195 protein-coding genes and 4 pseudogenes are annotated in these 227763 nt (G+C 64.3%); 100 read left to right on the forward strand and 99 right to left on the reverse strand.

What is annotated here, in order from left to right; all coding sequences use genetic code 11:
* Positions 1-211 precede the first annotated feature (211 nt).
* Positions 212-975: pseudogene (locus tag IVB12_RS19745) on the forward strand (IS5 family transposase).
* 177 nt (positions 976-1152) lie between these two features.
* Here IVB12_RS19745 and IVB12_RS19750 read toward each other — a convergent pair.
* The gene (locus tag IVB12_RS19750; RefSeq protein ID WP_247301212.1) at positions 1153-3063 is read right to left on the reverse strand and encodes a M48 family metalloprotease; all 1911 of its coding nucleotides are present in this window, start codon (positions 3061-3063) and stop codon (positions 1153-1155) included.
* A gap of 16 nt (positions 3064-3079) precedes the next feature.
* Positions 3080-3658 carry a LemA family protein gene (locus IVB12_RS19755; RefSeq protein WP_247301213.1) on the reverse strand — a complete coding sequence of 193 codons (579 nt, stop codon included), beginning with the start codon at positions 3656-3658 and terminating at the stop codon, positions 3080-3082.
* 150 nt (positions 3659-3808) lie between these two features.
* Between IVB12_RS19755 and IVB12_RS19760 the strand changes: the two genes are divergently transcribed.
* On the forward strand, positions 3809-4480 hold the full coding sequence (locus IVB12_RS19760) for a PspA/IM30 family protein (protein ID WP_256466465.1): 672 nt from the start codon (positions 3809-3811) through the stop codon (positions 4478-4480).
* A complete protein-coding gene (locus tag IVB12_RS19765) occupies positions 4480-4764 on the forward strand; it encodes a hypothetical protein (protein ID WP_247301215.1) in 285 nt (94 codons plus the stop codon). The genes IVB12_RS19760 and IVB12_RS19765 overlap by 1 nt, the downstream gene beginning before the upstream one ends.
* 175 nt (positions 4765-4939) lie before the next feature.
* Here IVB12_RS19765 and IVB12_RS19770 read toward each other — a convergent pair whose 3' ends face one another.
* Positions 4940-5182 (reverse strand): hypothetical protein, encoded by a 243-nt coding sequence (locus IVB12_RS19770; RefSeq protein ID WP_247301216.1) that lies wholly within the window; start codon positions 5180-5182, stop codon positions 4940-4942.
* Positions 5183-5439: 257 nt separating this feature from the next.
* Between IVB12_RS19770 and IVB12_RS19775 the strand changes: the two genes are divergently transcribed.
* The gene (locus IVB12_RS19775; protein WP_247301217.1) at positions 5440-5853 is read left to right on the forward strand and encodes a hypothetical protein; all 414 of its coding nucleotides are present in this window, start codon (positions 5440-5442) and stop codon (positions 5851-5853) included.
* A 153-nt stretch (positions 5854-6006) separates the two neighbouring features.
* Positions 6007-6450, forward strand: coding sequence for an SRPBCC family protein (locus IVB12_RS19780; RefSeq protein ID WP_247301218.1), 444 nt, complete (start codon positions 6007-6009; stop codon positions 6448-6450).
* A 172-nt stretch (positions 6451-6622) separates the two neighbouring features.
* On the opposite strand, the gene IVB12_RS19785 is transcribed toward IVB12_RS19780, so the two are convergent.
* The gene (locus tag IVB12_RS19785) at positions 6623-7954 is read right to left on the reverse strand and encodes an Hsp70 family protein (RefSeq protein ID WP_247301219.1); all 1332 of its coding nucleotides are present in this window, start codon (positions 7952-7954) and stop codon (positions 6623-6625) included.
* Between the two features lie 354 nt (positions 7955-8308).
* Here IVB12_RS19785 and IVB12_RS19790 point away from each other — a divergent pair, with 354 nt between their 5' ends.
* From IVB12_RS19790 to IVB12_RS19860, 15 genes are all read left to right on the forward strand, one after another.
* Positions 8309-8446 carry a hypothetical protein gene (locus IVB12_RS19790; RefSeq protein WP_247301220.1) on the forward strand — a complete coding sequence of 46 codons (138 nt, stop codon included), beginning with the start codon at positions 8309-8311 and terminating at the stop codon, positions 8444-8446.
* A 498-nt stretch (positions 8447-8944) separates the two neighbouring features.
* Positions 8945-9910, forward strand: a complete 966-nt coding sequence (locus IVB12_RS19795; RefSeq protein ID WP_247301406.1) for a tripartite tricarboxylate transporter substrate-binding protein — start codon at positions 8945-8947, stop codon at positions 9908-9910.
* Positions 9911-9992: 82 nt separating this feature from the next.
* On the forward strand, positions 9993-10490 hold the full coding sequence (locus tag IVB12_RS19800) for a tripartite tricarboxylate transporter TctB family protein (protein ID WP_247301221.1): 498 nt from the start codon (positions 9993-9995) through the stop codon (positions 10488-10490).
* Between the two features lie 42 nt (positions 10491-10532).
* A complete protein-coding gene (locus tag IVB12_RS19805) occupies positions 10533-12032 on the forward strand; it encodes a tripartite tricarboxylate transporter permease (protein ID WP_247301222.1) in 1500 nt (499 codons plus the stop codon).
* A 404-nt stretch (positions 12033-12436) separates the two neighbouring features.
* Positions 12437-13726 carry an oxalate/formate MFS antiporter gene (gene oxlT, locus IVB12_RS19810; protein WP_247301223.1) on the forward strand — a complete coding sequence of 430 codons (1290 nt, stop codon included), beginning with the start codon at positions 12437-12439 and terminating at the stop codon, positions 13724-13726.
* Between the two features lie 264 nt (positions 13727-13990).
* A complete protein-coding gene (gene oxlT / locus IVB12_RS19815) occupies positions 13991-15313 on the forward strand; it encodes an oxalate/formate MFS antiporter (RefSeq protein WP_247301224.1) in 1323 nt (440 codons plus the stop codon).
* 174 nt (positions 15314-15487) lie between these two features.
* Complete coding sequence (locus IVB12_RS19820) at positions 15488-15913, forward strand: CBS domain-containing protein (protein ID WP_247301225.1); 426 nt, start codon at positions 15488-15490, stop codon at positions 15911-15913.
* A 107-nt stretch (positions 15914-16020) separates the two neighbouring features.
* Complete coding sequence (locus IVB12_RS19825) at positions 16021-17040, forward strand: 2-dehydropantoate 2-reductase (protein ID WP_247301226.1); 1020 nt, start codon at positions 16021-16023, stop codon at positions 17038-17040.
* An 11-nt stretch (positions 17041-17051) separates the two neighbouring features.
* On the forward strand, positions 17052-17825 hold the full coding sequence (locus IVB12_RS19830) for a fumarylacetoacetate hydrolase family protein (protein WP_247301227.1): 774 nt from the start codon (positions 17052-17054) through the stop codon (positions 17823-17825).
* A gap of 217 nt (positions 17826-18042) precedes the next feature.
* Positions 18043-18246, forward strand: a complete 204-nt coding sequence (locus IVB12_RS19835) for a hypothetical protein (protein ID WP_104463929.1) — start codon at positions 18043-18045, stop codon at positions 18244-18246.
* Positions 18247-18293: 47 nt separating this feature from the next.
* Complete coding sequence (locus tag IVB12_RS19840; RefSeq protein WP_247301228.1) at positions 18294-18944, forward strand: hypothetical protein; 651 nt, start codon at positions 18294-18296, stop codon at positions 18942-18944.
* A 171-nt stretch (positions 18945-19115) separates the two neighbouring features.
* Positions 19116-20111, forward strand: a complete 996-nt coding sequence (locus tag IVB12_RS19845; protein ID WP_247301229.1) for a nitronate monooxygenase family protein — start codon at positions 19116-19118, stop codon at positions 20109-20111.
* A gap of 25 nt (positions 20112-20136) precedes the next feature.
* Complete coding sequence (locus IVB12_RS19850) at positions 20137-21108, forward strand: zinc-binding dehydrogenase (protein WP_247301230.1); 972 nt, start codon at positions 20137-20139, stop codon at positions 21106-21108.
* Between the two features lie 159 nt (positions 21109-21267).
* The gene (locus tag IVB12_RS19855) at positions 21268-22641 is read left to right on the forward strand and encodes a cation-efflux pump (RefSeq protein ID WP_247301231.1); all 1374 of its coding nucleotides are present in this window, start codon (positions 21268-21270) and stop codon (positions 22639-22641) included.
* A gap of 221 nt (positions 22642-22862) precedes the next feature.
* Positions 22863-25193, forward strand: coding sequence for a PAS domain-containing sensor histidine kinase (locus tag IVB12_RS19860; RefSeq protein WP_247301232.1), 2331 nt, complete (start codon positions 22863-22865; stop codon positions 25191-25193).
* A 247-nt stretch (positions 25194-25440) separates the two neighbouring features.
* Here IVB12_RS19860 and IVB12_RS19865 read toward each other — a convergent pair whose 3' ends face one another.
* On the reverse strand, positions 25441-26334 hold the full coding sequence (locus IVB12_RS19865; protein ID WP_247301233.1) for a LysR family transcriptional regulator: 894 nt from the start codon (positions 26332-26334) through the stop codon (positions 25441-25443).
* Positions 26335-26557: 223 nt separating this feature from the next.
* Between IVB12_RS19865 and IVB12_RS19870 the strand changes: the two genes are divergently transcribed.
* From IVB12_RS19870 to IVB12_RS19890, 5 genes are read left to right on the forward strand one after another with little or no spacing between them, the layout of a single operon-like run.
* Positions 26558-27058 (forward strand): formate dehydrogenase subunit gamma, encoded by a 501-nt coding sequence (locus IVB12_RS19870; RefSeq protein ID WP_247301234.1) that lies wholly within the window; start codon positions 26558-26560, stop codon positions 27056-27058.
* Positions 27055-28611, forward strand: a complete 1557-nt coding sequence (locus IVB12_RS19875; RefSeq protein ID WP_247301235.1) for an NADH-quinone oxidoreductase subunit NuoF — start codon at positions 27055-27057, stop codon at positions 28609-28611. Before IVB12_RS19870 ends, IVB12_RS19875 begins: the two co-directional genes overlap by 4 nt.
* A gap of 10 nt (positions 28612-28621) precedes the next feature.
* Positions 28622-31495 (forward strand): formate dehydrogenase subunit alpha, encoded by a 2874-nt coding sequence (fdhF, locus tag IVB12_RS19880; protein WP_247301236.1) that lies wholly within the window; start codon positions 28622-28624, stop codon positions 31493-31495.
* Between the two features lie 4 nt (positions 31496-31499).
* Complete coding sequence (gene fdhD, locus IVB12_RS19885; RefSeq protein WP_247301237.1) at positions 31500-32327, forward strand: formate dehydrogenase accessory sulfurtransferase FdhD; 828 nt, start codon at positions 31500-31502, stop codon at positions 32325-32327.
* A complete protein-coding gene (locus IVB12_RS19890; protein ID WP_247301238.1) occupies positions 32317-32550 on the forward strand; it encodes a formate dehydrogenase subunit delta in 234 nt (77 codons plus the stop codon). Before fdhD ends, IVB12_RS19890 begins: the two co-directional genes overlap by 11 nt.
* On the opposite strand, the gene IVB12_RS19895 is transcribed toward IVB12_RS19890, so the two are convergent.
* The 13 genes from IVB12_RS19895 to IVB12_RS19955 form a co-directional block, all read right to left on the reverse strand.
* Positions 32507-35494 carry a bifunctional [glutamine synthetase] adenylyltransferase/[glutamine synthetase]-adenylyl-L-tyrosine phosphorylase gene (locus IVB12_RS19895; RefSeq protein ID WP_247301239.1) on the reverse strand — a complete coding sequence of 996 codons (2988 nt, stop codon included), beginning with the start codon at positions 35492-35494 and terminating at the stop codon, positions 32507-32509. The two genes, IVB12_RS19890 and IVB12_RS19895, sit on opposite strands and share 44 nt — an antisense overlap.
* Entirely contained in the window at positions 35491-36951 is a 1461-nt protein-coding gene (locus IVB12_RS19900) for an ATP-binding protein (protein WP_247301240.1), read from the reverse strand. Before IVB12_RS19900 ends, IVB12_RS19895 begins: the two co-directional genes overlap by 4 nt.
* Entirely contained in the window at positions 36935-37615 is a 681-nt protein-coding gene (locus IVB12_RS19905; RefSeq protein ID WP_247275851.1) for a response regulator transcription factor, read from the reverse strand. The genes IVB12_RS19900 and IVB12_RS19905 overlap by 17 nt, the downstream gene beginning before the upstream one ends.
* Positions 37616-37889: 274 nt before the next feature.
* The gene (locus IVB12_RS19910; RefSeq protein WP_247301241.1) at positions 37890-39467 is read right to left on the reverse strand and encodes a Do family serine endopeptidase; all 1578 of its coding nucleotides are present in this window, start codon (positions 39465-39467) and stop codon (positions 37890-37892) included.
* A gap of 284 nt (positions 39468-39751) precedes the next feature.
* The gene (locus tag IVB12_RS19915) at positions 39752-40234 is read right to left on the reverse strand and encodes a cytochrome c-type biogenesis protein (RefSeq protein WP_247301242.1); all 483 of its coding nucleotides are present in this window, start codon (positions 40232-40234) and stop codon (positions 39752-39754) included.
* Between the two features lie 4 nt (positions 40235-40238).
* Positions 40239-42221, reverse strand: a complete 1983-nt coding sequence (locus IVB12_RS19920; RefSeq protein WP_247301243.1) for a heme lyase CcmF/NrfE family subunit — start codon at positions 42219-42221, stop codon at positions 40239-40241.
* Complete coding sequence (gene ccmE, locus IVB12_RS19925; RefSeq protein ID WP_247301244.1) at positions 42218-42757, reverse strand: cytochrome c maturation protein CcmE; 540 nt, start codon at positions 42755-42757, stop codon at positions 42218-42220. The genes IVB12_RS19920 and ccmE overlap by 4 nt, the downstream gene beginning before the upstream one ends.
* A 37-nt stretch (positions 42758-42794) precedes the next feature.
* Positions 42795-43901: a c-type cytochrome biogenesis protein CcmI gene (ccmI, locus tag IVB12_RS19930; RefSeq protein ID WP_247301245.1), complete on the reverse strand. Its 1107-nt coding sequence runs from the start codon at positions 43899-43901 to the stop codon at positions 42795-42797.
* Between the two features lie 131 nt (positions 43902-44032).
* Positions 44033-44302: a hypothetical protein gene (locus IVB12_RS19935; protein WP_247275889.1), complete on the reverse strand. Its 270-nt coding sequence runs from the start codon at positions 44300-44302 to the stop codon at positions 44033-44035.
* Positions 44303-44401: 99 nt separating this feature from the next.
* Positions 44402-45802, reverse strand: a complete 1401-nt coding sequence (locus IVB12_RS19940) for a hypothetical protein (RefSeq protein WP_247301246.1) — start codon at positions 45800-45802, stop codon at positions 44402-44404.
* Positions 45803-45961: 159 nt separating this feature from the next.
* A complete protein-coding gene (locus IVB12_RS19945; RefSeq protein ID WP_247301247.1) occupies positions 45962-47338 on the reverse strand; it encodes a sensor histidine kinase in 1377 nt (458 codons plus the stop codon).
* A gap of 84 nt (positions 47339-47422) precedes the next feature.
* The gene (locus tag IVB12_RS19950; RefSeq protein ID WP_128934932.1) at positions 47423-48094 is read right to left on the reverse strand and encodes a response regulator transcription factor; all 672 of its coding nucleotides are present in this window, start codon (positions 48092-48094) and stop codon (positions 47423-47425) included.
* A 243-nt stretch (positions 48095-48337) separates the two neighbouring features.
* Complete coding sequence (locus tag IVB12_RS19955; protein ID WP_247275860.1) at positions 48338-48493, reverse strand: hypothetical protein; 156 nt, start codon at positions 48491-48493, stop codon at positions 48338-48340.
* Positions 48494-48724: 231 nt separating this feature from the next.
* Between IVB12_RS19955 and IVB12_RS19960 the strand changes: the two genes are divergently transcribed.
* The 7 genes and pseudogenes from IVB12_RS19960 (at position 48725) to IVB12_RS19990 (ending at position 57487) form a co-directional block, all read left to right on the forward strand.
* Complete coding sequence (locus IVB12_RS19960) at positions 48725-49708, forward strand: Ku protein (protein ID WP_247301248.1); 984 nt, start codon at positions 48725-48727, stop codon at positions 49706-49708.
* Positions 49709-49765: 57 nt separating this feature from the next.
* On the forward strand, positions 49766-50002 hold the full coding sequence (locus tag IVB12_RS19965) for a hypothetical protein (protein ID WP_247275862.1): 237 nt from the start codon (positions 49766-49768) through the stop codon (positions 50000-50002).
* A gap of 458 nt (positions 50003-50460) precedes the next feature.
* Positions 50461-50625 carry a Flp family type IVb pilin gene (locus IVB12_RS19970; protein ID WP_247275863.1) on the forward strand — a complete coding sequence of 55 codons (165 nt, stop codon included), beginning with the start codon at positions 50461-50463 and terminating at the stop codon, positions 50623-50625.
* 413 nt (positions 50626-51038) lie between these two features.
* Positions 51039-51272, forward strand: coding sequence for a hypothetical protein (locus IVB12_RS38430; RefSeq protein WP_346657719.1), 234 nt, complete (start codon positions 51039-51041; stop codon positions 51270-51272).
* A gap of 245 nt (positions 51273-51517) precedes the next feature.
* Positions 51518-53161 (forward strand): annotated as a pseudogene (locus tag IVB12_RS19980) (thiamine pyrophosphate-requiring protein); the annotation flags it as partial.
* 104 nt (positions 53162-53265) lie between these two features.
* Positions 53266-55764, forward strand: coding sequence for a GAF domain-containing protein (locus IVB12_RS19985; RefSeq protein ID WP_247301251.1), 2499 nt, complete (start codon positions 53266-53268; stop codon positions 55762-55764).
* Between the two features lie 19 nt (positions 55765-55783).
* Positions 55784-57487, forward strand: a complete 1704-nt coding sequence (locus tag IVB12_RS19990; protein WP_247301252.1) for an alpha/beta-hydrolase family protein — start codon at positions 55784-55786, stop codon at positions 57485-57487.
* A gap of 6 nt (positions 57488-57493) precedes the next feature.
* Here IVB12_RS19990 and IVB12_RS19995 read toward each other — a convergent pair whose 3' ends face one another.
* Together IVB12_RS19995 and IVB12_RS20000 are read right to left on the reverse strand one after the other, a co-directional pair.
* The gene (locus IVB12_RS19995; protein ID WP_247301253.1) at positions 57494-59077 is read right to left on the reverse strand and encodes an MDR family MFS transporter; all 1584 of its coding nucleotides are present in this window, start codon (positions 59075-59077) and stop codon (positions 57494-57496) included.
* 157 nt (positions 59078-59234) lie between these two features.
* Positions 59235-59750 (reverse strand): YcgN family cysteine cluster protein, encoded by a 516-nt coding sequence (locus IVB12_RS20000; protein WP_247301254.1) that lies wholly within the window; start codon positions 59748-59750, stop codon positions 59235-59237.
* A 294-nt stretch (positions 59751-60044) separates the two neighbouring features.
* Between IVB12_RS20000 and IVB12_RS20005 the strand changes: the two genes are divergently transcribed.
* The 4 genes from IVB12_RS20005 to IVB12_RS20020 all read left to right on the forward strand — a co-directional run bounded on the left by IVB12_RS20005 (position 60045) and on the right by IVB12_RS20020 (position 64263).
* Positions 60045-62321: a PBP1A family penicillin-binding protein gene (locus IVB12_RS20005; protein ID WP_247301255.1), complete on the forward strand. Its 2277-nt coding sequence runs from the start codon at positions 60045-60047 to the stop codon at positions 62319-62321.
* A 9-nt stretch (positions 62322-62330) separates the two neighbouring features.
* Entirely contained in the window at positions 62331-62909 is a 579-nt protein-coding gene (locus IVB12_RS20010) for a DUF1214 domain-containing protein (protein WP_247301256.1), read from the forward strand.
* Positions 62906-63490, forward strand: a complete 585-nt coding sequence (locus tag IVB12_RS20015) for a DUF1254 domain-containing protein (protein ID WP_247301257.1) — start codon at positions 62906-62908, stop codon at positions 63488-63490. Before IVB12_RS20010 ends, IVB12_RS20015 begins: the two co-directional genes overlap by 4 nt.
* A 368-nt stretch (positions 63491-63858) precedes the next feature.
* The gene (locus tag IVB12_RS20020) at positions 63859-64263 is read left to right on the forward strand and encodes a GFA family protein (protein WP_247301258.1); all 405 of its coding nucleotides are present in this window, start codon (positions 63859-63861) and stop codon (positions 64261-64263) included.
* Between the two features lie 66 nt (positions 64264-64329).
* On the opposite strand, the pseudogene IVB12_RS20025 reads toward IVB12_RS20020, so the two are convergent.
* A pseudogene (locus tag IVB12_RS20025) lies at positions 64330-64829 on the reverse strand (heme-binding protein).
* A 28-nt stretch (positions 64830-64857) separates the two neighbouring features.
* Positions 64858-65451 carry a hypothetical protein gene (locus IVB12_RS20030; RefSeq protein WP_247275874.1) on the reverse strand — a complete coding sequence of 198 codons (594 nt, stop codon included), beginning with the start codon at positions 65449-65451 and terminating at the stop codon, positions 64858-64860.
* On the opposite strand from IVB12_RS20030, the gene IVB12_RS20035 reads away from it, so the two are divergent.
* The gene (locus tag IVB12_RS20035) at positions 65450-65716 is read left to right on the forward strand and encodes a hypothetical protein (protein ID WP_247301259.1); all 267 of its coding nucleotides are present in this window, start codon (positions 65450-65452) and stop codon (positions 65714-65716) included. The two genes, IVB12_RS20030 and IVB12_RS20035, sit on opposite strands and share 2 nt — an antisense overlap.
* A 72-nt stretch (positions 65717-65788) precedes the next feature.
* Here the strand turns inward: IVB12_RS20035 and IVB12_RS20040 are convergent, their stop codons facing one another.
* From IVB12_RS20040 to IVB12_RS20055, 4 genes are all read right to left on the reverse strand, one after another.
* On the reverse strand, positions 65789-66535 hold the full coding sequence (locus tag IVB12_RS20040; protein WP_247301260.1) for a sulfite exporter TauE/SafE family protein: 747 nt from the start codon (positions 66533-66535) through the stop codon (positions 65789-65791).
* Positions 66536-67090: 555 nt separating this feature from the next.
* Complete coding sequence (locus IVB12_RS20045) at positions 67091-67408, reverse strand: hypothetical protein (protein ID WP_247301261.1); 318 nt, start codon at positions 67406-67408, stop codon at positions 67091-67093.
* Positions 67409-67616: 208 nt separating this feature from the next.
* Positions 67617-68504 (reverse strand): DUF1259 domain-containing protein, encoded by an 888-nt coding sequence (locus IVB12_RS20050; protein WP_247301262.1) that lies wholly within the window; start codon positions 68502-68504, stop codon positions 67617-67619.
* Positions 68505-68544: 40 nt separating this feature from the next.
* Positions 68545-68775 carry a hypothetical protein gene (locus tag IVB12_RS20055; protein ID WP_247275878.1) on the reverse strand — a complete coding sequence of 77 codons (231 nt, stop codon included), beginning with the start codon at positions 68773-68775 and terminating at the stop codon, positions 68545-68547.
* 441 nt (positions 68776-69216) lie between these two features.
* On the opposite strand from IVB12_RS20055, the gene IVB12_RS20060 reads away from it, so the two are divergent.
* Positions 69217-70293, forward strand: a complete 1077-nt coding sequence (locus IVB12_RS20060; protein WP_247301263.1) for a Cj0069 family protein — start codon at positions 69217-69219, stop codon at positions 70291-70293.
* 218 nt (positions 70294-70511) lie between these two features.
* Complete coding sequence (gene arsC / locus IVB12_RS20065) at positions 70512-70913, forward strand: arsenate reductase (glutaredoxin) (protein WP_247301264.1); 402 nt, start codon at positions 70512-70514, stop codon at positions 70911-70913.
* A gap of 36 nt (positions 70914-70949) precedes the next feature.
* On the opposite strand, the gene IVB12_RS20070 is transcribed toward arsC, so the two are convergent.
* The 6 genes from IVB12_RS20070 to IVB12_RS20095 form a co-directional block, all read right to left on the reverse strand.
* Entirely contained in the window at positions 70950-71714 is a 765-nt protein-coding gene (locus tag IVB12_RS20070; protein WP_247301265.1) for a hypothetical protein, read from the reverse strand.
* A 2-nt stretch (positions 71715-71716) separates the two neighbouring features.
* A complete protein-coding gene (locus IVB12_RS20075) occupies positions 71717-71914 on the reverse strand; it encodes a hypothetical protein (protein ID WP_247301266.1) in 198 nt (65 codons plus the stop codon).
* Positions 71911-72339, reverse strand: coding sequence for a hypothetical protein (locus IVB12_RS20080; RefSeq protein WP_247301267.1), 429 nt, complete (start codon positions 72337-72339; stop codon positions 71911-71913). Before IVB12_RS20080 ends, IVB12_RS20075 begins: the two co-directional genes overlap by 4 nt.
* A 41-nt stretch (positions 72340-72380) precedes the next feature.
* A complete protein-coding gene (locus tag IVB12_RS20085) occupies positions 72381-75794 on the reverse strand; it encodes a CHAT domain-containing protein (RefSeq protein ID WP_247301268.1) in 3414 nt (1137 codons plus the stop codon).
* 236 nt (positions 75795-76030) lie between these two features.
* The gene (locus IVB12_RS20090; protein WP_247301269.1) at positions 76031-76792 is read right to left on the reverse strand and encodes a hypothetical protein; all 762 of its coding nucleotides are present in this window, start codon (positions 76790-76792) and stop codon (positions 76031-76033) included.
* A gap of 14 nt (positions 76793-76806) precedes the next feature.
* Positions 76807-76995 carry a hypothetical protein gene (locus IVB12_RS20095; RefSeq protein ID WP_247301270.1) on the reverse strand — a complete coding sequence of 63 codons (189 nt, stop codon included), beginning with the start codon at positions 76993-76995 and terminating at the stop codon, positions 76807-76809.
* A gap of 254 nt (positions 76996-77249) precedes the next feature.
* Between IVB12_RS20095 and IVB12_RS20100 the strand changes: the two genes are divergently transcribed.
* A complete protein-coding gene (locus IVB12_RS20100) occupies positions 77250-78227 on the forward strand; it encodes a DUF2336 domain-containing protein (protein ID WP_247301271.1) in 978 nt (325 codons plus the stop codon).
* Here the strand turns inward: IVB12_RS20100 and IVB12_RS20105 are convergent, their stop codons facing one another.
* Genes IVB12_RS20105 through IVB12_RS20115 form a run of 3 tightly spaced genes read right to left on the reverse strand, consistent with a single transcriptional unit; the run spans position 78228 to position 81177 of the window.
* Positions 78228-78572: a DUF1491 family protein gene (locus tag IVB12_RS20105; protein WP_247301408.1), complete on the reverse strand. Its 345-nt coding sequence runs from the start codon at positions 78570-78572 to the stop codon at positions 78228-78230.
* Between the two features lie 57 nt (positions 78573-78629).
* Positions 78630-79331 (reverse strand): peptidoglycan-binding domain-containing protein, encoded by a 702-nt coding sequence (locus tag IVB12_RS20110; RefSeq protein WP_247301272.1) that lies wholly within the window; start codon positions 79329-79331, stop codon positions 78630-78632.
* Complete coding sequence (locus tag IVB12_RS20115) at positions 79324-81177, reverse strand: PAS domain-containing sensor histidine kinase (protein ID WP_247301273.1); 1854 nt, start codon at positions 81175-81177, stop codon at positions 79324-79326. Before IVB12_RS20115 ends, IVB12_RS20110 begins: the two co-directional genes overlap by 8 nt.
* A gap of 409 nt (positions 81178-81586) precedes the next feature.
* Here IVB12_RS20115 and IVB12_RS20120 point away from each other — a divergent pair, with 409 nt between their 5' ends.
* Complete coding sequence (locus IVB12_RS20120; protein WP_247301274.1) at positions 81587-82021, forward strand: DUF5330 domain-containing protein; 435 nt, start codon at positions 81587-81589, stop codon at positions 82019-82021.
* Positions 82022-82107: 86 nt separating this feature from the next.
* Entirely contained in the window at positions 82108-82536 is a 429-nt protein-coding gene (locus tag IVB12_RS20125) for a SufE family protein (RefSeq protein WP_247301275.1), read from the forward strand.
* A gap of 5 nt (positions 82537-82541) precedes the next feature.
* On the opposite strand, the gene IVB12_RS20130 is transcribed toward IVB12_RS20125, so the two are convergent.
* On the reverse strand, positions 82542-82958 hold the full coding sequence (locus tag IVB12_RS20130; RefSeq protein ID WP_247301276.1) for a MucR family transcriptional regulator: 417 nt from the start codon (positions 82956-82958) through the stop codon (positions 82542-82544).
* 147 nt (positions 82959-83105) lie between these two features.
* The gene (locus IVB12_RS20135; protein WP_247301277.1) at positions 83106-83975 is read right to left on the reverse strand and encodes a DUF308 domain-containing protein; all 870 of its coding nucleotides are present in this window, start codon (positions 83973-83975) and stop codon (positions 83106-83108) included.
* Positions 83976-84287: 312 nt separating this feature from the next.
* On the opposite strand from IVB12_RS20135, the gene IVB12_RS20140 reads away from it, so the two are divergent.
* Together IVB12_RS20140 and IVB12_RS20145 are read left to right on the forward strand one after the other, a co-directional pair.
* Positions 84288-85937, forward strand: a complete 1650-nt coding sequence (locus IVB12_RS20140; RefSeq protein WP_247301278.1) for a glycosyltransferase family 39 protein — start codon at positions 84288-84290, stop codon at positions 85935-85937.
* A gap of 184 nt (positions 85938-86121) precedes the next feature.
* On the forward strand, positions 86122-86901 hold the full coding sequence (locus IVB12_RS20145; RefSeq protein ID WP_247301279.1) for a class II aldolase/adducin family protein: 780 nt from the start codon (positions 86122-86124) through the stop codon (positions 86899-86901).
* A gap of 234 nt (positions 86902-87135) precedes the next feature.
* On the opposite strand, the gene IVB12_RS20150 is transcribed toward IVB12_RS20145, so the two are convergent.
* From IVB12_RS20150 to IVB12_RS20160, 3 genes and pseudogenes are all read right to left on the reverse strand, one after another.
* A complete protein-coding gene (locus IVB12_RS20150) occupies positions 87136-88530 on the reverse strand; it encodes a M20/M25/M40 family metallo-hydrolase (protein ID WP_247301280.1) in 1395 nt (464 codons plus the stop codon).
* Positions 88531-88553: 23 nt separating this feature from the next.
* Positions 88554-88754 (reverse strand): annotated as a pseudogene (locus IVB12_RS20155) (hypothetical protein); the annotation flags it as partial.
* A gap of 212 nt (positions 88755-88966) precedes the next feature.
* The gene (locus tag IVB12_RS20160) at positions 88967-90589 is read right to left on the reverse strand and encodes a helicase HerA-like domain-containing protein (RefSeq protein ID WP_247301281.1); all 1623 of its coding nucleotides are present in this window, start codon (positions 90587-90589) and stop codon (positions 88967-88969) included.
* 323 nt (positions 90590-90912) lie between these two features.
* On the opposite strand from IVB12_RS20160, the gene IVB12_RS20165 reads away from it, so the two are divergent.
* The 8 genes from IVB12_RS20165 to scpA all read left to right on the forward strand — a co-directional run bounded on the left by IVB12_RS20165 (position 90913) and on the right by scpA (position 98179).
* Positions 90913-91278: a DUF2267 domain-containing protein gene (locus IVB12_RS20165; protein ID WP_247301282.1), complete on the forward strand. Its 366-nt coding sequence runs from the start codon at positions 90913-90915 to the stop codon at positions 91276-91278.
* A 26-nt stretch (positions 91279-91304) separates the two neighbouring features.
* Positions 91305-91712 (forward strand): DUF4332 domain-containing protein, encoded by a 408-nt coding sequence (locus tag IVB12_RS20170; protein ID WP_247276652.1) that lies wholly within the window; start codon positions 91305-91307, stop codon positions 91710-91712.
* A 155-nt stretch (positions 91713-91867) separates the two neighbouring features.
* Entirely contained in the window at positions 91868-92728 is an 861-nt protein-coding gene (folP, locus tag IVB12_RS20175; RefSeq protein ID WP_247301409.1) for a dihydropteroate synthase, read from the forward strand.
* Positions 92725-93093: a dihydroneopterin aldolase gene (gene folB, locus IVB12_RS20180; protein WP_008553485.1), complete on the forward strand. Its 369-nt coding sequence runs from the start codon at positions 92725-92727 to the stop codon at positions 93091-93093. Before folP ends, folB begins: the two co-directional genes overlap by 4 nt.
* Position 93094: 1 nt before the next feature.
* Positions 93095-93586, forward strand: a complete 492-nt coding sequence (folK, locus tag IVB12_RS20185) for a 2-amino-4-hydroxy-6-hydroxymethyldihydropteridine diphosphokinase (RefSeq protein ID WP_247301283.1) — start codon at positions 93095-93097, stop codon at positions 93584-93586.
* 80 nt (positions 93587-93666) lie between these two features.
* Positions 93667-95538 carry a methylmalonyl-CoA mutase family protein gene (locus tag IVB12_RS20190; protein ID WP_247301284.1) on the forward strand — a complete coding sequence of 624 codons (1872 nt, stop codon included), beginning with the start codon at positions 93667-93669 and terminating at the stop codon, positions 95536-95538.
* Positions 95535-95999 carry a GFA family protein gene (locus IVB12_RS20195; protein WP_247301285.1) on the forward strand — a complete coding sequence of 155 codons (465 nt, stop codon included), beginning with the start codon at positions 95535-95537 and terminating at the stop codon, positions 95997-95999. The genes IVB12_RS20190 and IVB12_RS20195 overlap by 4 nt, the downstream gene beginning before the upstream one ends.
* A 23-nt stretch (positions 96000-96022) precedes the next feature.
* Complete coding sequence (scpA, locus tag IVB12_RS20200) at positions 96023-98179, forward strand: methylmalonyl-CoA mutase (RefSeq protein ID WP_247301411.1); 2157 nt, start codon at positions 96023-96025, stop codon at positions 98177-98179.
* An 83-nt stretch (positions 98180-98262) separates the two neighbouring features.
* Here the strand turns inward: scpA and IVB12_RS20205 are convergent, their stop codons facing one another.
* The gene (locus IVB12_RS20205) at positions 98263-98634 is read right to left on the reverse strand and encodes a hypothetical protein (RefSeq protein ID WP_247301286.1); all 372 of its coding nucleotides are present in this window, start codon (positions 98632-98634) and stop codon (positions 98263-98265) included.
* Between IVB12_RS20205 and IVB12_RS20210 the strand changes: the two genes are divergently transcribed.
* From IVB12_RS20210 to IVB12_RS20235, 6 genes are all read left to right on the forward strand, one after another.
* Positions 98621-99613 carry a tripartite tricarboxylate transporter substrate binding protein gene (locus IVB12_RS20210; RefSeq protein ID WP_247301287.1) on the forward strand — a complete coding sequence of 331 codons (993 nt, stop codon included), beginning with the start codon at positions 98621-98623 and terminating at the stop codon, positions 99611-99613. The genes IVB12_RS20205 and IVB12_RS20210 overlap by 14 nt on opposite strands.
* A 259-nt stretch (positions 99614-99872) precedes the next feature.
* Positions 99873-100364: a tripartite tricarboxylate transporter TctB family protein gene (locus tag IVB12_RS20215; RefSeq protein WP_247301288.1), complete on the forward strand. Its 492-nt coding sequence runs from the start codon at positions 99873-99875 to the stop codon at positions 100362-100364.
* Between the two features lie 4 nt (positions 100365-100368).
* The gene (locus IVB12_RS20220; RefSeq protein WP_247301289.1) at positions 100369-101880 is read left to right on the forward strand and encodes a tripartite tricarboxylate transporter permease; all 1512 of its coding nucleotides are present in this window, start codon (positions 100369-100371) and stop codon (positions 101878-101880) included.
* A 51-nt stretch (positions 101881-101931) separates the two neighbouring features.
* Positions 101932-102921 (forward strand): methylmalonyl Co-A mutase-associated GTPase MeaB, encoded by a 990-nt coding sequence (meaB, locus tag IVB12_RS20225; RefSeq protein ID WP_247301290.1) that lies wholly within the window; start codon positions 101932-101934, stop codon positions 102919-102921.
* The gene (locus IVB12_RS20230; RefSeq protein WP_247301291.1) at positions 102918-103574 is read left to right on the forward strand and encodes a pyroglutamyl-peptidase I; all 657 of its coding nucleotides are present in this window, start codon (positions 102918-102920) and stop codon (positions 103572-103574) included. Before meaB ends, IVB12_RS20230 begins: the two co-directional genes overlap by 4 nt.
* A 121-nt stretch (positions 103575-103695) precedes the next feature.
* Positions 103696-105066 carry a TIGR03808 family TAT-translocated repetitive protein gene (locus IVB12_RS20235; protein WP_247301292.1) on the forward strand — a complete coding sequence of 457 codons (1371 nt, stop codon included), beginning with the start codon at positions 103696-103698 and terminating at the stop codon, positions 105064-105066.
* On the opposite strand, the gene IVB12_RS20240 is transcribed toward IVB12_RS20235, so the two are convergent.
* The 4 genes from IVB12_RS20240 to IVB12_RS20255 all read right to left on the reverse strand — a co-directional run bounded on the left by IVB12_RS20240 (position 105063) and on the right by IVB12_RS20255 (position 109142).
* Positions 105063-105638, reverse strand: coding sequence for a TIGR03809 family protein (locus IVB12_RS20240; protein ID WP_247301413.1), 576 nt, complete (start codon positions 105636-105638; stop codon positions 105063-105065). The two genes, IVB12_RS20235 and IVB12_RS20240, sit on opposite strands and share 4 nt — an antisense overlap.
* Before the next feature lie 510 nt (positions 105639-106148).
* The gene (locus IVB12_RS20245; RefSeq protein WP_247301293.1) at positions 106149-107864 is read right to left on the reverse strand and encodes a S8 family serine peptidase; all 1716 of its coding nucleotides are present in this window, start codon (positions 107862-107864) and stop codon (positions 106149-106151) included.
* 16 nt (positions 107865-107880) lie between these two features.
* The gene (locus tag IVB12_RS20250; protein WP_247301294.1) at positions 107881-108576 is read right to left on the reverse strand and encodes a hypothetical protein; all 696 of its coding nucleotides are present in this window, start codon (positions 108574-108576) and stop codon (positions 107881-107883) included.
* The gene (locus IVB12_RS20255; RefSeq protein ID WP_247301295.1) at positions 108573-109142 is read right to left on the reverse strand and encodes a sigma-70 family RNA polymerase sigma factor; all 570 of its coding nucleotides are present in this window, start codon (positions 109140-109142) and stop codon (positions 108573-108575) included. Before IVB12_RS20255 ends, IVB12_RS20250 begins: the two co-directional genes overlap by 4 nt.
* A gap of 432 nt (positions 109143-109574) precedes the next feature.
* Between IVB12_RS20255 and IVB12_RS20260 the strand changes: the two genes are divergently transcribed.
* Positions 109575-110729: a GGDEF domain-containing protein gene (locus tag IVB12_RS20260; RefSeq protein WP_247301296.1), complete on the forward strand. Its 1155-nt coding sequence runs from the start codon at positions 109575-109577 to the stop codon at positions 110727-110729.
* A gap of 62 nt (positions 110730-110791) precedes the next feature.
* A complete protein-coding gene (locus tag IVB12_RS20265; protein ID WP_247301297.1) occupies positions 110792-111895 on the forward strand; it encodes a DUF2336 domain-containing protein in 1104 nt (367 codons plus the stop codon).
* 11 nt (positions 111896-111906) lie between these two features.
* On the opposite strand, the gene IVB12_RS20270 is transcribed toward IVB12_RS20265, so the two are convergent.
* Both IVB12_RS20270 and IVB12_RS20275 read right to left on the reverse strand, forming a co-directional pair.
* Complete coding sequence (locus IVB12_RS20270) at positions 111907-112545, reverse strand: DUF1109 domain-containing protein (RefSeq protein WP_247301298.1); 639 nt, start codon at positions 112543-112545, stop codon at positions 111907-111909.
* Positions 112546-112547: 2 nt separating this feature from the next.
* Complete coding sequence (locus IVB12_RS20275) at positions 112548-113093, reverse strand: sigma-70 family RNA polymerase sigma factor (protein ID WP_247301299.1); 546 nt, start codon at positions 113091-113093, stop codon at positions 112548-112550.
* 290 nt (positions 113094-113383) lie between these two features.
* Here IVB12_RS20275 and IVB12_RS20280 point away from each other — a divergent pair, with 290 nt between their 5' ends.
* From IVB12_RS20280 to IVB12_RS20295, 4 genes are all read left to right on the forward strand, one after another.
* Entirely contained in the window at positions 113384-114052 is a 669-nt protein-coding gene (locus tag IVB12_RS20280) for a hypothetical protein (RefSeq protein WP_247301300.1), read from the forward strand.
* 108 nt (positions 114053-114160) lie between these two features.
* A complete protein-coding gene (locus IVB12_RS20285) occupies positions 114161-114940 on the forward strand; it encodes an enoyl-CoA hydratase (RefSeq protein ID WP_247301301.1) in 780 nt (259 codons plus the stop codon).
* 187 nt (positions 114941-115127) lie between these two features.
* Positions 115128-116558, forward strand: a complete 1431-nt coding sequence (locus tag IVB12_RS20290; RefSeq protein ID WP_247301302.1) for a TolC family outer membrane protein — start codon at positions 115128-115130, stop codon at positions 116556-116558.
* A 192-nt stretch (positions 116559-116750) separates the two neighbouring features.
* Positions 116751-117713 carry an amidohydrolase family protein gene (locus tag IVB12_RS20295; protein WP_247301303.1) on the forward strand — a complete coding sequence of 321 codons (963 nt, stop codon included), beginning with the start codon at positions 116751-116753 and terminating at the stop codon, positions 117711-117713.
* A 3-nt stretch (positions 117714-117716) separates the two neighbouring features.
* Here IVB12_RS20295 and IVB12_RS20300 read toward each other — a convergent pair whose 3' ends face one another.
* From IVB12_RS20300 to IVB12_RS20310, 3 genes are all read right to left on the reverse strand, one after another.
* Positions 117717-120833, reverse strand: coding sequence for a CusA/CzcA family heavy metal efflux RND transporter (locus tag IVB12_RS20300; RefSeq protein ID WP_247301304.1), 3117 nt, complete (start codon positions 120831-120833; stop codon positions 117717-117719).
* Between the two features lie 28 nt (positions 120834-120861).
* Positions 120862-122106 carry an efflux RND transporter periplasmic adaptor subunit gene (locus IVB12_RS20305; protein WP_247301305.1) on the reverse strand — a complete coding sequence of 415 codons (1245 nt, stop codon included), beginning with the start codon at positions 122104-122106 and terminating at the stop codon, positions 120862-120864.
* 145 nt (positions 122107-122251) lie between these two features.
* Positions 122252-123664 (reverse strand): CoA transferase, encoded by a 1413-nt coding sequence (locus IVB12_RS20310; RefSeq protein WP_247301306.1) that lies wholly within the window; start codon positions 123662-123664, stop codon positions 122252-122254.
* A 139-nt stretch (positions 123665-123803) separates the two neighbouring features.
* Here IVB12_RS20310 and IVB12_RS20315 point away from each other — a divergent pair, with 139 nt between their 5' ends.
* Together IVB12_RS20315 and IVB12_RS20320 are read left to right on the forward strand one after the other, a co-directional pair.
* Positions 123804-124091 (forward strand): hypothetical protein, encoded by a 288-nt coding sequence (locus IVB12_RS20315; RefSeq protein ID WP_247301415.1) that lies wholly within the window; start codon positions 123804-123806, stop codon positions 124089-124091.
* Positions 124092-124180: 89 nt separating this feature from the next.
* A complete protein-coding gene (locus IVB12_RS20320) occupies positions 124181-124951 on the forward strand; it encodes an SDR family oxidoreductase (protein WP_247301307.1) in 771 nt (256 codons plus the stop codon).
* 80 nt (positions 124952-125031) lie between these two features.
* Here IVB12_RS20320 and IVB12_RS20325 read toward each other — a convergent pair whose 3' ends face one another.
* Genes IVB12_RS20325 through IVB12_RS20335 form a run of 3 tightly spaced genes read right to left on the reverse strand, consistent with a single transcriptional unit; the run spans position 125032 to position 130788 of the window.
* On the reverse strand, positions 125032-128514 hold the full coding sequence (locus IVB12_RS20325; protein WP_247301308.1) for an error-prone DNA polymerase: 3483 nt from the start codon (positions 128512-128514) through the stop codon (positions 125032-125034).
* Positions 128511-130103, reverse strand: coding sequence for a DNA polymerase Y family protein (locus IVB12_RS20330; RefSeq protein WP_247301309.1), 1593 nt, complete (start codon positions 130101-130103; stop codon positions 128511-128513). Before IVB12_RS20330 ends, IVB12_RS20325 begins: the two co-directional genes overlap by 4 nt.
* On the reverse strand, positions 130000-130788 hold the full coding sequence (locus tag IVB12_RS20335) for a DNA repair protein (protein ID WP_247301310.1): 789 nt from the start codon (positions 130786-130788) through the stop codon (positions 130000-130002). Before IVB12_RS20335 ends, IVB12_RS20330 begins: the two co-directional genes overlap by 104 nt.
* Positions 130789-130951: 163 nt before the next feature.
* On the opposite strand from IVB12_RS20335, the gene IVB12_RS20340 reads away from it, so the two are divergent.
* The 3 genes from IVB12_RS20340 (at position 130952) to IVB12_RS20350 (ending at position 135356) form a co-directional block, all read left to right on the forward strand.
* Positions 130952-132187, forward strand: coding sequence for a putative DNA modification/repair radical SAM protein (locus IVB12_RS20340; protein WP_247301311.1), 1236 nt, complete (start codon positions 130952-130954; stop codon positions 132185-132187).
* Positions 132187-133629, forward strand: a complete 1443-nt coding sequence (locus tag IVB12_RS20345; RefSeq protein WP_247301312.1) for a UdgX family uracil-DNA binding protein — start codon at positions 132187-132189, stop codon at positions 133627-133629. Before IVB12_RS20340 ends, IVB12_RS20345 begins: the two co-directional genes overlap by 1 nt.
* Before the next feature lie 98 nt (positions 133630-133727).
* Positions 133728-135356, forward strand: a complete 1629-nt coding sequence (locus tag IVB12_RS20350; RefSeq protein ID WP_247301313.1) for an inorganic phosphate transporter — start codon at positions 133728-133730, stop codon at positions 135354-135356.
* Positions 135357-135510: 154 nt separating this feature from the next.
* On the opposite strand, the gene IVB12_RS20355 is transcribed toward IVB12_RS20350, so the two are convergent.
* Entirely contained in the window at positions 135511-136683 is a 1173-nt protein-coding gene (locus IVB12_RS20355) for a M20 aminoacylase family protein (RefSeq protein ID WP_247301314.1), read from the reverse strand.
* Between the two features lie 212 nt (positions 136684-136895).
* On the opposite strand from IVB12_RS20355, the gene IVB12_RS20360 reads away from it, so the two are divergent.
* The 6 genes from IVB12_RS20360 to IVB12_RS20385 all read left to right on the forward strand — a co-directional run bounded on the left by IVB12_RS20360 (position 136896) and on the right by IVB12_RS20385 (position 142361).
* Entirely contained in the window at positions 136896-138515 is a 1620-nt protein-coding gene (locus IVB12_RS20360) for a GMC family oxidoreductase N-terminal domain-containing protein (RefSeq protein ID WP_247301315.1), read from the forward strand.
* A gap of 12 nt (positions 138516-138527) precedes the next feature.
* A complete protein-coding gene (locus tag IVB12_RS20365; protein ID WP_247301316.1) occupies positions 138528-139409 on the forward strand; it encodes an alpha/beta hydrolase in 882 nt (293 codons plus the stop codon).
* 229 nt (positions 139410-139638) lie between these two features.
* Positions 139639-140583 carry a metallophosphoesterase gene (locus tag IVB12_RS20370; RefSeq protein WP_247301317.1) on the forward strand — a complete coding sequence of 315 codons (945 nt, stop codon included), beginning with the start codon at positions 139639-139641 and terminating at the stop codon, positions 140581-140583.
* A 14-nt stretch (positions 140584-140597) separates the two neighbouring features.
* Positions 140598-140933 carry a cupredoxin family copper-binding protein gene (locus tag IVB12_RS20375; RefSeq protein WP_247301318.1) on the forward strand — a complete coding sequence of 112 codons (336 nt, stop codon included), beginning with the start codon at positions 140598-140600 and terminating at the stop codon, positions 140931-140933.
* Between the two features lie 115 nt (positions 140934-141048).
* Complete coding sequence (locus tag IVB12_RS20380; protein WP_247301319.1) at positions 141049-141597, forward strand: sigma-70 family RNA polymerase sigma factor; 549 nt, start codon at positions 141049-141051, stop codon at positions 141595-141597.
* A complete protein-coding gene (locus IVB12_RS20385; protein WP_247301320.1) occupies positions 141594-142361 on the forward strand; it encodes an anti-sigma factor in 768 nt (255 codons plus the stop codon). The genes IVB12_RS20380 and IVB12_RS20385 overlap by 4 nt, the downstream gene beginning before the upstream one ends.
* 33 nt (positions 142362-142394) lie before the next feature.
* Here IVB12_RS20385 and hpnO read toward each other — a convergent pair whose 3' ends face one another.
* Positions 142395-143786 (reverse strand): aminobacteriohopanetriol synthase HpnO, encoded by a 1392-nt coding sequence (gene hpnO, locus IVB12_RS20390; RefSeq protein ID WP_247301321.1) that lies wholly within the window; start codon positions 143784-143786, stop codon positions 142395-142397.
* Between the two features lie 141 nt (positions 143787-143927).
* Here hpnO and IVB12_RS20395 point away from each other — a divergent pair, with 141 nt between their 5' ends.
* Complete coding sequence (locus IVB12_RS20395) at positions 143928-144554, forward strand: DUF2147 domain-containing protein (protein ID WP_247301322.1); 627 nt, start codon at positions 143928-143930, stop codon at positions 144552-144554.
* On the opposite strand, the gene IVB12_RS20400 is transcribed toward IVB12_RS20395, so the two are convergent.
* On the reverse strand, positions 144522-147110 hold the full coding sequence (locus IVB12_RS20400) for an MMPL family transporter (RefSeq protein WP_247301323.1): 2589 nt from the start codon (positions 147108-147110) through the stop codon (positions 144522-144524). The genes IVB12_RS20395 and IVB12_RS20400 overlap by 33 nt on opposite strands.
* A gap of 465 nt (positions 147111-147575) precedes the next feature.
* On the opposite strand from IVB12_RS20400, the gene ispH reads away from it, so the two are divergent.
* Both ispH and hpnH read left to right on the forward strand, forming a co-directional pair.
* Positions 147576-148502, forward strand: a complete 927-nt coding sequence (ispH, locus tag IVB12_RS20405; RefSeq protein WP_247301416.1) for a 4-hydroxy-3-methylbut-2-enyl diphosphate reductase — start codon at positions 147576-147578, stop codon at positions 148500-148502.
* 35 nt (positions 148503-148537) lie between these two features.
* Positions 148538-149695, forward strand: coding sequence for an adenosyl-hopene transferase HpnH (hpnH, locus tag IVB12_RS20410; protein ID WP_247301324.1), 1158 nt, complete (start codon positions 148538-148540; stop codon positions 149693-149695).
* Between the two features lie 84 nt (positions 149696-149779).
* On the opposite strand, the gene IVB12_RS20415 is transcribed toward hpnH, so the two are convergent.
* From IVB12_RS20415 to IVB12_RS20440, 6 genes are all read right to left on the reverse strand, one after another.
* On the reverse strand, positions 149780-150529 hold the full coding sequence (locus IVB12_RS20415; RefSeq protein WP_247301325.1) for a phosphorylase: 750 nt from the start codon (positions 150527-150529) through the stop codon (positions 149780-149782).
* Positions 150526-152493, reverse strand: coding sequence for a squalene--hopene cyclase (gene shc / locus IVB12_RS20420; protein WP_247301326.1), 1968 nt, complete (start codon positions 152491-152493; stop codon positions 150526-150528). Before shc ends, IVB12_RS20415 begins: the two co-directional genes overlap by 4 nt.
* A 51-nt stretch (positions 152494-152544) precedes the next feature.
* The gene (gene hpnE, locus IVB12_RS20425) at positions 152545-153801 is read right to left on the reverse strand and encodes a hydroxysqualene dehydroxylase HpnE (RefSeq protein WP_247301327.1); all 1257 of its coding nucleotides are present in this window, start codon (positions 153799-153801) and stop codon (positions 152545-152547) included.
* Positions 153801-154640: a presqualene diphosphate synthase HpnD gene (gene hpnD, locus IVB12_RS20430; protein WP_247301328.1), complete on the reverse strand. Its 840-nt coding sequence runs from the start codon at positions 154638-154640 to the stop codon at positions 153801-153803. The genes hpnE and hpnD overlap by 1 nt, the downstream gene beginning before the upstream one ends.
* Complete coding sequence (hpnC, locus tag IVB12_RS20435; protein ID WP_247301329.1) at positions 154630-155514, reverse strand: squalene synthase HpnC; 885 nt, start codon at positions 155512-155514, stop codon at positions 154630-154632. The genes hpnD and hpnC overlap by 11 nt, the downstream gene beginning before the upstream one ends.
* Before the next feature lie 179 nt (positions 155515-155693).
* Positions 155694-155927 carry a hypothetical protein gene (locus IVB12_RS20440; protein ID WP_166817451.1) on the reverse strand — a complete coding sequence of 78 codons (234 nt, stop codon included), beginning with the start codon at positions 155925-155927 and terminating at the stop codon, positions 155694-155696.
* Between the two features lie 448 nt (positions 155928-156375).
* Between IVB12_RS20440 and IVB12_RS20445 the strand changes: the two genes are divergently transcribed.
* Complete coding sequence (locus tag IVB12_RS20445) at positions 156376-156873, forward strand: hypothetical protein (protein WP_247301330.1); 498 nt, start codon at positions 156376-156378, stop codon at positions 156871-156873.
* Between the two features lie 119 nt (positions 156874-156992).
* Here the strand turns inward: IVB12_RS20445 and IVB12_RS20450 are convergent, their stop codons facing one another.
* The 4 genes from IVB12_RS20450 to IVB12_RS20465 form a co-directional block, all read right to left on the reverse strand.
* Positions 156993-159356: an MMPL family transporter gene (locus IVB12_RS20450; protein WP_247301331.1), complete on the reverse strand. Its 2364-nt coding sequence runs from the start codon at positions 159354-159356 to the stop codon at positions 156993-156995.
* Between the two features lie 206 nt (positions 159357-159562).
* Entirely contained in the window at positions 159563-160348 is a 786-nt protein-coding gene (gene eutC / locus IVB12_RS20455; RefSeq protein ID WP_247301332.1) for an ethanolamine ammonia-lyase subunit EutC, read from the reverse strand.
* A gap of 6 nt (positions 160349-160354) precedes the next feature.
* Positions 160355-161941, reverse strand: a complete 1587-nt coding sequence (locus tag IVB12_RS20460) for a B12-binding domain-containing radical SAM protein (RefSeq protein WP_247301333.1) — start codon at positions 161939-161941, stop codon at positions 160355-160357.
* A gap of 155 nt (positions 161942-162096) precedes the next feature.
* The gene (locus tag IVB12_RS20465; RefSeq protein ID WP_247301334.1) at positions 162097-163479 is read right to left on the reverse strand and encodes an ethanolamine ammonia-lyase subunit EutB; all 1383 of its coding nucleotides are present in this window, start codon (positions 163477-163479) and stop codon (positions 162097-162099) included.
* 318 nt (positions 163480-163797) lie between these two features.
* Here IVB12_RS20465 and IVB12_RS20470 point away from each other — a divergent pair, with 318 nt between their 5' ends.
* On the forward strand, positions 163798-165537 hold the full coding sequence (locus tag IVB12_RS20470; RefSeq protein WP_247301335.1) for a HAMP domain-containing methyl-accepting chemotaxis protein: 1740 nt from the start codon (positions 163798-163800) through the stop codon (positions 165535-165537).
* A gap of 255 nt (positions 165538-165792) precedes the next feature.
* On the opposite strand, the gene IVB12_RS20475 is transcribed toward IVB12_RS20470, so the two are convergent.
* The 3 genes from IVB12_RS20475 to IVB12_RS20485 all read right to left on the reverse strand — a co-directional run bounded on the left by IVB12_RS20475 (position 165793) and on the right by IVB12_RS20485 (position 168283).
* Positions 165793-167274: a hypothetical protein gene (locus tag IVB12_RS20475; protein ID WP_247301336.1), complete on the reverse strand. Its 1482-nt coding sequence runs from the start codon at positions 167272-167274 to the stop codon at positions 165793-165795.
* Positions 167275-167704: 430 nt separating this feature from the next.
* Positions 167705-167884: a hypothetical protein gene (locus IVB12_RS20480; protein WP_247301337.1), complete on the reverse strand. Its 180-nt coding sequence runs from the start codon at positions 167882-167884 to the stop codon at positions 167705-167707.
* A 27-nt stretch (positions 167885-167911) separates the two neighbouring features.
* Entirely contained in the window at positions 167912-168283 is a 372-nt protein-coding gene (locus IVB12_RS20485) for a hypothetical protein (RefSeq protein WP_247301338.1), read from the reverse strand.
* Between the two features lie 815 nt (positions 168284-169098).
* Between IVB12_RS20485 and IVB12_RS20490 the strand changes: the two genes are divergently transcribed.
* Positions 169099-171102 carry a BTAD domain-containing putative transcriptional regulator gene (locus tag IVB12_RS20490; RefSeq protein WP_247301339.1) on the forward strand — a complete coding sequence of 668 codons (2004 nt, stop codon included), beginning with the start codon at positions 169099-169101 and terminating at the stop codon, positions 171100-171102.
* A gap of 3 nt (positions 171103-171105) precedes the next feature.
* Here IVB12_RS20490 and IVB12_RS20495 read toward each other — a convergent pair whose 3' ends face one another.
* The 14 genes from IVB12_RS20495 to hpaR all read right to left on the reverse strand — a co-directional run bounded on the left by IVB12_RS20495 (position 171106) and on the right by hpaR (position 189818).
* Complete coding sequence (locus IVB12_RS20495; protein WP_247301340.1) at positions 171106-171627, reverse strand: MAPEG family protein; 522 nt, start codon at positions 171625-171627, stop codon at positions 171106-171108.
* Positions 171628-171725: 98 nt separating this feature from the next.
* The gene (locus IVB12_RS20500) at positions 171726-172943 is read right to left on the reverse strand and encodes an acyl-CoA dehydrogenase family protein (protein ID WP_247301341.1); all 1218 of its coding nucleotides are present in this window, start codon (positions 172941-172943) and stop codon (positions 171726-171728) included.
* A 30-nt stretch (positions 172944-172973) separates the two neighbouring features.
* On the reverse strand, positions 172974-174185 hold the full coding sequence (locus tag IVB12_RS20505) for an ABC transporter substrate-binding protein (RefSeq protein WP_247301342.1): 1212 nt from the start codon (positions 174183-174185) through the stop codon (positions 172974-172976).
* 171 nt (positions 174186-174356) lie between these two features.
* A complete protein-coding gene (locus IVB12_RS20510; protein WP_247301343.1) occupies positions 174357-175877 on the reverse strand; it encodes an FAD-dependent oxidoreductase in 1521 nt (506 codons plus the stop codon).
* A 27-nt stretch (positions 175878-175904) separates the two neighbouring features.
* Positions 175905-176531 carry a GTP cyclohydrolase I FolE gene (gene folE / locus IVB12_RS20515; protein WP_247278915.1) on the reverse strand — a complete coding sequence of 209 codons (627 nt, stop codon included), beginning with the start codon at positions 176529-176531 and terminating at the stop codon, positions 175905-175907.
* A 135-nt stretch (positions 176532-176666) separates the two neighbouring features.
* Positions 176667-177557 carry an alpha/beta hydrolase gene (locus IVB12_RS20520; RefSeq protein WP_247301344.1) on the reverse strand — a complete coding sequence of 297 codons (891 nt, stop codon included), beginning with the start codon at positions 177555-177557 and terminating at the stop codon, positions 176667-176669.
* Between the two features lie 113 nt (positions 177558-177670).
* On the reverse strand, positions 177671-178498 hold the full coding sequence (locus IVB12_RS20525; protein WP_247301345.1) for a metal-dependent phosphohydrolase: 828 nt from the start codon (positions 178496-178498) through the stop codon (positions 177671-177673).
* A gap of 218 nt (positions 178499-178716) precedes the next feature.
* Positions 178717-179595 (reverse strand): transglutaminase family protein, encoded by an 879-nt coding sequence (locus IVB12_RS20530; RefSeq protein ID WP_247301346.1) that lies wholly within the window; start codon positions 179593-179595, stop codon positions 178717-178719.
* A complete protein-coding gene (locus IVB12_RS20535; protein ID WP_247301347.1) occupies positions 179592-182117 on the reverse strand; it encodes a circularly permuted type 2 ATP-grasp protein in 2526 nt (841 codons plus the stop codon). The genes IVB12_RS20530 and IVB12_RS20535 overlap by 4 nt, the downstream gene beginning before the upstream one ends.
* Before the next feature lie 27 nt (positions 182118-182144).
* Positions 182145-185420 (reverse strand): transglutaminase family protein, encoded by a 3276-nt coding sequence (locus IVB12_RS20540; protein WP_247301348.1) that lies wholly within the window; start codon positions 185418-185420, stop codon positions 182145-182147.
* A gap of 166 nt (positions 185421-185586) precedes the next feature.
* On the reverse strand, positions 185587-187110 hold the full coding sequence (locus IVB12_RS20545) for an altronate dehydratase family protein (protein WP_247301349.1): 1524 nt from the start codon (positions 187108-187110) through the stop codon (positions 185587-185589).
* Positions 187111-187204: 94 nt separating this feature from the next.
* On the reverse strand, positions 187205-187981 hold the full coding sequence (locus IVB12_RS20550) for an aldolase/citrate lyase family protein (RefSeq protein WP_247278922.1): 777 nt from the start codon (positions 187979-187981) through the stop codon (positions 187205-187207).
* Positions 187982-188095: 114 nt separating this feature from the next.
* Positions 188096-189181: a malate/lactate/ureidoglycolate dehydrogenase gene (locus tag IVB12_RS20555; protein ID WP_247301350.1), complete on the reverse strand. Its 1086-nt coding sequence runs from the start codon at positions 189179-189181 to the stop codon at positions 188096-188098.
* 118 nt (positions 189182-189299) lie between these two features.
* Positions 189300-189818 (reverse strand): homoprotocatechuate degradation operon regulator HpaR, encoded by a 519-nt coding sequence (gene hpaR, locus IVB12_RS20560; RefSeq protein ID WP_247301351.1) that lies wholly within the window; start codon positions 189816-189818, stop codon positions 189300-189302.
* Positions 189819-189929: 111 nt separating this feature from the next.
* On the opposite strand from hpaR, the gene hpaH reads away from it, so the two are divergent.
* The 6 genes from hpaH to IVB12_RS20590 all read left to right on the forward strand — a co-directional run bounded on the left by hpaH (position 189930) and on the right by IVB12_RS20590 (position 196336).
* The gene (gene hpaH / locus IVB12_RS20565; RefSeq protein WP_247301352.1) at positions 189930-190736 is read left to right on the forward strand and encodes a 2-oxo-hept-4-ene-1,7-dioate hydratase; all 807 of its coding nucleotides are present in this window, start codon (positions 189930-189932) and stop codon (positions 190734-190736) included.
* A 30-nt stretch (positions 190737-190766) separates the two neighbouring features.
* Positions 190767-191165 carry a 5-carboxymethyl-2-hydroxymuconate Delta-isomerase gene (locus IVB12_RS20570; protein ID WP_247278926.1) on the forward strand — a complete coding sequence of 133 codons (399 nt, stop codon included), beginning with the start codon at positions 190767-190769 and terminating at the stop codon, positions 191163-191165.
* The gene (gene hpaE / locus IVB12_RS20575) at positions 191158-192696 is read left to right on the forward strand and encodes a 5-carboxymethyl-2-hydroxymuconate semialdehyde dehydrogenase (protein WP_247301353.1); all 1539 of its coding nucleotides are present in this window, start codon (positions 191158-191160) and stop codon (positions 192694-192696) included. Before IVB12_RS20570 ends, hpaE begins: the two co-directional genes overlap by 8 nt.
* Positions 192697-192829: 133 nt before the next feature.
* A complete protein-coding gene (gene hpaD / locus IVB12_RS20580; RefSeq protein ID WP_247301354.1) occupies positions 192830-193813 on the forward strand; it encodes a 3,4-dihydroxyphenylacetate 2,3-dioxygenase in 984 nt (327 codons plus the stop codon).
* Positions 193813-194682 carry a fumarylacetoacetate hydrolase family protein gene (locus tag IVB12_RS20585; protein WP_247301355.1) on the forward strand — a complete coding sequence of 290 codons (870 nt, stop codon included), beginning with the start codon at positions 193813-193815 and terminating at the stop codon, positions 194680-194682. Before hpaD ends, IVB12_RS20585 begins: the two co-directional genes overlap by 1 nt.
* Positions 194683-194707: 25 nt before the next feature.
* Positions 194708-196336, forward strand: a complete 1629-nt coding sequence (locus IVB12_RS20590) for a thiamine pyrophosphate-dependent enzyme (RefSeq protein WP_247301356.1) — start codon at positions 194708-194710, stop codon at positions 196334-196336.
* A 122-nt stretch (positions 196337-196458) separates the two neighbouring features.
* On the opposite strand, the gene alkB is transcribed toward IVB12_RS20590, so the two are convergent.
* The 4 genes from alkB to IVB12_RS20610 form a co-directional block, all read right to left on the reverse strand.
* Complete coding sequence (gene alkB / locus IVB12_RS20595) at positions 196459-197112, reverse strand: DNA oxidative demethylase AlkB (RefSeq protein WP_247301358.1); 654 nt, start codon at positions 197110-197112, stop codon at positions 196459-196461.
* A gap of 9 nt (positions 197113-197121) precedes the next feature.
* Positions 197122-197868 (reverse strand): 2OG-Fe(II) oxygenase, encoded by a 747-nt coding sequence (locus tag IVB12_RS20600; protein ID WP_247301359.1) that lies wholly within the window; start codon positions 197866-197868, stop codon positions 197122-197124.
* A gap of 175 nt (positions 197869-198043) precedes the next feature.
* Entirely contained in the window at positions 198044-198730 is a 687-nt protein-coding gene (locus IVB12_RS20605) for a DUF2848 domain-containing protein (RefSeq protein ID WP_247301360.1), read from the reverse strand.
* Positions 198723-200072 (reverse strand): amidase, encoded by a 1350-nt coding sequence (locus IVB12_RS20610; protein WP_247301362.1) that lies wholly within the window; start codon positions 200070-200072, stop codon positions 198723-198725. The genes IVB12_RS20605 and IVB12_RS20610 overlap by 8 nt, the downstream gene beginning before the upstream one ends.
* A gap of 178 nt (positions 200073-200250) precedes the next feature.
* On the opposite strand from IVB12_RS20610, the gene IVB12_RS20615 reads away from it, so the two are divergent.
* The 4 genes from IVB12_RS20615 (at position 200251) to IVB12_RS20630 (ending at position 204142) form a co-directional block, all read left to right on the forward strand.
* The gene (locus IVB12_RS20615; protein WP_247276049.1) at positions 200251-200664 is read left to right on the forward strand and encodes a Zn-ribbon domain-containing OB-fold protein; all 414 of its coding nucleotides are present in this window, start codon (positions 200251-200253) and stop codon (positions 200662-200664) included.
* Between the two features lie 3 nt (positions 200665-200667).
* Complete coding sequence (locus tag IVB12_RS20620; protein WP_247301364.1) at positions 200668-201807, forward strand: thiolase; 1140 nt, start codon at positions 200668-200670, stop codon at positions 201805-201807.
* Positions 201808-201945: 138 nt separating this feature from the next.
* On the forward strand, positions 201946-202860 hold the full coding sequence (locus IVB12_RS20625; RefSeq protein WP_247301366.1) for an SDR family oxidoreductase: 915 nt from the start codon (positions 201946-201948) through the stop codon (positions 202858-202860).
* 115 nt (positions 202861-202975) lie between these two features.
* The gene (locus IVB12_RS20630) at positions 202976-204142 is read left to right on the forward strand and encodes an SMP-30/gluconolactonase/LRE family protein (protein ID WP_247301368.1); all 1167 of its coding nucleotides are present in this window, start codon (positions 202976-202978) and stop codon (positions 204140-204142) included.
* A gap of 93 nt (positions 204143-204235) precedes the next feature.
* Here the strand turns inward: IVB12_RS20630 and ppc are convergent, their stop codons facing one another.
* From ppc to IVB12_RS20650, 4 genes are all read right to left on the reverse strand, one after another.
* Positions 204236-207034 (reverse strand): phosphoenolpyruvate carboxylase, encoded by a 2799-nt coding sequence (gene ppc, locus IVB12_RS20635; RefSeq protein ID WP_247301370.1) that lies wholly within the window; start codon positions 207032-207034, stop codon positions 204236-204238.
* Positions 207035-208122: 1088 nt separating this feature from the next.
* Positions 208123-208656 carry an alpha/beta hydrolase fold domain-containing protein gene (locus IVB12_RS20640; protein WP_247301372.1) on the reverse strand — a complete coding sequence of 178 codons (534 nt, stop codon included), beginning with the start codon at positions 208654-208656 and terminating at the stop codon, positions 208123-208125.
* Positions 208657-209112: 456 nt separating this feature from the next.
* Positions 209113-209556: a cache domain-containing protein gene (locus tag IVB12_RS20645; RefSeq protein WP_247301373.1), complete on the reverse strand. Its 444-nt coding sequence runs from the start codon at positions 209554-209556 to the stop codon at positions 209113-209115.
* A 160-nt stretch (positions 209557-209716) separates the two neighbouring features.
* Complete coding sequence (locus IVB12_RS20650; RefSeq protein ID WP_247301374.1) at positions 209717-210667, reverse strand: LysR family transcriptional regulator; 951 nt, start codon at positions 210665-210667, stop codon at positions 209717-209719.
* Between the two features lie 117 nt (positions 210668-210784).
* On the opposite strand from IVB12_RS20650, the gene IVB12_RS20655 reads away from it, so the two are divergent.
* The 3 genes from IVB12_RS20655 (at position 210785) to IVB12_RS20665 (ending at position 213108) form a co-directional block, all read left to right on the forward strand.
* Positions 210785-211774 (forward strand): tripartite tricarboxylate transporter substrate binding protein, encoded by a 990-nt coding sequence (locus IVB12_RS20655; RefSeq protein ID WP_247301376.1) that lies wholly within the window; start codon positions 210785-210787, stop codon positions 211772-211774.
* Entirely contained in the window at positions 211774-212385 is a 612-nt protein-coding gene (locus tag IVB12_RS20660; RefSeq protein ID WP_247301378.1) for a protocatechuate 3,4-dioxygenase, read from the forward strand. Before IVB12_RS20655 ends, IVB12_RS20660 begins: the two co-directional genes overlap by 1 nt.
* 366 nt (positions 212386-212751) lie before the next feature.
* A complete protein-coding gene (locus tag IVB12_RS20665) occupies positions 212752-213108 on the forward strand; it encodes a hypothetical protein (protein WP_247301384.1) in 357 nt (118 codons plus the stop codon).
* Between the two features lie 176 nt (positions 213109-213284).
* Here the strand turns inward: IVB12_RS20665 and IVB12_RS20670 are convergent, their stop codons facing one another.
* From IVB12_RS20670 to IVB12_RS20685, 4 genes are all read right to left on the reverse strand, one after another.
* The gene (locus tag IVB12_RS20670; RefSeq protein WP_247301385.1) at positions 213285-213710 is read right to left on the reverse strand and encodes a DUF4440 domain-containing protein; all 426 of its coding nucleotides are present in this window, start codon (positions 213708-213710) and stop codon (positions 213285-213287) included.
* A 372-nt stretch (positions 213711-214082) separates the two neighbouring features.
* Positions 214083-214487 (reverse strand): YccF domain-containing protein, encoded by a 405-nt coding sequence (locus IVB12_RS20675; RefSeq protein ID WP_247301386.1) that lies wholly within the window; start codon positions 214485-214487, stop codon positions 214083-214085.
* A 153-nt stretch (positions 214488-214640) separates the two neighbouring features.
* Complete coding sequence (locus IVB12_RS20680) at positions 214641-216185, reverse strand: acyl-CoA synthetase (RefSeq protein WP_247301388.1); 1545 nt, start codon at positions 216183-216185, stop codon at positions 214641-214643.
* Between the two features lie 126 nt (positions 216186-216311).
* Positions 216312-217121 carry a crotonase/enoyl-CoA hydratase family protein gene (locus IVB12_RS20685; RefSeq protein ID WP_247301389.1) on the reverse strand — a complete coding sequence of 270 codons (810 nt, stop codon included), beginning with the start codon at positions 217119-217121 and terminating at the stop codon, positions 216312-216314.
* A 105-nt stretch (positions 217122-217226) separates the two neighbouring features.
* Between IVB12_RS20685 and IVB12_RS20690 the strand changes: the two genes are divergently transcribed.
* Both IVB12_RS20690 and IVB12_RS20695 read left to right on the forward strand, forming a co-directional pair.
* Positions 217227-218099: an SDR family oxidoreductase gene (locus tag IVB12_RS20690; RefSeq protein WP_247301391.1), complete on the forward strand. Its 873-nt coding sequence runs from the start codon at positions 217227-217229 to the stop codon at positions 218097-218099.
* 138 nt (positions 218100-218237) lie between these two features.
* The gene (locus IVB12_RS20695) at positions 218238-219815 is read left to right on the forward strand and encodes a fatty acid--CoA ligase (RefSeq protein ID WP_247301393.1); all 1578 of its coding nucleotides are present in this window, start codon (positions 218238-218240) and stop codon (positions 219813-219815) included.
* A gap of 120 nt (positions 219816-219935) precedes the next feature.
* Here the strand turns inward: IVB12_RS20695 and IVB12_RS20700 are convergent, their stop codons facing one another.
* Entirely contained in the window at positions 219936-221210 is a 1275-nt protein-coding gene (locus IVB12_RS20700) for an acyl-CoA dehydrogenase family protein (RefSeq protein WP_247301394.1), read from the reverse strand.
* 211 nt (positions 221211-221421) lie between these two features.
* On the opposite strand from IVB12_RS20700, the gene IVB12_RS20705 reads away from it, so the two are divergent.
* Positions 221422-222201 carry an enoyl-CoA hydratase-related protein gene (locus tag IVB12_RS20705; RefSeq protein ID WP_247301395.1) on the forward strand — a complete coding sequence of 260 codons (780 nt, stop codon included), beginning with the start codon at positions 221422-221424 and terminating at the stop codon, positions 222199-222201.
* 113 nt (positions 222202-222314) lie between these two features.
* Here the strand turns inward: IVB12_RS20705 and IVB12_RS20710 are convergent, their stop codons facing one another.
* From IVB12_RS20710 to IVB12_RS20720, 3 genes are read right to left on the reverse strand one after another with little or no spacing between them, the layout of a single operon-like run.
* The gene (locus tag IVB12_RS20710; RefSeq protein ID WP_247301397.1) at positions 222315-222692 is read right to left on the reverse strand and encodes a DUF6285 domain-containing protein; all 378 of its coding nucleotides are present in this window, start codon (positions 222690-222692) and stop codon (positions 222315-222317) included.
* 2 nt (positions 222693-222694) lie between these two features.
* The gene (locus tag IVB12_RS20715; protein WP_247301399.1) at positions 222695-223681 is read right to left on the reverse strand and encodes a phosphotransferase family protein; all 987 of its coding nucleotides are present in this window, start codon (positions 223679-223681) and stop codon (positions 222695-222697) included.
* Positions 223678-224466, reverse strand: a complete 789-nt coding sequence (locus tag IVB12_RS20720; RefSeq protein WP_247301400.1) for an enoyl-CoA hydratase/isomerase — start codon at positions 224464-224466, stop codon at positions 223678-223680. Before IVB12_RS20720 ends, IVB12_RS20715 begins: the two co-directional genes overlap by 4 nt.
* Positions 224467-224634: 168 nt before the next feature.
* Here IVB12_RS20720 and IVB12_RS20725 point away from each other — a divergent pair, with 168 nt between their 5' ends.
* From IVB12_RS20725 to IVB12_RS20735, 3 genes are all read left to right on the forward strand, one after another.
* The gene (locus tag IVB12_RS20725) at positions 224635-225414 is read left to right on the forward strand and encodes an SDR family oxidoreductase (RefSeq protein WP_247301401.1); all 780 of its coding nucleotides are present in this window, start codon (positions 224635-224637) and stop codon (positions 225412-225414) included.
* A gap of 105 nt (positions 225415-225519) precedes the next feature.
* The gene (locus IVB12_RS20730; protein WP_247301402.1) at positions 225520-225900 is read left to right on the forward strand and encodes a VOC family protein; all 381 of its coding nucleotides are present in this window, start codon (positions 225520-225522) and stop codon (positions 225898-225900) included.
* A 367-nt stretch (positions 225901-226267) separates the two neighbouring features.
* Positions 226268-227545: an acyl-CoA dehydrogenase family protein gene (locus IVB12_RS20735; protein ID WP_247301404.1), complete on the forward strand. Its 1278-nt coding sequence runs from the start codon at positions 226268-226270 to the stop codon at positions 227543-227545.
* Positions 227546-227763: the final 218 nt, after the last annotated feature.

Below are 227763 nucleotides of genomic sequence, written 5' to 3' on the forward strand. Positions count from 1 at the left end.
CCGCGATTACCCACGGGTGTAGGTAGGCATTCTTTCGCTCTGATAAGAGATGGTGCTCAAATTGTATCGATTGTCGGAGGCGAAGTCCGCTTTGGGTCATGAACGACAAAACTCAAGGTGAGCATAATAGGTCCGCTTTCGGGTGCATAGCGACCAGTTGAGCCTGCCAGCCGAGCCATGATTCAAGCCATCCATCGGAAGGGGTCGAATCATGCGCTACGAACTCACGGACTATGAGTGGTTTGCGATTAAGCCGATGCTGCCGAATAAGTCGCGCGGCGTGCCACGAGTGAATGACCGTCGTGTCCTCAATGGCATCTTCTGGATCTTGCGATCCGGGGCACCGTGGCGCGACCTGCCGGAAAGCTTCGGTCCGTACACGACCTGCTACAATCGGTTCGTTGGCTGGCGACGGGCGGGCGTGTGGGCCAAGCTCATGAGCGTACCGGCTGGTGCCCATGATGCTGCCGTGCAGATGATCGATACATCCATTGTTCGCGTCCATCAACATGGGGCCTGTATGACAAGGAACCATCGCCAATCGATGGGAAGGTCACGCGGCGGTCTTACAAGCAAAATCCACGCGGTGGTCGATAGCAATCGTCTACCGATACGGCCTGCGTTGAGTCCCGGCTAGGCGCACGACGTTGACTTGCCGGAAAACTGCTGTCTCGTCTCAAATCCGGATCAATGCTGCTTGCCGACCGTGGCTATGACGCCGACTGGATTAGGGAGCTTGCCGTGAAGAAGGGCGCGTGGGCCAACATCCTGCCGAAAAGCAATCGCAGCGATCTGATCTGCTTTAGCCCGTACCTCTATCGCGCTCGCAACCTCGTCGAACGGTTCTTCAACAGGATCAAGCAGTGCCGTCGGGTGGCGACGCGCTACGACAGGGTTGCAGGAAACTACCTTGCCTTCGTCCAACTCGCACCTATCCGCCTATGGCTGGCCGCGCGTTATGAGTCCGCGCCCTAGTCCGTCATGAGATGACGGGAGAACGACAGCGGAATGGTGGCTTCGCTTCGTCAGTGCCGGACTCGCTTCCGGCGCCGGGGCCCGCGCGCCGGTCCCTTTGGTTCTCGACGGCCCTGCCGCGGGGCGAACCGATGAATCGTCGGTGATGATCCGAAGCTAACCAATCGGACTTTCGCCCTAAGCGTCCTTGCCCACGCGGCCTCGGCGCGCCGTGCACGAAACAAAATCCAACGGCGCCCTGGCAAGGGCCTCGATCTCGGCCCGCTCCAGCGGCGTCAGCGCCGGCGCGAAATCGGCCGCCGCAACGCGCTCGCGTAACGCAGCGATGGCGGCCTGATGCTCTGCGGTCGCATACGACCTTGTTGCAACATCGAGACCGGGATCGCCGAAGAAGCGATGAATGACCCCGCTGAGCGTCTTGCGGGATCTGAAATATTTGAGGATCGCCTCGTCGCGGCCGGCGGGCGGCGCTTCGCCGACGTACCGCGCAGCACTGGCGTTCAAGGCCAGATATCTGGGCAATGAGATCGAATTGGCGTCCCGCGGCACTTCGGTGACCTTGTGAAGCCCGCGGTCGCCGACCGAATAGCGCTCGGTCTGGAAACAGCCAGCGCGCCGGACTTCGGCCAGCTGAGCTTCCGCCGTGGCGATATTGCCGAACGTTCCGTTCCACTGGCTGGCGGGCCCGGCCGTCTCCTGGCGGGTCATCGCCGGCCCCGCCGCCATGATCCCGACGAGATTGGACTCGCCGCGATGCGCCCCGAGCATCTTGTCGATCGACGCTTCGTCGCAGCCGACCGGCGCGTTCGCCAGTCCGACGAGCTTGCCGATCCCCTGCATCTGGCAGCGCATTCCCTCGCCGCCCATCGCGAAGAACGTCCGCATCGGCGCAGGGTCGAGAGCCCGGGCGAGCGCCGCAGGCCCGGTGAGGTCCGAGCGGTGGATCCACAGAAACACGGCGATCGCGGCGATTGCGCCCGCCGTCATTTCCCACGTCAGGCCGAGCCTGTTGAAGTCGGAATCGAAAGAGGCTGGCGCAAGCCAAGACCTCGCCGCGCGGGTAGCCGACGGACGGCGACCAAACCCGGCTCCGGACCGGAGCTCGGGCGGCCGCGTGTCCCGCCGTGCAGGCGCGATCAGCGCCATCGATCCCGTGACCGAAACGATCGCCGCCACGCGCTCGGCGATCGTGGGATGGGTCGCGAAAGCCCCCTGGTGCGCGCCATCGATCATCATGGCGTCCTGCCCGGCCGCGAGTCCGGGAATGGCGCTGCGCCCGTCAATACGCTGCAACGCCGAGACGAGCGCGGACGGATTCTGCGTCAAGCGGACGGATTCCGCATCGGCGATGAACTCGCGTGCCGATGCGATCAGCAGACGCGTCAGGTGGCTGCCGTCGAGCGCAAGGCGGCGAAGCAGCGAGACGACGAGGATGAGCACCACCATAATCGGCAACGCGATCGCCAGGATCGGCAGCGAGCAGGCTTCCCAGATCCGGTTGACCTGCCTCTTGTTGCGCCGCGGCTGGAGAAAGCTCAGCGTATCGAGGCAGATGTTGGTCGCCGCGATCAACCGGATGTCTTCGTTGACCACGTGAACGATCTCATGGGCGGCGACGGCGGCCAGTTCGTCGTCGTCCAGGACGTCGATCAGCCCGCGCGTGAAGACCAGCACGGCGTCCTTTCGCCTGATCCCGCAGGCAAATGCATTGAGCGCAGGGCTGTCGATGACGCCGACATAGGCCGTCGGCAGGCCGGCCGCGATCACCAGTGGCTCGACAATGCGGCAGAGCCGCGGCTCATCATTGTCGTCGACGAAGCGGAAGTTGGTCCTGCCGCGCACGGTGCGAACGTGCCAGGCCATCTGCACTGCGAACAGCAGGCCGCCGGCAACGGTGACGATCGGCACCCAGCGCACGAGGTAGCCCGTCCAGCCGTAGAGCGGCGCGTGCTCGGGGTCGAGCATGGCCAGCGGCACCACGAGCGCCAGTATCGCGAGCAGATGGAACGCGACGACGAAACCCGCGAACAATGCGAGCGAGCGCGTGTCATTGCGACGGACGTGGCCGTAGAGCCCGTTCACCCGCATGGCAAACTCTCTTCAATCAGAATTTGACCGCTAGGGGCTCGTCGATCAGGACGCGTTCGATGCCGAGGTCGTACGGCTTTCGTGCGCCCATCCTGAACAGGCGGCCGATGTAGCTGCCGGGAAACTGACGCAGCGTCGTCGCGTATTCCTCGACCGCCAGATTGTAGAAGCGACGCGAGGCGGTGATGCGATTTTCCGCATCGACGAGTTCGCTGCGCAACTCGGCGAAGTGCGTGGATGCCTTGAGCTCGGGATAGCGCTCCGCCATGCCGATCAGGGCGTTGATGTTTTGTGTCAGATCCCGCTCGGCGCTGAGCCGCAGCTCCGGGGTCGCGGCTTGCAGCGCGTCGGCGCGCGCCTGCGTGACGCCCAGCAGAATGTCACTTTCGTGCTTAACGAATGCGCGCACCGTCTCCACCAGGGGAGGAATCAGGTTGTGACGGTGCTTCAGGTGAACGTCGATATCGCCGAACGCCGTGTCACAGCGCTGATCGAGCGCGACCAGGCGGTTATGCGTCGCGTATGCGATGTAGGAAGGTAAGGCAATCAACAAAAGCAGCGTCGCGAGACAGACAACAAGCAATGTCAACAGCATGACCCGCTCTCCCTTGGGTACCTTCCGGAACGGTACCGCAATGCGGTTGCGGATTCGTTGCAAACAATAGCTAAAGTTGTCGAATGGCGTAACAGTGCCTTAAAACAATCCTGTGCCTACTCGGCGCCAATTTCATAAAAGGGGTTCGTCATGGCTGAATCGATTTTCGCGCGCGTGTCCCGTCTGCTCTCGGCAACTGTCGAGGACACCGTTGACCGTATGGAGCAGGCCGGCAGCGATGCCGTCATGCGCGAGGCCATCCGCGAGGCCGATCGCGCAATCGATCAGGTGAAAGCAGAGCTTGAAGCTGCGATGGCGCGTCGGTTGCAAGCGGCACGTCAGCAGAAGATGCTCGCCGAGCGGGCCGACGAGCTGACCGCCAAGGCCAAGTTCGCCTTGAACCAGCAACGGGATGATCTCGCCGAAGCTGCGTTGTCCCGCCAGATCGACTTCGAAGCACAAGCCAAGCAACTCGATGCCGTGCAGCAACAGGCCCGCGAGCTGGAGCAGCGACTTGAAGACAGCCTCACCGCGCTTCAGGCGCGCAAGCGTCAGATGGAGGATACGCTTCAGGCCTTCCTGATGTCACGGCAGGAGGCCGCGCTCGGCGGCGATGGCCCGGCTCGGCCGAACCGTGCTGCGGAGAAGAAAGTCGACGCGGCCGAAAAGGCCTTCGATCGCGCCATGGCCGGAGCGGGCGGTGTTGAATTCACGCGCACTGATGCGAGCACGATAAATCGCGTGGCCGAAATCGACGGCATGCGGAAGAGCGCAACCGTCGCCGAACGGCTGGCGGCACTGAAAGCCGAACAGGCCGCCTGATGATCCGAAAACCCGCCGCGGCATGGACTCAGCGGCACGAAGACGGAGCCGTCCGAACCATCCGCACGGCCTCTGCGCTCGCGAAGACCAGCTACAGCGGGGCACGACGCGCCGGCAAGGCCGTTGTCGGACTGATCTGCTACTTCTTCGCGGCGATCTGGGGCTTTGCCGCGCTTGCTTCGGGCCTTGCCGGCAGCCTTCCAAGCCTAGTCGGCATCGGCGCGATGGCTGCATTCATGTTTTGGGCGGGCCGCCGGTCCTTTGCAGCGGCACGCGCAGCTTGATTTCTACGCCACGCGAAGTGAGTGGCGGTCGGCCCGTTGGCCTCGTGGACGCCGCACGCAGCCCATCGGACTCCCCCAACGAGTCCTTCGAATTGCGGTTCGCGCTCCCTCGTAGACTATAGGAAGACCGCTGAAACCAAGAAGCCCTCGCTGGTTTCGAGGGCTTTCAACTCAATCACTTCCGTGCGCCGCTCTTCTTTGTGGACTGGCCACCTGGAGTGCTGGTGCCTGAGCTGTCGGTCGTGCTGGAAGACGTGCCCGTCGTCATCCCACCCTTCGATTTAGCGGTGCTCTTGGTGGTATCGCTTGTTCCGGCCACTCCGGCCTGCGCGCCCTGCTGGCTCTGACTCGGTTGCGCCAGTGCCGCGGTTCCCATCATCGAGGCGATCATCGTACTCACTAAGAGCTTCGTTATCATTGATCTATCTCCCGTCCTGATCGCGAACAACAGGCCGGCGCGCTCCGCGTTCCTCCGGCGCGGCGGTTCTAGGCCCGAACCGAACCTCATCGCGGATGGGGCCATTTGAGAGTTCATCTAACTCGCATCGCATCAATTTGATTCAACTGGCTGCGTTGGTCGCAAAGAAGCGTTCTCTGTTCCTGAAGACCGTCTTGACCGGATTCAACTGCCCTTAATGTCTGGCGCTTCAACCTGCCACAAACGGGAGCACGAGCATGCGTCTGTTGGTATTCGGTTTGATCGCCGTTGGCATCGCCGGTTTTGCTGCCTACGACCAGTACGACAAGAAGGCGAATTTTCAACGCGTCGATGCGCGCGTCAGCGCTGTGACCGATCAGTGCTACCTGGAGAAGGTCGAGCGCGGCATTTTCTCCAAGACGACGTCGACCTCTGATCTGCTTCGCTGTGACCAGGCCGAAATCCTGACGCGCGAACACCCGAAATGGCAGGGCTACGAAATCAAGCACAAGATCGAGGTCAAGTTCGCCTATGTGTCTCCGGTCGACGGGACCACGCATTTTTCGAGCCTGAGGATGTCCGGCTTCCCCAACGGTCAGCCTTTGCGCATGGGGGACGTCCTTCCGGTTCTGGCATCGAAGACCAAAGCGGACAAGACACGCCAAGCCTGATTGGCCGGGCCGGCGCGCGAACCATCGCAGGCACCGACGCCCAACAAAAATCTGCAAAGCCGTGTCGGATCGGCAGCCTCCCCGTCGTCCTCGTGACATGAATGGGCCATAGACGCCAAACTCGGGCCCATCAATTCACTGAGGATAACAATCATGCCCAGCACTGTCCGTCTGCACCGCGTCTTGGCCACCAGCCCGGAGAAAGTCTATCGCGCCTTCCTGGAGGCCGACGCGATGGCGAAATGGCTTCCACCGAACGGCTTCACCTGTACCGTGCATCATTTCGAGCCCAAGGTCGGGGGCACGTTCAAGATGTCGTTCCGGAATTTCACGACGGGCAACAGCCATTCGTTTGGCGGCGAATATGTCGAGCTCGTCCCGGGCGAACGCCTCCGCTACACCGACAGGTTCGACGATCCTAACCTGCCGGGTGAGATCCAGGTCACCGTGATCCTGAAGAAGGTCTCGGTCGGCACCGAAGTCGACATCACGCAGGCCGGCATCCCCGACGTCATCCCGCCGGAGGCCTGTTATCTCGGCTGGCAGGAATCGCTGCGCAACCTGGCACGGCTCGTCGAGCCGGAGATCAACCAATAGCCGGTCCGCGTTTGACGCAGCGGGGTGATCTGTTCGACCAAATTCGCAGATTTCCCCGCCTCGTCGAATGAACTCTCCGAGAGAACAACTCACATCGAGTCTGCAGATATCTACGGAGCCCAATTGAGCTGCGGCTGCGTGCGAGGCAGATCCGATCCATTGCGAACGATCGTTACGCGCCCGCCCTCGATTCAAGCCCGCCGCCGGCGGTCCATCTGTCCGGGTCGGGGCTGTGTCCGATCAGCGCGAGACCATACGCGATCGACTCGAACTGGTCGCCCGACATCAGCCGTTCGTTACCGAAACGGTCGGCGAACAGCTTTCGGACGGCCGGCACGAAGGACGTGCCGCCGGTCAAAAACACCTTCTCCACCTCGCGCCCGGTGATGCCCGCCTCGCCCAGCACCTTGTCGACGGTGGCCCCTAACCGGGCGATATCGTCGGCAATCCAAGATTCGAAATTTTTCCGTGTGATGGCCGCGCCGATGTCGACCCCGCCACCTCCAAAGCGGAAGTCCACCTCGTCCTGCGCCGACAGCGCCACCTTGGCGTCGGACACCGCGCGGTACAGCGAAAAGCCGAGGTCGAGATCGACGATGGTAATGAAATCCTCGAGCAGAGCCGGCTTCAGCGCGGTGCGCGCAAGCTCGCGCAGCTCGCGCAAATCGCCGTTGCTCTTCATCATCGCGAGCTGATGCCAGCGGGCGAGGTTGGTGTAGTGGCCGCTCGGGACCGGCAGCACCTTGTCGAACGAGCGGAAGCTGGAGCCTTTGCCGAGCCGCGGCGAGACCACGTGGTCGACAATCCGATAGTCGAGCGTGTCGCCGGCAATGCCGATGCCGGCGTGTCCCAGCGGTTCGGCGCGAAGGCTGCCGCCTTTGCGCGAGAAACGCATCACGGAAAAGTCGCTGGTGCCGCCGCCAAAATCCGCAACCAGCACGGTGGCATCCCGCTCCAGCCGGCGGGCGAAGGAAAACGCCGCGCCCACGGGCTCATAGACGTAGCGGGCGTGGCCGGCACCTAAGCGCTCGAACGCGGCGCGATAGCGCTGCATCGCCAGCGCCTCGTCGGGATTGCCGCCGGCAAAGCGGACGGGGCGGCCGACCGTGATGTTTGCGGCCTCGAAGCCGAACCGGTCGCCGCCGTGGCGCGCCAGCGTCCGCAGGAACGCCGCCAAAATATCCTCGAACTTGTAACGCTGGCGGAACACCTGGGTGGTGTTGAAGCTGGAGCTCGCCGCAAACGTCTTGAACGACTGGAGGAAGCGGTAGACGTGGCGCCCTTCGAGAAACTGCTCGATCGCCCATGGACCGCCCTCGGCCTGGGCGCCGGCTCCCGGCCTTTCCTCCCAGAAGCACAGCGCCGACACGTAGACGCTGTGGCGCTGTCCGCCATGGTCGAAGCGGATGGCCTCGACCCGGCGGTCGTCCGCCGCGAGCGCGACGACCGTATTGCTGGTTCCAAAATCGATGCCGATCGAGACGGCGGGCGAGGCGCTCGACATGAACCACTCTGACGGATGATTGGATAAGGGGGCGGACCACTAACGGCTTTGCACGACCGTGCCAAGACCCACCGTTGCAGTGCGGCCGGAACTTGGCGTCCCATCGCTGCAAGATCCCGCGCGATCCGGGATGATTTAGCCAGCTTTTCGCACCTTCGCCCACTGGAACGACATCCCCGCCCGGGCATAAGCAATTTTATTTCCGAAACGGCTTCGTTAATCCAGCATTATGCTGCAATGCGAAAGCTTGCGTACTGCTATGCAAACAAGAGCATAGACACTGGTATCTGGTATACATAGATTGCCCTCGAAATGAGACAGCAAGGCTGACTGTTCTCAAGAAAGGGATTTCCGATGTCCAAGACCGCTTCCGTTGCCCTGGCCCCCTCCTCCTCGCTGTTCGCCCGCCTGATGGCCGCGATCGACAGCCTCCTGATGGCGAGCGCCAGGATCTCGAATCACAACGGCGACCTGCCCCGTTTCGGCCTGTAAGAAGGCCTTGCCCGCCCGCCCAACGGCGAGATGGCAGACCTAGCAGACCCTACGTTCGATCAAATGGCCTCGCATGTCGGGGCCATTTTCGTTTTGCGGCTTGCCCTGGCCCGCGACCACAACTGCGACGATTGGTCCGCTGGTGGGGCCCGCCGATCAGATTGTTTGACGGCTGGCATCTCGCATACCATTCGCCCGAACGATTGCGCGATCAAAGGCCTGAGAGGGGAAACAGCAACGCAGGGCGGGGCGGCCGAGGGGCACACCTGCCGCGAGCGTTGGCGGAGCCTTAGCCGAAAGGAGCGGATGCCGCGCATTGTCCCTACTCATAGAGTTTCTGCCGGACTGCCATGGGAAATCGACCGCAAGAGTGACCCCAGGCATCCGAATCGAGATGGGCTGACGCAAGCCGACAAAGATCGGCTGCGTTGAGGATTCGACAGGGAGAGAAACAAGATGAGGCCATTCGTTCTGAATGTCGCTTTGGCGGCAATCGCGATGTCGTGCGCCAACAGCACCGCAAGCCGTGCTGCCTGGGAGCCCGTCCGTCCGGTCGAGTTCATCGTGCCGGCGGGCACCGGCGGCGGCGCCGATCAGATGGCACGCACCATCCAGGGCATCGTCACCAAGCACAATCTGATGAAGCAGCCGCTCGTCGTCATCAACAAGGCCGGCGGCGCGGGTGGCGAGGGCTTCCTCGATGTGAAGACGTCGTCGGGCAATCCGCACAAGATCATCATCACGCTGTCGAACCTGTTCACGACGCCGCTGGCAACGGGGATTCCGTTCAACTGGAAGGATTTGACCCCGGTGGCGATGTTGGCGCTCGACGAATTCGTGCTCTGGGTGAATGCCGAGAAACCGTACAACACCGTCAAGGACTACCTCGACGCCGTGAAGAAAGCCCCGAGCGGCTCATTCAAGATGGGCGGCACCGGCTCCAAGCAGGAAGACCAGATCATCACCGTCGGCATCGAGAAGGCAATCGACGCAAAATTCACCTACATCCCCTACAAGGGCGGCGGCGAAGTCGCCGTTCAGCTCGTCGGCAATCACGTCGATTCGACGGTCAACAATCCGATCGAGGCGGTCGCGCAATGGCGCGGCGGCAAGCTCCGTCCGCTCTGCGTCTTCGACGCTCAGCCGATGGCCTATGACGAGCCGATCGCCGACGGCAAGGCCTGGAAGGATATTCCGACCTGCAAGTCGCAGGGCCTGGCGATGGAATATCTCATGCTGCGCGGCATCTTCATGTCGCCCAAGGCCACGAAGGATCAGATCGAATACTACGTCGAGCTGTTCAAGAAGGTCCGCGCCACGCCGGAATGGCAGGATTTCATGAAGAGCGGCGCCTTCAACACGACATTCCTGACCGGAGCCGAATACGCGAAGTGGGTCGAGGCCGAGGAGAAGCGCCACGAAGGCTTGATGAAGGAAGCCGGCTTCCTCGCATCGGGGAACTGACCCGCGACATCGACGGCTGAGGACGCTGGATCGTCCTCCCATCTGCCGCGACCGCGCAAGATTGCGTCCGCCTGGAGGTCCCATGACTGAACGATCCGGATCCGAATCCGGCCCCGCACACAAGACGCTGGAAATCGGCATGGCGCTGTTGATCGGCGTCTTCGGCCTGGTCGTGATCTTCGGCAGCCTGAAGGCCGGCATCAATTGGGGCGCGGAGGGCCCGCGTGCCGGCTTCTTCCCCTTCTATGTCGGCGCCGCCATCGTCGGCGCAAGCGCCATCAACCTCTGGAGCGCGCAGCGCCACGACGACGGCCGGCTGTTCGCAGAATGGGGACAGCTTCGCCAGGTCATGAGCGTCGTCGTGCCCACCGCGATCTATGTCGGCTCGATGCCGTTCATCGGCCTCTACGTCGCCTCGATGATCTTTATCGCCTGGTTCATGCGCTGGCTCGGCGGTTATCGCTGGCTGACGACCATCGCGGTGGCGATCGGCATGCCGGTCGTGACCTATCTCGTTTTCGAGCGCTGGTTCTTGGTTCCGCTTCCCAAGGGCCCGTTCGAGGAATGGCTTGGTTTGTAAGAGCTGCGCCGCCATCCCGTTATTGCTGCAGGACGTATCGATATGGAAGAGTTGGCCAACCTGTTTCACGGCTTCGCGGTCGCCCTGCAGCCCTACAATATGATGCTGATGATCATCGGCATCACGCTCGGAGTCATCATCGGCGTGCTGCCGGGGCTCGGCGGCGCCAATGGCGTTGCGATCCTCCTTCCCCTGACCTTCAGCATGCCGCCGACGTCGGCGATCATCATGCTGTCCTGTATCTATTGGGGCGCATTGTTCGGCGGCGCCATCACCTCGATCCTGTTCAACATACCCGGCGAGCCCTGGTCGGTGGCGACCACCTTCGACGGTTATCCGATGGCGCAACAGGGCAAACCCGGTGAGGCGCTCACGGCCGCCTTCACCTCCTCCTTCGTGGGCGCGCTGTTTGCCGTCATCATGATCACGCTGGTCGCGCCCCTCGTCGCGGGTTTCGCGCTGCGATTCGGTCCGGCGGAGAAGTTCGCGGTGTACTTCCTCGCCTTCTGCAGCTTCGTTGGCCTCAGCAAGGAGCCGCCGTTCAAGACCATCGCGGCGATGATGATGGGCTTTGCGCTCGCGGCGGTCGGCCTCGATTCGATCACCGGCCAGTTGCGGCTGACCTTCGGCGTCACTGAACTGCTCAACGGATTCGACTTCCTGATCGCCGTGATCGGCCTGTTCGGTATCGGCGAGATCCTGCTGACCATGGAGGAAGGACTGGCTTTCCGAGGCGGCAACGCCACCATCAATCTTCGGGTCGTGCTTCAGACCTGGCGGGAATTACCCGCGTACTGGCTGACCTCGCTGCGCTCCTGCCTGATCGGGTGCTGGATGGGCGTCACGCCCGCCGGCGCAACGCCGGCCTCCTTCATGAGCTACGGCATCGCCAAGCGCCTGGCGCGACGCGGCAACAATTTCGGCAAGGGCGAGATCGAGGGCGTGATCGCGCCCGAGACGGCCGCCCATGCCGCGGGCACCTCGGCGCTGCTGCCGATGCTCTCGCTCGGCGTGCCGGGCTCCCCGACCGCCGCCGTCCTGCTCGGCGGATTGTTGATCTGGGGCCTGCAGCCCGGCCCCATGCTGTTCGTCGAGCAGAAGGAATTCGTCTGGGGCCTGATCGCCTCGATGTATCTCGGCAATCTCGCCGGCCTCATCGTCGTGCTCACCTGCGTGCCGATCTTCGCCGCGATCCTCCGCGTGCCCTTCGGCATCATCGCGCCGCTCATCCTGGTGCTCTGCGCGATCGGCGCCTATTCGGTGCACAACAGCACCTTCGACGTGATGCTGATGCTTGTGTTCGGCGTGCTGGGCTACCTCCTGAAGAAGTGCAACTACCCGCTGGCACCGCTGGTGCTCGCCATCGTGCTCGGCGACAAGGCGGAGGAAGCCTTCCGCCAATCGCTGTTGGGATCGCAAGGATCGCTCGGCGTGTTCTTCTCCAATGGCCTCGTCAGCACCATCATGGCGCTCGGCCTGGTCGCCCTGTTCTGGTCCGCGATCCAGGAAGGCTACAGCCGGCTGCGGACGTCGATGGTGTGACGCGCGCGACCCGGCGTCGCCGCGCGCCGGCCGTGCGAAGCTCCCCAAGACTTCTGGGATAAGGAATTCCACGATTGCAGTCGCCGACCCACCGGACGGCGCTGTGTGCGAACAGCGCGCAAGTGGTCGTGTGCCGAGGGCACGGGCTTTTCACAGCGTGCTTGCGGCTGCGCCGCGTTACAGAAATCTCTTGTTGGATCAATCGCTTGAATGGCACAGTCGCTATGGCCGCCGGCACTCCGGCAGCAATTCAGGCTTTACAATCCCGCAGCCAAGGCGCATGTGAACAAGCCCGCGATATTTCGCCGCACCCTCAGTCCCTCGCTTGAATCTTGGCATAATGAATACCAGGATGCGAGCCAGCGCATGCATAAAAAATGATCGGCGCGTTCGGGAGGGTTTTAATGACGGACATGGTGCAGTCAGCAGCGGCCCCTAGTGTCACACGTGTAAGCGATGCTTTTCGCTGGGCGCAATTGGCCATCGGCGTAGGCGCGATGGTGATGATCGCCAACTATCAATACGGCTGGACGTTCTTCGTCCCCGACATCCAGAAGACGTTCGGCTGGGATCGCGCCTCGATTCAATGGGCGTTCACCCTCTTCGTTTTGTTCGAGACCTGGCTCGTGCCAGTCGAGGGATGGTTCGTCGACAAATACGGCCCGCGCATCGTCGTGCTGGTCGGCGGCGTGCTCTGTGCCATCGGCTGGGCGATCAACGCGCAGGCCACCACGCTGAACGGCTACTATCTCGGCATGATCATCGCGGGCATCGGCGCCGGCGGCGTTTACGGCACCTGCGTCGGCAACGCGCTGAAGTGGTTTCCGGACAAGCGTGGTCTTGCTGCGGGTATCACGGCCGCAGGCTTCGGTGCAGGCTCTGCGCTGACCGTCGCGCCGATCCAGGCCATGATCAAGGACAGCGGATTTCAGACCACCTTCCTCTATTTCGGCCTCGGGCAAGGCATCATCATCTGCATCCTCGCCTTCTTCCTGCTGGCGCCGAAAGCGGGCCAGGTGCCGAGTGTGGTGGCGAACGCCAATCTGCTCCAGACCCGCCGCAACTATCAACCGACCGAGGTGCTGCGTCAGCCGCTGTTCTGGCTGATGTACTTCATGTTCGTGATCGTCGGCGCTGGCGGGTTGATGGTGACGGCGAACCTGAAGCCGATCGCAGCCGACTGGAAGGTCGACAACGTGCCGGTCACGCTGATGGCGGTGACGATGACGGCGGTGACGTTCGCGGCGACGATCGACCGCGTGCTCAACGGCCTGACGCGTCCGTTCTTCGGCTGGATCTCCGACATGATTGGCCGCGAGAACACGATGTTCATCGCCTTCGGCATGGAAGGGTTCGGCATCTGGATGCTCTACCTCTGGGGCCATGATCCGATCTGGTTCGTGCTGCTCTCGGGCTTCGTGTTCTTCGCCTGGGGTGAGATCTACTCGCTATTCCCCTCGACCTGCACCGATACGTTCGGCGCCAAGTTCGCGACCACCAATGCCGGCCTGCTCTACACCGCGAAGGGCACCGCCGCGCTGCTGGTGCCGATCGCCAACTACATGCAGCAATCGTCGGGCACCTGGGACAGCGTGTTCATCATTGCGGCCGGCGCCAACATTCTGGCTTCATTGCTCGCAATCGCGGTGCTGAAACCCTGGCGCAAGGTCGTGGTCGCGAAATCGACCGTCTGACCCGCTCCGCTACAATTCACTCAGCGGGACGCCCGGCCTCACGGTCGGGCGTTTTCGTTTGGTGCGAAGGCCCCCGCGATGCCCCCCGAAATCACGATGGAACTTCGCGCATTCTTCAATGTGGCGCCAAGTTAGGGCTTGCAATCTGGAATATCGTATACCAATGTTCGGCCCGCGCCTGCGACGATAAGCCACAATATTTGCGACATCAGGTCATCTTGCGATCCTGCGTCGCAGCTAATCAGGCGCCTTGGGAGGTTCTTGATGATTTCCAGCCCGGATGGCGCCGTCACGGCCGCGCCACTTCGCACCGGTTTCCGCTGGCTCCAGCTCGTGATGGGCATCGTCTGCATGGCGATGATCGCCAATCTGCAATACGGCTGGACGTTGTTCGTCGATCCGATCGATGCGGCCCACCATTGGGGGCGCGCCGCGATCCAGCTCGCTTTCACCATCTTCGTCGTCACCGAGACCTGGCTGGTGCCAGTCGAAGCCTGGTTCGTCGACAAATACGGTCCACGGATCGTCGTCATGTTCGGCGGCGCGATGATCGCGCTCTCGTGGATCCTCAACTCTTACGCCGATAGCCTTACCCTGCTCTATGCCGCCGCGATCATCGGCGGCATGGGCGCGGGCGCGGTGTACGGCACCTGTGTCGGCAACGCACTGAAATGGTTTCCCGACCGCCGCGGGCTCGCAGCGGGCGCGACCGCCGCCGGCTTCGGCGCCGGCGCCGCGCTTACCGTCGTGCCGATCGCGAGCATGATCGTCTCCAGCGGTTATCAGCACGCCTTCCTCACCTTCGGCATCGGCCAGGGCCTGATCGTGTTCGTGCTCGCCTTCTTCATCCAGCCGCCGCGGATCTCGATCCCGCCGAAGAAGAAGCAGCTCAATTTGCCGCAGACCAAGATCGACTTCACCCCGCCGCAGGTGCTGCGGACCCCTGTTTTCTGGGTGATGTATCTCGTCTTCGTGATGGTCGCCTCCGGCGGCCTGATGACCGCGGCGCAGATCGCTCCGATCGCGCACGACTTCAAGATCGCCGACACGCCGGTCACGCTCGCCGGCTTCCAGATGGCGGCCTTGACCTTCGCGATTTCGCTCGACCGCATCTTCGACGGTTTCGGACGTCCCTTCTTCGGCTGGGTCTCCGATACGATTGGCCGCGAGCCCACCATGTTCATCGCCTTCGGCACCGCTGCTTTGATGCTTCTGGCGCTGTCGGCCTATGGCCATGTGCCCGTCGTCTTCGTGCTCGCCACCGCGGTCTATTTCGGCGTGTTCGGCGAGATCTACTCGCTATTCCCCGCGACCTGCGGCGACACCTTCGGCGCGAAATTCGCGACCACCAACAACGGCATGCTCTACACCGCGAAGGGCACGGCATCCCTGCTCGTCCCGCTGGCGAGCGTGATCTCGACTGCTTATGGCTGGAAGGCCGTGTTCGTGGTGGCAGTGGCGCTGAATGCGACGGCAGCGCTGATGGCGCTGTTCGTGATCAAGCCGCTGCGCCGCTCCTTTATCCTCGGCAAGGAAGCCGAGACCATTGAGGCCGCGACCGGCAATGCCAAGACCGAGACGGCATAAGCCACCACACGGCTTAGAGGATTGAACAGGGGCGCAGCGATGCGCCTCTTTCTTTTTGGCGCCCACAAACGTCAGCAATGCTGCCGCAAGATTTTTCGGATCAGCCAAATCCAGCGCTTGACGATTGGCATTATGTATACCACACTTCCCTGTCATTCACCCAGGGAGGTTGCAATGCTGGTCGGAGACATTCTGCGCAAGAAGACGCCGCGCGTTGTCACGGTGCGAATGAACGAAACCGTGGGTATCGCCGCCAAGCTGATGCGCGCCAACAACATCAGCGCGCTGGTTGTGAAGGACGTGGTCCGCTCCGAAGGCAACACTGCGGTCGGCATGTTCACTGAGCGCGATGTGGTGCGCGCCGTCGCCGATCACGGCGCCAATGCCATCAACGTCAAGGTCTCGCAGCTGGTCTCGGTGCAGCAGCTCGTGTCCTGCACCTCCTCGGACACGATCGAGCACGTCCGCCACTTGATGAACCGGAATCACATCCGCCATCTGCCCGTCATCGACGACTACAGCCTCGTCTCGGTCATCAGCAGGCGCGACATCGCCGCTGCCGTGGACGAGGCCACCAACTCTACGCCGCAAGCAGCCTAGAGCCCTCCACACTCCCCCTGCGACTGCCGGCCCCGGCTCGGACCCTTCCGAGCCGGACCGGATCTTTCGTGCCAAATTCCGGCTTTCAGCTCCTTCGCGAGGACTTCATGAAAATCTGCATCTACGGCGCCGGCGCGATCGGCGGTTATCTCGGGGTTCAGCTCGCGCGCGCGGGCGCCGACGTCAGCCTGGTCGCACGCGGCGCGCACCTTGCCGCGATGCGCGAGCGCGGCCTGACGCTGCTCGCGGGCGAGGAGCAGCACACCGTGCATCCGCGCTGCACCGACGATCCCGCCGAGCTCGGCGTGCAGGACTACATCATCATCACGCTGAAGGCGCATTCGATCACCGGTGTGATCGAGAAGATGCAGCCGCTGCTCGGGCCTCACACCCGCATCGTCACCGCCGTCAACGGCATTCCCTACTGGTATTTCTACAAGCACGGCGGCCCATACGAGAACTCGACGCTGGAGAGCATCGACCCCGGCGGCCGGCAGTGGCGCGAGATCGGCGCCGAGCGCGCCATCGGCTGCATCGTCTATCCCGCCACCGAGATCGAGGCGCCCGGCGTGATCCGCCACATCTACGGCAACAATTTCCCGCTCGGCGAGCCCTCCGGCGAGATCACGCCGGACGTGCAGCGCCTCTCCGATCTCTTTGTCGCGGCCGGGCTGAAGGCGCCGGTGCTCGACCGCATCCGCGACGAGATCTGGCTCAAACTGTGGGGCAATGTCTGCTTCAATCCGATCAGCGCCCTGACCCATGCAACGCTCGACGTGATCTGCACCGATCCGGCGACGCGTGCATTGTCGCGCGCGATCATGGTCGAGACGCAAGCCATCGCCGAGACGTTCGGCGTCACGTTCCGCGTCGACGTCGAGCGCCGCATCGAGGGCGCCCGCAAGGTCGGCGCGCACAAGACCTCGATGCTCCAGGATCTGGAGCGCGGCCGCCCGATGGAGATCGATCCGCTCGTCACCGTGGTGCAGGAGATGGGCCGCCTCACCGGCATTGCCACGCCCGTGCTCGATTCGGTGCTGGCGATGGTGACGCAGCGCGCACGCATCGCCGGCCTCTATGACGGCGTTTCGGCACCATCAGATCCGCGCGCACTGGCGGTGGCGTGATGGCGGGCGAGATGAAACGCTGGCTGCGCTTCCGCCATGGCGGCACGACCGGCTTCGGCACGCTGACGCCATCAGGCATCAGCGTGCATGAGGGCGACATGTTCGGCCGCAATGCCAGCAGCGGCAAGATGCTGGCGCTGTCGGATGTGGAGCTGCTCGCGCCCTGCGCGCCCAGCAAGATCGTCGCGCTCTGGAATAATTTCCATGCGCTCGCGGCCAAGCTTAACCAGCCCGAGCCGCCGGAGCCGCTGTATCTCCTGAAAGCCACCACCAGCATCACGACGCCTGGCGCCGTGATCCGCCGCCCGTCTTACTACGACGGCAAGACCACCTATGAGGGCGAGCTCGGCATCGTGATCGGCAGGACCTGCGCACGCGTCTCCCCTGGCGAAGCGGACAGCTTTATCTTCGGCTACACCTGCGTCAACGACATCACCGCCAACGACATCCTGACCAGCGACCCCACTTTCCCGCAATGGGCTCGCGCCAAGGGCATCGACGATTACGGCCCGTTCGGGCCCGTCATCGCCACCGGCCTCGATCCGGCCAAGCTCACGGTCCGCACTATCCTCAACGGCGCGGAGCGGCAGAACTATCCGATCTCGGACATGATCTTCAGCGCGCAGCAGCTGGTGAGCAGGATCTCCCACGACATGACCCTGCTCCCCGGCGACCTCATTGCCGTCGGCACTTCGGTCGGTGTCGGCGTGATGAAGGAGCCGCTGAACACTGTGACCGTCGCGATCGACGGCATCGGCGAGCTAACGAACGAGTTTCGGCTGTAGCCGCCAGCGCGCCGCCGCAGCCCGAATGCGCGCAGCGACAGCCCAATCCCCGGCCGTCACACACTCCGAAGTATCCCTAAACATCACATCTGCGTACGCCCGACATATGCCGTCAACATGTCCCGCGCGTGCCGCAACTTGGACGCATTCGGCCGCCCTTCTGTGATGCGTGTCTGGGGGCACGGCGCCGCCGTGTTTGGACCAAACTTCTAGGGGTATGACTGTGAAGAAGATTGTATTTGCTCTCGGTGCCACGCTTGCTCTGGTCACGGTTGCGAACGCTGCGGATCTGCCGCGCCGCCAGCCCGTGCCGGCCTATCCGGCTGAGCAGGCTCCGATCGGCAAGATGCCGATCGGCAAGAGCCCGGTTGGAAAGGCCCCGATCGGCAAGGCGCCCGGCCCGGTCGCAGCGCGGTACTGACACGCAACACGAATCTGCGTAAGCGGGCGAGAGTCGAGGGGCACAGCGTGACCTACAAATCTGGTCGATCGGGATCCTGCATCCTCGCGGGCTTCGCGCTCGCGGCCATGATCGCATGCACGATGCCCTCGGCCTCGGCCCATGAAGCGAACAAGCGCGTTGCCGATGCGAACGCGCTTGCGACGACCGACACCACATCGCGACCGGCGCCGCAAGCGACGCGGCGTCCCGTCGCGCGTGCGGAGAAAGGTCCGTACTACGTCGACTTCCGGGCGAGAACCGCCGCGAGCTGGGGCCACGCCTTCGTCTGGTACGGCAAGACCAGCGAACGCGCGGTCGAGGTCGCGGGCCTCACACCCGCCGGCGACACGCTTGCTTACGTGCTTGGCCACATCACCTTTGTGCCCTCCGAGACCGGCGCCAGCTACGGCGATCTCGATCCGGAATATCTGACCGCGAGCTATCGCGTGTACCTGAACGAGGCTGACGCCAAGCGCGTGTTCGCCTACATCAAGAAATTGCAGGCGAACTCGCCGGTGTGGAACGCGGAGACCACTAACTGCACCGGCTTCATCGGCGACATCGCCGAGTTCATGGGATTGCAAGTCCCCAACCGCTGGCAGCGCCCGGAGAACTTCGTCAACCGCCTCAAAGAAATGAACGGCGGCCGCCAGATGGTGCGGCTGTCGGCGGAGTAGCTCTTCGCTCCGTCCGGCAGCGGCAATTATCCGCCCCACGGAATCCCTTCGCGTCCCGCATGATGGCCCCGCCTGCACCGCACGGCGCGACGAATAGACATTTCCCGGTCCGGGCGGCATCCTCCCCTGCATCAACCGAGACCAGAGCGCCACACCGGCGGGGGAAACATTATGCTGCAGACACGGTTCACTAAGCTCGTCGGCGTCGAGCACCCGATCGTCCAGGGCGGCATGCAATGGGTCGGGCGCGCCGAGCTCGTTGCCGCGGTCGCCAACGCCGGCGCACTCGGCTTCATCACGGCGCTGACCCAACCAACGCCGGAAGACTTGACCAAGGAGATCGCGCGCTGCCGCGACCTCACCGACAAGCCCTTTGGCGTCAACCTCACCATCCTGCCCGCGATCAAGCCGCCGCCTTATGCCGAATACCGCGCCGCCATCATCGACAGCGGCATCAAGGTGGTCGAGACCGCCGGCAACAAGCCGCAGGAGCATGTCGACGAATTCAAGAAGCACGGCATCAAGGTCGTGCACAAATGCACCAGCGTCCGTCACGCGCTCTCGGCCGAACGCATGGGCGTCGATGCCCTCTCGATCGACGGCTTCGAATGCGCCGGCCACCCGGGCGAGGACGACACCCCCGGCCTGATCCTGATCCCGGCCGCCGCGAACAAGATCAAGATTCCGATGATCGCCTCCGGCGGCTTTGCCGATGCGCGCGGCCTCGTTGCCGCGCTGGCGCTAGGCGCCGACGGCATCAACATGGGCACCCGCTTCATGGCCACCAAGGAGAGCCCGATCCACCAGCTCATCAAGGAGAAGATCGTCGCCAATGACGAGCGCGAGACCGAGCTGATCTTCCGCACCATGCGCAACACCTCGCGCGTGGCCAAGAACGCGATCTCGACCAAGGTCGTCGCCATGGAAAAGGAAGGTGCCAAGTTTGAGGACATCCGCGAACTCGTCGCCGGTGCCCGCGGCAAGATGGTCTACGCGACGGGTAACTCCGACGAGGGCATCTGGTCGGCCGGCCAGGTGCAGGGCCTGATCCATGACATCCCGAGCTGCGCCGAGCTGGTCTCCCGCATCGTGCGGGAGGCGGAAGCCATCATCCGCAGCCGGCTGGGGGGCATGATCGTTCAGCCGCAACACGAAGCGGCGGAATAATCACTGTAAGAAGCGAGTGTAAGACATGAAGGCTTATGTCTACGGTCCTGACGGCGCTACGATTTCCGATGTCGCTCAACCGAAGCCTAAGGGCACGCAGGTGCTGGTCCGCGTCCGCGCCTGTGCCCTGAACCGCGCCGATACCGGCATGCGCAAGGGTCATGCCCACGGCGCAGCCGGCGGCGTCGGCACCGTGCTCGGCATGGAATGGGCTGGCGAAGTCGCCGAGCTCGGGCCGGACGCGAAGGGCGTCAAGATCGGCGACCGCATCATGGGGTCGGGCAGTGCCGCATTTGCCGAATATACGCTGGCCGATCACGGCCGGCTGTTCCACGCGCCCTCGAACATGAATTTCGAGGAGGCGGCCACCCTTCCCGTGGCGCTCGCGACCATGCACAATGCCGTCGTCACCGTCGGCGGCGTGCAAGCGGGCCAGAGCGTGCTGATTCAGGGCGCGAGCTCCGGCGTCGGGCTGATGGCGATGCAGATCGCCAGGCTCAAGGGCGCCAAGCTCGTAATCGGCTCGTCGACCGACGCCACTCGCCGCGGCCGGCTGAAGGAATACGGCGCCGATCTGGCCGTCGATAGCTCCGATCCGAAATGGGTCGACGAGGTCCTGAAAGCGACCGGCGGCGAAGGCGTCGATCTCATCGTCGACCAGGTCTCGGGCAAGGTCGCGAACCATAACCTTGCCGCGACGAAGGTGAAGGGCCGCATCGTCAATGTCGGCCGGCTCGGCGGCACCCATGCCGACTTCAACTTCGACCTGCACGCCGCACGCCGCATCGACTATGTCGGCGTCACCTTCCGCACCCGCACCATCGAGGAGGTCCGCGAGATCTTCGAGCAGGTGCGCAAGGACATCTGGGGCGCCGTCGAGTCGCGAAAGCTGCAACTGCCGATCGACAAGGTGTTCACATTCGATGACATCGATCAGGCGTTCGCGCACATGGAGGCGAACAAGCATCTCGGGAAGATTGTCGTGACGGTGCCTTAAGCGCCATTCCGGAGCGCTTGAAGAGCCGAACCTGAAATCTCGAGAGTCGGGTCTGGTCGCCATCCCAGGAATGACATCGCCGTCGCTCCTGCAAGTCACTTGCGACTACGGCTGTGGATCGTCGCTTGATGTTCACCTACGTCCTGCTAAATCCCCGCCATGATCTCCCAGCACAACAAGACCTCGGTCGCCGCGATCTCGATCTTCGCCAGCGGCGGCATGGCGGCGGCCAAATTCGTGGTCGGAATTGCGATCGGCTCGCTGGCGCTGATCTCCGAGGCCCTGCATTCCTCGATCGACCTGGTCGCGACCATCATCACCTGGGCGGTGGTGCGGGTGTCCGACAAGCCGGCCGACGAGGAGCACCATTATGGCCATGGCAAGCTGGAGAGCGTCTCGGCGCTGGGCGTCACCGCCCTGCTCTACGTGCTCGCCGGCGGCATCCTGGTCGAGGCCTATAGCCGGCTGCGGGAGGGAACCGCGCCGCCGACCATTTCGGCCGTGCCCTTTGTCGTGCTGGTGATCGACATCGCCGTCAATCTTTGGCGCGCCCGCGCGCTGCACCGCGCTGCGCGGGAGACCAGGAGCCAGGCGCTCGCCGCGGACGCACTGCATTTCGCCTCCGACGTGATGGGCTCATCTGCGGTGATCGTGGGCCTGATCCTCGCCGGACTCGGGTTCTGGTGGGGTGACGCCGCCGCGGCCGCCGCCGTCGCCGTGATGATCGCGGCTCTCGGCCTGCGCATGGCGGGCTCGACCGTGCAGACGCTGGTCGACCGCGCGCCGGAGGGCGCCCATGAGCAGGCCACGGCCGCGATCCGCAGCGTGCCCGGGGTGATCGACGTCGAGCGGCTGCGCGTGCGCATGGTCGGTGCAACCTATTTCATCGATACCATCGCAAAAGTGCCGCGGACCTATCCGATCGACCGCGTCGAGGACATCAAGCGCAATGCGCAAGCCGCCGTCAGCAGAGCGTTCGGCGACGCCGACCTCACCTTCACGGCCGTCCCCGTCGCGCGCAACAACGAGACCGTGCGCGACCGCATCATGGTGATCGCGCGCAATTCCGGCCTCGCCATCCACCATGTCACGGTGCACGACCTCGGCGCCAAGCTGATCGTCGGCATCGACCTCGAGGTCGATGGCGAAATGCAGCTCGAGGCCGCCCACGATGTCGCCAACACGCTGGAGCGCAGCATCCAGGAGGAATTCGGCGAGGACGTCGAAGTCGACGTCCATATCGAGCCGCTGGAACCGGAACTGCCGTTCGGTGTCGACGCCCCCGCGGAGCGCGTGCAGGCCATTGCCGCCGCGTTGACCGAATTTGCCGGCGAGGGCGAGATCCACGACATCCATAATGTGCGCGTCCGCAACACCGAGGCCGGCGAGATCGTCAACTTTCACTGCCGCGCCACGCCATCGATGAGCGTGATCAAGGTGCACGAGCATGTCGATGCAATCGAGCGTGCATTGCGGCGCGCGTTCCCGAGCGTGAAGCGCGTGATCAGCCACGCCGAGCCCCCGCGTGCATGACAGCGCGCGAAGAGTCACACGTTCTCGTTTCGGACCTGTCGCGCACGTCACTTTACGGACAAGCGATGCGCAAACTGCGCGTTGGATAAGAATAATTTCGCGTTAAGGATTCGTTGACTCTCGACAGCCCGCGAAAACTGGATTCAAATCGGTGTGATTCGAAAGCGACGTGGGGCCGCTTTCGACACTCGTCGTAAGCAGGTTTTCAGGGGGCCGAAGGCATGGCGCGTGCAGACGCCGCGAACGCATGCGTTCAATCCGATTCGATCAAGGGATTGGCGCAATCGATCGCGAAACCTGCCTATCACCGGCTGCTGATCGCGGAGCCGGCGCTGCGCCGCGCCGTGCCAACGCTCATCATCGCCTTCCTGATCACGATCTGCCTCGGCGCGTTCGTGCAGGTCGTCGACCAGACGCGCCAGAAGCGGCTGGTGATCCGGCACGACATCTCGGCGCTCGCCGATTTGCTCGCCGAACGCATCGACCGCCTCACCTCCGTGCGACAGGAGCGGCTCAAGAACATCGAGAGCCTGCCGAAGCTGCTGCCCGATCTCATTCCGTCATGGGGCACGGCCTTGGGCCGCCACATCATTGTCGCCTCGGCTGACGTCGACCGCCGCATCCTCGCCCGCGTCCCGGTCGATAGCGACCCTTCCGGCAACGACCGCCTGCTCGACGCGATCACGACCGCGCAACTGCTCGCGGCGCCCCCGCGCGACGGCAACGTCGCCGACATGACGCTGCCGAACGGCAACGCCGCGATGGCGACCTCGCGCCAGATCAAGTCGCTGCCCGGCTTCGTCACGGTGATCCAGGAGCGCAACGAGCCGATCTGGGGCTCGGATGCCGCGCTCTCGGTGACGCTGTCGGCGACCACCGGCTTCGTCGTCCTGATCCTGGGCTTTGCCTTCCACTGGCAGTCGACCCGCGCCCGCGAAGGCGACCTCATCAACGACGCCGTGCGCGGCCGCATCGACACCGCGCTCAATCGCGGCCGCTGCGGACTGTGGGACTGGGATCTGTCGCGCGGCCGGATCTTCTGGTCGCAGTCAATGTTCTCGATGCTCGGCCTCGACGGCCGCAACGAGCTCCTCACCTTCGGCGAGGTCAACGCGCTGGTGAAGTCCGACGATATCGATCTGTTCGAGATCGCCGATCAGCTCATCTCCGAGAAGATCGACCACATCGACCAGACCTTCCGCATGCAGCATGTCGACGGCCACTGGATCTGGCTCCGCGTCCGCTGCGAGAAGACGCGCGGGGCGACCGATTCCAGCGTGCACTTGATCGGGATCGCGGTCGACATCACCGAGCAGAAGAGCCTCGCCGAGAGAACGGTGGAAGCCGACCTTCGCCTGCGCGACGCGATCGAGACCATTCCGGAAGCCTTCGTGCTGTGGGACGCGAGCGACCGCCTCGTGCTCTGCAACTCGCACTTCCAGCGGCTGCACAAGCTGCCCGACACCGCCGTGATCCCCGGCACCTCCTACGAGACCGTGCTCGAAGTCGGCCGCATGCCGGAGGTGCGCACCCGCCATAACGAGACCGCGAGCCAGGGCCCGGGCGCACGCACCTTCGAGGCACAACTCGACGACGGCAGCTGGCTGCACATCAGCGAGCGGCGCACCAAAGACGGCGGCTACGTCTCGGTCGGCACCGACATCACCCGCATCAAGGAGCACGAGCAGAAGCTGGTCGACAACGATTTGCGCCTGCGCGCCACCGTCATCGACCTCAAGCGCTCGCAGGCCGCGCTCGAACGCCAGGCGGTCGAGCTCGCCGACCTGGCCGAAAAGTACCAGCGCGAGAAGACTCGCGCCGAGGAAGCCAACCAGACCAAGTCGAAATTCCTCGCCAATATGAGCCACGAGCTGCGCACGCCGCTCAATGCGATCATCGGCTTCTCCGAGATCATGGGCTCGGGCATGTTCGGCGAGCTCGGTTCGGAGAAGTACCAGGAATACTGCCAGGACATCCTGACCAGCGGCCACTATCTGCTCGAGGTCATCAACGACATCCTCGACATGTCAAAGATCGAGGCCGGCCGCATGAAGCTCGACATGCAAGAGCTGGACCTGTCGCGGACGCTGGCGGAATCCCTGCGCGTCGTCACCGGCCGGGCGCAGGACAAGCACCTGACGCTCGATGCTGACATCGCCAAATCCATCTCCGTCGTCGCCGACCGCCGCGCCACCAAGCAGATCATCGTCAACCTGCTGTCCAACGCGGTGAAGTTCACGCCCGACGGCGGACGCGTCGTGGTGCGCAGCCGGCAGCTCGACGACCGGATCGTGCTGATGATCGCCGACACCGGCATCGGGATCGCGCCGCATTCGCTGGCGCGGCTCGGCCGCCCGTTCGAGCAGGTCGAGAGCCAGCTCACCAAGACCTATCACGGCTCCGGACTGGGCCTGGCGATCGCCCGCTCGCTGGCGCAGCTCCACGGCGGTTCGATGCGGCTGCGTTCCAAAATCGATGTCGGCACGGTGGTGCGCGTGACGCTGCCGCGCGATGCGATCAAGGCGGCGGCGGCGATATCGGCAGCGGCTTGAGGCGATCAACAGGCCACAATGAATTGAACCGCTGTCGGCCCCAGAGCTTGTTCACCTCTCCCGTAGGGAGAGGTCGGATCGCATCGCAAAGATGCGATCCGGGTGAGGGGTTACACTCCCACCAATCGCGGCGGCCCCTCACCCGGATTGCGCTGGACGATGCGACGCATCGCCCAGCGCAATCCGACCTCTCCCCGCTGGGGAGAGGTGGCACCTAGGCTGCCGGCACACCTGATCTCGTAATGCGCTATGATTGTAGCGAGGGCGCGACCTCGCGCGCGACATTGACCAGCGCCGCGATCAGCGGCGTCATCGGATCGCGCTGCGGGATCACGAGGCCAATGCTGTAATTGACTTCGGGGTCGGCGATCGGGATCGAACGCACCGTGTCGGACAGGCCGAGCGTCTCGGCGAGCTTGGCCGGCATCACGCTCGCCCAGCGCCCAGTCTTGACGTGCGTGAACAGCACCAGCAGCGAGTTCGAGGTCAGCGTCGGTGTTGCCTCGGCACCGACCGAGCGCAGCGCGCGATCGATGATGCGGCGGTTCTGCATGTCGGGCGTGAGCAGGCACAGCGGCACCTGCCCGACCTCGGTCCAGGTCACCGTCTCGCGGTCACCGAACATCGCATCGGGGGCCGTCAGGAGCCGGTAGCTCTCGTTGTAGAGCGGAATGGTTCGCACCTTGCCGATCGGCTCGTTCTCGATATAGGTCAGCCCCGCATCCACCTCGAGATTTTCCAGCAGCCCCAGCACCTCGGACGAGGTGGTGGACTGGATGCGGAAGCGCACCTCGGGATGCCTGGCGCGGAACGGCGTCGTCAGCGCGGCGACCATGCCGAGCACGGTCGGGATCGCCGCGATGCGGATCTCGCCGGAGAGCTGATGCTTCAGTCCGTTGATCTCGTCGCGCATGGCGCGGGCATCGCCCACGATCCGCCGCGCCCAATCCAGCGCCCGCTCGCCTTCCGGCGTAAAGCCCTGGAAGCGCGACCCGCGCTGGACCAGCATCACGCCGAGGATCTCCTCGAGCTGCTTGAGCCCGGTCGACATCGTCGGCTGCGTCACGCCGCAGACCTCCGCCGCGCGTCCGAAATGCCGCTCCTTCGCCAGCGCCAGCAATAGTTCAAGCTTGTCGATCAACCGGTCGTCCCCTCGAATTCTGTCGTGGCATGCAAGCTAGCACGCTCGCCCCCTTGCAACACGCAAAAACCGCCGAGCGGAACGCCCATAATTGCATTTTCGGATCGACCGATCGCCCATGCCAATCGATCCGAATTCGCAATCGCAGCACGGGACAGCTTTATTGATCTTCGAGTGATTCCAAATAGTTTGCGATCAGAAACGCTTAAGTTGAGAACGAAGAATGACAGCGGTTTACGAGCCTTGCTACGAGCCTTGCTATGAGCCTTGGGGCGAAACGCGCGGCGCCGAGATCATCGCCGAACACGCTCGGCAGGAAGGCGCGACGCTCGTCATCCTGCATGCTCTTCAAGAGGCGTTCGGTTACGTGCCGGAGGCCGCCATTCCGATCGTGGCTCAGGCGCTGGATCTGTCGCGCGCCGAAGTGCACGGCGTATTCACGTTCTATCATGATTTCCGGCACAGGCCGGCCGGCCGCCATGTGCTGAAGCTCTGCCGCGCCGAGGCCTGCCAGGCTGCGGGCGGCGATGCGCTCGCTGCACGCGCCGAGGCGAAGCTCGGCGTGCCGCTCGGCAGCACCACCGCCGACAATCGTGTCACGCTGGAGCCGATCTACTGCCTCGGCCTGTGCGCGACTGCGCCGTCCGCGATGCTCGACGGCCGCCTGATCGGACGGCTCGATCAGAAGCGCCTCGATGCGCTGGTTGCGGAGGCGCAGCGATGAGCATGCGTCTATACGTCTCGCGCGATGCCGGCGCGGTGGCCGTCGGCGCCGACGAGGTCGCGCTGGCGCTTGAGCAAGCCGCCGCCAGGCGGGGCGTTGCAATCGACATCGTCAGGACCGGCTCGCGCGGCCTATACTGGCTGGAGCCGCTGGTCGAGGTGGCGACACCGCAGGGCCGCATCGCGTTCGGCCCCGTCGCCGAAACCGACGTGCCCTCCCTGCTCGATGCGCTCGCCAGCAACACGCCGCATCTACTGCGGCTGGGGGCGGTCGACGAGATCCCCTGGCTGAAGCGCCAGACCCGCCTCACCTTCGCCCGCTGCGGCGTGATCGATCCGCGCTCGCTCGACGACTACCGCGCCCATGGCGGCTACAGGGGCCTGGAGCGCGCGCTCTCGCTCGGCACGGATGCGATCCTGAGCGAGGTCACCGCGTCCGGCCTGCGCGGCCGTGGCGGCGCGGGCTTTCCGACCGGCATCAAATGGAAGACGGTCGCGCAGGCCAAGGCCGACCGCAAATTCATCGTCTGCAACGCCGACGAGGGCGACAGCGGCACCTTCGCCGACCGCATGATCATGGAAGGTGATCCCTTCCTGGTGATCGAAGGCATGACGATTGCTGGCCTCACCGTCGGCGCGGCCAAAGGTTACATCTACATCCGCAGCGAATATCCGCACGCGGTCGAGGCGATGAACGCTGCCATTACGGCGGCGAAGCGCAGCGGCTATCTCGGCAGCAACATCGGCGGCTCGAAACAAGCCTTCGATCTCGAGGTGCGCGTCGGCGCCGGCGCCTATGTCTGCGGCGAGGAGACCTCACTGCTGGAGAGCCTCGAAGGCCGCCGCGGCCTCGTGCGCGCCAAGCCGCCCCTGCCGGCGCATCACGGCCTGTTCGGCAAGCCGACCGTCATCAACAACGTGCTGTCGTTCGCGGCGATCCCCTTCATCCTCGCTGAGGGTGCCAAGGCCTATGCGGATTTCGGCATGGGTCGTTCGCGCGGCACGATGCCGATCCAGCTCGCCGGCAACATCCGCCATGGCGGGCTGTTCGAGACCGCGTTCGGCGTGACGCTCGGCGAGCTCGTCGACGACGTCGGCGGCGGCACGTTCACCGGCCGGCCCGTTCGCGCGGTCCAGGTCGGCGGCCCACTCGGCGCCTATTTCCCCCGCGCCCTGTTCGACACGCCGTTCGACTATGAGGCCTTCGCCGCGCGCGACGGCCTGATCGGCCATGGCGGCATCGTCGTGTTCGATGACAGCGTCGACATGCGCAGGCAGGCGCGCTTCGCCATGGAGTTCTGCGCGGTCGAATCCTGCGGCAAGTGCACGCCGTGCCGGATCGGCTCGACCCGGGGCGTCGAGACCATCGAGAAGATCATGCGGGGCGAGCGCGTCAGCGAGAACATCATGCTCGTCGAAGACCTCTGCAACACCATGAAATTCGGCTCGCTCTGCGCGCTCGGCGGCTTCACGCCCTATCCCGTGCTCAGCGCATTGAAGCACTTCCGGGAGGATTTCCTTCCGGCGCCGACCACGCTTCAGGCCGCGGAATAGGAGAACGACCATGTCTCTGATCGAAGAAATCGACTTCGGCACGCCGCCCTCGAAATCGGAAACGGTGGTGACGCTGACCATCGACGGCAAGCAGATTTCGGTGCCCGAGGGCACCTCGATCATGCGCGCGGCGCTGGAGGCCGGCCATCAGATTCCAAAGCTCTGCGCCACCGACATGGTCGACGCGTTCGGCTCCTGCCGGCTCTGCCTGGTCGAGATCGAGGGCCGCGCCGGCACGCCGGCCTCCTGCACCACGCCCGCGACGAACGGCCTCGTCGTGCGCACCCAGACCGAGCGGCTGAAGCAGCTTCGCAAGGGCGTGATGGAGCTCTACATCTCCGACCATCCGCTCGATTGCCTCACCTGCGGCGCCAACGGCGATTGCGAATTGCAGGACATGGCCGGCGCCGTGGGCTTGCGCGACGTGCGCTACGGCTATGAGGGCGAGAACCATGTCTTCGCGAAGACGGATGGCTGCAGCAACGACAAATGGATGCCGAAGGACGAGTCCAACCCGTACTTCACCTACGATCCTTCCAAGTGCATCGTCTGCTCGCGCTGCGTCCGCGCCTGCGAGGAGGTGCAAGGAACCTTCGCGCTGACCATCTCGGGCCGCGGCTTCGACAGCCGTGTCTCCCCCGGGATGAACGAGAGCTTCCTCGGCTCCGAATGCGTCTCCTGCGGCGCCTGCGTGCAGGCCTGCCCGACCGCGACGCTGACGGAAAAATCCGTGATCGAGATCGGTCAGCCCGAGCACTCCGTCGTCACCACCTGCGCCTATTGCGGCGTCGGCTGCGCCTTCAAGGCCGAGATGCGCGGCGAGGAAGTCGTGCGCATGGTGCCGTACAAGAACGGCAAGGCCAATCGCGGCCATTCCTGTGTCAAAGGCCGCTTCGCCTGGGGCTACACCAACCACAAGGAGCGCATCCTCAAGCCGATGATCCGCGAACGGATCGAGGATCCCTGGCGCGAGGTGTCGTGGAACGAGGCGTTCTCGTTTGCCGCCGCCAGGATGCGGGGCATTCAGAAGAAATATGGCCGCGACGCCATCGGCGGCATCACCTCGTCCCGCTGCACCAATGAAGAAACCTATCTGGTGCAGAAGCTGATCCGCGCCGGCTTCGGCAACAACAATGTCGACACCTGCGCCCGCGTCTGCCACTCCCCGACCGGCTACGGCCTCGCCACCACCTTCGGCACCTCCGCCGGCACGCAGGATTTCGACTCGGTGGAGGACACCGATGTCGTGCTCATCATCGGCGCCAATCCTGCCTCGGCGCACCCGGTATTCGCCTCGCGACTGAAAAGGCGGCTGCGCCAGGGTGCAAAGCTGATCGTGATCGATCCGCGCCGCACCGAGATGGTGGAATCGCCGCATGTGAAGGCGCTCCACCTGCCCCTGATGCCCGGCACCAACGTCGCTGTGATGACGGCGCTGGCGCATGTCATCGTCACCGAAGGGCTCGTCAACGAAGCTTTCGTGCGCGAGCGCTGCGACTGGAGCGAGTTCGAGGAATGGGCCGCCTTCGTCGCCCAGCCCAAGAACAGCCCGGAAGCCACCGCCATGCTCACCGGTGTCGACCCCAAGGCGCTGCGGGAAGCGGCCCGCATCTACGCGACCGGCGGCAACGGCGCGATCTATTACGGCCTCGGCGTCACCGAGCACAGCCAGGGCTCGACCACCGTGATCGCGATCGCCAACCTCGCGATGGCGACCGGCAATATCGGCCGTCCCGGCGTCGGCGTGAACCCGCTGCGCGGCCAGAACAACGTACAAGGCTCCTGCGACATGGGCTCGTTCCCGCACGAGCTGCCCGGCTACCGCCATATCTCGGGCGATGCCGTGCGCGACCAGTTCGAGGCGCTGTGGAATGTCAAGCTCAACCCGGAGCCAGGCCTGCGCATTCCCAACATGTTCGATGCCGCGGTCGAAGGCACCTTCATGGGCATTTACGTGCAGGGCGAGGACATCCTCCAGTCCGATCCCAATACCTCGCACGTGGTGGCGGCGCTGTCGGCGATGGAATGCGTCATCGTCCACGATCTCTTCCTCAACGAGACTGCAAACTACGCCCACGTCTTCCTGCCCGGATCGAGCTTCCTCGAGAAGGACGGCACCTTCACCAATGCCGAGCGCCGCATCCAGCGCGTGCGCAAGGTGATGACGCCGAAGAACGGTCTTGCCGACTGGGAGGTCACTATCGGCCTCGCCAAGGCCATGGGCTTCGAGATGAACTACAGCCATCCCTCCGAGATCATGGACGAGATCGCGGCGTTGACGCCGACCTTTGCCGGCGTCTCCTACGCCAAGTTAGATGAGCTCGGCTCGGTGCAGTGGCCCTGCAACGAGAAGGCGCCGGAGGGCACGCCGGTGATGCATATCGACGGCTTCGTCCGCGGCAAGGGCAAATTCGTCGTCACCGAGTATGTCGCGACCGACGAGCGCACCGGCCCGCGCTATCCCCTGCTGCTCACGACAGGGCGCATCCTCAGCCAGTATAATGTCGGCGCTCAGACCAGGCGCACCGACAACGTGATCTGGCACGCCGAGGATCGGCTCGAGATTCATCCGCACGATGCCGAGCAGCGCGGCGTTCGTGACGGCGACTGGGTGCGGCTGAAAAGCCGCGCCGGCGAGACCACTCTGCGCGCCGAGATCACCGATCGCGTCGCGCCCGGCGTCGTCTACACCACCTTCCATCATCCGGACACGCAGGCCAACGTGATCACGACCGACTATTCGGATTGGGCTACCAACTGTCCCGAATACAAGGTCACGGCGGTGCAGGTCTCGCCGTCGAACGGACCATCCGACTGGCAGAAGGCCTATGACGCGCAGGCACGGCAGTCCCGCCGCATCGTGCCCGCCGAAGCCGCGGAGTAATGGCATGCACGTAGCGGTCCAGGCTATCGATCGTGAAATCTGGCGCAACGGGACGGCCTCTGAGGGCGCGCGGCTGATCCCGGAGGAGACGGCGCTGGCGCTGACCTATAATGGCGGCACCTACGCCGTGATGATGGGGACGCCGCAGAACCTCGAGGACTTCGCCGTCGGCTTCAGCGTGAGCGAAGGCATCGTCGGATCGGCCGACGAGATCCGATCGCTCGAAATCGTCCGCCTCGACGACGGCATCGAGCTGCGCATGTGGCTGGCGCCGAAGCTTGCCGCGCGCATCAACGAGCGTCGTCGCCACATCGCAGGTCCGACCGGCTGCGGCATCTGCGGCATCGAGTCCATTGCCGAGGCGGTGCGCCCGGCGGCCGTGGTGCCGCAGGGGCAGAGCTTCACGCCGGAAGAAATCATGATGGCGATGCAGGCCATCGCGCCCCTGCAATCGATCAACCTGCAAACCCGCGCCGTTCACGCTGCCGCGTTCTGGTCCCCTGCCGGCAACATCGTCGCGCTGCGCGAGGACGTCGGCCGCCACAATGCGCTCGACAAGCTCGCCGGCGCCCTGGCACGCAGCCGCACCAATGCGCGCGGCGGCATGGTGCTGCTCACGAGCCGCGTCTCGGTGGAGATGGTGCAGAAGACAGCCGCGATCGGCGCCCCCGTGATGGTTGCCGTGTCGGCGCCGACCGCGCTCGCGGTGCGCACGGCGGAAGCCGCCGGCATCACGCTGATTGCCATTGCCCGCCAGGACGGCTTCGAAGTGTTCTCGCATGGTGACCGGGTCGTCGCCCGCCATGCCAGGGAGGTTGCTGATGTCGCCTGACCGTCTGATCTACATGGCCAACCAGATCGGCACATTCTTCCAGAGTCAGGGCCACGACAGGGCCGTGCCGGGCATCGCCGAGCACATCAAGAAGTTCTGGGATCCCCGGATGAAACGCGCGATCTTCGCCCATCTCGATGCGGGGGGCGCGGGCCTTGCGCCTGATGTCCGCGAGGCCCTCACCTCGCTGAAGCAGACGACGACCCTTCCAGCAGCACCCTGAACACGCGCCGCACCTCGCTCTGCGTCTCCTTTACACGCGCCTGCAGCGACGAGAAATCCGGCGCGTCGCCGGCGCGCGCCATCACACGCAGGAGGTCGGTCCCGGCGGTCTCCGGCTTGAAGCGGTCGCTGACGCAGAGCCGCAAGATCTGCGTCAGGTCGTGATAGAGCCGGGCCGCGGCGCGCAATATCTCGGTTTCAGATTGCGCGAGCACGCCGAGCCTACATGCGTTCTCCAGCACCTGCATGGTGCTGACGTCGAGGATCTCCGGCTTGTCGTGGGCGTGCACGAGCTGAAGATATTGCGCGATGAAGTCGATGTCGACCATGCCGCCGGCGGCATGTTTGAGATCCCAGCAATCGGCCTCGCCCTTCTCCTGGGCGATGGCGCGCCGCATGTCGGCAACGTCGTTGGCGGTGATGGCGGGATCGCGGCGGCGGGTCAGGACGTCGCGGATGACGCGCTCGATTCGTTCCCGGAATTCGGGCGAGGCCGACACCACGCGCGCGCGCGTCAGCGCCATGTGCTCCCAGGTCCAGGCCTCGTTCGCCTGGTAGTCCGCGAACGAAACCAGGCTCGAGGCCACGGGACCGGCGCGTCCCGACGGACGCAGCCGCATGTCGATCTCATAGAGCACGCCGTAATTGGTGCGCGTCGTGAAGGCGCTGATCAGACGCTGGGTGAAGCGGGCGAAGTAGTGGGCACCTTGCAGCGATTTCGCACCATCGGAGTCCGGATTGTCGCTGTCGAAATCGTAGAGCAGGATCAGGTCGAGATCGGACGACGCCGTCATCTCGCGGCTGCCGAGCCGGCCCATCGCGATGATCGCGGTCTGCTGATCCCTAATGCGGCCATGCTGGGCGGCAAAGCGCTCGGCAACGAGGCCATGCACGGTGTGGACGATGCCCTCGGCGACGTCCGCAAAAGCGGTACTCGCCTGCTGCGCCGACACCGTGCCGGACAGGATACGCGTACCGATCAGGAACAGGCTCTCCTGTCCGAACAGGCGCAGGCGATCGAGGAACTCTTCGTAGGAGCCCGCGTCCTGCACGGTCGCAGCTAACCGTCCCGACAATTCCTGCCTGTCCGGCATGGCGCCGAAGAAGCGCGGATCGATCAGGCCGTCCATGAGCTGCGGCTGGCGCGCCAGCATCTCGCCGAGCCGGGGCGCCGCGCCTAGCACCAGCGCCACCAGTGCGACCAGATCGCGGTTCTGACCGAGCAGCGTGATCAGCCGGCCGCCGCGCTGAAGCGCGCCGAGGAAATGATCGAACGCCACGACCGCACGGTTCGGCTCCTCGGCATGGGCGAGACCATCGATCAAGGCCGGCACGAATTCGACGAACGCGTTGCGCGTCGCCTCATTGCGGAACACGCGATAGTCGCCGGTGATCCAGTCGCGCACGGTCTGCGCGACGGCGGCCGGCTTCTTGAAGCCGAGCGCCGCAATGTGCTGGAGCAGGCGCGGATCGTCGGGACCGGCACTGTAGTCGAGCGCCGGCAGTTTGGCCGTCCCGGTCGGATCATCGCCCTCGAACAGTTTTTCGTAGTGCCCCTGGACGATCTGGAGCTGGTGCAACAGGTCGCGCGCAAAGGCCTCCCGGTCCGGGTAGCCGAAGAACCAGGCGAAGCGCTCGACCGCCTCCTTGTCCTCGGGCAGTGTATGGGTCTGCTCGTCGGCGATCATCTGGAGGCGATGCTCGACCCGGCGCAGGAATTCGTAGGCCGTGGTCAGTTCGTCGCGCGCCGTGAACGTGATCCAGTTGCTGGAGGCGAGCACGTCGAGCGCTTTGAGCGTCGGCCGGACCCGCAATTCCGGATGGCGGCCACCCGCAATCAACTGCTGCGTCTGCGCGAAGAACTCGATCTCGCGGATGCCGCCGCGCCCGACCTTGACGTTATGGCCCTCGACCGCGACCTCGCTCTGGCCGCGATAGGTCTGCATCTGTCGCTTCATATCGTGCACGTCGGCAAGCGCGGCGAAGTCGAGATGCTTGCGCCAGACGAAGGGCGCGATCTCTGCCAAAAGCGCTTCACCCGCGCGGGGATCGCCGGCGCAGGCGCGCGCCTTGATCATCGCGGCGCGCTCCCAGGTGCGCCCTTCCCGCTCGTAATAGTTCAGCGCGGCATCGCGGGAGATCGCCACCTGGGTCGAGGACGGATCGGGCCGCAGCCGCAGATCGACGCGGAAGACATAGCCGTCATAGGTGCGCTGCTGGAGGATGCGCGCCATGCCTTGCGTCACGCGCACGAAGAACGGCTGCGGTTCGATATCGGGCGCGAGCGTGGTGGCATCGGGATCGAAGAACACGATGAGATCGATGTCGCTGGAATAGTTCAGCTCCCCCGCGCCCATCTTGCCCATCGCGAGCACGATCAGCCCGCAGCCTTCTTCGGGCGCCTCGGGATCGGGCGGTGAGAGCTTGCCGCGTGCAGCTTCCTGCCGCAGCAAGTACTGCAGCGCCGCCTGCACCGAGAACACCGCGATATCTGTCAGCGCCGCCGTCACCCGCATCACCGGCCAGACGCCGCCGATATCGCACAGCGCGATCAGCAGCGCCGCCTCCGCCTTCATCCGGCGAAGCAGGCGCATCACCTCGGCTTCATCCGGCGCCGCGAGTACGGCGGCCCTCGCCTCCGCCATCAGCGCCCCCAGATGCACCTCCGGATCGCATTCGAGCAACCGCATCAGGCGCAAGGGATCGGCGCGCATCAGATCGAACAGATAGGACGAGAATTCCGCGATGCCGGTCAGAATATCCCGCGCGAAGGGACGAACCAGCAGGGATTGGAGACGAGTCGATTGCACCGGCTCGAGCTCGGCCAGCCAATTTTCGAAGCGTCTTTGGTCGGTTGTGGAAGCGGCAACATAGGGAGCCTCCGCGAAGCGTGCCGCGAGGCTCTCACCATGTTTGTCCGCGTTTCCCGGCGCGGAGTGGTTCATGCCACCTTCTGTGGCACATCCGGCATTGGCGGAGCAACCCTGTCGCCGGCGCCCGCGCGCGCCGGCAGCACCAGCGTGGCGACGAGACCGGGATGGGCATCGCCTAGGCGCAACTCACCGCCATGCAATGTCGCAACGGCCGAGGCGAGGCTGAGGCCGAGGCCGGAGCCCGGCAGCGTGCGGCTGGCCTCCAGCCGCACAAATCGCTCGACGACGTGCTTGCGATCCGCTTCGGGGATCCCCGGACCACGGTCGGTGACGCTGAGCAGCACCTGGTCGCCATCGCGCCTCGCCTCGATCGTGATTTGCCTCACGTCCATGCTGACCACGGTTCCCGCGGTCTGCGCCGCCGGCTTGCCGTATTTGATTGCGTTCTCGACGAGATTGGCGAGCGCCTGGCTGATCAGTTCGCGATTGGCGTGAACCGGCGCCGGCTCGCATTTGACCTTCAGGGTCATGCCGTCATCCTCGGCCAGCGGCTCGTAGAGTTCGTGGATGCCATTCGCGACCTCGGCAGCGTCGAAATCGTCCATGTTGCCGCGCGCCTGCCCGGATTCGGCACGCGCGATCATCAGAAGCGCGTTGAAGGTGCGGATCAGCCCGTCGGATTCCTCGATGGTGCGCTCCAGCGCTGCACGGTAGTCCGCCTCGCAGCCCGATTTCGCCAGCGCCTCTTCGGCGCGGTTGCGCAAGCGCGTCAGCGGCGTCTTGAGATCGTGGGCGATGTTGTCGGAGACTTCCTTCAGCCCCGCCATCAGCGCCTCGATCCGCTCCAGCATGGCGTTGAGGTTTTCGGCGAGACGGTCGAGCTCGTCGCCGCTGCGCCCCACGGGCAGGCGCTCGCTGAGATCACCGGTCATGATCCGCTGCGCGGTGCCGGTCATGGCATCGATGCGCCTCAGCACGCGGCGCGCGACGAAGACGCCGCCGCCGAGGCCGAGCACCACGACGATCAGGATCGACCATTGCGCCGCCTTCGCGACGATGCCGAACAGCCGCCGCCGCTCGTCGAGATCGCGGCCGATCAGAAGCCGGAAGCCGTTCTCCAGCTCGGTGACGCGCACCAGCGCGCGATGATCGCGTTCGTCAGCATCCTCGATCCGCCGATAGGCTGTCTCGGACCAGCCGCGCGTCGCCATCACGCCGGGCGCGAGCGAGCCGACGTTGCCGGCGATCGCCTGCCCAGTCGGCGTAGTCACCAGATAGAGGTTGGCGCCCGGCCGCAGCGCCCGGTACTCGATCGCGAGCACGAGGCCCCGCAGGCCGCGGCGGCCGTAGATCTCGTTGATCTCCGAGGTCTCGGAATTCACCGTCTGCGTGATCTCCTCGGTGATCAGCCGCCGCGTATTCCAGGCGAAATAGGCGAGCAGCGAAGCCGCGAACATCGCGAACAGCAGCAGATAGACCAGCGTCAGCCGGAATGCCGTGGTGCGGACGAGTTTACCGAATGCCGTCACGGATCATGTATCCGGCGCCGCGGATCGTATGCAGTAGCGGGCGCTCGAAGCCCTTGTCGATCTTGGAGCGCAGCCGCGAAATGTGCACGTCGATCACGTTGGTCTGCGGATCGAAATGATAATCCCAGACGTTCTCGAGCAGCATGGTGCGCGTCACCACCTGGCCGGCGTGCTTCATGAGGTATTCGAGCAGGCGGAATTCGCGCGGCTGGAGCGTCAGCTCGTCCTTGCCGCGGGCGACGCGGTGGGACAGCCGGTCGAGCTCGAGATCGCCGACGCGGTAGAGCGTGTCCTCGGCGGGCCCGCCGCGGCGGCGCGAAAGCACCTCAACGCGGGCGAGCAGTTCGGCGAACGAATAAGGCTTTGGCAGATAATCGTCGCCGCCGGCGCGCAGCCCCTTGATGCGGTCGTCGACCTGTCCGAGCGCGGAGAGAATCAGCACCGGCGTGGTGTTGCCCTTGTCGCGCAGCGCGCCGATCAGCGACAGGCCGTCGCGCTTGGGCAGCATGCGGTCGACCACCAGCACGTCGTAATCGCCGTTCTCGGCCATGGCAAGGCCTTCCTCGCCGTCGGCGGCATGATCGGCAATGTGTCCGACTTCGCGAAACGCCTTCACGAGATAGTCGGCGGATTCGCGGTCGTCTTCGATGATGAGGAGGCGCATCGTGCGTTCGGCGGCAGTCAAGGGAGTGAACCTTCTCTAAACATGGCGCGAGCGGCAATCGCATGCAAGCCGAGCGGAACGATCTCGGATCGGGGAAAAGGCGGGCGGTGAAGCTGGGGGGACTTCACCGCCCTAGGCCTTCCGACGGAGGGGGGCGTAATTCCACCGGAAGGTAGACAGGGGAAGCAAACGTTGCGCTGCTCCCCCGAAGGGCGCCGTCGGCGGGGGCGACTGATGCCGGCGACACCCTTCATCTCGTAAGCCTCCTGAGGCCTCAGCCCTTGGCGATGGGCACGGCGACGAAGCGCGACTGGCCGCCGCTCTTCACGCGCATCAGGACGCTGTTCTTGTTGTCGGTCCGCGCCGTGTTGATGGCATCGCGGACTTCGGCGGCGGTGCTGACGCTCTTGCCGCCGACTTCGAGAATCACGTCGCCTTCCTTAAAGCCGCGTTCGGCCGCGGCGCTCTTCGGATCGACTTCGGTGACCACGACGCCTTCCTTGCCGGCGCCGGCCACGGAATTGGCGGGCGCAACGGTCATGCCGAGCTTGGGCACGTCGGTGCCGCGGCTCGCACCCTTGCCACTGTCATTGTCGGTGTCGGCCTTGGCCTCGACCGTGTTCGGCAGCTGGCCGAGGGTGAGGTTGACGACCTTATCCTGGCCCTTGTGCAGCACGTTGAGCTTCACCGAGGCGCCGGGCGCCATACCGCCGATGGTGCGGGCAAGCTCACGAGCGTCCTTGACGGGCTCGCCGTTGACCGCGGTGATCACGTCGCCGGACTCGATGCCGGCCTTCGCCGCCGGACCGTTCGCCTGCGGCTCCGCGACCAGCGCGCCTTCGGCCTTCTTCATGCCGAGGCTGTCGGCGATGTCAGACGTCACCGGCTGGATCTGTACGCCGATCCAGCCGCGGCTGACCGAGCCCTTGTCCTTGAGCTGGGCCACCACGCTCTTCACGGTGTTGGCGGGTATCGAGAACGCGATGCCGACGCTACCGCCGGAGGGCGAGTAGATCGCGGTGTTGACGCCCATCACCTCCCCCTCGGTGTTGAAGGCCGGACCGCCGGAATTGCCCTTGTTCACGGGCGCGTCGATCTGGATGAAATCATCATAGGGACCGTTGCCGATGTCGCGGCCGCTGGCCGAGACGATGCCGGCGGTCACGGTGCCGCCGAGGCCGAAGGGATTGCCGACCGCGAGCACCCAGTCGCCGATCCGCGGCTTGCCGTCGGCGAGCTTGGCGAACGGGAAATTCGAGCTGCCCTCGACCTTGATCAAGGCGAGGTCGGTGCGCTGGTCGGTGCCGATGACCTTGGCGGTATAGGTCTTGCCGTCGTCGGTGGTGACCTCGACCTTGTCGGCGCCGTCGACCACGTGATTGTTGGTCACGGCATAGCCATCGGGCGAGATGAAGAAGCCGGAGCCCTGGCCCTGAACGACGCGGCCACGACCGCCCTTCAGGCCCGGGAAACCATCCGGACCACCGAAGCGGCGGAAGAAGCGCTCCATGGGCGAGCCCGGCTGGAACGGCGAGGAGGAATCATCGCCGTCATCGTTGCTCGCGGTCTTCTCCTTCATGTTCACTTTCACCGAGATCACCGACGGCTTCACGCGCTCGACGATGTCGGCAAAGCCGATCGGACGCTCGACCTTCCGAACCTCTTGGTTGACCTGCGCATGCGCCGGGCTGGAGAACAGGTCGCCCGGCGAGGTCGACGGGCTGAAGCCATAGACGGATGCGCCGAGGCCGGCGACGACCGAGGCCATCAGCGCGATCTTGCGCGCGGAGAATACCGACCGGCGCGGCTGCCGGTAGGACGGGAGGTGGGAGAGGTCGGAACGGTCGGTCATGCAGAAATCTCCAGGGCCTTGAATTCTTTTAGGTGCCGGATGCCAGCACCTTGCGGACCTGAAGATGGGGGCTCCCGCCTTACCGCGCGCTGGCGGCGGGGTTAAACTTTCGTAATGAAGGGCAGCGGCGATGCGGCAGTTTAACGCAGGCTAAAAGTTCTGGTCCTACAGGAACTTAGTCGAGTTCCGGTGAAACGTATCGGAACAGCTTTTGGTGACCTGGATTGCTCCGCAGCGGCACCACTCGAGGCCGTTGGGCTTTCTGGGCCGCGCCCCGTTTTCAGCTACTGCGACTTCGCATCGTCCGACATCAAGCCGGCGAGCCGCGCCTCTTCCTCGGGCGTGAGCGGCGGTGCTGGCAGATCTGCACCGCTCCGCGCGCGGCGCCGGATTTGCAGCCATAGCGCCAGGCCGCCGCCAACCAACAGAAGCGGCGCGAGCAGCCATAGCAGCAGGGTCTGGCGTTCGAAGCGCGGCTTCAGCAGCACGAACTCGCCATAGCGCGCGACCAAGAAGTCGAGCACCTGCGAATTGCTGTCGCCGGCGGCAATCCGCTCGCGCACCAGCAGCCGCAAATCGCGCGCCAGCGGCGCGTCGGAATCGTCGATCGACTGGTTCTGGCAGACCATGCAGCGCAGCTCGCGCGACAGTTCGCGCGCACGCGCCTCCTTGACGGGATCCGACATGATCTCGTCGGGCTGCACGGCGTGTGCCGCAGGCGAGGCCAGCAGCATCAGCGCGACGATCACGAACCTTATCCGGCGCATCGGATTACTCCGCGGGCTGGAGCCGCTGCTTGGCCCGCGCCGGCTTGGGCGCGCCGACCCGCAAGCGGCGATCGGACAGCGACAGCACGCCGCCAAACGCCATCAGCACCGGTCCCCACCAGATCAGCAGCACCATCGGCTTGTAATAGATGCGCACGGCAATGGCACCCTCGGCGGTGGCATCGCCGAGCGAGACGTAGAGCTGGCTCGCGCCGCGCGTCAGCAGGGCCGCTTCGGTGGTGGACGAGCCGCGCGTGGTGAAGCTGCGCTTGGACGGCGTCATCATGCTCAGCGTCTCGCCGTCGCGGCTGACATTGAACTCGGCGATCATCTCCCGGTAGTTCGGGCCCTGACGCTGAAACAACCCCTCGAGCTTCACGTCGTAGCCGGCGACATGGGCGACGTCGCTCTGCTTCATCGTCGCGATATATTCGCTGTTCCAGGTGGTCTCGCAGACGATCCCGATCAGCGCGACGCCGAGGCCGGCATGCGCCAGCGTGGTTCCCCAGGCCGAGCGCGGCAGGCCACGCGCCCGGTTCAGCACTGTGGCGAACGGCAGGCGAACCAGGCCCGTCCGCTCGACGATGTCGGTGACAGCGCCGGCGATGACGAAAACACCAAGCCCGATCGCCAGCGGCGCCAGCGCGCTGCCGCCGCGCGCCCAGGCCCAGGCGACGGCGATGGCGACAAGGCTGGCAACGCCCGCCGCGAGCAGGCGCTGCGTCACGCCGAGCAGATCGCCGCGCTTCCACGCAAGCATCGGCCCGAACGGCACGGCGAACAGCAACAGGGCAAACAGCGGCGCGAAAGTGAGGTTGTAGAAGGGCGCGCCGACCGACATCTTGAAGTCGGCCAGCATCTCCATCGCCAACGGATAGAGCGTGCCGAACAGCACGACCGCACAGGCGACGGTAAGCAGCAGGTTGTTCAGCACCAGCGCGCCCTCGCGCGAGATCGGCGCGAACAGGCCGCCCTGCTTCAACGAGGTGGCACGGCCCGCGAACAGCGCCAGGCTGCCGCCGATGAACAGGCAGAGGATCAGCAGGATGAACACGCCGCGGGTCGGGTCGGTCGCGAAAGCATGCACCGAGGTGATGACGCCGGAGCGGACCAGGAAGGTGCCGAGCAGCGACAGCGAGAAGGTCAGGATCGACAACAGGATGGTCCAGACCTTCAGCGCGTTGCGCTTCTCCATGACCAGCGCCGAATGCAGCAGCGCGGTGCCGGCGAGCCACGGCATCAGCGAGGCGTTCTCGACCGGATCCCAGAACCACCAGCCGCCCCAGCCGAGCTCGTAATAGGCCCAGTACGAGCCCATGGCGATGCCGAGCGTGAGGAAGATCCAGGCCACCAGCGTCCACGGCCGCACCCAGCGCGCCCAAGCCGCGTCGATCCGCCCCTCCATCAGCGCCGCGATGGCGAAGGAGAACGAGATCGAGAAGCCGACATAGCCGAGATAGAGCATCGGCGGATGCACGGCGAGACCGATGTCCTGGAGCACCGGATTGAGATCGCGTCCCTCGAGCGGCGGGCTCGTGATGCGCAGGAAGGGGTTCGATGTCATCAGGATGAAGAGATAGAAGGCGCTGGCGATCCAGGCCTGGACGCTCAGCACGTGCGCGCGCAGCGACAGCGGCAGATTGTTGCCGAAAGCCGCAACCAGCCCGCCGAACAAAGCGAGGATCGACACCCATAGCAGCATCGAGCCTTCATGATTTCCCCACACGCCGGTGATCTTGTAGAGCAGCGGCTTCATCGAGTGGGAATTCTCGTAGACATTGGCGACGGAGAAATCCGAGTTCACGTGCAGCATCACGAGCGCCATGAACGATGCCCCGACGAACAGCAGTTGCGCCAGCGCGGTGGACCGCGCCACGTTCATCAGCGCGGTGTCGTGCAGGCGTGCACCGATCAACGGCACGACGGACTGGATCAGTGCAAGCCCGAGCGCCAGCACCAGCGCGTAATGTCCGGATTCTGCGATCACCGCATGGCTCCCTGCGGGTTACCCTGCGCCGTCGTGGCCGCAGGCTTGCTGCCGCCCGAAGCCTTGCCATCAGAAGCCTTGGCTTCAGAAGCCTTTGCGTCGTAATCGTCCTTCCAGTGGCCCTGCTTCTTCAGGGCATCGGCAACGTCCTTGGGCATGTAGGTTTCGTCGTGCTTGGCGAGCACGGTGTCGGCCTTGAACACGCCGTTGCCGTCGAGTGCGCCTTCGGCAACGACGCCCTGCCCTTCACGGAACAGGTCCGGCAGGATGCCCTTGTAGGCGACCGGCAGCTTGGCGTTGCCGTCGGCGACCTCGAAGGTCACCGCGAGATTGTCGCCGCGCTGGAGCGAGCCGGGCTGCACCAGCCCGCCGAGACGAAACCGCTTGCCGGGTTCGACGTGCTTCTCGGCCACCATGGTCGGAGTCGAGAAGAACACGATGGAGTCGCGCAATGCGTTGAGCACCAGCGCGGCGGCGAGCGCAAGCACGGCGAGCGAGCCGCCGATGATGGTCATACGTCGCTGCTTGCGCGTCATGGCGTATCCGTTCTCCGCTCGTCTGGTCCCGAAATCGTCATCCGTCGAGCCCGAGAGTCCTGAGCCCTTCGTTGAGCTGGCGCAGCCGCTCGGCATCGCCGGCAACCGCCTGGCGGGCATCGGCCGATGCCCCCACCGCCTTGCCGCGGTCGCCCATCACGAGATAGGCGCGCACCAGGCGCAGCCACCCCTCGACGTCGCCGCCGTTCTGCTTGAGGCGGGTGGCGAGGCGTTCGACCATGCCGCGCACCATCGCGTTGCGATCGTCCTCGGCCATATCCTTGGAGGCTGCGATCGTCTCGTCCGACAGCGCTGGCATCGTGCCGCCGCCGACCCGCGCCAGCGAGGACTGCACCAGAGATCGCCACGGCGCATCCGCCGGCGCCTTCGCCAGCAGCGCGCGCCAGATATTGGCCGCATCATCCTTGCGGCCGTCCTGCTCGGCGGCGAGCCCCAGGAAGTAGTTCGCCTTGGCATCATCGGCATCGAGCGCGTGCGCACGCTCGAATTCCGCTTTGGCCTCGGCGGTCACGACCCCGCCGGCGGCCGCCGAGAGCGCCTCGCCGAGATCGGACCGGCGCTCGGCGCTCTCGCCATTGTAGGTGAGCGAGTTGCGATAGGCGCGCACGGCATCATCGAAGCGGCCGAGCCGCTCCAGCACCGGCGCGAGCACGTTCCAGCCGCGACCGTCAGTCGGATTTTTTTCCAGATGTTGCTCGACCTGCACGACGAGATTCTCGAGCGATTGCGCCATCCCGGATCCGGATCCACGCTCGCGCTGCGCCAAGGGAAAGTCCTGAAGCCTGGGCGAGCCCAGCGGCATATAGACGCCGACCGCAACCAGCGGCAGGCCGGCCAACGCCAGCACCGCGGCCGCGCGGCGCCATTTGAGGCTCGATTTCGGCGCCATGGCAGGTTCGCTGGCAGCGGCGAGCAGCCTGCGGCTGATCTCGACGCGGGCCGCCTCGGCTTCAGGAGCGGCGATCAGTCCGGTGCCGAGATCACGCTCGATTTCGGCCAGTTGGTCCTTGTAGACGGCAATCTCGCTGCCTTGATTTTGCGCGGCTCCGCTGCGGCCGAGCGGCAGAAGCACGGCGAAAATCGCCGCGACTGTCATCAGCGCGAACACGAACCATAGCGTCATCTGGCAGGCTTCCGGCGGCGCGCGATCCGCGCCCATAGGTGGCTTTACACCACGGCCGGAGGAGGCGGCAATTGACAATTGTCAATTCGGCGCGACCGCGCCTGGTCCCGAAACGGAGAAACTCCAACAGCTTAGCCGATGTCGAAGTCCGCACTCTGCGCGGCATCCTCGCCGTGCCCGTTGAAGGCCTTCAGGAAATATGTTCCCGGCCTGACAGCATCCGGCAATCGGATGCGCAGCGCCCCGACTGGAACCGGAGACGCGACCCTGGTGAGCGTTTCAGACAATTGCCGGCCGCTTGCCTTCTCGACCAGCACCACCTTCGCGCCGACCATCAGTCTCTGATATTTGGCAACAACGACGCGGTTCTCGATTTCGATGGAGCTGATAACCGGTTTCATGCGCCCACAAATAGAAATTCCCCAGACTTGCTGGCGACCGTAGGGCGCGATATCGGTACCGTCAACCAGAAATTGTGACAACGAAAATATGCGCTCGGATCAGCTTGCGCGCGACGATTTGCGCTCGCCCGTCGCCGCATTCTCGGCCGCGCGACTCATCAGCGAGGCGTAGTCGTCGCCGAACAGCACCTGACAGAAGCGGATCGCGGCCTGCACCTGCTGCTGCCGATAGGTGCGGACCTTGTGATCGGCGGCGCGCAGCGACTGCACCAGTTGCTCGGTCGAGCGTTCGACATATTGCTGGAGGTCGGAATAGGTGCGCAGCGTCACCTCGTTGATCGCAAGCTCACTCGCATAGTTGCGGCAGGTCGCGACGAAATCGATCAGCGCCACGGTTTCCTCGACCTCGGTGCTGTCGATTCGCGCCCCTGGCGGAATGTCCTTCTCGGCGCGTTGGCGCAGGATGCGACGAACGCGGCCGGGAACGCTGTCGATCTCGGATTGCAGCGCATTGGAGATGTCGGCCCGGATCGAGACCAACTGCTTGCCCCAGGCGGAATCGTTCCGCAGATCGAGCTCGGTGCGCAGGCCGCGCACGCCGTCATGCAGCGCCTTGAGATTGTCGGCGACATTGTCGAAATGGCCGCGCTTGATGTCCATGCGCAGGACCGCGGCCACACAGGACAGATCGTGCAGGGCGATCGTGACGGCGACACCATAGGGCGTTGCCGCGACGCGGATCTCGTCGTCCGAGGCGGCAATCTTGATGGCGAGGCGGATGATCTGCCACGGCGCGGTCATCCGCTGCACCACCATGGACAGCGCGAAGGGCAGCATCTGCGGGGTCTGGAGGACTGGAATGTTGAGCGCCGACGTCACCGAGGCGATCTGGGAATCACCGAAGACGCGCAAGAAGCGCGGCAACTTCTCGTTCAGGGCGGCGATGGCTTCGCGAACCTGGAGCACCGCACCGATTGAATAGAGGTCCTCGATCACGTTGGGCGGGCCGACACGGGCCAGCGCGCGCGACTTGTCGCCGCCGCCTGGCCCCGTCAGCTCGAGGATGGCGTTCGCCGCCACCGCCTGGAGCCTCGAGGCCAGCGCCTCGACCTGGCCTGCACTGTCTAGCGGTATGCGTGCCAGCGCCGCCTCGAATTCCTTGACTTTGTCCGGGGCGCCGTCACGGCCGAGCCATTGCCAGATTGGATGCAGCGAGGAGCGGCGGATTTGTCCGACCCGGACCGGGGCGCCCGCCTCGACCAGGAACGGTTCCAGCACTTGGAAGAGAAGCCGCGACAGATCGTCCGTGCGCGGCGGCGGGGCTTCGTCGGCTTCGGTCTTGCGGACGATCTTGCGCAACTGCTCGAGCACGAGGGTCGCGACAGCCGTGTCCTGGCCGCGCTCCAGCGCGCGCTCGAACTCTCGCATCAGCAGTGCCTGCGACTGCGGCGGGAGCTGCGCGAGATATTCCCTCAGCCGCTCGATCGATGTCTGGCTCATGCGCCCGGGTCATGCACGGTAAATGGCGGACATGGGATGCGTCCGGGCGCGATCTTAGGAGCTCCCCACTTAAGAAGCCGTTTAGGAAGTCGCCTCGAATGCCACCGGCTTTTGCCGAGAAGCATCGGCCACGGCGAAAAATCAAGTGAGAACAAGAGATTACAATCCCGGGAGGACCAGCTCGGCTCGCAACCCCCCGATCGGCGCGCCGCCGAGGGAGAGGCTGCCGCCATAGAGCGCGGCGAGGTCGGTCACGATCGACAGTCCCAGCCCCGAGCCCGGCTTGGACTCGTCGAGCCGCTGGCCACGCCGGGAGACCTGGGTGCGCTCGGCCTCCGACAGGCCGCGGCCGTCATCGTCGACGATGATCCGCAGACGTGGGCCGGAGCCGGCCAGTTGCGGCGTCTCGACCGCAACCTCGATGAAGACGCGTGAGGCTGCCCATTTGCAGGCATTGTCGACCAGATTGCCGACCATCTCATCCAGATCCTGGCGCTCGCCCCGGAACCTCGCAGACGGATCGGCCTTGGCCTCGACCACGATGCCGCGGTCGCGATGGATCTTCTCCATCGTCCGCCGCAGCGCCTCGATCGCGGGCGCCACCTCCGTCACCGTCGCGACCACCGAGACCCGTGCCGCAATGCGCGCGCGCTCCAGATGATGGGCAACCTGGTCGCGCATCACGTCGGCCTGCTCCATCACCTTGGCCGCGAACGGATCGGCCGCGTGGGCGCCGGCCTCGTTGAGAATGACGGAGAGCGGCGTCTTGATCGCATGGGCGAGATTGCCGACATGGGTGCGCGCCCGTTCGACGATTTCGCGATTGGCATCGATTAGCCCATTGGTCTCGCGCGCCAGAGGCGCGATCTCGACGGGAAATTCACCCTCGAGTCGCTCCGCCCGACCCGAGCGGATGTCGGCGATGGATTCCGAGATGCGCTTGAGCGGCGCCAGACCGAAGCGGACCTGGAACACGGTCGTCAGCAGCAGCACGATGCCGAGCGCCGTAAACGTGCCGCCGAGGTAATAGTCGAAGCTCCGCGTCTCGTCGAAAATCTCGGTGGCGTCGCCGGCCACGCTGACGAGAAATTTGCCGTCGGCGCCCAGATCGACCGGCCGCTCCACCATACGCAGGTTCTGCCCTTCCGGCCCGTCGACATAGGCGAGCCGGATGCCGGCGGCGGTGAGCTCGGCCCCCTGCTCTTCCAATTTCGGCAGTTTCTTGTCCCAGAGCGAGCGCGAGGAGCGCACTTCCGGCTTCTCGGTGTCGGTCCGCGTGATCTGCCAGTACCAGCCGGACAGCGGCAGGTCGAACAAGGGCTCGCCCAGCGACTGGAACTGGCGGTCGGGCGGCTCGTCGGGGGTGGCGACCTCGGCGATCAGCGTGCGGAGATAGAGATTGAGACGGCGGTCGAAGGAGCGCTCGGTGGCGTTCTTGTAGACCGAGGACAGCACGACGCCGGTAATGGCCAGGATCACCACGAGCCACGCGGTCGCCGAGAGGAACAGGCGGTTCGCAAGTGAGCTAGCGGGCATCGGAACGATCCCGGGAGGCGCAGGATGGCAAAGCGTCGGTCATGACCGGACCAAGGCCCCTGGCGGGCCGCCCGTCAAGCCGCTTCAAGCGCCGGGACTGGGCGGGGTCAGGAGATAGCCGAGCCCGCGAACGGTCTGGATGATGTCGACGTCGAGCTTCTTGCGGATGCGGCCGACGAAGACCTCGATTGTGTTGGAGTCGCGGTCAAAATCCTGGTCGTAGAGATGCTCGACCAGCTCGGTGCGGGAGACGACACGCCCGGAATGGTGCATCAGATAGGCCAGAAGCCGATATTCGTGCGAGGTCATCTTCACGGGATTGCCTGACACGCTGACCCGGCCTGTCCTGGTGTCGAGCGTAACGGGACCGCAGCTGAGCTCGCTCTGGGCGTGGCCGGTCGAGCGGCGCAGCAGCGCGCGGATGCGTGCCAGCACCTCCTCCAAATGGAACGGCTTTGCGACATAGTCGTCGGCGCCGGCGTCGAACCCCTGCACCTTATCGCTCCAGCGGTCGCGCGCAGTGAGGATCAGGACCGGCATGGTGCGGCCGTTGCGGCGCCAGGCCTCCAGCACCGAGATGCCGTCCTTCTTCGGCAGGCCGATGTCGAGCACCACGGCGTCATAAGGCTCGTTGTCGCCGAGATAATGCCCCTCCTCCCCGTCGAAAGCGCGGTCGACGACGTAACCGGCGTCGGTCAGCGCCTTGGTAAGCTGGCGATTGAGATCGGGGTCGTCCTCAACAACGAGCAGGCGCACGCTTCTCTCCAAAGATTAGCTGCAAGAACAGGCTGCATGACCACGGCCAGAGATGAGCAATTCCGGCGTGAACCCAATATGAACGCGGGGAACCGGCCAGGTTACTTTTTGGTCATATACGACCTCTGACGCGCCGACGCGACTGCGCCCGCCAGGCAACCGGGCGAGCCGGCAGCATGGCGGGCGCAAAGTGTTGCGTCACGCGGCGAATATGAAGATCCGTGGCGTTCGGATCCAGCCGGGTCAGGTCCGGAAGAACACGAACCAGACGACGGCGAGGATCAGGACGGCAAGGCCCGTCGAGATGGCAAGCAGCGCCGCCACCGAAGGCCCGGGCTCGCCCTGGCGCGCCTCGGTCGGAGTTTCCACGATCTGATGCCGCTCTCGCGTGGTTGCCATAATGCCCTCAATCTCTGGACGTCGCTTCGATAGCCGCGACCTCCTCGCAGCCGATGTCCCGAGCCAACGCCTGATTGAATATGATGTTCCGGCCTTTACGCTTCGATCCGCAGGAGAGCAGGCCCAGCGGCCGGTTAACGCAGTTGCAAGATTCAGCAACCCGCCTTGCTATGATTCGTTGTGCCCTGATGGTATCCTAGTCGTCTGTCCCCGTTGCGTTTGGAGTAGCCCATGGCCCCCCGCGCCAATTGGAAGGGTTTTCTGCGTCTATCGCTCGTGACCTGTCCGGTCGCGCTCTATCCGGCCACTTCGGATACCGAGAAGGTCTCCTTCAACCAGATCAACCGCAAGACCGGCCACCGGATCAAGTACCTCAAGGTCGATGCCGAGACCGGTGACGAGGTGACGTCGGAGGACATCGTCAAGGGCTACAAGGTCGATACCGACACTTATATCGAGGTCACCAAAGACGAGCTCGACGAGATCGCGCTGGACTCCACGCACACGATCGAGATCGACGAGTTCGTGCCGAAGGCGGACATCGACAGCCGCTACCTGATCCGTCCCTATTACCTCGTGCCCGATGGCAAGGTGGGCCACGACGCCTATGCGGTGATCCGCGAAACGATCCGCAGCATGGATAAGGTCGCGATCGGCCGCGTGGTGCTGACCAACCGCGAGCACATTATCGCGCTGGAGCCGCTCGAGAGCGGGCTGATGGGCACGCTGCTGCGCTATCCCTACGAAGTGCGTAGTGAAAAGGAATATTTCGACGACATCCAGGACGTGAAGCTGACCAAGGACATGCTCGACCTTGCCAAGCACATCGTCGAGAAGAAGTCCGGCGCTTTCGAGCCCGAGCTGTTCGAAGATCACTACGAGACCGCGCTGATCGATCTCATCAACAAGAAACGCAGCGGCATGCCGATCACCGCCAAGGCGGCACCGAAGACCGGCGGCAACGTCATCAATCTGATGGACGCGCTGAAGAAGAGTCTCGCGAGCGAGCGGGAGACGGCTCCCGCGGCGGGGGTCGCCAAGGAGACCGTCAAGGGCAAGAAGCCGAAGAAGCGCGTCGAGGGCCAGCGCGAGATGCTGCTGCCAATCGCCGGCAAGAGCGGCAAGGACGCCGCGGCGAAAACCGCGCCCAAAGAGGCTTCGAAAAGGGCCGACAAGCCAGTACGTGCGCCAGCGCGAACGAAGAAGGCCGGTTAGCGACCTCACACTTACGATCTCGCGTGATGTCCCCCCTCGCCGGTCGGCCGGACTGACATGCCCTGGTCGACGGCGTTCGACGATCCGGTTCGTGTGAGCAACAAGCGCAACTTGCTCACGCTTCAGGAAGCGGCGGACTACATCATGCAGCTCCCGGACGATGCGCAGCACGAGGCGCACTGGCAGACTGCCATCGAAACCTTGATCAATGCGGCCGAGACCGGCGGCGGCTGGGTGATGTTTGCCCGCATCGCCATGTTGCGGGCGCTGAATGCGGACGGCCGGCGCGCATGAGAGCGATGGCCGCGACCTTCGGTTGGCATGCTTGCCGACCCCTTGACGAACAGGCTCAATAATCCGTTAAGCGAGACCCTCGTTTTCCAATATGCGGCGCTCTGCGCGTGAACCAGGGTATTCCTGCGCGAGACGAAGTTGAGCACTGGGCCGCGCACACGGCGCAGTCGCAGCCCGGCAAGATGGGCCTTCGTCGGCCGCCTCGCCGCCGTGCTGAAACGCCGCCTGCTGGCACAATGATGCCGTCCTAGCGCACGCTGCGGCTGCCACAGAGAGTGCACCGAATTGCGCGCATTTGGATGGGATGAGGGAACTTTAACTTAATGAATGGCAACGTATGAAGCAGTGGCGCGCTCGCCTGGGTTTAATTGTTTTGGCGCGAAGAAAATCTATTCGATCGATTGACGAGTTCGAAAACAACGCGGCCATACATTGGATCGGATGAAGAGGAGTTGGCAATGAGTTTGCTTAGGTCTTTCCTTGCCGATGAGACTGGCGCCACCGCCATCGAATACGGCCTGATCGCCGCCGGCATTGCATTGGCCATCGTCACCGTCGTGAACAACACGGGCAGCCAGCTCCTCAACAACAAGTTCAACTCGATCAGTTCGTCGATGAAGTAACGGCCGCCCTCGCCTGAGGCGGCGGACTTCCCGCGCACTGACTTCAGCATGGCTCGCAGCGCCTTGCCGGAGCATGCCGCCTTCCCCATCTCGTCATTCCGAGCGCAGCGAAGCTTCGCAGCGCCGCGCTTTGACGGCCATGTAAGTCCTGATATCCTTCGGCACGACATGGCTCGACGAGCCATGCCGTCAATGGATGAACCAGAGCTGCTTGAAGGATGCGGATGAGAAGCGTGGCGCTCTTGGCTCTCAGTTTTATGTTTGTCGGCGTCTGCTCGGGCGAGAGCGCCAGAGGACAGAGTTCGGCCGCGCCACCGGTTTCGCTTGCTCCGCCCAATACATCGCCGCCACGCGGGAGCGCAACAAACTCCAGAATTCCGCCGGCGGCATCCGGCAGAGAAGCTTCGCCCCCCGTGATCGGCACTGCGCCGCAGGTGCCGAATCCGGCCGCCGATTACGATGGCTTCAGCATAGGCACCGCCGACGACCATGACACCCCAAGTCAGGTGACGCCGCCCGTGAGGTCACGCGCAGCAAAGGGCTCCAGTTCCAATCTGGAGACAAATGGCCTCGCGGGGCAATCATCGATTGATCAGGACGATGAGGCGTTGAAGCGAAAGCTGACGATTTGCAAGAATTGCAAATAGGGAAGTTTCTCGGCCGTTGGCAAAAGCGGCTGAGTGGCTGGCAAGATTGTAGCCCGCTTGGAGACGGAGCGAACACCGGGAGTGGCTCCGCGGATGCAGTTTTCCGGATTGCACTCCAGCCGGGCTACCGCAGCACACCGCATGGCTGACCTACCGCGACTACCGTCTGCTCGCGCTTTACCCTCACCCAATTTCCTGATCCTCTCTCCTCCAATCAGCCGGGCCAACCGGCCAAGCCTCAGGAGAGAGACGCCATGAAACTCGGCACCGCAATCGCGGAAATCATGCGGCGTGAGGGGATCGAGATCCTCTGCGGCTACCCGGTCAACCATCTGATCGAGCATGCGGCGAAAGCCGAGATCCGGCCCGTGATGGTGAGGCAGGAGCGCGTCGGCATCCACATGGCGGATGCGATCTCGCGGGTGTCATCGGGGCGCAGCATCGGCGCGTTCTGCATGCAGCATGGGCCGGGCGCGGAGAACGCGATGGGCGGGGTTGCGCAGTGTTTCGGCGAATCCGTTCCCGTGCTGGTGTTGCCGATGGGCTATCCGCGCAGGCTTGCGCATATCGAGCCGAACTTCAATTCCAGCGAGGCGATGAAGCCATTTGCGAAATCCTCCGAGCCGATCAACCTCGCGGCCGAGGTCGCCAACATCTTCCGCCGCGCCTTCACCAAGCTGAAGAACGGCCGCGGCGGGCCTGTGATCGTCGAGATACCGGCCGACATGTGGAACGAGGAGGTGCCGGAGCCGCTCGACTACACGCCGGTGCTGCGCACGCGCTACGGCGCCGATCCTGTTCACGTGAAGGAAGCAGCCAGCCTGCTCGTGAATGCAAAACGGCCGGTGATCTATGCCGGCCAGGGCGTGCATTACGCGCAGGCGTGGCCGCAACTGAAACGGCTGGCCGAACGGCTGGCTATCCCCGTCACCACCAGTCTTGGCGGCAAGTCGTCCTTTCCGGAAACACATCCGCTCTCGCTCGGTTCGGGCGGGCTCGCGGTGCCGCGCGCGGTCCCGAAGTTTCTGGCTGAAGCCGACGTCATCTTCGGCGTCGGCTGCTCCTTCACCGAGACCAATTTCGGCATCGCGATGCCGAAGGGCAAGACCATCATCCACTCCACACTCGACCCGAACCATCTCAACAAGGATGTGGAAGCCAGGATCGGCCTCGTCGGCGACGCCGCCCTCGTGTTCGATGCACTGCTGGAGGAGATCGGCAAGTCGGTTACATCCGATCGTGATGCCTCTGTGGTCGCGGCGGAGATTGCGGCCTCGCACGAGCAGTGGCTGGCGAAATGGATGCCGAAACTCACCAGCAACGATGCGCCGCTCAGCCCGTATCGGGTACTCTGGGACCTGCAGCACACCGTCGACATCCACAACACCATCATCACGCATGATGCCGGCAGCCCGCGCGACCAGCTCTCGCCATTCTGGAAATCGGTCGAGCCTCTCAGCTATCTCGGCTGGGGTAAGACGACGCAGCTCGGCTATGGGCTTGGGCTCGCGATGGGCGCCAAGCTGGCAAAGCCGAACAAGCTCTGTATCAATGTCTGGGGCGATGCTGCCATTGGCTTTACGGGCATGGATTTCGAGACCGCGGTGCGCGAGCGCATCCCGATCATGTCGATCTTGCTCAACAATTTCTCTATGGCGATCGAATTGAAGGTGATGCCGGTCTCGACCGAGAAATATCGCTCGACCGACATTTCCGGGGACTACGCCGCGATGGCGCGCGCCTTCGGCGGCTATGGCGAGCGTGTGTTGAGGCCGGAGGACATCGTGCCCGCGATCAAGCGCGGCATCCAGAAAACGCGGGAAGGCGTACCGGTGCTGCTGGAGTTCATCACCAGCAAGGAAACCGAGGTGTCGCGGCCGGGCACGTGAGCCGGCCGGGCTTCAGTGGCATGGCGGGGCGTTGGCTCAGGCAGCAGAAGATGTGATAATCCGGCCCGGTGCCGCGCTTGTCGCGGCATCAAGCCGGATTAGGAATGACTGCCCCTTCCAACGAAATCGAAGAACTCGAACAGCGATTGCAGTCGGCCGCAACCGAGAATGCACGGCTGCGCGGCGAGCTTGCGGTCGCGCGGGATCGCCAGAACGCCAGCGCCGAGATCTTGCGTACCATCGCAGCCTCGCCCTCCGACGCCCGGCCGGTCTTCGCGGCGATCGCGTCCAGTTCGAAGCGCCTGCTCGACGGCTTCTCCGCCACCGTACTTCAGTTCATCGGCGACGAGTTGCACCTCGTGGCGTTCACGCCGACCAGTCCGGAGGCTGACGAAGGGCTCAAGGCATCGTTCCCGCGCAAGATCGCGGACTTCCCGACCTTTGCCCTGGTGCGCGATGGCGAGACGATCCAGTTCCCTGACAGCGAGGCCGCCGACGTCCCGGAGCTGAACCGAAGGCTGGCGCGGCTGCGCGGCTTCCGCAGCGTGCTGTTCATGCCGCTGATGAACCGGGGCGCCCCGGTCGGCATGATCAGCGTCACGCGCGCCGAGCCTGGCGCGTTCGCGCCCGATCTCGTGCAGCTGCTCCAGACCTTTGCCGACCAGGCCGTGATCGCGATCGAGAATGCACGGCTGTTCAACGAGACGCGCGAGGCGCTGGAGCGCCAGACCGCAACCGCCGACATCCTCAAGGTGATGGCCGCCTCGCCATCCGACGTGCAGCCGGTGTTCGAGGCCATCGCCGCCAACGCCAATCGCCTGATCGGCGGCTTCTCCACGGCGGTGCTGCGCTACATCGACGGCGCCGCACACCTTGCGGCATTCACCCCGACCGATCCGGCCGGGGATCGCGTGCTCCAGAATTCCTTTCCGGTGCCCTTTGCGCAGTTCCCGCCATACTCGCTCGTGGCCAACGGCGCCGCGGCGCAATTGCCCGACACCGACCTCGAGCCGGCCGCGCGCGACATCGCGCGCGCCCGCGGCTATCGCAGCATGCTGTTCACGCCGTTGATGAGCGAGGGCGAAGCCATCGGCATCATCATCGCCACGCGCCGGGCGACCGGCCGCTTCGCCGAGCATCACGTGCGGCTGCTACAGACCTTCGCCGACCAGGCGGTGATCGCGATCAAGAATGTGAGCCTGTTCAACGCCACCAGGGAAGCGCTGGAACGTCAGACCGCGACTGCCGACATCCTCAAGGTGATCGCGGCCTCGCCTGCCGACGTCACGCCGGTGTTTCAGGCCATATCCGACAGCGCCAAGGCGCTGATCGGCGGGCACTCCTCCACCGTCACACGGGTCGTCGACGGCATGCTGCATCTGGCAGCCTTCACCACCGACGTTGAGGCCGGCAACGCAGACCTGCTCAGCTCCTTCCCGACGCCGCTGTCGGCGTCAGGCATTCACAGCCGGGTGGCAAGAAGCGGACAATATGCCTTCCGCAGCGACATGCAGAGCGAACCCGATCTCACCGAGGCCATGAAGGAGTTGGCGCGGACGCGGGGCTATCGCAGCATCCTCGTGGTGCCGATGCTGCGCGACGGCATCGCGATCGGCACCATCGCGGTGACGCGGCGGGAGCCCGGTCATTTTCCGGAGAAGGCGATCAATCTGCTCAAGACCTTTGCCGATCAAGCCGTCATCGCGGTCGAGAACACGCGCCTGTTCAACGAGGTGCAGGACCGTACCCGCGAGCTCGCCAAATCGCTCGACGACTTACGCGCCGCGCAAGACCGGCTGGTTCAGACCGAGAAGCTTGCATCGCTGGGCCAGCTCACCGCCGGCATCGCCCATGAGATCAAGAACCCGCTCAACTTCGTCAACAATTTTGCTTCTCTCTCCGCCGAGCTGACGGACGAGCTGAACGAGGTGCTTGCGCCTGTCATGCTCGCAGACGACATTCGGGCGGAGGTCGACGAGCTGACGGGGCTTCTGAAAGGCAATCTGCAAAAGGTTGTGCAGCACGGACGACGTGCCGATTCCATCGTCAAGAACATGCTGCTGCATTCGCGAGAAGGCGGCGGCGACCATGGGCTGAGCGACATCAACGCGCTGGTCGAGGAGAGCCTCAACCTCGCCTATCACGGCGCACGCGCCGAGAAGCCGGGATTCGACGTGACGCTGAAGCGCGAGCTGGATCCTGCGGCCGGGCAAGCCGAAGTGTTTCCGCAGGAGATCACCCGGGTGCTGCTGAACCTGATCTCGAACGGCTTCCATGCGGTCACCAAGCGCAAGGCCGAGGGCGCTGCCGATTACGAGCCGGTGGTGATCGCTGCCACGCGCGACCGCGGCGACAGCATCGAGATCCGCATCCGCGACAATGGCACCGGCATTGCGGACGAGGTCAGGGAGAAGATGTTCAATCCGTTCTTCACCACCAAGCCAGCCGGCGAAGGCACCGGCCTCGGGCTGTCGATGAGCCACGACATCGTGGTGAAGCAGCACGGCGGCACCATCGACGTCACGACGGAGCCCGGCGCGTTCACCGAGTTCACGATCCTGCTGCCGCGGAAGAGCAGTTTCGCGGAGAACGACAAGGGATAGCGCCAACCAGGGGGGTGTTTTGAACAGTCTCGCGTGGTTCATTCGACGGCACCTGCTCTCGCTGTCCGGTGTCGGCCTGGCGCTGGGCGCGCTGTTCTTTGCGGCCGCGCTGACGCCGACGCTGATCCCACGGAGCTACCTCACCCAGGGCGCCCTCGCCGGCGGCTGCTTTGCGATCGGTTATTGCGCCGGCGTCCTGTGGCGCTGGCTTTGGCGCCATCTCGAATTGCCCGAACCTTCGGCGCACGCGAGATCGATAGCGAATGCGCTTGTCGCAGCCGGCTGCCTGCTTGTCGTCGTCGTCTTTCTGCGGCGCAGCGCCGAATGGCAGAATTCGATCCGCGCTGTGATGAAGATGGCGCCCGTCGAGACCGCGCATCCGCTCAAGGTCTGCGCCGTCGCCCTGATTGCATTCGTGGTGCTGCTGGTGCTGGGGCGGGTGTTCGCGCTTGTCGCGCGCTTCCTTGCTGCGCGCACCAGGCGCATCATTCCGCGGAAGATCGCGAACGTCGTCGGCATTGTCCTCGCAGGCCTGTTGTTCTGGTCGATCGCCAGCAATCTCCTGATCGACACGGCGTTTCGCGCACTGGATTCCTCCTTCCGCGAACTCGACGCCTTGCATGAGCCCGAGCGGCCGCAGCCGACCGCTCCCGGGCGAACGGGAAGTCCTGCGTCCCTGGTGACATGGCAGGACCTCGGGCGTACGGGGCGCCGGTTCATCACCTCGGGTCCAACAGCAACCGAGATCAGCGCCATCACCGCAAGGTCCGCGCAGGACCCGGTGCGCGTCTATGTGGGCCTCGGTAGCGGCGATGTGAAGGCGCGCGCGCAGCTTGCGCTCGAGGAGCTCAAGCGGCAGCACGGATTCGAGCGCAGCGTCCTGATCATCATTACGCCGACGGGCACCGGCTGGATCGATCCGTCCGCCATGGATACGGTCGAATATCTCCATCACGGCGACGTCGCGAGCGTCGCGATGCAGTATTCCTATCTTAACAGCCCGCTGTCGCTGCTGTTTCAGCCCGAGTACGGCGCGGAAGCTGCGCGCATCCTGTTCGCGGAGATCTACGGCTATTGGACGACGCTGCCGAAGGACCGCCGGCCGAAGCTGTATCTGCACGGGCTCAGCCTCGGCGCCATGAACTCGGAAAAATCCGCGGAGCTGTTCGAGACAATCGGCGATCCGATTGCCGGTGCGCTGTGGAGCGGGGCGCCCTTCGAGAGCCGCATCTGGCGCGCGGTCACCGCGAACCGCAATCCGGGCTCGCCGGCGTGGCTGCCGGAATTCCGTGACAGTCGCGTCGTGCGCTTCATGAACCAGAACGGACCGACGGTGCCGCCGGATGCGCCCTGGGGGCCGATGCGCATCGTCTACCTGCAATATGCCAGCGACGCGATCACCTTCTTCGCGTACCGCGACGCCTATCAGGCCCCCGCCTGGTTGACGCCGCGCGGGCCGGACGTGTCACCAGAGCTGCGATGGTATCCCGTCGTGACTATGCTGCAGCTCGCCCTCGACATGGCGGCCGCGAACGGGGCGCCGATGGGCTTTGGCCATGTCTACGCGCCCGAGCATTACGTCGATGCCTGGGTCGCGGTCACCGATGTCCATGACTGGTCCGCCGAAGCACTGGCGCAGCTCAAAGAGCAGCTTGCAGCGAAGGCGCGGAAGGCGAGCCAAGGCAGCGCCGGGGACGATCCCTACGCCGATCGCGGCGGGTGAAGCGCCCTACTCCGCCATCTCGACCGGCTGCGCGGTGGCGGGCCCGGCGAGCGGCCGCTCCTCCATCGCAATCAGGCAGAGCGCGGCGGTGGTCATCAGCGCGGTGGCGGCACCGAACACGTAACGGAAGGCGTGCCGCATCTCGTCGGCGGGGATTGCGATGCTGCCTGCGGCGTGATGCTCGCCCGCGAGCGGAACGTCGGTGCCGAGGGCGATCAGCAGGATCGCCGCGAACGCCGCGACCGTGAACGAGGACATCAGCGAGCGGAAGAAATTCATTGCGCCGGTGATGGTGCCGACTTGCGGACGCGCAACCGAGTTCTGCAGCGAAACCACGCACACCGGGAAGGTCGTGCCGAGCCCAAGCGCGAACGCGGCCATCAGCGTGAGGAGGCCCCATAGCGGCAAGGTCGTGAGTGTGAGGCCAAGGCCGCACAGCGCAGCCCAGGACGTCCCGATGATGGCGACGCGCTTGTAGTGCTTGGCGCGCGCCATGGTGCGGCCGGCAATCGCCGCGCCGCAGGTCGAAACCGCCGCGAGCGGAATCAGAGCAAGCCCCGCCTCGCTGGCGGTGAGATGATAGACCTGCTCGTAATAAAGCGGCAGTTGCACGGTGAGGCCTGTGATCGCGCCGAGACCGCAACCGCCAGCCGTCAGGGCGAACGGCGCAACAGTCCCACCGAGCAGCGGCAGCGGCAGGAACGGCTCGTCCGCACGCCGCGCGTGCCAGACAAAGGTCACGGCGAGCGCGACGGCGCCACCCAGCATCGCAAGCACGGCCGGCGATAGCCAGGCATAGCGCGTGCCGCCCCAGGTCAGCACCAGCATGAACACAACGGCGGACGCCATCAGCAACACGCCGCCGAGCCAGTCGACCTTGCGCTTGCGGTGGAACACCGGGATCTTTTTCATCCTCGGCAGCAGCAGCGCGATCGCGGCGGCTGCCAGCGGCAGGTTTATCCAGAAGATCATTGACCAGTGCAGATGCTCGGCGAACACGCCGCCGATGACCGGGCCGAGGATGCCGCCGACCATCCAGACGCTGGAGAAATAGGCTTGATATTGCCCGCGCTCGCGCGGTGAGACGACGTCAGAGATCACCGTCTGCACCACCGGCATGATGCCGCCGCCGCCGAGGCCCTGAAGACCGCGCGCCAGAATCAGCATCGGCATGTTCGGCGCGATCGCGCACAGCACCGAGCCCGCGACGAACAGGCTGAGCGAAGTGATGATCATGGCCTTGCGACCGTAGATGTCGCTGAGCGTGCCGAACACCGGCGCGACCGCGGTCGAGGCGAGCAGATAGGCCGTGATCACCCAGGACAGGCTGGAGACGTCCTGGAACTGGCGTCCGATGGTCGGCAGCGCGGTCGCCATGATGGTCTGGTCGAGCGCGGCCAGGAACATCGTCACCATTAGGCTGATGACGATGGTGCGGACCTCGTCCTGTGACAGCGGCACCGGCGGGGCGATGGACGGCGCGTCATCGACGCTGATGACTTCGCTCGGAAGGCGGGACAGCTCTTCGGCAATGTCGTCAGGCAACGCCTGGATGTCGGCAGAACTGCTCTGCCGGTCGAACTTGTTCATCTCGCTCGGACGTCGTGTGGCGGCGCAACGCCGCGAAGGATTCGTTCTATGCAGCCCAATGTAGACAGCAAAATCCTTCCCGGGCACCCATGCGCCGCGGTGCCTTGCATCCCGCCGCCGGGTCATCCCGAACACGTGATGCGGAGCCTGCGGCGGGTCAGCTCTTCGGCCGTCGCTTCAGGCGGGCTCGTTTCGGCAGCACGGCCGGCCATCGCACGATGTGGTCCTCGAGATCCTCGTCCGGGATCTCCTCCTCGCTGCCCTCGACCCGCCCACGCACGGAGACGCCGGCCTCATGCACGGTATTGGGATCGCCTGACACCAGCGGATGCCACCAATAGAGGTCGCGCCCCTCGGCAACCAGCTTGTAGCCGCAACTCGGCGGCAGCCAGTTCAGGGTGCGGACATTGGCCGGGGTGAGGCGAACGCAGTCCGGAACCTTGTCGGAGCGATTCGGGTAGTCCTTGCAGGCGCAGCTCGCCCCATCGAGCAGCTTGCAGCCGATGTGGGTAAAATAGATCTCGCCGGTGTCCTCGTCCTCGAGCTTGTTCAGGCAGCAGCGCCCGCAGCCGTCGCACAGGCTTTCCCATTCGTCCCCAGACATCTCTTCCAACGTCTTGGTTTTCCAGAAGAATCCTTCCTGGCCGGAAGGTCGTTTGGGAGCTGCGGTCATGCGCCTCAACAAGAGTTCGAAAGAGCTACGGCGATGTCATCTACGGCGTGCGGCTGTGCAGGTGCAAGCAGACGCCCTTTGAGGCCCGTAATGACCCGGGGTCAATTAGGCCTGTTGTTCAAAATCGCGAGCGTGGCCATTGGTTTATGGGCCCTGCTCGGCTAGAACGAACAGCAAGTCCCCAAAGGACGCGAACCGGGCGCCTTGGGTTTGCCGCAACATTCCCGCAGGACGTCTCGATGCCGCCCCGGCCGGGTGCTTGAACGCTTTCGAAGCAAGCCGCAAGGGTTCTAGGTGCGCCAGATCATACCACCGCATTGGAAGCAGAAGATCCGGAATTTCCTCCTGGATCTCGATGCGCGCATCGACTCTTCGCTGTTCTCCTCGGCCAAGGGCATCCGCGAACTCTACGAGCGCTACTCGACCTTCATGGACCGGTTCTATGTCGGGCGCTGGAAGCGCTGGGTCTTCATCGAGCCGCTGTCGGAAGCCGCGACCCTCGGCCTCGGCGGCCTGGTCGTGATGCTCACGCTCGCCATCCCTGCCTTCCGCGAGACCGCGGACGAGGACTGGCTGAAGAAGTCCGACCTCGCGGTGAGCTTCCTCGACCGCTACGGCAACCCGATCGGCAGCCGCGGCATCAAGCACAACGACTCGATCCCGCTGGAAGACTTTCCGGACGTGCTGATCAAGGCGACGCTGGCGACCGAGGACCGCCGCTTCTACGACCATTTCGGCATCGACGTCGCCGGCACCGCGCGCGCTCTCGTCACCAACGCCCAGGCCGGCGGCGTTCGCCAGGGCGGTTCCTCGATCACCCAGCAGCTCGCCAAGAACCTGTTCCTGAGCAACGAGCGCACCATCGAGCGCAAGGTCAACGAGGCTTTCCTCGCCATCTGGCTGGAATGGCGCCTGACCAAGAACGAGATCCTCAAGCTTTATCTCGACCGCGCCTATATGGGCGGCGGCACCTTCGGCGTCGATGGCGCCGCGCATTTCTACTTCAACAAGTCGGCGCGCGACGTGACGCTGGCGGAAGCGGCGATGCTCGCCGGCCTGTTCAAGGCGCCGACCAAATACGCCCCGCACATCAACCTGCCCGCCGCCCGCGCCCGCGCCAACGTCGTGCTCGACAACCTCGTCGATGCCGGTTTCATGACCGAGGGCCAGGTGTTCGGCGCCCGCCGCAACCCGGCCTTCGCGGTCGACCGCCGCGACGAGGCGTCGCCGAACTATTATCTCGACTACGCCTTCGACGAGATGCGCAAGCTGGTCGACACCTTCCCGAAGTCCTACACCGAGCGCGTCTTCGTGGTACGGCTTGCGATCGACACCAATGTGCAGAAGGCCGCCGAAGACGCGATCGAGAACCAGCTGCGCCAGTTCGGTCGCGATTATCACGCGACACAAGCGGCAACCGTCGTCGCCGATCTCGATGGCGGCATCCGCGCCATGGTCGGCGGCCGCGACTACGGCGCCAGCCAGTTCAACCGCGCCACCGACGCCTATCGCCAGCCCGGCTCCTCGTTCAAGCCCTACGTCTACACCACCGCCCTGCTGAATGGCTACACGCCGAACTCGGTCGTGGTCGACGGCCCCGTCTGCATCGGCAACTGGTGCCCGCAGAATTATGGCCATTCCTATTCCGGCTCGGTGACGCTGACCCAGGCGATCACGCGTTCGATCAACGTCGTGCCGGTGAAGCTGTCGATCGAGATCGGCCGGCGGGATCAGCCGAAGGCGCCGAACCCGGCCAAGGTCGGCCGCGCCAAGATCGTCGAGGTCGCCCGCCGTTTCGGCATCAAGGCCCCGCTGCCCGATACGCCGTCGCTGCCGATCGGCTCGGACGAAGTCACCGTGCTCGAGCATGCCGTCGCCTATGCGACGTTCCCGAACCGGGGCAAGGCGGTGACGCCGCATTCGGTGCTGGAGGTGCGCACCGGCGCCGGCGACCTCGTCTGGCGCTGGGACCGCGACGGTCCGAAGCCGCGCCAGGCGATCCCCGCCTCCGTTGCCGCCGACATGGCGGGCATGATGAGCCACGTCGTCAGCGAAGGCACCGCGCGCCGCGCTGCGCTGGACGGCATTCCGACCGCGGGCAAGACCGGCACCACCAACGCGTATCGCGACGCCTGGTTTGTCGGCTACACCGGCAATTTCACCTGCGCGGTGTGGTACGGCAACGACGACTATTCGCCGACCAACCGAATGACCGGCGGCTCGCTGCCGGCGCAGACCTGGCACGACATCATGGTCGCGGCGCATCAGGGCGTCGAGGTGCGGGAGATCGCCGGCATCGGCATGGGTCAGAAGCTGCCGCCGCAGCATGTCAGCAATGCGCAGGCCAATGCGGCGCCGAAGGTGCTGGAGACCAAGCCCGGTCCGCCGCCCGTGCTGACCAAGCGCGGCGCCGACGTTCTGGTGCGCGTCGAGAAGCTGCTGGATGATGCGGCCAAGACGGCGAACAAATCGGCCGCCGACACCAAGCCGGCCTCGTCGACGAATGCGCTCGCCTTCCCGCAGAATTATGCGGAAGAGAACGCCAACGCCTCCGCCCCGCGCAAGAACTGATCGAAACCCGTGCGGCTGATCCTGATCACATTGACGGCCCTTCTGCTTGCGACGGTAGTCGGCGTCGGCGCGACCTGGATGACGACGACGCGCGGCACCGAGATCGGCGCGCTGACCATCGGCGCCTGGACCGCGCGCCCGCGCACCGGCACCGCCGACGTCGATCCCTATTCACGCGCCACTATTGTGCGCAACGGCGAATTGCCGATCGGCACCGGCGACGGCGTCGCCTTCACCGCGACCACCGACGACAAGAAGAAGGCGCTCGACGGCCGCTGCGACGTGATCGTCTCCGGCGTGACGCCGCCGGCGCGGTTCTGGACCCTGACGCTGTACGACCGCAAGGGCCACCTCGTCGCCAATTCGCTGCAGCGCTACGGCTTCACCAGCCAGGAGATCGTGCGCCAGTCCGACGGCTCGTTCGAGATCCGCATCGCCTCGCGCTCGCGCGCCGGCAACTGGTTGCCGACCGGCGGCATCGAGCGCTACGCCTTGATGCTGCGCCTCTACGATACCCCGGTCGGCGTTGCCACCCGCACCCAGCGCGATGCGCCGATGCCGCAGATCACGACGGTGGGCTGCTCATGATCCGCCTGTTGTTCACCATCGTTGCCGGCATCATTCTGGGTCTCGTCGTCCATCTCGTCAGCGTGCTGGCGCTGCCGCGGATCGCGACGCAGGACGCCTATTCGCGGCTGACGCCGATGACCAAGGTGAACGCCGTCACCCAGCTTCCCCTCGCCGATCCGCAGACCTCACCGATGCCGTTCATGGATCCGGCCTTTGCGCTCGCGATCTGCCGCTACGATCTGTCGGGCGGACCGATCAAGCTGACCGTGCCGGTGAGCCCGGCCTACACCTCGGTGTCGTTCTACACCCGCAACGAGATCGCCTATTACGCCATCAACGACCGCTCCGCGGGCCGCAAGGTGATCGAGCTCGACCTGATGACGGAGGCGCAGCACAACGAGCTGCCCGAGGACGAGGAGGTCACCGCGGCCGACCGCCTGATCATCGATTCCCCTGCTACCACCGGGCTGATCGTGATGAAGGCGCTCGCCCCCGAGCCCGGCCTGATGCAGCAGGCGCAAGGCTCGCTCGCGGCCGCGACCTGCGCCCCCCAGACCGAGCCGCCGGCCAAGGCCGAAGCGCCGCGCAGCCGGCGTTGAACCGCGCTGCTTTGGCAGCGCAGCAACAAAAACTGCGAAAACAACCCCATGCACAGTAGCCAAGTTACTGAAGTCCATACCGCTTTCATGTCGGCATTTCCTCCACAGCGGCCGCGAGGGCACCGGGCTGGCCAAACGTCCTTTTGACACGTCGGGCAAAACACCGGCACGATGCCATCATCGAGGGATCGGCCGTTGCGCGTGCGGAACCGCGCGGCCGACACCTGCTCCCCAGTCATCTGACCGCAGCTGCGATGGCGGGAGATGTCAGGCGACAGTAGGACGCAAGCGAAAATCGATTGCGCCCGTTGAAGCAGCACGTTTCCAGCGCTATCGATCTGCAAAACTGCGTCAAGCGGGAGGAACGCATGAGCACCATCACCGGCGGCTGTCACTGCGGCGCAATCCGTTATCAGATCGAGGGCGAAGCAATCGTGCACGCGCTGTGCCACTGCCGCGATTGCCGGCTTCACGCCGGCGCTCCGCTCGTCGGCTGGACGATGTATGCGGAGGATGCGGTCAAGGTGACCAAGGGCGAGCCCAAGGTGTACCGGTCTTCGGAACATGCTCGGCGGCGCTTCTGCGGTGACTGCGGAACTGGCCTGTTCTACGTCAACGCCAACATGCCTGGGATCATCGACGTCCAGAGTGCGACCTACGATAATCCCGATGCCGTGCCGGCCACGATCCACATCCAGGTCGCCGAGCGTCTGCGCTGGATGGAGCGTGCACACGAGCTGCCGACGTTCGATCGGTTTCCTCCGCAGCCGTAGCGACAACCCCGGTCCGGCTTCGCGCCAACGTTTAAGGGCATTCCAGCCGCGAGCTTGATCCGCGCCTCAAAACTCCAGCTTGTCACGGATGGCTTCGATTCCGGCTTTCGCGCACGCTTCGTCCGCGTCGCCGCCCGGAGCGCCGGACACGCCGACCGCTCCGACCAGAGAGCCGCCTGCTTCGACGATCAGCCCGCCTCCGATGATGACTGTTCCGGGCAGATTTCGAATGCCCGCCTGCATCATGCCGGGTTGGCTGATCGCATTCAGATCGGTCGTACTGGTCTTGAACGACGCAGCTGTCCACGCTTTGCCGATGCCGTTATTGGCGTGTGGGGACCTGCAAAGCGGTCGCGCAGCATCACTTGCGTCAGACCGGAGCGATCGACGACAGCGACGGCAACCTGGTAGCCACGGGTGCGGCAGCTGTCCAACGCGGCACGCGCGAGATCGAGCGCCAGCTCCGGACTGAGCGATTTGTAGGCAACCAGGGCTTCTTGCGCCTGCATTGGACTGATGCACGCGATCAGCAGGGCGGTCGCGACCGACAGACATCGAGCGTTCATGGCTAACTCCGGCGAGGTTGGGCAGATGCTATTTGACCTCACCATATGCCAGATCATCGAACAGGGTCACGCTATCCGCCTTGGTCCACAGGCCGATCATGCCGGCGTTCGTAATCGTGGCGTCCTCCACCTCGAATAACGGCTTTCCATCAAAGGTCACCTTGAATCGATGTCCCGCGAAGTCGCAACGCAACGCGTGCCATTGCCCGGACGCCACCGGCGTGCGAACGCCATATCCGCCCTTGCGACCGACAATCTCCAGCGACGTTCGAATGCCATTGATTGTCTTGTAAAGCACGACATTGTCCTCCAGTGCGTTGGCCCGCACGACGTAGTAATTGTCGGCATCCTTGGCGCGCCAGATGATTCCCGCGGCGCGATCCTCGGACCCGGTAACCGCCTTGAACTTCACTTCAACAAAACCGTCGCGGATGGTGGTACCACTCTTGATGGCCACCGGAAAAGTCGCCCGTCCGGATTGCTTGAGGACGTTCGGCTTGCTTGGCGCCGTGGGCTCGGCCTCGACAGTCCATTTCGATTCTCCCTGACCGGTCTTCGTTAAAGTCCATCCTTCCGGCGGCATTCCGGCCGGAACGTTGTCAAAATTCAGGGTCTCGGCCATGGCGTTCCCTCCCAATAACCAAATCAGCATGGATGCAAGAGCAAGCCACGCCCATGCGGAAGGTCGCGACGGAAAGTTTGTGGCGGTGCCTATCATCAATTGTCCTATCATCAACTTTTCGGGCCATGGGATCGGCGTGCGGCTTGCCTCGGCTCATCTGCAGTCATCGTTCGCCGGAGAATACCAGAAGGCGATCACCTCCAGGCAGTCGGGCGCCGTGTGCGCAATGAAGACGCCGCGCGTCTTCGGATCGACGGCGGCGTGATCGAAATCGCTGTTCAGGCCATTCGGGACCGGGATGAAGCCCAAGCTCTTCAGTGGCATGAAGCCCTCATGGTCAGCGGGAGGAAAACGGCAGTGTCGACGCGATCAGCGAGAGCCCGGCGATCAGCAGCAATGCCAGCACAGCCTTGCGAAAGGTCTCGTCATCGATCGTTCCGAACAGCTTGAATCCGGACCAAAGGCCGGCGACCATGAAGGGAACGCCGAGTGCGTACATCATCAGTGTTTCCTTGGTGATCGTGCCGGCCGCCGCCTGGGACAGAGAGATGACCACGAAGGCGACGAACAGCACCGGCTGAAAGACGGCCCGCTGCACATCCTTCGGCCAACCTCGCCACTGGCAGGATATCGTGGAGATGACGCCGCCGAGTCCTGTCAGCCCGCCAAGCATCCCGTTTGAGATGCCGATCGCGATATCGGCGCCGGTCCCGATCTTCATCGGCGCGAACACCGGCCGTGTGAGGCCATATATCGAGTAGACCAGCAACAATAATCCGACGCCGAACCTCAGATAGACGGGATCGAGATAGGCGAGAATTCCAACGCCCATCGGAATGCCGATGACGGTTCCTAGCGCGAGCGGCCATGCTTTGCGCAGATCCAGCACATGTCGCAGCTTGTACATGCCGTAGCCCTGGGTGAGCAGACCGTATCCAGCGATCAGAGTGGCGGTCTGTATCGGCGTGATGATGTGCAGCCAGACGCCGGAAACCACCAGACCCATCGCAAAGCCCGAGAAGCCGCTGACGAAACCGCCGACGAGGGCGGCAAGAGCAAAGACAGTGAAGACAAGAACATCCATATGACCGTCCCCGGAACGAGGTGGCGAGCGCTTGGATGGGAATCCATCTCACGGGGAGCTCGCGGTACCCCCGAAATCATAAGGTGTTATGTCAGACGCTTCTCCCGCTTACCTCCCGTCCTCGCGATATGCTGCAAGATGCCGGCGAGCACATAGCTGCTGGCCTTGGCGCCATAATCGACGTGACAGGTGCTCGTACATGTTGAGCGCCAGAATCGGCGTTCCGCCGGCGAGGCTGTCAGGGACCCGACGCCCACTGATTGACGAGCCTGCGATCGCGCGGCGACCGGCCGACCGCGAGGTCCTGACGCGCGAGAGGAATAGAAGGGCTTGGAGATGGATAGGCAAACGGCAGACATGCAGCGTCCTTCGAAAAAGGGACGCGATTCTTGGGCATGTCGCCTCACGGGGAGATCGCTTCCCCGTACCCGCAACTATTGCGCAGCGGGCGGATTTGTCAAATGCCCTCCGCACTCCGCTCTGACCAGCGGATGGATATTTCAACTGACTCGTAGACAACCAGCGCTTGCGAGCGTCCGGAGGTTGGCTGTCGATTCACCGCCGTTCAGGATCGTCAGGATGAGCTCGCCAATCTCGACCCACGGTTTGATGCTCCTGCCCGGATGACTCAGCTCGACCCGCGCGTTCGCCTTCGCTGCCGCCTTGCGCTTTCCAATCACGGCCAATCTGAACGTCTTCAGCATCCTTTCTGTCCTGCTCGCGGGCCTGCTCGGCCTGCCCGGGCGTTTGATCCGGTTGCACTGGAACGGCGGCCGGACCCGACTGCGTCGGGGCCTTCTCCACTTCGGCGGCAAGTGAGGGGCCGACAGCGCAGGACAGCAGAACTGCCGTGATCATCGCAAGAACACGCATGGTTTCCTCCTCTGTTCGATGAACGGTAACAACCGGTCCGCACATGAGTTCAGAAAGGATCGCAGCGCTTGGCGCTGCACGGCGGGGCAAGGCACGACAAGTGCCTTGCTCCACGCCCATGCATTGGACCAGCGCTTTGGATGACTTGGACTCGGTCAGCACGCGACTGGCTCGACGAAGACCACCGTGCGCAGCCCCCTCCCTGGCGTCAGCTCTTCGTGCTGGCGGTCTTGTCGAGCGCCGCGCGCAAGCCCTCTGCAAGTTTGACGGCATCGTCGTTGGCCCAGAAATGCATGAAGAAGAGCCTCGGCTGCTCGTCCAGCATGTGGCTGTGCAGCGCCGTCACCTCGATGCCATGCGTCCGCAGCGCCGCGAGGACCGGGTTCACCTCGTCGCCGGTCAGGACGAAATCGCCTGTGATGGCCGCCTTGCCGCCGCCGGTCGGCTGAAAGTTAATGGCTATCGCAACGCCCATCGCGCCGACCGGAGTCAGCGGCATGCCGTCCTCCGTGATCGGGTCGCGCCGCTTCACGTTGAACTGGTAGACGCCGCCATTGCCCTGCCCCTTGACGCCGATGATCTGGTCGAGCTTCGCCGTGTCGAGCTCGATGGCAGGCGGCGCGTTTCCCGGCGCCGCCACCGTCAGCGGCGTCTTGCTTTCGGCAAGCCCATCATGGATGGCCGAGGCCAGTTTGACTGGATCTCCGTGTCCGGCGATGTGCATGTAGAATGTGGCCGGGCTCGCGCGAAGCAGATGATTGTGTACGGCGGTGATCTCGAGACCGCTCGCAATCATCTTCGCCATGACGGGATTGACCTCGGTCTCGAGCAGCACGAGGTCGCCCATGACCATGGCGCCGCCATGCGCCGGCTTGAACGCGACCCAGCCGCCAAGCGCCAGCGCCGGCTTGATGGTTACGCCGTCGAGCGTCACCGTGAGATCGGTGCGAGGAAAGCCGTAGCGATGGACATCGTCCGTAACAGTGGGCTTGCGGCCCAGCGTCTCATCAACCTTCTGCCAGTCGACATTCTGGGCGTGAGCCGCCACCATGAAGCAGGTGCCGATGAGCATCAGAACCGGGATTGTCTTTCTCATTGAACTGCTCCCTCAAGCTTGGATTTCGTCCGCCAGTGCCTCACTTCTGCTCCTTGATCTGGCCGCCACTATCGACCACGAGCCGCACTTGCTTGCCGTTCTTGACGGCCTTTGCGGTCGTGCCCTCGGCGGTCGACTTGACGTCGCTGACCTGCGAATAGCCGGCAGCCTGGATTTTGGCGATGAATTCCTCCTGTGTTAGAGCGTGTGCGCTCGACAGCCCTGACGCGAACGCGAGAAACAGGGCGGCATGAAGGATGCGTGTACACATGGTCTTTCTCTCCTGGTGAACTCCCTGCCCCAGGTTAGATCGGCTTGCGACGTGGCGCCCGGATGATCCCGGGAGACGCAACACGATGCGGCCATCGATGCGCTTCGGCGTGCGCACGATGAACCAAGAATTGTTCGGATGAGATCGGGTAATCATGACATGCGGCGCCCTTGGTGATCAGGACGCGATGCTTGGGCATGTCGCCTCACGGGGAGATCGCATGTCCCCGTTGCAGCGAGTAAAAGCCTCGACGGACGAGCTGTCAACGCGCGCATGCCCGCGGCCGGTCAAGAAATGTTCAACGTTCCGACGGAACCGAGCGAACCGGGGTCTTGAAACATGAGAACCATCTCACGTAGATTACCTGCGTGGGGATGAAGCAGACTCCCCGTGAGACTCCGGTCCAAGCTCTGCGCAGCACGCAATTCGTGGAGCTTGCGCATGGACACCGAGGAACACCCCACTTCCCGCAACACCGTAGCCATCCTCTCGCGCGGCGATGCTGCCGCGCGCCGGGAGGCGACGGCGCAAAACAGCCGCTTCGTCCGCGTCTTCGAAGCACTCGCCGCTCTCGGCATCGAAGCCCAACCGGTGATCTACGACGAAAGCTTCGCCGATGCGGTGCGCGACCAGTTGCTCGCTGCCGACGGCGTGCTCGTCTGGATCGATCCGATCCATCAAGGCAAAACCCGCGCCGAGCTCGACGACCTGCTCCGCGACGTTGCAGCGCAAGGTACATGGGTGAGCGCACATCCCGACGTGATCCTGAAGATGGGCGTCAAAGAGGTGCTCTACCGGACGCGTCACCTGGGCTGGGGCACCGACACGCACCGCTATGATACCGCCGCGGCCTTCCGCGCCGAATTTCCATCGCGCCTGCGGGCAAGCGGCCCGCGCGTGCTGAAGCAAAATCGCGGCAATGGCGGCCAAGGCGTTTGGAAGGTCGAAGCACTTCCGGACACGGACGCCATGGTCCGGGTGCTCCATGCCCAACGTGGCAGCTTGCCCGAGGACACCCAGCTCGATGCCCTCATCGCGCGCTGCGAGCAATATTTCGGCTGGGGTGGCTGCATCATTGACCAGGCATTCCAACCTCGTCTGCCCGAGGGGATGATCCGCTGCTATATGAGCGGCGCCAGGGTCGCAGGCTTTGGGCATCAATTGATCAAGGCCTTGATCCCGCCGCCGCAGCGAAGCCCGGATGCTGCTGAGGCGCAACCGGGACCGCGAATCATGCACGGGCCTGATGCGCCGCCGTTCCAGTCGTTGCGAAGATCGATGGAGCACGAATGGACCCCGCAGATGATGGAGACGCTCGGCATCGATGAATCTTCGCTACCGGTGATCTGGGATGCGGACTTCCTGTACGGGCCCCGCGATGCGTCGGGGGCCGACACATACGTTCTGTGCGAGATCAACGCGAGTTCCTGCTTTGCCATCCCCGACGAGGCGCCGGCAGCGATCGCGCGAACAGTCAGGCACCGCTTGCTGCGGACTCAGGAGGTGCGCTGCGGCTGACAGAAACTCTCGGGACCAATAGGAGTGCGCCGGCCTCGTCCGCCATCCGGCCGTGGCGGTCGCGCGACCCTGGAAAACACCTTTCGGGCCTCCGCCCCGCTGACCCGCCCCGCTTCATCCTTGGGGAGCCTTGTGGCGCGTTTGCAGATATGCTGCTGATGACTTAGCTGCTCGGACACTCGCTCGGCCAGTCCAATCCCTGTTGCGGAGGCAACCCGATGACCGTCACGATCTATCATAACCCGGCTTGCGGTACCTCGCGCAATACGCTTGCGATGATCCGGCAGAGTGGCGTCGAACCTGTCGTCATCGAATATCTGAAGACGCCGCCATCCCGCGAAACGCTGGTCGAGCTCATCAAAGGCTTGGGGATCTCCGCTCGCGCACTGCTGCGGGAGAAAGGCACGCCCTTTCACGACCTCGGCCTCGATGACCCAAAATGGTCCGATGACGAGCTGATCGACCAGATGCTCGCGCATCCCATCCTGATCAACCGTCCGATCGTGGTGACGCCAAAGGGCACACGACTGTGCCGTCCCTCGGAAGCCGTGATCGATCTCCTGGAGAATCCCGTCGGCCGGTTCGTGAAGGAGGACGGCAAGGTGGTGGAATCGCGATAGGCAGGTGCTGCTCTCGCCGGCCGCCCGTCCGCAAGGCTATCCAAGCAGCCCCTTCAAGCCGGCGTAGATCGAGCCGACCGCGGTTGCAGCGACACCGGCCAGCGGTCCGGCGGTCTGCATGAGGTCCTGGATCAAGCGGGCGCGGCGGCGCAGTTGTTCCTCGCCGACATGTTGCCCCAGCAGGCGCGCCACGCGGAAGGCGAACGCGTTCGGTTTGCCCCCGTGCGACAGCACACGCGGCAAGACCTGGAAGATCACGACGCTCAAGATATTGCCGGAGACGAAGGCCAGCAGGATGCTCGCGCCATATTCGAACACTTCCCGCCACTCGATCCAGATCGTCGGCAGGATCGGGACGTGATCGTGGATCCCGGTCACCGTCAGCATCGCGAAGATGCTGACGCAAGCCGTCAGGAACCCCAGCACAAACGCCGTCAGGGCGAAAACCCGATGCAGTGGATAGGCCACGAATCCGAACAGCAGCGGTATGGCGATCGATGCGATCCGAAGCGGGATCGGGGACACGTTGAAGGTGATGGTCACGAGCACATGCGCGATCACCAGCAGCAGGGACGGAATGGCGACATAGAGCACCGCATGCGTTCCGTAATAGCGCAGCGGATTGTTATAGCGCTCGAGGCGGACATTGACACGATCGAGATCGCGCCTGATCTTGTCCAGATCGGCAACAATTTCGTCAATCTCGACAAGCGTCGGCCGCACGACGCGCAAGTCCCGCGAGCAATGCTTGCACGCGATGGCTTCGTCCTTGATCGTCTCGGCGCAAAACGGACATTCCATCGCTAGCGCGACTTCCTTCGCCTCATGATGGCCTCGACCTCGTCTCTGGCCTGCCGCAGTTCATCGCGCAGCTCCTCGCGCTTGCGCAGGAGATCGTCGCGCTCGGCGATCAGCGTGGCGGGAACGGCGATGTCGCGCCCACAGGACGCACAAACCAGCGCACCCTCTGCAGTCCCGGACCGGCAGTAGGGGCACATCATTTGGGTGCGACCTTCAGCGTAAAGATGGTCGTGCCCGGCCGACCATCACTGTCCTTGATATCGACGCGCACCGTGTATTCGCCCGGCGGCAGTTCCGCATCCTGCATGTTGATGCCGTCGGGCTGGACGAAGGGCTTGACCCGCGGGGTCAAGTCGACATTCGGCGTCCGGAGGAAGATCACCCTGACCGATTCCGGATCAATCTTTGCCCCGCCATAGGACTGAAACTTCAATACCAGTCGCAGAGGTGAACTCGCCGAGTCGCCCGGCGAGACGAACTCGACTTTGGGGCCGCGCATGATGCCGCGCTGATCGACGGCAACCGCGCCCTTCGGCGGCGGCAGCTTCGCTTCCTCTTCCGTGATCAATGGCGTGGCGCGCGTTGGTCCGGAGAACAGCAAACCTGCGGCCATGAGGCCCAGCAAGACATTCCGCTCCATTGTCCGTGCACCCCTTCCCCGGTTGGTCAACGCAAGCCGCCATCGCCGATGATGGTGTACGGCGCCCAGAACAGCGGATGCGCATAGGTGAACTCGGTCTTGCCCTCGTTGTTGAGATAGCCGGGACCATCGATGAGAGCCATCGTCGCCTGGCGCAGCGCCTCGCTGCGCGACAGCTTGGGATCATCGGCCTGCCGCTTGAACAAGTCTGTCACCAATTGCCGTGCCGACTGCGAATGCACCGACCAGTTCGTCACCAGCAGCGCCCGCGTTCCGGCGTAGAAGAACGCGCGCCCGAGCCCGGATGCCGCCTCGGCCCCTGCGCCAGCGCCGGCGCCGGTGTTACAGGCTGACAGGACGACCCAGTCCGCGTCCAGCTTGAGACCGAGGATCTCCTCCATGGTCAAGAGCCCGTCGCCGCCCTCGCCCGTCACCGCCGGTGACGACAACGCGAGCGCCGGTTGCGTCAATCCGTTCAGCTCGCCCGGGACCAGACCGTGGGTGGCAAAGGCCAGGATTCTGAAGCCGGACAGATTCATCGTCTTCACGGCGCTCTCGGTCGCGCTCTTGCCAAGGAACAGCACCTTCGAGGGGTCCGCCTGCAGCGCCAGCGCGATCGATTTCAGCTCGTCCGCGGTATCGGGCAGACGAGGCAACAGACCGAGCTCGGCGCTGTCGACGCCCTCGAGCTTGGGACTGTTGCGTCGCTTCAGCGGCCCGCCGCGCGTGATGTTGCCGCTGGCGTCGGCGACCTGAATCTTATGCCCGCCTTCCGCTTCGGCCTGCTGATCGCTGTTGAAATAGGGATCCCCGAAGGCCACGAGGTCGCCGCGGCCGGGCTTGCCCGGCGGCAGCTGCCGCAGTGTGCGCAACGCCGCCGCCGACGGCACCGTCGACACGGCATGGGTTCGCGCCAGCCAAGGCACGTTGCGATAACCGATGAAGAGCGGGTCCTCATCCGCAGCCACCTCTGCCGGTGCCGTCGGCAACAACGCCAGCGGCAACAGTCCCAGCGCGCCATTGGTCACGACGATCAGGTTCCTGGCCGGCTTCCAGCCGCTCTCGACCGGCTTGAGCAGCAGCTCGTACAGTTCATGGCCGAGCTTGAGATCGAAGGGCGGAATGTCCGAGATCATCGCGGCCTGCGGCTCGAGCGCTTCGCGCAGCTTGCGGATCTTCGTTTCGATGTCGCCGATCCTGGCCTGGACGGCCGCGAACGCGACCGGCCCCGACTTCGGCACGGCCCAGACGAAGCTGCCGTTCTGGCCGAAATAGAACGACAGCATGGCCTCGTCGTCGGCCAGCGTCGCACGGATTTCGGCAACGCTCGGCGGCTTGGGCGAGACGAGATCGGCGTAAGTCGGAAACTTCTGCTTGATCTCCTGGCGCGCCTTGTCGCGCTGGCCGCGCAAGGCAGCGATCGCGGCCTGGATTTGCGCAACGCCCTTCTCGTCGCGCTCCGCCGCGGGGAGCGCGAGCACGTTGTTGAGCGTGCCGAGCTGGGCATTGACCTGCTTGGTCAGGTCCTGCTCCTTGCGCACGAGCTCGGCGAGCGCGGGATCCTTTGCCGCCGCGCGCGCGCTCGATGCCGCCAGCGCCTGCTGCACCGAGCGACCACGGACGGCGTCGGCGAGGCTGAACGTCTCTTCGCCGACGTCCTTGCCGGCTCCTTCCGCCCTGCCGAGCAGCAGCATATAGCTCTCGACGATGGTCTGCAGCCGCTGACTCCGCGCAGCCACCACGGTCGTGTTCTCGTCATCGGCATTTTCGTTGGCGCTTGCCATCATGACCGGAATGGCAGCCTTGAACTCCCTGATGGCATCGGCATCGCGCCGAGCGCGCATCAATCCGACCGCCAGCGTGCCACGCGCCGAAGCCGCGTCGAAATGATTTTCCCCGACCCGGGCGATCTGCTTCTTCACGAGCTGCTCGGCGGCGGCAATGCCTGCGTCGAGCTGCCCGGAACCATAGAGCGACAGGATCCGGGCCGGATTGAGCTCGAACACCTGGCGGCGCTGCGGCTCCCAGCCGGCCACAGCCTTGTCGATCCGAGCAAACATCGCGCTTGCTTCGGCGTTGTTGCGCCGAAGCGTCAATATGCCGGCGAGCTGTGACAGCAGCTGCACCGTCGCGTGCGAATCCTCCGGCACACCCACGGTCTTGTTGATGTCGAGGGCAACACGGCCGAGCTTCTCCGCCTCCTCGTAACGGCCCTGATCGACCAGAATGCCCGCCAGCGCCATCACGAAACGCGGCGTCACGGGATTGTACTTGCCGGTATCCTTCAGGCGCGAGAGCAGCGCGCGGCGCGCGTCCACCTCGGCCTCGGCGAGCCTGCCCTGCTTCGCCTTCATGCGCGCCTGGTTCAACACGGTGCCGTCGATCGCCTGCAGCAGAAGGGTCTCGGCCGGTGGATTGTCCGATTCCATGATGGCCTTCGTGCTTGCGCGCTTGCGAAGCTCTGCCGTGCGATAGGCAGCCTCGGCTTCGGCAAACTGTCCGCGTGCCTCGAAGATCAAGGCGCGAGCGAGCTCCAGCTCGCCTTCCCAGCTCTGGCCAAATCGAGCATAGGCGGATCGCCAATTGGGATGACCGCTGGTGCGGGCCTCCTGTATCGCGGTCTGGGTGCGGCGAAGATAGGCCTCCGCTTGCGCGACGTCTCCCATCTGAATGAGAACGGATGCGATCGCGCGGTTCGTATTGAACTGCATTCCCTTAGCGCCCGGCATGCTGGCCGATTCGCGCAGAAGCCTTTGCATGATCTCGAGCGAGCGTTTCGGATCGCCTGCGAGAGCGTGCTGCAGGGACTGGAGCTGCATCATCCGCCCCAGCAAATGAGGACTGACGGCGCCGCGCCCAACCTCCACGGCCTTGTCGGCGTCGGTGATGGCTTCGCCGAGGCGGCCGAGCTGCGCGCGCGCGTTGGCGCGATCGAAATAGAACTGCGCCAGATCCTGACGGGATTCCTTCCCGCTCGGTGCGGCATCGGCATCCGACTTCAGTTCGGCGATCATCTTCTCGTCGGGCTTGTCGCCGTCGAGGATCGCCGTGATGTCGGCGATGCTGCGCGGCGGCGCAACGAAGTCCTTCGGAAGCGCGGCGCCTTGCTCGAGCTTGGGCGCCGCTTCCTTCGGAATCTCGACTGCAACATTGGCGCGGCCATTGGCGGCATTCAGCGCCGCTTGCACACAGGCCCGGACCTGAGGCGTGGCCTTGGCGCGGCAAGCTTCCAGATTGGCGCCCCCGGCGGGGCCTCCTCCTGCGCGCATGCACCCCTGTACGATCGGTCGGCCGACGGTCATCCGGCAATTCTCGATCGCCGCCTCCTTGGTCAGCGCGGCTGCGGAGCCTGTCGATCCAAGCAGAATGGCAAGTGCCAGCAGGTGGTGTGGTGAAATGTCCAGACGGCTCTTAAACGGACGCGTGGCGTCTAAGCTCATCTTGAAGGACCTTTGGGTAAAATGACTTGAAGAAACGAGATAATCCTATCCAGACGGCTCGGAAGGACAAGCACAATCAATGCGGTTCCCGATGCCCAAGAGCGTTAGCGGGCTACCGCCGGCGTGAGGTCCCAAAGATCGCGCACGACAGGCGGCTCCACCTCGTCGCGCCGATTGGCCGCGAGGTAAGATGGCCGCTCTCGACAGGCAGCGAGCTTACGCGGCGAGCTTGTACGTCAGCCCTTCGAGACGAGCGCGCGGCCGTAGGGCGGCTGCGCTGCGACCGGCGGGTTGGCGGTCTGGGCGGCGAGTTCGCCGATCAGGCGGTCGGCGTCGGCGGCCATGCCGTCGGGGGCCTGGATCACCAGTCGCTCCAGCGCCCAGCGGTAGGATGAAACCCGCTGCTCAAGACATTGCTGCACCCACTGCACGATCAGCGAGTTCTCCTGCATGCGCGCGACCGCGTCGTCCTTCTCCCTCGGCGAGAGCGCGGAGACGCGTGCCATGCTGGCATCGCGCTTCCTGTCGAGATCGATGACGCGGATCGCGCTGGCGAAGAACGGCTCGAAGCGCGTGATGTCGTTGCGCACGTCCTCGATCAGCTGCGCATAGCGCGAGGAATGCGAGCGGTGCGGCTCGTCGATCAGCGTGCGCCCGTACATGGTGCGGTCGAACACGATCTTCTGCCGCCAGGGCGATGGCAGCGGCTTGTAGTCGCCGAACACGCTCTTCCAGGCGGGGCGCGACAACGGCGGCTCGATCATGGGATAGGCGAGGTCGCGAAGCTGGCGTTCTTCGTCGGTGAGCTGGAATTGCGAGGGCTTCAGGCCGACGCTGGAGGTGACCTCCGCACCTAACCAGCGATGCATGTCGTCGCTGCGCATGTCGGCGCGGGTGCGGCCGAAATCGCCGCCGCTACAGGCGCCGAGCGTCGCGCCGAGCAGCGCGAGCAGGAGGGCCGATACGAAAGGCCGGATCTGGCGGATGGTGTCCGGCATTGCAAAGCCGGACGTCAGCGGCGGCGACGACGGCGCCCCGGCGCTGTGCCCTGCTCTGGCCCGCGATCGCCGCTGGTTTCGTCCGCAACGCGCTCGATACGGACCACCGGGAGAATCAGAACCGTTCCCGTTTCCGTGTGCGGTGTGGCATCCCCCGACGAGCCTGCCCGGCGACCGGCCGGAAATTCGATGATCGTCCCCATATCCAGCTCTCTATCAATTGCCGTGCGACCAAACCGCTCATGCAACATGCATTCATTAAGATCAGTTCATGGTTAACGGGATGTAAACGCGCTTTCCGGACCGTAACCGCACGGGCCCTGCCGCGGCGTCCCGTTGCGGCACGACAATGCCTTAAATTGCCGGGCCGGCTTCACGCCTCATTTTCCTTAACGAGGTTTTAAAAGACCTGCGATAGGCTCGTGACAAGTGTCTCTCCCGAGTTGCGTACGCCTCAATGACCAAGTCGCTGTTTCCCGGATTCGACGGGCTGATGACCCTCTCCCGTCGCGAAGGCGTCGACATCCGTCCGACGCTGCTGCGCGTGCTGACCGACCTCTATGTCCAGACACGCGTCCACAGCGATGACGAACAGCGGCAATTCGTCGAGCTCGCCACACGTTTGATCGACCAGGTCGACGAGGCGACGCGCGCCGCCGTCAAGGCGCGGCTCGCGGTCTATCCATCGACGCCGGTCCCGATCCTCCAGAAGCTCGGACTGGTCGCCGCCCAGGAAGGCCGCAGGGTTCCGCTGGCGCGAGAGATTGCGACGCCGCCGCCGGCACCCGCCCCGGTCCGCACGCCCACCGAGGCCGAGCAGCGCTTGGCCTCGAACATGGCGATGCAGCCGAAGGATGCCGCCGAGATCCACGACATGTTCTTCGGCGCCGGCGCCTCCGAGCGCGCGCTGATCCTGCACAATCTGGCGCAGACCCCGCTCAAGGCGGCGCCGCGGATTCCGACCGTGCGCGCCAAGCGCGCGATCCAGATCCTGGAGATGGCGGCGATCGCGGGTGACATCGAGAACTTCACCCTCGAGCTCGGCGACAGCCTGATCCTGCCCTCGCGCGTCGCGGCCCAGATCGTCGATGATGCCGGCGGCGAAGCGCTCGCGGTCGCCGCGCGCGCACTCGACATGCCGAGCCCGGTCTTCCAGCGCATCCTCTTGTTCTTCAAGCCGGAGATCGGGACCTCCGTGAACGACGTGTACCGGCTGTCGCGGCTCTATGACCGGCTCGGCGAACGCTCGGCGCTGGTGATGCTGGCGGCCTGGCGCGGCTCGACGCTCGCCGTCACCCGCGCAAAGTACCAGTCCTCGCTGCATGACGGCGAGCGCCAGCGCGCACGTACAGGCGCAAGCCAGACGCGGCCCGGCGTGCAGCCGGGCACGAGCCCGACGGTGCGCACCCGCACCGGCGGATCGTCCGATCGCTGATCAGGTCCGCGCCAGCTCCAGAAAATGCCGGCCCGCGCGGTCCTCGGTCTCGACGATCCAGGCGTCCGGATCGAAGCGAATTTCCTTGGTCAGCCGTTCCTCGATGGTGTGTTCCGGCAAAGGCTGCGGCGCGACCGGCACGAAGAAGCGGTCGACGGGGCGGCCGTCGTCATAGACGGTCTGCGGCGCCGGGGCGTACAGCATCGCATGGCCGTCGAGCAGCGATACTTTCACGAACACCGCGCCCGCCTCCTCGGCGCCGCGGCGACGCACCGCGCCGAATACGCCCTCGGTTTGGCAGCGACGCAAATAGGCGGCCACCCATATGTTGGATTTCAAACGCATGAGTCGAACGATAAGCCAGCGCTGCAAGCAGCACCAGCCTCCGTGCAGGCGCCAAGACTATTCGACGGGATGGCCGATCGCGGCCGCGAGCTCACGCAGCAGCCGGTCCGACACCTGACCGGTGACCTGCATCTTGTGCTCGCGCTCGAATTTCTGGATCGCGGACTGGGTCTCGCCGCTCATCGTGCCCGTGATCTTCAGATTGCCGTAGCCATATTCGGACAGCGCGCGCTGCACGCCGGCGATACGTCGCGCGGCCGGGCTCTGCACCGGGATCGGCGCCGGCGGGCGCACGACCGAGGGCGACGTCGAAGTCGTGGCCTTGACCAGATTGGTCATCGGATCGTTCGAGCGCGTCGAGGCGGTCGCCTCGACGGGCTTTTCGGGAGCCTTCTCGGCGACGCGCTCGACAGGTTTGGGCTCGGTGCGAAACTCCGTCGCGCGCGGCTCGAGCGGCGAAGTGTCGGCGCCAACGGGGCGCGGACGCGGCAAGGGGTTCGACAGTGACACGGACGACGGCGCGGGAAGATTGATCACCGTGCCGAACATCGGCGCGGGGTGCCGGCCGGTCTGGAGGAACAGCGCATTGGCGACGATCGCACCGATCGCGGCGGCGGCGACGAGGCCGGCCAGCGTATCCTTGGGGCTGTGCAGCAGCACGCGCATGACGAGGTTGCGCTCGGTCTCGACATCGATGACCGCGGCCTTGGCACCACGACGGCGCGGAGCAGCTTCGTCCTTTGCAGACTTCTTAGGCACTTTTCTTCACCAGCGCAGGTTGGTCGTGAGATTCTTCGTGAAGTTGGTCGTGGGGTTCCTGGCGCAACACCGGCGTCAGCGTCGCGATCTTGCTCTCCGCCGGCTTGACCTGCGGCGGCGTGTAGACGAGCGGCAGCTTGACGGTGACGGTGGTGCCCTCGCCTAACCTGCTTTGTACCGTCAATTCACCGAGATGCAACGCTATGAGGCTCTTCACGATCGAAAGTCCGAGGCCAGTGCCTTCGTGGCGGCGCTGATAGGTCTTGCCGGCCTGGAAGAACGGTGCGCCGATGCGCTTGAGATCGTCGGGCGCAATGCCGACGCCGGTGTCACTGATGCGCAGCGCAAGCTGCGCGCCCGACACTTCCGCCGTCACGGTGACCTGACCGCCGCGCTCGGTGAACTTGATGGCATTGGCGACGAGGTTGAGCACGATCTGCTTGAAGGCCCTGGGATCACCGGTCATGACGGGCAGATCCTGCGGCGCATCGGTGATGAGGTCGATGCCGTTCTCCCGCGCCTTCAGCGCCAGCAAATTGCAGCAATGCAGCAGCGCTGCGCGCGGCGCGAACGGCTCCGACGCAATCTCGAAATTGCCCGATTCCATCTTGGACATGTCCAGGATGCCATTGACGAGCGACAGCAGATGCTGGCCGGAATCGTTGATGAGCTGGGCGTATTCCTTGCGCTGGGCCGCACCCAGCATCAAGGTCTGCTCCTGCGCGATCATCTCGGAGAAGCCGATGATGGCGTTGAGCGGCGTGCGTAATTCGTGGCTCATGGTGGCGAGAAAGCGCGTCTTGGCAGCATCGGCCGCCTCGGCGGCGCTGCGGGCCTGATCTAGCGCCTGCTGGGAAAGCTTGCGATCGGTGACGTCGCGCATCACGGTAACGACTTCGGCCTTGCCCGTGACGTCATGAGCCCTGTCCTGTTCGAGCGGGCGGCAGCGCATCTCGACCCAAATGAAGTCGGTCTGGCCGCGCTCGGAGCCAGCAGGCTCCCGCCGCAACCGGAACTCGACGCTGCACACGTCACCGCGCGCCGCATCCGATAACGCAGTGAGATAGGCCGGACGGTCGGCGACGTGTACGCGGTCGAACAGGCCGTGGCCGAGCAGTTGCGTGACGGGCATGCCGAGCATGGCCTCCACCGCCGGCGAGATGAACTCGACCGCGCCGTTGCGCTGGTGCCGCGAGATGACGTCGCTCATGTTGCGCGCGAGCAGACGATAGCGCTCTTCCTCGCGCGATAGCAGCGCAACGCTGGTGCGCGCGAGCGATTCCGCGCCGAAGGCGAGGCCGGCGGCATAGAGTGTCGCCGAGGCGACGCCGAGCGCCATTAGCACGCCGCGCGCCGCAGCGCCCGGCTCCTCGACCGGCAGCCAGCCGAACTGGCTGACGAGGATCAGGATCCCGGCACAGGACAGCGCGAGCAGCGATGCGAAGGCCACAACGCGGCGCGAGGCCGACAGCGCGGCTTCGAGCGGAATCACGACCAGCCAGATCGCGGCGAAAGATTCGATGCCGCCGGTGGTGGCCGCCACCGCCATGATCAGGCTGGCAAGCGCCAGCGACGAGAGCACGTGTGCGCCCTCATAGCGGCCGGTGCGCGACAGGAACCAGGACAACAGGATCGGCGCGATCAGCCAGGCAAAGGCGGTGACCTCGATCGCGCTCGGCGCGCCGCGCAGAAAGAGATAGATCGGGAATGCGGCGAAGGCGGCCAGGCTGCCGAGCAGCCGCGGCGCCATGAAGGCACGATGGCGCGCTCGCGTCAGCGCATCGTAACGCGCGGAGGGATGCAGCAGTGCATCGAGACAATCGCGGATGGTACTCAAAACTGTCACGGGTCTCGCGCTTCGGCTCAATCGTCTGAGAAGACGTGCCGGAACGCCTCCTTGTCGTTGAGCCACCGTGTCAGAGCGACCTTAAACGAGTGCTAAGGCGGCGTGGCATGCGGCCGGACACCGCGTCATCGCGCGGCTTTTTAGATGATTTGGCGGCGTCTTCGCTGCGGATGGTGAACACGGGGTTTCACATCCCTCGGCATGGTTTCGAATTGGTGGATGCGGGGGGCCAGCAGAACCATGGGCGCGGGCGTCAATTGAAAATTTACGAGATGGTCGATCCCGCGAAGATTTTTGCGCAATTTTTTCGCGAATTAAGCTCAAGGCAATCACTTGCGATTTATCGAGCGTTGCTAGGTGCGATATCCGCGGAAATCGCCGCGGCAGGATCGAACGTACAGGTCGCAAGATGCGCTTTCTGCTCCGCATCACATTCTGGCTCGGGCTGGTGCTGGTGCTCCTGCCGCGGGACAAGACGCCCGAATCGGAGAAGCTGCCGCAGATCGGCGCCGCCGACGCCGTGCAGGCTGCGACCGCGGCGGTCTCCGACGTGACCCAGTTCTGCAAGCGTCAGCCGGCGGCCTGCGAGGTCGGCGGACAGGCCGCAACCATCATCGGCCAGCGCGCCCAGGACGGCGCGCGCAAGATCTACCAGATCATCAACGACAAGAAAGAGCAGAACACCAACGAGAAGAACGACAAGACCGACAAGAAGACGCCCGACCACACCGGCTCGATCGCGCTGGCCGGCGAAGGCGACATTGCTGCGAGCGAGGCGCCGCACGACACCCTGACCCAGGACGACCTCGCGCTGGAATGGCGCGGACCTGCCACGGCGAATTAGGCCTGCACCGTCAATTAGCGCCCAAACCCTATCGATTTCAGGGCTTCGCGTCCCTATATTGGCCTGAACGGGAACCATGGGCCAGCATGACGACGATCGACGAAATCAGGGACAATTTCGAGCTTCTCGACGAGTGGGACGACCGCTACCGGTACGTCATCGAGCTCGGCCGCACCCTGGAACCGATGCCGGAGGCGGAGCACTCTGCCGAGAACAAGGTGCAAGGCTGCGTCAGCCAGGTCTGGCTCCAGAAGCTGGTAGAGCGCAGCAATGGCGCGCCGGTCCTGAAATATCGCGGCGACAGTGACGCGCATATCGTGCGTGGTCTGGTCGCGATCGTGCTCGCGCTCTATTCAGGCCGGACACCGCAGGAGATCCTGGATACCGATGCGATTGCGGTGTTCAACGAGTTCGGCTTTCGCGATCATCTGACGCCGCAGCGGTCCAACGGACTGCGCTCGATGGTCGAGCGCATCAAGACCGACGCCAAAGAGGCGCTCGCGGAAGCTTCGTAAGAATTTTACTTCCGTTTCCGCTGCTGCTGTCCCAGCCCCATCTGTTTCGCCAGCTGCGAGCGGGCCACCGCATAGTTCGGCGCGACCATGGGATAGTCGGCCGGCAGGCCCCATTTCTCGCGATATTGTTCCGGAGTCATGTTGTACTGGGTGCGCAGATGGCGCTTCAGCGACTTGAAGCGCTTGCCATCTTCCAGGCACACCAGATAATCCGGCGCGATCGACTTCTTCAGCGACACCGCCGGCTTGGCCGGCTCGAGCGGCGCGGTCTCGGTGCGGCCTGACGAGACCCGCACCAAGGCGCCATGCACCTGGCTGATCAGGTTCGGGATCTCGGCCGCCGCCGTCGGATTGTTGCTGAGATAGGCCGACACGATGCTCGCGGTCAGCTCGATGAAATTCTTATTCCCAGCATCCGACATACGCCCACCCCTTCTCCACCTTGCGTCTCACGGGATTGACGACGTCAGAGTATTCCGTGTCAACAATACGTTCGGCTGAACCACAACGACTGACGACGACGGGCTGATTACTGGTGAAGGGCGGCGCTTTACTTTCAAACAGCGGCCTCAGCCCCGCTGGTCGAGATGCGCGCGGAGCTCGTCGATGGAGGCAAAGCGCATCATGCCCTCCGGCATCTGCGCTTCGATCGAACCGTCGGAATAGAGCGAATAGGCCATGCCATCGACGACGCCGGATTTGAGCACGGTCACGGGCGTCTGCTCGGCCGCAGCCGCCGGCTCAGGTGAAGGCGCCGGCTCAGGTGCAGGGGGCGGGGGAGCGGCTTCCGCAAAGATCGAGGGCGAGCGCGGCGGCGGGCGGCGCGCGGTGACCGGCGGCTCCGGCGGGCGCATGCGTTCCGGCTTCGGCCAGGCATCCTCGAAACTGGCAGGCGGACCGTCCGGGGCTGCGGGCTCTTCATGAGACGGTTGCCGGCCCTCCGTGGGCTTTGCCTCCGCGCGCTCACGCTCCTTGCGCGAGGTCGAGGCGAACAACAGGTTGCGGCGGCGCGGCGCTTCCGGAGCCGCAGGAGGCGTTGGTGGCTCGGGCGCCTCGGCGCCTGGACGCTCGCGCAGGGCGGCTTCGCTCTGCCACGGCGGAGGGCCTGCGGCTGGTGGTGGCTCCGGCTCGGTCTTCGCAGGCGAGGCAAGCGCCGGCTCGGGCGCAGGCGCACCCGGCATTGCGAGACCCGGCAGCACGGGCCTGACCCGAACCTCGGACGATGCGGCTGATCCGGCGGCCAACCGGCGGGCGATGCGCCTCAGCTCAAGGAGCAGAAGATGCAGGCCGACCAGTAACATTCCGGTGCAGACGCCGATGGTTCCGGAGATTATGAGAGTGCTGCCGACGCTGAATTCCCTGACGGAGTAGCCGAACAGGATCGCAAGGAGGCCCGCCAGAACGGCGAATATCCCCACGATCAGCAATGCCAAGATCATCGAACTCACCCCCGACCGCGCATCCACGCGCGACGCTCGTCACGCCACGATACCGTCATCCGGTGTTCCACGCCAACGGCCAATTGTGGGCGGTGTTCCCAAAGGGAAGGAAATCAGAGACTTATTCACATTCCCTTCAGCTGCGGCTCACTACTGCTACCGGTACTCCAAGTTTCCGCATTTGCTGCGCCGCATCAGGAATTTAGCCATAATGCCCAATTACTTAGTAATGGAACTGCGCTATAGGGATCCCGGGGAGCAGGCCCGCGCGCGCCAGCAGGGTCCAGAGGGGATTCCGGGTCACCAATAGCCATGACATCCATCACGACTTCGGCGATCGACACGCCTCTGCGGCGCTCGGTCGAACGGACTTGCGACGATCTCGCCATGCTGGTGCTGGCTGCGGTCGCCGTCATTGCAGGCTTGACCTTCCGCGACTACGGGCTCGGCTGGGACGATTACACCCACGCTGAATATGCCGATCTGTTGCTGCGCATGTTCGGTTCCGGTTTCAGGGATACCGCAGCGCTGTCGTTCGCGAATCTATACATGTATGGCGGCGGCTTCGATATGATCGCCGCTCTCCTGCACAAGATCATTCCGCTCGAACTGTTCGAGACACGACGTCTGGTCGGTGCCATCGTCGGCGTGATCGGGCTTGCGGTGACGTGGCGGCTCGGGCGCCGCATCGGCGGGCCCCTCGCCGGTCTTGCCTCACTTTTGCTCCTCGCGCTCTGCCCGATCTTCTACGGCCACATGTTCATGAACCCGAAGGATGCGCCCTTCGCGGTGGCCATGATCATCCTGATGCTGGGCCTCGTCCGCCTCGCGGAGGAATATCCGCAGCCTTCGCCGCGCACGGTCTTGATCGTCGGCCTAGGTGCCGGCCTTTCGTTGGGCTGCCGCGTTCTCGGCGGTCTCGCGCTGGTCTACGCCATGCTTGGCTTCGTCCCGCTGTTCCTGGAGGAATTGCGCAGCGAGGGCTTGCGCGAGGCGGTCCGCCGCTTCGCCCACGTCGTCTATGTGCTGCTGCCTGGCCTTGCGTTCGGCTATCTCGTGATGGGCCTGATCTGGCCGTGGTCGATCATGGAGCCGGGCAATCCTTTCGAGGCGCTGACCTACTTCTCGCATTTCTTCGAGAAGCCGTGGAAGGAGATGTTCGACGGCGCGATCGTATCCGTGCCCGACATGCCCTGGTCCTATCTGCCGACGCTGTTCGCGCTGCAGCTGCCCGAGGTGATGCTGGTGCTGATGGGCGGCGCCGTCGTCAGCACCTTCGCCATGCTGCCGCGCCGCGAGGTTCCCGCGCGCCGCAAGACCATCCTCTTGATGCTGACGCTGGCCGCGACCCTGCCGCTCGCGATCGCGATGGTGAAGCGTCCCGCGCTGTACAACGGCATCCGCCATTTCGTCTTCGTGATCCCGCCGATGGCGGTGCTCGGCGGCGTCGCCTTCGGCTGGACTATGGAACGCCTGCGCGCCAATCACCGCACCTGGCAGCCGGTCGTGCTCGCCACCTTCTGCTTCGGTCTTGCGTTGTCGCTGGCCGAGATGATCCGGCTGCATCCCTATCAATACACGCACTTCAACCACATCGCCGGCACCGTGCGCGGCGCCGACGACCGCTTTATGCTCGATTATTGGGGCCTGGCGCTGAAGCAGGCCTCGGACGAGCTGCGCGAGCAGCTGATCGAGCGCCAGGAAGTGCCGCCCAGCAATCGCAAATGGAAGGTCGCGGTGTGCGGGCCGCAGCGACCGGCCCAGGTCGCGCTCGGCCCCGACTTCACAATCGGCTGGGATTCCAACGCGGCCGATTTCGCGATGACGCTGGGCGAATTCTACTGCAAGGGCCTCACCGCACCCGTCATGGTCGAGATCAAGCGCGACGACGTGGTGTTCGCCCGCGTCTACGATATCCGCGGCCGCAGCATTTCCAGCCTGCTGTCGATCCCGGCTCCATAATAATCTTCTCCCAACGCGAAGCCTGGATGAGCGAAGCGACATCCGGGGCCACTTTGGAGCTGCCCGCATATCGCTTCGCTCATGCGGGCAACGCTGAACTGCCGCGCGCTGGCCGCGCCTTGCTGCCCGCCTCACCCAAGACTAGGCTCCTTCCCCGCAACAACGATGTTCGGAGAGATCAGCCATGTCGCCAGCGGAAGCGCGCCTGAAGGAAGTGCCGTCGAACATGACGGAGGCCGAGTGGCAGCAACGGGTCAATCTCGCCGCCTGCTATCGCCTCGTCGCGTTGTACGGCTGGGACGATCTGGTCGACACGCACATCTCCGCGCGCGTGCCCGGCCCCGATCATCACTTCCTCATCAATCCCTACGGGCTGATGTTCGACGAGATCACGGCGTCGAGCCTCGTCAAAGTCGATCTGCATGGCAATCAGCTCTCCGAGAGCGAATACAGCATCAACCCCGCCGGCTTCACCATCCATTCGGCGATCCACGAGGTGCGCGAGGACGCGATCTGCGTGCTGCATCTCCACACGCTCGACGGCACCGCGGTGTCGAGCAGCGCCGAAGGCCTGTTCCCGCTGAACCAGACCGCCCAGCTCGTTACCCACGACCTCGCCTATCACGACTATGAAGGCATCGCGCTCGACCATGACGAGCGGCCGCGGCTGCAGAAGGACCTCGGCGACCACAACCACATGCTCCTGCGCAACCACGGCACGCTGACGGTCGGCCGCTCCGTCGCTTCCGCCTTCGAGCGCATGTACCACCTCGAGCGCGCCTGCTCGATGCAGGTGCGCACGCGCGCGCTGGGTACGCCGATCTATCCGGTCGACGACGTCGCGATCGAGAAGAACACCGAGCTGCTGTCGAACCGCGACCGCGCCGAGCTGCGCGCCACCAACCTCGTGTGGCCGCCGCTGCTACGCAAGCTCGACCGCGTCAATCCGGGCTATCGGACTTGAGATTTTCGGGATTTGGTGTAGGGTGGCGTTCAACGAACCTCTACGCCTTTTGGAATGAAACGCCGCCCAATTCCGGGCGGCGTTTTTATTTGGGGTAACTCGTCACGCCCGTCATTCCGGGGCGCGCGAAAAGCGCGAACTAAGGTGCGCAATTGCGCACCTGGGAATCTCGCGCAACAACCTCCAGATTCCGGGTTCGCCTCTTCGAGGCGCCCCGGAATGACCGCTACGCGGTCACTTCACCTCCGCCAGCGCGGCGAGGATCCTCGCCCAGGAACGGATACCCTTCTGGAAGCTGCGCAGATCGTACTTCTCGTTCGGCGAATGGATGTTGTCGTCGTCGAGGCCGAAGCCGACCAGCAGCGAATCGAGGCCGAGCGTGCGCTTGAAATCGGCGACGATCGGGATCGAGGCACCCGATCCCATCAGCACGGTCTCCTTGCCCCATTCCTCGGTCAGCGCTTTCTTGGCGGCGGCGAGCGGTTTCATATTCCAATCGAGCGCGACCGCGGGCGCGGCGGAATGGTCGCCGAACTCGACCTTGCAGTCGCCCGGAATGCGCGCGGTCACGTAGTCGCGGAACGCCTTGCGGATCTTTTGGGGGTCCTGCCCCTCGACCAGACGGAACGAAACCTTGGCCGACGCGTGCGACGGGATCACCGTCTTGGAGCCCTCGCCGATATAGCCGCCCCAAATGCCATTGACGTCGCAGGTCGGACGCGAGGAGGCCTGCTCGATCAGCAGCCGCCCCTTCTCGCCGGCGGGGATCGACAAGCCCACCGGCTTGAGGAACGTGTCCGGTGTGAATTCTAGCTTCTTCCACTGCGCCAAGATGTCAGGGGGCGTGTCCTTGATGCCGTCATAGAAGCCGGGAATGGTGATGCGGTTGTCGTCGTCGAACAGACTGCCCAGAATTTTCGTCAGCACCCGGATCGGGTTCATCGCGCTGCCGCCGAAGACGCCGGAATGCAGATCGCGATTGGCGGCAGTGATCTTCAGCTCCTCATAGAGCAGGCCGCGCAGCGATGTGGTGATCGCCGGCGTGTTGTGATCCCACATGCCGGTGTCGCAGACCAGCACGTAGTCGGCTTTGAACTCGTCCTTGTTGGCCTCGATGAAGGGCACGAAATTCTTCGAGCCGACCTCCTCCTCGCCTTCGATCAGGAAGGTGATGTCGACCGGCAGCGAGCCCGTCACCTTCATCCAGGCGCGGCAGGCCTCGACGAAGGTCATGACCTGGCCCTTGTCGTCCTCGGCGCCGCGCGCGACGATGATCTTGCGACCATCGGCATGGTCGGTGACGACGGGCTCGAACGGCGGACGGTTCCAGAGATCGAGCGGGTCGACCGGCTGCACATCGTAATGGCCGTAGAACAGCACGTGCGGCCGTCCGCCCGCCCTGGCCTTGCCGACGATGGCGGGATGTCCGGCGGTCGGCCTCACTTCAGTGGCAACACCGAGGCTTGCGATGTCCTTGGCGAGATGCTCGGCCGCGGCCTTGCAATCGGCGGCGAAGGCCGGATCCGCGGAGATCGACTTGATCCGCAACAACGAGAACAGACGCTCCAGGCTGTTATCGAAATCCTTGTCGATGTGGTCGAGCACGGATTGAAGCTGCGCATTGGCCATGGTCGTATTCCCGATTGTTGGTCTCAAGGTGTCTGCGCTTTTAGCGCTGGCGCGGCCTCGGGACCAGCCGCAACCGGCGGATGCCAGATGTGCCATGCGAGGCTGCCGGCAAGGATGGCGGTCGCAACGAGATTATTGCCCCAGGTCTGGATGACATTGGGAAACCACGGCAGCGATAGCAGCATGAGGATGCCGGCCGCGCCCAAAGCGAGCGAGGTTCCCAGCCACGTAGCAGACGGGCGGATGCTTGGAGAGCCCCTCACCGGAATTTGTGCGCTGTGATGGCCTCCCGATGGCCGCTAAACCTCCTGCAGCGTCATGGCCGGGCGTGCTGCCTAAGGCGCGACGAGATCGGGATGAATCGTCATCGCGCTTCAGGTTATTGTTCGAGCATGATCTTTTCGGAAAACCGCTTCACACGTTTCCGGATCACGCTCTAGCGCCGCAACAATCCGCCGAGCGCGCCGCGAACCAGGGTGCGGCCGATCGAGCCGCCGAGCTGGCCGCCGACCGACTTGCCGATATTGGCGGCCATCCCCCCGATCACCTGGTTGGTCACCGATCGCGTCACGTCGCGCGCGATGACCTGGCCGGTCGACAGACGGCCGCGCTTGACGTTGGTGCCGAAGATAGAGCCGACGATCGAGCCGATCTGGCCGAGGATGCCGCCACCGCTTCCACCTGCCGAACCATCTGCCGTTGCCGCCGTGCCGGCGATGCGCTTCTGAAGAATCTCGTAGGCAGACTCGGAATCGACAGCGGTGTCGTATTTGCCCTTGACCGGGCTTACAGCCATGATCGCCTTGCGCTCCTCCGACGTGATCGGTCCGATCCGGGCCGACGGCGGCCGGATCATCACCCGCTCGACCATCGAAGGCGTGCCGTTGCCCTCGAGGAAGGACACCAGCGCCTCGCCCTTGCCGAGCTCCATGATCACCTTGGCGGTGTCGAGCTTCGGGTTGGGCCGGAAGGTCTGGGCTGCGGCGGCGACCGCCTTCTGGTCGCGCGGGGTGAAAGCGCGCAGCGCGTGCTGCACCCGGTTACCCAACTGCCCGAGCACGCGATCGGGCACGTCGACCGGGTTCTGCGTCACGAAGTAAACGCCAACGCCCTTTGAGCGGATCAGACGCACCACCTGCTCGATCTTGTCCATCAGCGTTTTGGGCGCGTCGTTGAACAACAGATGCGCTTCGTCGAAGAAGAACACGAGCTTCGGCTTGGGCAGGTCGCCGACCTCGGGCAGCTCCTCGAACAGCTCCGACAGCATCCACAACAGGAATGTCGCATAAAGCCGCGGGCTCTGGAGCAGCTTGTCGGCGACGAGGATGTTGACCATGCCGCGCCCGTCGCGGTCGGTCTTCATGAAGTCCTTCAGCGTCAGCGCCGGTTCGCCGAAGAATTTGGAGCCGCCCTGGTTCTCCAGCACCAGGAGCTGGCGCTGGATGGTGCCGACGGTCGCCTTGGTGACGTTGCCGAAGCCCTGCGCGGCCTTGCGGATGGCGGCGAGCGGATCCGCCGCCGCGTCCGCCCCCTTCTTCCCGCTATCCGGCACGATGGCGTCGAGCAGCGCGCGAAGGTCCTTCATGTCGATCAGGACGAGACCGTTGTCGTCGGCGACGCGGAAGGCGACGTTGAGCACGCCTTCCTGCACGTCGTTGAGGTCGAGCATCCGCGCGAGCAGCAGCGGTCCCATCTCGGTGACGGTCGCCCGCACGGGGTGGCCCTGCTCACCGAATACGTCCCAGAACACCGTCGAGAACTGGTCGGGCTGGAACGTCAGCCCCATCTCGGTGGCGCGCTTGACGATGAAATCCTTTGGTTCGCCGACCTCGGAGATGCCGGAGAGGTCGCCCTTGATGTCGGCTGCGAAGACCGGAACGCCGGCGCGCGCAAATCCTTCCGCCATCACTTGCAGCGACACCGTCTTGCCGGTTCCGGTTGCACCGGTGACGAGGCCGTGGCGATTGGCGAGCGCCAGCGTCAGCCATGCCTGCTCGTTTCCCTTGCCGACGAAGATCTTGTCGCCGGTGTCGCCGAGCTTGTTGTCCTGTGCGGTCATTATGGTCTCTGATCTCTGCAGTTTCGCGTATCGAAACTCGAATACACCAGTTCCGGAGTTTACCGCATGTCGCAAGCCGATTGAAACCATTCAACGTGGTCCGGACACGCGACATCGTCGGAAACATCAGCCGAAAGTCGGAAAAGTGCATTCGCACCGCGGTATTTTCTTGCTGATGCCATCTCCGCTCTTGCATCGCTGCAACACTTTTCGCGCGTTCGAAACGTTGGTCGCGTTCATCGCTTGTATTTCACATCGCACCGGCTCAAGATCATTTTCGAAAGCAATACTCCGGCATGTGAACCGGCTGAGGGGCAGGCCATATGGACGAGCTGATCGGGCGGCTGGCAACAAACGCCAGCATAGATAGTGCTGTCGCTGAAAAGACTGTCGGCATTATCCTGGGTTTCCTCCGCAGCGAGGGTCCTTCCGACAGCGTGCAGGCCCTGATCGACCAGATTCCCGGTGCGGAAGCCGCGATCGAGACGTCCAGGAGCGGCGGCGGACTGTCGCGGCTGATGGGCGGCGGCCTGATGGCCGTCGGCTCACGCCTGATGGGCCTCGGACTCGGCATGTCGGAGATTCAAAACATCGCCCGTGAACTTTTTCGCTTCGGCCGAGACAAAATCGGAGCCGATCAGATGGGCAAGATCATCGCGGGGACGCCGGGCCTCAGCCAATTCGCCTGAAGCTTTCGCATTTCACATCGAGTATCATGACATATCCCATCTCCGAGATTGAGGGCCTGTCGGCCTTTGCCGCCAACAAGTTGAAGGCACAGGGAATCCGCACCACCGACGCGCTGCTCGAGGCTGCCGGCACCGTGAAAGGCCGCAAGGCGCTGTCCGCCAAGACCGGCATCAGCGAGCAGCTGCTGCTGGAATGGGCCAACGTCTCGGACTACATGCGCATCCCCGGCATGGGCCGGGCCAAGGTCGGCCTGGTCCGCGCTGCCGGCGTCACCACGGTGCGCGAGCTCGCTTATCGGAATCCGGCAAGGCTCGCGCAGAGCATGCGGGACGCGAACGAGAAGAAGAAGCTCCTCCGCATCCTGCCTTCCGAGAAGTCGGTCGGCGAGATCATCGCCAAGGCGAAGAAGCTGCCGCCGAAGATTACGTATTAGCCGCACCCTCTCTCCGTCATACCCCGCGAAGGCGTGTATCCCGTACGCCGCGCCTCCTCCGTATTGTCGCAATGCCTCGGATTGCCCGCTTTCGCGGGCAATGACACGAGGGGTTGGTCTTGAACTCCCCCTCCCCGACCGCTAAAGCCACCCGCATGAATGCCTCGCCCTCCCCATCCGTCCCGCCGGCCGGCTCGGCCGGGGCCGACGTGCTGCGGATGCTGTTGGAACGGTCGCTTCCGGCGGTGATGGGGGTGCTCAACGTCACCCCGGATTCCTTCTCCGACGGAGGTGCGTTCATCGCGCCCGAGCAGGCTTTGGTGCGTGCCCGGGCGATGATCGCTGATGGCGTCGACATCATCGATATCGGCGCAGAGTCCACGCGGCCCTACAAGGGGGCCCAGCCGGTCACAGCGGAACGCGAGCTCGCCCGGTTGAAGCCGGTGCTGGCTGGCGTCGTGGCGCTTGGCGCGCCCGTCTCGATCGACAGCATGAAGGCGGAGGTGGTGGCATTCGCGCTCGACCAGGGCGCGGCGATCGTCAACGACGTCTGGGGCCTGCAACGCGACGCCGCCATGGCACCGCTGGTCGCGGCTAAAGGCGTTCCGGTCATCATCATGCACAACCGCGACAATGCCGACCCCACCATCGACATCGTCACGGACATGAAGACCTTCTTCCTGCGCTCGCTGGATATCGCGGCCAAGGCTGGGATCGCGCGGGACAAAATCGTACTCGATCCCGGCATCGGCTTCGGCAAGACGGCCGAGCAGAGCATGATCGCGCTGGCGCGGCTGCGCGAACTCGACATGTTCGGCCTGCCGATCCTGGTCGGCGCCTCGCGCAAGCGCTTCATCGCCGCAGTGTCGCCGTCGGAGCCGAAAGAGCGGCTCGCCGGCTCGATCGCCGCGCACGTCATCGCCGCGCAGCGCGGCGCAAAAATCATTCGGACCCATGACGTCGCCGAAACCTTGCAGGCCCTGCGTGTAGCAGCAGCAATCGAGAGCAAGCCATGACCGATACGATCTTCGTCACCGGCCTGTCGATCCACGCCCGCCACGGCGTCATGGATCACGAAACCGAAGTCGGCCAGCGCTTCGTCATCGATCTCGAACTCTATACCGACCTGTCGGAGCCTTCGCGCAGCGACCGGCTCGCCGATACCGTGTCCTACGCCGAAGTGGTGGCGACCACCACGGCGGCGTTCAAGAACACCAACTACAAGCTTTTGGAGCGCGCGGCCGGCGCGGTGGCCGATGCCATCCTGTCGCATTTCCCACGCATCCGCGCCGTGAAGATCACCGTGCACAAGCCGCATGCGCCGATCGCCGCGATCTTCGACGACGTCGGCATCATGCTGACGCGCTCGCGGCATCCATAAGATGGCGAGCGTCTTGATCGCACTCGGCGGCAATGTCGGCGATGTCCGCGCGACCTTCCGCAAGGCGATCGCGCATATCTGCGGCATGGCGCAAGCCGCGCTGATCGCGCGCTCGTCCGACTATGCAACGCCGCCCTGGGGCGATGAGGACCAGGAGCCCTTCATCAACGCGTGCATCGAGATCGAGACCAGCCTTGATCCGCATGCACTGCTGTTCGTGCTCCAGAAGATCGAGCAGAAATTCGGCCGCACGCGGGACAAGGAGCGGCGCTGGGGCCCGCGCACGCTCGATCTCGATATGATTGCCTATGACAATGTCAGCTTGCAGAAGCCCGATCTGACCCTGCCGCATCCGCGCTTGTTCGAGCGCGCCTTCGTGCTGGTGCCGCTGGCCGAGATCGCGCCCGACCGCCTCATATCAGGCGTTCGTGTGCGTGACGGGCTCGCCAGCGTCTCGACGCAAGGCATTGAGCGGCTTCCGGATACCGGCTAACCAAAAACAACCGTTTGCAGGGGCGGTCCGCCGTGGCAATTTCGCCTGCGAATAACAAGATTTCGGGAGCCCCTCGCCGCATGACCTCCGTGACTGACGACCTGCCGCTGGCGGCGGATTTTCCCAAGGCGACGATCGAAGACTGGCGCAAGCTGGTTGACGGCGTGCTGAAGGGCGCGCCGTTCGAGAAGCTGGTCGGCAAGACCTATGATGGCCTGAAGATCGAACCGCTCTACCCACGCGCCAAGGACCTTGCGCCCGTGGTGGGCCGGCCGCCAGCTGCGCCCTGGCAGATCATGCAGCGGATCGACCATCCCGATGCGGCTGCCGCGAACGCGCAGGCGCTGACCGATCTCGAGAACGGCGCGACGGGGCTCGCGCTGGTGTTCGCCGGCGGCAGCGGCGCCCACGGCTTCGGCCTGGAACCGTCAGCCGATGCGGTCGCAAGAGTCCTGAAGGACATCCATCTCGATGCCGGCATCGGCCTCGAACTCCAGATCGGTCCGCAATCACGGATGGCCGCGATCCATGTCGCGGAATATGTGAAGCGCGCAGGCCTCGATCCCGCCGCCTGCGACATCCGCTTCGGGCTTGATCCGCTCGCGGCCGGCGCGGTGTGGGGCCACAGCCCCTATACGTGGGAGGAGATCGTTCCAGCCATCACCGGCGCCATCAAGGGTCTCGCTGGGCTCGGCTTCAAGGGGCCGTTCGCGTCCGCCGACGGACGCGTGATCCACGATGCCGGCGGTTCGGAAGTGCAGGAGCTTGCCTTCGTGCTCGCCTGCGGCGTTGCCTATCTGCGCGCGATCGAAAATGCCGGCATTGCGCTGCAGCAGGCGCAGGGCATGGTCTATGCGCGGCTTTCCGCCGATGCCGACCAGTTCCTGACTATGGCCAAATTCCGCGCGCTGCGGCTGCTGTGGGCGCGCATCGAGCAGGCCTGTGGCCTGACGCCGAAACCGCTGTTCATCGCTGCCGACACGGCCTGGCGCATGCTGACGCAGCGCGACCCTTACGTGAACATGCTGCGCGCGACCATCGCGACCTTTGCGGCCGGGCTTGCCGGCGCCAACGCGATCACCGTGTTGCCGCATACGCTGGCGCTCGGACTGCCCGATCCGTTCGCACGGCGCGTGGCGCGCAACACGCAAGCCCTGCTGCTGGAAGAAAGCAACCTCGCCAAGGTCAGCGATCCCGCAGCGGGCGCCGGCGGGATCGAGGCGCTGACGGCGCAGCTCTGCGAGGCCGCCTGGGCGCTGTTCCAGGAGAGCGAGAGAGCCGGCGGCGCCTTTGCCGCGCTTCAGCAGGGTGTTTTTCAGAGCAAAGTAGCGGCTACGCGAAAGGCGCGCGAGGCCAACATCGCAAAACGCCGGGACGTGCTGACGGGCGCCAGTGAGTTTCCGAACCTGCACGAGAGCGAGACGGCCGTCCTGAAGGTGACGCCAATCGCGCTTCCGCCTTATGGTGAGCAAAAATACAAATTCGATGCACTGCCGCCGATCCGGCTGGCGCAACCGTTCGAGGCCTTGCGTGACAAGTCGGATGCAGCGCTGAAAGCACGTGGCGCCCGCCCAAAGGTGTTCTTGGCCAATCTCGGCACGCCCGCCGATTTCACCGCGCGGGCGACGTTTGCCAAGAGCTACTTCGAGGCTGGCGGCATCCAGGCCCTCGACAGCGAGGGTTTTGCCGATCCGGCCAAGCTTGTTACCGCCTTCGAGGCCTCCGGCGCCGCCCTCGCCTGTCTCTGTTCCAGCGACAAGGTCTATGCGGAACAAGCGGAAGCCGCGGCAAGAGCCCTGCAAACGGCCGGCGCGCGCCATATCTACCTGGCAGGCCGCCCGACGGATGCCGAGGCTGCGCTGCGCGCGGCCGGCGTCACCGGTTTCGTCTTCGCCGGCGGCGATGCGCTTGCGACGCTGCAAGACGCCTATCGACGGATGGAGCAATCATGATCGAAACCGGCAAAACCGTTCTCACCGGCGGCTGCCAATGCGGGGCCGTGCGCTTTCGAGTCACGACGGCACCGACCAAGGTCTCGATCTGCCACTGCCGGATGTGCCAGAAGGCGGCTGGCGCCCCGTTCGCCTCCTTCGCCGACATCAACAAGACGGACTTTGCCTGGACCAAGGGACGGCCGTCGTTCTTCCGCTCCTCCTCGATCGCCGAGCGCGGCTTTTGCGCCGCCTGCGGCACGCCGCTGAGCTTTGGCCGCATCGACGGCGACCGGATCGAGATCATGACAGGCACGTTCGACCGCCCCGACCACGTTGTCCCAACGCGGCAGTTCGGCACCGAATCTCGCCTCGGCTGGGTAGTCGGCATCTCCAATTTGCCAAGCCAGACCACGCAGCAGAATTACGGACCGGAGAAGATGGCGACCATCGTCAGCCATCAGCATCCGGATCATGATTGAGCGCCTATGATATGGTTGAGACCATGAGCCGCATTCCCAATTTCGCCGACGTCGCCTTCGCGCGGACAGCCACCGCCGCGCCGGCCGGCAGCGCCGAGCCGTGGCTGACGCCCGAGGGCATCCTCGTGAAACCGGCCTATGGCGAGGCCGATCTTGCCGGCCTCGATTTCCTCGAGACCTATCCTGGCATCGCGCCCTTTCTGCGCGGCCCCTACCCAACCATGTATGTCAACCAGCCCTGGACCATCAGGCAATATGCCGGCTTCTCCACGGCAGAGGATTCCAACGCGTTCTATCGCCGTAATCTCGCGGCCGGACAGAAGGGCCTCTCGGTCGCCTTCGATCTCGCCACGCATCGCGGCTATGACAGCGATCATCCGCGCGTCGGCGGCGACGTCGGCATGGCCGGCGTGGCGATCGATTCCATCTACGACATGCGTACGCTGTTCGCAGGGATTCCGCTCGACCAGATGAGCGTGTCCATGACCATGAACGGCGCGGTACTGCCGATCCTCGCGCTCTATGTCGCGGCCGCCGAGGAACAGGGCGTGCCGCCGGAAAAACTCTCAGGCACCATTCAGAACGACATCCTGAAAGAATTCATGGTGCGTAACACCTATATCTATCCGCCCGCGCCATCGATGCGGATCATTTCGGACATCTTCGCCTACACCTCGCAGAAGATGCCGAAATACAACTCGATCTCGATCTCCGGATATCACATGCAGGAGGCCGGTGCGACGCAGGACCTCGAGCTCGCCTACACGCTGGCCGATGGCGTCGAATATCTGCGTGCCGGCCTCGCTGGAGGCCTCGACGTCGACCGCTTCGCGCCGCGCCTGTCGTTCTTCTGGGCGATCGGCATGAACTTCTTCATGGAGGTCGCCAAGCTGCGCGCCGCGCGCCTGCTCTGGGCGAAGCTGCTGAAGCCATTCAATCCGAAAGACCCGCGCTCGCTGTCGCTGCGCACGCATAGCCAGACCTCAGGCTGGTCGCTGACCGCTCAGGACGTCTTCAACAACGTGATGCGTACCACGGTGGAGGCGATGGCGGCCACCCAGGGCCATACCCAGTCGCTGCACACCAACGCGCTCGACGAAGCGCTGGCGCTGCCGACCGATTTCTCGGCGCGCATCGCCCGCAACACCCAGCTCTTCCTCCAGCAGGAGAGCGGCACCACGCGCATCATCGATCCCTGGGGCGGCTCGTATTATGTCGAGCGGCTCACGCGCGACCTCGCGGCCAAGGCCTGGAGCCACATCCAGGAGGTCGAGGAGCTCGGCGGCATGGCCAAGGCGATCGAGGCGGGCGTGCCGAAGCTGCGCATCGAGGAGGCCTCGGCCAAGACGCAGGCGCGGATCGATGCCGGCAAGCAGGCCGTGATCGGAGTCAACAAGTACAAGCCGACCGACGAGGCGCCGATCGAGATCCTCAAAGTCGACAACAGCAATGTCCGCCGCTTGCAGATCGACAAGCTGACGCGGCTGAAATCCGAGCGCAACCAGAAGGACGTCGATGCCGCCCTCGCCGCACTGACGCGCTCGGCCAGAGAAGGCAACGGCAATCTGCTCGCGCTCGCCATCGACGCGGCGCGCGCCAAGGCGACCGTCGGCGAGATTTCGGAGGCGATGGAGAAGGTGTTCGGCCGGCATCGCGCCGAGATCAAGTCCATTACCGGCGTCTACAAGCGGGAGGCGTCCAGCATGGGTAACCAGGTCGAGAAGGTTCAGGCGCTGATCGACGCCTTCGAGGAGGCGGAAGGCCGCCGCCCGCGCATCCTGGTGGCCAAGATCGGCCAGGACGGCCACGATCGCGGCCAGAAGGTGATTGCGTCAGCCTTCGCCGACATCGGCTTCGACGTCGACATTGGGCCGCTGTTCGCGACTGCCGACGAAGCTGCGCGGCAGGCGGTCGAGAACGACGTGCACATCCTCGGCGTCTCCTCGCTCGCCGCCGCCCACCTCACCGCCGTGCCGGAACTGAAGACCGCGCTGAAGAAGCAGGGCCGCGACGACATCATGATCATCGTCGGCGGCGTAGTGCCGCCGCAGGATTACGACGCGCTGTACGCGGCCGGCGCCGAAGCCATCTTCCCGCCGGGCACCGTGATCGCCGATGCGGCGGAGGAACTGATCCGCAAGCTGAACGTCCGGCTTGGGCATAGCGAGGCGGCGGAGTAGTGATGGACTGGTCGTGCGCCCGGCCAGGTTGTGTCCATGACACCTGACGAAATCATTGCTGCAATACAAGAACGCGGATGCCATCAAAGGCAAGGGCGTATCGAAGCTCGCCATCTTCGGCTCGCGCGTCCGCGACGATTATCGTCGATATAAGCGGGATAGTTGTTGAAGTCGCGAATTAGCGACCAGACTTCGTCCAGTGGCTGGTCCAGCACGGTGCTGTAATAGGCTTGGGTCATGGCTTGCCTTGGCTCTTGTTGCGCGCTGAGGTTGGCGACTTGCGCGGGCAAAACCCACCCGATCTCCGACTGCCGTCCGATGGGTTTCACACAAACGGCGATCTCGCTGGTAGCGCTACCTTGCGGCGCCGCCGCAAAGCCGACTAGAATGCCGCCGTTGACAAGAGCGCTCGACGTCACGGGCGCCGCTGGGAGGCATTCAATGTCCAAGATCACCCGCCGCGCCTTTGCGGCCTCGTCTGCCGCGGTCGCGGCATCCGCCGCTTTCGGGTTCAAGCCGGCACGCGCACAAGCCTATCCGGCGCGTCCGGTCACCGTCATCGTGCCTTGGGGCGCGGGCGGCGGCACCGATGCCACCGCGCGCATCGTCGCGGCGCTGCTGGAGAAGGATCTCGGCCAGCCCTTCAACGTGGTCAACCGCACCGGCGGCTCCGGCGTCGTCGGCCATAGCGCGATCGCGAGCGCGCAGCCCGACGGCTACACCATCGGCATGCTCACGGTCGAAATCTCGATGATGCACTGGCAAGGCCTCACCGACCTGACGCCGAAGAGCTACACGCCGCTGGCGCTGATGAACGAGGATCCGCCCGGGATCCAGGTCTCCTCCTCCTCGCCCTACAAGACGGTCAAGGAACTCGCCGACGCGATCAAGGCGGCGCCTCCGGGCAAGTTCAAGGCTTCGGGCACCGGCCAGGGCGGCATCTGGCATCTGGCGCTGGTCGGCTGGATGCAGGCGATGGGCCTGCCTGCCAACCAGGTCGCCTGGGTGCCGTCGAATGGCGCAGCGCCCGCGATGCAGGATCTCGCCGCCGGTGGCCTCGACCTGACCACCTGCTCGGTGCCGGAGGCGCGGGCCATCATCGAGGCCGGCAAGGCCAGGAGCCTTGCCATCATGGCGCCGGCGCGCAACCCGATCTTCAAAGATGTGCCGACGCTGAAGGAGGCGATGGGCATCGACTACGCGACTGGTGCCTGGCGCGGCATCGGCGCCCCGAAGAACCTGCCGCCGGAGATCGCAACGAAGCTGACCGCAGCGCTGAAGAAGGTCTACGACTCCGCCGAGTTCAAGGACTTCATGAGCAATCGCGGCTTCGGCACCGTGTGGGGCGATGCCGCCCATTTCGCCGCCTTCATGGACAAGGGCGACGCCCAGATGGGCGAGGCGATGAAGGCGGCGGGCCTGAGCAAGGCGTGATTTTCACCTCTCCGCGCGGGCGGCAGGGCTGTCGCATATGAAGAGCGTGGCGAGTAGCTCGCTTGCAGCCCATCCTTCGAGACGCCCGTCTACGGCGGGCCCTCAGGATGAGGTCGCGTTTTGCGGCGAGATATCAGACCCTCATGGTGAGGAGGCCGCGAAAGCGGGCGTCTCGAACCATGCAGGCCGAGCAGCTTCGTCATATGCGCTAGCCCAACCCACGCGGGGAGAGGAAGTGCACTTCTCATAGGATTCTCCCATGCGTCTTCCCGACTCCGTCACGGGATCGTTTCTCGTCGCACTCGGCGCGGCCGCCGCCTATGGCGGTTGGATCTTGCCGCCGGTGCCGGGGCAGCCGGTCGGCCCCAACGTGTTTCCGCTGGTGATCGGCACCGGGCTCGCCCTGTGCGGGCTCGCCATCGTGTTCGGCATTGGCCATTCCTTCGAGGAGGAGGAAGAGCTGGTCCCGCTCGAGAACGGCCAGGCCGCCAGCCCGCCGCCGCAGGGCAAGCTCTACGGCTTTCGCGCCTTGCTGCCGCCGGCGCTGCTGCTGTTCTACGTCTTTGCCGCCGACCGGCTCGGCTTCATCCTCACTGCCGCGATCATGGTCTACGTGACCTCGACCGCGTTGGGGGCGAAGTGGAAGCTGGCGCTGCCGCTCGCGGCGCTCTCGCCGTTCGCCATCCACCTCATCTTCGGCAAGCTGTTGCGCGTGCCGCTACCGGCCGGCCTGCTGCCGACGCCCTGGTAATCCCATGCTGAAAACCCTGATTGATGCGTTCGCACTGATCTCCACCTGGGAGGTCATCATCGCGATGTTCGCGGCGTCCGTGTACGGGCTCGTGATCGGCTCGCTGCCGGGCCTGTCGGCGACGATGGCGACCGCCCTGCTCGTCCCCGTCACCTTTTACCTGTCGCCGATCGCGGCGATTGCGACCATCGTCGCGGCCTCCTCGATGGCGATCTTCTCCGGCGACATTCCCGGCGCGCTGCTGCGCATTCCCGGCACGCCGGCCTCCGCCGCCTATGCCGACGAAGCCTATGCCATGACCCGCAAGGGCCAGGCCGAGCTCGCGCTTGGGGCCGGCGTCTGGTTCTCCGCGGTCGGCGGCATCGCCGGCGTGCTGTCGCTGATGATCCTGGCGCCGCCGCTGGCCGAGATCGCGCTGTCGTTCTCGACGTTCGAATATTTCTGGCTGGCGCTGCTCGGCCTGATGTGCGCCACTTTGGTCGCGCGCTCCTCGCCCGTGAAAGCGATCGCCGGCATGTTCATCGGCCTGCTGGTCTCCTGCATTGGCATCGAGAATCCCGGCGGCGTCCCGCGCTTCACCTTCGGCCTCACCGATCTGTTCGGCGGCATCGAACCGATCCCGGCGCTGGTCGGCGTGTTCGCGGTGGCGCAGGTGATGCGCGCGATGCTAACGCCCGAGCCGCCACCGCTGCCGCGACGAAAATTCGGAAGCATCATGGCCGGCCAGTGGAAGCTGACCAAGAAGTATCATTGGCAGATGACGCGCGGGAATATCGTCGGCATCATCATCGGCGTGCTGCCCGGCGCCGGCGCCGACATGGCCGCCTGGGTCTCCTACGCGATGTCGAAGCGCTTCTCGAAGGAGCCTGAAAAGTTCGGCACCGGTCACGTCGAAGGCCTGGTCGAGGCCGGAGCCAGCAACAACGCCAGCATCGCCTCCGGCTGGGTGCCATCGCTGCTGTTCGGCATCCCCGGCGACACCATCGCCGCGATCGCGATCGGTGTGCTCTACATGAAGGGACTCAATCCCGGCCCGACGCTGTTCACCGAGAAGGCGTCGAGCATGTACGCGATCTATCTGATGTTCATCATCGCGAACATCATGATGATCCCGCTCGGCATCGCCATGATCCGGGTCGCGGCCTACATCCTGCTGGCGCCACGCTCCACCGTGATGCCGATCATCATGCTGTGCTGCGCGGTCGGCTCGTTCGCGATCGGCAACAACATGTTCGGCGTCGTCACCGTCGCCGCCTTCGGCGTGATCGGCTATGTCATGGAAGCGAACGGCTATCCCGTGGCAGCCATGGTGCTCGGCATCGTCATGGGCACCATGGTCGAGCAGGCTTTCGTCACGTCGTTGATCAAATCGGACGGAAGCATCCTGCCGTTCTTCGAGCGCCCGGTCGCGGCGATCCTCGCCGCGATGGCGATCGGCGCGCTGCTGTGGCCGGTAATGGTGTGGGCGTGGCGCAAGATGAAACCGCCCCAGACGGCGACGGCAACATCCCGGTGATTTACAGGCGAGCGCCCTCGCCTGCCCAGCCGGGCCGTTGTAAAGCAAGGCATGACCGAGAAGAAGGCCTCGCCGGACACCAAGTCCCTCGCCCGTGACGTGCGCGCCGGCAGCCGCGCGGCGCTGGCGCGGGCCATCACGCTGGTGGAGAGCCGGCGCGCCGACCATCAGGCGCTGGCGCGCGAACTGGTGCAGATGCTGCTGCCTGACTCCGGCAAGGCGGTGCGCGTCGGCATCACCGGCTCTCCGGGCGTCGGCAAGTCCACCACGATCGACGCGCTCGGCACGTATCTGATCGAACAGGGCCACAAGGTCGCAGTGCTCGCGGTCGATCCGTCCTCGGCGCGCAGCGGCGGCTCGATCCTCGGCGACAAGACCCGGATGGCGCGGCTGTCGGTTTCCACCGATGCTTTCATCCGCCCCTCGCCGTCTTCGGGCACGCTCGGGGGCGTCACGGCCAAGACACGCGAGGCAATGCTGATTTGCGAAGCCGCAGGCTTCGGCGTCGTGCTGGTCGAGACCGTCGGCATCGGCCAATCCGAGACGGCGGTCTGCGACATGACCGATTTCTTCCTCGCACTTATGCTGCCGGGCGGCGGCGACGAGCTGCAAGGCATCAAGAAGGGCCTGGTCGAGCTCGCCGACATGATCGCCATCAACAAGGCCGACGGCGACAACCTCAAGCGCGCCAAGATCACCGCCGCTGACTACCGCGGCGCGCTGCACATTCTGGCGCCGCGGTCCGAGCATTGGCACCCACCGGTCGAGACCTATTCGGCGCTGACCGGCGACGGAATCGCGAGAATTTGGCAGAGGATCCTTGATCACCGCAAGGCGATGAGCGCATCCGGCGAGTTTGCCGCGCGGCGGCGCGATCAGCAGGTGAAATGGATGTGGTCGATGCTGGAGCAGCGCATGCTGGCGCGGCTGCGCAGCGAGGTGTCGGTGCGCACCAAGGTCCGGAAGATCGAGGCCGAGGTGGCCGACGGCCACCTCACGCCGGCCCTCGCCGCGGAGCAGATTCTGGAGCTGCTGCAATGAGCGAAAAGCTCCGCATTCTCCTCACCGGCTTCGGGCCGTTTCCCGGCGCGCCCTTTAACCCGACCCAGCCGCTGGTAGCGCGGCTGGCGCAGCTGCGCCGCCCGGCGCTCGATAATGTCGCGATCGCAAGCCACATCTTCCCGGTCACCTATGCTGCGGTCGACCGGCAATTGCCTGACGTGCTCGCGAAGGTGAAGCCGGATGCGCTTCTGATGTTCGGCCTCGCCGCGCGCACGCCTTACTTGCGCATCGAGACCCGCGCCCGCAATGCGGTCACCATGCTCTGGCCGGATGCCGCCAACACCCGATCGAGCAAGCGCGGCATCGCCGGCGATGCGGACGCGATGACGTTCGGTCCGCACACCGCAAGGCTGCTGCGCGCCGCACGCCTCACCGGCATCGATGCGCGCGCCTCGCGCGATGCCGGCGCCTATCTCTGCAATTATCTGAGCTGGCGCGCGATCGAGAACGTGAGAGCAGGCGGGCCCAGGCTTGCGGCGTTCATCCACATCCCGCTGCTCGCGCGCAGCGGCGCAGTGCGCCGCAAGGGCGCAGCCCGGATCACGCTGGAGGAACTGGTGGATGCGGGCGAAGCGATGCTGATGGAGATGGTGCGATTGGCGCGGAAGGAACGGAACACGTTGGGGCCGTAACCCCTACCGCACCCTGCTTGCGTAAACATTTAACCCTACCGCGAACAATCCTCACGCCACCGGCGGTCCTGAGCTACCTAGTCCCCCGCGGACACCTCCCGCGTCCGCCGGAGGACGCGTCATGGACCTCAATCGCCGTCATCTCATCGGAGCCTCGACCGCTGGCATCGCCGGCGCGCTCGCCGTGCCGGCCGATGCTGCGCGCGCGGCGCCGCTGACCTCCCTGCTCGGCCGCGACGCCACGCAATACGGTGTGCGGCCCGGCGCCAGCGAGGACCAGACCCGCGCGCTCCAACGTGCGATCGATGAGAGCGCGCGGGCGCAGATGCCGCTCGCCTTGCCGCCCGGCATCTACCGCACTGGACTATTACGAGTACCGAGCGGCGGGCAGCTGATCGGCGTGCGCGGTGCGACGAAATTCGTCTTCACTGGGGGCGCGTCGGCGATCCAGAGCGACGGCGCTGACTCGATCGGTCTCACCGGCATCACGTTCGATGGTGGTAACATTCCGCTGCCGACGCGGCGCGGCCTGATCCACGTCCTCGGCGGCCGCGACGTCCGCATCACCGATTGCGTGATGATCGGCTCCGGCGGCAGCGGCATTTGGCTCGAGCAGGTCTCGGGCGACATCTCCGGCAACATCTTCTCCAATATCGCAATGACGGCGGTCGTCTCGTTCGATGCCCATGGCCTCAGCGTCTCCCGCAACACCATCACCGGCACCAACGATAACGGCATCGAGATTCTGCGCACCGCGATCGGCGACGACGGCACGCTGGTCGCCGACAACCGCATCGAGGACATCAAGGCCGGCCCCGGCGGCTCCGGCCAGTACGGCAACGCCATCAATGCCTTTCGCGCCGGCAACGTGATCGTGCGCGGCAACCGCATCAGGAACTGCGATTACTCCGCCGTGCGCGGCAACTCCGCCTCGAACATCCATATCACCGGCAACAGCGTCAGCGACGTGCGTGAAGTCGCGCTCTATTCGGAGTTCGCGTTCGAGGCCGCGGTGATTGCCAACAACATTGTCGACGGCGCCGCCGTCGGCGTCTCCGTCTGCAATTTCAACGAGGGTGGCCGCATCGCCGTGGTCCAGGGCAACATCATCCGCAACCTGATACCGAAACGGCCGATCGGCACCGCGCCGGACGACGATGCCGGCGTCGGCATTTATATCGAGGCGGATTCCTCGGTGACCGGCAATGTGATCGAGAACGCGCCGTCCTACGGCATCGTCGCCGGCTGGGGCAAGTATCTGCGCGACGTCGCCATCACCGGCAACGTGATCCGCAAGGCGCTGGCCGGCGTCGGCGTCTCCGTGATGCCCGGCGCCGGCACCGCGCTCGTCAACAACAACATGATCTCGGAGACCCCGCGCGGCGCCGTGGTCGGGCTGGACCACGCGCGCGCGGTCACGTCCGACCTGTCGGCCGACGGCGCGCAGCGATTCGCGCAGGTGGTGGTCGGCGGGAATGCGGTGCGGCGTTAGAACGCGTTGCGCAGCAGCGGGTATTTGGCCTCCAGGCCATCGAGGCTGAAGGTGAATTCGACGACGCGCTCGGGGCCGGCGACGATTTCGGCGGCGGGTGGGGAGAACTGCGGCAGTAGCGTTGCCGCCGTTGGCGGCGGCATAATGGCAGGTGCCGCGCGCGGTGCCATCGCGGGCGGCGCGGACAGCGGTGCGATCGCGGTTTCGGTAATGTCGGCGAGAACGTCCGGCGTGGGATCGAGCCTGACCGGCACCGCGGTCTCGGGCGCGATGTGGACGGCCTTCGGCTGCACGGTCTGCGCCTGTTGTTCGCGCGGAAACACGCGCGGCATCGTCGCCGGCGACCACCCGAAGGCGGGCGTCACGCTGGCGGCTGCCGCAGCGACGTCCGCACCCGTTGCAAGGGCGCGCCAGGTCTGGACCGCACGCTTGGCCTCCTGGATATTTTCGAGAAATGCGATCTCGGAGTGGTAGCGGCGCCAGCGTCCGGTTTCGAACATTTCGGAGAGATGTTGCAGCCGCTGCTCCGCGAGAGCGCACCAGCGTGCCGCAATGTCGCGGCTAACGGCCACGTCGCGAACGACTTCTTGGCGATGTGTCATGAACCAGCCCGTCAGGAGAAAACACGGACGCGGGGACGCAACGCACACGAATCAATTTAGACGCGACATGATTATTTTGTGGAAAAGTTTTGACTTGTCCAGCAACGACACCGCGTCCGCCGTCGAGCACCGTAATCGTGCGGAGATTTGCTGTGTTTTCGAGTCAAGCTTCGCACAAGCATGACCGGCTTGCCGCATGCCGCGCGAGCGACGCGACGGACGCGGATGCGATCCTTCAACCGGAAGCTGAACGATCGCGACGCTTTAAATTGGATGCCCACAAAGAAAAGACCCGTCCGGGGGGACAACCGGACGGGTCGAGCCATATGGGCGCTTGGGGTGGATGGGCGCTCGCGCCTGATATGACCGATGGGGAGGGATGACCGCTCCCACATAATTTGGTCGTGGCAGCTGGCTGAACGTTCAACGCGGCGTTCGCTTTTTTGACCTTCGGCGGGCGCGCGCGTCTTGTCGCAGCCGCTACCGCGTCCCCGGCCTATCCGCCTGAGAAATCGCGGATTTTTCGTCTGCGCTCGACAACGAGGGTCGCTCGATGGCGCGGATGCCGGACTCGTCGGGACGCTTCCCGGCATCTTCACGTTTTGTTGTACCGGATGCCGCCGCAACCGGCGCCGCACTGTCGGCCGGAACGGCCATGACCGCGGCAAACGCATCGGCCTCGCCGTGGCCGAACAGATCATCACGGCCGGGTGGACCGAGATCGCGCGCGGTCTTCGCCAGCGTCGTGCGCAGCGCTTCCGGCTTCAAGGCATGGTTGCGCTCGAGCAGCAGCGCCGCGACGCCGGAGACACAGGCGGCGGAGAACGAGGTTCCGGACGTCATCTGGTATTTGCCATCAGGCGCCGGCAGGAAGATGTCGACGCCGGGAGCTGCGACCGCGATGTAGTTGCCGCGATTGGAGGCGGTGAACAGCCGGTCCTGCTGGTCGGTCGCACTCACCGCGATCACGTTGGGATTGGCGGCGGGATAGAGCGGCGGCGATTTTGCCCCGGCATTGCCGGCGGCCGCGATCAGCACGAGGCCGCGCGCGGCGCTCGCCGCGATGGCCCGCTCGATCACGGCGTCCTTGGGGCCCGCAAAGCTCATATTGACGATCTGCGCGCCGTGCTCGGCAGCATAGTTCAGCGAGCGCAGGATGATGTAGGACGAGCTCTCGGCCCCGCCCGCAGGGCCGCCGAAGGCGCGGATCGCGATGATGCGCGCCTCGGGCGCGCTACCCATCAGCCGGCCATGCGCGACGATGGCACCCGCGATGCCGGTGCCGTGAACATGCGGTCCCTCGGTGGTGCCGAGCGCATCGAAATTGTCGGCGATGGAATTGGCGAGTTCGGGATGGCTGGCGTCGATCCCGGAATCGATCACGGCAACCGTGACGTTGGCGCCGTGCGCCAGCGTATGCGCCTGCGGCAGGCGAAGCTTTGTCAGTGCATATTGCGCAGGATCGCCTTCGGTCGGCCCCGACGATTTCTGGTCCTGGAGCACATAACGGAAGTTGGGCTGAAGCGAGCGCACACTGCCGTCGGCCGCGAATTCGCGCCGCACCGTCTCGTATGGCCGGACATCGGTGAGGCGGAACAGGCCCAAAGTGGCGCCGATCAGCGGGAAATTCTCCGAGGCGACGCGCGTCAAGCCGTGGCGACGGGCGAGCTCGTCGGCCTCGGCCGGCGACAGCGCACCGTGGATCTCGGCGACGAACTCCTTTGCGAAGCTGCGCGAGGTGACCGCGGCCGGCGTGCTGTTGCCGCGTCCCTTGCCGGCGCTCTTCTTGACTGATTTTCCACCGCCCTCGCCGCCCGCGTTCGGCTGCGCCAGGCATTCGCCGCCGGCATCGCGGTAGGGTGCGGTGCAGGCCGGATAGAGGTTCGGCGAATAGCGCGCATAGGGCATTACCGGCGTCGGCCGTATGCGCGACGACGTGGTGTGGGGAATGGCCGGGATCGTCCGCGGACCGCGGCCGACGCCGACCGCGCGCGCCGCCGCGACACCGGGGCTCACACGCGGGGCAATGCTCGGAGAGATGGTCGGCGTGCGCGAGGGAACGCTGATCGTGGGCGTACGCATGGTCGCCTGCGCCCGCGCAAGCTCGACGCCGAGACAGGCTGTGAGCAGCAGCGCGGCTCCGATCGAAGTCGCGTAGGCCCCGGCGCGTACCCTGCTCTCCGACTGGCGCGTCATCGGTTCAGCGGCGCGGTCAGGGCGTCGCGACGGCCAGATTGACGAACTTCTCGCGCTGCATCTTGCCGAGCAGCGAGGCGAGCTCGTCCTGGCTCATCGCCTTGTTGAATTGGAGGCGGAACATGCCGCCCTTGGCTCCGTCGATGATCGACGCCTGATAGCTGTCGAGCAGCGCGGTGATGTCGGCGATGCGCGCCTCGGGAGTGAAGCGCACCAGCGCACGCGCCGGCGCGGCCGTGCTTCCAAGCTCGCGTGTGATCGGCGCGCTGGTCGAGAGCGAAGCCGTCTGGAAGGTCGCCGGCTGGTTCTTCATCAGCACGGCGCCGATGATTCCGGCTTGCAGCACGAGCGCGACGGCGCCGAGGCTCGCCGACCATGCCAGCGTCCGCGGCGACAGGCTCGCGAAGAAGGTCGAAATGCGCGCGGACAGCGGCAGCGAACCGGTCGCCCGCGCCGGCTCGGCATCGATCGCGGCGAACAGCTTCTGCAGCGCGCGCGCGGACGGAGCCCCCAGGCTCTCGTTTAGATGAATGGTCTCTTCGTACTCGCCGCGGATCGCGGCATATTGCTTCGCGAGCTCCGGATCGCGCGCCAGCGCTTCCTCGACGCGGCGGGCATCGCGCGCGTTCAGCGTGCCGGCGGCGTGCCAGGGCAGCAGCAGTTCAATTTCACTGGGCTCATGCTCCAGCATCTTCTTGCTCAACGCCATCATGGCCAGCCTCGCTCAACGCCGGCTGCCGTCAGCAGTTCGGCCAATTTCTTGCGCGCATAGAACAAGCGCGTCTTCACAGTGTTCTCCGGTATCCCGACGATCTCGGCCACTTCTTCCACGGACTTCTCGTGGTAGTAGACGAGATCGACGATTTCCCGGTGTTCCGGCGAGAGACCCGTCAGACACTCCCGCAACGCCTCACTGGTATCCTTCTTCTGCACCAGCGTTTCTGGATCGTCGGACGTATCCTCGATCGCGTTGGCGGCCTCTTCATCCAACTCAAAATCCTTCCTGCGCCGAAGCGCAGACAGGGCCTTGAATCGGGTGATTGCCAGCAGCCAGGTGGAAACAGCGGATCGACCCTCGAACTTGCCGGCTTGACGCCAGACGTCGAGAAATACCTCGCTGATGAGGTCTTCCGCCGCCTGCTCATTCCGCACGAGCCTGAGCCCGAACCTGTAAACCCTGACATGGTGCCGCCCGTACAGCACCTGCATGGCGAGCCGGTCGCCTTGAGCGATCCTGGCGATGAGGACCTCGTCCGAAGCCGCCTGTGTCACGCTCAAAGGCCGTCTCGCAAGATTGGTCGGGTCGATGCGGCGGACGGTTCGACCGAAAGGGCGAAATTCTTCAACTTACCGCAGTCATACGCGAGCCGATGTGATCTACCCCACATACATGCATTGTTCGTATTCCGCCCGTTGCGGTCTGCCATCTCAGTCCATATCGGTAGCATAATACTGAAATTTTTCCCTAGCAGAAAGCGGGTCTGGCACAGCCAGCGTGGCCAAGTCTCGCTCCATAGCAGCCCTGCACGACGTGTGTCGCGCGACCCCCGTTTTAGCTCGACCGGTACTCGATGCCTCATGGCCGGCAGATGTCCTTACCCGCAAATGTTCCATGGCTGGAACGCACCGTACGGATTCGGTTCCGAAGGATACCAAACCTAAAGGCTTGCCACGTAGATTTGTGGGCTGACATCCACCATCGGCAGGATAATGAACACGGCCGCGACGTCCTTTCCGGAGAGGAATGCCGCTGAAGTCGCGGATCTCGTCCTCGCGCGCGAGGCGGCGGCTCCGGAAGTCGTGGCCCGGCGGGCCCGGCAGCGCCGCCAGATGTATGTCGGCCAGGTCGCGAGCTACTCGCTCGGGGCCTCGGTCCTGCTGCTGTACGCCTATGACGGCGCGATCTCCATGGGCGTGCCGTCGCTGTTCTGGCTCGGCGGCCTCCTGATCATCGGTACGTTCACTGTGCTGTCGGAAGCCGGCTTCGGTGATCGGTTCGAAGATCATTACCTCACCGTTTTCCAGATATCTGCGCATACGACGCTGCAACTGGTGTTCCTGCTCGCGGTACCGACGGTCGGGGTCGCCTTCCTCGCCGTGCTGTTTCTGATCTTCGCGTTTGGTACGCTGCGGATGACGTCGAGCCAGGCGATGGTCACCTGGGGCCTTACCACCTGCGGGCTCGTCGTGGTCTTTCTGGGCTCGGATCTGCCGATCGGCCTGCCCGTTACGACTCGGTTGCAGCGGACCGCCTCGATGCTGTGCTTCGTGCTGGTGATCGGCCAGTGCGCCACCCTCGGCCTCTTTGGCGCAACGCTGCGCAAGATCCTGTACCGGCGCAGCATCGAGCTCAAGGCCGCCTATCAGCGCATCGAGGAGCTGGCCGAGCTCGACGAACTCACCGGCTCCTACAATCGCCGCTGCATCATGCGGCTTCTCGACACCGCGATCGAAGAGTCACGGCAGGCATCAACGCCTTGCGCGATCGCGCTGATCGATCTCGACTGGTTCAAGCGCATCAACGATGCCCACGGCCATCCCATCGGCGACGAGGTGCTGCGCACCTTCGCGATCACCATTTTTGCCAACATCCGCCCGGCCGACTGCTTCGGCCGCTACGGCGGCGAGGAATTTCTGCTGCTGCCCGGAACGGATGGCGCGGCGGCATCGCGCATGCTCGACCGCTTGCGCCAAATCGTCGCCGATCTCGACTGGAATGCATTTTCCCCGGGCATGCGCGTGACCATTTCCGCTGGCGTCGTGACGCTGCGCGACAACGATACTGCCGACACGTTTCTCGTGCGTGCCGACCGCGCGCTCTATTCCGCCAAGGCGCAAGGGCGCAACCGCGTTATAACGGACTGACCAATTCATTTTTTCCGACGCGTGAGAAGACGGCGCCGGACCGAACGCTCCAGGACAGGGCCATGAGATCGAAATCCGCAACGTCATCCGAGAACCTGCTCGAGGAATTGCAGGCGGCGCTCTCCCACGGCACCGTTGCGCGCCGGGTCGAGACGCTGCGCCGCGTCACCGATCTCTTCGTGGGCAACGCGGTGGATTATTCCGACGACCACGTCCGCGTGTTCGACGACGTGTTCCAGTGCCTGATCGAGCAGATCGAGGTTTCGGCCAGAGCGCTGCTCGCCGACCGCCTCGCACCGATCGCGTCCGCGCCGCCCAAGATCATCCGTACGCTCGCGCTCGACGAGGTCATCGAAGTCTCCGGCCCCGTGCTGTCGAAATCGGAACGGCTGGACGAAGCGACACTGATCGAGATCGCGCGCAGCAGAGGCCAGGCGCATCTCAAGGCGATCTCGCTGCGGCGGGTGCTATCGGAGGCGTTGACCGACGTGTTGGTGACGCGCGGCAACGAGGACGTGGTGCAGTCGACCGTCAGCAATCCGGGCGCGCGCCTGTCGGAGGGAAGTCTCACCGACCTCGTTAACCGCGCCGAACGCGACGATGACCTCGCCACCTGCATCGGTCTGCGACCCGACCTGCCGCGTCATCACTATTTGAAGCTGATCGCAAAGGCTTCCTTGAGCGTGCGCAAGAAGTTAGAGGCCGCACACCCCGGGCTCGCGGAGGAGGTGTCGAGCGTTGTCCAGGAAGCCGCCCAGCGGGTCCGCGCCGCCGCCACGACCAGGCAGACCGAGATGGCGCGCGCGCTGGTGAAGTCGCTGCACGAGGACGGTCGCCTCAACGAATTTCAGGTCAGCACTTTCGCCGAGCAGGGCAAGTTCGACGAGACCAATGCGGGACTCGCAGCTCTCGCGGGCGTCGCGATCGAGACCGCCGAGACCATAATGATCGACAGCCGGACCGAGGGCGTGATGATCCTCGCCAAGGTCGCCGGCATGTCATGGTCGAGCATGCGCGCCATCATCGCCATGCGCGAGAAGCTCTCCGGCGGCTCGCAGACTGACATGCTGACGCTGCGCGACACCTACGAGGCCCTGCGCTCATCGACCGCGCAGCAGGTACTGCGCTTTTACCGCATGCAGCAGAGCGCGACGCCGGCGACGTGAAGCCCGGCGCGCTAGTACCGCAGGACTTTCGAGCCCACTGCCGCGCCGATCGCGGTCACCACCGCGGTCGCGATCGTGTACCAGGTCGCGACGAACAGCGGCGAATCGTCGGTGCAGTGCGAAGCGTAGAGCGTCGCGGCCAGCCCGGCAGACAACAGCCCGGCGAGCGCGCCGGCGAGCGCCGGGCGCGACGGCGCACCGTGGCGCAGGCCGAACAGCGCTCCCGCAAGCAGCGGCAGTGCCATCGCGGGGATCGCAAACAGGCATACCCTGGAGTTCTTGCCCATCAAGCGCATCGTCATCGGCATGGCTGGCGCCATCATCGCCTCACTGCCGATCGCCACAGCAAGCAGTCCGACGGGAAGCAGCAAGAGCCAGCCCCAGCCGCGCAGCAGGGCTTCGGGACGCGACAGATGCAGGCTGACGATGATGGCGGGAATCGCGAGCGACAGCGTCACCGCGAACTTCATGTCGAAGAACGGGTTGCGCATCGCACTCATCATGTCCGGACGCACACCGAGGAACGTCGCGAAGATCAGGATCGACAGCGGCGCGGCCACCAGCAGTGCCATGGTCAGGACGGTGCCGACGCGCGGCGCGCGATGGACGTTGTCGGCCGCGAGCGAGCGAATGAGTTGATCGGTATCCATGCCTAGTGGTCCCGCAGTTTGGCAGTCAGTGCAGCAAGTCCACGATGCAGCGCGACCCGCACCGCACCTTCGCTCATCGCAAACTTTGCCGCCGTATCCTTGATCGAGGCGGCCTCGACCGCGATCGACTGCAAAACCTCGCGCTGGCGCTCCGGCAGGGTGCTCAGCTGGGCGGCGACCTCGCCCGCCGAAGCCGTCTCCTGCGGCGCCTCGCCCGGCAGCGTCTCGGCGAAATCGTCGATGTTGACGAAGACGCGCCTGCCGCGCCGCCGCAGCGTATCGATCAGCTTGTTGCGGGCGATCGCGAACAGCCAAGGCGCGAAGGGGGCTTCGCTGTCCCAGGTGTGCCGCTTCAGATGAACCGCCAACAAAATCTCCTGCACGATATCCTCGGCCTGGTCGGGAGACTGGCCTGCCCGCGCCAGCCCACGTCTCGCAGCAGCGCGCAGCACCGGCGTAACCGCCTTCAACAGGCGATGATACGCCGCATTATCGCCAGCCATGGCCGACCGCATCAGGCCGGTCCATTCATCCTCACGTCCGCGCACGCGCGCCCCTCACCATGCAATTCGGCCGCTCTTTCAATTTGTTACCCCAGCGCCCGCGCGATCACGGATTCGTGATCGACGCCAAGCCTCCGTCTCCGGTGCGGCCGTAAGAGCCCGCGACGCCTCATAACACCTATCAACCCGGCCCGCATCCGGCGGCCGGCCGCGAGGGGCGATTGCCCCGTTTTCGCCCTGTGGAGCCCGAAGATTCCCATTTTCTGCCCCGCTGTCGTCACGCCCCAGGGTCTCTGTTCGTTCTTGGGACGGGCGGAATTGGGGAGATCGTCAACATGATCAAAGCCAGCGGGCGCGCGGCCCTGATCCTTGTGGCCGGGCTTTTCTTGCTGTTTGGCGGCGTTGCACAGGCGGCGCCGAACTCAGCCGAAAGCAGCAAATCCGACAGCGCAGGCAATCAGGCCGACACGGCCAAGCCGAGCAAGCAGCGGCACCATGAGTCGCGCCGCGCCAGCAGCAAGACGGCGCAAAAGTCCGACGACAAGGCCGACAAGAAGGACACTGCGGCAAATACCTCCGAGCCCAAGGCCGGCACAGACGGGACCGCCTCAACCCAGATGCCGCCGGAAGTCGCCAACGCCCATGCGCAGCTCACCGCCACCGATATGCCGACCGCTGCCGCGGCCTCTGCGATGACGGGCCGTGCCAACGACAACGTCCAGGCGGCGGCCGATGACACCCCCAATAACACCGCACCCAAGGCCGAGACCCAGGTGGTGGCCCCCGATCAGCTCAACGACATCGACCGCGCCGTGCAACAGGACAACCCGCCGGCGCAGAAGGCCGTGGTCGCTGCAACCGAAGCGCAGCCGCGCCCCACGCCGGTGATCGCAAGCAGCCAGCAGAGCTCGGCCTGGGACCAGAGCTCCCTGATCGGCAAGATCTTCATCGGTGTCGGCACGTTTCTGACGCTGGCCTCGGCCGCGCGCATGTTCATGGCCTGACCGTCAGTTCCGCCAGGACGCACCGCCCCGCGCGTCCTGCGTCCGGCCCCTTGAAGCCCACCGCGCCAGCGGGCACATTGCCCACCCAATCAGAAACGTGGGTGGAACATGAGCACGTTCGAACACATCATCGTCGAAAGCAAAGGCGCGGTCGGCATCATCAAGCTGAATCGGCCGAAGATGCTCAACGCGCTCTCTTTCGGCGTCTTCCGCGAGATTGCGGCCGCCGTCGACGATCTCGAGGCCGATGAGGCCATCGGCTGCATTGTCGTGACCGGCAGCGAGAAGGCCTTTGCCGCCGGCGCGGACATCAAGGAGATGCAGCCGAAAGGCTTCATCGACATGTTCTCCGAGGATTTTGCCGCGATCGGCGGCGACCGCGTCGCGCGCTGCCGCAAGCCGACCATTGCGGCAGTCGCGGGTTATGCGCTCGGCGGCGGCTGCGAGCTCGCCATGATGTGCGACTTCATCATCGCCGCCGATACCGCCAAGTTCGGCCAGCCCGAGATCACGCTCGGCACCATTCCAGGCATCGGCGGCACCCAGCGCCTGACGCGCGCAATCGGCAAATCGAAGGCGATGGACCTCTGCCTCACCGGCCGCATGATGGATGCGGCGGAGGCTGAGCGCAGTGGCCTCGTCAGCCGCATCGTGCCGGCCGACAAGCTGATGGACGAGGTGATGGCGGCAGCCGAGAAGATCGCGGCGATGTCGCGCCCTGCCGCCGCGATGGCCAAGGAAGCGGTGAACCGCGCCTTCGAGACCACGCTCGCCGAGGGTATGAGCGTCGAACGCAACCTGTTCCACGCGACTTTCGCGCTGGAAGACCGCTCCGAGGGCATGGCGGCGTTCATCGAGAAGCGCAAGCCGGTGAACAAGAACCGGTAGCGCACATACCGGTCAGGCTGGTGTAAGGCTCTGGCGCTCTCCTGCGCACATCCTGTGACGTGCCTGCAACAAGCACGGAATACATGGAGGTTTTGCCCGCGGCAGTTTGCCTGCGGGACCTCGGCTGGCTAAACAGCTAAGAGGCCATCGTCGGCGGGGGCGGACAGCCGGGGTTAAGCGGGATTACATGATTGGGCGTACCGCCAGAGCTAGTCGCGGTTTGACGCGACGTCGATCGGGCGCGGGTCATGTGCTTGCGACATGGACCACGCTGGCGCTCGCGTGCGCCCTTCCCTCCGCGGCATGGGCCGAAGCCCTGCCGGAGGCATTGGCAAAAGCCTATCAGACCAATCCGCAGCTCAATGCCGAGCGTGCGCGCCAGCGCGCCACCGACGAGAACGTGCCGCAGGCGCTGGCCGGCTACCGGCCGCAGATCGTGGCGAGCCTCAGCGCGGGCCTGCAATCGGTGCGCAATCTGCTGCCCGACAACACCATCCAGACCGCCAATCTGAAACCCTGGATCATCGGCGTCACCGTGACGCAGACCCTGTTCAACGGCTTCCGCACCGCCAACAGCGTGCGCGCTGCCGAACTCCAGGTGCAGTCGGGCCGCGAGGCGCTGCGCAATGTCGGCCAGGGCGTGCTGCTCGACGCGGTCACCGCCTACACCAACGTGCTCGCCAACCAGTCGCTGGTCGAAGCTCAGCGCTCGAACGTCGCCTTCCTGCGCGAAACACTCGCCGTCACCCAGCGCCGCCTCAACGCCGGTGATGTCACACCGACCGATACCGCCCAGGCCGAGGCGCGCCTCAACCGCGGCCTTGCCGATCTCAACGCGGCGGAAGTCGCGCTCGCCGTCAGCCAGGCAACCTATACGCAGGTCATCGGCAACGCGCCGTCGCAGCTTCGGCCGGCCGAAGCCGTCGACCGCTATCTGCCGAAGAGCCGCGAGGACGCCATGACGATGGCGATCCGCCAGCATCCGGCGGTGATGGCCGCAAGCTTCGACGTCGACGTCGCCTCCACCAACATCCGCATCGCCGAAGGCACGCTGCTGCCGAGCGCCAGCATCCAGGGCAGCGCCAGCAAGAGCCGCAACAACGACCCGACGCTCGGCACCTTCGCCGAGGATCAGGCCTCGATTGTCGCCAACGTCACCGCCCCGATCTACGACGGCGGCCAGGCCGCGGCGCAGACCCGGCAGGCCAAGGAGATCACGGCGCAGAGCCGGCTCGTGCTCGACCAGGTGCGCAATCAGGCGCGCACGGCCGCAATCAGCGCCTGGGTTGCCAATGAAGGCGCCAAGATCACGGTCTCAGCCTCGGAGTCCGAAGTGAAGGCGGCCACCGTCGCGCTCCAGGGCGTGCAGCGCGAGGCCGCCGGCGGACAACGTACGACGGTCGACGTGCTGAACTCGCAAGCCGACTTGATCCAGGCCAAGGCGCGCCTCATCAGCGCCAACCGCGACCGCGTCATCGCCTCCTACACGCTACTCAGCGCGGTCGGCCATCTCGATGTCAAAACGTTGAACCTGAACACGCCGGATTACCTGCCCGAGGTGCATTACCACCAGGTCCGCGACGCCTGGCACGGCTTGCGCACGCCGTCGGGGCAGTAGCAGCCGGCGGCGCAGTATCTCCAGCGCTCCGCCCTGCTCGCCCGTCTTGACGTACCCGATCGTGCGTGTTGACGGCTCACGCCCGCTTGCAGACCTAGTTGAGCAGCTATGCAGCGGAGTGGAGCGGCTGCCGGGCCGATGTGATACTGTCCCAGCCCTATTACCAAAGATAGTATTACAGGGAGAGAAACCATGCTCAGCCGACGCGGCGTCCTCTTCGCCTCCCTTGGCGCCGGAGTAGCCATGACCAACAGAGCCAACGCCCGTGCGGCGCAGCCTGAGACGCCGATCAATTTCGATGTCCCGGTGCATGCCTGCGACTGCCACACCCACATCCATGGCGATGTCGAAAAGTTTCCGTTCTTCGCAGGGCGCGTCTACACGCCGGAGCCGGCGAGCCCCGAAGAGATGGCCGCGCTGCACAAGGCGCTGCATATCGAGCGGGTGGTGATCGTGACACCAAGCGTCTACGGCACCGATAATTCATCGACCTTGTTCGGCATGAAAGCACGCGGCGCGACCGCGCGCGGAGTGGCCGTGATCGACGACAAAACCACCGAGGCCCAACTCGACACGATGCATCAGGACGGATTCCGCGGCATCCGCCTCAATCTTGCGACCGGCGGCGTCAATGACCCCAATGTCGGCAGACCGCGCTTCACTGCCGCCGTTGAACGGATGAAGGCGCGCGGCTGGCACGTGCAACTCTACACCACGCTCGCCATGATCTCGGCGATCAAGGACCTCGTCGAGACTGCGCCGGTGCCCGTCGTGTTCGACCATTTTGGCGGCCTCGAAGCCTCGCGGGGCCTGGAGCAGCCGGGCTTTTCCGATCTCGTGGCGCTGGTGAAATCCGGCAAGGCCTATGTCAAGATTTCGGCCGCCTACCGTTCATCAAAGCTCGCTCCCGACTATCAGGATATGGTGCCCTTCGCGAAGGCGCTGATCGCGGCGAACGCGGACCGCATCGTCTGGGGCACCGACTGGCCGCATCCGGATTCCAGCCGCGTCGAGGGACGCAAGCCCACCGACATCGCGCCGCTCTATCAGATCGACGACGGACGTCTGCTCAACCAGTTGCCAGTATGGGCGCCAGATGCGGACGTGCGCAAGAAGATCCTGGTCGACAATCCGGCGCGGCTCTACGGGTTCTGACGATCAGCGCGCGGAGCGGGAGAAAAAGGAGATCAGAACCGGCAAGGTCACGAGGATCACGACCGGCGCCAGCATCATGCCGGTGACGACCACGACCGCGAGCGGCTTCTGCACCTGCGAGCCGATGCCGTCCGACAGCGCCGCCGGCAACAGGCCGACGCCGGCGACGACGCAGGTCATCAGCACCGGCCGAAGCTGCAATTCGCCGGTGCGCACCACCGCGCTCATGCGGTCCATGCCTTCCTCGATGAGCTGGTTGAACTGCGACAGGATGATGATGCCGTCCATGACGGCGATGCCGAACAGCGCGATGAAGCCGATTGCCGCGGAGACGCTGAATGCCGTGCCTGATATCAACAGGCCCAGCACGCCGCCGAAGATCGCCATCGGGATCACGCTCATCGCGAGCAGCGTGTCGGTCACCGAGCCGAAATTGAACCAGAGCAGGACGCCGATCAGCGCCAGCGAGATCGGCACCACGATCGACAGCCGCCGGATCGCATCCTGGAGGTTGCCGAACTCGCCGACCCACTCCATGCGCGAGCCGGGGGGTAGCTGCACCTGCTCGGCGATCTTCTGCTGCGCCTCGCGGATCGCGCTGCCGAGGTCGCGTTCGCGTACCGAGAACTTGATCGGCAGATAGCGCTCCTGCTGCTCGCGATAGATGTAGGCGGCGCCGGAGACGAGGCTGATGTTGGCGACCTCGCTCAGGGGGATCTGCGTGACGGTGCCGTTCGGCCCCGGCGCTCCGATCCGCAAATTCTGGATCGCCTCCGCGCTTCTGCGATATTCCGGCGCGAGGCGCACGATGATCGGGAAGTGGCGGTCGCTGCCAGGCTCATAGAGATCGCCCGCAGTGTCGCCGCCGATCGCCACCTTGATCGTGGCGTTGATGTCGCCGGGGGCGAGACCATAGCGCGCGGCCTTGGCGCGATCGATGTCGATCTGGATAGTCGGCTGCCCCAGCGAGGTGAACACCGCAAGATCGGTGACCCCCTGCACGGTGGCCAGCACCGACTTGATCTTGTTGGCGGTGTCGGTCAGCGCCTGGAGATCGCTGCCGAACAGCTTGATCGAGTTCTCGCCCTTCACGCCGGAAACGGCTTCGGAGACGTTGTCCTGGAGATATTGCGAGAAGTTGAACTCGACGCCGGGGAAGCGGTCGTCGAGCTGCTTGAGCAGTTGCGCGGTCAGCTCTTCTTTGTCGCGCGTGCCGGGCCACTGGCTCGCGGGCTTGAGCGGCGCGAAGAACTCGGCGTTGAAGAAGCCGGCCGCGTCGGTGCCGTCGTCGGGACGGCCGTGCTGCGACACGACGGACTCGACCTCGGGCCGGGCGCGGATCACCTTGCGCATCTCGTTGACGTAAGAATTGCCTTCCTGGAGCGAGATGGTCGGCGGCAGCGTGGCGCGGATCCAGAGATTGCCCTCTTCCAGCTTGGGCAAAAATTCGAGACCCAGCAGCCGGCCGAACGCAACCGTCATCAGCACGAGGCCGACGGCGCCGCCGAGCACGATGTTTCGATTGACGACCGCCCAATGCAGCAGCGGCGAGTAAAGCCTGTGCAGGATCTGCATGATCCTGGTCTCGGTTTCCTCGACATGGGCGGGCAGGATGATCGCCGACAGCGCCGGGGTGACAGTGAACGTCGCAAACAGCCCTCCCGCAAGCGCATATGCATAGGTGCGCGCCATCGGTCCGAAGATATTGCCCTCGACGCCTGACAGCGTGAACAGCGGCAGGAAGGCCGCGATGATGATGGCCGCTGCAAAGAAGATCGAGCGCGAAACGTCGGCCGCGGCGCTGAGGATGGCATGGCTCTTCATGCCGAACAGCGTCTCATGCGACATCTGCTCGGCTTCCGACATCGGCGTGGTCTGGGTCAGACGTCGAAAGATCGCCTCCACCATGATGACGGTGGCATCGACAATCAAGCCAAAATCGATGGCGCCGACCGACAGCAGGTTCGCCGATTCTCCGCGGAGCACCAGGATGATCACGGCGAAGAACAGCGCGAACGGAATGGTGGCGCCGACGATCAGCGCGCTGCGCAGATCGCCGAGGAAGATCCACTGCAGCAGCACGATCAAGAGAATGCCGACCACCATGTTGTGCAGCACGGTGTGGGTGGTGAGCTCAATCAGGTCCCCGCGGTCGTAGATCCGCTCGATGCGCACGCCGGGCGGCAGGATGCTGGAATTGTTGATGGTTTGAACGAGTTGGTGGACGCGCTTGATGGTCGGCGAGCTCTGCTCGCCGCGGCGCATCAGGACGATGCCCTGCACGATGTCGTCGGAATCGTCGATGCCGGCAATGCCCAGACGTGGCTTCTGGCCGACGGTAACGGTGGCGACGTCCTTGACCAGCACCGGATTGCCGTTGGTTTGCGAGACCATCGTGTTGGCGAGGTCGTCGATCGAGCGGATCAGGCCGACGCCGCGCACGACGGCCGATTGCTGGCCGATATTGACGGTGTTGCCACCAACATTGACGTTGGAATTGCCGACCGCCTGGAGCAATTGCGGCAGCGTCAGACCGTTGGCGACCAGCTTGTTGAAGTCGACCTGGAGCTCGTAGGTCTTGCTCCTGCCGCCCCAGCCGGTGACGTCGATGACGCCGGGGACGGCGCGAAACCGCCGCTGCAGGATCCAGTCCTGAATGGTCTTGAGATCCAGCACGCTGTAGTTCGGCGGACCTACGAGACGGTAGCGGAAGATCTCGCCGATCGGGCTGAGCGGCGAGATCTGCGGCTGCACGTTGCCCGGTAGCGGAGCGAGCTGCGCCAGGCGGTTCAACACCTGCTGCAACGCCTCGTCATAAGTGTAGGCGAAGGAGAATTGGAGTTTGATGTCGGAGAGACCGTAGAGCGAGATGGTGCGAATGGTCGTCAGATTTTTCAGGCCAGCGACCTGGGTCTCGATCGGGATCGTGATGTAGCGCTCGATCTCCTCTGCCGACAGGCCCGGACTCTGCGTCACGATGTCGACCATCGGGGGGGTCGGATCGGGATAGGCTTCGATGTTGAGCTGGTTGAACGCGATCAGGCCGCCGATCAGGACGGCGACGAACATGCCGACCATCAGAAAGCGCCGGTTTACGGCAAGGGCAACGAGACGATCCATCAGCTCTTCAGTTTTCTTGGGTCGTCGATCAGCTGCCGGACGCCGCGCGGTCGATGAACAGGCTGCCCTTGGTGACGATCTGCTCGCCAGGTTTCAGATTGCTGGTGACCTCGACGAGGTTGCCGTTGATGAGGCCGATCTTGATCTGGCGCAGCTCGACCGATTTGTCCTCGCGCGCGACCCAGATGCGGACCTTGTCGGCTTCATAGATCAAAGCCTGTTTCGGCACCGCCGGCGCGGCACGGTCGCCGGCCGAGTAGATCGTGACGTTGGCGAACATCTCCGGCTTGAGCAGGCCGTCCTTGTTGTCGATGGTGGCTCGGACCAGGAGACGGCGGGTGTTGGGATCGATCGCGGCGGCGACGTAGTTGATCCTGGCGGTCAGCGGCCGGCCGGGCAGCGCCATCACGTTGACGCTGATATCCTGACCGATGCACACCGCGGCCGCATCACTCTCGCGCACGAAGGCGGTGAGCCACACCGTGGAGAGGTCGCCGATCACGAAGACCGGATCGCTGGCACCGGAACTGACGTACTGGCCAGGGCCGATCTTGCGCTGCACGACTGTGCCCGCGATCGGCGAATAGATCGTGATTTCCGGATTAATGACACCCTTTTCCTGGAACGCCTTGATGGTCTCGTCCGTGAAGCCGAGGATGCGCAGCTTGTTGCGCGCCGCTTCCAGCGCCGTCACCGAGGAGCGCATGTCGTTCTGCGCCTGAACCTGGGTCGCCTCCGCCTGCTGATAGTCCTTCAGCGGAATGGCATGGCCCTCATAGAGGTCCTTAGCGCGCTTGAACTGGATGTCGGAGAGCTCAAGCGCCGACCTCGCCTTGTTCTGCGACGTCATGGCCGCGACGAAATCGTTCTGAGCCTGCACCGTGTCGGCGGCCTCGATCGTGAACAGCGGTTGGCCTTGCTTCAGCATCTCACCCGGCTTGGCGAGCAGCTTGGTGACGCGGCCCGCATAGGGCGAGAACACCGGCGTCGAACGGTCCTCGTCGACCGCGACTTTGCCCTCGGTGACATACTCGGCCCGGAAGCTCTTGGCCTTGACCGGCTCGATCGTCAGCGTCGCCCATTCGGACGCCGTCGGTGTGAAGGTCTGCGCATTCCTGCGCGATTGGCTCGAGATTTCGGAGTGTTTCTTTTCCTTAGATCCCGAATACAGGAAGCCGTAGGCCCCGGCACCGGCGAGCGCTAGTAAAACTACGGAGGTGATCACCCGTTGTTTTGTAAGCACCTGCAATCGCTTGGTATTTTCAACCACCATTGAGCCCGGTCGTGTTTGCGACGATCTCGGCAAATGACTGCCTTATCGGTCGCGCTAATAGTGCCGAATTCCGATTTCAAACAACCTAAAAAACGCTAGGCGCCTCTTGGTCGACGTTAAAATTTCGCGATGTGTCAGCTTCATGTCAGCTTCGCGCCGGCCACTGTGCCGGATGAGTGCCGAGCGGCATCGCCGGACGTCTCCATTGTGCCGGCGTCGTCGATAGCACCGCCGAATGGCGCACCGCCTTCAACATGCCGAAGCCAGATGGCATGCTCTCGATGAACGCAGCATGTATGGCCTCCCCCGTAAGATCCGGGGTGTCCAGTCCGCCGTCAAGCCGGCCGAGATTCCAAAGCCAGCGTCCGGTCTGCGCCAGCGACACGCGGACGTGCCAGCTGCCACCTTCGCGGGCTTGGCGCACTTTGGCCATCATGGCGCCGAACGCCATCAGATAGCCGGTGGCGTGGTCGAGCATCTGCGCCGGCAATTCCTTGGGACCGTCGATGCCGGCGGCCTGTCCCTCCGCCTGGTTAAAGCCGGTCGCGGTCTGCACCAGTGAATCGAAGCCGCGCCGCTCCGCCCACGGGCCGGCATGACCATAGGCCGACAGCGTGACATAGACGATGCCGGGATTGATTTGCGCTGCGTCCTCCGGCGCGAAGCCGAGGGCGGCAAGCGCGCGCGGGCGGTAGCCTTGCGAAAAGACGTCGGCGTCTTTCAACAGGGCGCGCAATTGCGCCCTGCCCGCCGCGCTCTTCAGGTCGATGAAGGTGGTGAGCTTGCCGCGGCCGGTGTCGATGGTGAGCCAGGGAATGGCGGGTAGTTCGGGCCCTGAGACGAGCAGCACGTCCGCGCCGTGCGCAGCGAGCGTGCGGCCTGCGACAGGGCCCGCGATGACGCGGGAGAGATCGAGCACGCGCAGGCCCGCGAGCGGACGATCGCTGTTCGACAATCCCAGCGGCCACGGTTTCGCCGGGGCCTCGCCGATCTTCTCGATCGAGACCAGCGGTAGTTCGGCGAGCGCACGCGCCTGCGGCAGCGCCGACCATTCGTCGTAGCTGCGCATCAGGGCAACGACGCCGCCTGCGGCGTAAGCCGCAGCCTCGAAATCCTCGCCGTTCCATTGCATGAGCGCCGCCTGCACCTTCTCGCGCTCGGGCACGCAGCGGAGCACCTTGCAGACGGCCTCGCGGTGATGCGGGAAATTGGTGTGGCAGCGGACGAAGCGGCCATCGCCGGTCCTGTAGACGCCGGCGATGGCGTCCCACGCCGGGGGCGGCGGCTTGTCGTCGACGCGCAAATAGCGCTCGGATCGGCATTCGACGACCGCATGACGCATGTCGACGGAGACGTCCTGCGCCTCGCCGCTGCGCAGTCGCCAGATCTCCGCGGCGGCGAGGCCGGCGGCGGCGATCGTCGTCTGCCCGGCGACAGCGACGCGAAACGAGGATGGGATCTGCGGCTCCTCACCGGTCAGCTGCACGCGGTCGAGCGCAGCCGGATCGCCGCCGACGGAGGTCCAGATATCCCTGAGAATGCCGGCGGCACTTTGCATGGCCGCTTTTCTCCCGTTTGTTTGAGCATGGTCTTCGCGCAAACGCATTCGTCGTTTGTCGCGAGGGAAAACCGTTACACGCTTTGCTGGATCATGCGCTAATTTTCACGACCATCTCATGATCGCAGAAAGGATTGCAATGGCCGCCATCGATCCCCTCACCGCGGGTGCCGTGTTCGTCGCAACGGCGGCCACCGACGCGGTCTATGTGATGTTCACCTCGGCCGTGGTTGCGCGAAAGCGCGTGCCGGCCGCGACTTGGAGCGCAATCTGGTATATGCTCTCCTCCTACGCGGTGATCAGCTACACCGAAAACGCCTTCTATGTCGCCTTCGCCGCGACAGGTTCCTGGGTCGGCGCCTACGTCTCGCTGACCTTCCTGCACCGCCCGCCCGGCGGCCCGCCGGTGGGAGCGGCGCCGGAGTGAGGGCGGCGCCTCTCTCCATATCGTTGGAGAATTCAGCATATCTCCCAAAAGAGCTACACTCCCGGCAAGACAACAAGGAAAACCAGACAATGGATCTCGGTCTCAAAGGAAAGAACGCCATCGTGCTCGGCGGCACGCGCGGCATCGGACGGGCGATCGCGGCGACACTCGCCGGTGAAGGCGCCAATGTCGCGGTATGCGCGCGCAACGCCGATCAGGTTGCGGCCACCGTCACTGAATTGAAGGCGAGCGGAATCCGTGCGACCGGCAGTCCAGTCGATGCCACCGACGGCGCGGCGCTGAAAGCCTGGATCGAGAATGCCGCAAAGGAGCTCGGTGGCATCGACATGCTGTTCTCCAATGCCGGCGCAATGGCGCAGGGCCAGGATGCCGCGTCCTGGGAACAGAATTTTCGGCTCGACGTGCTCGGCGCCGTGCATGCGTTCGATGCCGCCCGGCCGTTCCTCGAAGCCAGCGGCGAGAGAAGCGGCGATGCGGTCTTCGTCATCATCTCCTCGATCTCGGCCGCACAGGCTGACCTCGCCAGCTCTTACGGCCCGATCAAGGCGGCGCTGATTCACATGGCCAAGGGACTGGCGCGGCAATATGCGAAGAAGAAGATCCGGGTCAACGTGGTGTCGCCCGGCACCGTCTATTTCAAGGGCGGCGTCTGGAGCATGATCGAGCAGAACATGCCCGAGCGCTACAAGGATGCGATGAGCCGCAATCCGACCGGCCGCATGGCGACGCCGCAGGAGATCGCGAGCGCGGCAGTGTTCTTGGCGAGCCCGGTGTCGTCGTTCACGACCGGGTCCAATCTCGTCGTGGACGGCGCAATCTCGAACCGAGTGAATTTTTGAACGCTGGTTACGAGCGCTCACCACGCATTCGATGTCGTCCTGGCTTCGCCAGGACGACATCGGGGAGAGAGCCGAAATACTCAATGAAAATCCCGCGATGGCGGCAGGATGCGGACGTTGCGGGGGTGGCGGATTTTCTGCGCCGGGCTATCCGCGTGAGCACGGGGATCGTCGTTGAGCGGCTCGATCAGGGCGGTGCCTGCCGGCACCGGATGCTTGCGGCTTAAGGCGTCGTTGGCGAGGCCGATCAGGTCGTGCGAGCGATCGATCATGCGCTGAGCGATGAGATGCGTCACCTTTTCGGGGCTGCTCTGGATGTAGCCTTCGACCAGGATGAGGCGCGCGCACATCACCTCCTTGCGGTATTGCTCCATGATCTTGGGCCACACCACGACATTGGCGATGCCGGTTTCGTCCTCCAGCGTCATGAACACGACGCCGCTGGCGCTGCCCGGCCGCTGCCGCACCAAGACCACGCCGGCGCAGCGGACGCGGCGCCGCTCGTTCTCATGGTTGACATCCTTGCAGGCGATGACGCGCTCGCGCGAGAACATCTCGCGGAGGAATTCCATCGGGTGGCCCTTCAGCGACAGGCGAATGGTCTGATAGTCGGCGACCACTTGCTCGGCGCGCGGCATCACTGGCAGCGGCCTTGCGTGCTCGTCCGGCTGCTCGCGCGCGGTGGCCGCCTCGAACAGCGGCAGCGGCACGTCGTCCGGCAGCCGCCGCACCTGCCATAGCGCCTCGCGGCGGTCGAGCCCGAGCGAGCGGAACGCATCGGCATCCGCCAGCAGGATCAGCGCGCGCTTGGGCAGGCCGGTGTCGCGCGCGAAATCCTCGAGCGAGGTGAAGGGACGTCGGTTGCGGGCGGCGACGATGCGGTCGGCCCAGTCCTCTCTCCTGTCATTCCGGCGCGATGCGGCAGCGTCGAGCCCAGTATCCATTCCGTCAGGCGTATGCGGCCCGACGGCTTCCGGGCTCGTGCCAAGTGGCGCGCGCCCATTGCGTAATTGCGCAATGGGGAATGACGACTGAGAGCGCTTTAGCCTCTCCTCATCTTCGTCCAACCAGTGAAAGCCGTCGATCTGGCGGAAGCCGAGGCGAACGGCGCAGTATTTGCCTCTCCCCTGCTCCAGCGTGTTCTGCGCAAAACTGTAGGACACGTCGATGTCGCGCACCTCGACGCCGTTCTTGCGGGCATCCCCGACGATCTGCGCCGGAGCATAAAAGCCCATCGGCTGCGAGTTCAAGAGGCCGCAGCAGAAGGCGTCGGGGTGGTAATGCTTCAGCCATGAAGAGATATAGACGAGCTGTGCGAAGCTCGCGGCATGGCTCTCCGGAAAGCCGTAAGAGCCAAAACCCTTGATCTGGTCGAAGCAGCTTCGGGCAAAGTCGGGATCGTAGCCGCGCGCGACCATATTGCCGATCAGCTTGTCCTCGTATTTGCCGATGGTACCGACATTGCGGAAGGTCGCCATCGAGCGGCGCAGGCCATTGGCCTCCTCGGAGGTGAATTTTGCCGCCTCGATCGCGATGCGCATCGCCTGTTCCTGGAACAGCGGGACGCCCTTGGTCTTGTGCAGAACCTTGTAGAGCTCGTCCGCGGGACCATGCTCGGGCGATGGCGAGGGATAGCTCACTTTCTCCTGACCGTTCCGCCGCCGTAAGTACGGATGCACCATATCGCCCTGGATCGGCCCCGGACGTACGATCGCGACTTCGATGACGAGATCATAGAACGTCCGCGGCTTCAACCGCGGCAGCATGTTCATCTGTGCGCGGCTTTCGACCTGGAACACGCCGAGCGATTCCCCGTCGCAAAGCATGTCATAGACTTTGGGGTCGTCCTGCGGAACGCTCGCCAGCACCCAGCGCTCGCCCTTGTGCTCCGCGATCAAATCAAAACACTTGCGGATGCAGGTCAGCATGCCCAGCGCCAGCACGTCGACCTTCATCATGCTGAGCGCGTCGACGTCGTCCTTATCCCATTCGATGAACGTGCGGTCGTCCATCGCGGCATTGCCGATCGGCACATAGGTGTCGAGCCGGTCCTGCGTCAGCACATAACCGCCGACATGCTGGGAGAGATGGCGCGGGAATTCGATCAGTTCGGTTGCGAGCTCGACCGCGAGGTTGATCATGGGATTGTTGGGATCGAGTCCGGCCTGCCTGACCTGCATGTCGTTAAGGCCCTTGCCCCAGCTTCCCCAGACGGTGTCGGCGAGCGCGGCCGTGACATCCTCGGTCAGGCCCAGCGCCTTGCCGACGTCGCGGATGGCGCTGCGCGGGCGATAATGGATGACGGTGGCGATGATCGCGGCGCGGTGGCGGCCGTAGCGACGATAGACATATTGCATCACCTCCTCGCGCCGCGAATGCTCGAAATCGACATCGATATCGGGGGGCTCCAGCCGCTCCTTGGAGATGAAGCGCTCGAACAACAGATCGACCTTGGTTGGATCGACCGAGGTGATGCCGAGCACGTAGCACACGGCCGAGTTCGCCGCCGATCCCCGCCCCTGGCACAGGATATTCTGGCTGCGCGCGTAGCGCACGATGTCGTGCACGGTGAGGAAGTAATGCGCGTATTTCAGCTCGGCAATCAGCGCGAGCTCTTTCTTCAGCGTAGCGTACAGTTTCTCGTCGATTTTGGTGACGCCGCCGAAATATTTGTCGACACCGGCCCAGGTCAGATCCTCAAGATGACCTTGCGCGGTCTTGCCCGGCGGCACCGGCTCGTCCGGATATTGGTATTTGAGCTGATCGAGCGAGAAGTCGATTGCGTCGGCAAAGCGCATGGTCTCCGCGATCGCCTCGGGGAAATCGCGGAACAGCCGCGACATCTCCTGCGGCGCCTTCAAGAACCGCTCGGCGTTGGCTTCCAGCTTCCGTCCGACCGCCTCGATCGTGGTCTTTTCCCGGATGCAGGTCAGCACGTCCTGGAGAGGACGGCGCGCGGGATGATGATAGAGCACCTCGTTGGTCGCGAGCAACGGCACTCTTGCTTTTGCCGCGAGATCATCGAGCCGCGTCATTCGGCGCCGGTCGTCGCCGCGATAGATCAGGCTCGCCGCCAGCCACACGCCCTCGGCCCGGCTGTCCTTGAGTTTTGCAAGAACATCCAGCGCCTGCGCGGGTTCGAAACGATGCGGCAGCGTCAGGACCAGGAGCTGGCCTTCCGAAAACTCGAGGAGGTCGGCGAAGGTAAGACGACACTCGCCCTTCTCGATCCGCGTGATGTCGTCGCCGCGCTTGCCCTTTGTGAGAAGCTGGCACAGCCGACCATAGGCCGCGCGGTCACGCGGATAGACCAGAATGTCCGGCGTGCCGTCGATGAAGACGATGCGCGCGCCGATCAGGAGTTTCGGCTTGTGCAGCACCTCGGCATTGTCGAGCTCCTTGTAGGCGCGCACCACGCCGGCCAGCGTGTTGTGATCGGCAATGCCGATCGCGGGAATGCCGAGGATGCTGGCCTGATGCACATAGGCGCGCGGATCCGAGCCGCCGCCCAGGAAGGAAAAATTGGTGGTGATGCCGATCTCGGCATAGGCAGGCGTATTCATGCGAAGAGACCGTGCACATACCAGCCGGGAGAAGCGGGTTTGCCGTCGTCGTCGAACACCTCCCCCTCATAAAGACCGTCGCGAAAGATCCAGAAGCGCAGGCCTTCGGCATCCTCGATGCGGAAATAATCCCGCGTGAGCTGCTTGCCGTCCTGCCGCCACCATTCCATCGCGATGCGCTCGGGCCCTTCCACCCGCACCACCGCATGCAGCGCGCGGCGCCAGGTGAATTGATGCGGCGGGCCGTCCGGCACGGTCGCGAACGGCACCTTGATCGGCTCCGGCTTGTCGAACAGCCGCAAGGGACGCAGCGGCGGCTCGTTCTCGGCCCGCGCAGGCCATTCCGCCTGCATGGCGGCGGCGAGATGATGCTGCGCCGGCGCGGCGACAACCGCGCATTCAGGGATATGGGTGTCCTGCGGCAGGTGCACGACGACGCGCTTGCCGCCGATACGCGCGGCAATGCGGTCGATCAGTGCAGCAAGCTCGTCATTGTCGTGGACATGGGCATCGAGATCGCGCTGCTCCTGCACCACGATTTCTGTACGGCTCGCCGACAGCCGCACCATGTCAAAGCCGAAGCCGGGATCGAGCGGGTCGGCGAGCGCATCGAGACGCTCGCGAAACAACCGGTCGATCACCGCGCTGCGCGTCACCGGACGCCCGGTCTCGACCGTGATTGCGCGCACCACGCCATCGGTGCGGAAGAACGCGGCTTCCAGGCGTCGCGCGCCCTTGCCCTGCTTCTCCATGGATGCGATCAACGTGTCGGCAAGCCGCGACAGCGTCATCGCGATCATGGTGTCGGTCGCGATCGGCTCGGCGAAACGTTTTTCCACGATGTAGTCGGGCAGCGGTTTTCGCGGGTTGATCGGCGCATCGCCCTGCCCCAGCGCATGCGCCAGCAGCGTGGAGAACCGGGCGCCGAACCGCGCCGTGATCTCGCTCGGCGAGCGCGAGGCGACGTCGCCGATAGTCTTCAAACCGGCGCGACGCAAGCCTGTGGTGATGACTTCACCTGCACCGAGCGCGGAAATCGGAAATCGGCTGATCGCCGCCGCCTCCTCGCCATCGGCCACGATGGTGCCCGTGGCCTGCCGCGTCAGCGTGCGTGCGCAGATCGAGGTGCCGGCGATCGCCGCGCTGATGGCAAACCCCTGCCGGGCCAATGCGCGAACCAACGTCCGCAACAACGCGGCCTCACCACCGAACAGATGCGCGCAGCCGGTGATGTCCAGGAACAGGCCGTGCGGCGGATCGAGCGCCACCAGCGGTGTGAAGCGGTCGCACCAGTCCGCGACATCGCTGAGCGTCTTCGCATCGGCGACGATATCGGCGTCGAACACTTTCAGGTCCGGACACATCGCCCGCGCATTGGCCAAGGGCTGGCCGATATACAGGCCGAGGCGCTCGGCGGCCTCGTCGAGCGCATGGATCACCAGCGCATTGTTGTCCTTGATGACGACGATGCTTGGATCATTGCTCTTATGCAGTCCGACGTTCCCAAAGAACCGCTGAATCCGGTCGATGGGCAGGCGCGGCAGCCACAGGCTGAGAATACGTCGACGGCTCACTGAACTGGCACTCATCACATTTCCATTCCATGATCCACCGGCCACATGGGCCATGACGATTGCGCAAGAGCTCGGCATCGAAGCGCGGCGCGCCCCAGGCACTCGACACCGGGCCCGGCGGTGAATGCGCTGCGCGCAGCATCCATCGTGTTTCCGCGGTCGAGGGCAGCGGCTGCGCCGCCATGCGCAGCAAGAGCCCGGTGACGCCGGAAGCTTGCGCGGCCAGCGTCAGCTTGCGGCTCGCCACGAGATCGAACTGCCTGGTCTCGCCCCAGAGCTCGAGCACCACAGCCCCCAGCGCATCGCAGGCGAGCGCGTCGGCTGAGGTGCGCAGTGCGCTCTCGACATCAGCGGCGCGCACCATCACCACGCGGCGCGGATCGAGACCGAACTCGGCGAGCCCGCTCATCGACAGCGCGCCGGTTTCGATTTCCGAAAAATCCTGCCGCACCCATAGCAACGGCCGGTGCGCCGAGACGCGGCCCGCAAGCCCCATGACAAAGCCCGTTGCGGACGTCCCCTGCCGGCCCTCACAAAACACCTCATGGATCGCCGCACGTGCGAGCCCGCCCTTCAGCGCGCTGTCCGCCTCGCTGTGGCCGAGCGTGATGCGATCGCGCTGATGCACGACCTCCGCCGTCTCGATGCGCTCGATCTGGCTGCGCAAGGTCGCAAGCGCGCTTCTGCGTGCGCCGCTCATGCTCGCCGCTCCTTCAGGGGTGATTGCCGGTGGCTCTCAAAAAGAGAACCAGCGGCTGGCTCATTTGTTCATGATATGTTCTAATATAAAGCTAACGCCGCCCTGGGAGTCAATCGAATTGGCGCGCTTTGGGATTCATGAGTGGAATCAAAGGGATTCAAACATGGACGTACAACGCAAGCTGGAAATCCTGGCGGATGCTGCCAAGTACGACGCATCCTGCGCCTCCAGCGGCACCGAGAAGCGGGATTCCAGCGACGGCAAGGGCATGGGCTCGACCGCGCCGGGCATGGGCATCTGCCATTCTTACGCGCCGGATGGACGCTGCATCTCCCTGCTCAAGGTGCTGCTGACCAATGCCTGCAATTACGATTGCCTCTATTGCGTCAACCGCGCCTCCTCGAACGTAGCACGCGCCCGCTTCACCATCGACGAGGTCGTCAAGCTGACGCTCGACTTCTACCGGCGCAATTACATCGAGGGCCTGTTTCTCTCCTCCGGCATCATCCGCAGCCCCGATTACACAATGGAGCAAGTGGTCAGCGTCGCGCGAAAACTGCGCGAGGAGCATCACTTCCGCGGCTACATCCACCTCAAGACCATTCCCGAAGCCGACGATGCGCTGATCGCAGCAGCCGGCCAATATGCCGACCGTCTCTCCATCAACATCGAGATGCCGCAAGAGACGAGCCTTAAGCAATTCGCGCCGGAGAAGGACGTGCGCGCAATCCGTCGCACCATGGGCCGGCTGCGGCTCAAGCTCGACGAAGCCGAGGAAGGCCGCAGCGCGAAAACGAAGGCCAAGCCGCAGCGCTTTGCGCCGGCTGGGCAAAGCACGCAGATGATCGTCGGCGCCGACACGGCCTCCGATCACACCATTCTCCACAGCAGCGCCAATCTCTACGGCGCCTACCGCCTGCGACGCGTCTATTATTCCGCGTTCAGCCCGATCCCCGACGCCAGCCGCGCTTTGCCGCTGGTGCAGCCGCCGCTGCTGCGCGAGCACCGGCTCTACCAGGCCGACTGGCTGATGCGGTTCTACGGCTTCGACGTCGGCGAGATCGTCGACGACAGCGCGATGCTGCCGCTCGAGATCGATCCAAAGCTCGCCTGGGCGCTGCGCCACCGCGACCGCTTTCCGCTCGACGTCAACCGCGCCAGCCGCGAGGAATTGCTGCGCGTGCCGGGCTTCGGCACCAAAGCAGTCGAACGCATCATCGCGACACGGCGCACGACAACGATCCGCCTCGCCGATCTCGCGCGGCTGCATGTGCCCCGGCACAAGGCGCTGCCGTTCATCGTCCTCAGCGATCACCGGCCGCCGCCACACCGCCTCGATGAGGCGCGGCTGATCGAACGGTTCAAACCAAAGGCAACGCAACTGGGGTTTGGCTTCTGATGCAGTTCATCATCCTCGACAACGAAACCGATTTCGACGGCTGGCGCAAAGCCGCGCGGAGTCTCGTGCTTCACCACGTGCCGCCCAGCGATGTCACCTGGACTGTGCAAGGCGGCGAAGCCGAGCTGTTCGCCCCGTCTTCGCCATCTCCGATCCTCGAAGTGAACGACGGCACCTTCAACGTATCAGGCAAATTCGTCGAACTGGCCAAAGCAGCAATCCTGCACCGCGACCGCGAACGCTTTGCGATCCTCTATCGCCTGCTGTTTCGGCTGAAGGACAATCACGATCTCATCGAGGTCGCAACCGATCCCGATGTCGCGCAAGTCACGGCCATGGCGAAGGCAGTCTACCGCGACGAGCACAAGATGCATGCCTTCGTGCGCTTCCGCGAAATCGGCAGGGAACGCCAGGCTCATTACGTCGCCTGGTTCGAGCCGGAACATCACATCGTCGAGCTCGCCGCGCCATTTTTCGCCAAGCGCTTTGCCGACATGCCCTGGTCGATCCTGACGCCCGACCTCTGCGCGCATTGGGATGGCCACGCACTCTCGTTCACGCCGGGCGTCAGCAAGAGCGAGGCGCCCGGCGAAGACCGGCTGGAGGAAACCTGGCGGCGCTACTATGCCAGCATCTTCAATCCGGCCCGCCTCAAGGTGAAGGCGATGCAGGCCGAGATGCCGAAGAAATACTGGAGGAACCTGCCCGAGGCTTCGATCATTAAGCCCTTGATCGAGGATGCCGAGCGCATGACCGGCGCCATGATCGCCAATGCCGCAACCGATCCGCACAAGCCTCAGAAGCGGCCGGAGGCTCCGATGAAACGCAAGACCACAACCGACGATCTCGACGCGCTTCGCGAGGAGGCCGCGCATTGCCGCGCCTGCCATCTCTACAAGGACGCGACCCAAACCGTGTTCGGCGAAGGCCCGAAGTCCGCCAACATCATGCTGGTCGGCGAGCAGCCCGGCGACAAGGAAGACCTCGCCGGCCATCCCTTTGTCGGCCCGGCCGGCCAGATGCTCGATCGCGCGCTGGAGGAAGCCGGCGTCGATCGCAAGAAGGTCTATGTCACCAATGCCGTCAAGCACTTCAAATTCGTGCCGCGCGGCAAGATCCGCCTGCACCAGAAGCCGAATACGCCGGAGATCCGGGCGTGCCGGCAATGGTATGAGCGGGAGCTGGCGGCCGTTCAGCCCGATCTCGTCGTCGCGATGGGCGCCACCGCCGCGCAAAGCGTGTTCGGCAAGATCACGCCCATCGGCAAAAACCGAGGCCGGTTGATCGACCTTCCCGACGGGCGCAAGGCTTTGGTGACGGTGCACCCGTCTTATCTGCTGCGGCTGCCCGATCCCGAGGCCAAGGTGCTGGAATATCAGCGCTTTGTCGAAGATTTGAAGATCGCGGCCGGCTTGCAGAAGAAGGCTGCACGGGCTGCTTAAATACTGGCAGGAAGGCGGCTTTCACGCCTTGGTTGTCATTCAGCCTTCAAATCCATCGCGGACAATACCCTTACCTGAAGGTTAAGGGGCGTCCAGAGATGACCGATGTAGCATTCGACCGCGCGGTAACAGATCGCGCGCCCGTCCAGCCGGCGTCGCGGCCAAATCTCGACAAGGGCTTCAATCCGCTGACGCTGATCCTGTTCTTCGGCATCCTCGCCGCGGGCGCGCTGTTCGTCGCCTACAGCATCTATGTCGACATCAACGCGACTGGCACGCGGGTGACGACCTACCTGCCCTACATCCTCCTATTCGTCGCGCTCCTCATCGCGCTCGGCTTCGAGTTCGTCAACGGCTTCCACGACACCGCCAATGCGGTGGCCACCGTGATCTACACCCATTCGCTGCCGGCCGAAGTCGCGGTGATGTGGTCGGGCTTCTTCAACTTCCTCGGCGTGCTCTTGTCCTCCGGCGCGGTCGCATTCGGCATCGTCTCGCTGCTGCCGGTCGAGCTGATCCTCCAGGTCGGCTCCAGCGCCGGTTTCGCCATGGTGTTCGCGCTTCTGATCGCCGCGATCCTGTGGAATCTCGGCACCTGGTTCTTCGGACTGCCCGCCTCGTCCTCGCACACGCTGATCGGCTCGATCATCGGCGTCGGCGTCGCCAACGCCGTCATGCGCGGCCGCGACGGCACCTCGGGCGTGGACTGGAGCAAGGCGACCGAGATCGGTTACGCGCTGCTGCTCTCGCCGCTGTTCGGCTTCATTTGCGCCGCCGTGCTGCTGCTGCTGCTCAAGTTCATCGTGCGCAATCCGTCTCTGTACGCGGCACCTGAGGGCAACAAGGCGCCGCCACTCTGGATCCGGGGCCTACTGATCCTGACCTGTACCGGCGTCAGCTTCGCCCACGGCTCCAATGACGGCCAGAAGGGCATGGGCCTGATCATGCTGATCCTGATCGGCACCGTGCCGACGGCTTACGCCCTCAACCGGGCGCTGCCGGAATCTCAGGTCGCCCAGTTCCAGAAGGCCTCCGAAGCTGCCTCCAAGGTGATCTCGGCGAAAGGCGCCGGCCACAGCATCATCGGCGATCCCCGCCCGGCGGTGACGCAATACATCGCCCTGCACGAGCTCAACGATGGTACCTATCCCTCGCTCGCCGTGCTGGTGAAGGACGTCGGCGATCAGGTCGCTCGATACGGCACGCTGAGCAAGGTACCCGCCGAAGCCGTCGGCAACACCCGCAACGACATGTACCTGACCTCCGAAGCGATCCGCTTCCTGATGAAGGACAAGGCGAACGATCTCAACAAGGACGAGATCGCGGTGCTCAACACCTACAAGGGCTCGCTCGACGCTGCGACGAAGTTCATCCCGACCTGGGTGAAGATCGCCGTCGCCATCGCGCTCGGCCTCGGCACCATGATCGGCTGGAAGCGCATCGTCATCACCGTCGGCGAGAAGATCGGCAAAAGCCATCTCACCTATGCGCAGGGAGCCTCGGCCGAGCTCGTGGCCGCCGCCACGATCGGCGCCGCCGACGTGTTCGGCCTGCCCGTCTCGACCACTCACGTGCTGTCGTCCGGCGTCGCCGGCACCATGGCGGCCAACGGCTCGGGCCTGCAATGGTCGACCATCCGCAACCTGTTGATGGCCTGGGTGCTGACGCTGCCCTGCGCGATCATGTTGTCGGCCACGCTCTACGTGATCTTCTCGCGGATCTTCTGAGAAGAACGACACTCCATAAATGCGGATGGCCGGGCTTAGCCCGGCCATTTGCATTCAAGATTGTCATTCCGGGACGGCTCGAAGAGCCGAACCCGGAATCTCGAGATTCCGGGTCTGGTCCTGCGGACCATCCCGGAATGACGACTCAGAAGCCTTAAGACGCCGCCAGCTGCTCCTCCACCAGCTTCACCCAGTAGGACGTACCGAAGACGATCGCCTCGTCGTCGAAATTGTAGGCGGGGTGATGCAGGCCGGCGCTGTCGCCGTTGCCGCAGAAGATGAACGCTCCAGGCCGCGCTTCCAGCATATAGGCAAAATCCTCGCCGCCCATCAGCGGCGGCATCTCGTGCACGTTGGCATCGCCTGCGACCTGCTTGGCGATGCGCGTTGCCACCTCGGTCTCCGCGGCGTGGTTGTTCACCACCGGATAATTGCGTTTGTAGCGCAGATCGATCTTGGCGCCGGTGATCTGCGCCACGCCGGCCACAACTTCGCGGACGCGCTTCTCGACCAGCTGGCGCACCTCCGGCGACAGCGTGCGGATAGTGCCCCTCAGCGTCGCCGTTTGCGGAATGACGTTGCGGGCATTGCCGGCGTGGAACTCGCAGATCGAGATCACGGCCGATTCCAAGGGATCGACGCTGCGCGCGACGATCGATTGCAGGGCAGTGATCACCTGTGCACCGACCAGCACGGAGTCCACGCATTTGTGCGGACGCGCGGCATGGCCGCCGACGCCCTCGATCAGGATGTCGACCTCGTCGGTCGCCGCCATGATCGGTCCCGGCCGGATCGCAAACGAGCCGATCGGGATGCCCGGGCCGTTGTGCATGCCATAGACCTGCTCGATGCCGAAACGCTCCATTAGGCCATCCTTGACCATGGCCTCGCCGCCGGCGCCGCCCTCCTCGGCCGGCTGGAAGATCACCACGGCATCGCCGGCGAAGTTGCGGGTCTCGGCCAGGTAGCGCGCCGCGCCCAGCAGCATCGCGGTGTGGCCGTCATGGCCGCAGGCGTGCATCTTGCCCGGGTTCTTCGAGGCGTAAGGCAGGTTGGTCTGCTCCTCGACCGGGAGCGCATCCATGTCGGCGCGCAGGCCGATCACCTTGAGCCCGTCGCCGGCCGGCTTGCTGCCTTTGATGACGCCGACCACGCCGGTCTGGCCGAGGCCAGTCACGACCTCATCGCAGCCGAACTCGCGCAGGCGGTCAGCGATGAATGCTGCGGTGCGGTGAACCTCGTACAGCAGCTCCGGATGCTGATGGATGTCCCGGCGCCAGGCCTGAATATCGGGTTGGAGGTCGGCGACGCGGTTCACGATAGGCATGGAGCATCTCAAGCTTTTTTGGGAACACAGGATTGTCCTACCATGCAAGCGCCGGTCCACCTAACTCCCGTGGATCGAAGGTAACCTGTCCTTTCGTCATGGCCGGGCTTTTAGCCAGCTTGTCTTGGCCATCTACGTCCGACTATTACGACAGAAAGCGCGTGGATGGCCGGGACAAGCCCTGGCATGACGCCTGTTGGGATGGACGCAGAATGCCAAGACGGCTCGAAGGTGAGTTTGACTACATTATCGTCGGAGCCGGCACGGCGGGATGTATTGTCGCGAACCGGCTGTCGGCCGATCGCAACAACCGCGTCCTCATCCTCGAAGCCGGCGGCGACGACAACTGGATCTGGTTCCACATCCCGGTCGGCTATCTCTTCGCGATCGGCAATCCGCGCTCGGACTGGATGTTCAAGACGGAAGCCGAGCCGGGCTTGAACGGCCGCGCGCTCGCCTATCCCCGCGGCAAGGTGATCGGCGGCTGCTCGGCGATAAACGCCATGATCTCCATGCGCGGGCAGGCTGCCGACTACGACCATTGGCGCCAGCTCGGGCTGACCGGCTGGGGCTATGACGACGTGCTGCCGCTGTTCAAACGGCTGGAGGATCATTTCCTTGGGCCGAGCGAGCATCATGGCACAGGAGGCGGCTGGCGCATCGAGGCGCCGCGGCTGTCGTGGGACATTCTCGACGCCGTTGGGGACGCCGCCGAGGAGATGGGCATCAAGCGCATCCCGGACTTCAACACCGGGGACAACGAAGGCACCAGCTATTTCCACGTCAACCAGAAGCGCGGCCGGCGCTGGTCGTCGGCGCGCGGCTTCCTCAAGCCCGCGCTGAACCGTCCCAATCTGCGGCTGGAAAAGCATGTGCTGGTCGACCGCCTGATCATCGAGCAGGGTCGCGCCGTCGGCGTGCGCTTCATCCAGAACGGCGAGATCATCGAGGCGCGCGCCAAGCGCGAGGTGATCCTCTCGGCCGGCTCGATCGGCTCGGTGCAGGTGCTGCATCGCTCCGGCATCGGCCCCGCCGACTGGCTTTCGCCGCTCGGCATCGACATCGTCGTGGACCGGCCCGGCGTCGGGCGCAACTTGCAGGATCACCTCCAGCAGCGCGCGATCTACAAGGTCGAAGGGGTGCGCACGCTGAACGAGACCTATTACAACCTGTTTCGCCGCGGCCTGATGGGGCTCGACTACGCGTTCCGCCGCCGCGGGCCGCTGACCATGGCGCCATCGCAGCTCGGCATCTTCACGCGCTCCGATGCGACGCGCGCACGCGCCAACATCCAGTTTCACGTGCAGCCGCTGTCGCTCGACAAGTTCGGCGATCCCCTGCACCGCTTCCCCGCGATCACGGTGAGCGCGTGCAATCTCCAACCGACCTCTCGCGGCACCGTGCGGGTGCGCTCGGCAACGCCTGACGAGAAGCCGATCATTGCGCCGAACTACCTGTCGACCGACGACGATCGCCAGGTCGGCGCCGACGCCATCCGCACCACGCGACGCCTGATGCAGCAGAAGGCGCTGGCAAAATACCGCCCGATCGAATATCTGCCCGGCCCCTCCGTCGGCGACGACGATGCCTCGCTTGCGAAGGCTGCCGGCGACATCGGCACCACCATCTTCCATCCCGTCGGCACCGCGAAGATGGGCGCGGCGAACGATCCGATGGCGGTGGTCGACGAACGCCTGCGCTTCTACGGCCTCGGCGGTCTCCGCATCGTCGATGCCTCGATCATGCCGACCATCACCTCGGGCAACACCAACACGCCGACCGCGATGATCGCGGAGAAAGGTGCGGCGATGATTTTGGAGGATGCGAAGTAGCATCCGGCCACCATGATCAATCCGTACCGCTTTTCAATCGGCCCAGCCGACGCGCAGATCGCCATGTTGCAATGGGGCGAGAGCGGGAAACCACCTGCCCTGCTCCTGCATGGCACTGGCTTCGTCGCTGACGTCTGGGACGAGGTCGCGCGCGAGCTTGCATCGACCTACACCGTCTATGCGCTCGACCGGCGCGGCCACGGCGCCAGCCACAAGCCCGGCGCCTATCACTTCCTGGATTACGCCGATGACGTGTGCCGGGTGATCGAGACACTCGAGCTGCGCGACGTCTATGGCATCGGCCACAGTGCTGGTGCGACCGACCTACTGCTCGCGGCAAAACTTCATCCCGGATGCTTCACGCGCCTGTTCGTGATGGAGCCGACCGTGATGGACCCGCGCGCGGCGCGCTCCGGCGCATTGAGCGACGAATCCCTTTCCCGCGTGCACGGCACGCTGCGGCGACGGGCCGAATTCGAGAACGCTGAGGCCGTCTTCGCGCGCTACCGCGCGGCGCCGGCATTTGCGGATTGGACCGAGACGTCGCTTTGGGCTTACGTGCGCCACGGCTTCGTGCCGCTCGACGACGGCCGGGTAAAGCTCTGCTGCACGCCGGAGATCGAGTCGGCAATCCTGCGTCCGATCTACGAAGCGATGGAGCAGGTTTATCTTGGCGATGCCCGCGGCAATCCGTTTACCTCGCTCACCGAGATCGACTGCCCGGTGCGCGTCACGACGGCCGCGAAGTCGGGGCTCATCTATAAGGAAATGGCGGCGCGCGCCGTATCGCTGCTTCCGCGCGTCAGCACGTTGGTCTTCGATGATGCCGGGCATTGCGTGGCGCAGGAAGTGCCGGCGGCCGTGGTGCAAGCCGTGAGAGATTTTTCAAAGTAAGTCTCGTGCCCGGACGCGGCGCAGATGCGCCGCCGAGCCGGGGCCCATCTCACAGCGTACCGCGCGGCTTTCAGGGTCCCGGCTCTGCAACGCATCACCAAAAGGTGCTGCATTGCGTCCGGGACACGAGAATCTCCCCCTCACGAAATCGTCATCGCATTCGGGAATAAGACCCTGCCTCCCCCGATCACCTTCCCGAAGCCCAATTCCGGGCGAGAGGAGATGCGCGATGAGCGGACACGATCACGGGGACGACGGCGTCAGCCGCCGCAGGGTGCTGGAATGCATGACCTGGGCCGGCACCGGGGTGCTCTGGACCATCACCGGCGGCGTGCCGCGCTCGCTCGGCATCATCGATACTGCGCAAGCTGCTACCGCGGCCGCGCCCGGCATGACCTTCCTCCAGATCAGCGACAGCCATGTCGGATTCGACAAGCCGGCCAATCCCAACGCGCTCGGCACGCTGGAGGAAGCCGTGAGCAAGATCAACGCGATGCCGGTCAAGCCGTCCTTCATGATCCACACCGGCGACATCACGCATCTGTCGAAGGCCGCCGAATTCGACAATGCCGAGCGCATCATCTCGCAAACCAAGCTCGACGTGCATTACGTGCCGGGCGAGCACGACTTCATCGACGAGGAGGTGAAGCTCTATCGCGAGCGCTACGGCCATGGCACCAAGGGGCACGGCTGGTACTCGTTCGACGCCGGCGGCGTGCACTTCATCGGCCTCGTCAACGTCGTCGACCTCAAGGCCGGCGGCCTCGGCAATCTCGGCGCCGAGCAGCTCGCCTGGCTCGAGGACGATCTGCGCGGCAAGTCAAAATCGACTCCGGTCGTGCTGTTCGCGCACATCCCGCTCTGGACCGTCTATCCCGAATGGGGCTGGGGCACCGAAGACGGCGGCCGAGCGCTGGAATACGTCAAGGGCTTCGGCTCGGTCACGGTGCTCAACGGCCACATCCATCAGGTGATGCAGAAGGTCGAGGGCAACGTCACTTTCCACACTGCGCGCTCGACCGCCTTCCCGCAGCCTGCGCCGGGGGCCGCTCCCTCACCAGGACCGATGAAGGTCGATAACGCCAGGCTCCGCTCCATGCTTGGCGTTGCCAGCATCAACTTCAAGCAGAACGAGCAGCGCCTCGCCATCATCGACACGCCGCTCCAGGGCTGAGAGAAAAGCTGATCATGAAGACACTCAATCGGCGCGACTTCGGTGTCGACTTCGGTCTCGCTTTGGCCGCGGCCATCCTGTTGCCCACAACAGCTGCCCGCGCCGACGAGACGGAGGTGCATATCGACAATTTCGTTTTCCAGCCGGCCGAGCTCACGATCAAGGTCGGCACCACCGTGACCTGGACCAACAGGGACGACATCCCGCACACCGTGGTGTCGGCCGGCAAGTTCAGATCCAAGACCCTGGACACCGAGGACAAGTTCACGTTCACCTTCACCAATGCGGGCGACTACAAATATTTTTGCTCGTTGCATCCGCACATGACGGGGATGATCAAGGTTGAGTAACATCTCCAACCGAGGCACCCACGTCTTGCCCGGCCGGTTGTCCCACGCCGGCCGGGCTCAGACCTATTCGATCACGGCAAAAGAAGTAGCAAAGCAAAAGGCAAAGCGAGGCGCGATGCCCGGCAGCGACGATTTGCAGAAGGCGCAGCGCTTCCGCGAAGCGGCGCTGCCCTATCTCGACGACGTCTACACGCTCGCGCGCTATCTCTTGCGCGATGTCGCCGACGCCGAGGACGCGGTGCAGGAGTGCTATCTGCGCGCGCTGAAGCACTTTGACAGCTATCATGGACCGGCGATGAAGCCGTGGCTGTTCGCGATCCTGCGCAACGTCTGCAACGCAGAATATACGCGGCGCGCGCATTCGCACAGCGCGATCGAGGAGACGCCCGGCGCCGCCGAGCAGACACCGATCTGGCAGGAGAGCGAGGCAAGCCCTGAAACCGAAGTGCTGCGCAGCCGCGATGCCGGCGCGATCCGCAAGCTGATCGACGCGCTCGCCGAACCGTTCAAGGAAACCTTCGTGCTGCGGGAGATCAACAATCTTTCCTACCGTGAAATCGCCGAGGTCGTCGGCGCGCCCATCGGTACCGTGATGTCCCGCCTCGCCCGCGCCCGCGCCATGCTGCGCGCGGCCTGGAATGTGGAAGAGGAGCACTCAAGATGACTTGCGACGAAGCAAGGAACCTGCTTCACGCGCTGCTCGACAATGAGCTCGACGCGGGCCATGCGCGCGAGGTCGAAGCCCACATCGCAAGCTGCCCGGGTTGCGCTGCGGAGTTCGCCGCGCAGCGCGACATGCAGCGCGCGCTCGCCGACGCCAATTTGCGCTACACCGCGCCCGCAAGCCTGCGCAGCCGGATCGAGGCCTCGTTGCCCGAGCCGCAGCGCCAACAACCAAGCCGCCGCTCCGTGCTGCGCGGCTTTGCAATGGGCTCAGCCGTCTCCGCGCTTGCTGCTTCGGGCGTCGTCGCGGTGGTGCTGCGCCAGGACGACCAGCAGCGCATCCTGTCGGAGGTCGTCTCCGCGCATCTGCGCTCGCTCCAAGCCGGTCACCTTACCGACGTGATTTCCACCGACCAGCACACCGTCAAGCCATGGTTCAACGGCAAGCTCGACGTCGCCCCGCCCGTGATCGACCTCACCGCGCAGGGTTTCACGCTCGTCGGCGGCCGCCTCGACTATATCGATGCGCGCGCCATCGGTGCCGTGGTCTACCGGCGCCGGCAGCACGTCATCAACCTGTTCGTGTCGCAGACATCGAACGCGGAATATCGCGCGCCAAAGACCGAAACCATGCAGGGCTTCAACTGCCGCCGTTGGGGCAATCGCGGCCTGAACTTCTGGGCCGTCAGCGATCTCGGCGCCGACGAGCTCGCCGAGTTCGTCGACAGGTTCGAGGCGGCGATGAAGGCGAATGTCGAGGGATAGAGGGTCTCGCCACGTTGAGACGGATCGGCGAAACTACGCCGACCGTCGCACCGCATTGTCGACCAAGGTCTTGCCGAGCGACCAGATCGCGCCGGGGACCTTGTGGCTGCCGGCGATGACGTCGTCGAAGGCGCGCTCGATCCAGGTGCAGTCTTCCTCGGTGATGGTGAGCGGCGGCAGCAGCTTGATGGTGTGGCTGCCGTGGCCGGCGACCTGGGTCAGAATCTTGTGATCCTTGAACAGCGGCACCGTGATGAGCTGGCAGAACAGGCCCTTGTTGGCGGTCTCCAGTACGTTCCAGGAAGCGCGAAGGCGCAGCGACTTCGGCGGGCCGAACTCGACGCCGATCATCAGCCCCTTGCCGCGGACTTCCTTCATCAGCTCGTAGCCGGGCACCATGCGCGTCAGCGCGAGGCGCAGCTCGGCGCCGCGCTTGGCGGCGGACTCGATCAGCTTGTCGGACTCCATGACGTCAAGCGTGGCGATGCCCGCAGCCATGGCGAGGTCGTTCTTGGAGAAGGTGGAGCCGTGCACCACCGCACGATCCATCTGGTTGAAGATCTTGTCGAACATGCTCTTGCGCGTCAGCACCGCGCCGACTGGGACGTGGCCGCCCGACAGCGATTTCGACAGTAGCACCATGTCGGGCTCGACGTTCCAGTGCTCGACCGCAAGGAAGCGGCCGGTGCGGCCCATGCCGGTCTGGATCTCGTCGGCGACGAACAACGTGCCGTATTTCTTGCAGAGCGCGGCCGCGCCGGGCAGGAACTCATCGGTGGGCATGTTGACGCCCTTGCCCTGGATCGGCTCGACGACGAAGGCTGCGACCTCGCGCGAGGCCAGCGCCTTTTCGAGCGCGGCCAGATCGTTGAACGGGATCGGGGTGCAGCCCGGCAGCAGCGGCTCGAATCCGGTGCGGAAGTTCGAATCGCCCGTGAGCGACAGCGCGCCATAGGTCAGGCCGTGATAGCCGTGGGCGCAATAGACGATGCCGGGGCGGCCGGTCGCGCCGCGCGCGAACTTGATCGCTGCTTCGACGCATTCTGCGCCGGAATTGGCGAAGAACGCCTTGTCGAGATAAGGGACGTACTTCAAAAGCCGCTCGGCAAGCACGCCGGCGAGCACCGAGACATCGAACTGGACGAGATTGGGCAGGTCCGCATCGAGCACGCTCTTGAGCGCCTCACGCATCACGGGATGATTGCGCCCGATCGCAAACACGCCGAACCCGGACAAGAGGTCGAGATAGCGCGCGCCGTCGCGATCATAGAGGTACTGCCCCTGCCCTTTCTGGAACCCGACATCGTATCCGATGGTCTTCAGAACCCGAACGAACTGCTCGTTCAGATACCGATTATGCAGGGCGCTGCGCTGGGCCTGACGGTCCGCGAAGAGCTCAGACATGTCTGGATTTGGACTGTGCATCCGCTACATACTTCGGTTGAGGGCCGTCTCGTCAACTGAAAACGGACCGCTATCGAAAACGCTCTGTGCGGCCTTTTGCCCTTTTTCGGACCATCTTCGCAAGCACAGCTTTAAGCGATGTTGCACTGCCAAGGAACTATCATGCGTTTAGCCCTTTACACCGGAATAATACTGGCTGCCGGTTACACCTGTCCGACCCCCGCGCTGGCCGCAGACCCGACCGGCGACTGGCGGGTCGCCGACGGCGTCGCCAACATTCGTGTCGCCCAATGCAACGGCAGCATGTGGGGTGCCGTGTCCTGGGAAAAGCAGCCTGGCGGCCGCGACGAGAACAACCCGGATGTATCAAAAAAGAACAGGCCGACGCTGGGCATGGCGACCCTGATCGACATGAAGAAGAAGCCCGGCGTCGATCAGTGGGAGGGACAGGTCTACAACGCGAAGGACGGCCAGCTCTACAGCGCAACCATCACGCCGGCCGGTACCGACCAGCTCGAAATCAAGGGCTGCGTGATGGGCTTCCTCTGCGGGGGCGAGACCTGGACCCGGGTTGGTCCGCCGATCCCCTTGAGCCCCGCCAACGCCATGGCCAGGGGCGCGCCGAAGTCCGGTGGCGCGGCACCGAAGGCCCAGGGAACGACGGGCGCCACAGCACCTGCCCCCGCTGCTCCGAAAGCCGCCGGCGCAGCCAAGGCCGGTCAGAAGGGCGCCGCCGACCCGATCGGCGACATCTGCCTACTCCCTGAGATTGCGGGGTTTGCCCATTAGGGCCGGCTGGAACAGCAGCACGGCGGCAAGCGTCGTCACCAGGGAGAGTGCGAGCAGCTTGCCCATGCTGGATGTGCCGGGATGGCTCGACAGCCACAGGCTGCCGAACGCGGTCGCCGTCGTCAGCGCGCTGAAGAAGATCGCGCGTGTCAGGCTGGTCTGGAGAAGGTTCGTCCTGCCCGAGCGCCACGCTACGACGTAATAGATCTTGAAGGCGACGCCGACGCCGAGCAGCAGCGGGAATGCGACGATGTTGGCGAAGTTGAGTGGCAGGCCGATCAGCACGCAGATCTCGAGCGTCACCGCCCCGGCAACCAGGAGCGGCACCAGCGTCATCAGCACGTCGACGAACCGGCGTAACGTGACCCACAAGAGCAAGCCGATCACCAGCAGCGCATAGATGCCGGCATGGATGAACGCCTTCACCACGGTGTCGCCGGATTTCAGGATCGAGACCGGCCCGCCGATCGCGGTCGGCTCGGCCGCGAGCACTGCGGCGGCAAATCTGCGCAGGGTGTCGTTGTCATTGGGATCGCCCTTGGGCAATGCCTCGACGCGGATGATGCCGTCCTTGCTCTTCCAGGCGCTGACGAGATCCGGCGGCAGGGATTTCAGGGTGACCGGCTCGGCCTGCATCGCGTTCCTGAGCTGGTCGAACACGATCTTCATCGGCGTGACGAACACGTCCTGCGCCTTGTTGCGCGTGGCCTCATCGGAATTGGCGAGCTTCTCGAGCGCGTCGGCCAGCCGGCGCGAGGCCACCGCACCCGGGCCCTTCGCATCCCCCGCGGTCCGGCGCAGATTGTCGACCGAGGATTTCAGGGATTCGACGTTCTCCTGATCGGAGGGCGCCGCATCGATCTGGTCGGGATTGAGCGCGGGATTCAGCACTTTGGCGCCCTGCGCGAGCAGCTTCAGCTTCGGCGGCTGATCCTGCGGCACGAAGCTGTCGAGTGACATCACCCGCAGCACCTCGGGCACCTTCTCCAGCTTGGCTTCGACCTGCTTTGCCTGCTCCTCCGACGTCGTCATCACGTTGATGGCATTGGCGCCGGTGTTGGGATCCTTGCGCAAGTCGAGGAAGGTCGCGATGGATTCGGCGTGCGGGTTGCGCAGATTCATCGGATTGAAGTCGAACTTCATGAAGTAGAGCAGCGGCAGGCCGCCGAGCGCCAGCAGCAGCGTGCCGCCGACGATCAGGACGCGGTGCTTTTCGAGGAAGCGATCGAGCGGGGCCAGGAAGGCGTAACCGACGGGCTCCGGCTCGCCAGGCGGGTTCAACAGCTTCAACAGCGCCGGCAGCACGGTGATCGAAGAGATGAACGCCACCAGCATGCCGACGCCGGCGATCTGGCCGAGCTCGGAGATGCCCTTGTAATCGGTCGGCATGAAGCAGAGGAAGCCCGCGGCCGTTGCCATCGCCGCGAGCGACAGCGGCACCGCCGAGCGCTTGGCCGCCAGCACCAGCGCGCCCGAGAGATTGTCGTGCTTGTAGCGCTCGGATCGATAACGGACGCTGTACTGGATGCCGAAATCGACGCCGAGACCGACGAACAGCACCGCAAACGCGATCGACAGCAGATTGAGGGAGCCGACCATCATCAGGCCGGCCGCGGTCGTGATTGCGAGGCCCACGAAGAGGTTGACGAACACCGCGAAGATGATCTTCGCCGAATGCAGCGCCAGCCACAGAATGAGCAGCACGACGAGGACGGTGCCGATGCCGTTGACGACGGCGCCTTCCTGGACGGTCGCGTATTCCTCGTTGGCGATCGGGACCGGGCCGGTCAGCCGCACCCGCGCCTGGTATTTGGTGGGGAAATCCAGATCCGCTGCGGCCTTGCGGATTGCATCGGTGGCGCCCTTGCCCGGCTCCAGCGCGTTGTAGTCGAGGATCGGCTTGAACTCGATGAAGGCGCGCTTGTCCGAATCCTTCAGTGGCTCGTCGCTGACGAGCTCGCGCCAGGAGAAGCTGGCATTGCCCTTGTTGAGCACCGTCTCGACCGTCTGCGCGATCAGGTTGAAGGGCCGTTCCGTGCTGTCGAGCTTGACCTGGCCGCGCTTGACCCCGGCAAGTCCGGTCTCGAGCGCACCGGTCAGGCCGCGGATCGAGGGATCGCCCGCCATGATCTCGATCAGGGGCGCTGCGGATTCGAACTGACCGGTAATCTTGCCGACCTCCTCGGTCGGCAGGAACAACAGGCCGTTCTTCTCGAAGAACTCGCCGCTGCCGAGCTGCTGCATCGACTGGAAGTTGGTCTTGTCGTCTTTCAGCTTGGCAAAGAGCGCGTCCGCCGCCGCGCTCGCCATTTCGGGCGTCTTGGCCTCGACGACCGCCGTGATAGTCGCGTCGCGGTCGAAGGCGCGGTCGAACTGCTGGTCGCGCTGGCGCCAGTCGAGATTCTGGGCAATCAGCGAATTGATGTCGGTGTTGATGGCGAAGTGGCGCGCAGCGTAATAGCCCGCTCCCACCGACAGCAGGAGCCCGAGAACGACGACGAGGGAAGCAAACCGGGTGCAGGCCCTGACAATGGCAACGACGACGCTTTGCAGCACTTCTTTTCTTTCTGCGGTTAACAGCTTGCCGGAAACGCCCGCTGTTTATCGGAGTTCCCGGGCGAAACCTATTGCTGTTTGAGTGGCTCTCGCCGCGCGAAGGTTCGAGGTAAACGGCGGAGGAGCGTGGCAAAAATCATGTGGGGCGGTCGGTATAACCGGGGAGTTGAGGCGGGAAAGTGACGAAAGAGTGAGCACCACGCCGCCATATCGCTCACAATGGAGTACCCTACCATAATACCACATAATGCATTTTGTCGGGAACCCAACGTTCATTCAGCCTTCCCTTGCTGCCGATTTTTTGACACAAAGTATTGCGCCTCCATGCGCCGGAGCCCCAAACGGGGAGTGGGCGGCTACCGCGTGCGCAAGACCGATGGTGCGGATATTGCAGCTCGTTGGTCAGTATCGGGTGCTGTCGGGAACTTTGAAGTGGATTGGTGCAACTTGCGTGATGGACGTCCAATGGAAGTTTATCTGGCGCAGCCGCGCGGCTTCTGCGCGGGCGTGGTGCGTGCGATCGAGATCGTGGAGCGGGCCCTGGAAAAGTACGGCCCGCCCGTCTACGTGCGCCATGAGATCGTGCACAACAAATACGTGGTCGAGAGCCTGAAGAACAAGGGCGCGATCTTCGTCGAGGAATTGTCCGAGGTGCCGCCGAAAGCGGTGACCGTTTTCAGCGCCCATGGCGTCGCCCGCAGCGTCGAGGAAGAGGCCGCAGCGCGCGACCTTCCGGTGCTGAACGCCACCTGCCCCCTGGTCACGAAAGTTCACAATCAGGGGAAGCGCTACATCAGCAAAGGACGCACGCTGATCCTGATCGGCCATGCCGGCCACCCCGAGGTCGAGGGCACGATGGGCCAGGTTCCCGCTCCCGTGCTGCTGGTTCAAAGCGTTGAAGAGGTTAAGGCGCTGGCGCTGCCGGCGGATACGCCAGTGGCCTACATCACCCAGACCACCCTGTCGGTCGACGACACCAAGGACATCATCGCGGCCCTTCAGGCCCGCTTTACAGATATTCAAGGTCCGGATATCCGGGATATCTGCTATGCGACACAGAATCGCCAATCTGCGGTAAGGGATTTGAGCAAGCTGGTCGACGTGATCTTGGTGGTGGGCGCTGCCAACAGCTCGAACTCGAACCGGCTCCGCGAAATCGGCACCGAAGCCGGCGTCGCGAGTTATCTGATTGCCGACGGCAGCGAGCTCAATCCGGAATGGTTGAAGAATGCCAGGACGGTTGGCGTCACGGCCGGCGCATCGGCGCCCGAGGTACTCGTGGATGACGTGATCGAAGCGATGCGGCGGATCGGACCCGTGAAGGTGTCGGTGTTGCCGGGCCGCGAGGAAAACATCGAATTCAGGCTTCCGGCCCAACTGGCTGCGAGCTGACCCACCCGAATTCAAAGCCCAGAAAGAAACTTGTAATGGCCATCCCGTTCTTCAAGGAAATGCGTATCGGCGGCTATTTGCTCAAGCAGAAACTGCTTGGCCGCAAACGCTATCCGCTCGTGCTCATGCTGGAGCCGCTATTTCGCTGCAACCTCGCCTGCGTCGGCTGCGGCAAGATCGATTATCCCGATGCGATCCTCAATCGCCGCATGACGGCCCAGGAGTGCTGGGATGCCGCCGACGAATGCGGCGCGCCAATGGTCGCGATTCCCGGCGGCGAGCCGCTGATCCACAAGGAGATCGGCGAGATCGTGCGCGGCCTCGTCGCGCGCAAGAAGTTCGTCTCGCTCTGCACCAACGCACTGCTGCTTGAGAAGAAGCTCGATCTGTTCGAGCCCTCTCCGTATTTGTTCTTCTCCGTGCATCTCGACGGCCTGCGCGATCACCACGACAAGGCGGTGTCGCAGAAGGGCGTGTTCGACCGCGCCGTCTCCGCGATCAAGGCGGCCAAGGCGCGCGGCTTCACCGTCAACGTCAACGCCACCATCTTCGACGGCCACCCGGCCGAGGAGATCGCGAAATTCCTCGACTTCACCGTCGAGCTCGGCGTCGGCGTCTCGATGTCCCCGGGCTACGCCTATGAGCGCGCGCCGGACCAGGAGCACTTCCTCAACCGCACCAAGACCAAGAAGCTGTTCCGCGACGTCTTCGCCATGGGCAAGGGCAAGAAGTGGAATTTCATGCATTCCGGCCTGTTCCTGGACTTCCTCGCCGGCAACCAGGAATACGAGTGCACGCCGTGGGGCATGCCCGCGCGCAACATCTTCGGCTGGCAGAAGCCCTGCTACCTGCTCGGCGAAGGCTATGCGAAGACCTTCAAGGAGCTGATGGAGACCACCGACTGGGATAGCTACGGCACCGGCAAATACGAGAAGTGCGCCGACTGTATGGCCCATTGCGGCTACGAGCCGACCGCCGCAACCGCAGCCCTCAACAACCCGCTGAAGGCGATGTGGGTGTCGCTGCGCGGCATCAAGACCACTGGCCCGATGGCGCCGGAGATCGACATGTCCAAGCAGCGCCCGGCTCAGTACATCTTCTCCGAGCAGGTCCAGAAGAAGCTCTCGGAGATCCGCCGCGACGAAGCTCTCGCAGCGCAGGAGAAGGCGACGAAGGCTTCGACGGCGGCTTGAGGCAGGCCCAAGCAGGTAAGATTAAGAGAAAGGCCCGGTCGCCGATGCGACCGGGCCTTTCTTTCGTCAGCTCGAAGAAGCCGCTCAGGCCGCCTCTGAGACCAGGGTCTCGCTGCCGGCAACCTCGGTGCCGATCAGAAAGTCGCGGCAGCCGCGCAAAGATCGCAGCGCGCGGTTGAAGTCGAGGCCGGTCGAGACCAGCGCATGCAGCGTCGCCGGATTGCGCACGATGCCGCGCAGCACGGCCGGAAGGTCGATCTGGCCGTTCGGCTTGATGGCGGCGCGGGCGAGCGCCGGCAGCGCGCGATGGGCGGGGTCGCTGATGACGCGGACCGCGGCAAAGGGCAGCCCGGCCTCGGCGGCGTAGGCGGCCGCGATGTGGCTCTCCATGTCGACGGCCGCTGCTCCCGTCTCCGAATGCAGCGCCGCCTTGCAGGACCGCCCGGTGACCACTTCCTCGGCACCGGCGAGGCTACCGCGCACGACACGGCGGCGTCCCGAGGTCAGGCGATCGATGAGGTCGTCGCCGAGCGACAGCCCGGCGGCCCAACGGGTGTCGCCGGACAGCACTTCGGTGGCCAGCACGACGTCACCGGAGCGCAGTGTCGGGTCGAGCCCGCCAGCCACACCAAACGAGATCACACCGCGAATCGTTTCGGGATCCACCACCGTCAGCAGGGCCCGCAACTGGGTCGGGCTGCTGGATGAACAGATGACCGCCATTCCGGGCCCGGCTGCAATGCGGGCCTCCTGAACCAAACCGGTCACGATCAGTATCGGCCGCGGGTCGATCGTATTACCCGCGGTAAAATAGTCCCCCGTCCCCAAAGTCACATTCCGACCCCTACCACCCTGCTGTTGGTGTTCCGCAAGTTCCGGTACCGCGCCAGTGCCCACAGCGGGAAGAACTTTGGGTAACCATGATATCGTAGATAGAACACGCGGGGGAAGCCTGTGGCGGTGTACCGCTGCTCGTCCCACAGTCCTTTTTTGTTTTGTGTTGCAATCAGGTACTCCACCCCGCGGGCGACGGCCGGGTGATCAACCTCGCCTGCCGCCATGAGGGCAAGCAAGGCCCATGCCGTCTGCGAGGCGGTCGAGGGCGCAGCCTCCCAGCCCTTGTAGTCCAGGCGATAGCTGACGGCATCCTCGCCCCAGCCGCCGTCCTCGTTCTGGATCGAGGCCAGCCAGGCCACGGCTTTGCGAATCATGGGGTCCTTGTGGTCGACGCCGGCCATATTGAGGGCACAGAGCACGGACCAGGTTCCGTAGATGAAGTTCATGCCCCAGCGGCCGTACCAGGAGCCTTCCGGATGCTGGGTCTTCCGCAAGTACGCGACCCCGTCGGCCACTTGCTTGCTGGTCTTCGCGGTCTCGCCGAGCTGGGCCAGCATCGAGATGCAGCGCGCGGTGACGTCCTCGGTTGGCGGGTCGAGCAGCGCGCCGTGGTCGGAGAACGGGATATTGTTCAGGTAATATTCGAGATTGTTGACGTCGAAGGCAGCCCAGCCGCCGTCGTCGCTTTGCATGCCCTCGATCCACTCCCGGCCGCGGGCGATCGCGGCGTCATAGCCGGTCGCGCCGTGCTCCCGGCGCATCCGGTCCATCGACATCACCACGACGGCGGTGTCGTCGAGATCGGGATAATGGGCATTGTTGTACTGGAAGGCCCAGCCGCCCGGACGCACGTCGGGCCGCTTCACCGCCCAATCGCCCTTCACTTCGAGCTCCTGCTTCGGGATCAACCAATCGAGGCCACGCTTGGCGGCCGGCACGGCTTGCGCGTTGCCAGCTTCCAGCAGCGCATGGGCCGTCAACGTCGTGTCCCACACCGGCGAGACGCAGGGCTGGCAATAGGCTTCGTCGTCTTTGATAACGAGCAGCTTGTCGATGCCCCGCCGCGTCGTCGCGCGTGGCGGATAATTCTCGTCCTTGCCGAGCGCGTCATACATCATCACGATATTAGCCATGGGCGGATAGATCGCGCCCATGCCATCCTCGCCGTTGAGCCGCTCCTCGATGAAGGCGAGCGCCGCATCAATCGCGCGCTTGCGCAGGCTCTTGGGAAACATCGGCTCGATCAGGCGCAGAATCGCGTCGAGCGAGCGGAAGAGCAGGAACCAGGCCATGCTCTGGTGCGGCGCCTTCGCGGTCATGCCGATCGAACGCGGATCCTGCAGGAACAGCTCGTCGATGCCGACGCCCTTCGGATTCTTCGCACGCGGCTTCAGCGCGGCGATCACCATCAGCGGCACCATCGTTGTGCGCGCCCAATAGGAGATCTTGTTGAGGTGGAACGGCGACCAGAACGGCAGCAGCACGATCTCGATCGGCAGCACCGGCACCGCGCGCCAGGTCACGACGCCGAATGTCGCGAGCAGGAAGCGCGTGAAGACGTTGCTGTGAATCGCACCGCCGCGCGCATGGATGGCCTCGCGCGCACGCACCATGTGCGGGGCATCGATGGAATCGCCGATCATCTTCAGTGCGAAATACGCCTTCACGCTGGCGCTCATGTCGAACTCACCGTCATGCACCAGCGGCCAGCCGCCATGGGCACCCTGGACGCGACGCAGATAGTTGCCGATCTTGGCCTCGAGCACCGTGTCAACGGGCTCGGCGAGATAATGGCGCAGCAAGATATACTCGGCCGGAATCGTGCAGTCGGCCTCGAGCTCGAACACCCAATGGCCGTCCGATTGCTGGAAGCCGAGGACGCCTTGCGTCGCCGATGCAATGCTCGATTCCAAGATGCTTGGATCCAAGGCTTCGCGGCTGGTCGCGTTCACGGAATCCATGTCGCTCGATTGCTCCGATTGTCGATTGAAATTGACCGGGACATTTGCCCGTCAGGGCCGCTGTGCGGCGAGAATCAGATCGGCGGCGCGATCGCCCGACCGGACCGATCCCTCGATGGTTGCAGGCAATCCCGTAGCAGTCCAATCCCCGGCAAGGAACAGGTTTTTCAGCGCAGTGATCGGCGCCGGACGCAGGGCATTCTGCGCTGGCGTCGCGGCAAACGTGGCGCGGCGCTCACGCACGATCTGCCACGGAGGCAACTCACCGGACACGCCGCCGGCCTTGCGGACGTCGTTCCAGATCGCCTGCGCGAGTTCCTCGCGCGGCATGTCGACCAGGCGGTCGCCATTGCTGATGGTGACGGACAGTCGGTTCGGGAACGCGAACAGCCACTCCACAACGCCGCCGATCACGCCGAGGATCGGTGCAGAGCCCGGCGGCGGCTCGAAGCGGAAATGCGCGTTCACGATGGCGCGGAATTCGGTCGGCGTCTTCAGGCCGGGCAGCAGGCTGGCGGCGGCGCGGGGCGGCACCGCCATCACGATGGCGTCCCCCTCATTGAGCTCGATCACGTCCTCGCCGCCGAAATTCAGCGCGCCGACCTTGCCGTCATTGGTGTCAAACGAACGCAGCTCATGGCCGAGCTGAACCGTGTGGCCGCGCTCAGCCAGGAATTTCACAGCAGGCTCGATCAGGACGGCGCTGAGGCCGTCGCGCGCGATCAGGGGACGGCAGGCCTGCCCACCCGCGAGCAGCGTCTCGCGCACGATCGCGCCGGCGAGCCCGGCCGAGCCCTCGGGCGGATCGACATTGAGCGCCGCCAGCAGCAACGGCTGCACCAGACGCTGATAGAGGATGCCCTCGCAAGGAATGGACTTGCCGACCAGTGTCTCCTCCGACGCCCAGACCAGCGGCGCCAGCTTGAGATAATCGCTCAGCCCGGTATCGGGCACCCGGCGGCTCTCGTCGAGAACCCAGGTCGGCAGCCGGCCATCGCCGAGATCGATCTGCCAGCGTTGCCCGGTCTTGATGTCGACAAAGGGAAACTGCGCGCGCTCGGGGCCGACAAGGCCGGCCTCGGTGCCAATCGCGCGCGCATAGGCACGCGCATGGCTGTTGCCCGACAGCAGCAGATGATTGCCATTATCGATGGTGAGATTGGTGGCGCCGTCGAAATAGGATCGGCAGCGGCCGCCGGCCTGGTGCGTTGCCTCGTGCACGGCGACCTTGAAGCCGGCATTGGCGAGCCGCACGGCGGCGGAGAGGCCGGAAATCCCGGCGCCGATGATATGAGCTGTCTTTTGCATCAGATGAAAGCGTAACGGAGCAGGATCAGGATGCGTGTGATCTTCGACACACGCACCGGCGCGCGCGGCGCGTCGAAGCCGCGCGCCATCAGGAGGTCCAGAATGGAATGATAGTATTTCGACATGATCCGCGGCGCGCGCACCGCGCGGCGCTTGTTGCGGTTCATGATCTCGTCCGACTTCTCGAAATGCGATTTCGCGCGCTGCGCCAGCGGCAGACAGACTTTCGGCAGCGCGCGCTCGGCGATGACGCGGTTGGGATCGATGGAGGTGATGCCGGCATGCAGAAGCGCCTCGCGCGGCAGATAGAGCCGGCCGAGGCCGGCGTCCTCATCGATGTCGCGCAGGATGTTGGTGAGCTGAAGCGCGCGGCCGAGATGATGGGCAAGCAGGATGCCGTCTTCTTCCGGCAGGCCGAACACCCGCACCGACAGGCGCCCCACGGCGCTGGCGACACGATCGCAGTAGAGATCGAGGGTCGCCATATCGGGCGCGCGGATGTCCTGCGGCACGTCCATCTCCATGCCGTCGACAATGGCAAGGAAGTCCTCGCGTTTCAGCCCGAAGGTCTTCACCGAGGCGACGTAGTCCTTCAGGCGCGGCGGCGGATTGCCCTGATAGAGCGCATCGATGTCGTTGCGCCACTGCTGAAGCGCGGCAAGCCGCTCCGCGCGCGGGCCGTCGGAATCGGCGATGTCGTCGACCTGGCGGCAGAAGCTGTAGATCTGGAACATCGCTTCGCGCTGATCATGCGGCAGGATGCGCATCGCGGCGTAGAACGAGCTGCCGGATGCGGTCGAGCCATAATTGGCGCCGGGCGAGGTCGCCTCAAGCGTCATGTGCAGTCCCCGGTCTGGAAATGGCCCTGCGTCCGATTGCGCGACGGCCGACTTCGCCGATCATCCCGGCGAGGCTGAAGGCGAGCAGCTCGAGCTTGTTCAGATGCACGCGCTGGCGCAGCGGATCGCGCACCTTGAGCAGGCGCACGATGCGGTCGGCATAGGCCTGGATCACCGCAATGTCGACGCCGAGGCGGAAGTCCCTCACCTGCGCGCTGAGCGACTTGCTCTCGTTCAGCAGCGCTTCGTTTCGCACGGCGAGCGCCTGAAGGCAGGCCAGCATCGCCGGCGGCGACTGCGTCAGCCCGAGCTGCTCGACCGAGGCGCCGCTCGCAGCCAGCGCATCGCGCGGCAGATAGACGCGGTTGAGCTCGCGAAAATCCTTGCCGCAATCCTGGAGGTGGTTGTTGATCTGGAGCGCCGCGCAGAGCGCATCCGAGGCAGCCCAGGTCGAGGTGCTCTCGCCATGAACGTCGAGCATGAAGCGGCCGACCGGCATCGCCGAATAGCGGCAATACTGGATGACCTCGTCCCAATTCTCGTAGCGCAGCTTGGTGACGTCCATGCGGAAGGCGATGAGCACGTCGAGCGCATGGCGCGGCGCCATGCCGCGCTCGGCCAGTGCACGGCGCAGGGTGACCGCTTCGGCCTGGGTGTCGCCCTCGCCGAGCAGTTCCGCCTCGAGCAGGTCGAGATAAGCGAGCTTTTCGTCGGGCGGCAGCGTCGAATGGTCGGCGATGTCGTCGGCGGTGCGGACGAAATTGTAATACGCCAGAATCAGCGCGCGATGACGCGGATGAATGATCCAGGACGCGACGGGAAAATTCTCGTCGCGGTCACCCTTGCCGGATCGCAATTCGCTCGCAGAGGTCATCGAGGGCTGGTTTACAATCGGTTGGACAGGAAGGGCTTTTTCGCTCGCGCGGGCTCATGCCGGCGGCCCCCATATAGGGGAATATGGCCGCAAAACCAATCCTGTCTCTCGATGGCTGCCCCGTGCGGATCGCGCCGAAAAAGGCGGCCCGGGCCGCCCTTGTCGGCCAGCGGCCGAACTTACTGGTTGTGGTTCTTCAGGACCTGGTCGCAGGCCTGCGAGATCTTGGCCCGGTTCTCCTTGAGGCAGGCCAGGACGGTGAAATCGCCCTGGTCGATGACCGGACGGCAGAACTTCTGCACGTCGCGTGTGCAGGCCTTCTGCTCAGCGTCCGTGCCACGCCCTTGCTGGGCGAACGCCGCCGTCGAAAGAGAGGCCGACAGCAGGGTGAGAGCGACGAGAAGCTTACGCATTGTATTCCTTCATTCTGACGGCAGAATCGCACCGATCACGGGCTGCACGGGGCGGATGTCCGGAGCGGATTGTTCTGATGGCAAGTTGCCGCGGGAGTAGCGGCCTCAGAGAAGGCACAAGCACTGGCAAATGCGGCCAAATTGGCGCCACTCCCACCAAATCAGGTCTTCCCTGCGCCTTCATTGGCAGATGTAAGAGGCTGATACTACGAGATAATTCTGGAACATCGCGTTTTGGCTGGGATCTGTTGCAGAGCTGCATCTCTCTCCCTTGCTGTTTCGGTCGGAAACACACCGAAACACGGGGAATCGCGTTGTTGCGCGTGGCACGAAGCACCATCTTCGGTGGTCACGCGTTGAACCTGGCACAGGCTCGGAACACTAAACTTTCGATGTGGCGAGACGTCCTTGTCTTGAATGGACGTCGTTCCAAAACGGGATATTTGAGATGACATTCTTTGGGCGATCTGGACAGGCAATCAAGGCGGTCGGCGTCGGGGCTGCGCTGCTCCTCTCGGTGTCGGCAAGCCATGCTCAATCGTCCGGCCCATTTGCCGGTTTCGACGGCGCGTGGACCGGCACCGGCACGGTGTCGCTGTCCGACGGCTCCACCGAACGCATCCGCTGCAAGGCCGATTACAAGGTCGCCGGCAGCGGCCTCAACCTCAAGCAGGCGCTGCACTGCGCGTCCGACAGCTACAAGTTCGACCTCACGAGCGACGTGACGAGCCAGGGCGACCGCATCTCCGGCAATTGGAGCGAAGCCAGCCGCAACATCTTCGGCAACCTCCAGGGCACCGCCGGCGGCGGTCAGATCGACGTGTTCGTCGAGGCCAACGGTTTTGCCGCCAATCTGTCGCTGCGCACCAACGGCACCAAACAGACGGTGCAGATCTCTTCCAAGGGCGAGATCCGCGGCGTCAATATCACGATGACGAAGGGCTGACGTCCTTTCGGCTCACGAGCAACAAAGCCCCCGGCTCTCGCGAGCCGGGGGCTTTTTGTTGACATGGACATGCATATGGCTGCGTGACATCGAATCCGAGACGGCCCGGCCCGTCCCGCTCAAATCGCCGGCTTATCGCCCTGCAGCTTCGCGTGCAGGTTGATCAGCCACATCGCCGTCGGCCGCAGGATGAAGAGGTCGGCGACGAGCGCCATCACCATCGAGAAGGCGCTGAGCCAGCCGAACAGCCGCAGCGACGGCAGGTCGGAGAACACGGTGACGACGAGGCCGCAGGCCAGCACCACCGTGGTCAGGATCAGCGCCGGTCCGACCAAGACGGTGGCGCGCTCCACCGCGAGCGCCGAGCCGACGCCCGGCTTGCTCTCGAGCCTCAGGCGGTTGAGGAAGTGGATGGTGGCGCTGAGGCCGAGGCCGAACGAGACGGTGAGCGCGACCACGCTGGCGAATTGCAGGCCCTCGCCCATCGCCCACAGCACCGTGCCCGACATCACCACCGGGAAGATGCCCGGCAGGATGCAGGCCAACATCACGACCCAGGAGCGGAAGGCGAGGCCGATGAAGATCGCGACCAGCGCGAATTCGATGGTGAGGCCGCGGTTCAGCTTCTCGATCATGCTGGCTGAGTTGCGCGCCGCAATCGCAGCGAGGCCCGTCACTGCAATCTCGTAGCCGGGATGCTTCTTGCGGACGGCGTCGAGCTCGGAATCGAGCTTGTCGACGATCGGCAGCAGCTGGCTGGAATCCTTGTCCGGCACACGGCCGGCGACCACGACCGCGTCCTGCTCGGCGTCGATGAAGCGCCGCACCAGGTGCTCGGGGATGACGTTGACATATTCCTGCAGCGTCGCGACGTCGGCGCTGCCGGCCTTTTCCGCCAGCCAGCGGCGCAGGGTCTCGAGCGACCAGACGTTGCCGACACCGGCCGCCTTCTCCACGATCGCATGCACGTCGCCGATGGTCTGGAGCGTCTCGGGCGAATAGAGCGATTCGCCCTTGGGAAACGCGATCAGAACGTTGACCGGATTGGCGCCGGTCAGCTTGGCGTCGAGCCGGTCGCTGGCGGCGACCGCCTGGCGCTTGTCCGGCACCTGATCGGCGAGCCGATAGCGCGGCTCCAGATTGGCGTAGATGACGCCGAGACCGCCGACGAACAGCACCGCGATCAGGCTGAACAGGCCGGGACGGCCGACCATGCGCACCGCGATCCAATAGCAGAAATTGCGCAGCGCCTGGACGCCGGCATCGGCACCCTGGAACTTGACCGCAAAAACCTTCTCGTTGCGCACGAACAGCACGCCGAACACCGGCACCAGCGACAGCACCGCCACCAGCGCGATGATGGTGGCAGCAAGGCCCGCTTCGCCAAACTTGCGGATCAGGTCGGAGTCGGAGAATTGGAGCGCGATGAAGGAAATCCCGGCGGTGCCGTGCGTCAGCACGCATGCCGGCCCCACCACCAGCACGGCGTTCTTGAATGCCGTGAACTTGTCCTGGCCCGCGATCAGCCGGTCGCGTGCGGCGAAGGTGAGCTGCATCGAATCCGAGAAGCTGATGACCATGATGAGCGGCGTCATCACGTTCAGGAACATGTTGAGGTTGAAATTGGCCCAGCCGAGCGCACCGAGCGCCAGCAGGATCGCGATCATGGGCGGGAATGCCGCCGCGACCATGAACGAGATCTTGCGGAAGAAGATGATGGCGATGATACAGCCGGCGAGGATGCCGAGGATGTTGTAGGTGAGGCCGTCGCGCTCGACCGCGTTACGGATCTCGAGCTGCATCACCGGCACGCCGGAGAGCTGCACGTTGAGCCCGGTGTCGCTAAGGTCCTCCTTCATCAGCGTGCGGATGTCGCCGACGGTCTTGGTCAGCTTGTTGGAGCCGACCACCTCCGGATCGAGCGACAGCACGATTAGGGCCAGCGTGCCGTCCTCCGACAACAGCTTGCCGCGGATGATCTCGTTGTTCTTGACGGTCTCGATGAACTTGTCATAGGCCGCGCCCTCGGGCAGCTCGGGCGGGAACAGCGCCGCCGGCAGCTTGCCCGGCGCCGGTGCCTGGCGCGCAGAGAACAGCGAGACCAGCCCGCGAGTGCCTTCGACCAACTGCAGGTCCGTGATGAAGTCCCGCAGCTTCTCCAGGTTGTTCCTCGCCAGCAGATTCTTGCCCTCAACCACGACGAGAACGTCGAACTCCTCAGCCGGGAACTTCTTGGTCACCTCTTCGTATTGGTGGAATTCGCGGGTGTCGGAGCGGAAGAGCTGCGACAGCGAATCGTCGATCTTGATCCGGTGAATGCCGAACACGGCGCCGACGATCAGCGCGAGCAGGACGATACACGACACGATCGGGGTCCGGACGGCGATCAGCCCGAGCCGTTCCAGCCCGAAGGCGATCGAGGACGTAGGTCCCTGCTCGACCTTGTCGACATGAACCTCATTCTCGCTGTGCTTTTCGAGCATGCCTTATCCAGTTCCTAAATCGGTTCGGTCTTGAGAGCTTATTACGCCCCGCGAACGGCTTGAAAACGCCATACCAATGGGAGGCTTGCCCTTTGAAAATGCGCGGAAAATCGCCGCGAGGGGTTTAGCAGGTCAATCACCCTTCTCGCAAGCCGGCGAAATGTGGCCGAATCGATCAAGATGCGGCGATTTTGCCGGAATGCTACTCATTCCAGCAAAGCCGTGCCAATTCGACGCGGCCCGCGGTCCGCGCTCTCGTCCTTCAGCGCCACGCCGGTGGTCTTCCGGGCGAGCCCCTCACGGACCAGCCAGGCGATCTTGAAAGCAGCGTCTTCATAGCTCAACCCAGCGCGGTGGATGCTCGACACGCAATTGCGCTCAGCGTCGGTACGGCCGGGTTTGGGCGCGAAGGTCAGATAGGCGCCGAGGCTGTCGGGCGCCGACAGGCCCGGCCGCTCGCCGATCAGCATTGCGACCATGTGCGCGCCGAGAATCGCGCCGATCTCGTCGCCGAGCGCGACGCGCGCGCCTGAGGCGACAACGACATGGCCGATCGCGACACCATCGTCGGCCGCGAGCAGCGGCAGCAGGCGCCGCAGCAGCGCCACCGCATGGCCGTGGACCGCTGCCGCCGACAGGCCCTCGCCGATCACGAGCGCGAGTTGGTACGGCGCCGAGGCCCTTGGCACCAGAAGCTCGGCTGAGCCGGCATCAAGCTGCCGTCCAAGGTCCGGCCGCCGCAGATAGTCCCTGCGGTCGATCGCCCGGCTCCTCACCTCGGTCACGACCAGGCCTAGCGCGCGGAGATCGGTGACCAGACGCGGCACCTCGAAAACGGCATGCACGGCATCGCGGGCGCGGGCATGGTCCAGCGTGAAATCGAGCAGGGCGCGCGTCGGCAGGCTTGCGCCGCTGCGGCCCAGCGCAACGCGTGCGGGCGTGAACGTCCGCAGATCGAGCGTCGGACGGAGCGGCGGAGCCGGATCAGACATGTCGCATCATTCGGCGGGAACGGCGGCCTCGCGCAGCCGGATCGAGTAGTTCGAGGCGTTCTGCTTGCCGCTGGAGGCCGCGCGCGCGAAGGTGATGAGATGATGCGCAATCGTGGCGGAGCCGATCAGGCCTTCGAGATCGCCGCGCCGGATTCGCCCCAAGGCGAACTTCCAGAACACGCGCCTGTAGTCGCCGAGCACCCCGATCTGCCAGAAGATGTTGCGTAGCATGATCAGGCCGCGCTTGATGTTGGGCCAGGTCTTCATCTCCGGTGCCACCGGCACTTTGAGGCGGTTGGCATAGGTGTAATCGCACTGATGCTGATAGCGCGCATAGACCTTCTCGGGCGCGTAAGCGACCTCCATGCAATGTTTCCAGGACGCGACAACCTCGTCGTAGGGCAGCAGGAAGTCGACGTTGGAATCGCGGCCCTCATCGTGGACCAGGCGTCCCTCACGCTCCAGCCGGTCCCACAGCGGCGTCTTCGGCAGCGCCTGGAGCAAATTGATGGTGAGCAGCGGAATCCGGGACTCGTCGACGAAAGCGAGCAGCGCCTCCGACGTGTTCGGCTTGTCGGTGTCGAGCCCCATGATGATGCCGGACACGACCTCCATGCCGTAGGAGTTGATGGTGCGCACGCCCTCCAGGATCGGGACCATCATGTTGTGGTCCTTGTGCATCGCATGCAATGCATCCGGATCCGGCGTCTCGATGCCGCAGAAGATGGTGATGAAATAGGCCTCGCGCATCTTCTCGAGGATCTCGGGCCGCTTGGCGATGTTGAGCGTCGCCTCGCAGGCGAGCCGCACCACGTAGCCGGTCCGCTTCTGCCATTCGATCAGATGCGGCAGCAGGTCCATCGCCGCCTTGCGGTTGCCGATGAAATTGTCGTCGACGAAATAGACGGTGTCGGTCATGCCGCATTCGCGAAGACGGTCGAGCTCGGCGATGATCTGCTCCGGCGTCTTGATCCGGGGATTGCGCCCGTAGAGGCCGGGGATGTCGCAGAACTCGCACTGATAGGGGCAGCCGCTGGAATACTGAATGCTGCCGAGGAAGTATTTCTTGACGTCGGCCAGCTCGTAGGCCGGGATCGGAAACTCCGTCATCGGCACGCGGTCCTTGGTCGTGAGCACGACCTGCTGCTCGGGACGCGAGGTGTCACGCGACAGGATCTCGATCAATTGGTTGGTGGCATCGCCGAGCTCGCCGACGTGGAGATAGTCGAACGACGGATAATAGTCCGGGCAGGCGCTGACCGAGGGACCGCCGAGCGCGACCGGCAGATCGAATTCATGGGCGCGGCGGCAGATGTCGTTCATCTGCTGGCGCTGGATGTGCATGCCGCTGACGAAGACCGCCTCCGCCCATTCGAACTCCTCCTTCGACGTGCGGCGAAGGTTCTCGTCGACGAATTTGACCTGCCACTCTTTCGGAAGATAGGCGGAAATCAGCAGCAGGCCCTGCGGCGGCATGAAGGCGCGAACGCCGTCGGTCAGGGGATAGGAATACTCGAACGTGCCGAACGACGAGGTGTAGCGCGGAAACACACAGAGAATCCGCCGGGACGTTCCGTTACTTTCAGCTCGCATCAAAGCTCCCCCGCCACGCTCGACCGAATGGTGCGGAAATTGCCAGCCAGTCACCTAGCGTAATGCTGTCGCCGGAATTTCTCAATATTGTGGCCGGCATTCAATTCGCGAGAGGCGCCAATAGTTTCCGGGGGGAGCTGGCGTTTTCCGTGGCGTTACGCAATCAGCCGCGAGGCAAAATCGGGCAGCAGGCCTGCATCTCCGGCAAGGCGAAAGTCGGCGCCGGCAATGCCCGATAACACCAGCCAGTCGTCGAATTCCGGCGCGCGGCGCAGGGAGAAGACGTCACGGACATAGAGCGCGTCGTGAAAAGAGGTCGACTGGTAGTTCAGCATGACGTCGTCGGCACCGGGCACGCCCATGATGAAGGTGACGCCGGCGGCGGCGAGCAGCGTCAGCAGATTGTCCATGTCGTCCTGGTCCGCCTCGGCGTGGTTGGTGTAGCAGATGTCGACCCCAAGCGGCAGGCCGAGCAGCTTGCCGCAGAAATGATCCTCTAGCCCGGCCCGGATGATTTCCTTGCCGTCATAGAGATATTCCGGTCCGATGAAGCCGACCACGCTGTTGACCAGAAGCGGCGCAAAGGCGCGGGCGACCGCATAGGCGCGCGCCTCGCAGGTCTGCTGGTCGACGCCGTGATGGGCGCCCGCCGACAACGCCGAGCCCTGCCCGGTCTCGAAATACATCACGTTCTGCCCGACGGTGCCGCGCCGCTGCGACAACCCGGCCTCCTGGGCCTCCCTCAGAAGCGCGAGGTCGACGCCAAAGCTGCGGTTGGCGGCTTCGGTGCCGGCGACCGACTGGAAGACGAGATCGACCGGCACGCCCTGCCCGATCAGCGACAGCGTCGTCGTGACATGGGTGAGCACGCAGCCCTGGGTTGGGATCTTGAGCCGCGCGATGATCTCGTCCAGCAGCCGCAGCAATTGGGCGACGACGGCCGGATCGTCGCTCGCCGGGTTGATGCCGATGCAGGCATCGCCGGCCCCGAGCAGGATGCCGTCGAGAATCGAGGCGGTGATGCCCCTGGCATCGTCGAACGGATGGTTGGGCTGCAGCCGCGTGCTCATCCGCCCCTTCAGGCCGATGGTGTTGCGGAAGGCGGTGGTGACCTCGCACTTCCGCGCCGCCAGGATCAGATCCTGGTTGCGCATCAGTTTCGAGACGGCGGCCGCCATTTCCGGCGTGAGGCCGGGCGCGAGCATTTTCAATGCCTCGGGCGTGGCGGCGTCCGATAGCAGCCAGTCGCGGAAAGCGCCGACCGTCAGCGAGGCCACCGGCGCAAAGGCCTTTGCGTCGTGGCTGTCGACGACGAGACGGGTGACCTCGTCAGCCTCATAGGGGATGACCGCTTCCTGGAGGAACTGTCCGAGGGGGACATCGGCGAGCGCCATCCGTGCCGCGATCATCTGCTCGGCGCTGGCGGCGGCGATCCCGGCCAGCCGGTCGCCGGAGCGCGGCGGCGTCGCCTTGGCGAGAAGGTCGCGCAAGTCCGGGAACGTGTAGGTCGTCGCGTCGATGGTGTGGCGGTAGACCAAGGCCCTCTCCAGGGGTCGTCGGCCAGTGGCCGAGTGCAAATTAATCTCGAAGGCGATCCCGACGGCAGGAATACGCTTTTGACGGCCGGCGTGCACGCCGATGTTTGGAGCGTCCGGCCGGATTCCCGGGGGCGACCTGCCGGAGATCGATCGAGTTTTCCCAACCGGCTGAAACATTTCGTATTTCCGCCCGGGCGGCGCGCTCTTCCGGGCCTGCGGCGTTAACGCCGCATCCATCTTCGTTCTGCATAGTTTTGCATCAAATTCAAACGACCGCGCCACCGGCCGCTCCAGGCCATCACGGGCCTCTTGAACACCATGCCATCAGACCGATCTGGGAATGCCGCTGGCCTCGCCGGCCGTTTCACGCTTGCCACCAAGCTCTACGCGATCTTCGCGCTGTTTGCGCTGCTCACGGCAGCGATCGCGTTGCTGTCCGACTACAACAGCCGCCGCAGCGCCGACCTGACCAGCGCGATCGAGACGGCGAACGCGGCCGCGCTGAACGTCGAGCGGGTCAACTCGCTGGTCTATGCGGTCGTGATGGAATCGCGCGGCGTCTACATGTCGACCGAGCCCGCCGTGGTGAGGAAATACGGCGAGGGCCTGCTCAAGTTCAACGCGCAGATCCTCGATGTCGTGAAGCGCTGGGAGACCATCGTCAAGGCCGACGATGCCGAGCAGTTTTCCACCTTCAAGAAGCGCATCGAACAGTTCGTCGAGTTCCGCAAGGAGCTGGTGCGCCGCGGCATTGAGATCAATGCGGCCGCGGGCCGCGAATGGGGCGACAACGACGCCAATCGCAGCGTGCGCTCGGCGCTGAACAAGGACCTCGAAGCGCTCTCCAAGGTGTATGCCGAACGCGGCAGGCAAATCGCCCAGCAGACCGAGACCAATCGCACGCTGTCTTTCGTCCTGACCTGCCTCGGCGGCGTGGCGCTGGCCCTGGTCGTGATCGGCATCGTCATCATCGCCCGCTCGATCGCACGGCCTCTCTCGGCCATCACGGCGACCATCAAGCAGGTCGCCGACGGGACCGAGAACGTCGTGGTGCCCTATAGCAACCGAGCCGACGAGATCGGCGCGCTGGCACGCGCGATCGAGGTCTTCCAGGAGGCAATGGACCGCAACCGCAATCTCGCCTCGCAGGTCTCGCACGACTCCGCCGCGCGCGAGGAGCGCGCCCGCCATATCGAAAAATCCGCCGAGGCGTTTCGCGAGGCGATTGGCGCCATCATGCGCGGCCTCAGCGACAACGCCTCCACCATGCGCGAGACGGCGCAGACCATCACGCGCGTTACTGCGGATGCGAATAGTCGCGCCGGCACGGCGGCGAACGCCACCGAGCAGGCCTCGCAGAACGTCACGGCGGTGGCGAGCGCCGCCGAGGAACTGTCGGCCTCGGTGGAAGAGATCGGCCGCCAGGTGCGGCAATCCGCCGGCGCGGTCGAGCAGACCGGCCAGCGCACCGAGAAGTCGATCTCCGAGATCGAGAGCCTTGCCGCGGCCACCCAACGTATCGACGGCGTTCTCAACCTGATCCAGGCGATCGCCGAGCAGACCAACCTGCTCGCGCTCAACGCCACCATCGAGGCGGCGCGCGCCGGCGATGCCGGCCGCGGCTTTGCCGTCGTCGCCCATGAGGTGAAGGCGCTCGCGGGCCAGACCGCCAAGGCCACCGCCGAGATCGGCGAGAACGTCTCGATGATCCAGGCCTCCACGCGCAATGCGGTCGAGGCCGTCCGCGAGATCGGCGGCGCGGTGCGCGAGATCAACGAGGTCACCTCGGCGATCGCCGGCGCCATCGGCCAGCAGGACGCCGCCACGCGCGAGATTTCCTCCAACGCGCAATCGGCCGCGCAGGGCAACGAGACCCTGGTCGCCAACATCACCTCGCTGCGCGACGCGATCGGCGAGACCGACACGGCGGCAGCCTCCGTGCTGACGGCGGCGAGCAGCCTGACGGAGACGGCGGACACGCTGTCGCGCGAGGTGGAGAAATTCTTCCAGAACCTGCGTTCGGGCGCGGCGGACGGCCGCACCGCCAGGGCGGGGTGAGCGAACGGCAAGGCCCATCCTCGAAAAAAGTCGAAAAACAACCCCATGCACAGTAGGCGGGGGCAGCTATATCAATGACTTGACGGTCGGCGCCAACGACTGCGGATTTCACGAAGCCGTTTGACACGTCGGGCAAAACAGGGGCATGATGTCATCATCGCAATGGCGCGCCCTCCAGCAGCCCTGGCTGCAGCTCTGGCTGCCCCGCAAGTCTCATCTGCCGTTCGGCCGGTGCACATCGAACGAGACAGCGGCTTATCTTTCCAAGCTTGATTGATCGACAAAGATGCGAACGCGGCCGACGTCCTCGATTTCGCGATAGCGACTTAGCTCCAGCTTGAGTTCAGCGTCTGAATTGGCCCAGGCCAACCAATCGAACTCGAACGTGCTCAGCAGATAAGTATCCACGAGAATGACATTTGGCCGACCGTTTCGCAGGTCCGCCAGCAAATGCCGTCGTTCGAAATTGATGATGCTGTCCAATCTTGCCCGCTCCTCCGGAGTCGGTTGCGAGTTGTTCTCGCGCAGTATTGCGCCGGCCGCCAAAAGCTGCGCACACGAGCTGCCCACCCAAGTGCCGCCGATCTGACGGACGAGTGGATGTCCCAGCCGGATGTGGTCGGTGATCGTGAGCAGCCGCGGCTGCTTCACGAGGGCCTCGACACGCTCCTTCAGCGGCGGAAACCCTGGGGCCGGTGAGGACAGATAGAGCCCGATGGCCACAACGGTGGCGAGGCCGCCGGTCACAATGGGCGCTCGCACTGCCCTCGCGCAGGCCTGTAGCAACGGCGCCGCAATCGCAAACAGACAAAGCGCGAAAGCCGTATATGGCCAGCCCTTGCCCTGAAGAAGGAAACCCGCGGCGCCGCCGACCGCGGCGGCCAGCCAAGGGATTGCCTCGCTCTGCATTTTGAGAGTTTGACGGCCAAGCAGGTGCAGGAAGCCGATGGAAGCGCCTATCACCGCGATTGGAATGGCGAGCAGGCGACCAAATTCCCTTCTGATCGGCAGATAGGCTTCGGCGACCATCGGGGCATAGATGGAGACATAGGCGGGGAAGACGGCTATCACTACCGCCGCGTAGCCGATGACGACAGCAGCAGCCGTGCACGCTTCCGAGGTGAACAAGGACCTGAAAGAACGCTGGCGGAGCGCGCCCAGGATGATCGGGAGGCCTGCCACCAGAGCAAAGAATGGCTTGATACTCATGGCGAGCCCCGCCCCCGCTCCGGCGACGATCGCCACCCACCCAGGATCGAGCCCGCGCCAGCGCAGTGCGGTGACGGCGACAAACGGTGTCAAGGCGATCACCGCGATGTGTTCACGTTGTCCAAAGATGGCACCCGGAAGAATTGCGAGCAGAAGCGCAAACGACCAGGCTGAAATATTTCTCTCCCGAGCCCCCAGCCTTGCGGCTGCGGCTGCTCGGTCCATCATCAGAAGCGCAGCGGCAATCTCGGCAATCACCAGGACGGTCACGACGAATTCGGGTGCAACACCGGTCACGCGCGCGAGCATCACCGCCGGCATGTACATGTAGACCGACAGAGGCGGGTTGGACTCAAAGAGGTCGATCCCGAGCTTCCGGCCATCCAGGATCTTTTCGTTTGCGGTCAGAAGCCAGCCCAGATCCGCGTTGAGGACGAGGGGGATTTGAATGACCAGGGCCGCCAGGAGGATCGCAGCCACGACAATCCAACGTCGTCTTGCGCTGAATTTGTCATCTAACAAACCCACGGCGTAGCTTCTCCTTCAGAGCAGCCCGTGGCAGCCTAGGCGGACATCCGCATCGATCGGGCATCTGCGTCTTTAGCCCACACGCCCTAAAAGAGGGTAACAGTGAAGGCACTTCCGCCCTGCCCTCGTGAGCGGACCTGGACAGTAATGCTGAGCTTGTCTTTCTTCCGCGGCGGGCAGCGATCGCAACGGCTCACAGCATCTAACAAGGCCTAACGAGCTATTGACCAACTTCCAAGCCATGTTGCTGAGGCAGACCAGGGATTGTCCTGCCCCGCAGGCTCCGATTGCCTGAAGCCAGGAGGCAGTCCCATGGCGATGTCATACAATTCCGCGATCACCATCGACAGAGACCGGCGCGCGCTTTTGAGCACCGCCGCGATTGGAATTGCAGACCGGGCAGCGTTCGCGGTTCTTGCCACCGCAATGATCAAAACAATCCGGGGCTCAAATCCAAGCCATAGGTGAGCGAGAGCACGAACACGAAGACGCACGCTGCGACCAGCAGCAGAGCGTGTTTCGCCACGTCGCTGCTGGTGGCCGAGAAGACCGTCCGGGAAATCGCGTTTATGATTGCTGTCACGTCGGCCTCTCGATCTTTCTCATCCAATGAACCAGCTTCCGTCGCCGGCCACCCTCAGTCGCCCCAGGCTGCGACGACCAAGGGAGGATTGCCTTGCTCGGGAGCCGCGCGCGCCATCAGGACGCCGCCAATCACGTGAACGACGCCGAATCCCAGAAGAATGAGGATCATCAGATGTGTTTCGCTGAATCCCCTCACTTTCTTGTCCATTCGATTGTTCAGCATCTGACGAGCGCGCGTTCTCGTGTCCGGCGATGGCGTCGGGTCGCAAAGGTTGATCTCGACTCGATCGCAACCAAGATGCCGGTAGCGATGAATGACGTTAATTGCCTCTAGGCGGCGAGATTCGTGAAGTGCAGCGATGATCGTTGATGCAACAGAGGTCCGAGGTGGCGCGGGAACGTCGATTGGCGCGATATCGGTCAATGCGACCTCCCGTTTGGCGGCCATATGAAATTGGACTCCACTCAGTCGCCTCTGCTGCGCCTAAGCAGGACTGGCTCCCAGAAAAATCGGGTGGTTTCGGACGTCGCCTCGTGGCGGCAAATCCCGATGTCACTGAGGTATTCGGGCCTGTCCCTGAGGTCGGCGAGCAGCTCCGCCCTGAAGCAGGCGCGCTGGTACCAGGTGACGAACAACGGGAGGGGCGCCAAGCTGCGCAGATGAAAATGCTTTGCAGGGGGAATGGCGTCGGGGATGCGCACTCGGGACCTTGCCCGGGGGCGCGTTTGTGGCCTCGGCAAATGAAGCGTGCGTCATCGCCGTTTCCTCCCATCAAGAGATAGGATTTCTCGACAACGTCTGGGCCTTGTTGTGAGCAGCTTCGGCCCCGTCGAATATTTGATCGTCGAGATGCTCAATGCGACCTCCTGTTTGACGGCCATGTGAAATCGGAGTCCATCAGTCGCCTCCGAATAAGAGCGGTGCAACCGGAGGTGCCGAGTCCGAAGCGACCCTGGCTCTCGGCGCGGCAAAGGCCGTCAGCGCGACGTCGATCCCCGCAAGGACCACGAAGAGAATAGCGACCACTGCTAGGAGGTGACGCGCGCACATGACGGCCTGCCCGATGACATTGCTCTGCGTCGATCAGCCAAACGGCATCTCGTCGCAACATGATCTGAACCCGCAGTCGTCTTCGCTGGCGTTATTCAAGCGTCATCGACGCGTTATTAGTGTTCGTGAAACTCGCAATTCGTGTAGGATGTATATCTACGGGCGTGTCTGCTCAAATTAGAGGCGGAATGACTGAATCTGCATCTAGGCGGCGCCCGGGTTTTGCCCTCTCGCTCCTCGGCCGTTTCGAACTGGCAGGACCGGGCGGCGTCGTCAGCCTGCCCAACAGGAAGCTCGCGGGATTGCTCGCCTATCTGGCTTGCATGGCACCTGAGCCCCAGCAACGCGAAAAACTGTCGACCTTGCTGTGGGGATCTCACTTCGACACGCAGGCGAAGCAAAACCTGCGACAGGCGCTCTTCAAGCTGCGTCAAATCCTGGGCCAGGATGCTCTCAGGAGTGACGGCGAATTTGTTTCGTTGAACGCCACTGCGATCGCTTGCGACGTGCCTCAATTTGAGGAGCTTGTCCGAAAAGGCAGCCATGACGCGTTGACGGCGGCGACAGATCTGTACCGCGGGCGTCTCCTTGATGACATTGGCGTCAACGAGGAGGGCTGGAGCGAGTGGTTGGCTGGCGAACGTGAGCGGTTGTCGGAGTTGGCTCTTGGCGCAATGGTTTTGCTCGGCGAGTACGAGCTGTCTGCGGGGCGTACGGGCGAGGCCCTCCGTGCCGGCCAGCGTGCCAACGTGCTCAATTGCATGCGCGAAGATGCGCATCGCTTGATCATGCGCGCGTTCTCCGCAGCCGGACGGAACGCGGAAGCACTCAAATACTACCAGGACGTGGTTGCCTTGCTGAAGCAGGAGCTTGGCACCCGGCCCGATCTGGCCACCAGCGCCCTCGCTGCGGAACTGCGCAAGGTCCAAGAGCAGGAGATCGTTTCGGCTGCGGCTGACATAGCGGCAGAACGTCCACCTCCACCAGCGCACGTGATCGGCAACGAGAAGCCCTCCGTGGCGGTGCTTCCGTTCCGGAACATGAGCGGTGACCCCGAACAGGAGTACTTCGCCGATGGCGTCACCGCAGACCTCATCACCGCTTTATCGCGCTTTCGCGAGTTGGTGGTGATTGCGCGCGGATCGAGCTTTGCCCTCCGGGACAAGGGAATGACCAGCCAGCAGATTGCGCAACAATTCGGTGTCCAATACGTCTTGAGCGGCCATATACGCAAGGCCGGCAACCGTGTTCGCATATCGGCCGAACTGACCCATACGGCCAGTGAGGCACAAGTCTGGTCCGATCGTTATGACCGCCCCCTCATCGACATCTTCGATCTGCAGGATGACGTCAGCACCAGTGTTGCCGCAGTCGTCGATCCCGCCGTTCGCAGCGCCGAGATCGAGCGGGCGCGCCGAAAGCCGCCGACCAATCTTTCGGCATATGATCTCTATCTGCGTGCGCTTCATCACCTGTGGAGCGGCACCCGCAATGACGTCACCAAGTCGATCGACCTGCTTCGACAGTCTCTTGGGCTCGATCAGACCCGCACGCCGACGCTCGCGGCGCTTGCTTGGGCACTCGTCATGGCTTCACCGCTCGGCGCCGACACGCCGACCGATGCCGCGGTCGAGGCACTCGGTCTGGCGCGTCGCGCCGTCGAGCAGGATGGTGCGGATGCTTTTGCGCATGCAGTATATGGCTTCACCCTCTTTGGGCCGGTCGGCGACAACGATCAGGGCCGCATTCACGCCAGCGAGGCCGTGAGGCTCAATCCCAGTTCGGCCTTTGCATGGGGCGTGCTCGGAATGATCGACAGCATGGCAGGTGATTACGAGAACGCGGTGATATGCCTGCATCGCTCTCTCGTCCTTAGTCCCGATGACAGGATGCTGCATATGTGGATGACAGGATTGACCGCATCTTACTTTGCGCTCGGGCGGCATGAGGATGGCATTGCGTGGGCCCGCAAGTCGGTTCGGCACAATCCCAGCAATGGCACCGGCCATCGCATGTTGGCTGCGAATCTAGTCGCCGCGGGCCGCCTGGAAGAAGCCCGCGAGATCACGCGGCGTCGCGATGCGATACAAAAAACAACGATCCGCGACCTGCGCGCCATGCGCTTTTTCAAGCAAGAAGACGCTCTCGAACGCTACCTTTCGGCCCAGCGGGTCGCCGGTGTGGCCGATTGAGGATCAAGCGCCGAGTGCAACGAGAAGCGTGCGAACGGTCATGAAGACGAGGATGAGCGAGCCGACCGTCCACAGCGTCGCGCGGATTTCGTGGATCTGTCCGGTGAGATACGCCAGAAAATGCAGCAGGCGTGAGGCAACGTAGCCGTAGAGCAGCCACTGTGTGAGCCGCAGCGACGGCTGTGTGAGGATATAGAGAAGGCCCGCGACCAGGAAGTACGGCAGGCTCTCGAGATCGTTCATCTGGATCCGGCGGATCCGCTCGACACGTTCGTTGGGGAGAAGCTGCGATGGATCGGGCGCAGGATTCAATGGGGTCTTCTTGAGATCTTCTGGCGACCGATAGCCACCCTTGGCTTGCAGCATGCGGATCACCGTCAGCCATGACATCGCCACGGCCTTCAAGATGATCAGGCTGGCGGCAATGACATAGGTGGCGAAAAGAGGATCGTGAAGATTCAATCGGTTCAATTTGGCTCCCCCCGGCGGACCTGCCCTACATGCACGACCGCGTCGCGCCAGCACATGAGGACGTCGCCAGCCCGCATATAGTGGAAAGCCAGGGCCACGGACAGCTGCGGCTTCGGTGCTTCGCTGCCGGAGAGCAGGAGGGAGCAATAGCCCTAGCCCGCCATCACCCCGCCACGCCTGATCAGCTCCTTCCCCACCGCCGCCAGATGCACCTGGTCCGGCCCGTCGCCGATGCGGATGAAGCGGGCGTAGACGTAAGCACGCGCAAGGAACGTGTCCTGAGAGACGCCGGCGGCGCCGTGGATCTGGATGGCGCGATCGATGACGCGGGCGGCCATGCTGGGCACCACGATCTTGGCGGCGGCGATCAGGTCGCGCGCGGCCTTGTTGCCGTCGCGGTCCATCTTGTCGGCGGCTTGCAGCGTGAGCAGCCGCGCCTGCGCAATCTCGCAGAAGGAGTGCGCGATGTCCTCGCGCACCGAGCCCTGCTCCGCCAGCGGCTTGCCGAAGGCGAGACGGGAGGTCGCTCGCCGGCACATCAATTCCAGCGCGCGCTGAGCGCAGCCGATCAGCCGCATGCAATGGTGGATGCGGCCGGGCCCGAGCCGCCCCTGCGCGATCTCGAAACCGCGGCCCTCGCCGAGCAGGATGTTCTCGGCGGGCACACGGACGTTGTCGTAGACGATCTCGGGATGGCCGACCGGCGCGTCGTCGTAGCCGTAGGTCAGCATGTCGCGGACGATGCGCACGCCAGGCGTCGCCTTCGGCACCAGGATCATGGATTGCTGGCGGTGGCGGTCGGGATGGTCGGGCGCGGTCTTGCCCATCACCATCAGGATCTCGCAATCCTCGTTCATGGCGCCTGACGTGAACCATTTGCGGCCATTGATGACGTAATTGTCGCCGTCGCGGCGGATCTCGCACTGGATATTGGTGGCATCGCTGGAGGCGACCTGCGGCTCGGTCATCGAGAAGCCGGAGCGGATGCGCCCTTCCAGCAGCGGCTTCAGCCAGCGCTCCTGCTGCGCGGGCGTGCCGTAGTTCGCCAGCACCTCCATGTTGCCGACATCAGGGGCCGAGCAGTTGAAGACCTCGGGCGCCCAGAGGATGCGGCCCATGATCTCCTTCACGGGCGCGTAGTCGAGGTTGCTGAGGCCGGGTCCGTGCTCGCCAGAGAGAAACAGGTTCCAGAACCCCTGCTCCCGCGCCAGCTTCTTCAGGTCCTGAAGCACCTGCGGCGTCTTGTAGCGCGCGGCCTCCGGCTTGACCTGCTCGTAATAGTGCTCCTCGACGGGCTCGACATGCGTCCGCATGAATTGGCGGACGCGGTCCTGGAGCTCGAGCGAACGGGCGGAGTGTTGAAAATCCATCGTATCCCTCCGGTTCGCTCGGCCGGCGCGTCAGGTACCGCGCAGCAGCTCGCTTGCCACGATCCAGTCGTTGCCGTCGAACTGGAGCATGTAGCCGTCCTTGATCGGGCGGAAATCCTGTGGGGTGGTGTTGAGGGTGATGCCGGGCATCAGCAGCGACAACGGCACGTTCTTCAGGTTCGACGCCTGCGCCATGATGTTCTCGCGCGTCAGATTGTCCTTGCACTGCTTGAGCAGGACCACCAGCGCCTCGGCCACGGTGTAGCCGTAGAGGCCGGCGACGTTGTTGATGTCGGCATTGGGCAGGCGCTTCTTCATGAAATCGATATAGGCCGTCATCGCCGGATCGTTCTTGGGCTCGGCGACGAACGGCTTGAGCGCACCGAGCGACAGCACGCCTTTGCCAGCATCGAGGCCGGCCGGCACCATCACGGTCGCCTTGTTGGCGCAGCCGGAGGCGAGGAAGCGCGTCGGCTGCCAGCCAACCTCGTGCGCCTTGCGGATCGCCTGCGCGCAGGCGCGCGGCGTCACCGAATAGATCATGAAGACGTCGGCCTTGGTATTGGCGAGCGTCAGCACCTGGGAATCGACTGTGGGGTCGGCAACCTCGAAGCTCGAGGCCATCGCGATCGCCTTGTCGGCGTCGGCACCGAGCGCTTCCTTGACACCGCGCAGATATTCCTTCCCAGCATCGTCGTTCTGATAGAGCACCGCAAAGCGCGCATTCGGATTCTTGGCACGGGCATAGGCGACGTCGATCGCCGCTTCGCTGGTGTAGTTCGGCGCCCATGGCAGCGCCATCGACCAGGGCATGTTGGCGGGATCGTTCCATTTCGAGGCCGAACTGATCAGAAACAGTTGCGGCACCTTGTTGCTGTTCAGGTACTTTGCGATTGCCGAGCTCGGCGCGGTGCCCATGGTGGCGAAGATGAAGGCGACGCCATCGCCTTCGACCAGCCGCCGCGCCGCTTCCATGGTCTTGGGCGGGGAGAAGGCGTCGTCCAGGGAAATCAGATTGAGCTTGCGGCCATTGACCCCGCCCTTCTCGTTGACCTCATCGAAATAGGCCGCGATCACCCTGCCGGTGATGCTGAGCGGCGAGGCCGGGCCGCTATAGGGCATGGTATTGCCGATCTTGATCTCCGTGTCCGTGACGCCGGGACCGTAGGATTTTTGCGCGGCGACGGGCGTGAACAGACAGGCGTAAGCCAGCGCTGCGGCCAGGACCAAAGCGGATTTCATGGTTTCTCCCCCGTGATCATCGTCCGCGCGAAGCGAACGCGCTGCGTGCTGCTTCTTGTCAGCACATCAGATCAGCGGAGTTGCGCCAGACGGTCTTGCGTCGAGTTGCTGATGGAGCGCCTCCAGCGCCTGTAACGTGAATGGCGTTGGGGTCAAACCCGATGCTTGGCTTCAGGTGCGCGACCGCTCCATCCCGAGTTCGGCCTTGAGATTGTCGAGATCGCGGTAAATCGAAGCAACCGCGAGCACGCGGGCACCCTTGCGGTACTTCAGCAGGCAGTCCTTGCCCGGGATGCTGCCGTCGATCACTATATCGTCAAAGCTCTCGGCGTGCCCGACATAGTTGATCGGCACATCGTAATGTTGGGACCAGAAGAACGGCACCGCGTCGAAGCGCTCGCGCTTGCCGAGCATGTTGCGCGCTGCGGTCTGGCCTTGGCGTTCGGCAACGACCCAATGCTCGACGCGGATGTTCTGGCCCGAGTGCGGATCGGGCCAGCGCGCGATGTCGCCGACGGCGAAGATGCCGGATGCGCTGGTCTCCAGATATTCGTTCACGCTCACGCCGCGATCGGCGGCAAGACCCGCCTGCTCGGCGAGCGCCAGACGCGGCTTGACGCCGATGCCGACCACGACGAGATCGGCCTCGATCACCCCGCCGCTCTTCAGCGTGGCGCGTGCGCCCTCGAGCTTCTCCACGGTGTCCTCGAGGTGGAAGATCACACCGCTTTCTTCGTGCAGTGCGCGAACGAAGTCGCCCATCTCCGAGCCGAGCACGCGCTGCATCGGCCGTTCCTCGGGCGCGACCACATGCACCTCGATCTTCCGCGCCCGCAAGGAGGCTGCGACTTCGAGCCCGATAAAACTGGCGCCGATCACCAGGGCGCGCTTGGCGATCCCTGCGGCCTTGATGATGGCGCGGCTATCGGCAACCGAGCGCAAGGTGTGGACCTGCGGCTGGTCCGCGCCCGGGATCTGCAACTTGACCGGCTCGGCCCCGGTCGCCAGCAGCAGCTTCTCGAACGGCAGTCTGTCGCCATTGCCCAGCGTGACGTTGCGCGCCTGCGGATCAATGGCGGAGACGTTCGTGTTGAGCCTGAGATCGATGCCCGCGTCCTGATAATAGTCCTCGCCCCGCAGCGGCAGCCAATCCTCCGGCGCGTTGCCGGCGAGGTAATCCTTTGAGAGGTTGGGCCGGTCGACCGGCATCGCGCCGTCATTGCTGAGCATGGTGATGGCACCGGCAAAGCCCTCGCGCCGGAGCGTGTCGGCCGCGGCGAAGCCCGCCGCGCCGCCGCCGACGATCACGAATTTCTCCGGCGTCGACGCGCTGCGATGCGCTGCCGACGGCTTCGGTGCGTCGCGCTTGCGCTGGACGACGATGTTGTCCCGATCGCGCGTGACCTCCCACACCGCCAGCGCGTTCAGCGCCGGCGGGCGGGTGGCTTCGCCTGTGCGCAGGGAGAAGCAGGCGTGATGCCAGGGACAGCGGATGGTGTCGCCGACCACCAAGCCCTCGGCGAGCGGGCCGTGGTAGTGGCTGCAGGCCGGCTCGATCGCGAAAATCTCGCTGCCGGCCTGCACCAGCAGGACGTCTTCCTCGCCCACGTGACCGAGCAATTTGCCGTCCTCGAACGCGGTCAGTGATACGCCCTTGGCCAGGTCGGATCCGCTCGGCTTGTGCTCGGTCATGGCGTCATCTCCTTGAGCAAGCGCGGATCAATCGTCCGAATTGGCCAGCCCCAGCAGCTCCTGACGTGTCAGCGCATTGTCGCGGAACACGCCCAGCATGCGGCTGGTGACGAGATCGGTCCCGGGCTTGTGCGCGCCGCGCGTGGTCATGCAGTGATGCGTCGCCTTGATGATGACGCCGACGCCTTCGGGCTTCAGCACGTCGTTGATGGTATTGGCGATCTGCGCGGTCATCTTCTCCTGGATCTGGAGGCGTTTCGCATAGATGTCCACCACGCGCGCCAGCTTTGAGATGCCGACCACGCGCCCTTGCGGGATATAGGCGACCCAGGCGCGGCCGACGATCGGCGCCATGTGGTGCTCGCAATGGCTTTCGAAGCGGACGCCGCGCAGGACGATCATCTCGTCATAGCCTTCGATTTCCTCGAAGGTCTTTTGCAGAATTTCGGTTGGATCCAGCGCATAGCCGGAAAAATATTCCTCGAAGGCTCGCGCAACCCGATCCGGTGTGTCGCGCAGACCGTCGCGCGCGGGATCATCGCCCGCCCAGCGGATCATGGTCCGGACCGCTTGCTCGACCTCCGCCCGATCGGGCCGTTCGGTTGGCCTCTGCGCAACCGCGACACGTTCCAGCTTGCGCACTTGTGACTTCATCTAGATCCTCCCTGCGACGAGCCGCAACACAGAGGCGGCCCCACAGCTTGGACGGCTGCAATCGGAAAAGGTTCCCAGAATCAGGAAAAATCGGAAGCACGACAGACAAGCCAGCCGCGAGACTAGAAACGGGCTCTATGAGGCCGCTTTCCGGACGTCGAGCACGGCCCTCGCCCATTCGACCGGCCGCTCCTGCGGCAAATTATGACCCGCATTCGTGAAAACGCGCCGCTCGAACAACCCCTCGAACTTGCGCGCGTGATGGGCGGTGCCGGGATTGACGCCGTCGCTGTCGCCGTCGATTGCGATGGTCGGGACGCGGATCGGCGGTTGCGCGGCGAGCTTGGCCTCGATCGCGGCATAGGCGGGGTCGCCGTCAACCAGCCCATAGCGGTGGCGGTAGGAATGGATCACGACATCGACGAAATCAGGATTGTCGAAGGATACTGCGCTTTTCTCGAACGTCGCCTCGTCGAACGTCCATTTCGGCGACCACATCGACCAGAGCTGACGCGCAAAGCCGCGCCGGTTGCGCTCCAGCGCGCGGCGGCCGCGCTCGTTGTGGAAGAGATATTGATACCAGAGCGCGGCCTCTTCGGCCGGCGAGGCCGGCTCCATCGCGCAGGCGATGTTCTGGATGTTGTAAGAATTGCCGGAGACGAGGGCGATCACGCGCTCCGGATAGAGCGCCGAAACCACGCAGGCGGCGCGTCCGCCCCAGTCATAGCCGCCGACGACCGCGCGCTTGATTCCGAGTGCGTCCATGAAGGCCAGGAGATCCGCGCCAAGCGCCGCCTGCTCGCCGGAGCGCAGCGTCCCGGCAGCACGAAACCGCGTCGGCCCGTAGCCGCGCAGCCAGGGCACCAGCACCCACGCGCCGGCCCGTGCAATCATCGGTGCGGTCTCGGCGTAGGCGTTCACATCGTAGGGAAAGCCGTGGCCCATGATGCAAGGCCAGCCGTCGGGCGCGCCGTACTCGAGATAGGCGATGTCGAGGATGTCGGTGGCGACCGTTTTGTGTTGCATGACTTGTTCGCCAAGCTGTTCGCTATCATAGTCCGGACCAGCGAAGCGACATCCGGGATGAGGCCATGCTGAACCCGGATATCGCTGCGCTCATCCGAGCTTCGAGCTCGATCTCATTTCTGCGGACCGGACAGCGAGATGTCGCGTTCGGCGCGGAACACGTTGCTGTAAAGATTGGCGATCCACTGCCGGCCGATCTCGGTCTTGTTGAGATAGCCGATCTCGGTCTGGATATGCGGTGCGACGCTGTTCCAGTAGAACTGTGGGTAGCGGTTGACGATGTCGGCGGGCGAGTCGTAGCCGAGTTGGCGGTTGATTCCGACCTCCTCGAACTCGTAATAGAGCGCGTTGGCCTTGCGCAGATAGTTGGGATCGCCGAGCTGGCCGATGAAATCGGCGGCGCGCAGGATCGAGGCTTCCTCGTCATAGTCCTGGCCCTCGCGGGCCGGAAACCGCGTGCCCTCGATGGCGCGCGCGATGCGGTCCGGGTCGACTCCAGGAATATGTCGCAGCCGCCGCGTCACATAAAGTTTCGAGCGATCGACGTGATACATCATCAAACTGGCGTCAGATGCACCGCGCGGCAGGGCGATCTTGGTGTCGGCCGCATCGATCACGAATCCGTCGCCGTCATCCTCCTCGAACAGGCCTCGCACATAGCCGATGTCGTGCGCGAGGCAGGCGATCAGGACATGGACGTAATCTTCAGCTTGCAGATGGATGTGAAGACTTCGGCCGCTGAGGATCGCCTGGGCAGCCAGCGTCACCAGCATCGTGTGCTCGATATTGTGATATAGCGCATCGCTGTTGCCGATGCATTCCATCGCGGTGCGGGTGGCGCTCTCGACGATGCTTGCAGAAGTCTCATCGTACCGGCGGCGCATGAACCTACCGAGCAACTTTTCCAGGGTCTCGGCCGCCAGTCTCGGTAACGTCATCATGGATGCAGCCCCGTCTGTCGCTGGTGTTCCATGCCAACTCCCGACGCCTCATTCTTGTCCTCGACGCACGAGCGAGCATAGCCCATCTTGGGCCGACTGACCAAATCCCAGGACGAAAACACGAAAATATGTTGCAGTTGCGCTGCGTCATAGAGCGCGGTTGCAGTTACGGCGCGATACCGCTTAGGGTGGCTTTCGTCCAGACCGCAAGATTGCGGTCATTCCACCAGCAGCACGTCCACGGCGACGCCGAGTTTCTGCTTCGGCGAGCCGACGATGATGCCGTCGACCGGCGACACGTCTGAAAAATCGCGCCCGACCGCGAGCACGATATGGTCATTTGCGACCAGGAGATCGTTGGTGGGATCGAAATCGACCCAGCCGAGCTCCGCCCCGCACCACAGCGACACCCAGGCGTGGGTGGCGTCGGCACCTTGCAGACGCGGCTGGCCCGCCGGCGGAACGGTACGCAGATAACCGCTGACATAGGCCGCAGGCAGGCCGAGCCCGCGCAACCCTGCGATCATCACATGAGCAAAATCCTGGCAGACGCCGTGACGCTTGTCGAAGACCTCGCCGAGCGGCGTCGAGATCACCGTCGCCTTCGGGTCGTAGCGAAAATCGCTGCGGATGCGGTGCATGAGATTGGCTGCACCTTTGAGGACGCCGGCGCCGGGCGCAAAGCTCATCGCCGCGTAGGCGCTGACCGGCTGCAGCACCGGCACCAGCGGGCTCGCAAAGACATAGCCGACCGGCGAGGACGGCCCGAGGCTCGTCGCCTCGAAGGCAATGTCGCGAATGCTTTCCCAGGCCGGGCTTTCTGCATCACGCGCCGGCGGCTGTCGCGAGACCGACACACGTGATCGAGAATCGATCCGCAAGTTGCCGTGCGCAGCCTCGATCACCACGCTCTCGGTGAGCGTGCCGAAGAAATCGCGGCGGACGTTGCGCTCGGCCGGACGCGGACGGATCTCGACGTCGTGTGAGATCAGTTCCTGGCCATTGCCGCTGTTCGGCTCCAGCCGCAGCGTGCAGCGGGCGAAGCTGACCGGACTCTCATATCCGTAAGTCGTGACGTGACGGATGTCGTAGATCACGCCAGCCCCGTCAGCTTTTCCGGCCGGCTGGCATTGGGGCCATGCGGGAAATAGTGCTGCCCGATCGCCTCCGCGAGGCGGAGCAGATCCTGCTCCAGCGCGAACAGCGTCTTGACCTCGAGCTTCTCGGCCTCCGCGGTCGCGAGCATCGCCTGCATCGCCACCGCAAGCCGCTGCGGCTTCTCGATCAGGCCGTGCTCCTTCAGGCTCGGCAGCGCGGCGATGTGCTCGTTGAGCGTCGTCACTTGGAACGCCACCGAACGCGGATTGTAGGGATCGAGCACGGCGAGGTCGCGTACCGGCGCCAGGACCGGCGCCAGCAGATAGCGCGAGCGGTAGGTGATCTGGCAATCCACCAGCGTCAGCAGGATGTCGAGATCCTCGTCGCCGGCCTCGTCATAGGCGAATTGACGCGTGAAGCGCGTGGTGTTGACGGCGCGCTCGACGCGGCGGCCGATATCGAGAAAGCGCCAGCCGGCGGCGCGGTTCATGTTCTCCTGCGCGAGGCCTGCAAAGCTCGCGAGCTCCTGCAAGGTGAGCTCGGCCGCGCTCAAGACGCTGTCATCGTCCTCGACCTCGTGGGCGAGGCGCTCGGCCATCTCGGTGATGACCTGCCAGGCATCAGGCGAAAGGCGCTCGCGCAACGAGGTCGCCGTGCGCTGCGCCGCGCGGACCAGCGACAGCGCCGAGCCGAAACGATCCGGGCTCTGCAGCGCTTCGGCGACGATAGGTCCAGGCGCCGCGCGCGAGGTTTGCGTGACCGCGCCCCATGCCACCAGCAGGCGCTGGATCCGTTCAATCGACTGCATCGTAGCCGAGCTGCCCTTGTTGGGCCCGCTCGGCGATCCCAACGCGCGCACCAGGCGCAGCGTCGCCTCGGCGCGTTCCAGATAGCGCCCGAGCCAGAACAGATTGTCGGCGGCGCGGCTCGGCAGCACGCCGGCGATGCGGCGGATGCGCACCTTGTCGGTCGCCGGCAGCAGCGTCGCGGTCGAGACCTGCTTGTCCGAGACGACCCAGACGTCGGCGGCGCGGGCACCGTCGCCCATCGACACCGCGCGCGCATCGGCCTGCTCGGCGATCCGGCAGAAGCCGCCGGGCATGATGGCCCAGCCATCGGGCGTGGCGGCTGCGAACACGCGCAGCACGAACGGCCGCGGCGTGAGCTGGCCCTGCTCCCACACCGGCATGGTCGAGAGCCGCACCACCTCCTGACCGACATAGTCCATGCCGCGCGCGATGATGGCGTCGACCAGGCGCTGGCGCTCGCTCGCATCCAACTCGCTCGCGAGCACCGGCCCCGTGCTGTCGAAGCCGGGAACGCCGCGCCGGTAGGCGCCCTCGATCGCGACCTGGTCGAGCCGCGCCAGCACCTCGTCGCGCGCCGCGCGCTGGCCGCACCACCAGGTCGCGATGTGCGGCATTTTCAGCTCCTCGCCAAGCAGGCGGCGGCTCAGCGCCGGCAGGAAGCCGAGCAGCGCCCGTGCTTCCGGCACGCCCGAGCCGGGCATGTTGGCGATGACGACGCCGTCCTTGCGCAGCACGTCGATCAGGCCGGGTACGCCGAGATGCGAGGACGCATCGAGCTCGAGCGGGTCGAGCGAGTTGGAATCGACGCGGCGCAAGAGTACGTCGAGCCGCTTCAGGCCGGCGACGGTGCGGATGTGAACGCGGTTGTCGCTGACCGCGAGATCATCGCCCTCAACCAGGAGGAACCCGAGATAGCGCGCCAGCGTCGCATGTTCGAAATAGGTCTCGCTGAAGCTGCCCGGCGTGAGCACGCCAATCCGCGGCTCGTCGCGGTCGGCACGCGCGCGCAGGCTATCGCGGAACGCCTCGAAGAACGGCGCGACGCGCGGCACATTCATCGACTTGTAGAGATCGGAGAAGGCGCGCGAGAGCACCAGGCGGTTCTCCAGCGCATAGCCCGCCCCCGACGGCGCCTGCGTGCGGTCGCCAAGTACCCACCAGCGGCCGTCAGGACCGCGGCCGACATCGGCGGCATAGATCGAGAGATAGCGCCCGCCGGGCGGCGGCACGCCGCAGACGGGACGGAGATATTCGGGACTGCCGGCGATCGCAGCCGCGGGCAGTGCGCCCTCGGCGATGAGGCGGCCCTCGCCATAGATGTCGCGCAGCACGAGCTCGAGCAATTCGGCGCGCTGGGTAATGCCGGCGGAGAGCTGCTTCCAGTCGGCCTCGTCGATCAGGAGCGGCAGATGGCTGATCGACCACGGCCGGTCGGCGCTGTCGCCTGGGGCGCGATAGGTGACGCCGGCCTCGCGGAGATGGCGGTCGGCCATGCCAAAGCGACGCTCGACCTCGTCGGGCGCGAGCGCGCCGAAGGCATCGAAGAAGCGGCTCCAGACCGCCCGCGGGGCGCCGTCGGGTCCCAGGAACTCGTCGGGGATGCCAGGCAGGCGGCTATAATCGCGGACCCATTGCGCAAGGCGGCGCTGGCCTTCACGCAGTCCTTGCGCCCTGCCCGCCTGGTCGTCCTGCTCGGCTGCGCCCTCGGCCATGCGCCTCTCCCTGCCCCACCATCATACTCATTGCAGGAGCGGGGTCCGCAAGTCGAGGGTCAGCGGAAACTCATTTGTGCGTTCCTCGGGCGGCGGCTGTATTGGCCCAGGGGTATGGCCATGGTCCTGGAAGCGCGCCAGCCGCCGCGCCTCGGCTTCATAGGTGTTGACGGGCTTGGTATCGTAGTTGCGTCCGCCGGGATGGGCGACGTGGTAGACACAGCCGCCCAGCGAGCGGCCGTTCCAGGTGTCGATCAGGTCGAAGGTCAGCGGCGCATGGACCGGAATGGTCGGGTGCAGGCCGGAGGCCGGCTGCCAGGCCTTGAAGCGGACGCCGGCCACCGCTTCGCCGGAGCGCCCGGTCGAGGTCATCGGCAGGCGGCGGCCGTTGCAGGTGACGATGTGGCGACCCTCGACGAAGCCCTCGGCCTTGACCTGAAGCCGCTCGACCGATGAGTCCACATAGCGCACCGTGCCGCCGGCCGAACCCTCCTCGCCGAGCACGTGCCAGGGCTCCAGCGCCTGCCGCAGCTCCAGCGTCACGCCGCCATGATGGACCCGGCCGAAGGCGGGGAAGCGGAATTCGAGCTGGGCCAGATACCATTCCGGCTCGAAGGAATAACCGAACTGCTTCAGCTCGGTGAGCACGTCCTGAAAATCCTCCCAGATGAAATGCGGCAGCATGTAGCGATCATGCAACGCGGTGCCCCAGCGCACGAACTTACCTGCCAGCGGCTCGCGCCAGAACCTTGCGATCAGCGCGCGGATCAGGAGCTGCTGAGCCAGCGACATGCGCGGATCAGGCGGCATCTCGAGCGCGCGGAATTCGACCAGGCCGAGGCGGCCGGTCGAGCCTTCCGGCGAATAGAGCTTGTCGATGCAGATCTCGGCACGGTGGGTGTTGCCGGTGATGTCGACCAGCAGATGCCGGAACAGGCGATCCACCAGCCACAGCGGCGTCTGGGTCCCCGGCGGCGGCACATGCGACAGCGCGACCTCGAGCTCGTAGATGCTGTCGTGGCGCGCCTCGTCGATACGCGGCGCCTGGCTGGTCGGGCCGATGAACAGGCCGGAGAAGAAATAGGACAGCGACGGATGCCGCTGCCAGTACAGCACGAGGCTCTTCAAGAGATCGGGCCGCCGCAGGAACGGTGAGTCCTGCGGTGACGAGCCACCGACCACGACGTGATTGCCGCCGCCGGTGCCGGTATGGCGGCCGTCGACCAGGAAACGGTTGGCGCCGAGACGGATCTTGGCGGCATCCTCATAGAGCCCGACGGTGATGTCGACAGCCTGACGCCAATTCTTTGCCGGCTGGACGTTGACCTCGATCACGCCAGGGTCAGGCGTCACCTTGATGACGTCGATGCGCGGATCGAACGGCGGCGGATAACCCTCGACATGAACCTGGAGCTGCATCTCCTCGGCCGCGGCTTCGAGCGCCGCGACCAGCTCCAGATAATCCTCGATGCGCTCGACCGGCGGCAAGAAGGCGCAGAGCACGCCGTCGCGGACTTCGATCGACATCGCGGTGCGTACCGGCTCCGCTGCGTCGGGACTTTCCGGCGCCGGCCGCGGCGGCGGCGATTGCAGGCGTGGCATGCGCTCGAACACCGGCAGCTTGGTGCGCGGCTCCATCGGATCCTGCTCGACGACATAGGGATAGCGATCGGGCGGAACATATTCGAGCGCACTGAGCGGCAATCGCAGGCCGAGCGGGGAATCGCCGGGCATCAAGAACAGATGCTTGCGACGCAGCTTCCAGCGCTCGCTGCGCCAGCGCGGCGCTTCGGCGTTCCAGCGCTGCACCGGCAGCACGAAGCCCTTTGGCGTATTCAGCCCCTCGTCGAACACCCGCGCCATGCGGGCGCGCGCTTCCGGATCGGACAGCTTGGAATCCGAGGGATCGACGTTGATGGGAAGCTCCCCCTCCTTCTGCGACCAATAGGCGGGGTCTTCATAGGCCGGCATGATGTAGCCGGGATCGAGGCCGAGCCGTGCGACCGTTCCCTCCATGAAGGCCTCGGCGTCCTTGACGTTAGCGCGCCGCGGATTCTCGATCCTGGCGATGAGATCCGCATTCTTCCAGATCGGCACGCCGTCCTTGCGCCAATACAGGCCAAACGCCCAGCGCGGCAGGGTCTCGCCAGGATACCATTTGCCCTGGCCGAAGTGCAGCAGGCCGCCGGGCGCGAACCGCACGCGCAGGCGGCGGATCAGATCGTCGGCAACGGCACGCTTGGTCGGACCGACGGCGTCGATATTCCATTCCGCCGCCTCGAGATCGTCGACCGAGACGAAGGTCGGCTCGCCGCCCATGGTGAGCCGCACGTCGTGGGCGGCAAGATCGCCGTCCACCTGCTCGCCGAGATCGTTGAGCCGCGCCCAGGCTTCGTCAGAGAACGGTTTTGTGATGCGCGGCGCCTCGCGAATGCGCTTCACGCTCATGTCGAATGCGAACTCGACCTCGGCAAAGCCGGCGCCACCGGAGATCGGCGCGGCAGAGCGATAATGCGGTGTTGCGGCAACCGGGATGTGCCCCTCGCCGGCGAGCATACCGGAGGTCGCGTCGAACCCGATCCAGCCCGCGCCCGGAAGGTAGACCTCGGCCCAGGCGTGCAGATCGGTGAAATCGTTCTCAACCTCCGGCGGCCCCTCGATCGGATCGATGTCGGGACGGATCTGGACGAGATAGCCGGAGACGAAACGGGCGGCGAGCCCGAGATGGCGGAAGGTCTGGATCAAGAGCCAGGCGGAATCGCGGCACGAGCCGGCGCCGGACGTGAGCGTCTCCTCCGGAGACTGCACGCCCGGCTCCATGCGGATGATGTACCGGATCTTCTTCTGGAGCTCGCGATTGAGATCGACCAGGAAGTTGACGGTGTTCGGCGCTTCCTGTGGGATCGCATCGAGATATTGCGCAAACAAGCGATCAGGCTTGATGGTCTCGAGATAGGGCGCAAGCTCCGTCTTCAGGTCCTTCGGATAGTCGAACGGAAAACTGTCGGCATAAGGCTCGACGAAGAAGTCGAACGGATTGACCACGGTCATCTGCGCCGTGAAATCGACCTCGAGCTTCAGCTCGGTCGTCTTCTCCGGGAAGACGTAGCGCGCGAGCCAATTGCCCTGGGGGTCCTGTTGCCAGTTCACGAAATGATTGGATGGCGTGACCTTGAGCGAATAGCTCAGGATCGGCGTGCGAGTATGCGGCGCCGGCCGCAACCGGATGGTCTGCGGGCCGAGATCGATCGGGCGGTCGTATTTGTAGTGCGTGACGTGGTGTAGTGCGACGTAGATCGACACGGGGTGCGGTGCTCCAGCAGCTTTTTTGAGCAGAACACCTGATGTGAGCGCGATCAAGCACTAACAACGGGCAGTGCGTGCCTACGGCACGGGCGAGTGGTGAGTAGCGAATAGTGAATGGAGGAAGCGTGCGTGTATTCGCCACTCCCTATTCGCCATTCGCCCCCTACATCGTCGCGCCCAGCACCCAGGGGGCGAACTCGGCGCCGCCGAAGTCAAAACTCTCGCTCTTGGTCGGCTGTCCCGACGCCGTCTTGAGGATGAGATCGAAGATGCGCTGGCCGCACTGCTCGACGCTCTCCTCGCCTTCGAGGATGGTGCCGCAATTGACGTCCATGTCCTCTTCCATGCGCTTGTACATGGGCGTGTTGGTGGCGAGCTTGATCGACGGCGCCGGCTTGCAGCCGAACACACTGCCGCGCCCGGTCGTGAAGCAGACGAGATTGGCGCCGCCTGCGACCTGGCCGGTCGCTGCGACCGGGTCGTAGCCGGGCGTGTCCATAAAGACAAAACCCTTCTTGGTGACGGGCTCGGCGTAGCGCAGCACCTCGACGAGATTGGTGGTGCCGGCCTTCGCCATTGCGCCGAGCGATTTTTCCAGGATGGTGGTGAGGCCACCGGCCTTGTTGCCGGGGCTTGGATTGGCGTTCATCTCAGCGCCTTCGCGCGCGGTGTATTCGTCCCACCAGCGCATGAGGTCGACCAGCTTCTCGCCGACCTCACGGCTGACCGCGCGGCGCGTCAAGAGATGCTCGGCGCCATAGGTCTCCGGCGTTTCCGACAGGATCACGGTGCCGCCGTGACGGACGACGAGGTCGCTGGCAGCACCGAGCGCGGGATTGGCTGATACACCGGAATAGCCGTCCGAGCCGCCGCATTGCAGGGCCACGGTGAGTTCGCTGGCCGGCACGGATTCGCGCCTGACCTTGTTGGCATCGGCGAGCGCCTCGCGCACGAAGGCGATGCCCGCCTCCACCGTCTTGCGCGTGCCGCCGACCTCCTGGATGTCCATCGCACGCAGCCGGCCGGCGAGCTTCTGCTCTTCCATCAGGCCGCCGATCTGGTTCACCTCGCAACCGAGGCCGAGCACGATGACGTGAGAGAAATTGACGTGCCGCGCATAGCCACCGAGCGTGCGGCGGAGCAGCGCCAGCGGCTCGTTCTGCGTCATGCCGCAGCCGGTCTTGTGGGTCAGCGCGACCACGCCGTCGACGTTGGGGAAATCGGCCAGCGGGTTGTCGCCACTGAAGGGATTCTTCTTGAAGACGTCGGCAACGAGGCTGGCGACATGCGCGCTGCAATTCACCGAGGTGAGGATGCCGATATAGTTGCGCGTGGCGACGCGGCCGTCCGGACGGCGGATGCCCTCGAAGGTCGCCGGCAGGTCGAAATTCGGCGTCGGCTTGACGTCGGCGCAATAGGCATAGTCCTTGGCGAAATCGCCCATGCCGCAATTCTGCGTGTGGACGTGCTGGCCCGGCGCGATCGGCATCGTGGCAAAGCCGATGATCTGGCCGTAGCGCTTGATCGGCTCTCCCAATGCGATCGGCTTGATCGCGACCTTGTGGCCGGAGGGAATGCGATCGACCGTGATCACGCCGTCGGCGACCATCGTGCCGGGCGGCAGGCTCGCGCGCGCGATCACCACGCCATCATCGGGATGCAGGCGGATGACGAGGCTGATGGTCATGGGTATCTCCTTAGGCGAGTAGTGAGTAGCGAATGGCGAATGGAAAAGGGGAGTAGCCCTGTTCGCTACTCCCCATTCGCCATTCGCGGGTTTGTTACGCCTTCCCGCCTGATTCCTTGCGGGTCGCATTCACCTGCATCTTGGCGTAGGTCGTCATCAGACCGACCTCGTTCGACAACGTTACCAGCTTGAAGCCCATATTGATGGCGCGCGCTGCGCCTTCGGCGCCGCTGCAATGGATGCCCGGGTTGAGGCCGCGCTTGCCGCACTCCTTGATGATCTTCTCGTAGATCGCGAGGATCTCGGGCTCGCTGCGGTCGAGCTTGGGCTCGAGGCCGTAGGAGAAGCCGAGGTCGGACGGGCCGATATAGACGCCGTCGATGCCCTCGACGTCGAGGATCGCTTCCATGTTCTCGACCGCGGTCCTGGTCTCCATCATCGGCAACAGCACGATCTCGTCGTTGGCCGTCTTCTGGTAGGAGCCTGCAGTGCCGTACATGCCGGCGCGGATCGGACCGTTGGAGCGCACGCCCTTCGGCGGATATTTCGAATAGGAGACCAGGTTCCGGGCTTCCTGCGGCGTATTGACCATCGGGCAGATCACGCCATAGGCGCCGCCGTCGAGCACCTTGCCGATAATGCCGGGCTCGTTCCAGGGCACGCGGACCATCGGGGTGATCGGATGCTTGTCCATGGCCTGGAAGCACTGGACCATTGACAGATAGTCCTGCACGCCATGCTGCATGTCGACGGTGACGCTGTCGAAGCCGCATTGCGCGACCATCTCGGCCGAGAAGCCGGAGGGTATAGCGAGCCACGCGTTGACCACGGCCTTGCCCGACTTCCAGATTTCCTTGACCTTGTTCGCCACGTTGCCTTCCTTCTTTGTTGTTTGAACCTTCGTCACCATGACGAGCGCCGCGACAGCACAACCCCGCTGTTACCGCGAACTGGATCGCCGCGCTACGCTCCAAGGGCGCAAGACCTATGCGGTCGCCCTTTGGATGCTGACTTCGCTGACGCCGACCTCGCGGGCGGTGTTCACTATTGCCGCCCAGGTGTCATCCGGCAAGGGGATGCCGTGTTTCGTGCGTTCCGCGCGGGTTTTCCGCTCGGGATCGCCGGGAATCAGCACCTGATCGATGTCGGCCATCGGCTTGGTGGCGCGTATGAAATCGACATAGCGCGAGACTTCGCCGTCGAAAAGGTTGGAGGTATCGACCACCTTCGGATCGACATAGAACGCCAGCATGCCGTTGGCAAAGCGCCGCCCGCCCGATGTGGCCCCGGTTCCAGTCAGCGCACCGCCCAAGAGCTCGCATATGAAGGCGAGCCCCGATCCCTTGTGCTCGCCGAAGGCACGGATGGCGCCTGTGCCCTTGGTATGATCGCGCGGTCCCTCCGGCGTGTAGGGGCCGTAGAGCACGACTGGGTCCTCGCTCAGGCTGCCGTCGGAATCGACCAGCGCGCCCTTCGGCAGCTTTTTGCCGCCACGGCTTGCGACCAGCACCTTGCCTTCGGCGACGACCGAAGTCGCGAAGTCCAGCACGATCGGATCCTGACCCGCGCGGGGGATGCCGACGCAATATGGCGCAGTCGACAGCCGTTTCTCGACGCCGCCGAACGGCGCCACCAGCAGCGAGCCCGCCGCATTGACGAAGTGCACCGAGATCAGCCCTTCGGCGGCAGCCATCTCGGCCCAGTCGCCGACACGGCCGATATGGCCGGCGTTGCGCAGCGCGACCGCGGCAAGCCCCGCCTTCCTGCACTTGTCGATGCCGATCCGAACCGCCTGCGGCGTCACGGTCTGGCCGTAGCCGAACTTGCCGTCGACCACCGCGAGGGAGGGCGTGTCCAGCACCACTTCCGCGTTCTGGTTGGGCACGACCGCGCCGGATTTCTGCCAACGGATATAGACGGGCACGCGGATCACACCGTGACTGTCGTGGCCGGTCAGATTCGCTGTGGTGAGATAGCTGGCGATGCGCCTGGCTTCCTCCGGCGAGGACTGCGCATGCGCAAAGACCTCGCTGACGAAGTCGATCAGCTTCTGGACTTGAATGGTGACCATGACGGTCTGCTTACCTCTACCCGGCGCCGATTTTGCAGCGATCGGCTTGGGCGGCACTTTGAGCGAAAAAACGCGGCCATGTCCATGGCTCGCGCCGCGCGCTCGCGCATATCAGCTTTCACTCCTCGGCACTTGCCTCCTCGCCGCTGCCGAGCCCTGCGAGACTCTGTTCGAGCTCGCCTAGCATGTCCTGCAATTCAACGAGTTTGCGCCCGCCAAAGCGTCGCGTGATCTCGGCATAGATCGCCTCCGACGTCGGAGCCACGGAGGCCATCAGCTTCAAGCCTTCTTTCGAGATGGAGACCATGCTGCGGCGCTGGTCCGCCGTGGCGGTCTTGCGCTCGATCAGATTGCGCGCTTCGAGGTCGCGCAGGATGCGTGAGAGGCTCGGCCCGAGCAGGAACGCCGTGCGCGCGAGTTCCGTAACCTCGGCCGCCTCGATGGCGGCCAGCGCGCGCAGGATGCGCCATTGCTGCTCGGTCAAGCCGTGCTCGCGCAGTGAGGGGCGGAATTGCCGCATCACCGCCTCGCGTGCCCGCAGCAGCGACATCGGCAGTGAACGCGAGAAGTCGCGCATCGGCACCTGCCGCGCGGCAGGCGTGCTTTCGCCGGCGGGATCGGCGGGTTTCTTCGTCATGATACCCTTTCAAGCCGCAACATGTTTGCAATGCAGCAAGAGCGAATTGTGTTTGACGCATTCACTTAACATGTTAAGTATCTCCGGGCACCACGATTTGTAAGATCACAAATGGCGCTTTCCAACGACGATATCCAAGCTTGCGCAAGGCGTCTGCACCAGGCGGAGAAGACTCGCACGCAGATCCGGCAGCTCTCGCAGGATTTTCCTGGGATCACCATCGCTGACGCCTACGCGATTCAGAAGGCTTGGGTCGACGTCAAGATTGCCGAGGAGCGCATCGTCAAAGGTCACAAGATCGGACTGACCTCGAAGGCGATGCAGAGTGCGCTCGATATCGACGAGCCGGATTCCGGCGTGCTGCTCGACGATATGTTCTTTGCTGACGGCGGCCTCGTTCCGACCGAGCGCTTCATCGCGACTCGCGTCGAGGCGGAGCTCGCCTTCGTGATGAGCAAGCGCCTTTCAGGACCCGGCTGCACGATGTTCGACGTGCTCAACGCCACCGACTTCGTGGTGCCGGCGCTGGAGATCTTGGACACCCGCATCGAGCGCGTTGATGCCAGGACCAAAGCGGCGCGGAAGATTTTCGACACCATCGCCGACAACGCGGCGAATGCCGGCATCGTGCTCGGCGGGCGGCCGATACGGCCGCTGGACGCCGATTTGCGCTGGATCGGCGCGCTGTGTTTCCGGAATGGCCAGCTCGAGGAAACCGGACTTGCCGCCGGGGTGCTCAACCATCCCGCAACCGCCGTGGCCTGGCTCGCGAACAAGATCGCACCGCTCGGCCATGCGCTGGAGCCCGGACAGGTCGTGCTCGCCGGCTCCTTCATCCGCCCGATCGAGACCCGCAAGGGCGACACAATTCAGGCCGATTATGGCGCCTACGGCTCGGTGAGCTGCTACTTCGCTTAGGCGGACAAGAAGACAGGGAGTGAAACCGCGATGCCGCATTTCACCATCGAATATTCCGCCAATCTCGACGGCCGCCTCGACATGGGTTTGGTATGTGAAGTCGTGCGCAAGGCAGCGGTCGAGACCGGCATCTTCCCGCTCGGCGGCATCCGCGTTCGCGCCGTCAGGTGCGAGCATTACGCGATCGCGGACGCGCGGCAGGACTACGGCTTTCTCGACATGGTGTTGCGCATCGGCGAGGGCCGCGATCTCAAGACGCGCCAGAAAGCCGGCGAGCACGTGTTCCAGGCGCTCTCAAAACATCTCGATCCCGTCTTCGCTGCCAGCAAGTTCGCCTTGTCGTTCGACATGCAGATCAACGACAAGGACACGAGCTGGAAGCGCAACAACATCCACGACGCCCTGAAAGTGGAGGCCGCAAATGGATAAGCCCGCGCCAAAAGCCGACGTGTTCCAGGCCAACCGCGACCGCCTCGCACCGCTGCTGAAAACGCTCCGCGCGGACGGCATCGGTCACACGATCGACGGCAAGATCGTGCCCTCGATCTCTGGCGAGACCTTCGAGACCAAGTCGCCGATCGATGGCGCGACGCTCGCGAGCGTCGCCCGCGGCAACGCCGAGGACATCGATCGTGCGGCCACTGCTGCCGCGCTGGCCTTCAAATCCTGGCGCGATATGGGCCCGGCTATGCGGCGCAAGCTGCTGCATCGGGTCGCCGACGCGATCGAGGACAATGCCGATGACATCGCGGTGCTCGAATGCATCGACACCGGCCAAGCCTATCGCTTCATGGCCAAGGCCGCCGTCCGCGCCGCCGAGAATTTTCGGTTCTTCGCCGACAAATGCGCCGAGGCGCGCGACGGCCTCAACACGCCGAGCGACGAGCACTGGAATGTCTCGACGCGCGTGCCGATCGGCCCAGTCGGCGTGATCACGCCGTGGAACACGCCGTTCATGCTCTCGACCTGGAAGATCGCCCCTGCCCTGGCAGCCGGCTGCACCGTCGTGCACAAGCCCGCCGAGTGGTCACCGGTGACGGCCTCCATTCTGGCGAAGCTCGTCAAGGATGCCGGCATTCCCGATGGCGTGCTCAACACCGTGCACGGCTTTGGTGAAGAGGCCGGAAAGGCGTTGACCGAGCATCCCGCCATCAAGGCGATCGGCTTCGTCGGCGAGAGTGCGACGGGCTCGGCGATCATGATCCAGGGCGCGCCGACCTTGAAGCGCGTGCATTTCGAGCTCGGCGGCAAGAACCCCGTGATCGTGTTCGATGACGCCGATCTCGACCGCGCGCTCGATGCGGTGGTGTTCATGATCTACTCGCTCAATGGCGAGCGCTGCACCTCCTCCAGCCGCCTGCTGATTCAGCAGAGCATCGCCGAGACATTCGTGGAGAAGCTGACCGCGCGCGTGAAGGCGCTGAAGGTCGGCCACCCCCTCGATCCCGCAACCGAGATCGGGCCGCTGATCCACCAGCGTCACCTCGCAAAAGTTTGCTCTTATTTCGACGTCGCGCGCCAGGACGGCGCGACGATCGCGGTCGGCGGCAAGCCCTGTGACGGCCCCGGCGGCGGACATTACGTCGAGCCGACGCTGGTGACCGGTGCGCATGGCAAGATGCGGGTGGCGCAGGAGGAGGTGTTCGGCCCCTTCCTGACCGTGTTGCCGTTCCGTGACGAGGCGGACGCGATCGAGATCGCCAACGACATTCGCTATGGCCTCACCGGCTATGTCTGGACCAACGACATGGGCCGCGCCCTGCGCGTCGCGGACGCGCTGGAGGCCGGCATGATCTGGCTGAACTCGGAAAACGTCCGCCACCTGCCGACGCCGTTCGGCGGCATGAAGGCCTCAGGCATCGGCCGCGACGGCGGCGACTATTCGTTCGACTTCTACATGGAAACCAAGCACGTCTCGCTGGCGCGGGGCACGCACAAGATTCAGAAATTGGGAATTTAACGCAGTGTCATTCCGGGGCGGCTCGAAGAGCCGAACCCGGAATCCATTGTGCAGCAGAGTTCGTGGATGAATGGATTCCGGGTTCGTGCTTCGCACGCCCCGGAATGACGAAGCCGAGAGAGGGGAAACGCAAATGCCCATACCGCAACACGTCTTCGAGCCGCCGTTCAACATCATCCGCTCCAGCCATGTCGTGCTCGACGTCACCGATCTGAAGCTGAGCCGCGAGTTCTACGAGACCAGCGTTGGCCTGCATGTGGAGGACGCCGACGACAATGTCGTTTATTTGCGCGGAGCTGAAGAGCATCAGCATCACTCGCTCGTCCTGCGCAAGGCCGCAGCGCCCGCCTGCGCGCGGCTCGGCTTTAAGGTCGGCAACGACAAGGATCTCGACAAGGCGGCCGCATTCCTGTCCGAGAACGGTCTCGCCTACGGCTTCGCGGACCAGCCGTTCCAGGGCCGCACTCTGCAATTCACGGATCCCTTCGGTTTCCAGATCGAGCTCTATGCAGCGATGGACCGACGCCCACACCTCTTGCGCCGCTACGATCTCTACAGAGGCTGCCACCCGCAGCGGCTCGACCATTTCAACGTCTTCGCCGCCGAGGTGCAGGACACCCTCGATTTCTACGCCCGGCTCGGCTTCCGCCTGACCGAATATGCCGAGGAGGACGGACCGAACGGACGTATCGCCGCAGCCTGGATGCATCGCAAGGGCAACGTCCACGACTTCGCCATCACCAACGGCAAGGGCCCTCGCCTGCACCACTTCGCCTATTGGACGCCGACGGCGATGAACATCATCCATCTCTGCGACGTTATGGCCTCCCAGGGCTTCGTGAAGAACATCGAGCGCGGCCCCGGACGCCACGGCATCTCGAATGCGTTCTTCCTTTATGTGCGCGACCCTGACGGCCACCGGCTCGAGCTCTACACCAGCGACTACTTCACGGGCGATCACGACCACGAGCCGCTGCGCTGGTCGCTGCGCGATCCGCGCCGGCAGACGCTGTGGGGTGCCCCCGCGCCGCGCTCCTGGTTCGAGCAGGGCTCGCCCTTCACTGGCCATGCCGTGCGCGAGCCGAAATTCGTGGCCGACGTGCTGGTGGCAGACTGATGACACTCCGTCGCCTCGCCACCTATTCCGTCAAGGGGGCAACGCGCTACGGCGCGGTCGTCCATAGCGGCGTGGTCGATCTCTCCGCGCGCCACGCCAAGGATTTTCCGACGCTGCGCGAGGTGATCGCGGCCGGGAAGCTGACGAGCTTTGCTGAGGAAGCCGCAGGCCGCACGCCGGATCATGCCCTCCGCGAGATCACCTTTCTGCCGCCAGTGCCCGCGCCGGAAAAGATCATCTGCATCGGCGTCAACTATCCCGACCGCAACGCCGAGTACAAGGACGGCCAGGACGCGCCGAAATACCCGAGCATGTTCATGCGGAGCCCACGCTCCTTCGTCGGCCATGGCACGCCGCTGGTGCGGCCGCGCGCCTCCGCTCAGCTCGACTATGAAGGCGAGATCGTGCTGGTGATCGGCAAGGAAGGCCGGCATATTCCGGAAAGCGCAGCGCTCGATCACATCGCCGCGCTCACACTCTGCAACGAAGGCTCGGTGCGCGACTGGCTGCGTCATGCCAAGTTTAACGTGACGCAGGGCAAGAACTTTGATTCCAGCGGCAGCCTTGGGCCATGGCTCGTGCCCTACACAACGGAATCCCAGATCGCCGACATTCGCCTCACCACGCATGTCAACGGTGAGCTCAGGCAGGACGATCGCACCAGCCGCTTGATGTTCCCGTTCCGCTACCTCATCAGCTATATCTCGACCTTTGCCACCCTCGTCCCCGGCGACATCATCGTCACGGGCACGCCGACCGGTGCCGGCGCGCGGTTCGATCCGCCGCGCTACCTGAAGCCCGGCGACGTGATCGAGATCGAAGCAGAAGGCATCGGGCTTTTGCGCAACGGCGTCGTCGACGAAGCCTGATCAACCATCGAAGTGGAATAGCACCATGACCACCCTCACCGGCGGCGAAGCGATCGTAAGCGGCCTCGTCGCCCACGGCGTCGACACCGTGTTCGGCCTGCCCGGCGCGCAGGTCTACGGCCTGTTCGATGCCTTCCACCAGGCCCAGCTCAAGGTGATCGGCGCGCGGCACGAGCAGGCCTGCGGCTACATGGCGTTCGGCTATGCGCGCTCCAGCGACAAGCCCGGCGTGTTCAGCGTGGTGCCCGGCCCCGGCGTGCTCAACGCCAGCGCGGCGTTGCTCACCGCGTTCGGCTGCAACGAGCCGGTGCTCTGCGTCACCGGCCAGGTGCCGACGCCATTTTTGGGCAAGGGTCGCGGCCATCTGCACGAGATGCCGGACCAGCTCGCGACCCTGCGCACCTATGTGAAATGGGCAGATCGTGTCGAATATCCCGGCAATGCGCCGACGGTCGTCGCGCGCGCCTTTCAGGAGATGATGTCGGGGCGGCGCGGGCCTGCGTCTGTCGAGATGCCCTGGGACGTCTTCACCCAGCGCGCCGAAACCGCGGCCGCACAGGTGCTGGAGCCGCTGCCCGCGCCGCAGCCTGATCCTGACCTGATCAAGCAGGCCGCCGCGCTGATCAAGACCAGCAAGGCGCCGATGATCTTCGTCGGCAGCGGCGCGATCGGGGCGCGCGAGGAGATCCTCGAGCTCGCCGAGATGATCGATGCGCCCGTCGTTGCCTTCCGCAGCGGCCGCGGCATCGTCTCCAATGCGCACGAACTCGGACTCACCATGGCCGCGGCCTATAAGCTGTGGTCGAACACTGATTTGATGATCGCAATCGGCACCCGCGCGGAGCTGCCGGCCTCTGGCTTTCGCTGGCCGTATCAGCCGAAGGGATTGAGATCCATTCGGATCGATATCGATCCGGCCGAGATGCGCCGGCTCGCCTCCGATACCGCCATTGTCGCCGATGCCAAGGCTGGCACGGCCGATCTCGTCACCGCCGTGAAGAAGGCCGGCTATGCGAGAAGCCGCGGCCGGCGGGGAGACATCCGCGAGGCCACCGCAACCGCGCAACAGGAAATCCAGCGCATCCAGCCGCAGATGGCGTATCTCAACATCCTGCGCGAGGTGCTGCCGGCGAATGCGATCGTGACAGATGAATTATCGCAGTTCGGCTTCGCCTCCTGGTACGGCTTTCCGGTCTATCAGCCGCGCACCTTTATCACGTCAGGCTATCAGGGCACGCTCGGCTCGGGCTTTCCGACCGCGCTTGGCGCCAAGGTCGCGAACCCTGACAAACCCGTCGTCGCCATCACCGGCGACGGCGGCTTCATGTTCGGCGTGCAGGAGCTCTCGACCGCCGTGCAGTTCAACATCGGCGTGGTGACGCTGGTGTTCAACAACAACGCCTACGGCAATGTCCGGCGCGACCAGCGCGAACGTTTTGAAGGCCGCGTGGTGGCGTCGGATCTCGTCAATCCGGATTTCGTCAAGCTCGCCGAATCCTTCGGCGTTGCCGCTGCGCGCGTCACCGCCCTGGACCAGTTCAAGGCGGCGATGGAAAAGGCGCTGGCACATGGCGGGCCATATCTGATCTCGGTGGAAGTGACGCGGGACTCCGAAGTCAGTCCCTGGGCGTTCATTCACCCGCCAAAGCCGTAGTTGTCCTCATGGTGAGGAGGCGCGAAGCGCCGTCTCGAACCATGAGGGCCTCCGCTGCGGCGGCTCGGGCCTTCATCCTTCGAGACGCTTGCTTCGCAAGCTCCTCACGATGAGGGGATGGACTAGCGTGTTTGTCGAAACGTCAAATTGATTCGCTCCTGGCCGAGCAGCGCGTGCTCGCCGTCGGCGAGCGGCGCGACGCCGTGATAAGCGAGCCTGCTAGTCCCGCCCCAGACCACGACGTCGCCATGGACGAGCCGGAAACGCCGCAGCTTGTCGCTACGCGCCATGCCGCCGAACAGGAAGGTTGCGGGCAGGCCGAGCGAGACCGAGACGATCGGGGCCGAATAGTCGAGCTCGTCCTTGTCCTGATGCAGCGACAGCCGCGTGCCGGGCTCGTAGCGGTTGACGAGGCAGGCATCGGGCGCGAAGTCTTTGAAGCCGCCCTGCTCCGCCGCGCGGCGGGCGAGATCACGGAACACTGCGGGCATCGCCGGCCAATGCGCGCCGGTTCGCGGATCGATCGGATCATAGCGATAGCCGGTGTGATCGGTGATCCAGCCGCGCTCGCCGCAATTGGTCATCGCCACCGACATCTGATAGCCGCCGGGCGTGGTCATGCGCCGAAACGGCGATTGCGCCACGATGGCGCGCACGGCTTCGATCAGCTCGCTCTCGATCGGCGTGACGAAGCCGCGCAGAAGCACGGCGCCGTCGGCGATCTCCTCGCGCGATGGCTGCGCCTCGGCGACGCTATCGAACAAATCCGCAGTCAATCGCCTCACTCATTTGGCATCATGGAAGATCACACCCAGCGTGTGGCGCTGGCCGGAGCGAATCCGGCTGACGCCGTGACGCAAGTTAACCCGGTATGTCCCGCGTGTCCCCTGCACCGGGCGGTGATGCACGGCGAAGGCGACAGCGTCGCCCTGCGCCAGCGGCACCACCTCGGCGCGCGACTGCATGCGCGGCCGCTGCTCGGTCAGCACGAACTCGCCGCCGGCGAAGTCGCGCCCCGGCTCTGACAGCAGGATCGCGACCTGGATCGGGAACACATGCTCACCATACAGATCCTGGTGCAGGCAATTGTAGTCGCCGGCCTCATATTGCAGCAGCAGCGGCGTCGGCCGGCTCTGGCCTGCTTCGTGGCAGCGCTTGAGGAACGCCGCATGCGCGGCCGGATAGCGGATGTCGATCCCCATCGCCTCGTTCCAGCGATTGGCGACGCCCTGAAGCCGCGCATAAAGCGCCGGGCGCAATTGCGCAATCGGGTCGGGGAGCGGGTAAGAGAAGTACTTGTATTCGCCGCGGCCAAAGCCGTGGCGCCCCATGACGATGCGGCTGCGGAAGTGCGTGTCGTCTGGATAGAGCGCGGCGATACTACGGCATTGCTCCGGCGTCAGCAGGTCTTTCAGGACGGCGCAACCCTGGGCGTCGAGTTCGGCGGTGATTTGCGGCCAGTCGAGGGCGTTGACGTGGGCGGAAAGGTCGGCGGATGGCTTCTGGGGTGATTTGCGTGCGGTCATTGTCATAACAATCACCTTTGCAGTCCGAGGTTCACCCTGCCACCCGATTTCCGATGACTGTCAATGCGAGCTTCGCGAAGCAATCCACAATCCCGCCGCGGCACCAGTCTGGATCGCTTCGTCGCAAGGACTCCTCGCAATGACGCGGAGATAGTTGCGTTCGCAATGATGGTTGAGAGCATTAACCCCTCACGGGCAGCATCACCACGTCATAGCCGTGCTTGATCGTTCGCTTCAGCACGGGATCTTCCAGCTCGAATTCGAACCGGTCGGCAGGGCGGATGCCGCCCTTAGCGGCGAAGGTGCCGCCGAACATGGCGCAGCCGTCGGGCAGCTTCCCGCCCGGAAAGCCGCGTGCGATGAGCTCAGTGACCGGGAGCATGGCGTCGAGGGTGCCCTCCTGATAGAGCACGCGCTCGCCGTTGATCGTGGCGTAGGAGCGCAGGATCATCTTGTCCCAATGGCCGATGACGTCCTCGAGCTCCCACAGCGTCGACGCGATCGGCTTGTCGCACATCTGCTTGGACACTGTGACGTTATAGGCCTCGACCTTGCGGTCGGTGTGATCGGAGCCGCAGCCGACGAAGATGCGGCCCTGCCACCCGAGCAGCACGAACTCCACCTCGCCGGACGAATCGCCGCCGGTGCATTCGATGCGGTCTTCCATCGTCAGCCGCCGCGCCGAGACGCGATAGTAGATCGGCGTTGAGGCCGGCCGGGCGATGCCGACGGCCTCGAGCTCGGCGATGTGCTTGTCGCGCGCGACGGGATCGCGGCCGGTCCAGCCGGCGATGACGGCTTTGTCGATCGCCAGCGTCAGCGGCGTTGTGGTGTCCTGGGCGTCGACGGTGAAGGTCAGGTCAAACACGGATTACGGCCTCCATGCCGGCAGCAAGCTCGAAGATGCGGCGATCGGTCCCGCCCGCCCCCGCCAGCATCAAGCCGACAGGAACGTGGCCCTCGCGATGCGCAGGCAGCGAGATGGCGCAGCCGTCGATCAGGTTGATCAGGCTGCAATTACGCAAGGCGCGGAGATTTTCGCGGGCGAATGCCTGGTCGTTGGCGAGATCGGCGATTTTCGGCGGTGTGTTGGGCGTCGTCGGCAGCACCAGCGCGTCATAAGGCGCAATCCGCGCATTGACGCGGGCGATCAGCGAGCGGCGCTCGTTGAGCAGATCGATGTAATCGGCCGCGCTCTGCACCTCGCCGCGCATGATGCGCACGGCGACCCTGGGATCATAGACGTCGCCCTTCGCTGTGATGAGATAGCGATGCCAGGCATAGCTTTCGGAAGCTGCAAAGCCGCCTTTGGCGTTCATCGGGCCGATATCGCGGAATTCAGCCATTTCGATGCGCTCGACCATGGCGCCGTGATCGGCGAGCGCCTTCAGCGCGCGCTCGAAAGTCTCGGAGACCTGTGCATCGAGGTCGTCGAGCGCGATCGTGGTCGGTACCGCCAGCCGCAAGCCCTGGATCGGCCGCGGCTTGAGCGGAACGATCGGCTCGTTGGCCAGCACCGCGTCGAGTATGGCACAGCAACTGACCGATCGCGCCAGCGGCCCGATGCTATCGAGCGAGAACGACAGCGGCACCGCGCCGTCGAGCGGCACACGGCGCTGCGTCGGCTTGTAGCCGACGATGCCGTTGAAGGCGGCCGGAATCCGGCAGGAGCCGCCGGTGTCGGTGCCGAGGGCGCCATGCGCCATGCCATCGAGCACGGACACTGCCGCGCCCGAGGACGAGCCGCCGGGCACATGGCCCTCTGCCCGGTTCCAGGCGCCCTTCGGCGTCCCATAGTGCGGATTGATGCCGATGCCGGAATAGGCGAACTCGGTCATGTTGGTGCGCCCGATCACGACGAAACCGGCTTTGCGCAGCCGGGCCACTGCGACCGCGTCCTGCTCGGCCGGTGAGGAATCGTCGAGCGCGCGGGAGCCGGCGCGCGTCACCTGGCCCCTGATGTCGAAGAGATCCTTGATCGAGATCGGGATGCCGGCATAGCGCGACGGCGCCGCGTTGGCCTTGCGCAAGCCGTCCATCGCGTCAGCGGCCGCGAGCGCAGCATCCTTGTCGACATGGATGAAGGCGCGCTGGCCTTCGCCGGCCGGATCGGCGATCCTGGCGATGCACGCCTCCACCAGCTTACGGGAGGTCGTGCGGCCGCCTTCGAGGTCTCCGGCGAGCTTCGCCAGTGTCGGAAAATCGGGCATGTCTGTCTCACGGAATATTGGCGCGCGCAATCTATAGCGCCGGCCGAGGTCGACACAAGCATTGTGCGCATGATGGCATGCATGCGCATTGCTGGACCGTTGACGCACTATAGTCGATTGTCGCATCAAGATCGAAACAGGCGGGCGCGAAGCCTGTCTCTTGGGAGGAGCTGCCGATATGGCCGAACCGCAGCGCGCGCGACCGAAACCCACGCCAGAGACCCAGCATTTCTGGGACGGCACGAAGGCGGGCGAATTGCGCCTCCAGCGCTGCGACGCCTGCGCGCATATCTACTTCCCGCCGCGCCCGTTCTGTCCGTCCTGCGCCTCGCGCAAGGTCTCGGTGTTCAAGGCGAGCGGCAATGGTTTTCTCTACAGCTACGTGATCAACCACCGTCCCGCTGCGCCCGGCTTCACGCCGCCTTACGCGATCGCCGTGGTCGAGCTCGATGAGGGGCCGCGAATGATGAGCAACATCATCGACTGTCCGCAGACGCCAGAAGCGCTTGAGCTCGATATGAAGCTCGAGGTCGCCTTTGAGAAGCTCGACGACAACATCACCCTTCCCGTCTTTCGTCCGGCGAAGGGCTAAGCCATGCGCAAGAACCAGGTTGCCGTCGTCGGCGCGGCCGAGACCACCGAGCTCGGTGTCATCCCCAATGCCTCGCAGCTCCAGCTCCACGCCGACGCGGCGCTCAATGCTATTGCCGATGCCGGGCTGAAGCTCTCCGACATCGACGGATTTGCGACCGCGGTCGAAACGCCACAGCAGGTCTGCCATTATCTAGGCATCAAGCCCACCTGGGTGGACGGCACTTCCGTCGGCGGCTGCTCCTTCATGCTGCACGTGCGCCACGCGGCCGCGGCGATCGAGGCCGGCCTGTGCAAGACCGTGCTGATCACCCATGCCGAGAGCGGCAAGTCGATGATCGGCAAATTGCCGCGCTCGACGCCGGCAGACAGCCTTAACGGCCAGTTCGAGGCGCCCTATGGGGTCTACGGCCCGCCCAGCATGTTCCCGATCCCCGTGCTGCGCTTCATGAAGACCTACGGCATCACGCACGAGCAGCTCGCTTCGGTCGCGGTGGTGCAGCGGGAATGGGCGGCCAAAAACCCGCGCGCGATGATGAAGGAGCCGATCACGGTCGCGGACGTGCTCAACTCGCGCATGATCGCCTATCCGTTCCGCCTGCTCCAGTGCTGCCTCGTCACCGACGGCGGCGGCGCGCTGATCCTGACCTCGGCCGACCGAGCCAAGGATTTTCCGAGGAAGCCGGTCTACATCATGGGCACTGGCGAGAGCGTGGAAACACCGATGGTCAGCCAGATGGAGACGTTCAATTCCTCGCGCGCGTTCAAGACCGCAGGGCCCCTCGCCTTCAAGGAGGCCGGCATCGCGCACAAGGACGTCGACCATCTCATGATCTACGACGCGTTTGCACATCTGCCGCTGTTCGGGCTCGGCGACCTCGGCTTCATGCCCTATGAGGAAACGGGCAAGTTCATTGCGGACGGCAACACGCGGCCCGGGGCTAAGCTGCCGCTCAACACCAATGGCGGTGGCTTGAGCTATATGCATTCGGGCATGTACGGCATGTACGCGCTCCAGGAGAGCGTGCGGCAGATGCGTGGCATCGCGCCGGCACAGGTGCCGAACGCGAAGGTTTCGGTGTGCCACGGCGTCGGCGGCATGTTCGCGGCGAGTGGCACGATCGTGTTTACGAACGAGAGGTAAGGCGGCTCGGCAATGCCCAGCCGTCATTGCCGGGCTTGACCCGGCAATCCATCCTCTTCTGAAGATGGATGCGCGGGTCAAGCCCGCGCGTGACGAACTGGGGTTGCCGCGACCGCGGAAACAACACGGAGAACCCACATGACGAAATCACTGCAAGACAAGGTCATCATCGTCACCGGCGCAGGCCGCGGCATCGGGCGGGAGATCGCGCTGCTTTGCGCCGCGGAAGGCGCCAAGGTCGTCGTCAACGATCCCGGCGCCGCCGCTGATGGGGCCGGCTCGAACGCGGCGCCCGCCGAAGAAGTGGTCGAGGAGATCAAGAAGCGCGGCGGCATTGCCGTTGCCAATTTCGAGTCGGTGGCCGAAGCCATTCCCGCGAGCAAGATCGTGAAGACCGCGACCGACCATTTCGGCCGGCTCGACGGCGTCGTCAACAATGCCGGCATCCTGCGCGACATGATCTTCCACAAGATGAGCGTGGAGGCCTTCGAGGCGGTCATCAAGGTGCATTTGATGGGCTCGTTCTATGTCTCCCACGCCGCGGCGCGGATCTTCCGCGAGCAGGAGTCGGGCTCCTTCGTCCATTTCACCTCGACCTCCGGCCTGATCGGCAATTTCGGCCAAGCCAACTATGCCGCCGCCAAGCTCGGCATCGTCGGCCTGTCCAAGTCGATCGCGCTCGACATGGGCCGTTTCAACGTTCGCTCCAACTGCGTCTCGCCGTTCGCCTGGACCCGCATGATCGGCACCATCCCGACCGAGACCGAAGCCGAAAAAGCGCGGGTCGAGAAGATCAAGCAGATGGGACCGGAGAAGATCGCCCCGCTCTGCGGCTATCTGCTGGGCGATTCCGCCAGGGACGTCACCGGGCAGATCTTTGGCGTGCGCATGAACGAGATCTTCCTGTTCAGCCAGAACCGTCCGATCCGCTCGGTGCAGCGAAGCGACGGCTGGACGCCGCAGTCGATCGCGGAACACGGCATGCCGGCACTGAAGGGATCGTTCTACAAGCTCGACCGCTCGGCCGACATCTTCACCTGGGATCCCGTCTAGCTGGAGTCCAAGCTATTGCTGCATCGCGGTCTCCAGTTGTTCGGCCGGGATCGCCCGCTTTACGCCCGATTGCAGGCGGATGGTTTTCCTCCCAACAAAAAAATGGGAGGCGACTATGACGAAACCACTGACCATTTCTGCCGAATCCAGCGAACCCTCTCTCGCGCGCCGCACCCTGTTGAAGGGCGCGGCGGCCGCAGTCGCGGCGACGGGCGTTACCATGAACGCGGCCTTGGCAGCCTCCGTCGCGCCCTTGGGCCAGACAGGCGCGCCGACGAGATCGACGGCGCCGTTGCCTTTGGGACCACTGCCGGGCAGCCGCTATCCGGACTCCCACCTGGAATCCACCAAGAAGGGGCCGCCATCCTTCGGGCCCTCCGGCTTTCCGGCCTTCGCCGGCACCATGGCCGTCGAGCGGGTCGCCACCGGCTTCCGCTGGGCCGAGGGTCCGGTGTATTTCGCCGCCGGGCGCTACCTGTTGTTCAGCGACATTCCGAACAACCGCATCATGCGCTTCTCCGAGGATGACGGTCACCTCAGCGTCTACCGTCAGCCCTCGATGAACTCGAACGGCAACACCATCGATCGCGAAGGACGTCTGATCACATGCGAGCATAGCGGTCGGCGCGTGACTCGGACCGAACTCGACGGCTCGATCACCATCATCGCCGACAAGTTCAACGGCAAGCGATTGAACTCGCCCAACGATGCGGTGGTGACGGCCGATGGCGCGATCTGGTTCACCGATCCTGCCTACGGGATCGGCGGCTTCTATGAAGGGATCAAGGCCGAGCCCGAGCAGGACAAGAAGAACGTCTACCGGGTCGATCCGAAGTCCGGAGAGGTCAAAGTCGTCGTCGACGATTTTGTGGAGCCCAACGGGCTCGCTATCTCGCCGGATGAGAAGAAGCTCTACATCTGCGACACCGGGTTCACCGATGGGCCGGACAACCCGTCCCATATCCGCGTGTTCGATCTCGACGTGGCCGGGGGAAAGGTGTCGAACAGCAAGGTCTTCGCTGACATGCCAAAACCGAGCATCACCGACGGCGTCCGCTGCGACACTGAAGGACGGGTTTGGTGTTCGGTGGGCTGGGGCGACCCGAACGAAGACGGCGTGCGCTGCTATACGCCATCGGGCGAATTGCTCGGCAAGATCCATATTCCGGAAACAGTCGCCAATCTGTGCTTCGGCGGCCAGCAGCGAAACAGGCTCTATATTTGCGGCTCGACATCGCTCTATGCCGTCTACACCAGCGTGCAGGGCGCGATGAAGCCGTGAGATAGTGCCGTCATTCCGGGGCGGCTCGAAGAGCCGAACCCGGAATCTCGAGGTTCCGGGTTCGATGCTTCGCATCGTCCCGGAACGACGAGGTCACCCCGTATTCCGCAAGCCCGCCGAGATGCCGTTGATCGTGAGCTGGATCCCGCGCAGCACCTGCTCGTCCGGGTTCTGCGCGCGATGCTCCTTCAAGAGCTCGACCTGGACGTGGTTGAGCGGATCGAGATAGGGGAAGCGGTGGCGCACCGAGCGCTCCAGCAGCGGGTTGCTTTGAAGCAACCGATCCTGGCCCATGATGTCGAGCAGCGTCTCGATGCAGGAATGCCATTCGCGGCGGATGCGGCCGAAGATTTTTTCGCGCAGGGCTTCGTCCGGCACGAGCTCGGCATAGCGCGAGGCGATCGCGATCGAGCTTTTCGCCAGCACCATGTCCATGTTCGAGAGCAGCATGCGGAAGAACGGCCACTCCTGGTAGAGCTCCTTCAGGAACGGCATGCCCTTGTCGGGATGCTCGGCGATCCACTGCTCGACCGCGCTGCCAAAACCGTACCAGCCCGGCAGCATCAGGCGGCATTGCGCCCAGGAGAATACCCACGGGATGGCGCGCAAATCCTCGATCGCGCGCGTCTTCTTGCGCGAGGCCGGGCGGCTGCCGATGTTGAGCGTCGCGATCTCGTTGATCACGGTCGATGACCAGAAGTAGTCGACGAAGCCATCGGTCTCGTAGACGAGGCCGCGATAAGCCCTGAAGGCAAGTTTCGACAATTCGTCCATCGCGGTCAGATATTCGCGGCGCGGCGCGCTCTGGCGCGGATTCAGCAGACTCGCCTCCAGCGTCGCCGCAGCGAGGATCTCCAGATTGTTGCGACCGACCTCGGCGTTGGAATATTTCGACGAGATGATCTCGCCCTGCTCGGTGATGCGGATCTGGCCGTTCACCGCTCCGCCGGGCTGCGCGATGATGGCATCATAGCTCGGACCACCACCGCGGCCGACCGAGCCGCCGCGGCCGTGGAACAGGCGCAGGCGCACGCCGTGACGCTCGAACACGTCGACGAGACCGATCTCGGCCTTGTAGAGCTCCCAGCCCGAGGTGACGAAGCCGCCATCCTTGTTGCTGTCGGAATAGCCGAGCATGACCTCCTGCACGCAGCCGCGGCTGTCGACGAGGCGGCGGTAATCGTGCAATGACAGCATGCGGTCCATGATGCTGCTGGAGGCCTGTAAATCCTCGATGGTCTCGAACAGGGGGACGATATTGATGGCGCTGCGGCCGGAGGGATGGACGAGGCCGACCTCCTTGAGCAGCACCGCGACCTCGAGCATGTCCGACATGCCCTTGCACATCGAGATGATGCATTGGGGAATCGCGTCCGAACCGAACTTCGCATGCGCTTCCGCGGCGGCATGGAACACGTTGAGCTCGCCCATGGTCTCGTCGCTGTACTTGACGAATGGCGAGACCAGCGCGCGCGTCGAGCGTAATTCGTTGGTGAGCAGCGAAATGCGGGCGTCCTCGCCGAGCGCGAGATAGGACATGCCGGGGTTGGCAGCATCTATCAGCTCGGCAATGGTGCGCTCATGCACGGCAGAGTTCTGGCGGATGTCGAGCCGCGCCAGATGGAAACCGAAGCAATCCACCGCGCGCCGGAGCAGCCGCAGCCGGCCGCGGGCGATGACGCGGGCGTTGTTCGAGATCAGCGAGCGGTGCAGCACGTCGAGATCGGCCTGCAGCTCCCGGACGCTCTCGTAAGGCTTGCCCTTGCCGACCGGCCGCCGCGTGATCTCGACTTCCAGCTTTTCGGCGGTCGCGGTGAGGCGCGCATAGATGCCGGAGACCGCGAGGCGATAAGGCTCGCCGCTTCGGTGCGGCGAAGTATCCGGCGAGCGCTCCGCCAGCGTGCGCAGCTCCTCGGAGACATCGGCGAGATGCGCGGCGATCGACAGCTCGGAGCCGAGCACGTGCAGCTCGTTGAGATAGAACTGCATCACCCGGCTCGACTGCAACCGCAGCGTGCCGCGCATGACGTCGGCGGTGACGAAGGGATTGCCGTCGCGGTCGCCGCCGATCCAGCTGCCCATGCGCAGGAACGAGGCGAGCTCGCCCGCCGCCTGCTCGCCGCCCTCCTGCAGCCGATCTTCGAGCGCGTTGATCAGGCGCGGCACCTCGCGCAGGAAGGTGTAGTCGTAGAACGCCAGGCCGTTGGCGACCTCGTCGAGCACCGTGAGCTTGGTCCGCCGCAAAAGGTTGGTCTGCCACAGCGTCAGCACCTCGCGGCGCAGCTGCTCGTCGCTGGCGGCGGCCTCCTCGGCGGTCAGGGCGACGCGCTCGCGGCGATCGAGCAGGGCTGCGATCTCCATCTCGCGGTCCATGGTGCTCTTGCGGCGGACCTCGGTCGGGTGCGCGGTCAGCACCGGACTGACCAGTGCGGTCTTGAAGAAATTGCGCAGCGCGTCGGGGCCGATGCCCGCCGCCTTGGCATGGGCGAGCGTTTCCGCCAGCACGCCGGAGCCGCCGTTCTTGCCCGCAGTGCGGGCGCGCATCTGCCGGATGTTGTTCTGGTCCTCGGCGATGTTGGCGAGATGGGAGAAATAGCTGAAAGCGCGGACGATCCGCACGGTCTCGGAGATCGACATGCCATCGAGGATCTGCTCGAGCTCGCGGCGGGCGAGCCGGTCCTCGTCGCGGTGAAATCGGATCGAGGTCTGGCGGATCCGCTCGACCAGATCGAACAATTCGGCGCCCTCCTGGTCGCGCACGGTATCGCCCAGGATGCGCCCGAGCAGGCGGATGTCGTCCCGCAGCCGGGCCTCGGCCTCCATGGCCTGGACGTCCTCGGGACGGTTGGGGCGATGCTCGGTGGCGTCGGATGGTATGGTCTGGAGGGACATGGCTCGCTCCTTGGTTCGAGCTCGCTTGGATGCCCGGCAGGAGCGAGTGTGCGATATTTTTCTGCCGCAGTGCAAGATGAACTTGGTGGCGGCGCGGCAACATGGCTGACCGTGGCAGGGATGGGTCTCGCAGAGCGGCGCGCACACACGTTCTCGCGCTCGCGGCGCAGGGCCCGAGGTTTGCTATCCGTCTTCACCCTCATCGAGAAGGAAGAGAGGGCGCAGGGAAGGCCGGGCGCCGGCTGGCACCCAGGGTCCGCACGCGAAAAACGCACGCGGGGTGACCACAGGTGACGCCGGGACATCCCCGGCCTTCCCTGCGCAATGGTTTTACGGCCTATGGCGCGCTCTCCTCGGGGAGCGATGCACTATTGCCCCCGTCGCCTTGCGGATCAAAGATGCACGCGCCCGGTCGGGCCGCTTCACCACCGCAAGCCTTGACGCACAGACCCCCGGCGTCAGGACCACACACTTTTGCCGTCCGCGGACGTCCCTCCCAAACCCATTCGGAAGCTCGCGCGTGCTCGCCCCCGAACTCGAAAGGAAACGCTGTGACCGCGCCGTGTCGATCCCGCGGATCGCGATGGCTCACAGGCCTAGCCCGCCCTGCCACCTCGTCACGCGCCGGCGCTGCCGCGTCCATCGCATCCCGGCCGACGTATCGTGACGATCGCGAAACGTCCCTTTGACGGGCCGGGATGTTTTGCGGTTTACCCGAAAACACGAATTCGGTCAATCGGAATTTTTCCGTCCCCTGCCCTTGACTTACATGTGGCGTGATTTGCCCGCCTGGCAACGCGAGTAATTATGCGAAGGCGTTGGAGCGTGTCCGAACTGGGCACCCCGACTGCTCGTGATTCGTCGCTCTGCCTACTTGGGGGTGGCCAACCAACGGTGGCCGGAATGCCGGGCCCGACCTAAACGGTATTCTCGGAGTTGGTCACTACGGGCCAGTAGCGGCCATCATCGTTAACCGAAAGATGCCCGAAGTTTACGCGGCGTGCCGCAGTCCCGCACCATAAAGCCCAATGCGCGAACGGGGCGCGATGTGAATTCGTCCGCCGCCGATGATCGCTAATCAGACGCGACTATTTCAGTCCCTTTACAAACGCGAGGATTGTATCTGTAAGAGTCGTGTCTTCCGTATTCACTGAGTAAATTTCCGACATGTGGCTATGGCCTTTCAGCACCGCAAACGTTTGACAGTGATTGTTAGCACACATCGCAGTCTTCAGAGTTTCTGCTTGATCGATGTAGTACGGAACATCAATTTCTCCGCGCACGACTAACAATGGCAGCTTTGATTGGGCCAAGCCATTTAGCGAGGATCGCTCCCGCCATAATTCGGTATCCGCGCCGAAATAGGATTTCTGCCCCGCCACTTCGATTTGGGGACGAAGGTCATATGTGCCGGACACAAGTATTGCACCGACGACCACGGGCACGGCTGCGCGCGCTAGGTAACTGCCGACGTGCGATGCCCCGGCAGAGTGCCCCATCAGAAAAATGCGATTTGGATCGCCCCCGTAGTCCCGGATTTTCTCCTTTGTCCATGCCACTGCCGACGCGACATCGGCCGCCGCCGCGGGCCAGGGATAGTCGGGCGCGAGGCGGTAGGTCATGTTGACTCCGACCATGCCATTCTTCGTCGCCCCACAACATGACATTGTCATAGTAGGGGCTTGAGCCGGCGCGCTTGTCGCCCCTCTCGTATCCGCCGTTGTGAACGAAGATGAGAACGGGACGAGCCTCGGGGGTCGTTGCCCGAAACACGTCCAGCAGATTTCGCTCGTGTTGGCCGTACTTGATGTTTCGATCGACTGTTACGTTTTCATACGGCTCTTTCGCTTGCAGCGGCGCGTACAACTTCCCGGTTTCGGGAGCATTTATCACAGCGCCCATTGCCTTAACCGCCTCAGCTTTATCCGGAGGCATTGGACCCGCCGAGGCTGACTGAAGGCTGAGCAACATGGTTGTAATAGCAATAGACCGACGCATTTCCGACACCTCAAAATGGATTGCAGGATAATCTTCTTGAAAGGCAGGACCCTCAGCGCAAAATCCAGACGGCACTCGACCTATGGTGAGCACCCTACAAGACAAATGTATCCCGCGATTTTCGTAACGAAAGCGACCTTCGAAACGGGTGTTTTGTCAGCACCGGGACGTGGCGAGAGATAGCTGACTTCTGAAAAAAGTCCCTCTTGGGCGCGCGCCAGTTCTTCCCTATACGGCTTGCCCGAGGCGTCTTTACTATCCTTCTGAACAAGGCCGAGGCGCGCACGGTTGGGATTGGCCACCATCTTGCCGTCCGGGCCCGCGCAGGTCGGATACAAGTCTCGGTCGCTGAAGCTCGGGTCGCTCTTATTGATTTTTTCGATTGTTGCAGCCGAGTCGGCCTTAATGCCGGAGACGACCCTTTCAAGCATGGCGCGCGCCTCACTTGCGGTGCCGTACTGTTGGCCAATGGCTGCTTGGATGAACAGGACTGAGGCGACGCCAGAAAGAATGATCCTAATCATTGTTCGCCCTCTACTAAGATAATGAATTCAATCCCTTTCCCTTCGCAGTTTCGAATCGGCCTGTCGAGATGCAAATTTGTGCTTGCGCTGCGCGTTTGATGGCGACCGGAAAAGTCCGCTGTGGGACCATTAGCGGAAGTGCATCGCCTGAATTTGCCGGTCAGGGTGTTCGCTTGCCAGCGAGCGGCTTGGCTATCTCCAGCGCGCAGTCGATGAATAGCCGCCGCGCTGGATTGGGAGTTCGGCCCTTCAGCGTGATGATTCCGATCGGCCACATCTGCGCAGGCATTTCGACGGGCAAGATTTTCATCGACAGCCGCTTGGCGCTGAAATGCAGCATCGATGCCGGAAGAAAGCTCAGGAAGCGCTCCGATGACAGCAATGCCGACTGCATGAGGATCGAGTACACGGTCACGCTGGGCCGCGGCACCTCGAGTGCGGACGCGTGAAATGCATTGGCAATCCAGCCGCCCGGAAAACTTTCGCGCGGTGGCAGGCACCAGCGCTCGTTGACCAACTCGGCGAGGCGGATCTTGCGCCGCTGCACCCACGGATTGTTCAAGCCTGCAACGACGACGCCGCTTTCGTGCAACAGCTCCCGCACATCGGTGTCAGCAGCGGGCGCCGGGCTCGGCAGCCGTCCGATCATCAGATCGATATCGTGGTTGCGCAGATGCCGATCCTGAAGCTCCGGCGGTTCGCCCTCGATGATATGAAGCGCGAGCCTCGGATATTGCCGGGATAGCCGATCGATGATGGCAGGCAGCAGGCCAGCCATCACAGGTTCTGTACTGCCGATGCGCAATTCGCCGGTTGTCGGATCAGCCAGCGCTTGCAGCTCGTCCACGCCACTGCGCAAATCGTTGCTCAGGGCGATGCTACGTTTGAGCAACGCCTCGCCATAAAGCGTAGGCGCCACCCCGAGACGGCTTCGCTCGAGGAGCGGAAGGCCAAGCGTTTGCTCGAGGCTCGCGATCATCTTGGAAATGACGGGCTGCGAAATGGCAAGGTGCTCGGCCGCCTTCGCCATGCTCCCGTGCTCGACGACAGCGATGAAGACATTCAGCTGCCGCAGCTTGATACGCTGACTAATCTGGGATGCGTCGAACATGCGACCCTTTCCGAAACGGAATAGAAGGATCGGAAAATAGAACTTTCCATATATAGGTATCAGGAACAAGCTGCAAATCGATAGTGACTTCTCACTTGCGAGTTTTGGAGCAGCACCATGTCGGAGACACCGCACTTCCGCTTGCCCCGTCGCACGTTCCTGCTGGGGGCCCTTGCAGCATCGTTGTCGGCCCATCAGGTCGCCGCGCAACCCTATCCATCCAACCTCATTCGAATTGTCGTCCCGACGAGTGCCGGCACGCCGCCCGATATCATCAGTCGCCTGGTGGCCGATGGACTTGCGGCCAACGAAGGTTGGCGGCTCGTCGTGGAAGATCGGCCGGGCGCTTTGCAAACCATCGCAATGAATGACGTAAGCGGCCGTCCGGCGGACGGCTATACGCTGCTCACCATGAGCTTGCCAATGATGGTCACTCCGACCCTGCTTCCGAAGGCAGAGACACGACCCGACGCGGATTTCGATCCGGTCGTCAAGATATCGACGTCCTATACGGTGCTCGTCACCACGCCATCGTTGTCCGTCAATTCCCTGCCCGAACTGGTCGCGCTGCTCAAGAGCAAGCCCGGGAAACTCAACTTCGCGTCCGCTGGCTTCGGCACACCTTCGCACCTGATCGGCGAGATGTTCGCATTGCAGGCCGGCGTGCACGCCACCCACGTACCCTATCAGCAGTTTTCGCAGGCTATCGCCGATCTGATCGGCGGCAACGTTGAATACATGTTCGTTACCACGCTTCCGGTCATCGACCTCATCGAGACCGGCAAGCTGCGCGCCCTCGCCGTCACCGCGCCTGCGCGGATCGCCGCCCTCAAGAACGTTCCCTCGGTGGCCGAAGCAGGCTTTCCAGATCTCGTGACGGCCGATTGGATCGGCTTTGCCGCCAGGCGAGGCACGCCCGCGGAGATCACCTTGCAGCTCAACAAAGCGATCAACAAGGTTCTTGCTGAGCCTAAAATCCGCGCTTCGCTCGACAAGATAGGAGCCGTACCCGTCGGCGGCACCGCCGCAGAATTTGGCGATGGAATCCGGTCCGATGTTGCCCATTGGGCCAAGATCGTCAAGGACGCGGACATCAAGCTACCCTAATGAGCGATGCCGGACCCAAAGGCCGGACGGGCCGCCGCGATGAAGCAGCATTTGCGATCACGCCGCCGCAGATCGTCGGCCCGTTCTATCCAATTCGGGAGCGTCCCGATCTGGCAACCAATCTGGCGCGCCCAATGGGCAGCGCCGCCGAGGCGCAGGGCCAGCTCATCTATGTCAGGGGGCGCGTGCTCACTCCTTCTGGAAAGCCGGTGCCGCATGCACTCATCGAAATCTGGCAAGCAAACGCTGCAGGGAAATATCGTCATCCGAGCGATATGAACCCAGCGCCGGTCGATCCCAATTTCAAGGGCTTCGCGCGCCTGACCGCAGACGCGTCCGGCTGCTACAGTTTTCGTACGATAAAACCGGGCCGCTATCCGACGGCAGAAGGCGAAATCAGGCCGCCGCACATTCACCTCACCGTCGAGGGCCGGTTCGATCGCCTGGTAACCCAGCTCTATTTCGCGGGCGAAGCCGAAAACCTGACCGACCGCTGGCTCAACGCGGCTCCGCACCCCGACCGGCTGATCGTCAACTTGCAAGAGCCGCCATCCCACCTCGAGAAGCACGCGATGGTCGCGGATTTCGACATAATCTTGGCCAGCGGATGATGGCGGTGTAGGCGGGCCTCCAAGTCGGGCTTTGGTACCGCCCGGCAAACGGTCTGCTGTCCCTCCAATGCCCGACATTCACCTCTCGTTGCTGCGCTCCTTGCCGGCGAGCGAACTGAGAGTGCGGATTATTCGGAGACTTCAAGCCCGGTGCCTTGAGGTCGCCCGAGCAGGCATTTCATTCCGGCGGTTCCACCGTCCGTCGAAGTAGCTGATCGCAACCTGTACACCCAGGAGGGTAGCAGGCGACCCGCTCCGCCCAAACAATCACTGCCGCGTGAATGAGACCGATCGGCGCGGCGACGAAGTCAGCCGGAAACAAACTCGGCTTAGCGTCCTCACTGACCTGCAAAAGGAGCGACGGCCATGATCGGCGCAACTTGGAATCGCAAAGGACGCACGCTCGTCATCGCAAATTGCGTGGCCGCCACGGCTGTTTTATTGGTCGTGGCCGCTGCTCCCCGGCCTGTCTCGAGTGCCGCCCTCGGCAGTGAATGGCAATGTAGCAAGTCGGCGTTTGTTTTAACGACGTGCCGTCCAGCGTCTGAAGATGATGTGACGCGAAAGCCGCCGGCGGAACCGCCGACCTTAAACGAACAGACCGGCGCCGGCTTGGGTGAACTTCACGTAGGTGTCACTCTCGTGCAACTCGAGCCAGCCCCGCTCGATCGCGAACTTGAAGCCGGCACGATACTCCGCTGCCATCGCCTTATCGCCGAATAGGAACGGGCCGTTGAACTTCTCGATGTGAATCCGGCCTCATGGTGGACCCGCGCCGAGACTTTCTCGATCTCGTGCGCAGATAGCTGTTGCCTTGCCTCACTGAGCAGACCGAGCCGGACCTCCATGACACGGGCCGTGACTTCGCCCAATAACGGACATGTACGCCGACGGGCGGCCTACTTGCCCTCGTTCCATATGTCGGTGGCGAGCTTCCAGTCATTTCCGACCTTTTCCCAAACAACGACGTACTTCCCGGTCACTTCCTGCGGTGTCGGCCCTTTGGTCTTCAGAGCAAACGTGCCGATCTCGCGTGCCGCCGAAGGGCCGAGCGACTTCACGTCAACAGTTGTGAGCTTCGGGTCGCTGACTTGATCCGCCATGCCTTTCCACATTACTTCGATGGCTGCTCGGCCCTGCACCATCGAGGAGCCGGGCGGCATCGCGATCGCATCAGCGCTATAGAGCGAGCCGATACCGGAGAAATCGCCCTTGTTGAAGAATTCAATAAATTTGGTGTTGATCGCTTCAATCTCGGACTTCTGGGCCAAAGCCGGAGCCGCCAGCGAGACCACGAATACCATCACCAGTACGATGTTGCGCATGATCATCTCCAACTCAAAGTACGATTCGATTGCAGCGCGGGTGTGTTGCCCACAGCGGAGGCGTCGAATGCCACATCCCAGACCGGGTTTGACAAAACAGCAACTCCGGGGAATTACCGTAAGAAGTATTGACGAACTGAGTACGACGTGGCGCCCTAGCCAACTCACTCGGTCCTGAGAGCGACGAGAGTGATTGCTCCTTGCAGTGGCGGCCCGCGCGGACGAGATGACGCGCTGTATCGCCAGCGTCGATGCGGAGCGAACAGTTTTCCGATCTTGGTTGAGGTCCGAGTTAGGTCATCAACCGACGACGCCCGCAAGCTGGGCCACTTCCGCTCTGCCGCCGGAGGCCGACATTGATGGGTCGACGGCCTAAGCCGGCACGATCACTTTGCCGATCGGCCACAGCGCGATGCCTGCGAGCTTCAAATGCGCCCAGGCGAAGGGGATGCCGATGATGGTCACGGCGAGAACCAGGGCGGTGAGGAGATGGCCGAGCGCCAGCCACCAGCCGGCGAGCACGAACCAGATGACGTTGCCGATCACCCCGAGCGGGCCGGTGCCGATATCGCTCATCCCGGTGACCTCGTCGCGCCGCACCGCCCTCGAGCCGAATGGCAGCAGTGTGTAGACGGCAATATTGAAGGCCGCCCGCGCCCAGGGCAGGCCGATGATAGTGATGGCCATGATGACCGCGGCGATCAACCAGCCGAACGCCATCCAGGCGCCGCCGATGAGGATCCAGAGCAGGTTGAGCAGGATGGAAACGGGAGCCATGGGATGATCCGATGGTGGATGACGCCGTCTATATAGGTTCGAAATCTGTCTCTGCGAAGACGGCTCGATACCCACAAAACGAAGCCCGGACGCGCGAAGCGGACATCCGGGACCCTGGCTCTCAGTCTCCCGGGTATCGGCTCGCTCAGCCGGCTAGATCTTGCGTCCGGCCTGCTCCCAATAGGGATCGCGCAGGCGGCGCTTGAAGATCTTTCCCGAATCTTCGCGCGGCAGCCCGCTGCGGATCTCGATGTGCTTCGGCACCTTGTAGTCGGCGAGCGAAGCCTTCAAGCGCGCCCGCACATCGGCGGCCTCGAGCGTGATGCCTACTTGCGGTTCGACCACCGCCATCAGCGCCTCCCCGAACTCGGCATCGGGGATGCCGAACACGGCGCAATCATGCACGCCAGGCACTGCGTGCAGCACGGATTCGATCTCGGCCGGATAGATGTTGACGCCGCCTGAGATCACCATGTCCCGCTTACGGTCGCAGATGAAGACGTAACCGTCCTCGTCGATGTAGCCGACATCACCGGAGGTGATGAAGCCATCGCGGTCGATCTCGGCGCGCTTCTCCGGCTTGTTGTGGTAGGTGAAATCGGCCATCCCAGCCATGCGCGAATAGATCTCGCCGACTTCGCCCACCGGAAGCACGCGGCCGTCATCCCCGATGAAGCGCAATTCCGCGCCGGGCGAGATCCTGCCGACCGTGCCGGGCTTCTTCAGCGCATCCTCCGAGGTTGCGAAGGTGACCGCGCTGGACTCGGTCGAGCCGTAGAATTCGTAGATCACCGGTCCCCACCATTCGATCATGGCGCGTTTGACCTCGGCTGGGCATGGCGCGGCCGCATGGATGACGTGGCGCAGCGAGGAGACGTCGTATTTCCTGCGCACCTCTTCCGGCAGCTTCATCAGGCGGATGAACATGGTCGGCACCATGAAGATGGTGTCGATCCTGTATCGTTCGATGAGTTCGAGAAATTCTTCGGCTTCGAAGCGCGGCATCAGCACCAGTGCGCCGCCGAGCTTGCCGGCGCGGATGCCGAAGGAGTTGGGCGCGGAATGATAGAGCGGGCCCGGCAGCAGCGCGCGGGCGCCGGGCTTGAGGCCGTAGATCATCGCGCGCATGCGCTCGCCGGCAGCCTGCTGCTCCGGCGTCGGCGCATTGCGGCGGACGCCCTTGGGATGGCCTGTTGTCCCCGAGGTGTAGATCATGCTCATCGGCTGCGGCACGACCGGGCCGTCATAGGGCTGGTGCTGGGCGAGCCAAGACTCGAAATCCATGGCGAACTCCGGAGTCTTCAGATGATCTGGATCGATCTTGTAATTGGACAGGATTTCCGGCGGCGTCGGCACGCTGAGCACGGTGACGCCGTTCGGTATGGCACCGCGCAAGGCATGCAGCATGTCGGCATGTCCGATCAGCACGGAGGTGCCGGTATCCTCCAGGATGTAGTTGATCTCCTCCGGCTTGAAGTGCCAGTTGATGGGCACGCCATAGGCGCCGAGCCGCATCGCAGCATAGGCGGCCTCCAGGAAGGCGATGTCGTTGCGCATCAGCATGCAGACGCAATCACCTGGCTTGACGCGGAGCTCGGCGAGGCCACTCGCGATGCGGTCGGCACGGTCAGCGACCTCGGCATGAGAGCGGCGACGGTTGCCGGAGACGATGCCCAGGAATTGAGACGGTTCGCTCATTTGTTCTTCTTCTTGTTCAAAGTCGCCCCTCATGGTGAGGAGGCGCAAAGCGCCGTCTCGAACCATGAGAGCCCGTGGCCCATCCCTCGAGACGCCGCTGCGCGGCTCCTCGGGATGAGGTCTGTGCTAATCCGCAAACTTCGGCGCGCGCTTCTCCAGATTGGCCCGCACCGCCTCGGTCTGGTTCGCGCTGCCGATCAGCTTCTGCTGCTCGACGGATTCGGCGAGCAGCGCGGGGCCCGGATCGATCGAAAGATTGTTGAGCAGGCGTTTTGCGGCACGGATCGCGTCGGGGCTCTTGCCAGCGACCTCGCGCGCGGCTTCCAGGGCCGCTGCGCGCGGATCGTCGCAGATGCGGGTGGCGAGGCCGTAAGTCATCGCCTCCTGCGCGGAGAAGATGCGTCCGGTATAGGTGAGATCGCGCAGGATGTCGTCGCGCACCAGGCTTGCCAGGATCGGCGTGCCCGCCATGTCGGGCACGAGGCCCCATTTGATCTCCATGATCGACATCCGCGTATCGGGTGCGAGGAAGCGCATGTCGGCGCCGAGCGAGAGCTGGAAGCCGCCGCCGAAAGCAACGCCGTGGACGGCCGCAATCACAGGCACCGGAAGCTGACGCCAGCCCCACACCGCGGCTTGCGGAAAGTTTGCCTGCCCATGCGTGCGCTTGGTGAGGTCACGATTTTCGCCACCCGGAATTCCGTTGCCGCCCTTCTCCTTCATGGCGGCAAAACGCCCCATGTCGAGGCCGGCGCAGAAAGCACGGCCCTCGCCGGACAGCACGACGACGCGCACGCCCTTTTCCTTCGAAAGCCGCTCGGTCGCAGCGACAAGGGCCTCGAACATGGCCTGATCCAGCGCATTCATCTTGTCGGCGCGCATCAGGCGCACGTCGGCGACGCCGTCCGAGATCGAGATCGAGACGCGCTCTTCCATGGATGAATTCTCCCCTGTTCTTGTTCAGTGCCGCTTTACAGGACGCTGGCAGCCGGATTTAGTCAATCGACCAATTAACTGACAATCCCTACGAGGGAAACACCCATGTTCAAGGAAAATCTTCTGGCCGGACGCCGCATTCTCGTGACCGGCGGCGGCACCGGGCTCGGCAAGTCGATGGCGGCGCGCTTCCTCCAGCTCGGCGCCGAGGTGCACATCTGCGGCCGACGCAAGATCGTGTGCGACGAGACCGCGACCGAATTGATGGATCTCTATGGCGGCCGCGTCACCAGCCATGGTGTCGACATCCGCAACGCGCTCGCGGTCGAGGAGATGATCGAGACCATCTTTCGCGACGGCCCCCTCACCGATCTCATCAACAATGCTGCCGGCAATTTCATCTCGCGCAGCGAGGAGCTCTCGCCGCGCGGCTTCGATGCCGTCGCCAACATCGTCATGCACGGCACGTTCTACGTCACGCAGGCGGTCGGCAAGCGCTGGATCGCCTTGAAGCAGCCCGGCAATGTCGTCTCGATCACCGTGACCTGGGTGCGCAACGGCTCGCCCTACGTGGTGCCATCGGCGATGAGCAAGTCGGCGATCCACGCCATGACGATGTCGCTCGCCACCGAATGGGGTCGCTATGGCATCCGCCTCAACACCATCGCGCCGGGCGAAATCCCGACCGAAGGCATGAGCAAGCGGATCAAGCCCGGCGACGAGGCCGGCGCGCGCACCAAGGCGATGAACCCGATGGGCCGCGTCGGCACCATGGAGGAACTGCAGAACCTCGCGGTGTTCCTGATCTCCGGCGGCTGCGACTGGATCAACGGCGAGACCATCGCCATGGACGGCGCGCAGGCGCTCGCCATGGGCGGCAATTTCTACCAGCTCCGCGACTGGAGCGACGACGACTGGAAAGCCGCGCGCGAGAGCATCATGGCGCAGAACGAGAAGGATCGGGCCAAGCGGGGATGATCTCCCTCGTGCCCCGGACAGCGCAGCGCAAGAGGCGCTGCGTCCGGGACAGGAAACCGCGGTCGATTTGTCCCGTCTTGTCTTCACCCGCGGATGACGCCACACTCTGTGGCATAAGAACAAGACGACGGGAGAAACATGCCCACACAGCCTCTGGCCAATCTCGCCGACATGGTGCGCGAGCGTGCGAAAAGCCGCGGCAATGCCATTGCCTACGAGTTCGAGGGCCGCCTCACCAGCTTCGCCGAATTCGACGTCAACACCAACAAGGTCGCCCACGCGTTGATCGCAATGGGCGTGAAGAAAGGCGACCGCATCGCCTATCTCGGCAAGAACAGCGACATCTATTTCGAGCTGCTGATGGGCGCCATGAAGGCCGGTGTGGTGATGGCGCCGGTGAATTGGCGGCTCGCGGGACCCGAGGTCGCCTTCATCGTCGAGGATTGCAAGGCGCCGGTGCTGTTCGTCGGACCGGAGTTCATCGCGCTCGTTCGCCAAATCAAGGATCAGTTGCCGGGCGTGCGCACAATCATCACCACCGAAGGCGGCGCGCCGGAATGGCAGGATTTTGCGGCCTGGCGGGACGCGCAGAGCGGTGACGATCCGAAGCTCGCGATCGACACAAAGGATATCGCGATCCAGCTCTACACGTCGGGTACGACCGGCAAGCCGAAGGGCGCAATGCTCTCGCACGCGAACTTTCTCAATCTGGTGCAGACCGGTAATGCCGAGGACAAGCCGGAGTGGAACCGGTGGTCAACCGATGATGTCTCGCTGGTGGCGATGCCGATCTTCCACATCGGCGGCTCGGGCTGGGGCGTAATGGGGCTCTATCACGGCGCCCGCGGCGTAATCGCGCGCGAGTTCGATCCGGCCAAGGTTCTGGACTTCTTCGAGCAGTCCGGGATCACGAAGCTATTCATGGTGCCGGCGGCAATGCAATTCGTGGTGCGGCAGCCGCGCGCGAAGACGGTCGATTTCTCGCGGCTGAAATACATGCTGTATGGCGCCTCGCCAATTCCGGCGGCGCTGCTGAAGGAATGCATCGAGGTCTTCAAATGCGGTTTCGTGCAAATGTACGGCATGACCGAGACCACCGGCACCATCGTCGCGCTGCCGCCGGAAGCCCACGTCGCGGGACTGGAGCGGATGCGCTCGGCCGGCAAGGCACTGCCGGGCGTCGAGATCGCGATCCTGGACGCGGACGGCAAGCCGCTGCCGCCGCGCCAGGTTGGCGAGATCGCGACGCGCTCGGGCTCCAACATGGCCGGGTATTGGAACCTGCCCGAGGCGACCGCCGCTGCGCTTCGTTCCGACGGCTGGCTGCGCACCGGCGATGCCGGCTACATGGACGAGGACGGCTATCTCTATATCCACGATCGCATCAAGGACATGATCATCTCGGGCGGCGAGAACATCTACCCGGCCGAGGTCGAGAGTGCGTTGTGCGATCACCCTGATGTCGCGGAAGCCGCCGTGATCGGCGTGCCTGACGACAAATGGGGCGAGGTGGTGAAGGCTATGGTGGTCATGAAGCCTGGCAAGCAGGCCACAGCCACCGACATCATCAACTTCACTCGCGAGCGCATCGCTGGCTACAAGACGCCCAAGAGCGTCGAGTTTCTGCCGGCGCTGCCGAGGAATCCGAGCGGCAAGATCTTGCGGCGCCAATTGCGTGAGCCGTATTGGGCCGGAAAAGAGCGACGGGTGAATTGACCGCGTAGTGCCTTAAGGTGGGCAAAGGCGCAAAGCGCCGTGCCCACCATTCTTCGACGATTGCGGGAGAAGTGGTGGGCACGCTTCGCTTTGTCCACCCTACGACAGCGGTGCAAGCCGCTAATGCTTCCCCGGCCCCATATAGCCGAACAAGAACCCCGCGACCTTCCGCATCTGGATCTCCTCGCTGCCCTCAGTGATGCGATAGCGCCGGTGGTGGCGGTAGATGTGCTCGAACGGCTTGTGGCGTGAGTAGCCCATGCCGCCATGGACCTGCATGGCGCGGTCGGCGGATTCGCAGCAGAGGCGGTTTGCCCAGTAATTGCACATGGAGACGCGGTCAGAGAGCGTGCGCTCAATCTGCTCTTCGGTGAGCTGGTCCATCTCCCAGGCCGTCTTGCGGATCAGAAGACGCAGCATCTCGGCCTGCGTCGCGAGCTCCACCAACGGAAACTGGATCGCCTGGTTCTCGGCCAGTGCCCGGCCGAAGGGTTTTCGCTCACGCGCGTATTTGACGCTCTCGTTGATGCAGTAAACCGCGGCGCCGAGCGAGCTCGCGGCCTGGCGGATGCGGTTCTGGTGCACGAAGCACTGCGCCAAGGACAGGCCGCGGCCGACCTCGCCGAACAGGGCATCCTCAGGCACGAACACGTCCGCAAAGCTGACGCGGGGGTGGTCGGTCGGCATGTTGAAGGTCCACATGTACTCCTCGACCTTGACGCCGTCGCTCTTCGCCGGCACCAGGAAACAAGTGATGCCGCGCGCATCGCCGTCATTGCCGCTCGTGCGCGCAAACAGCGCGCAATGCGTGGCAACATGCATACCTGTCGTCCACATCTTTTCGCCGTTGATGATCCAGCCCTTGACGTTGTCGCGGGTCGCCGGCACGGCGCGCGTCTCCATATGGGTGGCGTCCGAGCCGTGATGCGGCTCGGTGAGGCCAAAGGTGATGCGGTACTTGCCTTTGATCGAGCCGTCGATCATCGCCTTCTGATCGTCGCGGCCGTAGCGGTCGAGCATGGTAACGACGGGGAAATTGCCGACGATGGAATGCTCGTTCTGGAGATCGTTGTGCAGGCCTAACCCCTTGGCGGCAAAATGCTCGCGGATCACGGCCATCCAGAGGTTGGAGCCGTCCTTGCCGCCATATTGCTTCGGCACCGGAAAACGCAGATGACCCGCGGCGTCCGCCAGGTCCTTGGCCTTGCGCAGCAGCGCCTCCCATTCGTGGCGCGGCAGGCCGCCATTCTCGAAATCGGTGCGCGCCCATTCGCGGCGGTGATCGAAGAAGCGGATATTGTCGTCGGCCGCTTCCAGCGGCCTGATCTCGCGCTCGATGAAACGGTCGAGCTCTCCGAGATAGGCGACCAGATCGTCAGGTAATGAGAAATCCAAGGCTTCTCTCCCGGAATGATTTTTCGTTTTGCGTTAAGGCGCTAGGCGCATTCTTGCTTCACACGATTAAGCGGAGAAGAGCGCATCCAAGTCAAGCAAGCCGAGACGTGTGAGGCACGCAAGGCGCGCTTGCGCAATTCGATGGTGCTCAAGCGCACCCGCGCGCTAGTATGACGACAATATTCCTTCACAAGAAAATGCGGGAGCGATCATGGAGCTGAAATTTTCCAAGGTGGAACGCAAGGGCCCGATCACGATCGTCACGCTGTCGCGGCCCGAGGTCTACAACGCGCTGCACACGGACGCGCATTTCGAGCTCAACAAGGTCTTCGACGATTTCTCGACCGATCCCGAGCAATGGATCGCGATCGTCACCGGCAGCGGTGACAAGGCGTTCTGCGCCGGCAACGATCTGAAGTGGCAGGCCGCGGGCGGCAAACGCGGCTGGGACAAGGGCGGCTTTGCGGGCCTGACCTCGCGGTTCGACTGCGACAAGCCGATCATCGCCGCCGTGAACGGCGTCGCGATGGGCGGCGGCTTCGAGATCGCGCTGGCCTGCGACCTCATCATTGCCTCGGAGAATGCCACCTTCGCCCTGCCCGAGCCGCGCGTTGGCCTGGCCGCGCTCGCCGGTGGCCTGCACCGGCTGCCACGGCAGATCGGCCTCAAACGCGCCATGGGCATGATCCTTACCGCGCGGCATGTCAGTGCCAAGGAGGGCCTCGAACTCGGCTTCGTCAACGAGGTGGTGCCGCAGGGCGAAGCACTCAGCGCCGCGCTGCGCTGGGCCGAGATGATCACCAAGAACTCGCCGATGTCGATCCGGGCCTCGAAGCAGGCAATCCAGAAGGGGCTTGGTGTCTCGCTGGAACAGGCGATCGAGCAGCAGCGGGAGTATCCGGCGGTGAAGGCGATGGTGGCGTCGCAGGATTACATCGAGGGCCCGAAGGCGTTTGCGGAGAAGCGACCACCGAAATGGGTGGGGAAGTAACGAGTCTTTCCGCCGTCATTGCGAGGAGATCTTGCGACGAAGCAAATCCAGAGACCGCCTTCGTGGAAAGACTCTGGATTTGCTTCGCTGCGCTCGCACTGACGGGGAGAGAGCTACCCGCCTCGCGACAGCTCTCGCTTGTATGACGCGTAATTCGGCTGATCGACTGCGAGCTTGTCCATCGTGGTCTGCCAGAGGTGCTCGGCAAGGCCCGGCGTTGCGAGATCGATCTCGCCTTTGGCGATGCGCATCGCAAGAGTGCGGTTGAGGTCGATCAATGAACCGTCCATGCCGAGCAGCGCGCGCAGCCGCTCCACCTCCGCCGCATCGCTGCCCTCCTCCCGCGTCAGCTGCCGTGTCACGAGATCGAGGATGTTGATGGCGACGCGCAGCTTGAAGGCCTGGTGGCCGGAGATCAGCGGCGTGATGTCATTGCGCAAGAAATCGGCGACTGACTTTGTCAGCTCGATCGGCGTGGGTTCGTCCTGCATGGTCAACTCCCGCGCGGCGCCAGCAGCCGCAATAGATCGATCTCGGTCTCGGAGGCGCGGCGTCCGATCATGGCGCGCTCCATGGAATGGTCGGGCCCCTCGCGAAACCGCTGCATCATGCCGCCGCACATGATGCCCCAGCGCAGCGTGCCCATTACTTCCCAGAATTTCACGCGCGACGGATCGACCTTGCGGCCCGCGGCCTCATAGCCCGCAAACAGCTCCTCGCGCGAGCCGAAGCCGCCGACCGGCTTGTCGATCTCGCCGAAACGCCACGAGTTGACGCAGACCCAGCCGAGATCCTCCATGGGATCGCCGAGATGGGCGAGCTCCCAGTCCAGCACGGCACGGATACCGTCGGCGCCGATGATGAGATTGCCGTTGCGGAAATCGCCATGTACCAGCGTCTCCTCCGCCGACGGACCGGGATCGTGCTCGCGCAACCAGCGCAGCGCCAGCTCGAACACGGGCTTGGGCCAGTTCAGGCTGCGATAGTCGCGCTCGAACTCATCGATCTCCTTCGCCGCGGTCATGCGGCGCAGCTCCGGCAGCTTACCCAGCGGCAGCTTGTGCAAACCGGCGAGCACACCGCCGATCTGCCGCGCCAGCAGTGGCCGTGCGGCTGCGAACTCCTCATCGCGCAAAATCTTGCGGGCGATGGTTTCGCCCTCGACCCGCTGCATGATGAAGCCGGTGCCGAGATCGTCCTCCGGCGTGAGCACATGCATCACGCGCGGCGACGGCAGGCTTGCCTCGTAGGCGAGTTGCATCAGCTGGGCTTCAGCGGCGAGGCCCGCCGCGCGCGTTGGCGCGGCGCCATAGCCTTTCGGCGAGCGGCGCAGGATTGCGCCTATCAGCCCATCGGGATGCACGATATCGAAGCGCCACGTTTCCTGACTGGCGCCGCCGGAGAGCTTGGCCGCACCGGCGACGCCGGTCGCACCGGTGCACCAGCGCGCGACGCTGCGGGAAAGCTCCGCCTCGATCATTTGCCTTTGAACTGCGCCGGGCGCTTCTCCAGGAACGCGCCGACGCCTTCGCGGAAGTCCTCGGTGTCGCCCGCTCGGAGCTGGCACTGGAATTCGAGGTTGAGCTGATCCTCGAAGGAATTTTCCGGGCTGTCCCAATAGAGTTTGCGGATCAGCGACAGCGCCACGGTCGGGCCGCTGGCGAGTTCGCGTGCGAGCTTCATCGCCTCCTCCATCAGCACGCCGTCATCATAGACACGGTTGACGAGGCCCCATTCCAACGCCTTCTCGGCCGGCAGCCGCTCGCCCATCAGCGACAATTCGATCGAGCGCGCCCGACCGATCAGGCGCGGCAAGAGCCAGGTGGAGCCGCAATCCGGCACGAGACCGATGCGGCGGAAGGCTTGCAGGAAATAGGACGAGCGCGCGCACAGGATCATGTCACCGAGCAGCGCGAAGCTCATGCCGGCGCCGGCGGCGGGACCGTTGACCGCGGTCACGATCGGGCAATGCAGGTTTCGGATGCGGCGCAGGAACGGATGAAAGCCGGTCTCGAGCGTCAGGCCGGCCTTGGTCTTCTTCGACTGGTTGTTGCGGCCCTGGAGATTTGCGCCGGTGCAGAACGCCCGCCCCGCGCCGGTCAAAACGACGCAGCGCACCTCATCCTTCTTCTCCTCGATCGCGTCCAGCGCTTCGGCAAGACCGCCCAGCATGTCCACGGAGACTGCGTTCATCACCTCCTGATGGTCGAGCTTGAGGATCGCGACCGAACCATCGAAATCGAGCGTGACGTGTTTGAACTGCATGGTTTCCTCGTCAGCTTGCCGGCCTGTGTCAGTTTCGCAGACCGGAATTTGTTTTGCCGGGGCGCATATTTGATTTTTGGCGCGGTCTTGTCCATGGTGATCGGAGCATAGCAAGCAATCTTGCGCGCAGCGGCTGATCCGCCGCAGGCCAAAAACGGGAAACGCGCCATGAACCTTTTCGACCTTTCCGGCCGCGTCGCCGTGATCACCGGCGGCAATGGCGGCATCGGGCTCGGCTTTGCGCAGGCGCTCGCCGGCCAGGGCTGCAACGTCTCGGTCTGGGGCCGCAATGCTGACAAGAACAAGGCTGCTGCCGCGAGCCTGGCCGGCCTTGCCGGCAAAGTTGACACCCGCGTCTGCGACGTCACCGATCCGGCCTCGGTCGATGCTGCGATGAAGGCGACGCTCGACGCGTTCGGCCGGGTCGACGGCTGCTTTGCCAACGCAGGCATCGGTGGCGGCGGGCGGCGCTCGTTCATCGAGCGGACCGAACAGGAATGGCGCACGATGTTTTCGACCAATCTCGACGGCGTATTCCACGCGTTCCAGGCTGCGGCAAAGCACATGACCGAGCGTGCCAATGCCGGCGACCCCTTCGGCCGGCTGGTTGCGACCTCGAGCCTCGCCTCGATCTTCGGCACCGCGCGCAACGAGCATTATGCGGCGACCAAGGCCGCCATCAACGCGCTGGTGCGTGCGCTCGGTGTCGAGCTCGCGCGTTACGGGGTCACCGCGAACGCGATCCTGCCGGGCTGGATCAAGAGCGACATGACCGCGGGGCTCATGGCCAACGACAAGTTCGTCGCCAACGTGATGCCGCGCATTCCGGTGCGGCGCTTCGGCGAGGCATCCGATTTCGGCGGCATTGCCGTGTATCTGATGAGCAAGGCGTCGTCGTATCACACCGCCGATACGTTCGTGATCGACGGCGGCTATACGGCGTTTTGATTTCGTAACCCGGATGGAGTGCAGCGCAATCCGGGACAACCAAAAGCAAACAACCCGGATCTCGCTGCGCTCCGTCCGGGCTACAAACTCGGAGGAAATTGGCAAATGTTCTCGCACGTGATGATCGGCACCAACGATCTCGACAAGGCCAAGACGTTCTACGACAAGCTGCTCGGCACGCTCGAGGTGCGGCCGGCCAGGGTCGACGGTCATCGCATCTTCTACATCACCAAGACCGGTGTGTTCTCGGTGTCGAAGCCGATCAACGGCGAACCGGCGACCTGCGCGAATGGCGGCACGATCGGCTTTGCCTGCAATTCGCCGGAGCAGGTCGAGGCTTGGCACGCGGCCGGTGTCGCGGCCGGTGCGACCTCGATTGAGGATCCGCCCGGTGTCCGCCAGGGACCGGGCGGCAAGCTCTATCTCGCTTATTTGCGCGACCTCGACGGCAACAAGATCTGCGCGATGCATCGGATGCCGAACTAGGTCTGGGCCACAACCACAATTGTCATGCCCCGGCTTGCCGTCTCCGCTGAAGCTTCGCCGGCCGAGAGCGCTTGTAGGCCCGGCGTAGCCTAGTAGCGGAGCCGGGACCGGGGCATCCAGTACGCCGCGGCCTTTCGGTTCAATCACCGCCGTCTCTGGAATACTGGATCGCCCGATTGAATCGGGCGACGACAGCGGAGCTTGTCGCGAGCGCACCGAAACCTCATCACCATTCAAACAACATTTCAAACGCCTTCGCGATATTCCATCGCATGGCATGGCTCTACGTGAAAAATGCGCGCTCGCACTTTGGCGGCGCTGCGACTATTCTTGCGCTCAGCGGAATCCTAGCGCTCCGGGAGGAACAATGACAAAGCACACCTACATTCCCCGCACCACCAACTACACCCTCAATCCCGGCGACGAGCTCAACGACTTGCGCATGTCGGAGCAGGTCCGCCCGCTCTACGACCACGTCAAGAAGTTCATCCGCGAAACCGTCGAGCCGATGTCGATCGAGTTCGCCAAGGCCGGCGAGAGCAAGGAGGATCGCTGGAGCTTTACGCCGAAGCAGCTCGAGGTGCTCGAGAAGGCCAAGAACAAGGCCAAGCAGGAAGGCCTCTGGAACTTCTTCCTGCCCGATGACGAGACCGGTCAGGGCCTGAAGAATCTCGACTACGCCTATATCGCCTCCGAGCTCGGCAAGAGCCCGCTGGCATCCGAGACCATGAATTGCTCGGCGCCCGATACCGGCAACATGGAAGTTCTGGAGCGCGTCGGCACCAAGGAGCAGAAGGAGAAATGGCTGAAGCCGCTGCTCAACGGCGAGATCCGCTCGGCTTACGTCATGACCGAGCCGAACGTCGCCTCCTCCGACGCCAAGAACATCTCGACCACGGCCAAACTCGTCGGCAACGAATGGGTCATCAACGGCGAGAAGTACTACATCTCAGGCTTAGGGGATCCTCGCTGCAAGATCCTCATCGTGATGGTGAAGACCAATCCGGATGCGGCACCGAGCAAGCAGCAGTCGCAGATCCTCGTGCCGCGCGACACGCCCGGCGTCGAGGTGCTCGGGCCCATGTACGTGTTCGGCCAGGACCACGCTCCGCGCGGCCACATGCATATGCGCTTCAATAATGTCCGGGTGCCCAAGGAGAACATCCTGCTCGGCGAGGGCCGCGGCTTCGAGATCTCGCAGCTCCGCCTCGGCCCCGGCCGCATCCATCACTGCATGCGCACCATCGGCAAGGCCGAGAAGGCGCTCGACCTCATGGTGCAGCGCGGCCTCACCCGCGAAGCGTTCGGCAAGAAGATCGCCCATCTCGGCGGCAACATGCAGATCATCGCGCAAGCCCGCTGCGAGATCGAGGCGATGCGGCTGATGGTGCTGAAGGCCGCGAAGGCGATGGACGTGCTCGGCAACAAGGAGGCCCGCGTCTGGGTCTCCATGGTCAAGGCCATGGTGCCGGAGCGCGCCTGCAAGATCATCGACCAGGCTATCCAGATGCACGGCGCCACCGGCATCTCGCACTGGACCCCGCTGGCCGAGATGTATCAGGACGTGCGTCACCTCCGCTTTGCGGACGGTCCGGATGAAGTGCACTGGATGGTGGTGGGACGCCACGAGCTGAGCATGGCGTGAGCCGCGCGGTGCTGTAGGGTGGGCAAAGGCGCGCTCTTCGCGCCGTGCCCACCATCACGCATTGTTACACGAGGCGGTGGGCACGCTTCGCTTTGCCCACCCTTGTATTAGCCTGATCCGTTATGTTGAGCCGTTCCGTGAGGAATGGCCCAGCCCGGGTGGCCGCCCGAGCTGGGTCGCCGTTCGATCGGATCGGTGCCCACCGAAGCCTTGAGGGC

The sequence above is a fragment of the Bradyrhizobium sp. 179 genome (genome assembly GCF_023073535.1).
In the GTDB taxonomy this organism is placed as follows: Bacteria; Pseudomonadota; Alphaproteobacteria; order Rhizobiales; family Xanthobacteraceae; genus Bradyrhizobium.

Excerpts from the sequence above, each read along its gene's own strand:
- hpnE (WP_247301327.1), bottom strand. The coding sequence starts at position 153,801 with ATGCAAAAGACAGCTCATATCATCGGCGCCGGGATTTCCGGCCTCTCC.
- IVB12_RS20220 (WP_247301289.1), top strand. The coding sequence starts at position 100,369 with ATGCTGAAAACCCTGATTGATGCGTTCGCACTGATCTCCACCTGGGAG.
- IVB12_RS20060 (WP_247301263.1), top strand. The coding sequence starts at position 69,217 with ATGGACACCGAGGAACACCCCACTTCCCGCAACACCGTAGCCATCCTC.
- IVB12_RS20120 (WP_247301274.1), top strand. The coding sequence starts at position 81,587 with ATGCGCTTTCTGCTCCGCATCACATTCTGGCTCGGGCTGGTGCTGGTG.
- IVB12_RS20095 (WP_247301270.1), bottom strand. The coding sequence starts at position 76,995 with ATGGGGACGATCATCGAATTTCCGGCCGGTCGCCGGGCAGGCTCGTCG.
- IVB12_RS20140 (WP_247301278.1), top strand. The coding sequence starts at position 84,288 with ATGACATCCATCACGACTTCGGCGATCGACACGCCTCTGCGGCGCTCG.
- folB (WP_008553485.1), top strand. The coding sequence starts at position 92,725 with ATGACCGATACGATCTTCGTCACCGGCCTGTCGATCCACGCCCGCCAC.
- IVB12_RS20600 (WP_247301359.1), bottom strand. The coding sequence starts at position 197,868 with ATGACAATGACCGCACGCAAATCACCCCAGAAGCCATCCGCCGACCTT.
- IVB12_RS19755 (WP_247301213.1), bottom strand. The coding sequence starts at position 3,658 with ATGCTGTTGACATTGCTTGTTGTCTGTCTCGCGACGCTGCTTTTGTTG.
- IVB12_RS20665 (WP_247301384.1), top strand. The coding sequence starts at position 212,752 with ATGATCGGCGCAACTTGGAATCGCAAAGGACGCACGCTCGTCATCGCA.
- IVB12_RS20125 (WP_247301275.1), top strand. The coding sequence starts at position 82,108 with ATGACGACGATCGACGAAATCAGGGACAATTTCGAGCTTCTCGACGAG.
- IVB12_RS20280 (WP_247301300.1), top strand. The coding sequence starts at position 113,384 with ATGATCAAAGCCAGCGGGCGCGCGGCCCTGATCCTTGTGGCCGGGCTT.
- IVB12_RS20545 (WP_247301349.1), bottom strand. The coding sequence starts at position 187,110 with ATGACCATCAGCCTCGTCATCCGCCTGCATCCCGATGATGGCGTGGTG.
- IVB12_RS19780 (WP_247301218.1), top strand. The coding sequence starts at position 6,007 with ATGCCCAGCACTGTCCGTCTGCACCGCGTCTTGGCCACCAGCCCGGAG.
- IVB12_RS20660 (WP_247301378.1), top strand. The coding sequence starts at position 211,774 with ATGAGCGATGCCGGACCCAAAGGCCGGACGGGCCGCCGCGATGAAGCA.
- IVB12_RS20265 (WP_247301297.1), top strand. The coding sequence starts at position 110,792 with ATGAGATCGAAATCCGCAACGTCATCCGAGAACCTGCTCGAGGAATTG.
- IVB12_RS19855 (WP_247301231.1), top strand. The coding sequence starts at position 21,268 with ATGATCTCCCAGCACAACAAGACCTCGGTCGCCGCGATCTCGATCTTC.
- IVB12_RS19825 (WP_247301226.1), top strand. The coding sequence starts at position 16,021 with ATGAAAATCTGCATCTACGGCGCCGGCGCGATCGGCGGTTATCTCGGG.
- IVB12_RS20270 (WP_247301298.1), bottom strand. The coding sequence starts at position 112,545 with ATGGATACCGATCAACTCATTCGCTCGCTCGCGGCCGACAACGTCCAT.
- IVB12_RS20055 (WP_247275878.1), bottom strand. The coding sequence starts at position 68,775 with ATGTGTACACGCATCCTTCATGCCGCCCTGTTTCTCGCGTTCGCGTCA.
- IVB12_RS20230 (WP_247301291.1), top strand. The coding sequence starts at position 102,918 with ATGAGCGAAAAGCTCCGCATTCTCCTCACCGGCTTCGGGCCGTTTCCC.
- hpaD (WP_247301354.1), top strand. The coding sequence starts at position 192,830 with ATGCCCATACCGCAACACGTCTTCGAGCCGCCGTTCAACATCATCCGC.
- IVB12_RS20100 (WP_247301271.1), top strand. The coding sequence starts at position 77,250 with ATGACCAAGTCGCTGTTTCCCGGATTCGACGGGCTGATGACCCTCTCC.
- IVB12_RS19775 (WP_247301217.1), top strand. The coding sequence starts at position 5,440 with ATGCGTCTGTTGGTATTCGGTTTGATCGCCGTTGGCATCGCCGGTTTT.
- IVB12_RS19935 (WP_247275889.1), bottom strand. The coding sequence starts at position 44,302 with ATGAAACCGGTTATCAGCTCCATCGAAATCGAGAACCGCGTCGTTGTT.
- IVB12_RS20445 (WP_247301330.1), top strand. The coding sequence starts at position 156,376 with ATGACATTCTTTGGGCGATCTGGACAGGCAATCAAGGCGGTCGGCGTC.
- IVB12_RS20170 (WP_247276652.1), top strand. The coding sequence starts at position 91,305 with ATGACATATCCCATCTCCGAGATTGAGGGCCTGTCGGCCTTTGCCGCC.
- IVB12_RS20685 (WP_247301389.1), bottom strand. The coding sequence starts at position 217,121 with ATGGAAGAGCGCGTCTCGATCTCGATCTCGGACGGCGTCGCCGACGTG.
- IVB12_RS20105 (WP_247301408.1), bottom strand. The coding sequence starts at position 78,572 with ATGCGTTTGAAATCCAACATATGGGTGGCCGCCTATTTGCGTCGCTGC.
- IVB12_RS20670 (WP_247301385.1), bottom strand. The coding sequence starts at position 213,710 with ATGCGCAACATCGTACTGGTGATGGTATTCGTGGTCTCGCTGGCGGCT.
- IVB12_RS20000 (WP_247301254.1), bottom strand. The coding sequence starts at position 59,750 with ATGACCGCAGCTCCCAAACGACCTTCCGGCCAGGAAGGATTCTTCTGG.
- IVB12_RS19955 (WP_247275860.1), bottom strand. The coding sequence starts at position 48,493 with ATGGCAACCACGCGAGAGCGGCATCAGATCGTGGAAACTCCGACCGAG.
- IVB12_RS19750 (WP_247301212.1), bottom strand. The coding sequence starts at position 3,063 with ATGCGGGTGAACGGGCTCTACGGCCACGTCCGTCGCAATGACACGCGC.
- IVB12_RS19800 (WP_247301221.1), top strand. The coding sequence starts at position 9,993 with ATGACTGAACGATCCGGATCCGAATCCGGCCCCGCACACAAGACGCTG.
- IVB12_RS19915 (WP_247301242.1), bottom strand. The coding sequence starts at position 40,234 with ATGCGCCGGATAAGGTTCGTGATCGTCGCGCTGATGCTGCTGGCCTCG.
- IVB12_RS19985 (WP_247301251.1), top strand. The coding sequence starts at position 53,266 with ATGACTGCCCCTTCCAACGAAATCGAAGAACTCGAACAGCGATTGCAG.
- IVB12_RS20350 (WP_247301313.1), top strand. The coding sequence starts at position 133,728 with ATGACCGATGTAGCATTCGACCGCGCGGTAACAGATCGCGCGCCCGTC.
- IVB12_RS20215 (WP_247301288.1), top strand. The coding sequence starts at position 99,873 with ATGCGTCTTCCCGACTCCGTCACGGGATCGTTTCTCGTCGCACTCGGC.
- hpnD (WP_247301328.1), bottom strand. The coding sequence starts at position 154,640 with ATGACGCTTGAGGCGACCTCGCCCGGCGCCAATTATGGCTCGACCGCA.
- IVB12_RS20500 (WP_247301341.1), bottom strand. The coding sequence starts at position 172,943 with ATGGATTTTCAACACTCCGCCCGTTCGCTCGAGCTCCAGGACCGCGTC.
- IVB12_RS19845 (WP_247301229.1), top strand. The coding sequence starts at position 19,116 with ATGCTGCAGACACGGTTCACTAAGCTCGTCGGCGTCGAGCACCCGATC.
- IVB12_RS20210 (WP_247301287.1), top strand. The coding sequence starts at position 98,621 with ATGTCCAAGATCACCCGCCGCGCCTTTGCGGCCTCGTCTGCCGCGGTC.
- IVB12_RS20135 (WP_247301277.1), bottom strand. The coding sequence starts at position 83,975 with ATGATCTTGGCATTGCTGATCGTGGGGATATTCGCCGTTCTGGCGGGC.
- IVB12_RS20195 (WP_247301285.1), top strand. The coding sequence starts at position 95,535 with ATGATCGAAACCGGCAAAACCGTTCTCACCGGCGGCTGCCAATGCGGG.
- IVB12_RS20245 (WP_247301293.1), bottom strand. The coding sequence starts at position 107,864 with ATGACGCGCCAGTCGGAGAGCAGGGTACGCGCCGGGGCCTACGCGACT.
- IVB12_RS20310 (WP_247301306.1), bottom strand. The coding sequence starts at position 123,664 with ATGCAAAGTGCCGCCGGCATTCTCAGGGATATCTGGACCTCCGTCGGC.
- IVB12_RS20355 (WP_247301314.1), bottom strand. The coding sequence starts at position 136,683 with ATGCCTATCGTGAACCGCGTCGCCGACCTCCAACCCGATATTCAGGCC.
- IVB12_RS20620 (WP_247301364.1), top strand. The coding sequence starts at position 200,668 with ATGCGCAAGAACCAGGTTGCCGTCGTCGGCGCGGCCGAGACCACCGAG.
- hpnO (WP_247301321.1), bottom strand. The coding sequence starts at position 143,786 with ATGCACAGTCCAAATCCAGACATGTCTGAGCTCTTCGCGGACCGTCAG.
- IVB12_RS19835 (WP_104463929.1), top strand. The coding sequence starts at position 18,043 with ATGACTGTGAAGAAGATTGTATTTGCTCTCGGTGCCACGCTTGCTCTG.
- IVB12_RS19850 (WP_247301230.1), top strand. The coding sequence starts at position 20,137 with ATGAAGGCTTATGTCTACGGTCCTGACGGCGCTACGATTTCCGATGTC.
- IVB12_RS19860 (WP_247301232.1), top strand. The coding sequence starts at position 22,863 with ATGGCGCGTGCAGACGCCGCGAACGCATGCGTTCAATCCGATTCGATC.
- IVB12_RS19785 (WP_247301219.1), bottom strand. The coding sequence starts at position 7,954 with ATGTCGAGCGCCTCGCCCGCCGTCTCGATCGGCATCGATTTTGGAACC.
- folE (WP_247278915.1), bottom strand. The coding sequence starts at position 176,531 with ATGAAGTCACAAGTGCGCAAGCTGGAACGTGTCGCGGTTGCGCAGAGG.
- hpaH (WP_247301352.1), top strand. The coding sequence starts at position 189,930 with ATGGCGCTTTCCAACGACGATATCCAAGCTTGCGCAAGGCGTCTGCAC.
- IVB12_RS20520 (WP_247301344.1), bottom strand. The coding sequence starts at position 177,557 with ATGCAACACAAAACGGTCGCCACCGACATCCTCGACATCGCCTATCTC.
- IVB12_RS20695 (WP_247301393.1), top strand. The coding sequence starts at position 218,238 with ATGCCCACACAGCCTCTGGCCAATCTCGCCGACATGGTGCGCGAGCGT.
- IVB12_RS20735 (WP_247301404.1), top strand. The coding sequence starts at position 226,268 with ATGACAAAGCACACCTACATTCCCCGCACCACCAACTACACCCTCAAT.
- IVB12_RS20610 (WP_247301362.1), bottom strand. The coding sequence starts at position 200,072 with ATGCCCGATTTTCCGACACTGGCGAAGCTCGCCGGAGACCTCGAAGGC.
- IVB12_RS19820 (WP_247301225.1), top strand. The coding sequence starts at position 15,488 with ATGCTGGTCGGAGACATTCTGCGCAAGAAGACGCCGCGCGTTGTCACG.
- ccmI (WP_247301245.1), bottom strand. The coding sequence starts at position 43,901 with ATGACGCTATGGTTCGTGTTCGCGCTGATGACAGTCGCGGCGATTTTC.
- oxlT (WP_247301224.1), top strand. The coding sequence starts at position 13,991 with ATGATTTCCAGCCCGGATGGCGCCGTCACGGCCGCGCCACTTCGCACC.
- IVB12_RS19910 (WP_247301241.1), bottom strand. The coding sequence starts at position 39,467 with ATGACCGACCGTTCCGACCTCTCCCACCTCCCGTCCTACCGGCAGCCG.
- IVB12_RS20295 (WP_247301303.1), top strand. The coding sequence starts at position 116,751 with ATGCTCAGCCGACGCGGCGTCCTCTTCGCCTCCCTTGGCGCCGGAGTA.
- IVB12_RS20315 (WP_247301415.1), top strand. The coding sequence starts at position 123,804 with ATGGCCGCCATCGATCCCCTCACCGCGGGTGCCGTGTTCGTCGCAACG.
- IVB12_RS20305 (WP_247301305.1), bottom strand. The coding sequence starts at position 122,106 with ATGGTGGTTGAAAATACCAAGCGATTGCAGGTGCTTACAAAACAACGG.
- IVB12_RS19830 (WP_247301227.1), top strand. The coding sequence starts at position 17,052 with ATGAAACGCTGGCTGCGCTTCCGCCATGGCGGCACGACCGGCTTCGGC.
- IVB12_RS20340 (WP_247301311.1), top strand. The coding sequence starts at position 130,952 with ATGGACGTACAACGCAAGCTGGAAATCCTGGCGGATGCTGCCAAGTAC.
- IVB12_RS19760 (WP_256466465.1), top strand. The coding sequence starts at position 3,809 with ATGGCTGAATCGATTTTCGCGCGCGTGTCCCGTCTGCTCTCGGCAACT.
- IVB12_RS20360 (WP_247301315.1), top strand. The coding sequence starts at position 136,896 with ATGCCAAGACGGCTCGAAGGTGAGTTTGACTACATTATCGTCGGAGCC.
- IVB12_RS20535 (WP_247301347.1), bottom strand. The coding sequence starts at position 182,117 with ATGGCCGAGGGCGCAGCCGAGCAGGACGACCAGGCGGGCAGGGCGCAA.
- IVB12_RS20650 (WP_247301374.1), bottom strand. The coding sequence starts at position 210,667 with ATGTTCGACGCATCCCAGATTAGTCAGCGTATCAAGCTGCGGCAGCTG.
- IVB12_RS20285 (WP_247301301.1), top strand. The coding sequence starts at position 114,161 with ATGAGCACGTTCGAACACATCATCGTCGAAAGCAAAGGCGCGGTCGGC.
- IVB12_RS19965 (WP_247275862.1), top strand. The coding sequence starts at position 49,766 with ATGCCCTGGTCGACGGCGTTCGACGATCCGGTTCGTGTGAGCAACAAG.
- ccmE (WP_247301244.1), bottom strand. The coding sequence starts at position 42,757 with ATGACGCGCAAGCAGCGACGTATGACCATCATCGGCGGCTCGCTCGCC.
- IVB12_RS20710 (WP_247301397.1), bottom strand. The coding sequence starts at position 222,692 with ATGCAGGACGAACCCACGCCGATCGAGCTGACAAAGTCAGTCGCCGAT.
- IVB12_RS19945 (WP_247301247.1), bottom strand. The coding sequence starts at position 47,338 with ATGCCCGCTAGCTCACTTGCGAACCGCCTGTTCCTCTCGGCGACCGCG.
- IVB12_RS20260 (WP_247301296.1), top strand. The coding sequence starts at position 109,575 with ATGAACACGGCCGCGACGTCCTTTCCGGAGAGGAATGCCGCTGAAGTC.
- IVB12_RS20585 (WP_247301355.1), top strand. The coding sequence starts at position 193,813 with ATGACACTCCGTCGCCTCGCCACCTATTCCGTCAAGGGGGCAACGCGC.
- IVB12_RS20165 (WP_247301282.1), top strand. The coding sequence starts at position 90,913 with ATGGACGAGCTGATCGGGCGGCTGGCAACAAACGCCAGCATAGATAGT.
- shc (WP_247301326.1), bottom strand. The coding sequence starts at position 152,493 with ATGGATTCCGTGAACGCGACCAGCCGCGAAGCCTTGGATCCAAGCATC.
- folP (WP_247301409.1), top strand. The coding sequence starts at position 91,868 with ATGAATGCCTCGCCCTCCCCATCCGTCCCGCCGGCCGGCTCGGCCGGG.
- IVB12_RS20450 (WP_247301331.1), bottom strand. The coding sequence starts at position 159,356 with ATGCTCGAAAAGCACAGCGAGAATGAGGTTCATGTCGACAAGGTCGAG.
- IVB12_RS20345 (WP_247301312.1), top strand. The coding sequence starts at position 132,187 with ATGCAGTTCATCATCCTCGACAACGAAACCGATTTCGACGGCTGGCGC.
- scpA (WP_247301411.1), top strand. The coding sequence starts at position 96,023 with ATGAGCCGCATTCCCAATTTCGCCGACGTCGCCTTCGCGCGGACAGCC.
- folK (WP_247301283.1), top strand. The coding sequence starts at position 93,095 with ATGGCGAGCGTCTTGATCGCACTCGGCGGCAATGTCGGCGATGTCCGC.
- IVB12_RS20440 (WP_166817451.1), bottom strand. The coding sequence starts at position 155,927 with ATGCGTAAGCTTCTCGTCGCTCTCACCCTGCTGTCGGCCTCTCTTTCG.
- IVB12_RS19890 (WP_247301238.1), top strand. The coding sequence starts at position 32,317 with ATGTCGCCTGACCGTCTGATCTACATGGCCAACCAGATCGGCACATTC.
- IVB12_RS19940 (WP_247301246.1), bottom strand. The coding sequence starts at position 45,802 with ATGAGCCAGACATCGATCGAGCGGCTGAGGGAATATCTCGCGCAGCTC.
- IVB12_RS20570 (WP_247278926.1), top strand. The coding sequence starts at position 190,767 with ATGCCGCATTTCACCATCGAATATTCCGCCAATCTCGACGGCCGCCTC.
- IVB12_RS20645 (WP_247301373.1), bottom strand. The coding sequence starts at position 209,556 with ATGATTAGGATCATTCTTTCTGGCGTCGCCTCAGTCCTGTTCATCCAA.
- ispH (WP_247301416.1), top strand. The coding sequence starts at position 147,576 with ATGGAAGTTTATCTGGCGCAGCCGCGCGGCTTCTGCGCGGGCGTGGTG.
- IVB12_RS20330 (WP_247301309.1), bottom strand. The coding sequence starts at position 130,103 with ATGAGTGCCAGTTCAGTGAGCCGTCGACGTATTCTCAGCCTGTGGCTG.
- fdhD (WP_247301237.1), top strand. The coding sequence starts at position 31,500 with ATGCACGTAGCGGTCCAGGCTATCGATCGTGAAATCTGGCGCAACGGG.
- IVB12_RS20320 (WP_247301307.1), top strand. The coding sequence starts at position 124,181 with ATGGATCTCGGTCTCAAAGGAAAGAACGCCATCGTGCTCGGCGGCACG.
- IVB12_RS20470 (WP_247301335.1), top strand. The coding sequence starts at position 163,798 with ATGCCATCAGACCGATCTGGGAATGCCGCTGGCCTCGCCGGCCGTTTC.
- IVB12_RS20160 (WP_247301281.1), bottom strand. The coding sequence starts at position 90,589 with ATGACCGCACAGGACAACAAGCTCGGCGACACCGGCGACAAGATCTTC.
- IVB12_RS20380 (WP_247301319.1), top strand. The coding sequence starts at position 141,049 with ATGCCCGGCAGCGACGATTTGCAGAAGGCGCAGCGCTTCCGCGAAGCG.
- IVB12_RS19970 (WP_247275863.1), top strand. The coding sequence starts at position 50,461 with ATGAGTTTGCTTAGGTCTTTCCTTGCCGATGAGACTGGCGCCACCGCC.
- IVB12_RS19795 (WP_247301406.1), top strand. The coding sequence starts at position 8,945 with ATGTCGTGCGCCAACAGCACCGCAAGCCGTGCTGCCTGGGAGCCCGTC.
- IVB12_RS20385 (WP_247301320.1), top strand. The coding sequence starts at position 141,594 with ATGACTTGCGACGAAGCAAGGAACCTGCTTCACGCGCTGCTCGACAAT.
- IVB12_RS20730 (WP_247301402.1), top strand. The coding sequence starts at position 225,520 with ATGTTCTCGCACGTGATGATCGGCACCAACGATCTCGACAAGGCCAAG.
- hpnH (WP_247301324.1), top strand. The coding sequence starts at position 148,538 with ATGGCCATCCCGTTCTTCAAGGAAATGCGTATCGGCGGCTATTTGCTC.
- IVB12_RS20075 (WP_247301266.1), bottom strand. The coding sequence starts at position 71,914 with ATGATGTGCCCCTACTGCCGGTCCGGGACTGCAGAGGGTGCGCTGGTT.
- IVB12_RS20090 (WP_247301269.1), bottom strand. The coding sequence starts at position 76,792 with ATGCCGGACACCATCCGCCAGATCCGGCCTTTCGTATCGGCCCTCCTG.
- IVB12_RS20690 (WP_247301391.1), top strand. The coding sequence starts at position 217,227 with ATGTTCAAGGAAAATCTTCTGGCCGGACGCCGCATTCTCGTGACCGGC.
- IVB12_RS19765 (WP_247301215.1), top strand. The coding sequence starts at position 4,480 with ATGATCCGAAAACCCGCCGCGGCATGGACTCAGCGGCACGAAGACGGA.
- IVB12_RS20085 (WP_247301268.1), bottom strand. The coding sequence starts at position 75,794 with ATGAGCTTAGACGCCACGCGTCCGTTTAAGAGCCGTCTGGACATTTCA.
- IVB12_RS20250 (WP_247301294.1), bottom strand. The coding sequence starts at position 108,576 with ATGATGGCGTTGAGCAAGAAGATGCTGGAGCATGAGCCCAGTGAAATT.
- IVB12_RS20150 (WP_247301280.1), bottom strand. The coding sequence starts at position 88,530 with ATGGCCAATGCGCAGCTTCAATCCGTGCTCGACCACATCGACAAGGAT.
- IVB12_RS20375 (WP_247301318.1), top strand. The coding sequence starts at position 140,598 with ATGAAGACACTCAATCGGCGCGACTTCGGTGTCGACTTCGGTCTCGCT.
- eutC (WP_247301332.1), bottom strand. The coding sequence starts at position 160,348 with ATGTCTGATCCGGCTCCGCCGCTCCGTCCGACGCTCGATCTGCGGACG.
- IVB12_RS20555 (WP_247301350.1), bottom strand. The coding sequence starts at position 189,181 with ATGGTCACCATTCAAGTCCAGAAGCTGATCGACTTCGTCAGCGAGGTC.
- IVB12_RS20525 (WP_247301345.1), bottom strand. The coding sequence starts at position 178,498 with ATGATGACGTTACCGAGACTGGCGGCCGAGACCCTGGAAAAGTTGCTC.
- IVB12_RS19995 (WP_247301253.1), bottom strand. The coding sequence starts at position 59,077 with ATGAACAAGTTCGACCGGCAGAGCAGTTCTGCCGACATCCAGGCGTTG.
- IVB12_RS20370 (WP_247301317.1), top strand. The coding sequence starts at position 139,639 with ATGAGCGGACACGATCACGGGGACGACGGCGTCAGCCGCCGCAGGGTG.
- IVB12_RS20590 (WP_247301356.1), top strand. The coding sequence starts at position 194,708 with ATGACCACCCTCACCGGCGGCGAAGCGATCGTAAGCGGCCTCGTCGCC.
- IVB12_RS20505 (WP_247301342.1), bottom strand. The coding sequence starts at position 174,185 with ATGAAATCCGCTTTGGTCCTGGCCGCAGCGCTGGCTTACGCCTGTCTG.
- IVB12_RS19770 (WP_247301216.1), bottom strand. The coding sequence starts at position 5,182 with ATGATAACGAAGCTCTTAGTGAGTACGATGATCGCCTCGATGATGGGA.
- oxlT (WP_247301223.1), top strand. The coding sequence starts at position 12,437 with ATGACGGACATGGTGCAGTCAGCAGCGGCCCCTAGTGTCACACGTGTA.
- IVB12_RS20365 (WP_247301316.1), top strand. The coding sequence starts at position 138,528 with ATGATCAATCCGTACCGCTTTTCAATCGGCCCAGCCGACGCGCAGATC.
- IVB12_RS19790 (WP_247301220.1), top strand. The coding sequence starts at position 8,309 with ATGTCCAAGACCGCTTCCGTTGCCCTGGCCCCCTCCTCCTCGCTGTTC.
- IVB12_RS20395 (WP_247301322.1), top strand. The coding sequence starts at position 143,928 with ATGCGTTTAGCCCTTTACACCGGAATAATACTGGCTGCCGGTTACACC.
- IVB12_RS20070 (WP_247301265.1), bottom strand. The coding sequence starts at position 71,714 with ATGGAATGTCCGTTTTGCGCCGAGACGATCAAGGACGAAGCCATCGCG.
- hpaR (WP_247301351.1), bottom strand. The coding sequence starts at position 189,818 with ATGACGAAGAAACCCGCCGATCCCGCCGGCGAAAGCACGCCTGCCGCG.
- hpnC (WP_247301329.1), bottom strand. The coding sequence starts at position 155,514 with ATGACCTCTGCGAGCGAATTGCGATCCGGCAAGGGTGACCGCGACGAG.
- IVB12_RS20290 (WP_247301302.1), top strand. The coding sequence starts at position 115,128 with ATGATTGGGCGTACCGCCAGAGCTAGTCGCGGTTTGACGCGACGTCGA.
- IVB12_RS20050 (WP_247301262.1), bottom strand. The coding sequence starts at position 68,504 with ATGAGAAAGACAATCCCGGTTCTGATGCTCATCGGCACCTGCTTCATG.
- fdhF (WP_247301236.1), top strand. The coding sequence starts at position 28,622 with ATGTCTCTGATCGAAGAAATCGACTTCGGCACGCCGCCCTCGAAATCG.
- IVB12_RS20705 (WP_247301395.1), top strand. The coding sequence starts at position 221,422 with ATGGAGCTGAAATTTTCCAAGGTGGAACGCAAGGGCCCGATCACGATC.
- IVB12_RS20680 (WP_247301388.1), bottom strand. The coding sequence starts at position 216,185 with ATGAGCGAACCGTCTCAATTCCTGGGCATCGTCTCCGGCAACCGTCGC.
- IVB12_RS20015 (WP_247301257.1), top strand. The coding sequence starts at position 62,906 with ATGATCCGCCTGTTGTTCACCATCGTTGCCGGCATCATTCTGGGTCTC.
- IVB12_RS20235 (WP_247301292.1), top strand. The coding sequence starts at position 103,696 with ATGGACCTCAATCGCCGTCATCTCATCGGAGCCTCGACCGCTGGCATC.
- IVB12_RS19895 (WP_247301239.1), bottom strand. The coding sequence starts at position 35,494 with ATGAACCACTCCGCGCCGGGAAACGCGGACAAACATGGTGAGAGCCTC.
- IVB12_RS20490 (WP_247301339.1), top strand. The coding sequence starts at position 169,099 with ATGACTGAATCTGCATCTAGGCGGCGCCCGGGTTTTGCCCTCTCGCTC.
- IVB12_RS20145 (WP_247301279.1), top strand. The coding sequence starts at position 86,122 with ATGTCGCCAGCGGAAGCGCGCCTGAAGGAAGTGCCGTCGAACATGACG.
- IVB12_RS20130 (WP_247301276.1), bottom strand. The coding sequence starts at position 82,958 with ATGTCGGATGCTGGGAATAAGAATTTCATCGAGCTGACCGCGAGCATC.
- IVB12_RS20030 (WP_247275874.1), bottom strand. The coding sequence starts at position 65,451 with ATGGCCGAGACCCTGAATTTTGACAACGTTCCGGCCGGAATGCCGCCG.
- IVB12_RS20720 (WP_247301400.1), bottom strand. The coding sequence starts at position 224,466 with ATGCAGTTCAAACACGTCACGCTCGATTTCGATGGTTCGGTCGCGATC.
- IVB12_RS20715 (WP_247301399.1), bottom strand. The coding sequence starts at position 223,681 with ATGATCGAGGCGGAGCTTTCCCGCAGCGTCGCGCGCTGGTGCACCGGT.
- IVB12_RS20325 (WP_247301308.1), bottom strand. The coding sequence starts at position 128,514 with ATGAATACGCCTGCCTATGCCGAGATCGGCATCACCACCAATTTTTCC.
- IVB12_RS19805 (WP_247301222.1), top strand. The coding sequence starts at position 10,533 with ATGGAAGAGTTGGCCAACCTGTTTCACGGCTTCGCGGTCGCCCTGCAG.
- IVB12_RS20300 (WP_247301304.1), bottom strand. The coding sequence starts at position 120,833 with ATGGATCGTCTCGTTGCCCTTGCCGTAAACCGGCGCTTTCTGATGGTC.
- ppc (WP_247301370.1), bottom strand. The coding sequence starts at position 207,034 with ATGTCCCTCCAGACCATACCATCCGACGCCACCGAGCATCGCCCCAAC.
- IVB12_RS20510 (WP_247301343.1), bottom strand. The coding sequence starts at position 175,877 with ATGACCGAGCACAAGCCGAGCGGATCCGACCTGGCCAAGGGCGTATCA.
- IVB12_RS19905 (WP_247275851.1), bottom strand. The coding sequence starts at position 37,615 with ATGCGCCTCCTCATCATCGAAGACGACCGCGAATCCGCCGACTATCTC.
- IVB12_RS19870 (WP_247301234.1), top strand. The coding sequence starts at position 26,558 with ATGACAGCGGTTTACGAGCCTTGCTACGAGCCTTGCTATGAGCCTTGG.
- hpaE (WP_247301353.1), top strand. The coding sequence starts at position 191,158 with ATGGATAAGCCCGCGCCAAAAGCCGACGTGTTCCAGGCCAACCGCGAC.
- IVB12_RS20615 (WP_247276049.1), top strand. The coding sequence starts at position 200,251 with ATGGCCGAACCGCAGCGCGCGCGACCGAAACCCACGCCAGAGACCCAG.
- IVB12_RS20640 (WP_247301372.1), bottom strand. The coding sequence starts at position 208,656 with ATGACCTACCGCCTCGCGCCCGACTATCCCTGGCCCGCGGCGGCGGCC.
- meaB (WP_247301290.1), top strand. The coding sequence starts at position 101,932 with ATGACCGAGAAGAAGGCCTCGCCGGACACCAAGTCCCTCGCCCGTGAC.
- IVB12_RS20040 (WP_247301260.1), bottom strand. The coding sequence starts at position 66,535 with ATGGATGTTCTTGTCTTCACTGTCTTTGCTCTTGCCGCCCTCGTCGGC.
- IVB12_RS19875 (WP_247301235.1), top strand. The coding sequence starts at position 27,055 with ATGAGCATGCGTCTATACGTCTCGCGCGATGCCGGCGCGGTGGCCGTC.
- IVB12_RS20675 (WP_247301386.1), bottom strand. The coding sequence starts at position 214,487 with ATGGCTCCCGTTTCCATCCTGCTCAACCTGCTCTGGATCCTCATCGGC.
- IVB12_RS20655 (WP_247301376.1), top strand. The coding sequence starts at position 210,785 with ATGTCGGAGACACCGCACTTCCGCTTGCCCCGTCGCACGTTCCTGCTG.
- IVB12_RS20725 (WP_247301401.1), top strand. The coding sequence starts at position 224,635 with ATGAACCTTTTCGACCTTTCCGGCCGCGTCGCCGTGATCACCGGCGGC.
- arsC (WP_247301264.1), top strand. The coding sequence starts at position 70,512 with ATGACCGTCACGATCTATCATAACCCGGCTTGCGGTACCTCGCGCAAT.
- IVB12_RS20335 (WP_247301310.1), bottom strand. The coding sequence starts at position 130,788 with ATGAGCGGCGCACGCAGAAGCGCGCTTGCGACCTTGCGCAGCCAGATC.
- IVB12_RS20625 (WP_247301366.1), top strand. The coding sequence starts at position 201,946 with ATGACGAAATCACTGCAAGACAAGGTCATCATCGTCACCGGCGCAGGC.
- IVB12_RS19960 (WP_247301248.1), top strand. The coding sequence starts at position 48,725 with ATGGCCCCCCGCGCCAATTGGAAGGGTTTTCTGCGTCTATCGCTCGTG.
- IVB12_RS20460 (WP_247301333.1), bottom strand. The coding sequence starts at position 161,941 with ATGCGAGCTGAAAGTAACGGAACGTCCCGGCGGATTCTCTGTGTGTTT.
- IVB12_RS20045 (WP_247301261.1), bottom strand. The coding sequence starts at position 67,408 with ATGCGTGTTCTTGCGATGATCACGGCAGTTCTGCTGTCCTGCGCTGTC.
- IVB12_RS20020 (WP_247301258.1), top strand. The coding sequence starts at position 63,859 with ATGAGCACCATCACCGGCGGCTGTCACTGCGGCGCAATCCGTTATCAG.
- IVB12_RS20190 (WP_247301284.1), top strand. The coding sequence starts at position 93,667 with ATGACCTCCGTGACTGACGACCTGCCGCTGGCGGCGGATTTTCCCAAG.
- IVB12_RS20035 (WP_247301259.1), top strand. The coding sequence starts at position 65,450 with ATGGCGTTCCCTCCCAATAACCAAATCAGCATGGATGCAAGAGCAAGC.
- IVB12_RS20630 (WP_247301368.1), top strand. The coding sequence starts at position 202,976 with ATGACGAAACCACTGACCATTTCTGCCGAATCCAGCGAACCCTCTCTC.